General features: G+C 68.6%; 197 protein-coding genes, 3 rRNA genes and 1 pseudogene. 65 read left to right on the top strand and 136 right to left on the bottom strand.

The features are described 5' to 3' along the window. A partial coding sequence (locus CIK77_RS17720; protein ID WP_220224450.1) for a hypothetical protein occupies positions 1-471 on the top strand: 471 nt, incomplete at its 5' end. Positions 472-936: 465 nt separating this feature from the next. On the opposite strand, the gene rrf is transcribed toward CIK77_RS17720, so the two are convergent. The 11 genes from rrf to argC form a co-directional block, all read right to left on the bottom strand. Further along, positions 937-1053: ribosomal RNA gene (rrf, locus tag CIK77_RS13495) — 5S ribosomal RNA — on the bottom strand. Between the two features lie 122 nt (positions 1054-1175). Continuing rightward, positions 1176-4281 (bottom strand): 23S ribosomal RNA (locus CIK77_RS13490). Positions 4282-4629: 348 nt separating this feature from the next. After that, a 16S ribosomal RNA gene (locus tag CIK77_RS13485) occupies positions 4630-6156 on the bottom strand. Together the 16S, 23S and 5S rRNA genes form the textbook arrangement of a ribosomal RNA operon. A gap of 593 nt (positions 6157-6749) precedes the next feature. Continuing rightward, the gene (tyrS, locus tag CIK77_RS13480; protein WP_087056600.1) at positions 6750-8045 is read right to left on the bottom strand and encodes a tyrosine--tRNA ligase; all 1296 of its coding nucleotides are present in this window, start codon (positions 8043-8045) and stop codon (positions 6750-6752) included. A gap of 87 nt (positions 8046-8132) precedes the next feature. Then, positions 8133-9572 carry an argininosuccinate lyase gene (gene argH, locus CIK77_RS13475; protein ID WP_087056599.1) on the bottom strand — a complete coding sequence of 480 codons (1440 nt, stop codon included), beginning with the start codon at positions 9570-9572 and terminating at the stop codon, positions 8133-8135. 9 nt (positions 9573-9581) lie between these two features. Beyond that, positions 9582-10610 carry a heparan-alpha-glucosaminide N-acetyltransferase domain-containing protein gene (locus CIK77_RS13470; protein WP_249268742.1) on the bottom strand — a complete coding sequence of 343 codons (1029 nt, stop codon included), beginning with the start codon at positions 10608-10610 and terminating at the stop codon, positions 9582-9584. Positions 10611-10725: 115 nt separating this feature from the next. Then, positions 10726-11667, bottom strand: coding sequence for an ornithine carbamoyltransferase (argF, locus tag CIK77_RS13465; protein WP_087056597.1), 942 nt, complete (start codon positions 11665-11667; stop codon positions 10726-10728). After that, positions 11664-12881 carry an acetylornithine transaminase gene (locus CIK77_RS13460; protein WP_087056596.1) on the bottom strand — a complete coding sequence of 406 codons (1218 nt, stop codon included), beginning with the start codon at positions 12879-12881 and terminating at the stop codon, positions 11664-11666. The genes argF and CIK77_RS13460 overlap by 4 nt, the downstream gene beginning before the upstream one ends. Continuing rightward, entirely contained in the window at positions 12878-13780 is a 903-nt protein-coding gene (argB, locus tag CIK77_RS13455; protein WP_087056595.1) for an acetylglutamate kinase, read from the bottom strand. Before argB ends, CIK77_RS13460 begins: the two co-directional genes overlap by 4 nt. After that, on the bottom strand, positions 13777-14934 hold the full coding sequence (gene argJ / locus CIK77_RS13450; RefSeq protein WP_087056594.1) for a bifunctional glutamate N-acetyltransferase/amino-acid acetyltransferase ArgJ: 1158 nt from the start codon (positions 14932-14934) through the stop codon (positions 13777-13779). Before argJ ends, argB begins: the two co-directional genes overlap by 4 nt. Further along, the gene (gene argC, locus CIK77_RS13445) at positions 14931-15974 is read right to left on the bottom strand and encodes an N-acetyl-gamma-glutamyl-phosphate reductase (RefSeq protein ID WP_087056593.1); all 1044 of its coding nucleotides are present in this window, start codon (positions 15972-15974) and stop codon (positions 14931-14933) included. The genes argJ and argC overlap by 4 nt, the downstream gene beginning before the upstream one ends. 275 nt (positions 15975-16249) lie before the next feature. Here argC and CIK77_RS13440 point away from each other — a divergent pair, with 275 nt between their 5' ends. Then, on the top strand, positions 16250-17236 hold the full coding sequence (locus CIK77_RS13440; protein WP_087056592.1) for a CPBP family intramembrane glutamic endopeptidase: 987 nt from the start codon (positions 16250-16252) through the stop codon (positions 17234-17236). A 101-nt stretch (positions 17237-17337) separates the two neighbouring features. Next, positions 17338-18666 carry a CoA transferase gene (locus tag CIK77_RS13435; protein ID WP_170934262.1) on the top strand — a complete coding sequence of 443 codons (1329 nt, stop codon included), beginning with the start codon at positions 17338-17340 and terminating at the stop codon, positions 18664-18666. A gap of 65 nt (positions 18667-18731) precedes the next feature. On the opposite strand, the gene CIK77_RS13430 is transcribed toward CIK77_RS13435, so the two are convergent. From CIK77_RS13430 to CIK77_RS13365, 14 genes and pseudogenes are all read right to left on the bottom strand, one after another. Further along, positions 18732-18929: a DUF1918 domain-containing protein gene (locus tag CIK77_RS13430; RefSeq protein ID WP_087056590.1), complete on the bottom strand. Its 198-nt coding sequence runs from the start codon at positions 18927-18929 to the stop codon at positions 18732-18734. A gap of 108 nt (positions 18930-19037) precedes the next feature. Beyond that, positions 19038-19610: a DUF4190 domain-containing protein gene (locus CIK77_RS13425; protein ID WP_140403580.1), complete on the bottom strand. Its 573-nt coding sequence runs from the start codon at positions 19608-19610 to the stop codon at positions 19038-19040. A 90-nt stretch (positions 19611-19700) separates the two neighbouring features. Further along, positions 19701-20375, bottom strand: a complete 675-nt coding sequence (locus CIK77_RS13420) for a response regulator (RefSeq protein WP_087056588.1) — start codon at positions 20373-20375, stop codon at positions 19701-19703. Beyond that, positions 20369-21469 (bottom strand): sensor histidine kinase, encoded by a 1101-nt coding sequence (locus CIK77_RS18185; RefSeq protein WP_114347266.1) that lies wholly within the window; start codon positions 21467-21469, stop codon positions 20369-20371. The genes CIK77_RS13420 and CIK77_RS18185 overlap by 7 nt, the downstream gene beginning before the upstream one ends. 178 nt (positions 21470-21647) lie before the next feature. After that, positions 21648-22241: pseudogene (locus tag CIK77_RS18360) on the bottom strand (DUF2306 domain-containing protein); the annotation flags it as partial. A 135-nt stretch (positions 22242-22376) separates the two neighbouring features. Continuing rightward, positions 22377-24875, bottom strand: a complete 2499-nt coding sequence (gene pheT / locus CIK77_RS13405; protein ID WP_087056586.1) for a phenylalanine--tRNA ligase subunit beta — start codon at positions 24873-24875, stop codon at positions 22377-22379. Then, positions 24875-25915: a phenylalanine--tRNA ligase subunit alpha gene (pheS, locus tag CIK77_RS13400; protein ID WP_087056585.1), complete on the bottom strand. Its 1041-nt coding sequence runs from the start codon at positions 25913-25915 to the stop codon at positions 24875-24877. Before pheS ends, pheT begins: the two co-directional genes overlap by 1 nt. 11 nt (positions 25916-25926) lie before the next feature. Then, positions 25927-27384, bottom strand: coding sequence for an FGGY-family carbohydrate kinase (locus CIK77_RS13395; RefSeq protein ID WP_087056584.1), 1458 nt, complete (start codon positions 27382-27384; stop codon positions 25927-25929). Between the two features lie 10 nt (positions 27385-27394). Next, the gene (locus CIK77_RS13390; RefSeq protein WP_087056583.1) at positions 27395-28870 is read right to left on the bottom strand and encodes an FAD-binding oxidoreductase; all 1476 of its coding nucleotides are present in this window, start codon (positions 28868-28870) and stop codon (positions 27395-27397) included. Positions 28871-28937: 67 nt separating this feature from the next. Continuing rightward, on the bottom strand, positions 28938-29714 hold the full coding sequence (locus tag CIK77_RS13385; RefSeq protein ID WP_087056582.1) for an SDR family oxidoreductase: 777 nt from the start codon (positions 29712-29714) through the stop codon (positions 28938-28940). Between the two features lie 113 nt (positions 29715-29827). Further along, positions 29828-30760 carry a glycine betaine ABC transporter substrate-binding protein gene (locus CIK77_RS13380; RefSeq protein WP_087056581.1) on the bottom strand — a complete coding sequence of 311 codons (933 nt, stop codon included), beginning with the start codon at positions 30758-30760 and terminating at the stop codon, positions 29828-29830. A gap of 61 nt (positions 30761-30821) precedes the next feature. Next, on the bottom strand, positions 30822-31619 hold the full coding sequence (locus tag CIK77_RS13375; RefSeq protein WP_249268741.1) for an ABC transporter permease: 798 nt from the start codon (positions 31617-31619) through the stop codon (positions 30822-30824). Beyond that, complete coding sequence (locus CIK77_RS13370) at positions 31616-32680, bottom strand: ABC transporter ATP-binding protein (RefSeq protein WP_087056580.1); 1065 nt, start codon at positions 32678-32680, stop codon at positions 31616-31618. The genes CIK77_RS13375 and CIK77_RS13370 overlap by 4 nt, the downstream gene beginning before the upstream one ends. Next, on the bottom strand, positions 32677-33339 hold the full coding sequence (locus CIK77_RS13365; RefSeq protein WP_087056579.1) for an ABC transporter permease: 663 nt from the start codon (positions 33337-33339) through the stop codon (positions 32677-32679). The genes CIK77_RS13370 and CIK77_RS13365 overlap by 4 nt, the downstream gene beginning before the upstream one ends. A gap of 132 nt (positions 33340-33471) precedes the next feature. Here CIK77_RS13365 and CIK77_RS13360 point away from each other — a divergent pair, with 132 nt between their 5' ends. Then, entirely contained in the window at positions 33472-34344 is an 873-nt protein-coding gene (locus tag CIK77_RS13360) for an IclR family transcriptional regulator (RefSeq protein ID WP_087056578.1), read from the top strand. A gap of 84 nt (positions 34345-34428) precedes the next feature. Here CIK77_RS13360 and CIK77_RS13355 read toward each other — a convergent pair whose 3' ends face one another. From CIK77_RS13355 to infC, 10 genes are all read right to left on the bottom strand, one after another. Then, positions 34429-35343, bottom strand: a complete 915-nt coding sequence (locus CIK77_RS13355) for an amino acid ABC transporter permease (RefSeq protein ID WP_087056577.1) — start codon at positions 35341-35343, stop codon at positions 34429-34431. Further along, the gene (locus CIK77_RS13350; RefSeq protein WP_087056576.1) at positions 35340-35996 is read right to left on the bottom strand and encodes an amino acid ABC transporter permease; all 657 of its coding nucleotides are present in this window, start codon (positions 35994-35996) and stop codon (positions 35340-35342) included. Before CIK77_RS13350 ends, CIK77_RS13355 begins: the two co-directional genes overlap by 4 nt. 60 nt (positions 35997-36056) lie before the next feature. Next, entirely contained in the window at positions 36057-36953 is an 897-nt protein-coding gene (locus CIK77_RS13345; protein ID WP_087056575.1) for a glutamate ABC transporter substrate-binding protein, read from the bottom strand. Positions 36954-37009: 56 nt separating this feature from the next. Then, positions 37010-37750 (bottom strand): amino acid ABC transporter ATP-binding protein, encoded by a 741-nt coding sequence (locus tag CIK77_RS13340; protein ID WP_087056634.1) that lies wholly within the window; start codon positions 37748-37750, stop codon positions 37010-37012. 117 nt (positions 37751-37867) lie between these two features. Then, positions 37868-38662, bottom strand: a complete 795-nt coding sequence (locus CIK77_RS13335) for a TrmH family RNA methyltransferase (RefSeq protein ID WP_087056574.1) — start codon at positions 38660-38662, stop codon at positions 37868-37870. A 43-nt stretch (positions 38663-38705) separates the two neighbouring features. Then, positions 38706-39770, bottom strand: a complete 1065-nt coding sequence (locus tag CIK77_RS13330; RefSeq protein WP_087056573.1) for a lysylphosphatidylglycerol synthase transmembrane domain-containing protein — start codon at positions 39768-39770, stop codon at positions 38706-38708. Continuing rightward, on the bottom strand, positions 39767-40567 hold the full coding sequence (locus CIK77_RS13325; protein ID WP_087056572.1) for a glycosyltransferase: 801 nt from the start codon (positions 40565-40567) through the stop codon (positions 39767-39769). The genes CIK77_RS13330 and CIK77_RS13325 overlap by 4 nt, the downstream gene beginning before the upstream one ends. Before the next feature lie 178 nt (positions 40568-40745). Then, positions 40746-41129 carry a 50S ribosomal protein L20 gene (gene rplT / locus CIK77_RS13320; protein WP_087056571.1) on the bottom strand — a complete coding sequence of 128 codons (384 nt, stop codon included), beginning with the start codon at positions 41127-41129 and terminating at the stop codon, positions 40746-40748. Positions 41130-41158: 29 nt separating this feature from the next. Continuing rightward, positions 41159-41353 carry a 50S ribosomal protein L35 gene (gene rpmI, locus CIK77_RS13315; protein ID WP_087056570.1) on the bottom strand — a complete coding sequence of 65 codons (195 nt, stop codon included), beginning with the start codon at positions 41351-41353 and terminating at the stop codon, positions 41159-41161. A 74-nt stretch (positions 41354-41427) separates the two neighbouring features. Further along, positions 41428-42057, bottom strand: a complete 630-nt coding sequence (infC, locus tag CIK77_RS13310) for a translation initiation factor IF-3 (RefSeq protein ID WP_087056569.1) — start codon at positions 42055-42057, stop codon at positions 41428-41430. 222 nt (positions 42058-42279) lie between these two features. Here infC and CIK77_RS13305 point away from each other — a divergent pair, with 222 nt between their 5' ends. Next, a complete protein-coding gene (locus CIK77_RS13305) occupies positions 42280-42708 on the top strand; it encodes a DUF1844 domain-containing protein (protein WP_087056568.1) in 429 nt (142 codons plus the stop codon). Between the two features lie 131 nt (positions 42709-42839). On the opposite strand, the gene CIK77_RS13300 is transcribed toward CIK77_RS13305, so the two are convergent. The 6 genes from CIK77_RS13300 to CIK77_RS13275 all read right to left on the bottom strand — a co-directional run bounded on the left by CIK77_RS13300 (position 42840) and on the right by CIK77_RS13275 (position 47362). After that, positions 42840-43607, bottom strand: a complete 768-nt coding sequence (locus CIK77_RS13300) for an SseB family protein (protein WP_087056567.1) — start codon at positions 43605-43607, stop codon at positions 42840-42842. 4 nt (positions 43608-43611) lie between these two features. Next, the gene (gene priA, locus CIK77_RS13295; protein ID WP_087056566.1) at positions 43612-44358 is read right to left on the bottom strand and encodes a bifunctional 1-(5-phosphoribosyl)-5-((5-phosphoribosylamino)methylideneamino)imidazole-4-carboxamide isomerase/phosphoribosylanthranilate isomerase PriA; all 747 of its coding nucleotides are present in this window, start codon (positions 44356-44358) and stop codon (positions 43612-43614) included. Between the two features lie 184 nt (positions 44359-44542). After that, entirely contained in the window at positions 44543-45187 is a 645-nt protein-coding gene (hisH, locus tag CIK77_RS13290; RefSeq protein WP_087056565.1) for an imidazole glycerol phosphate synthase subunit HisH, read from the bottom strand. After that, on the bottom strand, positions 45184-45789 hold the full coding sequence (hisB, locus tag CIK77_RS13285; RefSeq protein ID WP_087056564.1) for an imidazoleglycerol-phosphate dehydratase HisB: 606 nt from the start codon (positions 45787-45789) through the stop codon (positions 45184-45186). The genes hisH and hisB overlap by 4 nt, the downstream gene beginning before the upstream one ends. Before the next feature lie 93 nt (positions 45790-45882). After that, entirely contained in the window at positions 45883-46965 is a 1083-nt protein-coding gene (locus CIK77_RS13280) for a histidinol-phosphate transaminase (protein WP_087056563.1), read from the bottom strand. A 46-nt stretch (positions 46966-47011) separates the two neighbouring features. After that, positions 47012-47362: a LysM peptidoglycan-binding domain-containing protein gene (locus CIK77_RS13275; protein WP_087056562.1), complete on the bottom strand. Its 351-nt coding sequence runs from the start codon at positions 47360-47362 to the stop codon at positions 47012-47014. Positions 47363-47617: 255 nt separating this feature from the next. Between CIK77_RS13275 and lexA the strand changes: the two genes are divergently transcribed. Both lexA and CIK77_RS13265 read left to right on the top strand, forming a co-directional pair. Next, positions 47618-48313, top strand: a complete 696-nt coding sequence (lexA, locus tag CIK77_RS13270) for a transcriptional repressor LexA (RefSeq protein WP_087056561.1) — start codon at positions 47618-47620, stop codon at positions 48311-48313. A 272-nt stretch (positions 48314-48585) separates the two neighbouring features. Beyond that, positions 48586-50568, top strand: a complete 1983-nt coding sequence (locus CIK77_RS13265) for a S9 family peptidase (protein ID WP_087056560.1) — start codon at positions 48586-48588, stop codon at positions 50566-50568. Positions 50569-50589: 21 nt separating this feature from the next. Here the strand turns inward: CIK77_RS13265 and hflX are convergent, their stop codons facing one another. Further along, positions 50590-52122: a GTPase HflX gene (gene hflX, locus CIK77_RS13260; protein WP_087056559.1), complete on the bottom strand. Its 1533-nt coding sequence runs from the start codon at positions 52120-52122 to the stop codon at positions 50590-50592. A gap of 49 nt (positions 52123-52171) precedes the next feature. On the opposite strand from hflX, the gene CIK77_RS13255 reads away from it, so the two are divergent. Continuing rightward, a complete protein-coding gene (locus CIK77_RS13255) occupies positions 52172-52810 on the top strand; it encodes a class I SAM-dependent methyltransferase (RefSeq protein ID WP_087056558.1) in 639 nt (212 codons plus the stop codon). An 84-nt stretch (positions 52811-52894) separates the two neighbouring features. Here CIK77_RS13255 and dapF read toward each other — a convergent pair whose 3' ends face one another. The 15 genes from dapF to CIK77_RS13180 form a co-directional block, all read right to left on the bottom strand. Further along, complete coding sequence (dapF, locus tag CIK77_RS13250) at positions 52895-53776, bottom strand: diaminopimelate epimerase (RefSeq protein ID WP_087056557.1); 882 nt, start codon at positions 53774-53776, stop codon at positions 52895-52897. Positions 53777-54099: 323 nt separating this feature from the next. Then, positions 54100-55038 carry a tRNA (adenosine(37)-N6)-dimethylallyltransferase MiaA gene (gene miaA, locus CIK77_RS13245; RefSeq protein WP_087056556.1) on the bottom strand — a complete coding sequence of 313 codons (939 nt, stop codon included), beginning with the start codon at positions 55036-55038 and terminating at the stop codon, positions 54100-54102. 4 nt (positions 55039-55042) lie between these two features. Continuing rightward, on the bottom strand, positions 55043-56590 hold the full coding sequence (gene miaB / locus CIK77_RS13240; protein WP_087056555.1) for a tRNA (N6-isopentenyl adenosine(37)-C2)-methylthiotransferase MiaB: 1548 nt from the start codon (positions 56588-56590) through the stop codon (positions 55043-55045). A 77-nt stretch (positions 56591-56667) separates the two neighbouring features. Next, the gene (locus tag CIK77_RS13235) at positions 56668-57570 is read right to left on the bottom strand and encodes a regulatory protein RecX (RefSeq protein WP_087056554.1); all 903 of its coding nucleotides are present in this window, start codon (positions 57568-57570) and stop codon (positions 56668-56670) included. Between the two features lie 76 nt (positions 57571-57646). Beyond that, positions 57647-58702, bottom strand: a complete 1056-nt coding sequence (gene recA, locus CIK77_RS13230) for a recombinase RecA (protein WP_087056553.1) — start codon at positions 58700-58702, stop codon at positions 57647-57649. A gap of 290 nt (positions 58703-58992) precedes the next feature. Continuing rightward, positions 58993-59214, bottom strand: a complete 222-nt coding sequence (locus CIK77_RS13225) for a DUF3046 domain-containing protein (protein WP_087056552.1) — start codon at positions 59212-59214, stop codon at positions 58993-58995. A 4-nt stretch (positions 59215-59218) separates the two neighbouring features. Beyond that, the gene (locus CIK77_RS13220) at positions 59219-59527 is read right to left on the bottom strand and encodes a helix-turn-helix domain-containing protein (protein WP_087056551.1); all 309 of its coding nucleotides are present in this window, start codon (positions 59525-59527) and stop codon (positions 59219-59221) included. A 161-nt stretch (positions 59528-59688) separates the two neighbouring features. Further along, positions 59689-60174: a CinA family protein gene (locus CIK77_RS13215; protein ID WP_087056550.1), complete on the bottom strand. Its 486-nt coding sequence runs from the start codon at positions 60172-60174 to the stop codon at positions 59689-59691. Then, positions 60171-60749: a CDP-diacylglycerol--glycerol-3-phosphate 3-phosphatidyltransferase gene (gene pgsA / locus CIK77_RS13210; RefSeq protein ID WP_087056549.1), complete on the bottom strand. Its 579-nt coding sequence runs from the start codon at positions 60747-60749 to the stop codon at positions 60171-60173. The genes CIK77_RS13215 and pgsA overlap by 4 nt, the downstream gene beginning before the upstream one ends. A gap of 1 nt (position 60750) precedes the next feature. Next, on the bottom strand, positions 60751-63528 hold the full coding sequence (locus CIK77_RS13205; protein ID WP_087056633.1) for an FtsK/SpoIIIE family DNA translocase: 2778 nt from the start codon (positions 63526-63528) through the stop codon (positions 60751-60753). Positions 63529-63694: 166 nt separating this feature from the next. Further along, positions 63695-65371, bottom strand: a complete 1677-nt coding sequence (locus tag CIK77_RS13200; RefSeq protein WP_087056548.1) for a ribonuclease J — start codon at positions 65369-65371, stop codon at positions 63695-63697. A gap of 90 nt (positions 65372-65461) precedes the next feature. After that, positions 65462-66439, bottom strand: coding sequence for a 4-hydroxy-tetrahydrodipicolinate synthase (gene dapA, locus CIK77_RS13195; RefSeq protein ID WP_087056547.1), 978 nt, complete (start codon positions 66437-66439; stop codon positions 65462-65464). 220 nt (positions 66440-66659) lie between these two features. Further along, entirely contained in the window at positions 66660-67166 is a 507-nt protein-coding gene (locus CIK77_RS13190; RefSeq protein WP_087056546.1) for a dihydrofolate reductase, read from the bottom strand. Between the two features lie 4 nt (positions 67167-67170). Next, positions 67171-67980 carry a thymidylate synthase gene (locus CIK77_RS13185; RefSeq protein ID WP_087056545.1) on the bottom strand — a complete coding sequence of 270 codons (810 nt, stop codon included), beginning with the start codon at positions 67978-67980 and terminating at the stop codon, positions 67171-67173. Between the two features lie 67 nt (positions 67981-68047). After that, positions 68048-68290, bottom strand: a complete 243-nt coding sequence (locus CIK77_RS13180) for a DUF4395 family protein (protein WP_442923145.1) — start codon at positions 68288-68290, stop codon at positions 68048-68050. Positions 68291-68338: 48 nt separating this feature from the next. On the opposite strand from CIK77_RS13180, the gene CIK77_RS13175 reads away from it, so the two are divergent. Beyond that, positions 68339-68761, top strand: coding sequence for an OsmC family peroxiredoxin (locus CIK77_RS13175; RefSeq protein WP_087056544.1), 423 nt, complete (start codon positions 68339-68341; stop codon positions 68759-68761). A 79-nt stretch (positions 68762-68840) separates the two neighbouring features. On the opposite strand, the gene CIK77_RS13170 is transcribed toward CIK77_RS13175, so the two are convergent. The 8 genes from CIK77_RS13170 to CIK77_RS13135 all read right to left on the bottom strand — a co-directional run bounded on the left by CIK77_RS13170 (position 68841) and on the right by CIK77_RS13135 (position 78767). After that, on the bottom strand, positions 68841-69281 hold the full coding sequence (locus tag CIK77_RS13170; RefSeq protein WP_087056543.1) for a tetratricopeptide repeat protein: 441 nt from the start codon (positions 69279-69281) through the stop codon (positions 68841-68843). Continuing rightward, complete coding sequence (dapB, locus tag CIK77_RS13165) at positions 69278-70084, bottom strand: 4-hydroxy-tetrahydrodipicolinate reductase (protein ID WP_087056542.1); 807 nt, start codon at positions 70082-70084, stop codon at positions 69278-69280. Before dapB ends, CIK77_RS13170 begins: the two co-directional genes overlap by 4 nt. A 29-nt stretch (positions 70085-70113) precedes the next feature. Continuing rightward, positions 70114-70716 carry a histidine phosphatase family protein gene (locus CIK77_RS13160; RefSeq protein WP_087056541.1) on the bottom strand — a complete coding sequence of 201 codons (603 nt, stop codon included), beginning with the start codon at positions 70714-70716 and terminating at the stop codon, positions 70114-70116. 299 nt (positions 70717-71015) lie between these two features. Continuing rightward, complete coding sequence (locus CIK77_RS13155; protein ID WP_087056632.1) at positions 71016-72032, bottom strand: aldo/keto reductase; 1017 nt, start codon at positions 72030-72032, stop codon at positions 71016-71018. A 171-nt stretch (positions 72033-72203) separates the two neighbouring features. Continuing rightward, positions 72204-74450: a polyribonucleotide nucleotidyltransferase gene (locus tag CIK77_RS13150; RefSeq protein ID WP_087056540.1), complete on the bottom strand. Its 2247-nt coding sequence runs from the start codon at positions 74448-74450 to the stop codon at positions 72204-72206. A gap of 265 nt (positions 74451-74715) precedes the next feature. Next, a complete protein-coding gene (locus CIK77_RS13145; RefSeq protein WP_087056539.1) occupies positions 74716-76734 on the bottom strand; it encodes a glycosyltransferase in 2019 nt (672 codons plus the stop codon). 192 nt (positions 76735-76926) lie between these two features. Further along, positions 76927-77574, bottom strand: a complete 648-nt coding sequence (locus CIK77_RS13140) for a CE1759 family FMN reductase (protein ID WP_087056538.1) — start codon at positions 77572-77574, stop codon at positions 76927-76929. Beyond that, the gene (locus tag CIK77_RS13135; RefSeq protein ID WP_441896075.1) at positions 77571-78767 is read right to left on the bottom strand and encodes an LLM class flavin-dependent oxidoreductase; all 1197 of its coding nucleotides are present in this window, start codon (positions 78765-78767) and stop codon (positions 77571-77573) included. The genes CIK77_RS13140 and CIK77_RS13135 overlap by 4 nt, the downstream gene beginning before the upstream one ends. 201 nt (positions 78768-78968) lie before the next feature. Here CIK77_RS13135 and CIK77_RS13130 point away from each other — a divergent pair, with 201 nt between their 5' ends. Further along, the gene (locus tag CIK77_RS13130) at positions 78969-79967 is read left to right on the top strand and encodes an isopenicillin N synthase family dioxygenase (protein ID WP_087056536.1); all 999 of its coding nucleotides are present in this window, start codon (positions 78969-78971) and stop codon (positions 79965-79967) included. Positions 79968-80124: 157 nt separating this feature from the next. Here CIK77_RS13130 and rpsO read toward each other — a convergent pair whose 3' ends face one another. Beyond that, complete coding sequence (rpsO, locus tag CIK77_RS13125) at positions 80125-80394, bottom strand: 30S ribosomal protein S15 (RefSeq protein ID WP_087056535.1); 270 nt, start codon at positions 80392-80394, stop codon at positions 80125-80127. Between the two features lie 112 nt (positions 80395-80506). Between rpsO and CIK77_RS13120 the strand changes: the two genes are divergently transcribed. Next, positions 80507-81811 carry an MFS transporter gene (locus CIK77_RS13120; RefSeq protein ID WP_087056534.1) on the top strand — a complete coding sequence of 435 codons (1305 nt, stop codon included), beginning with the start codon at positions 80507-80509 and terminating at the stop codon, positions 81809-81811. 42 nt (positions 81812-81853) lie between these two features. Here CIK77_RS13120 and CIK77_RS13115 read toward each other — a convergent pair whose 3' ends face one another. The 3 genes from CIK77_RS13115 to CIK77_RS13105 form a co-directional block, all read right to left on the bottom strand. Then, positions 81854-82402: a YceI family protein gene (locus CIK77_RS13115; protein WP_087056533.1), complete on the bottom strand. Its 549-nt coding sequence runs from the start codon at positions 82400-82402 to the stop codon at positions 81854-81856. Between the two features lie 184 nt (positions 82403-82586). Then, positions 82587-82958 carry an FKBP-type peptidyl-prolyl cis-trans isomerase gene (locus CIK77_RS13110; protein WP_087056532.1) on the bottom strand — a complete coding sequence of 124 codons (372 nt, stop codon included), beginning with the start codon at positions 82956-82958 and terminating at the stop codon, positions 82587-82589. Positions 82959-83261: 303 nt separating this feature from the next. Next, on the bottom strand, positions 83262-84491 hold the full coding sequence (locus CIK77_RS13105) for a PrsW family intramembrane metalloprotease (protein WP_249268740.1): 1230 nt from the start codon (positions 84489-84491) through the stop codon (positions 83262-83264). A gap of 57 nt (positions 84492-84548) precedes the next feature. Between CIK77_RS13105 and CIK77_RS13100 the strand changes: the two genes are divergently transcribed. Beyond that, positions 84549-85451 carry a fumarylacetoacetate hydrolase family protein gene (locus tag CIK77_RS13100; protein ID WP_087056531.1) on the top strand — a complete coding sequence of 301 codons (903 nt, stop codon included), beginning with the start codon at positions 84549-84551 and terminating at the stop codon, positions 85449-85451. Here the strand turns inward: CIK77_RS13100 and CIK77_RS13095 are convergent. Continuing rightward, positions 85426-86868 carry an aspartate ammonia-lyase gene (locus CIK77_RS13095; RefSeq protein WP_087056530.1) on the bottom strand — a complete coding sequence of 481 codons (1443 nt, stop codon included), beginning with the start codon at positions 86866-86868 and terminating at the stop codon, positions 85426-85428. The two genes, CIK77_RS13100 and CIK77_RS13095, sit on opposite strands and share 26 nt — an antisense overlap. 88 nt (positions 86869-86956) lie before the next feature. Then, complete coding sequence (locus CIK77_RS13090; protein WP_087056529.1) at positions 86957-87853, bottom strand: phosphodiesterase; 897 nt, start codon at positions 87851-87853, stop codon at positions 86957-86959. 75 nt (positions 87854-87928) lie between these two features. Between CIK77_RS13090 and CIK77_RS13085 the strand changes: the two genes are divergently transcribed. Beyond that, positions 87929-90028, top strand: coding sequence for a S9 family peptidase (locus CIK77_RS13085; RefSeq protein WP_087056528.1), 2100 nt, complete (start codon positions 87929-87931; stop codon positions 90026-90028). 235 nt (positions 90029-90263) lie between these two features. Here CIK77_RS13085 and CIK77_RS13080 read toward each other — a convergent pair whose 3' ends face one another. Continuing rightward, positions 90264-91490, bottom strand: coding sequence for a pyridoxal phosphate-dependent aminotransferase (locus CIK77_RS13080; protein WP_087056527.1), 1227 nt, complete (start codon positions 91488-91490; stop codon positions 90264-90266). A gap of 106 nt (positions 91491-91596) precedes the next feature. Further along, positions 91597-94356 (bottom strand): preprotein translocase subunit SecA, encoded by a 2760-nt coding sequence (gene secA, locus CIK77_RS13075; protein WP_087056526.1) that lies wholly within the window; start codon positions 94354-94356, stop codon positions 91597-91599. 233 nt (positions 94357-94589) lie between these two features. Here secA and CIK77_RS13070 point away from each other — a divergent pair, with 233 nt between their 5' ends. The 4 genes from CIK77_RS13070 to CIK77_RS13055 all read left to right on the top strand — a co-directional run bounded on the left by CIK77_RS13070 (position 94590) and on the right by CIK77_RS13055 (position 100387). Next, entirely contained in the window at positions 94590-95189 is a 600-nt protein-coding gene (locus CIK77_RS13070) for a PadR family transcriptional regulator (protein ID WP_087056525.1), read from the top strand. Positions 95190-95383: 194 nt separating this feature from the next. Continuing rightward, a complete protein-coding gene (locus tag CIK77_RS13065) occupies positions 95384-96091 on the top strand; it encodes an ABC transporter ATP-binding protein (protein ID WP_087056630.1) in 708 nt (235 codons plus the stop codon). A 37-nt stretch (positions 96092-96128) separates the two neighbouring features. Beyond that, the gene (locus CIK77_RS13060; RefSeq protein WP_087056524.1) at positions 96129-99023 is read left to right on the top strand and encodes an FtsX-like permease family protein; all 2895 of its coding nucleotides are present in this window, start codon (positions 96129-96131) and stop codon (positions 99021-99023) included. Positions 99024-99070: 47 nt separating this feature from the next. Next, entirely contained in the window at positions 99071-100387 is a 1317-nt protein-coding gene (locus tag CIK77_RS13055; RefSeq protein WP_087056523.1) for a hypothetical protein, read from the top strand. An 81-nt stretch (positions 100388-100468) separates the two neighbouring features. Here CIK77_RS13055 and hpf read toward each other — a convergent pair whose 3' ends face one another. The 5 genes from hpf to mtrA form a co-directional block, all read right to left on the bottom strand. Then, on the bottom strand, positions 100469-101125 hold the full coding sequence (gene hpf / locus CIK77_RS13050) for a ribosome hibernation-promoting factor, HPF/YfiA family (protein WP_087056522.1): 657 nt from the start codon (positions 101123-101125) through the stop codon (positions 100469-100471). A gap of 193 nt (positions 101126-101318) precedes the next feature. After that, the gene (locus CIK77_RS13045; protein WP_087056521.1) at positions 101319-101990 is read right to left on the bottom strand and encodes a ComF family protein; all 672 of its coding nucleotides are present in this window, start codon (positions 101988-101990) and stop codon (positions 101319-101321) included. A gap of 129 nt (positions 101991-102119) precedes the next feature. Beyond that, positions 102120-103829: an LpqB family beta-propeller domain-containing protein gene (locus CIK77_RS13040; RefSeq protein WP_087056520.1), complete on the bottom strand. Its 1710-nt coding sequence runs from the start codon at positions 103827-103829 to the stop codon at positions 102120-102122. Then, positions 103826-105451, bottom strand: a complete 1626-nt coding sequence (mtrB, locus tag CIK77_RS13035) for an MtrAB system histidine kinase MtrB (RefSeq protein ID WP_249268739.1) — start codon at positions 105449-105451, stop codon at positions 103826-103828. Before mtrB ends, CIK77_RS13040 begins: the two co-directional genes overlap by 4 nt. 3 nt (positions 105452-105454) lie before the next feature. Further along, on the bottom strand, positions 105455-106141 hold the full coding sequence (mtrA, locus tag CIK77_RS13030; RefSeq protein WP_087056519.1) for an MtrAB system response regulator MtrA: 687 nt from the start codon (positions 106139-106141) through the stop codon (positions 105455-105457). A gap of 173 nt (positions 106142-106314) precedes the next feature. Here mtrA and CIK77_RS13025 point away from each other — a divergent pair, with 173 nt between their 5' ends. The 8 genes from CIK77_RS13025 (at position 106315) to aqpZ (ending at position 114933) form a co-directional block, all read left to right on the top strand. Beyond that, a complete protein-coding gene (locus CIK77_RS13025; protein WP_087056518.1) occupies positions 106315-107724 on the top strand; it encodes a glycerophosphoryl diester phosphodiesterase membrane domain-containing protein in 1410 nt (469 codons plus the stop codon). Beyond that, positions 107721-108392: a DUF4129 domain-containing protein gene (locus tag CIK77_RS13020; RefSeq protein ID WP_087056517.1), complete on the top strand. Its 672-nt coding sequence runs from the start codon at positions 107721-107723 to the stop codon at positions 108390-108392. Before CIK77_RS13025 ends, CIK77_RS13020 begins: the two co-directional genes overlap by 4 nt. Next, positions 108389-109603: a DUF4350 domain-containing protein gene (locus CIK77_RS13015; protein ID WP_249268738.1), complete on the top strand. Its 1215-nt coding sequence runs from the start codon at positions 108389-108391 to the stop codon at positions 109601-109603. Before CIK77_RS13020 ends, CIK77_RS13015 begins: the two co-directional genes overlap by 4 nt. A gap of 137 nt (positions 109604-109740) precedes the next feature. Beyond that, complete coding sequence (locus tag CIK77_RS13010) at positions 109741-110712, top strand: AAA family ATPase (RefSeq protein WP_087056627.1); 972 nt, start codon at positions 109741-109743, stop codon at positions 110710-110712. 10 nt (positions 110713-110722) lie between these two features. After that, positions 110723-112033, top strand: coding sequence for a DUF58 domain-containing protein (locus CIK77_RS13005; protein ID WP_087056516.1), 1311 nt, complete (start codon positions 110723-110725; stop codon positions 112031-112033). A 77-nt stretch (positions 112034-112110) separates the two neighbouring features. Beyond that, positions 112111-112554 carry a Fur family transcriptional regulator gene (locus tag CIK77_RS13000; protein WP_087056515.1) on the top strand — a complete coding sequence of 148 codons (444 nt, stop codon included), beginning with the start codon at positions 112111-112113 and terminating at the stop codon, positions 112552-112554. Further along, entirely contained in the window at positions 112547-113995 is a 1449-nt protein-coding gene (locus CIK77_RS12995) for a catalase (protein WP_087056514.1), read from the top strand. The genes CIK77_RS13000 and CIK77_RS12995 overlap by 8 nt, the downstream gene beginning before the upstream one ends. A gap of 185 nt (positions 113996-114180) precedes the next feature. Beyond that, a complete protein-coding gene (gene aqpZ / locus CIK77_RS12990) occupies positions 114181-114933 on the top strand; it encodes an aquaporin Z (RefSeq protein WP_087056626.1) in 753 nt (250 codons plus the stop codon). Between the two features lie 73 nt (positions 114934-115006). Here the strand turns inward: aqpZ and CIK77_RS12985 are convergent, their stop codons facing one another. Then, positions 115007-116002: a stage II sporulation protein M gene (locus tag CIK77_RS12985; RefSeq protein WP_087056513.1), complete on the bottom strand. Its 996-nt coding sequence runs from the start codon at positions 116000-116002 to the stop codon at positions 115007-115009. 16 nt (positions 116003-116018) lie between these two features. Here CIK77_RS12985 and CIK77_RS12980 point away from each other — a divergent pair, with 16 nt between their 5' ends. Continuing rightward, positions 116019-116855 (top strand): RDD family protein, encoded by an 837-nt coding sequence (locus CIK77_RS12980; RefSeq protein ID WP_087056512.1) that lies wholly within the window; start codon positions 116019-116021, stop codon positions 116853-116855. Positions 116856-116863: 8 nt separating this feature from the next. On the opposite strand, the gene CIK77_RS12975 is transcribed toward CIK77_RS12980, so the two are convergent. Continuing rightward, positions 116864-117067 carry a DUF3499 family protein gene (locus tag CIK77_RS12975; protein ID WP_170934260.1) on the bottom strand — a complete coding sequence of 68 codons (204 nt, stop codon included), beginning with the start codon at positions 117065-117067 and terminating at the stop codon, positions 116864-116866. A 63-nt stretch (positions 117068-117130) separates the two neighbouring features. Between CIK77_RS12975 and CIK77_RS12970 the strand changes: the two genes are divergently transcribed. Next, the gene (locus CIK77_RS12970) at positions 117131-117559 is read left to right on the top strand and encodes a hypothetical protein (protein WP_170934259.1); all 429 of its coding nucleotides are present in this window, start codon (positions 117131-117133) and stop codon (positions 117557-117559) included. 13 nt (positions 117560-117572) lie between these two features. Here the strand turns inward: CIK77_RS12970 and CIK77_RS12965 are convergent, their stop codons facing one another. The 4 genes from CIK77_RS12965 to manA all read right to left on the bottom strand — a co-directional run bounded on the left by CIK77_RS12965 (position 117573) and on the right by manA (position 123767). Beyond that, the gene (locus CIK77_RS12965; protein ID WP_087056509.1) at positions 117573-119249 is read right to left on the bottom strand and encodes a DUF5719 family protein; all 1677 of its coding nucleotides are present in this window, start codon (positions 119247-119249) and stop codon (positions 117573-117575) included. Beyond that, on the bottom strand, positions 119246-122074 hold the full coding sequence (locus CIK77_RS12960; protein WP_087056508.1) for a hypothetical protein: 2829 nt from the start codon (positions 122072-122074) through the stop codon (positions 119246-119248). The genes CIK77_RS12965 and CIK77_RS12960 overlap by 4 nt, the downstream gene beginning before the upstream one ends. Before the next feature lie 76 nt (positions 122075-122150). Then, a complete protein-coding gene (locus CIK77_RS12955) occupies positions 122151-122471 on the bottom strand; it encodes a WhiB family transcriptional regulator (RefSeq protein WP_087056507.1) in 321 nt (106 codons plus the stop codon). A 153-nt stretch (positions 122472-122624) separates the two neighbouring features. Next, on the bottom strand, positions 122625-123767 hold the full coding sequence (gene manA / locus CIK77_RS12950; RefSeq protein WP_087056506.1) for a mannose-6-phosphate isomerase, class I: 1143 nt from the start codon (positions 123765-123767) through the stop codon (positions 122625-122627). Between the two features lie 80 nt (positions 123768-123847). Between manA and CIK77_RS12945 the strand changes: the two genes are divergently transcribed. The 3 genes from CIK77_RS12945 to CIK77_RS12935 all read left to right on the top strand — a co-directional run bounded on the left by CIK77_RS12945 (position 123848) and on the right by CIK77_RS12935 (position 127757). Beyond that, the gene (locus CIK77_RS12945) at positions 123848-125305 is read left to right on the top strand and encodes an O-antigen ligase family protein (RefSeq protein WP_087056505.1); all 1458 of its coding nucleotides are present in this window, start codon (positions 123848-123850) and stop codon (positions 125303-125305) included. A gap of 5 nt (positions 125306-125310) precedes the next feature. Then, positions 125311-126615 carry an O-antigen ligase family protein gene (locus CIK77_RS12940; protein ID WP_087056504.1) on the top strand — a complete coding sequence of 435 codons (1305 nt, stop codon included), beginning with the start codon at positions 125311-125313 and terminating at the stop codon, positions 126613-126615. Between the two features lie 149 nt (positions 126616-126764). Further along, on the top strand, positions 126765-127757 hold the full coding sequence (locus tag CIK77_RS12935) for a glycosyltransferase family 2 protein (protein WP_087056503.1): 993 nt from the start codon (positions 126765-126767) through the stop codon (positions 127755-127757). 6 nt (positions 127758-127763) lie between these two features. Here CIK77_RS12935 and CIK77_RS12930 read toward each other — a convergent pair whose 3' ends face one another. Further along, positions 127764-128999 (bottom strand): MFS transporter, encoded by a 1236-nt coding sequence (locus CIK77_RS12930; protein ID WP_087056502.1) that lies wholly within the window; start codon positions 128997-128999, stop codon positions 127764-127766. A gap of 160 nt (positions 129000-129159) precedes the next feature. On the opposite strand from CIK77_RS12930, the gene CIK77_RS12925 reads away from it, so the two are divergent. From CIK77_RS12925 to CIK77_RS12905, 5 genes are all read left to right on the top strand, one after another. Beyond that, complete coding sequence (locus tag CIK77_RS12925) at positions 129160-130647, top strand: adenosylhomocysteinase (RefSeq protein WP_087056501.1); 1488 nt, start codon at positions 129160-129162, stop codon at positions 130645-130647. Continuing rightward, complete coding sequence (locus CIK77_RS12920; protein WP_087056500.1) at positions 130644-131981, top strand: amidohydrolase family protein; 1338 nt, start codon at positions 130644-130646, stop codon at positions 131979-131981. The genes CIK77_RS12925 and CIK77_RS12920 overlap by 4 nt, the downstream gene beginning before the upstream one ends. A 121-nt stretch (positions 131982-132102) precedes the next feature. Continuing rightward, complete coding sequence (locus CIK77_RS12915) at positions 132103-132951, top strand: ABC transporter substrate-binding protein (RefSeq protein WP_249268736.1); 849 nt, start codon at positions 132103-132105, stop codon at positions 132949-132951. Positions 132952-132956: 5 nt separating this feature from the next. Then, positions 132957-133823 (top strand): amino acid ABC transporter permease, encoded by an 867-nt coding sequence (locus CIK77_RS12910; protein WP_087056498.1) that lies wholly within the window; start codon positions 132957-132959, stop codon positions 133821-133823. Then, complete coding sequence (locus tag CIK77_RS12905) at positions 133820-134551, top strand: amino acid ABC transporter ATP-binding protein (protein WP_087056497.1); 732 nt, start codon at positions 133820-133822, stop codon at positions 134549-134551. Before CIK77_RS12910 ends, CIK77_RS12905 begins: the two co-directional genes overlap by 4 nt. A 55-nt stretch (positions 134552-134606) precedes the next feature. Here CIK77_RS12905 and CIK77_RS12900 read toward each other — a convergent pair whose 3' ends face one another. The 8 genes from CIK77_RS12900 to rsmA form a co-directional block, all read right to left on the bottom strand. Then, positions 134607-135512: an ABC transporter substrate-binding protein gene (locus tag CIK77_RS12900; RefSeq protein WP_249268735.1), complete on the bottom strand. Its 906-nt coding sequence runs from the start codon at positions 135510-135512 to the stop codon at positions 134607-134609. 47 nt (positions 135513-135559) lie between these two features. After that, the gene (locus CIK77_RS12895) at positions 135560-136252 is read right to left on the bottom strand and encodes an ABC transporter permease (RefSeq protein WP_087056625.1); all 693 of its coding nucleotides are present in this window, start codon (positions 136250-136252) and stop codon (positions 135560-135562) included. Further along, on the bottom strand, positions 136249-136914 hold the full coding sequence (locus CIK77_RS12890; RefSeq protein WP_087056495.1) for an ABC transporter permease: 666 nt from the start codon (positions 136912-136914) through the stop codon (positions 136249-136251). The genes CIK77_RS12895 and CIK77_RS12890 overlap by 4 nt, the downstream gene beginning before the upstream one ends. After that, positions 136911-137729: an ABC transporter ATP-binding protein gene (locus CIK77_RS12885; RefSeq protein WP_249268734.1), complete on the bottom strand. Its 819-nt coding sequence runs from the start codon at positions 137727-137729 to the stop codon at positions 136911-136913. The genes CIK77_RS12890 and CIK77_RS12885 overlap by 4 nt, the downstream gene beginning before the upstream one ends. Beyond that, positions 137726-137959: a DUF427 domain-containing protein gene (locus CIK77_RS12880; RefSeq protein ID WP_087056624.1), complete on the bottom strand. Its 234-nt coding sequence runs from the start codon at positions 137957-137959 to the stop codon at positions 137726-137728. The genes CIK77_RS12885 and CIK77_RS12880 overlap by 4 nt, the downstream gene beginning before the upstream one ends. Positions 137960-138124: 165 nt before the next feature. Then, positions 138125-139060, bottom strand: coding sequence for a 4-(cytidine 5'-diphospho)-2-C-methyl-D-erythritol kinase (locus CIK77_RS12875; protein WP_087056493.1), 936 nt, complete (start codon positions 139058-139060; stop codon positions 138125-138127). Between the two features lie 10 nt (positions 139061-139070). Further along, positions 139071-140141: an aldo/keto reductase gene (locus CIK77_RS12870; protein WP_087056492.1), complete on the bottom strand. Its 1071-nt coding sequence runs from the start codon at positions 140139-140141 to the stop codon at positions 139071-139073. A 70-nt stretch (positions 140142-140211) separates the two neighbouring features. Continuing rightward, positions 140212-141054, bottom strand: a complete 843-nt coding sequence (rsmA, locus tag CIK77_RS12865) for a 16S rRNA (adenine(1518)-N(6)/adenine(1519)-N(6))-dimethyltransferase RsmA (RefSeq protein ID WP_087056491.1) — start codon at positions 141052-141054, stop codon at positions 140212-140214. A 101-nt stretch (positions 141055-141155) separates the two neighbouring features. Here rsmA and CIK77_RS12860 point away from each other — a divergent pair, with 101 nt between their 5' ends. The 4 genes from CIK77_RS12860 to CIK77_RS12845 are packed head-to-tail and all read left to right on the top strand — an operon-like array spanning position 141156 to position 145487. Beyond that, the gene (locus CIK77_RS12860) at positions 141156-142115 is read left to right on the top strand and encodes a hypothetical protein (RefSeq protein WP_249268733.1); all 960 of its coding nucleotides are present in this window, start codon (positions 141156-141158) and stop codon (positions 142113-142115) included. Beyond that, the gene (locus CIK77_RS12855) at positions 142112-143338 is read left to right on the top strand and encodes an acylneuraminate cytidylyltransferase (protein WP_249268732.1); all 1227 of its coding nucleotides are present in this window, start codon (positions 142112-142114) and stop codon (positions 143336-143338) included. The genes CIK77_RS12860 and CIK77_RS12855 overlap by 4 nt, the downstream gene beginning before the upstream one ends. Further along, a complete protein-coding gene (locus CIK77_RS12850; RefSeq protein ID WP_087056489.1) occupies positions 143335-144207 on the top strand; it encodes an N-acetylneuraminate synthase family protein in 873 nt (290 codons plus the stop codon). Before CIK77_RS12855 ends, CIK77_RS12850 begins: the two co-directional genes overlap by 4 nt. After that, positions 144204-145487 (top strand): DUF6716 putative glycosyltransferase, encoded by a 1284-nt coding sequence (locus tag CIK77_RS12845; RefSeq protein ID WP_114347265.1) that lies wholly within the window; start codon positions 144204-144206, stop codon positions 145485-145487. Before CIK77_RS12850 ends, CIK77_RS12845 begins: the two co-directional genes overlap by 4 nt. 17 nt (positions 145488-145504) lie before the next feature. Here CIK77_RS12845 and CIK77_RS12840 read toward each other — a convergent pair whose 3' ends face one another. The 6 genes from CIK77_RS12840 to rsmI form a co-directional block, all read right to left on the bottom strand. After that, entirely contained in the window at positions 145505-148009 is a 2505-nt protein-coding gene (locus tag CIK77_RS12840) for a DEAD/DEAH box helicase (protein WP_087056487.1), read from the bottom strand. A 202-nt stretch (positions 148010-148211) separates the two neighbouring features. Further along, positions 148212-148547, bottom strand: a complete 336-nt coding sequence (locus tag CIK77_RS12835; RefSeq protein WP_087056486.1) for a peptidase — start codon at positions 148545-148547, stop codon at positions 148212-148214. Continuing rightward, positions 148544-149842, bottom strand: coding sequence for an inorganic phosphate transporter (locus tag CIK77_RS12830; protein WP_087056485.1), 1299 nt, complete (start codon positions 149840-149842; stop codon positions 148544-148546). Before CIK77_RS12830 ends, CIK77_RS12835 begins: the two co-directional genes overlap by 4 nt. 290 nt (positions 149843-150132) lie before the next feature. Continuing rightward, entirely contained in the window at positions 150133-151020 is an 888-nt protein-coding gene (locus tag CIK77_RS12825; protein ID WP_087056484.1) for a TatD family hydrolase, read from the bottom strand. 5 nt (positions 151021-151025) lie between these two features. Further along, on the bottom strand, positions 151026-152600 hold the full coding sequence (metG, locus tag CIK77_RS12820; protein ID WP_087056483.1) for a methionine--tRNA ligase: 1575 nt from the start codon (positions 152598-152600) through the stop codon (positions 151026-151028). Between the two features lie 138 nt (positions 152601-152738). Next, positions 152739-153554: a 16S rRNA (cytidine(1402)-2'-O)-methyltransferase gene (rsmI, locus tag CIK77_RS12815; RefSeq protein ID WP_087056482.1), complete on the bottom strand. Its 816-nt coding sequence runs from the start codon at positions 153552-153554 to the stop codon at positions 152739-152741. Between the two features lie 207 nt (positions 153555-153761). Between rsmI and phnD the strand changes: the two genes are divergently transcribed. The 5 genes from phnD (at position 153762) to CIK77_RS12790 (ending at position 158919) form a co-directional block, all read left to right on the top strand. Continuing rightward, the gene (gene phnD / locus CIK77_RS12810; protein WP_249268731.1) at positions 153762-154778 is read left to right on the top strand and encodes a phosphate/phosphite/phosphonate ABC transporter substrate-binding protein; all 1017 of its coding nucleotides are present in this window, start codon (positions 153762-153764) and stop codon (positions 154776-154778) included. 73 nt (positions 154779-154851) lie between these two features. Then, a complete protein-coding gene (phnC, locus tag CIK77_RS12805) occupies positions 154852-155670 on the top strand; it encodes a phosphonate ABC transporter ATP-binding protein (protein ID WP_087056480.1) in 819 nt (272 codons plus the stop codon). Beyond that, entirely contained in the window at positions 155667-156467 is an 801-nt protein-coding gene (gene phnE, locus CIK77_RS12800; RefSeq protein ID WP_087056479.1) for a phosphonate ABC transporter, permease protein PhnE, read from the top strand. Before phnC ends, phnE (CIK77_RS12800) begins: the two co-directional genes overlap by 4 nt. Further along, the gene (gene phnE / locus CIK77_RS12795; RefSeq protein ID WP_249268730.1) at positions 156464-157345 is read left to right on the top strand and encodes a phosphonate ABC transporter, permease protein PhnE; all 882 of its coding nucleotides are present in this window, start codon (positions 156464-156466) and stop codon (positions 157343-157345) included. Before phnE (CIK77_RS12800) ends, phnE (CIK77_RS12795) begins: the two co-directional genes overlap by 4 nt. A gap of 89 nt (positions 157346-157434) precedes the next feature. Further along, entirely contained in the window at positions 157435-158919 is a 1485-nt protein-coding gene (locus tag CIK77_RS12790) for a dolichyl-phosphate-mannose--protein mannosyltransferase (RefSeq protein ID WP_249268729.1), read from the top strand. Positions 158920-159034: 115 nt separating this feature from the next. Here CIK77_RS12790 and CIK77_RS12785 read toward each other — a convergent pair whose 3' ends face one another. The 4 genes from CIK77_RS12785 to CIK77_RS12770 all read right to left on the bottom strand — a co-directional run bounded on the left by CIK77_RS12785 (position 159035) and on the right by CIK77_RS12770 (position 163300). Beyond that, positions 159035-160078 (bottom strand): NAD(P)-dependent alcohol dehydrogenase, encoded by a 1044-nt coding sequence (locus tag CIK77_RS12785; protein ID WP_087056478.1) that lies wholly within the window; start codon positions 160076-160078, stop codon positions 159035-159037. A 48-nt stretch (positions 160079-160126) separates the two neighbouring features. Beyond that, entirely contained in the window at positions 160127-161008 is an 882-nt protein-coding gene (locus CIK77_RS12780; RefSeq protein ID WP_087056477.1) for a carbohydrate ABC transporter permease, read from the bottom strand. Next, on the bottom strand, positions 161005-161862 hold the full coding sequence (locus CIK77_RS12775; protein WP_087056476.1) for a carbohydrate ABC transporter permease: 858 nt from the start codon (positions 161860-161862) through the stop codon (positions 161005-161007). Before CIK77_RS12775 ends, CIK77_RS12780 begins: the two co-directional genes overlap by 4 nt. A gap of 61 nt (positions 161863-161923) precedes the next feature. Further along, the gene (locus CIK77_RS12770; RefSeq protein ID WP_087056475.1) at positions 161924-163300 is read right to left on the bottom strand and encodes an ABC transporter substrate-binding protein; all 1377 of its coding nucleotides are present in this window, start codon (positions 163298-163300) and stop codon (positions 161924-161926) included. A 113-nt stretch (positions 163301-163413) separates the two neighbouring features. Here CIK77_RS12770 and CIK77_RS12765 point away from each other — a divergent pair, with 113 nt between their 5' ends. Further along, positions 163414-164343 (top strand): sugar-binding transcriptional regulator, encoded by a 930-nt coding sequence (locus CIK77_RS12765; protein WP_087056474.1) that lies wholly within the window; start codon positions 163414-163416, stop codon positions 164341-164343. An 83-nt stretch (positions 164344-164426) separates the two neighbouring features. On the opposite strand, the gene CIK77_RS12760 is transcribed toward CIK77_RS12765, so the two are convergent. Beyond that, a complete protein-coding gene (locus CIK77_RS12760) occupies positions 164427-165263 on the bottom strand; it encodes an aldo/keto reductase (protein ID WP_087056473.1) in 837 nt (278 codons plus the stop codon). Positions 165264-165397: 134 nt separating this feature from the next. Between CIK77_RS12760 and hrpA the strand changes: the two genes are divergently transcribed. Next, the gene (gene hrpA, locus CIK77_RS12755) at positions 165398-169402 is read left to right on the top strand and encodes an ATP-dependent RNA helicase HrpA (RefSeq protein WP_087056472.1); all 4005 of its coding nucleotides are present in this window, start codon (positions 165398-165400) and stop codon (positions 169400-169402) included. A gap of 18 nt (positions 169403-169420) precedes the next feature. Here hrpA and CIK77_RS12750 read toward each other — a convergent pair whose 3' ends face one another. Continuing rightward, the gene (locus CIK77_RS12750; protein ID WP_087056620.1) at positions 169421-170419 is read right to left on the bottom strand and encodes a helix-turn-helix transcriptional regulator; all 999 of its coding nucleotides are present in this window, start codon (positions 170417-170419) and stop codon (positions 169421-169423) included. A gap of 62 nt (positions 170420-170481) precedes the next feature. On the opposite strand from CIK77_RS12750, the gene CIK77_RS12745 reads away from it, so the two are divergent. The 9 genes from CIK77_RS12745 (at position 170482) to xylB (ending at position 182171) form a co-directional block, all read left to right on the top strand. Next, positions 170482-171522, top strand: coding sequence for an ABC transporter ATP-binding protein (locus CIK77_RS12745; RefSeq protein ID WP_087056471.1), 1041 nt, complete (start codon positions 170482-170484; stop codon positions 171520-171522). Next, positions 171519-172316: an ABC transporter permease gene (locus CIK77_RS12740; protein WP_087056470.1), complete on the top strand. Its 798-nt coding sequence runs from the start codon at positions 171519-171521 to the stop codon at positions 172314-172316. The genes CIK77_RS12745 and CIK77_RS12740 overlap by 4 nt, the downstream gene beginning before the upstream one ends. A 197-nt stretch (positions 172317-172513) precedes the next feature. After that, positions 172514-173707, top strand: a complete 1194-nt coding sequence (locus CIK77_RS12735) for an MFS transporter (RefSeq protein ID WP_170934258.1) — start codon at positions 172514-172516, stop codon at positions 173705-173707. 170 nt (positions 173708-173877) lie between these two features. Then, on the top strand, positions 173878-176088 hold the full coding sequence (locus CIK77_RS12730) for an NADP-dependent isocitrate dehydrogenase (protein WP_087056469.1): 2211 nt from the start codon (positions 173878-173880) through the stop codon (positions 176086-176088). 199 nt (positions 176089-176287) lie between these two features. Then, a complete protein-coding gene (locus CIK77_RS12725) occupies positions 176288-177223 on the top strand; it encodes a quinone oxidoreductase family protein (RefSeq protein WP_087056468.1) in 936 nt (311 codons plus the stop codon). An 82-nt stretch (positions 177224-177305) separates the two neighbouring features. After that, a complete protein-coding gene (locus tag CIK77_RS12720; protein WP_212647533.1) occupies positions 177306-178631 on the top strand; it encodes an O-acetylhomoserine aminocarboxypropyltransferase/cysteine synthase family protein in 1326 nt (441 codons plus the stop codon). Positions 178632-178688: 57 nt separating this feature from the next. Then, complete coding sequence (locus CIK77_RS12715) at positions 178689-179675, top strand: Gfo/Idh/MocA family protein (RefSeq protein WP_087056467.1); 987 nt, start codon at positions 178689-178691, stop codon at positions 179673-179675. Between the two features lie 116 nt (positions 179676-179791). Further along, positions 179792-180712 carry an NYN domain-containing protein gene (locus CIK77_RS12710; RefSeq protein ID WP_087056466.1) on the top strand — a complete coding sequence of 307 codons (921 nt, stop codon included), beginning with the start codon at positions 179792-179794 and terminating at the stop codon, positions 180710-180712. A 55-nt stretch (positions 180713-180767) separates the two neighbouring features. Beyond that, positions 180768-182171 (top strand): xylulokinase, encoded by a 1404-nt coding sequence (gene xylB, locus CIK77_RS12705; protein ID WP_087056465.1) that lies wholly within the window; start codon positions 180768-180770, stop codon positions 182169-182171. A gap of 92 nt (positions 182172-182263) precedes the next feature. On the opposite strand, the gene CIK77_RS12700 is transcribed toward xylB, so the two are convergent. From CIK77_RS12700 to CIK77_RS12685, 4 genes are all read right to left on the bottom strand, one after another. After that, the gene (locus CIK77_RS12700; protein ID WP_170934257.1) at positions 182264-182701 is read right to left on the bottom strand and encodes a VOC family protein; all 438 of its coding nucleotides are present in this window, start codon (positions 182699-182701) and stop codon (positions 182264-182266) included. Between the two features lie 59 nt (positions 182702-182760). Beyond that, positions 182761-183708, bottom strand: coding sequence for a nucleoside hydrolase (locus CIK77_RS12695; RefSeq protein ID WP_087056463.1), 948 nt, complete (start codon positions 183706-183708; stop codon positions 182761-182763). A gap of 118 nt (positions 183709-183826) precedes the next feature. Further along, positions 183827-184624 (bottom strand): ABC transporter ATP-binding protein, encoded by a 798-nt coding sequence (locus CIK77_RS12690; protein ID WP_087056462.1) that lies wholly within the window; start codon positions 184622-184624, stop codon positions 183827-183829. Beyond that, complete coding sequence (locus tag CIK77_RS12685) at positions 184621-186315, bottom strand: 2-isopropylmalate synthase (RefSeq protein WP_087056617.1); 1695 nt, start codon at positions 186313-186315, stop codon at positions 184621-184623. The genes CIK77_RS12690 and CIK77_RS12685 overlap by 4 nt, the downstream gene beginning before the upstream one ends. Positions 186316-186563: 248 nt before the next feature. Between CIK77_RS12685 and CIK77_RS12680 the strand changes: the two genes are divergently transcribed. Further along, the gene (locus tag CIK77_RS12680; protein ID WP_087056461.1) at positions 186564-187232 is read left to right on the top strand and encodes a FadR/GntR family transcriptional regulator; all 669 of its coding nucleotides are present in this window, start codon (positions 186564-186566) and stop codon (positions 187230-187232) included. A 38-nt stretch (positions 187233-187270) separates the two neighbouring features. Here the strand turns inward: CIK77_RS12680 and CIK77_RS12675 are convergent, their stop codons facing one another. The 3 genes from CIK77_RS12675 to CIK77_RS12665 all read right to left on the bottom strand — a co-directional run bounded on the left by CIK77_RS12675 (position 187271) and on the right by CIK77_RS12665 (position 190983). Then, the gene (locus tag CIK77_RS12675; protein ID WP_332841614.1) at positions 187271-187669 is read right to left on the bottom strand and encodes a DUF5684 domain-containing protein; all 399 of its coding nucleotides are present in this window, start codon (positions 187667-187669) and stop codon (positions 187271-187273) included. Positions 187670-187841: 172 nt separating this feature from the next. Beyond that, on the bottom strand, positions 187842-190352 hold the full coding sequence (locus CIK77_RS12670) for an ATP-dependent Clp protease ATP-binding subunit (protein ID WP_170934256.1): 2511 nt from the start codon (positions 190350-190352) through the stop codon (positions 187842-187844). Between the two features lie 241 nt (positions 190353-190593). Further along, entirely contained in the window at positions 190594-190983 is a 390-nt protein-coding gene (locus tag CIK77_RS12665; RefSeq protein WP_087056459.1) for a hypothetical protein, read from the bottom strand. Between the two features lie 187 nt (positions 190984-191170). On the opposite strand from CIK77_RS12665, the gene CIK77_RS12660 reads away from it, so the two are divergent. Beyond that, entirely contained in the window at positions 191171-191419 is a 249-nt protein-coding gene (locus tag CIK77_RS12660; protein WP_005048317.1) for a WhiB family transcriptional regulator, read from the top strand. A 115-nt stretch (positions 191420-191534) separates the two neighbouring features. Here the strand turns inward: CIK77_RS12660 and CIK77_RS12655 are convergent, their stop codons facing one another. From CIK77_RS12655 to CIK77_RS12645, 3 genes are read right to left on the bottom strand one after another with little or no spacing between them, the layout of a single operon-like run. Then, the gene (locus tag CIK77_RS12655; protein WP_087056458.1) at positions 191535-193010 is read right to left on the bottom strand and encodes a sensor histidine kinase; all 1476 of its coding nucleotides are present in this window, start codon (positions 193008-193010) and stop codon (positions 191535-191537) included. A 53-nt stretch (positions 193011-193063) separates the two neighbouring features. Then, positions 193064-194305 carry an AAA family ATPase gene (locus CIK77_RS12650; RefSeq protein WP_087056457.1) on the bottom strand — a complete coding sequence of 414 codons (1242 nt, stop codon included), beginning with the start codon at positions 194303-194305 and terminating at the stop codon, positions 193064-193066. Next, positions 194302-194901 (bottom strand): SAF domain-containing protein, encoded by a 600-nt coding sequence (locus CIK77_RS12645; protein WP_087056456.1) that lies wholly within the window; start codon positions 194899-194901, stop codon positions 194302-194304. Before CIK77_RS12645 ends, CIK77_RS12650 begins: the two co-directional genes overlap by 4 nt. Before the next feature lie 98 nt (positions 194902-194999). Between CIK77_RS12645 and CIK77_RS12640 the strand changes: the two genes are divergently transcribed. Further along, on the top strand, positions 195000-195257 hold the full coding sequence (locus CIK77_RS12640; RefSeq protein ID WP_087056455.1) for a helix-turn-helix domain-containing protein: 258 nt from the start codon (positions 195000-195002) through the stop codon (positions 195255-195257). A gap of 6 nt (positions 195258-195263) precedes the next feature. Here the strand turns inward: CIK77_RS12640 and CIK77_RS12635 are convergent, their stop codons facing one another. Next, positions 195264-195872 carry a hypothetical protein gene (locus CIK77_RS12635; RefSeq protein WP_087056454.1) on the bottom strand — a complete coding sequence of 203 codons (609 nt, stop codon included), beginning with the start codon at positions 195870-195872 and terminating at the stop codon, positions 195264-195266. A 189-nt stretch (positions 195873-196061) separates the two neighbouring features. Between CIK77_RS12635 and CIK77_RS12630 the strand changes: the two genes are divergently transcribed. Then, entirely contained in the window at positions 196062-196493 is a 432-nt protein-coding gene (locus tag CIK77_RS12630; protein ID WP_087056453.1) for an Rv3235 family protein, read from the top strand. Positions 196494-196612: 119 nt separating this feature from the next. Here CIK77_RS12630 and CIK77_RS12625 read toward each other — a convergent pair whose 3' ends face one another. The 8 genes from CIK77_RS12625 to CIK77_RS12590 all read right to left on the bottom strand — a co-directional run bounded on the left by CIK77_RS12625 (position 196613) and on the right by CIK77_RS12590 (position 207469). Next, complete coding sequence (locus CIK77_RS12625; protein ID WP_087056452.1) at positions 196613-197641, bottom strand: 6-phosphofructokinase; 1029 nt, start codon at positions 197639-197641, stop codon at positions 196613-196615. A gap of 99 nt (positions 197642-197740) precedes the next feature. Next, on the bottom strand, positions 197741-199894 hold the full coding sequence (locus CIK77_RS12620) for a DEAD/DEAH box helicase (RefSeq protein ID WP_087056451.1): 2154 nt from the start codon (positions 199892-199894) through the stop codon (positions 197741-197743). A gap of 240 nt (positions 199895-200134) precedes the next feature. Beyond that, on the bottom strand, positions 200135-200764 hold the full coding sequence (locus CIK77_RS12615) for a hypothetical protein (protein WP_087056450.1): 630 nt from the start codon (positions 200762-200764) through the stop codon (positions 200135-200137). Positions 200765-200858: 94 nt separating this feature from the next. Further along, positions 200859-202091 carry an MFS transporter gene (locus CIK77_RS12610; protein WP_212647532.1) on the bottom strand — a complete coding sequence of 411 codons (1233 nt, stop codon included), beginning with the start codon at positions 202089-202091 and terminating at the stop codon, positions 200859-200861. Between the two features lie 65 nt (positions 202092-202156). Further along, a complete protein-coding gene (locus CIK77_RS12605) occupies positions 202157-203173 on the bottom strand; it encodes an ABC transporter substrate-binding protein (protein ID WP_087056448.1) in 1017 nt (338 codons plus the stop codon). A gap of 13 nt (positions 203174-203186) precedes the next feature. After that, positions 203187-203990, bottom strand: coding sequence for an ABC transporter ATP-binding protein (locus tag CIK77_RS12600; RefSeq protein WP_087056447.1), 804 nt, complete (start codon positions 203988-203990; stop codon positions 203187-203189). Beyond that, positions 203990-205081, bottom strand: a complete 1092-nt coding sequence (locus CIK77_RS12595) for a FecCD family ABC transporter permease (RefSeq protein WP_249268728.1) — start codon at positions 205079-205081, stop codon at positions 203990-203992. Before CIK77_RS12595 ends, CIK77_RS12600 begins: the two co-directional genes overlap by 1 nt. Positions 205082-205231: 150 nt before the next feature. Then, positions 205232-207469 (bottom strand): heavy metal translocating P-type ATPase, encoded by a 2238-nt coding sequence (locus tag CIK77_RS12590; RefSeq protein WP_087056445.1) that lies wholly within the window; start codon positions 207467-207469, stop codon positions 205232-205234. 130 nt (positions 207470-207599) lie between these two features. On the opposite strand from CIK77_RS12590, the gene deoC reads away from it, so the two are divergent. Beyond that, entirely contained in the window at positions 207600-208319 is a 720-nt protein-coding gene (gene deoC, locus CIK77_RS12585) for a deoxyribose-phosphate aldolase (protein WP_087056444.1), read from the top strand. 119 nt (positions 208320-208438) lie between these two features. Here deoC and CIK77_RS12580 read toward each other — a convergent pair whose 3' ends face one another. The 5 genes from CIK77_RS12580 to CIK77_RS12560 are packed head-to-tail and all read right to left on the bottom strand — an operon-like array spanning position 208439 to position 212766. After that, positions 208439-209392, bottom strand: coding sequence for a bifunctional riboflavin kinase/FAD synthetase (locus CIK77_RS12580; protein ID WP_087056443.1), 954 nt, complete (start codon positions 209390-209392; stop codon positions 208439-208441). Beyond that, complete coding sequence (locus CIK77_RS12575) at positions 209389-209829, bottom strand: hypothetical protein (protein WP_087056442.1); 441 nt, start codon at positions 209827-209829, stop codon at positions 209389-209391. The genes CIK77_RS12580 and CIK77_RS12575 overlap by 4 nt, the downstream gene beginning before the upstream one ends. A gap of 57 nt (positions 209830-209886) precedes the next feature. Then, positions 209887-210255 carry a hypothetical protein gene (locus CIK77_RS12570; protein WP_087056441.1) on the bottom strand — a complete coding sequence of 123 codons (369 nt, stop codon included), beginning with the start codon at positions 210253-210255 and terminating at the stop codon, positions 209887-209889. Further along, positions 210252-211139, bottom strand: a complete 888-nt coding sequence (gene truB, locus CIK77_RS12565; RefSeq protein ID WP_087056440.1) for a tRNA pseudouridine(55) synthase TruB — start codon at positions 211137-211139, stop codon at positions 210252-210254. The genes CIK77_RS12570 and truB overlap by 4 nt, the downstream gene beginning before the upstream one ends. Positions 211140-211194: 55 nt before the next feature. Then, the gene (locus CIK77_RS12560) at positions 211195-212766 is read right to left on the bottom strand and encodes an SAM-dependent methyltransferase (RefSeq protein ID WP_087056439.1); all 1572 of its coding nucleotides are present in this window, start codon (positions 212764-212766) and stop codon (positions 211195-211197) included. 67 nt (positions 212767-212833) lie between these two features. Here CIK77_RS12560 and CIK77_RS12555 point away from each other — a divergent pair, with 67 nt between their 5' ends. Then, complete coding sequence (locus CIK77_RS12555; protein ID WP_087056438.1) at positions 212834-213394, top strand: helix-turn-helix domain-containing protein; 561 nt, start codon at positions 212834-212836, stop codon at positions 213392-213394. 3 nt (positions 213395-213397) lie between these two features. Here the strand turns inward: CIK77_RS12555 and CIK77_RS12550 are convergent, their stop codons facing one another. After that, positions 213398-214036 carry a hypothetical protein gene (locus CIK77_RS12550; protein WP_140403577.1) on the bottom strand — a complete coding sequence of 213 codons (639 nt, stop codon included), beginning with the start codon at positions 214034-214036 and terminating at the stop codon, positions 213398-213400. Positions 214037-214172: 136 nt separating this feature from the next. On the opposite strand from CIK77_RS12550, the gene CIK77_RS12545 reads away from it, so the two are divergent. The 4 genes from CIK77_RS12545 to CIK77_RS12530 all read left to right on the top strand — a co-directional run bounded on the left by CIK77_RS12545 (position 214173) and on the right by CIK77_RS12530 (position 218424). Beyond that, the gene (locus CIK77_RS12545; RefSeq protein ID WP_087056436.1) at positions 214173-215039 is read left to right on the top strand and encodes an A/G-specific adenine glycosylase; all 867 of its coding nucleotides are present in this window, start codon (positions 214173-214175) and stop codon (positions 215037-215039) included. Between the two features lie 111 nt (positions 215040-215150). Beyond that, positions 215151-215825: a TetR/AcrR family transcriptional regulator gene (locus CIK77_RS12540; protein WP_249268727.1), complete on the top strand. Its 675-nt coding sequence runs from the start codon at positions 215151-215153 to the stop codon at positions 215823-215825. Further along, the gene (locus tag CIK77_RS12535; RefSeq protein WP_087056435.1) at positions 215822-216763 is read left to right on the top strand and encodes an ABC transporter ATP-binding protein; all 942 of its coding nucleotides are present in this window, start codon (positions 215822-215824) and stop codon (positions 216761-216763) included. Before CIK77_RS12540 ends, CIK77_RS12535 begins: the two co-directional genes overlap by 4 nt. Continuing rightward, positions 216760-218424, top strand: coding sequence for an ABC transporter permease (locus CIK77_RS12530; protein WP_170934255.1), 1665 nt, complete (start codon positions 216760-216762; stop codon positions 218422-218424). Before CIK77_RS12535 ends, CIK77_RS12530 begins: the two co-directional genes overlap by 4 nt. A 59-nt stretch (positions 218425-218483) precedes the next feature. On the opposite strand, the gene mftD is transcribed toward CIK77_RS12530, so the two are convergent. The 6 genes from mftD to CIK77_RS12500 form a co-directional block, all read right to left on the bottom strand. Continuing rightward, the gene (gene mftD / locus CIK77_RS12525; RefSeq protein ID WP_087056434.1) at positions 218484-219698 is read right to left on the bottom strand and encodes a pre-mycofactocin synthase MftD; all 1215 of its coding nucleotides are present in this window, start codon (positions 219696-219698) and stop codon (positions 218484-218486) included. A 104-nt stretch (positions 219699-219802) separates the two neighbouring features. Further along, entirely contained in the window at positions 219803-220228 is a 426-nt protein-coding gene (gene rbfA, locus CIK77_RS12520; RefSeq protein ID WP_087056433.1) for a 30S ribosome-binding factor RbfA, read from the bottom strand. A 68-nt stretch (positions 220229-220296) separates the two neighbouring features. Beyond that, positions 220297-223158 (bottom strand): translation initiation factor IF-2, encoded by a 2862-nt coding sequence (gene infB, locus CIK77_RS12515; protein ID WP_114347264.1) that lies wholly within the window; start codon positions 223156-223158, stop codon positions 220297-220299. A 59-nt stretch (positions 223159-223217) separates the two neighbouring features. Further along, positions 223218-223490, bottom strand: a complete 273-nt coding sequence (locus CIK77_RS12510) for a YlxR family protein (RefSeq protein ID WP_087056431.1) — start codon at positions 223488-223490, stop codon at positions 223218-223220. 72 nt (positions 223491-223562) lie between these two features. Then, the gene (nusA, locus tag CIK77_RS12505) at positions 223563-224552 is read right to left on the bottom strand and encodes a transcription termination factor NusA (protein WP_087056430.1); all 990 of its coding nucleotides are present in this window, start codon (positions 224550-224552) and stop codon (positions 223563-223565) included. 164 nt (positions 224553-224716) lie between these two features. Further along, positions 224717-227533: an ExeM/NucH family extracellular endonuclease gene (locus tag CIK77_RS12500; protein WP_181861416.1), complete on the bottom strand. Its 2817-nt coding sequence runs from the start codon at positions 227531-227533 to the stop codon at positions 224717-224719. Positions 227534-227680 lie beyond the last annotated feature (147 nt).

Here is a 227680-nt window from a genome sequence, read left to right as displayed (position 1 = left end):
TCCGCCGCGATCGTCCCGGCCGCGATCCGCGCCGCCGCTGTCCCTGCGGCGATCTCCGCCCCGGTCGTCACGACCGCGGAAGCCACGGTCGTCGTTGCGACCACGACCGTCGTTCGGCCTGCGCTCCGATGCCCCGCCCCCGCCGTCGCGGAACGGGCGACCTGCGCCGCCGGTGCCGCGGCCGCCGTCACGTGCGCCGGAACGACCGGACTGTCCCGCAGAACGATCGGGTGCACCGCGATCGCCGTAGCGACGTTCACCGTCGTCGCGGCGGGAGCCGCCCCGGTCGTCTCTGCTCGAGGAACGGCGCTCTCCGTCGCGACCACGCTCGGCCCCCGCGGCACGACCGTCGTTGCGCGCACCACGATCGTCGAAACGATTGCTGCGGCGACCATCGCGGCCGTCAGATTCACGGTGGTTGCGCTGACCGTCGCGACTGCCAGCGGCACGGCCTTCACGGCCTCCGGATGAGGCACCGCGCGAGGGACGGTCGCCGCCGGCCGCGCGCCGATCGCGCGAGTCGCGCTCAGCACCGGTACGGCGCTTCTGTCGTCCGTCGTCGTCGGAGCGGCGGTTGTCGCGCTCAGTGTCGTCCGTCATGGCCTCGTCCCTCATCTACGGCAGTGAAAGCACCGTACCGCTGTTGTGTTGTGATTGCGTTCGCGCACGTTAGGTCGTGTCTGATAATTCGTCGGCTACTGCGCTGGGCGCTGCGCACCGGCTCGCGTCGTTCTCGTCGGTCGACGATGGCTCCGCATCGCCTCCCTCCTCGGCCTAGCGATCCAGCACACATCACCCATGCTCGCAACGCCGCGAATTATCAGACACTCCCTAGGCGCGGGCCGCCCTGCCGCCGCGACTGCGCTGCCGGCGGAGCGCGTCGTGAACGCAGAAAAGGCCGCCCCGTGGATGTGGGGCGGCCTTTCTGTAAGAGTGTTTCGGCGGTGTCCTACTCTCCCACACCCTCCCGGGTGCAGTACCATCGGCGCTGGGAGGCTTAGCTTCCGGGTTCGGAATGTGACCGGGCGTTTCCCTCCCGCTATGACCACCGAAAATATTTCGATGTGTACCCCTGTTGTGGTGAGACCACGCGGAGGGGTGGTCTCGAGGGGGTGGGTGCCCGTACATCGGGAACCACAAAGTGGACGCGAGCGCTCGCAAGAGCTAGTGAAGAAGTGTGTAAGTCGTCGGCTTATTAGTACCAGTCAGCTGCACACATTGCTGTGCTTCCACATCTGGCCTATCAACCCAGTAATCTGCTGGGAGCCTCTCGAACCGAAGTTCATGGAAGTCTCATCTTGAGGCCGGCTTCCCGCTTAGATGCTTTCAGCGGTTATCCATCCCGAACGTAGCCAACCAGCCGTGCCCTTGGCAGGACAACTGGCACACCAGAGGTTCGTCCAACCCGGTCCTCTCGTACTAGGGTCAGATCCTCTCAAACTTCCAACGCGCGCAGCGGATAGGGACCGAACTGTCTCACGACGTTCTAAACCCAGCTCGCGTACCGCTTTAATGGGCGAACAGCCCAACCCTTGGGACCTACTCCAGCCCCAGGATGCGACGAGCCGACATCGAGGTGCCAAACCATGCCGTCGATATGGACTCTTGGGCAAGATCAGCCTGTTATCCCCGAGGTACCTTTTATCCGTTGAGCGACAGCGCTTCCACAAGCCACTGCCGGATCACTAGTCCCGACTTTCGTCCCTGCTCGACCTGTCAGTCTCACAGTCAAGCTCCCTTGTGCACTTACACTCGCCACCTGATTGCCAACCAGGTTGAGGGAACCTTTGGGCGCCTCCGTTACTCTTTGGGAGGCAACCGCCCCAGTTAAACTACCCACCAGGCACTGTCCCTGAACCGGATTACGGTCCGAAGTTAGATGCTCCAAATGACCAGAGTGGTATTTCAACAATGACTCCACCCGAACTGGCGTCCGGGTTTCACAGTCTCCCACCTATCCTACACAGGCCACACAGAACACCAATACCAAGCTGTAGTAAAGGTCACGGGGTCTTTCCGTCCTGCTGCGCGTAACGAGCATCTTTACTCGTAATGCAATTTCGCCGAGTTCGTGGTTGAGACAGCTGGGGAATCGTTACGCCATTCGTGCAGGTCGGAACTTACCCGACAAGGAATTTCGCTACCTTAGGATGGTTATAGTTACCACCGCCGTTTACCGGGGCTTAAATTCAAAGCTTCGCCCAAGGGCTAACTCGTCCTCTTAACCTTCCGGCACCGGGCAGGCGTCAGTCCGTATACATCGTCTTGCAACTTCGCACGGACCTGTGTTTTTAGTAAACAGTCGTTCCCCACTGGTCTCTGCGGCCCACACACCCTTTCGGTGTAAAACCTAGTAAGTGGCGGGCCCCCCTTCTCCCGAAGTTACGGGGGCATTTTGCCGAGTTCCTTAACCACGATTATCTCGATCTCCTTGGTATTCTCTACCTGACCACCTGAGTCGGTTTGGGGTACGGGCGGCTTGAACCTCGCGTCGATGCTTTTCTTGGCAGCAGAGGATCACCCACTTTTTATTCCCATCGTGTCTCACCCTCATGAGTCCCGGATTTGCCTAGGACTCGGGCTACGCACTTGGACCAGGACTACCATCGCCTGGCTGGGCTGCCTTCCTGCGTCACACCTGTTAATACGCTAACCGCACCAGCATGGGGTCGCGCGCTAGGCCATCCGGTGTCACCCGAAGGTGACGGTGAATGGATTCGGGCGCTTAGCACCACTGGATTGGTTGGGACGGTTCTTCGCCGGTACGGGAATATCAACCCGTTGTCCATCGACTACGCCTGTCGGCCTCGCCTTAGGTCCCGACTTACCCAGGGAAGATTAGCTTGACCCTGGAACCCTTGGTCTTTCGGAGGACGTGTTTCTCACACGTCTTTCGCTACTCATGCCTGCATTCTCACTCGTGTGGCGTCCACGGCTAGATCACTCTGCCGCTTCACTCGCCACACGACGCTCTCCTACCCATCAACACGGCTGGACCACGAAGGCCTACCAAAAATGTCAATGCCGCAACTTCGGTGGTGTGCTTGAGCCCCGCTAAATTGTCGGCGCGGAATCACTTGACCAGTGAGCTATTACGCACTCTTTCAAGGGTGGCTGCTTCTAAGCCAACCTCCTGGTTGTCAAAGCAACTCCACATCCTTTTCCACTTAGCACACGCTTAGGGACCTTAGTTGGCGATCTGGGTTGTTTCCCTCTCGACTATGAAGCTTATCCCCCACAGTCTCACTGCTGCGCTCTCACTTACCGGCATTCGGAGTTTGGCTGACGTCAGTAACCCGTTGAGGCCCATCGGCCATCCAGTAGCTCTACCTCCGGCAAGAAACACGCAACGCTGCACCTAAATGCATTTCGGAGAGAACCAGCTATCACGAAGTTTGATTGGCCTTTCACCCCTATCCACAGCTCATCCCCTCAGTTTTCAACCTAAGTGGGTTCGGCCCTCCACGACGTCTTACCGTCGCTTCAGCCTGGCCATGGATAGATCACTTCGCTTCGGGTCTAGAACACGCGACTCGATCGCCCTATTCAGACTCGCTTTCGCTACGGCTACCCCACACGGGTTAACCTCGCCACGTATCACTAACTCGCAGGCTCATTCTTCAAAAGGCACGCCGTCACAACAATTAAAGTCGCTCCGACGGTTTGTAAGCAAACGGTTTCAGGTACTATTTCACTCCCCTCCCGGGGTACTTTTCACCTTTCCCTCACGGTACTTGTCCGCTATCGGTCATCTGGGAGTATTTAGGCTTATCAGGTGGTCCTGACAGATTCACACCGGATTTCACGGGCCCGGTGCTACTCGGGAACACTCGTAACGCGAGAACACATGTTTCGACTACGGGACTCACACCCTCTCCGGCCGGCCATTCAAAACCGTTCGTCTACACGCTTCTCTAACGTCACCCCTGCGGCAGCAGGAGAACACAAGGTCCCACAACCCCGAACATGCAACACCTGCCGGCTATCACACACACTCGGTTTAGCCTCATCCGCGTTCGCTCGCCACTACTAACGGAATCACTTTTGTTTTCTCTTCCTGTGGGTACTGAGATGTTTCACTTCCCCACGTTCCCTCTACCCGCCCTATATATTCAGGCGGGAGTCACCAGGACACACGAATGCGCCTGGCGGGGTTTCCCCATTCGGAAATCCACGGATCACAGCTCGCTTATCAGCTCCCCGAGGCTTATCGCAGATTGCTACGTCCTTCTTCGGCTCCAGATGCCAAGGCATCCACCGTTTGCTCTTAAAGACTTACAAAATCACATGAGCCACCAACCAAAAGGTCGATGTCGCTCTCTATAAGATGCTCGCGTCCACTGTGTAGTTCTCAAAGTACGGGCGGCGCCCACCCCGCAACCCCCAACCGGGAGCGCAAAAGTGGGCCCAACAAGAAACCAAGCCCCAAGGCCCGGTCCCTCAGGACCCAACAGCGTGCAGCCACCGCCCCCGGACGACACCACGTTCCAGCCCCTCAAAAAGAGACGTACTAGCGACATCACCCATCAACGATGGCATGTCAAATGTTCCACCCATGAGCTGCCGGCAGGACACATTCGGTCCCACACGACGCCTGGACACCCCAAAAGAGTGCCAGATGCTCCTTAGAAAGGAGGTGATCCAGCCGCACCTTCCGGTACGGCTACCTTGTTACGACTTAGTCCTAATTACCGATCCCACCTTCGACGGCTCCCTCCACAAGGGTTAGGCCACCGGCTTCAGGTGTTACCGACTTTCATGACTTGACGGGCGGTGTGTACAAGACCCGGGAACGTATTCACCGCAGCGTTGCTGATCTGCGATTACTAGCGACTCCGACTTCACGTAGTCGAGTTGCAGACTACGATCCGAACTGGGACCGGCTTTTTGGGATTCGCTCCACCTCACGGTATCGCTGCCCATTGTACCGGCCATTGTAGCATGCGTGAAGCCCAAGACATAAGGGGCATGATGATTTGACGTCATCCCCACCTTCCTCCGAGTTGACCCCGGCAGTATCCCCTGAGTTCCCACCATTACGTGCTGGCAACAGAGAACGAGGGTTGCGCTCGTTGCGGGACTTAACCCAACATCTCACGACACGAGCTGACGACAACCATGCACCACCTGTATACGAGTGTCCAAAGAGTCCTACATTTCTGCAGTGTTCTCGAATATGTCAAGCCTTGGTAAGGTTCTTCGCGTTGCATCGAATTAATCCGCATGCTCCGCCGCTTGTGCGGGTCCCCGTCAATTCCTTTGAGTTTTAGCCTTGCGGCCGTACTCCCCAGGCGGGGAACTTAATGCGTTAGCTGCGTCACAGAGACCGTGGAAAGGCCCCCACAACTAGTTCCCAACGTTTACGGGGTGGACTACCAGGGTATCTAAGCCTGTTTGCTCCCCACCCTTTCGCTCCTCAGCGTCAGTAACGGCCCAGAGATCTGCCTTCGCCATCGGTGTTCCTCCTGATATCTGCGCATTCCACCGCTACACCAGGAATTCCAATCTCCCCTACCGCACTCTAGTCTGCCCGTACCCACTGCAGGCTGGAGGTTGAGCCTCCAGATTTCACAGCAGACGCGACAAACCGCCTACGAGCTCTTTACGCCCAATAATTCCGGATAACGCTTGCGCCCTACGTATTACCGCGGCTGCTGGCACGTAGTTAGCCGGCGCTTTTTCTGCAGGTACCGTCACCCGAAGGCTTCTTCCCTGCTAAAAGAGGTTTACAACCCGAAGGCCGTCATCCCTCACGCGGCGTTGCTGCATCAGGCTTGCGCCCATTGTGCAATATTCCCCACTGCTGCCTCCCGTAGGAGTCTGGGCCGTGTCTCAGTCCCAGTGTGGCCGGTCACCCTCTCAGGCCGGCTACCCGTCGACGCCTTGGTGAGCCATTACCTCACCAACAAGCTGATAGGCCGCGAGCCCATCCCCAACCGATAAATCTTTCCCACTGCAAACCATGCGGCTACAGTGCATATCCAGTATTAGACGCCGTTTCCAGCGCTTATCCCAGAGTCAGGGGCAGGTTGCTCACGTGTTACTCACCCGTTCGCCACTAATCCACCCCAGCAAGCTGGAGCTTCATCGTTCGACTTGCATGTGTTAAGCACGCCGCCAGCGTTCATCCTGAGCCAGGATCAAACTCTCCGTAAAAAACAGTTGCCGACTCCACCACCGGAAAAAGGTGACGAAGCAGCGAGTTCAATCATGACCAAAAAGACGAACCATCAAAAAGCTGACGATTCATATATAATTGATCCAAAGGAATTCTCAAACCCATGTGAAAAACACACGAGCCGAGGATAATTTGGCATTTGACAAGTGCACGCTGTTGAGTTCTCAAGGAACGGACGCTCCCAGCCCTGCGACTCCCGCCGCAGCCCTCCGGGGCAACTTCCTCAGCTTAACCGAGCTGTTGGCGCCTCGCAATTCGACACGCCGTAAGTTCGGGAAGCTTCATTCTTCCGCCACCTCATCCGATCGGAACCGTTTGAGGCAACTTCAGTAGCCTAACTCTCCTCTGTGACTGCCGCAACTTGCGACACGCCGTGGAGTCGAGATCCTCATCCTATCGCGTTCCAGCTGAGCTGTCACGAGATGTTCCGGATGAGTCCGTGTCGCCGTCTTGGGATGGGAACCTTCCGGCTCAACCTCACCTCTTGGCGGCGACAAGAGAAAACATTACGGGGATCCGGCCATCGCGGCAAATCCTCACGCCTCATGGCGTGTCGCGCGCGACCGCCCGCTCATGCGATGAAGACGCCGGCGAGCGACTTCTTGCCGCGCTTGATGACCGACACTCCCCCGGGGAGCGTCCCCCGTACGGTTGCGTCGTCTGCGGTGACCCGTTCGCCGTCGAGCGTGACGCCGCCCTGCGCGATCGCGCGCCTGGCTTCGGATGTCGATGACACCAGCCCCGTCGCGACGAGTGCGCTGATCACCGGGGTGTCAGCGTCGAGTTCCGCGTGCGGGAGCTCGCGCAGCGCGGCGGCCAGCGTGCCGGCGTCGATCGCGGTCAGATCGCCCCGACCGAACAGCGCATCGGAAGCCGCGATCGCCGATGATGTCGCCTCCGCACCATGCACCAGCGTGGTCACCTCGAGAGCGAGCCGCTTCTGCGCAGCGCGTCGGAACCCCTCCTCCGCGACGAGGCGCTCGTACTCCGCGATCTCGCCCTGAGGGAGGAATGTGAACACCTTCATCAGCTTCACGACGATGGCGTCATCGACATTGAGCCAGAACTGGTACATCGCGTACGGGCTGCACATCTCGGCGTCGAGCCAGATCGCGTTCCCCTCGCTCTTGCCGAACTTCTTGCCGTTCTCGTCGGTGATCAGCGGGGTGCCGAAGGCGTGCACCGACGTACCGGTGACCTTGTGCACGAGGTCGGCGCCGCTGGTGAGGTTGCCCCACTGGTCGCTGCCGCCCGTCTGCAGCACGCACTCGTAGCTCTCGTGCAGGCGCAGGTAGTCCATGCCCTGCAGGATCTGGTAGCTGAACTCGGTGTAGCTGATGCCCGCGTCGGAGTTCAGCCGCGCGCTCACCGTCTCCTTCTTGATCATCGTGCCCACACGGAAGTGCTTGCCGATGTCCCTGAGGAAGTCGATTGCGCTCAGCTGCGCCGTCCAGTCGAGATTGTTCACCATTCGAGCCGCGTTCTCGCCGGAGAAGCTGAGGAAGCGCTCCACCTGGCCGCTCAGCCTGGCGACCCAGCCTGTGACGGTCTCCGCGTCGTTGAGCACTCGCTCCGCTGTCTGCTTCGGATCGCCGATCAGCCCCGTTGCCCCGCCGACGAGGCCGAGCGGACGGTGGCCGGCCAGCTGCAGTCGCCGCATCGTCAGCAGCTGCACGAGGTTTCCCAGATGCAGGCTGGGCGCCGTCGGGTCGAAACCGCAGTAATAGGTGATCGGATCGCCGCCCAGGACGTCACGAAGAGCGTCGCGATCGGTGGACACGTGCACGAGGCCGCGCCATTCCAACTCGTCGAAGACGTTCTCGAACGAGGGGTCGTTCGTCTGCTCTGCGGTTGCTGTGTCGGTCACCCATCCAGTTTAGTGGCTGGACCGCGCCCGTCCGGTGCCCGTCGACCGCTTCGTCGCGCTTCACTGCGCGCCCTGGCTGTCGAGGGTCTACAGCCCGAGCGCGTGCACCGCGTGCTGGGCGCGCTCGACCAGCTCAGCACGCTGCTCGACGACGCGCTCCGGCGCCGTACCGCCGACACCGCGGCGCGACTCCACGGAGCCGGTGATCGTGAGCACGTCCCTGACGTCGGGCGTCAGATGGGCCGACACCGAGGCGAGCAGCTCATCGTCCGCGTCCTCGAGGCCGATGCCGAGCCCTTCGCAGGCGCTCACGAGCGCACCGGATATCTCGTGCGCATCGCGGAACGGCACGCGATGCTTGACGAGCCACTCCGCCACGTCGGTGGCGAGCGAGAAGCCCTCGGGTGCGAGCTCGGCCATCCGCTCCGTGTTGAAGGACACGGTGGCGACCATGCCGCGGAATGCCGGAAGCACGACCTCGAGAGTGGCGACGGAGTCGAACAGCGGCTCCTTGTCCTCCTGCAGGTCGCGGTTGTAGGCCAGCGGCAGCGCCTTCAGCGTCGCCAGCAGACCCGTGAGATTGCCCACGAGGCGACCGGCTTTGCCTCGCGCCAGTTCCGCTATGTCGGGGTTCTTCTTCTGCGGCATGATGCTCGAACCGGTCGAGTACCCGTCGTCGAGCGTGACGAAGCCGAACTCGCGCGTGTTCCAGAGGATGATCTCCTCCGAGATCCGCGACAGGTCGATGCCGATCTGCGCGGCGATGTACGCGAACTCCGCGGCGACGTCGCGTGCAGCCGTGCCGTCGAGTGAGTTCTCACTGGGCCGGTCGAGACCGAGCTCCGTAGCGACCAGCTGCGGATCGAGCCCGAGCGTGGAGCCCGCGAGAGCTCCCCCGCCGTACGGCGAAACGGCTGCGCGCGAACGCCAGTCGCGCAGGCGCTCGAGGTTGCGCACGAGCGGCCAGGCATGCGCCTGCAGGTGGTGCGCCAGCAGCACGGGCTGCGCGTGCTGGAGGTGCGTCCTACCTGGCAGGATCGCGCCGGGGTGTGCCTCCGCCTGCGCGACGAGCGCGTCGATGAGGCCGAGCAGCTCGCGCGCGATGACGCGGGCGTGGTCGAGCAGGTACATCCGCACGAGCGTGGCGATCTGGTCGTTGCGGCTGCGCCCGGCGCGCAGACGCCCGCCGAGGTCGGCGCCGAGTTCGGCGATCAGCGCGATCTCGAGCGCGCCGTGCACGTCCTCATCTTCGGCACGGGGGCGCAGCGTTCCGTCCTCGAAGCGGCGCAGCAGGGCGTCGAGGCCCTCGTGCATCCGGCGCTCCTCGTCTTCTGTGAGGTAGCCGGCCGCGGCGAGCGCCTTGGCGTGCGCGTGCGAGCCCGCGAGGTCGTACGGGGCGAGAGCCCAGTCGAATTGGGTGGAGCGACTCAGCTCCTGCAGTTCTGGCGAAGGTCCGCTCGCGAATCGCCCTCCCCAGAGGGTTCCGTCGCCGGTCTTGCCCGTGGTGCTGTCGCCAGTGGTGCTCACGGTCCAAGGCTACGGCATGCGCGTGCCGCTCCCCCATCCCGCCGCGGCGCGCGAGGCCGCCCCGATCGCCAGTTCGAGAGGGCCGCGCCCGATCAGCAGGGTCCATGCGGTGCACACGGCGATGGTGCACAGGGTGAACGGCCAGAACGGCTCGAGATCGCGGAACGCCCCGAGCGGAGCAGCCTCACCCGACGTGGCCGCCCACCACACCACGAACTGGGCCGTGTACGCCGTCAGCGGCATCGCGCCGACGGCGCGCAGCGGGATCGCGAGCCACCGCGCCGGGGTCCGACATGCCAGCACGCACGCCGCGACGACCGCCACGGCGAAGCCGCCGGAGCCGACGGACTCACCCAATCCGCTCGAGTGAGGCGCATCGGTGAGCGCCTGACCCCATGGAAGGGAGCGCGAGGCAGGCGCAATCACCGCGTATCCGATCACTGCGAGAGCTGTGCCTGAGCACAGCAGCGCGATCAGCACGCGCCAGTCGTCCAGCCGAAGCCGACCGATGCCCATGCCCGCGGCGATGAACGCCGCCCACAGCGGAACCGGATAGTGCCAGCCGAGGGCCGTGGCCGCGTACCCGCCTGATTCCGTCTCCCACCATGCTGAGGCGTTCGCCGCATGCACGATGAACGGCCCGACGAGTGCGATCGTCGCAGCCGTACCGAACAGCGCTGGTGCCCGCCAGCGCAGCGCGGGGATGGCGAGGAGGAACAGCAGTCCGTACGCGGGCAGGATCACGTAGACGGGCACAGGCGTCAGTGCGAGAGCGATGCCGAGCAGCCAGATGCACCCGGCACGCGCGAGCATCCTGATTCGAGCGGTCGCCGCTTGCCTGCGCGGGATCGGCGATGCTCCCCCGGATACGAGCGCAATGGAAACGCCTGCCAGCACGGCGAACAGAATGGATGAGCGCCCGTCGGCGATGCCATGCCACGTCGACTGCACGGTCCACATCAGCGGCGGCAGCGGCAGCATGTGCGCCGCGAACATCCCGACGACGGCTGATCCGCGCGCAAGGTCGATGCCCGGCATGCGCCCATCGGCGTCGAAGCGCTCCCAGCGCGAACGGACCCATCCGGACCGCGCCCCTGCCGTGCGCGGCGGAGATGGTCCGGATGATCGCATGGTCGGCCTCACTGCCGCCTGGTCACGCCACCGTATGCGCTCGCTGCTGTTCGAGCAGCCACGCCAGCAGCGCCTTCTGCGCGTGCAGGCGGTTCTCTGCTTCGTCCCAGATGACGCTCTGCGGCCCGTCGATGACTGCGGAGTCGACCTCGTAGCCGCGGTCGGCGGGGAGGCAGTGCATGAAGATCGCGTCATCGTTCGCGAGAGCCATCAGCTCCTCGGTGATCTTGTAACCGCCGAGATCGTCGATGCGACGCTGCTTCTCCTCCTCCTTGCCCATCGACACCCAGGTGTCCGTGATCACGACGTCCGATCCGGCCGCGGCCTCGCGCGCGTCGCTGAGCAGTGTCACCGATCCGCCCGTCTCGCGTGCGAGAGAGACGGCGTCGGCGACGACATCAGCCCGGGGGAAGTACGCGGCGGGTGACGCGATGCGCACGTGCATTCCCGCCATCGCACCGGCCAGCACGTACGAATGCGCCATGTTGCTCTGGCCGTCGCCGAAGAACGTCAGCGTCCTGCCTTCGGTCCCGCCCTTGTGCTCGCGGATGGTGAGCAGGTCGGCGAGCAGCTGGCAGGGGTGGAAGTCATCGCTGAGCGCGTTGACGACCGGCACCGTCGTACCGTCGGCGATCTGCTCCAGGCCCGCCTGAGCGTAGGTGCGCCAGACGATGGCCGCCACCTGCCGCTCGAGCACTCGCGCCGTGTCGGCCGGTGTCTCCTTGCCGCCCAGCTGACTCGACGCCGTGGCGATGATCAGCGGCGAGCCGCCGAGGTCCGCGATGCCCACCGCGAACGAGACGCGCGTGCGCGTCGATGATTTGTCGAAGATCACGGCGACCGTCTGGGGGCCGTCCAGCGGCTTGTGCGAGAAGCGGTCGCGCTTCATCTCGGCGGCGAGCGACAGAATCTCGTTCTGCTCGGCCGGCGTGATGCTGTCGTCGCGCAGGAAGTGACGGGTCATACTGTCGTCTCCGAACTCTGGCTTGCGGCGTTCAGCGCGTCGCCGAACCTCCGAATGAAATCTTCGATCTCGGGGTCGCCCACGGTGAACGCCGGAGCGATCCGGATGGTGTCAGGCGCCGGCGCGTTCACGATCAGACCGCCGTCGAGCGCGTGTGCGACCACGTCGGCGGCGATCGGCCGCTCCAGAGCGATGCCGATGAGCAGTCCAGCCCCGCGTGTGCCCGAGACCCCCGGCAGTGCGGAGACCGCCTCGCGCAGCTGCGCACCGCGGCGGGTCACGTTCGCGAGCAGTCCTTCGTCCTCGACGTGGGCGAGCACTCGATCGGCGACGTGGCTCGCCAACGGGTTGCCGCCGAAGGTCGAGTTGTGCATTCCAGGTGCGAACAGGTCGCTCGCGCGGCCGAACGTGATCAGGCCGCCCAGAGGGAAGCCAGCGCCGACCGCCTTGGCGAAGGTCACCGCGTCCGGCAGCTCCCCGTCCGGGAGCATGCCGGGCAGCTGGAAGGCGAACCACTCCCCCGTGCGCCCCGACCCCGTCTGCACCTCGTCGAGGATCAGCAGCGCGTCGTGCCGGCGCGTGAGTTCACGGGCGCGGGCGAGGAAGCCATCCGGCAACTCGCGGACACCGGCCTCGCCCTGAATCGGCTCGATGAAGATCGCCGCGACGTCGTCTGCGGCGAACGCGTGCTCGAGGGCGTCGAGCGTCGGCTCGATGGTCCTGGTGTCTGGAAGCAGCGGCGCGAAGGGATCCTGGTACGCGGCCTTGGGCGTGATCGACAGTGCGCCGATCGAGCGGCCGTGGAACGCGCCGGCCAGCGACAGGATCGCTGTCTTCCCCCGCGGGTTGCCGTGCAGACGCGCGAGCTTCAGCGCTGTCTCGTTGGCTTCGCTTCCCGCGTTGGCCAGGAACACCCGGCCGTCCTCTCCGGTTCCCGCCAGCCGCTTCAGGCGTGCGGCGAGGTCGAGCTGCGGCTGTGAGGCGAACAGGTTCGACACGTGGGCGAGCTTCGCCGCCTGCTCGGCGACAGCGGAGACGAACACCGGATGCGCGTGGCCGAGGCTGTTGACCGCGATGCCGCCGAGGAAGTCGAGGTGCTCGCGGCCGGCGTCGTCGGTCACGTACGACCCGGAACCGCTCTCGAACAGGCGCGGGCGGCCCCCGAGGCTCATCAGGTCGCGCTCTGCGGCCACCTTCCAGTTCGCATCGCTCATGCCGACACCTCCGTACCGATTCCGTCGCTGGTGAACAGTTCCACGAGCACCGAGTGCGGCACGCGCCCGTCGATGATCGATGCTTTCCGCACGCCGTTCTCGACCGCGTCGAGGCAGGCCTGCATCTTCGGGATCATGCCGGACTCGAGTTTCGGCATGAGCTCGCGCAGTTCGCTCGCCGACAGGTGCGAGACGAGCGAGTCGCGGTTGGGCCAGTCGGCGTAGAGGCCAGGCACGTCCGTCAGGACGACGAGCTTCTTCGCGCCGAGAGCACGGGCGAGCGCGCTGGCTGCGGCGTCCGCGTTGATGTTGAGCGTGTGGCCTGGATGATCGAGATCCGGCGCGACGCCGGCGATGACGGGGATGCGCTCCGCCGCCAAGTGGTCGAGCACGGGCTGCGGATCGACCTCGGTGACGTCGCCGACTCGGCCGAGGCTCTCCTCGACGCCATCGATCACCACGCCGCGGCGACGCCCGCCGAACAGCGCAGCGTCTTCGCCGGAGAGGCCGACGGCGAATGGGCCGTGCGAGTTGATCTTCGCCACGAGCTGCGGATTGATCTGCCCGGTGAGCACCATCCGGACGACGCTGATCGCCTCGGTCGAGGTGACGCGGTAGCCGCCCTTGAACTCGCTCGGGATGGCGAGTCGGTCGAGCATGCTGGAGATCTGCGGTCCCCCGCCGTGCACGACGACGGGCTTGATGCCGACGTAGCGCAGGTAGGCGATGTCCTGTGCGAACGCGTCCTGCAGCTCCTCGGAGATCATCGCGTTGCCGCCGTACTTCACGACGACGACCTCGTCGCGGTACTTCTTCAGCCACGGCAGCGATTCGATCAGCGTGGTCGCTTTGAAAGCGGCCTGTTCCGGTGTGGTCTGCTGGAGATCGATCTCGCTCATGAGCTGTATGCGCTGTTCTCGTGGACGTAGGCGTGCGTGAGGTCGTTGGTCATCACGGTCGCCTCCGCCTCGCCGACCCGCAGATCGATGTCGACCAGGGTCGTGCGACCGGAGAGGTCGACCTCTTCGCGAGGCTGGTCGGGGCCGCCGCCGGTGCACACCCGCACACCGTTCATCGTCACGTCGACGTCGTACGGGTCGAACTCGGCGTCGGTCGTGCCGATCGCGGCGAGCACGCGCCCCCAGTTCGGGTCCTCTCCGAAGATCGCGGTCTTGAACAGGTTGTTGCGCGCGACGGAGCGCGCAACGGTGACGGCGTCCTCCTCGTTCACTGCATGCAGCACCCGGATGAAGATGTCGTGGCCCGCACCCTCGGCGTCGGCCATCAGCTGGGTCGCGAGCGACATGCACGCCTCAGTGAGTGCCGCACGGAACGCGTCAGCATCCGGAGCGCGCCCGGATGCCCCGCTCGCCATCAGGGTGACCTGATCGTTGGTCGACATCGCGCCGTCGGAGTCGAGGCGGTCGAAGCTCACGCGGGTGGCGGCACGCAGGTGCGCGTCGGCCTCCTCGCTGGTGAGCTGTGCATCGGTGGTCAGCACGACGAGCATCGTGGCGAGCCCTGGGGCGAGCATGCCCGCACCCTTCGCCATGCCCCCGATCGTCCATCCGTCGCCCGTGATCTCAACGGTCTTGGGAACCGAGTCGGTCGTCATGATCGCGTGCGCCGCGTCGTCGCCTCCGTCTGCGGACAGGCGCGAGATCGCGTCTGCGGTGCCGGAGAGCACCTTGGTGCGGAAGATCTCGTCGCCCGTGCCGATCAGGCCGGTTGAGCACACCTGGATGCCCACGGCCCCGACGCCGAGCAGCTCGGCCGCCCGTTCCGCTGTCTGGTGCGTGGTCTGGAACCCGAAGTCGCCGGTGAAGCAGTTCGCTCCGCCCGAGTTGAGCACGACCGCGTCGGCTGCACCCGCCTTGATCGCCTGCTGCGACCAGAGAATCGGGTTCGCCTTGGCACGGTTCGACGTGAACACCGCCGCCGCCGTTCTCTGCGGGCCGCGGTTCACGATGACGGCGACGTCCTTCTTGCCCGTGGACTTCAGGCCGGCTGCGACGCCTGCCGCCTCGAAGCCCGCTGGTGCGGTCACGCTCACGGTGCGACTCCGTTCGTCGTCAGCGCCGTGGACTCGTCGAGACCGAGCGCGATGTTCATGGATTGGATGGCGGCCCCCGCTGTGCCCTTGGCGAGATTGTCGACGGCGGTGACGACCGTGACCCGGTTCGCGCTGCGATCGATGGCGAGGCCGATCAGTGCGGTGTTCGCGCCGGCGACATCGGCCGTGCGCGGCATCCGCCCTTCTGGCAGGAGCTGCACGAAGTGCTCGTCACCGTATGCGGACTCCCACGCGTCGCGGATCTGCGCATCGGTGGCGCCGTCGACGATCGGGGCCGACGAGGTGGCGAGAATGCCGCGCGACATCGGCACGAGCACAGGTGTGAACGAGATGCGGGGGTCGCTCGCCCCCGCCGCGCGCAGCGCCTGCTGGATCTCGGGGATGTGGCGGTGCGTGCCGCCGACGGCGTACGGGTTCGCTGTGCCGAGCAGCTCGGCCCCGAGCAGGTGCGGCTTCAGGCTCCTGCCCGCACCGGAGGGCCCGACGGCGAGCACGCTGACGATGTCTCCCGCATCGATCACGCCGGCAGCCACGCCGGGGACGAGCGACAGCGACACCGTCGACGCATTGCATCCGGGGGCGGCGATGCGGGTCGCACCGCGCAGACTCTCGCGCTGCTTGGCTCCGCTGATCAGCAGCTCAGGCACGCCGTACGTCCACGGCTCGTGGAAGTCTCCGCCGTAGAACGCCGCCCACTCGGCCTCGCTGGTGAGACGGTGGTCCGCCCCGGCATCGATCACGAGCGCCGCATCGCCGAGCGCGTCGGTGTACTGACCCGACTGCCCGTGCGGGAGCGCGAGGAAGACGACGTCGTGACCGGCCAGCACATCCGGTGTGGTCGGCTGCAGCGTCAGGTGGCGCAGCGACCTGAGGTGCGGCTGGTGATCGACGAGGTCGTCGCCGGCGTTCGAATGCGCGGTGACCGTGCGGATCTCGATGTCGGGATGGCCAGCGAGCAGGCGCAGGATCTCGCCGCCCGCGTAGCCAGAAGCGCCGGAGACAGCGACCGAATACGTCATAGTTCCTACCTTAAGTCCGTGCGAGTGGGTTGCCGTAACGGCGACACCGCTCCCTCACGCAGACACGAAGGTTCGCAGTGCCGCCCAGACTCGGCGGGCACGCGGACGGCGCGCGACGACGCTGCTCGGTGAGAGCGGCGAGACGGTCGCGGTCGATGCCATGGCGACGACGTTAGCAGACCCGTCTCGGAGATCCGCCGTCCAGCGGAGAGCACGGCTCGGATCTCCGTCGCGCGGCGGAGGCGCGTGACGCAGCAGCGGGAGACGATCGGTGCATGAACGCTTCAGACCTGTACTCACCGCTCGATGTCAGAGAGGGCGTCCCGCCGCAGCGCGTTCCCTGGGGGCCCGTCGCGTGCTACCTCCTGATCGCCTTCGGGCTCGGCTGGCTCGTCTGTCTGCCGCTCTGGCTCGGTGACGGCCTCGCCTCTCCGCTGTTCGGGGTGCTGGTGCCCGCCCTCATGTTCACGCCGACCGTCGCGGCGCTGATCATGACGTTCACGACCGTCAGGAAGGGAGCCAGGGCCCGCTGGCTCGGCCTGCTGCCGTTCCGGCCCGTCGCACGCAAGATCTGGCTCTTCCTGCTTCTGCCCGTCGCGTTCCTGGTGATCGGCTTCGCCGCGTCGCTCCTCGCGATCGGCCTGGGCTGGGCGACGCCCGATCTGGCGCTCGCAGGCGCGGCCGCACTTCTTCCGCCAGAGGTTCCCGTCGAGATGTACCTGGTGGGCCAGTTCGTCTCGCTGCCCATCGTCGTCGTGATCGCCACGGCGTCGGCCTTCGGCGAGGAGCTCGGCTGGCGCGGATACCTCGCCACAGCGCTGTCACCGCTGGGCTTCTGGCGCTCCGCGCTCGTCTCCGGCATCGTCTGGGGCCTCTGGCACGCCCCGATCATCCTGCTCGGCTACAACTTCGCCCGCACCGACGCGCTCGGCCTGGCGTACATGTGCGCGTTCTGCCTCGTCGCGGGCGTGATCGTGCAGTGGACGCGTTACTTCACCAGGAGCGTGTGGCCCGCAGCCCTGGCGCACGGCGCTCTGAACGCCGCCTTCCCGATGTCGCTGATGATCCTGGACCCCGAGGGCACGGAGGCGGTCGCCGGAACCGTGATGGGCGTTCCCGGATGGATCATGATGGCCGTCGCGATCGGGCTGCTGCTGCTCGCCCGCGGTTTCCGACCAGGACCCGACCGCGCGATGCCCGGTGCGTCAGCAGAAACCCAGGCCGACCGCCCGTCGCCGGAAACGAACGCTCCCACTGCGTAGCTCGACAGAATGCGCGCTCCTGCACGTCGCATCGTGAATCAGGTGTGCAGGAGCGCGCGAACTGTTGTTCTCTGCACGATCGGTCGTGCAGGCTTGCCGGTATGGACGACCCGCTCCCCGAGCTGACGGCCGAGCTCCGCACGATCACCGCACTCCCTGAGGTCCCACTCAACGGGCCCCGGCGCTGGTGGGGCGGTCCGCTCGACGTAGAAGGGCTCGCCCTCGCAAGCGTGGCAGCGGCAGCGTCGGCCGCAGCCGCGGTGACGGGTCACCGGCTCGGTGTGCGGGCCGACCTCGTCGCCGGTGCCTTCAGCTCGATCCGTCACACCAGGATCGACGGGCGGAAGCCTGAGGGGTTCGCGCCGCTGTCCGGGTTCTTCCCCGCCTCCGACGGGTGGCTGCGCACCCACGCGAACTATCCGCATCACGCGGCGGTCCTGGAGCGCCTCTACGGCGCGACGGACGCTCCGTCGCTGGCAGCCGCCCTGGCCGGTGTCGCCGCCGCCGATGCCGAGCACGACATCGACGCGGCGGGAGGTGCGGCCGCACGGGTCAGAACAGCGCAGGATTGGCGGGGCTCTGCGCCGGCGCGAGCCGTCGACGGGTCAGGGTGGATCGAGTTCGATGTCGGGGAGCGCGCGGACGCGGAACCGCTCGTCCCGACCAGCGGCGGGCTCGACGGCGTCAGGGTGCTCGATCTGACCAGGGTGATCGCCGGGCCGACGGCGACGCAGCTGCTGGCCCAGCTGGGAGCCGACGTGCTGCGGGTCGACCCGCCCGGTCTGCCTGAGCTCGTCGACATGCACGTCGATCGCAATGCCGGCAAGCGCACGACTCTGCTCGACGCGCGCGACCTGGCGCACCTGGCGGTGATCGACGACCTCGTCGCACGCGCCGACGTCGTGGTGACCGGGTACCGGCCAGGCGCTCTCGCACACCTCGGGCTCGACGCCGGAGCGCTGCGCGAACGGCGCGCAGACCTTGTCGTCGCGGAGTTCTCGGCGTGGGGCTTCGACGGCGCTTGGGCCGGGCGACGCGGGTTCGACTCGATCGTGCAGGCCGCGACGGGGATCGCCGACGCGTATCGGCACGACGACGGGACACCGGGCGCCCTGCCGGTGCAGGCACTCGACTACGCGACGGGCTTCGGCATCGCCGCCGCCGTCTGCGCGCTGTTGCATCGCCGCGCTCACACGGGCCTGGGCGGTTCGGCTCGAATGTCGCTCGCGCGAACCGCGCACCTGCTGCTCGACCAGCCGTCGGCGACCGACGCGCTCTCGCCGTCACCGGTTCCCGTCATCCGGAGGCTCGACTCGCCCTACGGTCCGCTCGACCTCGCCGCCCCCGCGGTGACGCGCGACGACGCCGTGATGAAGCACACCACCGCACCCGACGACTACGGCACGGCGGAGCCGCGGTTCCTCAGCTGAGGGCGCGCGCCGACGGGTTCGCGCGGCTCCCGTGGCGCTGGTGCCGCGCTCGCGTCATCGACGCCTCATCCGCGGGACGTCGCAGGCGGCTCCACCTGGGCGTCGCTGCCAGGGAAGACCAGCGTCTCGTGGCCGTCCTCGTACCTCACCAGATACGGCGGTGCGCCGTCGTCCCCTCGCACTTCGAGCACCTCGACCAGTTGGTCGGGAGCACCGACCGTCCTGCCGTGGACGTGCACCTTGTCTCCGACTTCGGCTCGCATCACGATTCCTTTCGTCGACTCCCTCCAGTGTGCCGCGGCACTGGCGCCGTTTCCAGACCCCGGACGTGCGCCGCGGGTCCACGGGCCTCTCACACAGGACGAAGAGCGTCAGAGGATGAAGATGATCGCGACGGCGCTGAGCACGATGCCCGCGATGCCGAGGCCCTTGTTGCTCTGAGTGGCGGGATCGTGCTTGACGACGCCGACGATCGAGAGCACGATGCCGACGACTCCGCCGATGAATCCGAAGAACAGCGGGAGGAAGATCGAGACGAGGCCGACGACGAAACCGGCCGTGGCGAGACCGTTCGCCCGCTTCATCGCCTGCGGCGCATACGGTCCCGCATAGCTCTGAGGGCCCGCGTACGGCTGTGCGTACGGTGGCAGAGGCGCAACCGGCTGGCCGAACGGCGGCTGCTGCGCCAGCTCCCCTCCCGCAACGGGCGGAACACCGTCCGCCGGCGGACGCGGTTCGCCGAACGGCGGCGGACTCAGTGGCTGCCCGTAGCCGGGGACGGCGAACGCGACGGCGTCATCGTTGCCGGCTGCGGCCTCGTGCGCGGCGGGCGCTGGCTCTGACGGACTCGGTGCGACGTCGCCGTGGGCCGTTTCGAACGGCAGCGGCGGCATCGGCGGCGGTTCCGGCATCGGCGGGAGGTCGGGAAGATCTGCATCAGGCACGCGACGCACTTCTCCGCCGTGCTGTTCGTTCGTCACTCTGCTCCCCCATCCGGCCGACCGTCGCCGACAACACTACCGGCCGTGCCCCGATCAGGACGTGCCGTCATCGGACGCCCGCCGCGAGCCGCGGACGCGCCCCGATTCGTACGCCCACATGGCCGCCTCCACCCGGTTGCGCACGCCGAGCTTGCCGAGCACAGCGGCGATGTGCGCCTTCACCGTGCCGAGCGAGAGGTTCAGCCGCGCTCCGATCTCGGCGTTGGTGAAGCCTGCGGCGAGCGCGACGAGCACCTCCTCCTCCCGCGAGGTGAGAGGGTCAGCCGGCTCCGTCGATCGCGGCGCGGCCGGTGAGAACTCTGCCAACAGCCGCGCCGTGATCTCGGGGGCGATCAGGGCATCGCCCGTTGCGGCGGCGCGCACGGCCTCGGCGAGCAGCCTCGGCCCCGAGTCCTTGAGCAGGAAGCCCTTCGCTCCGGCACGCAGAGCGCCGTGCACGTACTCGTCCAGATCGAAGGTGGTGAGGATGACGACCGCGGGCGGCGCGGCGTCCGCGGCGAGCGCACGAGTCGCCTCCAGCCCGTCCATGCGGGGCATCCGGATGTCCATCAGCACGACGTCCGGACGCTGACGCCTGGCCAGATCGACGGCGACGATCCCGTCAGGGGCTTCGCCGACGACCTCGATGTCCGGCTGCGCGTCGAGCATCATGCGCAGGCCGACGCGGATCGACTCCTGGTCGTCCGTGATGAGCACGCGGATCACGATGATGCGTTCCGTTCATCGCGCGCCGACGGCACGACTGCCGAGACGATCCATCCGGACTCCCCCTGCCCCGCGTGCAGGCGACCACCGAGCATCGACGCGCGCTCGGTCATCCCTGTGATGCCGTAACCGCCGGATGCTCCGGATGGAGCCGCGGAGCCGTCGTCCGTCACGCGCAGTTCGACACCGGCGGCGCTCACGGCGAGTTCGACCACGACGCGCGTGGCACCACTCGCGTGGCGCCGCGCGTTCGCAACCGCCTCCTGCGCGATGCGGAAGAGCGCGTTCTGCGCCATCTGCGGCATCTGCGAGACGGCGACGCGGGCGGCTGAGGCGGCACGTACCTGCACGACCGGAGGGCCGGGGGCGGCGAGCGCTTCGATCTCGTCGAGCCCCGCGATGGGCTGCAACGGCGCCGATGCTTCATCGCCGCGCAGCACCCTGACCAGCGATCGCATCTCGGCCAGCGCCTCGCGCGCCTCCCGTTCGATCGCCCCGAACGCGGTCGTCGATCGCTCGACGTCCGGCGGCAGCGCCTGTGCTGCCTGGGCGCGGATCGCGATCGCCGACACGTGGTGCGCCACTGTGTCGTGCAGGTCGCGGGCCAGCTCCTCGCGCTCCCTGCCCCGTTCCCGCTCCCGTGCGGCGGCGTGCGCGTCGACGCGCTGGCGCCGGATCACACCGACCAGGCAGGCACCACCCACGATCACCACGGCTGCCGCCGCGCCGATCCAATCGCCGCCGCTCGCGGCGAGTGAGACGACGACGCCGAGCCCCAGCAGCGCGCCGCCCAGCATCCGCGCGAAGCCGCTCCCCCAGCGGAACAGCGCGTACGGCACGAGAAGCATCACAGCCACGGCGCCGAGCGCACTCGCCCGCTCGCCCGCCGCCCATGCTGTGATCTCGTAGCCGGAGGAGATCGCCGTCATGCCGGCCACGACGACGAGCGGATGCGTGCGCCGCCAGAGCAGCCCAGGGAGCACGGCGAGTGTGACGATGAGGGAGGGCACCGGCCAGACCAGGTCGGACCGCACGAGGGTCTCCGCGACGGCGACGGCGGTCGCGACGGCACGACGAGCACGACGTCGCGCGCGCACGGCGCCCCGCGCGCAGCGGCGGCGGCGGCGCGCGCAGCCGAGGCGATGCGCGTTTCCATGACTGCACAGCTACGCCGCCGCGCTTCGGCGCAGGCCCGGCGCGCGCGTGCCAGACCCTGATCACGATCTCCGCGGCGACGATGTTGATCAGCCAGCCGGCGTCCATCTCGATGACGCGGCGCAGCTCATCCGGTGGCCCGAACAGCAGCATGGACGGCATCGATGTGAACACCTGGGTGCCCGCTCCCATCGCCACCGCGTATGCGCGGATCATCCACGCCCCGTGCGACTGGAAGCGTCGCATGGCGACGGCGACGAGAGCCAGCACGAGGCACACGAACATCCACACGCCGACGGCATAGCGGGACAGGAGCAGCACGAGCCCGTCGTCGATCGGCGGAAGGACGTATGTCGCGTTCATCCACAGCCCGGACAGGGCGACGATGAAGCCGGTGGGTACGAGCAGGTAGCGACCGGCGAAGCGATGCCACACGATGTGGCGGCGCCGGAACGTCGGAGGGAACTGGAAGGCGCCGACGAACGCGTAGATCAGCGCGCCGACGATGTGGGCGAGGACAGGGAGCGGATCGTCCGCGAAGCGATCGGGAGTGGAGGGATCGCCCACGGCGACGCCGCCGACGCGGACGGCACCGGCGATCGACGGCACCAGTGCCAGCACGAGGAGGCCGGCGATGAGCCACCGCTCGCGGGCGGGGATGCGGGGTTTCGCGGGCGAGGGACGGGGAGCGGCCGTGCGGGTCGTCGAGGTCATGCGGCCATGCTCGCGCGACCGCCTGGCCCGCGCATCGGCCGTCCGGCCGGTTCCGGCGCGCGCGCTCATCCGGTCGGCCATCGATGACGCCGGTCGGCACCGTCCGAGGTGCCGACCGGCGTCATCGATGGTGGGTCAGTCGCGGATCTTCGCGCCGAACCGCTCGTCGGCGACGCGCACGCCTGCCAGCTTCGCCTCTGTGGCTTCCGCGGCCGTCAGCGTCCGGTCGTCCGCGCGGAATCGCATCGCGAAGGTGAGGCTCTTCGTTCCGGCGTCGAGGCCTTCGCCGCGGTAGTCGTCGACGAGCCGGATGTGCTCGAGCAGGTCGCCTGCCCCCTCGACGAGCGCCGCCCTCAGGTCGGCAGCCGCAAGCGCGGCATCGACGACGAGGGACACGTCCTGCGTTGCGGCGGGGTAGGTCGACAGCGAGGCGGCCACCACGCGGCGACCGACGAGCCCGAGGAGCAGATCGAGGTTCAGCTCGGCGACGATGGTGTGCGCCGGCAGGTCGGCGTCGGCTGCCACGCTGGGCAGCAGCTCGCCGACGTACCCGATCTCCTCGCCGGCGGCCGACAGCGTGCCGGTGCGACCCGGGTGCAGCGCCGCCCGCTCCCCCTGCGAGACGATGATGTCGATCCCCGCCGCGACGCCGATGGTGCGCACAGCGTCCAGCGCGGCTTCGAGCCCCGCCTGCTCTGCTGCCCGCCCCGGCTGCTTCGGCGTCACGTTGCCCGACAGCAGGATCGCGACGTGGCGCGGCTGCGGCGGAACGGAGGCGTTCAGCGTCGCGAGGGTCTCCTCATCCGGACGCTCGGCGATCGGCGGCACCGTGTCGGTGCCATAGGCCACGCCGCGCTCCGGCAGGAACACGCTGCCGACTTCGAACATCGCAAGATCGGTCAGCCCGCGTGAGATGTTGCGGTGCGCGGTCTGCGCCAGGCCCGGGATCAGCGAACGGCGCAGGAAGGCCTGCTGCGCGCTGAGCGGGTTGGCGAGCCTGACTCCTGGCAGCGACTCCCCCGACGGCGATCCGTAGAGGTCGTTGTGCTCCTCGGAGACGAACGGGAACGCCGGCGTCTCGACGAATCCGGCGGCGGCGAGCGCGTTCGACACGCGACGGCGCCCCTGCTGGGCGGCGGTGAGGCCGCGGCCCGAGGGCGGCGTCGGCAGAACCGACGGCACCTTGTCCAGGCCGTCGACGCGGACGATCTCCTCGGTGAGCGCCCACTTGTCCGTCAGGTCGCCCCGCCATGTCGGCGCTGTGATGCTCCAGCCGTCCGAGGCGTCGGCGACGGTGCAGCCGATCGCCTCGAGCACCTCGCGGATGCGCTCCGGCGCGTAGTCGACGCCGATCAGCCCGCCGGCGAAGCCCGCAGGCAGCTCGACCGGATCGGCCAGGGCGACGCCCCCGACGCGGGTGCCCTCGTCGGTCGCCGTGCCACCGGCGAGCTCGACCATCAGGTCGACGACCCGCTGCGCGGCGACGGGAGCGACGGCGGGGTCGACGCCGCGCTCGAATCGTCGGGAGGCCTCGCTGGGCAGCTTGTGACGTCGGGCGGTGCGGGCGATGGAGACTCGGTCGAAAGTCGCCGCCTCGACGAGCACGTTCGTCGTCGCTCCACCCATCTCGGTGGTGCCGCCGCCCATGACGCCGGCGAGCCCGATCGGCCCGGAGCCGTCGGTGATCAGCAGGTCCTCGGCGAGCAGCTCGCGCTTCTGGCCGTCGAGCGTGGTGAGGGTCTCCCCCGCACGCGCACGGCGCACGGTGATGCCGTCGGTGAGCGCGTCGAGGTCGTAGCCGTGGATCGGCTGCCCCAGTTCGACCATCACGTAGTTGGTGATGTCGATGAGCAGGCCGAGCGACCGGATGCCGGCAAGCGCGAGTCGCGAGACCATCCAGGCGGGCGTCGGGCGCGACGGGTCGACGCCGCGTACGACGCGGGCGACGAACTGCGTCGCGCCGTCGTTGCCGCGGATCGGGGTGTCGTCGCTCAGCTCGACGTCGAAGCCGGATGCCTCGGCGACCGCCGCGCCGACCGCGGGGTCGGAGAACGCTGCGCCGGTCGCGAGCGAGTACTCGCGGGCGATGCCGCGGATGGACAGCGCATAGCCGCGGTCCGGGGTGACGTTCACGTCGACAGCCGCGTCATCGAGGCCGAGCAGCGCGATCGCGTCCGCGCCGACCTCCGGGTCGAGACCCCACTCGACGAGCCGGATGATGCCGTCGCTCTCGTCGCCGAGGCCGAGTTCGGTCGCCGATGCGATCATGCCGTCGGAGACATGGCCGTACGTCTTGCGCGCGGCGATGGCGAAGCCGCCAGGCAGCACGGCGCCCGGAAGCGTCACCACGACCTTGTCGTCCTCGAGGAAGTTCTGCGCGCCGCAGACGATGCCGCGCACGCCTCCGTTCGCCTCGCCGACATCGACCTGGCACCAGCGGATGTTCTTGCCGTTCTTCTGCGGTTCGACCTCGAAGGAGACCACCCGACCGACGACGACGGGGCCCGTCACGTCGAACGAGACGAGCTCCTCCTCCTCGAAGCCGACCGACACGAGGGACGCGAACACCTCATCCGGGGTCGCCTCCTGCGGAACCTCGACGAACTCACGCAGCCACGAAACGGGGACGCGCATCACACCACCATCCCGAACTGCTCGCTGAAGCGGACATCGCCCTCTGCCATGTCTCGCATGTCCTGCACATCGCTGCGGAACATCACCGCCCGCTCGATGCCGATGCCGAAGGCGAAGCCGCTGTACTCCTCAGGGTCGATCCCGGCCGCGCGCAGCACGTTGGGGTTCACCATGCCGCAGCCGCCCCACTCGATCCAGCGCGCACCGCCGGCGAAGGTCGGGTGCCACAGGTCGAACTCGGCGCTCGGCTCGGTGAACGGGAAGTGATTCGTGCGCAGGCGCGTCTTCGCCTCATCGCCGAACATCTGCCGCGCGATGTGGTCGAGGGTGCCCTTCAGGTGCGCCATCGTGATGCCCTTGTCGATCACGAGACCCTCGAACTGGGTGAACACGGGCAGGTGGGTCGCGTCGAACTCGTCGGTGCGGTAGGTGCGGCCGGGGCACAGCACGTAGATCGGCACCTCGCGGTCGAGCATCGAGCGCACCTGCACGGGGCTGGTGTGGGTGCGCATCACGAGGTGGCGCTCCACGGGGTCGACGTAGAACGTGTCCTGCTCCTGGCGGGCGGGGTGGTCGACGTCGAAGTTCAGTGCGTCGAAGTTGAACCACTCGTGCTCGAGCTCCGGCCCCTCGGCGATCTCCCACCCCATGCCGACGAAGATGTCGCTGACGTGCTCCTGCAGCGAGCTGATCGGGTGACGCGCACCGGTGCGCGTGCGGTGGGCGATGGCGGTGATGTCGACGCGTTCCGCCTCGAGGCGCGCTGTCAGCTCCGCCTCCGCGAGTTCTTCCTCACGTGCGGCGAACGCCTGGTTCACCCTGGCGCGCGCGCCGCCGACGAGCTTGCCGAACTCGGCCTTGTGCTCCTTCGGAACGCTGCGCATCTGCGCGTTCAGCGCGGCGAGCGGACTGCCCTCGCCCTGGTGGGCGGAACGGGCGGCCTTCAGAGCGGAGATGTCGGCTGCGGCGGCCACGGCGGCGAGTGCTTCGGCGACCGCAGCTTCTACCGCCTCTGGCGTGATTTCGAGTGGTTCGGACACAAGACACGATTCTACGTGGCGGCCGCGGACGGAGACGAACCGGCATCGGCGAGCATGTCTCCTGTCCGACGCCGCACCATCCGGTGCCGGACGGCGATCCTGCGGTAGGCCTCGACGAGGTACGGATCGGGCAGGACGTCGGCCTCGGAGTGGACCATCGCCTCGACGGCACCGTGCCATGTCGCATGCACACCGGATCCGACCGCCGCGCTGACCGCCGCCCCTGTTCCCGCGCCGTCGGCGACCCGCATTCGACGGACGGGGATCTCGAAGGTCGCGGCCAGGATCCGCAGCATCAGATCGGAACGCGCACCACCGCCAGCGACGATGAGCGTTCGCGGTGCGCGACCGAGCGCGTCGAAGAGGTCGCGGGTTTCGTCGGCCATCATCAGTGCCAGCGCTTCGAGCACCGAGCGATGCAGATGGCCGCGCCCCTGCGAGCCGTCGAACCCGATCATGGCACCGCGGCGCCACGGCTCGTCCGCCGGGGCGAGCCAGTCCAGAACGGTCACGAGCCCGCCGGCACCGGCGGGGGCCGACGCCGCCTCTGCCTCCAGGGTCCGCTCGCGCTCGCCGTCGCCGAACGCGGGCGCCGCGTTCTCGCCGGGGCGCGCATCGAAGACGAGGTCGCGCAGCCAGCTCACCGTCCACATGCCGCGACGCACTCCGCCGCTCTCGTAGAACGTGGCCCCCGGCATCGCGCCGAAGTTGCGCCACGGGCCAGCGGCGCGACGGGGCGCGAAACCGCTCTCCCCGGGAGTCATCGCCGCGACGTAGGTGCCGAGCGACAGCAGCGCGTCGCCCTCGTCGATGAGACCAGAGCCGAGCGCTTCGACGGCTTTGTCGTTCGAGGTGGCGTACACCGGCAGACCCTCGGGCAGCCCGGTCGCGTCCGCGGCCGCCGCCGTCACTCGCCCGTGCAGCTCGCCCGGCATCACGAGGGGCAGCAGCATGTCGCGCGGCACGCCCTCGCGGGCGATCACGGCGTCGTCTTCGCTCCAGCGCCAGGTGTCGTGGTCGACCGGCCAGTGCCCCTCGGTGTTGCCTGCGGCGTCGGTGAGTCGGCCCGTCAGCTGCCCTGCGATGTAGCCGGTCGACGTCGCCACGTACCTGACGTCGTCGTGCTCTGGCGCATACGGGCGGGACAGGCGCTCGTCCATCCAGTTGATCACCGGCGCGGCGAGCGAACCGTCGGCGCGCAGCAGCGCACGACAGAACCGGATCGTGCACAGGCCGACGCCGACGATGCGCGCCGGGTCACCGTCGAAGGCATCCATCGCTTCGCGGCAGGCCGCGACGACGGAGTCCCAGAGGTCGTCATCCGGATGCTCGACGCGGCCGGGCGCGAGACGAACCGCCGGGCGCAGGGCGGCGCGCCCGCGCGCGAGGACGCCACCGGCCGCGTCGACGATCGAGACCTTCGTGCTCTGCGACCCGTTGTCGATCGCGAGCAGCAGTGGGCCGTCCATCCGGGGCCCGCTAGTCGACCGGATAGATCGTGCCGGCGTTCATCACGCCGTTCGGGTCGAACTCGCGCTTGAGGCCGGCGAGGATGCGATACGCGCTGCCGTGCTCCTCGCGCGTCCATGGGGTGCGGTACTTGCCGACGCCGTGGTGGTGCACCATCGACCCGCCCACGCGCAGCGCCTCCTCGACGATGATCGCATTGAGCGGCTGGTGGTACTCACGGATCTCCTCGCGCGGTTCGCAGCGGATCGTGTAGTCGTACACGAAGTAGAGGTTGGTTCCCGTCTGATAGCTGTGCGACGAGTGCGCCCCGAGCAGGTGCAGGTCGTCGCGGCGCGGGAACTCCGTGCGGATGCGGTTCATCACCGCGTCGTACAGCTCGTGCGTGCGCGACCAGTCGACCGCGACCTCGGTCGTGTAGCCGAGACGTCCGTGCTCGACCATGTCGCGCCTCTCGGCGTCGATCTTGTCGGCTCCCCAGTTCAGGCCGTCGAGCCAGTCCGCCACGTACTGCGGGGCGAGCGCCCGATGCGGGATCGTGGTGAGCGCCTCCTCGACGCCTTCCGCGATGGCGTCGGCGATGCGCTTCGGCCCGTCGGCGACGACGATCACCACCGGTCTGCCATCGGCGACGTCGCTGAAGTGCTGACCGGCATCGCCTGCCGAATACACGCGAGCGATGCTCGGCCGATAGCCGGCCTGCACGATGCGGCGCAGGACGTCGATCCCGTCAGCGAACTCGTCGACGACGAAGCCCAGCGCGCGGCGGTTGTCGGGTTCGAAGCGGAACAGCTTCACCGTGACCTCGGTCACGACGCACAGCGCCCCCTCGTTGCCGATCACCACGTGCCGGATGTCGGGCCCGGCCGCTCGGCGCGGCACGTTCTTGATGCGCGTGACGCTGCCGTCGGGGAACACTGCCTCGAGGCCGACGACCATGTCTTCGATCCCCCCGTAGAGGGTCGAGAGCTGCCCGATCGAACGCGTCGCGACGAGGCCGCCGAACTGCGCGAGGGGCTTCGACTGGGGCGAGTGCGCCGTCGTGAGCCCGCGGTCACGCAGCGCGTCGTCGAGCCGCTGCAGCGGCACCCCCGCCTGCACTGTCGCCTGCATGTTCTCTTCGTCGATCTCGATCACGGCGTCCATGCGCGAGCAGTCGAGCACGATCGTGTCCTCGACAGCCGTCTCGAGACCGCCCTCCGTGCCCGTGCGGCCCGTCCGCGGCACGACGTTGACGCCGTGCCCGTCGGCGAAGACGAGCACGGCGCGGACCTGCTCGGTCGAGGTCGCGTAGGCGATCGCTGCGGGGAACGGGCCGTCGTAGATGCCGTGGGCGGCCTCGTACTTGTGGAAGCGGTCGACACTCGCCTCGCGCAGTCGCTGCTCGTCGGTGTCGACGCTGTCGGCTCCGAGCATGTCGACGAGTCGCGCGACGATCGCCGCACGGCCGATCGTCGGCGTCGGCCTGGTGAAGGTGGGCACGGCCATGATTTCCTCGTTTCGGTCTGAGGGGATTCGGTCTGAAGGCGGAAGTCGACGGCGCCGCGGACGACCGTCAGCGGACGAGGTACCCGCCGTCGACGGCGAGCACCTGACCGTTCACATAGTCGGAGGCGGGACTGGCGAGGAACACCGCGGCGCCCATGAGATCGTCGCGCCGCCCCCAGCGACCGGCTGGCACATGATCGAGCACCCTGCGGTTCGCTTCGGGCTCCGAGCGCGTCTCAGCGGTGAGCGCAGTCTCGAAGTAGCCGGGAGCGATGGCGTTGACCTGCACCCCAGACGAAGCGAGCTCGTCGGCATAGGCGCGGGTGAACCCGACGATGCCGTGCTTCGTCGCGGCGTACGCGGGTGAGCCGACGCCCCCCAGGAAGGAGAAGAGCGAGGCGATGTTGATGATCTTGCCTGAACCGCGGTCGCTCATGTGCGCTGCGGCGAGACGGCCGAGTTCGAAGGCGGCGGTGAGATTGACGGCGATCATCCTGTCCCACTCGGCACGGCCGAAATCCCGCCACGGCGCGACGAGATTGACTCCAGCGGAGTTGACGAGGATGTCGACGCGGCCGAACACCTCGACCGCCTCGGCCATGACGCGCTCGGGAGCGCCCGGCTCAGTCAGGTCGGCGATCATCCCCGAGTACCGGGCGCCGGCTGCCACGACGAGCGCTTCCGTCTCTCCGCCGTCATCGCTCGCACTCGGTACGAACACGTCGGCGCCGGCCGCCGCCAGAGCCAGCGTGAATGCCTGACCGAGCCCGCTGTTGCCACCGGTGACGACGGCGATGCGACCGGTGAGCGAGAAGCGGGCGAGGGAGAAATCGGTGATGTCCAACTGGGTCCTTCTCGACGGGAGACGATACGGATGTCAGGTGAAGGGCCCGGGATGCGGCATCCGGTTCTCGCTTCCCAAGAATCAGGTGCCGCATCCGACCGCTTCGGATCGGGTCAGATCAGGCCCTGCTCGGTCAGCCAGTCGATCGCGACGTCCTCAGGGTCCTCGCCGTCGACGTCGACCTGGCTGTTGAGATCCTGCATCACCTCGGTGGTGAGCAACGGCGAGACCAGGCCGATCACGTCCGCGATCGCCGGATGCTCGTCGAGGGTCTCCTGCTTGACCGTGAACGAGCCCTGGTAGGCAGGGAAGAACTCCTGGTCGTCCTCGAGCACCGTCAGATCCATGGCGGGAATGCGGCCGTCGGTCTCGAAGACCTCGCCGAAGGTGCAGTCGGTGCCCTCGGCAGTCGCGGTGTAGATGATGCCCGTGTCGAGCAGTGCGGTGCTGTCCTCGAATCCGTACGCGTCGCGCAGGCCGGGCCACCCGTCATCGCGCGTGGAGAACTCGCTCTCGATGCAGAACGTCTGCTCGTCAGCGGGCAGGGCTGCGATGTCGCTGAGCGTGGACACACCGAGATCTTCGATCGTGCCGCTCGCACCGGCGAGCGCGTAGGTGTTGTTGAGCGGAGCGGGCTCGAGCCACACGATCCCGTTCTGCTCGAGGTCTGCCTCGGCGACGGCGTCGAACTGCGCCTCGGCACCCTGCACCGGCTCGGTCTCGCCGAGGTAGGTGATCCAGCCGGTTCCGGTGTAGTCCCAGTAGCCCAGGAACTCGTCGTTCTCGAAGGCCTGGCGCACGTTGCTCGAGCCGACGAGGTCGATGTTCGCCTCGACATCGGCGCCGTGCGCACGGAACAGCTCGGTCGTGATGTAGGAGAGAACGTACTGTTCGGCGAAGTCCTTGCTTCCGATGACGCCGGTGAGGCTGTCGAGCTCGTCGCCCTGCGACCCGGTCTCGGTTCCTGCTCCTGCTCCGCCCGTGCAGCCGGCCAGGGCGACGGCCGAGGCCGCGACGAGCGCGAGAGCGCCGATGCGCTTGTTCATGTGCGTTCCTTTCGGTGGCAACCGCCCCAGCGTGAAGCGCGGTTGCGGTTGGTGGGGGTGGTCACAGGCCCTTCGGCCTGACGAGGTCTTCGACGAGGCCCGCGAGCCAGTCGATGAGCACGGCGATCGCGGCGACCAGCACGGCGCCCACGACTATCACCGGATAACGCTGCAGCTTGAGGCCGTTGACGATCATGTCGCCGAGGCCACCGGCGTTGATGAAGGTGGCGACGGTCGCGACGCCGACGGCGAAGACGAGGGCTGTGCGCAGGCCGGCGATGATCACAGGCGACGCGAGCGGGAGTTCGATGCGGCGCAGCGATTGCCCGACGGTCATGCCCATGCCGCGTGCCGACTCCCGAACGCTGGCGGGGATCTGGTCGAGTCCTGCCACCGTGTTGCGCAGGACCGGCAGGAACGAGTACGCGACGAGGGCCACCAGCGCCGTGACGAACCCGGTCTGCCACGCGATGGCGAGCAGGATGATGAGGCCGACGGCCGGCGTGGCCTGCCCGATGTTCGCGACGACACCGACCGCACCCCGGAAGAGGCGAGAGCGCGAGCGCGACACGGCGATTCCGATCGGGATGGCGAGGGCGGCGACGAGGGCCGAGGCGACGAGCGTCAGGATGAGATGCTCGCCGGTCTTCGTGATGATGTAGTCCCAGTTGAGGGTGCGCGCCTCGATCGAGTCGAGATCACGCGACGACGCCCAGATCGCCAGCACCGCCAGCACGACGGCCACGGCGATGAGCGGCACGAATCGACGCAGCCAGCGGCGGCCGGACGAGCCGGCGGCCGGGCCACCGGCTCCGAGCGCGGTGGCCGTGACGGGCATGGTCGCGTTCGAGGCGCTCACGGTGCGCCCTGCTCACGCGAGGGGATGTCGCGGGCGTCCGCGTCGAGCAGCGTCGAGATGGTGTCGAAGTCGATTGCGCCCACGACGCGATCTCCGCGTGTGACGCGCACGCTCGAGGCTCCCGAGCGGACCAGCATGTCGAGGGCGTCCCGCAGCGAGTCGTGCTCATCGACCTCGAGCGCGGAGGTCGACGCCGAGACACCGGTCAGGTCGACGTGCGAGAGGCCGATCAGGGCGAGTCGCTTCAGCGCCGCGCCCTTGCCGATGAACGACTGCACGTAGTCGTTGGCAGGGGCGGCGAGGATGTTCGCAGGTGTGTCGAACTGCTCGATCTGACTGCGATCGCTGAGCACGGCGATCCGGTCGCCGAGCTTGATCGCCTCATCGAAGTCGTGTGTGACGAAGACGATCGTCTTCCCGATGCCCTCCTGGATCTTCAGGAACTCGGCCTGCAGCCCGTCCCTGGTGATCGGGTCTGTGGCGCCGAACGGCTCGTCCATGAGCATGACGGGAGGATCGGCGGCGAGCGCTCGGGCGACGCCGACCCGCTGCTGCTGACCGCCGGAGAGCTCCTTCGGGTAGCGGCGTGCGAACACACCGGGGTCGAGGTCGACCAGCCGCAGCAGTTCGTCCACGCGCTCGGCGATACGAGACTTCGACCAGCCGAGCAGCTTCGGCACCGTCGCGATGTTGTCGAAGATCGTCAGGTGCGGGAACAGCCCGATCTGCTGGATCACGTATCCGATGTGCCGGCGCAGCTCGTTCGGCTCGAGCGACAGCACATCCTGGTCGGCGATCCGGATCGAACCCGACGTCGGCTCGATGATCCGGTTGATCATCTTCATCGTCGTCGTCTTGCCGCATCCGGACGGGCCGACGAACATGACCAGTTCTCCAGGGCTCACCGACATGGTGAAGTCCTCGACGGCCGGGTGCTCCTGCCCCTGGTACCTCTTGGTGACGCCGTCGAGCTCGATGCCGACACTCGATCCCGCATGGGCGAACGCGGCCGTGGCGCCGTTGGTCGACTTGCTGGTCCCGCTGCGGGTGGAGGCGGTCATCGGAGTCCCCTTGAGGTCGTCGTACGGGCGAGCAGAACGAGGAGGCCGTCGAGCACGAGCGCGATGACGATCGTCGCCACTGTGCCGACGAGCGCGTAGTTGAGCGCGTTCGCCGAGCCGAGCGTCGACAGCCCCCGGAAGATGTACGTGCCGAGACCGGGGCCGGCGACGTACGCCGCGATGGCCGCCACGCCGACCGACAGCTGCGTCGCCACGCGCAGTCCGGTCAGGATGACGGGCCAGGCGATCGGCAACTGCATCGAGCACAGGATGCGCACGCGCGACATCCCGACGCCCCTGGCTGCCTCGAGGATGTGGCGCGGCACCTCGCTGAGCCCGACGGCCGTGTTCCGGATGACGGGCAGCAACGCGTATACGACGAGCGCCACGATCGTGGCTCCCCAGCCGAGGCCGAGCACGGGGCTCAGCAGGGCGAGGAGCGCGAGCGAAGGGACGGTGATCGCCACCGACGCGGTCGTGATCGCGGCGCTGCGCACGCCAGGGCGATCCCACACGAGCATGCCGAGGCCGACGCCGATCACGGCGGAGATCGCCAGCGACAGCAGGACGACCGCGAGGTGCTCGGCGGCGAGCGTCAGGATCTCGTCCCATCGGCGCTCGACGAACCGAGCGAGGCTCTCGAGATCGAACCCGTTCATTCCGCTCCTCACCGCCGAGGCGCTCCTCCGCGCTGCCGGACACTGTTGTCTTCGTGTCGACAACCATACGAAACAGTCTTCATTTACACAAAGCTGGTTGTTCATATGACAACTCCAAGATATGGTGTGTGCATGACCGACGTGCCGCACCGTCCTGCGCGACGCAACACCTCCGGCCTCGCCCGCGATCTGGAGCTGCTCGAGCTGCTCGGTTCCGCCGAGTCCGCGCGCGCCGACGGACTCGGCGTCGTGCGCCTGGCCGAACTGAGCGGCCGAGACAAAGGCGTCGTCTCGCGTTCCCTGGCGACCCTCGCCGACTCAGGGCTCGCCGAGCGCGACCCTCTGACACGCGCCTATCGGCTCGGTCCGCGCCTCTATGCCCTCGCCGCGCACACGCGCGAGACCCGGTTGACGTCCGTCGCCCGGCCCATCCTTCGTCGCATTGCGAACGAGACGCGCGAGACCGCCAGCCTGAACGTCCTGCGCGGAGGGCATGTGCTGACGGTGCTGAGCGAGCTCAGCCCGCACGAGTTCCGCGCAACCGGGTGGGAGGGTGTGACGACATCCGCCTGGCGCACGCCGTCAGGGCGTGCTCTGCTCAGCCAGTGGGACGACACGGCACTGCGCGAATGGTTCGTCGAGCACGCCGACGAGACGCCGATCGTCGGACGTGCCGATCGGAGCGTGATCGCCTCCCCCTTCGCCGTCGTCCAGGACCCGTCGCCGGCCTCCGATCATGTGCGCGACCTGACGACGCTGCTGGCCGAAGTGGCGCGCGTGCGGGAGCTGGGCTATGCGCCGTCCGTCGAGGAGCTGGAACGGGGCATCGTCGCGGCGTCGGCGCCGATCATCGACTTCACGGGGGCCGTCGTCGCCGCGGTCAACATCAGCGCACCGATCTCCCGCGTCGGAGCGGATCCGGTGCCGCTCGGAACATACATCGCGCGGGTGGGCGCCGAGATCTCCGCGTCACTCGGCGCACAGGTCGGCGACGCATCGGTGTGAGTCCGCTCCGATAGCGAGGCACCCGCAACCGGTCTGCACGCGCGCGGAGACGAGCCTCGTTCTGGAGCCGGGCCGTGCGTGCCGTCACCTGCCGAGCTGTCCACCCGGATCGAACCTGCCAGAGCGAGACTGCAGCGCGATTGCTTCGGTCAGCGTCGAATCGTCGTCCGCGGCCGGGTCGCGCGGAGCGGCAACGACCTTCGGGGACCGGCTGGTGCGCTTCTCCGCCCACTTCGCGAGCCAGCTCAGCAGCAGACACATCACGATGTAGATGCCGCCGATGATGAACGCCGCCTGCAGAATCGGCCTGCCCTGCTGCGAGCCGAGCAGCTTCGCGTAGTACAGCAGCTCCTGGTACGTGATCAGGAAGCCGAGCGCGGTGTCCTTCATGGTGACGACGAGCTGCGCGATGATCACGGGCAGCATCGCCCGCACGGCCTGCGGCAGCAGGATCTTGATCATCACGCCGCTCTTGCGCAGGCCGATCGCGTACCCGGCTTCCTTCTGCCCGCGCGGCAGCGACTCGATGCCGGCACGCAGCGCCTCGGCGAGCACGGAGCCGTTGTACGCCATCAGCGCGATCACGACGGCCCAGTACGGGCTCATCGACACCCCGAGCGTCGGCAGGCCGTAGTACAGGATCATCATCATCACGAGCACGGGAACGGCCCGGAACGCTTCGGTTATCACGGTGACCGGAACGCGCACCCATGTGTGTTCCGAGACCCGGCCGATGGCGAGCACGAAGCCGAGGGCGAGGCTGAGCACGGCGGCGAGGGCGAACGCCCTGAGCGTGTTCAGCAGCATCTCGCCGATGGAGACCCACACCGCGGAGAATGTGAACACGTGCCACTTCTCGGCGCTGAACTGGTTCGTCAGGCTGAACCGCCACACGATGAAGGCGAGGACCGCGAGGACCACGATGACGGTGGCGACCGCGAGGATCGCATTTCGTCGCCTGGCCTTGGGGCCTGGAACGTCGTAGAGAACGGAAGTCATCGCGCGATCCTCCACTTGTCCTCGAGCGTGCGCTGCAGCCAGGTCAGCAGCATCACCAGCGCCACAAAGATCAGAGCGACCCAGAACAGCACTTCCATAGGCGTTCCCGGCCGCGTGTGCGAGTTGGAGATCGTGGCCTGCAGCGCGGGAAGCACCGAGATGGAGAACCCGGCAGCGACGGTGGTGTTCTTCAGCAACGCGATGAATACGCTCATCATGGGAGGCACCACAGAACGGAAGGCCTGCGGCAGCACCACCTTGGTCATCACCTGGCCGAACGGGAGACCGATCGCGCGGGCGGCTTCCGCCTGTCCCACGGGCACCGTGTTGATGCCGGCCCGGATCGTCTCGGCGACGTACGTGGCGGTGTACACACCGACCGCGAGGATGCCGAGCACCGTATTCGACAGCGTCGGCAGCGCCAGCGCGCTGTAGCCGAACACGAAGAAGAAGAACACCAGCGTGAGCGGGGTGTTCCGCACCAGGTTGACGTACACGGTGCCGACCCCGCGCGCGATCGGCACCGGCGAGACGCGCATCGCACCGACGATGGTGCCGAGCACGAGGGCGAGCAGCGCACCGAAGACGAACACCAGCAGTGTGAGAGAGATGCCCTCGCGCCACAGATCGAGGTTGCCGAAGATGGCGTCCACGCGCCCTCCTTCTTCTCGGGTGTCGGCGAGGGGCCCGAGCGGACCCCTCGCCGTTGCGGACTACTCGACCGGATCGACGGCCGGCTGCTCGACCTCGATGCCCGACTGACCGAGCGTGGCGTCGAAGATCTCCTGCCAGGTGTCGCCGCCGTCCGTGAACAGCGTGTTGATGTGCTCCTGCAGTGCCGCGTCGCCCTTCGGGATGCCGACGCCGTAGCGCTCCTCGGTGAACAGCCCGTCGAGCACCTTCACCTCATCCGGGTACTGCGCGGCGTAGCCGATCAGGATCGCCGCGTCGGTGGTGACCGCGTCGACCTTGTCGTTGAGCAGGTCGTCGACGCAGGCGGAGTACAGGTCGTACTCCTCCGTGTCGATCTCGGGGAAGTTCTCCTTGATGTTCTGGATCGGCGTGGAGCCGGTCGCCGAGCACACGGTCATGCCGTTGAAGTCCTCGACACCGGAGACCTCGGTCATGTCGCTGTCGGCGCTGACCAGGAAGCCCTGGCCGGTGACGAAGTACGGCCCGGCGAAGTCGATCTGCTCCTTGCGCTGGTCGGTGATCGAGTACGTGCCGACGTAGTAGTCGACGTCTCCGTTCACGAGCGCCTGCTCGCGGTTGGCCGAGGCGATCGGCTTGTACTCGATGTCGCCCTCATCGAAGCCGAGCGAGCCGGCGATCCAGCGAGCGATCTCGATGTCGAAGCCGCTGCGCTCGTTCGTCGTGGCGTCGAGGAAGCCGAGGTTGGGCTGATCCTCCTTCACGCCGATGACCGGGCCGCCCCGTTCGACCATCGCGTCGTAGGTGGCGCTCCCCTCGAGCGAGACCTCGTCGTCGACGTCCGCGTCAGGGACGTCTTCACCGCCGGTGCCGCTCGGACTGCCACTGTTGCACGCGCTGAGCGCGAGCAGCGCCGTCGCGGCGATGCCGATGACGGCGAGATTGCGGATCTTTCGCATGATTCCTCCTGGTGTGTGATGGTGCCCGGCTGCTGTGCGCGGCACCCGTTGGCCGGTCAGTTGGTGAGCAGCTTCGACAGGAAGTCCTTGGCCCTGTCGGAGCTGGGGTTGGTGAAGAACTCCTCTGGGGTCTCCTGCTCGACGATCTCGCCGTCCGCCATGAACACGACACGGTCGGCGGCCTTGCGTGCGAAGCCCATCTCGTGGGTGACGACGACCATCGTCATCCCCTCCTTGGCGAGCCCGACCATGACATCGAGCACCTCGTTGATCATCTCGGGGTCGAGCGCGCTGGTGGGCTCGTCGAAGAGCATCACCTTCGGGCGCATCGCCAGGGCACGAGCGATCGCGACGCGCTGCTGCTGACCGCCGGAGAGCTGAGCGGGAAGCTTATCGGCCTGCTCGGACACGCCGACCCGATCGAGCAGTTGGCGCGCCTCGCGATCGGCGTCCGCCTGCTTCATGCCCTTCACCGAGATCGGCCCGAGCGTGACGTTCTGCAGGATCGTCAGGTGGGAGAACAGGTTGAACGACTGGAACACCATGCCCACGTCTGCGCGCAGCTTCGCGAGGGCCTTCCCCTCTTTGGGAAGCTCATTGCCGTCGATCGTGATCGACCCGCTCGTGATGGTCTCGAGACGGTTGATCGTGCGGCACAGCGTCGACTTGCCGGACCCGGACGGTCCGATCACGACGACCACCTCACCCTGGTCGACCGTCAGGTCGATGTGCTTCAGCGCGTGGAAGTCTCCGTAGTGCTTCTGTACGTTGTCCATGACGACGAGCGGCTCTGCCATGAACACACACTAAGCCGCTTGCCCACCGCGGCGCCAGACCATGCGTTGTGCGTAATCAGTTCGTAACAGGTGAGCAAGTTGCGCAGGGACGCCTAGGGATGCATGGTCACGCCGCCCTCATGTTCGCTGGGCGAACGCGGATTCGTACAGGCAGACGCTGGCGGCGGTCGCGAGGTTGAGCGATTCGGCGCGCCCGTAGATCGGCAGTCGCAGCGCGCGATCCGCGAGCGCCAGCGCCTCGCTGTCGAGTCCACGTGCTTCGTTGCCGAACAGCCAGGCCGTCGGTGCCGCCAGTTCGGCGCGCACCGCCATCAGATCCTCCCCGCTCACATCCGCCGCCAGCACCCGCAGGCCCGCCTGCTGCGTCGCCACTGCGGCCTCGGAGAGCGCCGCAGCCGTCACGATCGGAATGTGGAACAGCGATCCGGTCGTCGAACGCACCGCCTTCGGGTTGTACGGGTCGACGGTGTCGCCCGTGAGGATCACGGCATCCGCACCCGACGCGTCGGCCACTCGGATGATCGTGCCGAGATTGCCAGGATCGCGGATCTCGTGGCAGATGGCCAGGAGCGTCGGCCCGCCGGAGAGCACCTCGTCCAGCGATGCTGGCCGCTGCCGCGCCACGGCGATGATCCCCTGCGGCGTTACGGTGTCCGCCATCGCCGCGACGACGCGCTCCTCGGCGATGTCCGCGCGGAGCCCCGCGTCGGTCAGAGCGGTGACGATGTCGCGATTGCGCTCGAGCGCACCTTCCGTCGCGTACACCTCGGTGACCACGTCCGGTGCCGAGTCCAGAGCCTCCCTCACCGCCTGCGGACCTTCGAGCAGGTAGAGGCCGGTCTCGCGCCTCGCGCTGCGCTTGGCGAGCTTGGCGACCGCGCGCACACGCGGCGAACGGGGGTTTGTCAGCACCGGGTCAGTCTAAGGGAGCCCCGCGGCGGCGGACCGAGACGGTTCATTTTCGCTCCCGTCGGATGCGGGGCGCGTGCGCTGTGGCGACGCTGTGCTGGTAGAAGCCCCAGCCGAAGACGATCGTGCCGAGCAGCAGCACCGCGCGGGCGAGCACGATCGCTGCGATCGTGGTGTCGGCTGGCAGCCCTCCCGCAACGAACGTGCCGACCATGACCACCTCGTAGGCACCCACACCGTTGGGCGTGACGATGATCATGCTCGCGACCGTCGCCACACCGTACGCGACGAAGACGAGCGCAGGGTCGGGCCTGATGCCGAACGCGACGAGCGCCACCCAGAACAGACCCGCGTCGAGGGCGTTGACCAGGAAGGACCAGAGGAAGGGCACCGCGAGCGTGCGAGCGTTCGCCGTCACCTCGCGCACCTCGATGTGCACGCCGTCGACGAAGCGGACGAGCGGCACCGGATCGACCAGGTTCGGGCGTCGGATGAGCCTCGCGCCCCACCTGGCGACGCGCGTGACGACGCCCGCGAACCTGTGCAGCAGACGGCGGCGGCGCAGCAGCCACGCGCCGGAGGCTGTGCAGACGACGGCGAGTGCTCCGATGCCCGCGGCCGCCCACAGCACGGTCGATGTTCCGTGTCCTGACAGGATCAGCCACACGCCGGAGACGGCGAGCATGATGCTGAACGAGACGAACGTGACGGCGAAGCGGGCGAACTGGGCGAGCGTGCCGCGGCTCGCCGAGACGCCGAGCGTGTTCAGCTTCCACGACGTGTAGGCGATCCCCGCCGCCCCACCCGAGGGGAGCATGTGGTTGGCGAAGTTGAACTCGAGCGACATCCGCATCGCCGTCAGCGGATGCATGCCGTGCAGCTCTCCCCTGCCTCGCAGGAAGGAGAACAGCACTTCACCCGTCGCCGCGAAGCTGGCCAGCTGCACGGGAATCAGCAGGGCGAACACCGCGATGTCGACGTCGGAGAGGCTCCCCGCCGCTTCGAGCATGGTCGGCCATGCCTGCCAGACGATGATGCCGACCAGAATCGCGGTGACGAGACTGACCCAGAAGCGCAGCGACGGGCGCCGCCTGTGTTCGGATGCGGTCATCCGCTGACACCGCCACGGGCCCGGCGAGCCGCGGCTGCCGGCGGGACGGCGTCGTCCCTGACCCACCGTGTCCGGCGGCCGTAGCGGTGGCGGGCCAGCGTGAGCCCGTCCGTGCGGTAGTAGCGGGCGAGCTTGTCGCGATCGATCGATCGGAACAGCCTGGCCCGCACCACGAGTCTGCGGTCGAAAGCGAGCCGGTGACCGGAGCGCAGCAGCGCGATCGTGACGTCGAGGTCCTCGCTCACGTGCTCGTCCCCCATCGCGCACAGCGGCCTGGCGCGGTGCCATGCGTCGCGGCGGATCGCGCTGTTGAAGCCGTAGAGCATAGGACGCACGCCGATGCTGCGCTGGTGCCATGCGCGGAATCCGCGGTACCACCAGCCGAACCAGCTCGCCTCGCCCGGCGACAGCTCGGCGATCGCCGCCGAGCCGCCGATCGCGTCGACCCCCGATTCCGAGAACACCTCTCGCACGCGCGCGACCCAGTCGCGGCGTACGAGCGAGTCAGCGTCGATGCGCGCGATGACATCGCCGCGCGCGGCGTCGAATCCTGCCGTGCGCGCGAAGGTGACGCCGGGGCGCGGCTCCGCGACGACGCGAACGCGATCGAAGGACGCGGCCACCACCGCTGTGCGGTCGGAGCTGGCGTTGTCGACAACGATGATCTCGTCGGCCTGCGCAGTCTGTGCGGCCAGTGCTCTCAGGCACCTGGCGATGATCGATTCCTCGTCGTGCGCGGGGACCACCACGGTCACCGTCGGCAGTCCGTCAGGCCGTGCCGGCAGATCGTGGTCCATGGGCTCAGTACACACGTTCGGCGCCCCGACGGCAATCACACGCGCGGGAGATCGCGGAATACGAGGAGCATCGGCTGGTTATCCGCACCCTCCCGTTCGTGCTGTCCCCACCATCCGGATGCCGAATGCACGAAACGAGGGGCACTCCATCCGGAGCGCCCCTCGTTCGGAGAAGTCGTTACGCAGCCTTGGGCGCGTTGACGTCTTCAGGCAGCGCCTTCTTCGCGGTCTCGACCAGCGAGGTGAAAGCAGCAGGCTCGTTCACAGCAAGCTCTGCGAGCATGCGGCGGTCGACCTCGACCCCTGCCAGGTTCAGACCCTGGATGAGGCGGTTGTAGGTGAGGCCCTGCGCGCGGCTGGCCGCGTTGATCCGCTGGATCCAGAGGCGACGGAATTCGCCCTTGCGCTTGCGGCGGTCGCGGTACGCGTAGACCAGCGAGTGTGTGACCTGCTCCTTGGCCTTGCGGTAAAGGCGCGAACGCTGACCGCGGTAACCCGAGGCACGCTCGAGGATGACGCGACGCTTCTTGTGGGCGTTGACTGCCCGCTTGACTCTAGCCATTGTCTATCTTCCTAACGAGATCTCGCGTCTCAACGACCGAGGAGCTTCTTGACTGCCTTGAGATCGTTGCCCGAAACGATCTGGTCCCTGTTCAGGCGGCGCGTCACTCGACTCGACTTGTGCTCGAGGTTGTGGCGCATGCCCGCCTGCTGCTTCTTGATCTTTCCGCTGCCGGTGATCTTGAAGCGCTTCTTGCTGCCCGAGTGGGTCTTCTGCTTCGGCATCTTCTCTTCCTTGGTCTGCGCCCGTGGGGGCGACGTCCGGTGCTACCCGCTTGCGCGGGAAGTTCTGTGCGGTGTCAGTTCGCCTGATCGGTCGACTTCGCGTCGCGCGCGGCCTGCTTGTTCTTGGCGCGGGTGGCGTTCTGTTCGGCCTTCGCGTCGGATTTGTTGCGGTGCGGCGCGACGACCATCGTCATGTTGCGCCCGTCGAGTGTCGGGCGGTGTTCGATCGAGCCGAACTCCGACACGTCCTCGGCGAACTTCTGCAGGAGCTTCGCACCCATCTCCGGACGGGACTGCTCGCGCCCGCGGAAAAGGATCATCGCCTTGACCTTGTCTCCCGCCTGCAGGAACTTCTCCGCACGCTTGAGCTTGGTCTCGTAGTCGTGCGCATCGATCTTCAGGCGGAAACGAACCTCTTTGAGGATCGTGTTCGCCTGATTGCGGCGCGCTTCCTTGGCCTTCTGAGCGGCCTCGTACTTGAACTTTCCGTGGTCCATGATCTTGACCACGGGCGGCTTCGAGTTAGGAGCGACCTCGACCAGGTCGAGATCGGCTTCCTGGGCCAGACGCAGCGCAGCCTCGATGCGGACAACGCCGATCTGTTCGCCGTTCGGCCCGACGAGTCGGACCTCCGGAACGCGGATGCGCTCGTTGGTGCGGGGATCGCTGATGCGGAACTCCTTGGGTGCGATGGCTTCGACCACCGTGGCGCGACGGGCGCGTCACAGGCGAAGAAGATGATGCATTCCACCCGTGCACGACTCACGTCGGCTCACCCGTACATCCGCGAGGCGAATGACAACCGGCGCAGAACGCCGGTGGAGTGTGTGACCCGGTAGCCTGGAACGGCAAGCGCGGGTGGGATGAGAATCCTCTTTCGTCCGGATAATTCCGGAGCCGCGGACCACTCTAGCAGAGAGACCTCAATGAGCACCATTTCGCCCGATCCGGCAGCCGATGACCACCGCCGCGCCTTCGATGCCGAGCGGCAGGAGCGCTGGGACGAGCAGCAGGCGGCGTCCGCCTCGGTCGACGCGGTGCGCGACATCGCGGATGTCGGAGCCGTCGAGGTGCTCTCGACCGCGTGCGTGCACCTGATGAGCGCCGCAGCGGTGAAGCTCGGGCTGTCGGAGGGCGAGAACGCCGAAGAGCTCGTCGATCTCGACGAAGCCCGCAAGCTGCTCAACGGTCTCGCAGGGCTCGTCACGGCGGCGGCGCCCGAGATCAGCGATATGCACGCCCGCCCCATCCGCGACGGCCTGCGCTCCCTGCAGCTGCGCTTCCGCGAGATCTCTCAGGTGCCAGACGCCCCCGGCTCTGGCCCCGGCGAGAAGTGGACGGGCCCGGTGTCCTGACCACCGTTGCTCAGGTGCGGCGAACTGCCGCTATCCGGCTGGCTTGCGGGCGTTTCCCGCACCTGAGCGACGGGGCGCGGTCAGCGACAGGGCGCGGTCAGCGACAGGGCGCGGTCAGCGACAGGGCGCGGTCAGCGGTGGAGTTTGACCTGGAGGGAGTCGACGAGCACCGCGATGCGGTCGTCGGCGGCCCAACGGCGCGAAAGTCGCTGCAGGACCGTGTCGAGCTCCGCGCGGTCGAGGCCGTCGATGAGGCGCAGGTGCACCGTGACCTCCGGGCCGCGCATGCGTGCTTCGGGGTCACCGGGCTCGACCGACACGTCGATGACCGCGAGCTCCTGACCGATCGACTCCTGGAATCCGCGCACGACCTCGGGGCTGCGCCATCCCGGTTCCCACGGCTGCGACTGCGCGATGGCCCATACCGCCGGTCGGCGCACGACGAACTCGGTGCGACTGCCTGCGTCGACGACGACCAGATCCGTTTCCTCACCGGCGGCCGCCAGCGCAGCACGGGTGCCGGGAACGGGGATCGGACGGGCCTTCGGGTCCCACGCGCGCATGGTGTCGACGCTGGAGAACACCGGGAGCACCGTGCGTCCATCCGGTGCGGCGACCGACACGATCGACAGCTCCTGGGTCTTGTCGACGGTGTGACCGTGCGGGCCGATGCCCTCGTCCCCCGCTTCGGCGACGAGGGGTGCCAGCACACGCGCCTCGCGCAGCGCGTCGACGACCGAGACCTGATCGCCGGAGCCCTCGCGGAAGCCTTCGAGTGCGGCGAGCAGACGAGGATCTGCCGAACCGTCGTCTCCCGCGGCAGGATTCGGCCGGAAGGTGCGGCCTTCCCACGGCACGCCGGCGGAATCTGCCGTGTGCTCCTCGTGCCCGTGGCTCATGGTGTCAGTTCGAGGCGATGTCGAGCGCCTCGACGAGCGTGAATGCTCCCGCGTACAGGGCCTTGCCGACGATCGCACCCTCGACGCCCTCGGGAACCAGATCGCGCAGTGCCGCGATATCGTCGAGGTTCGACACGCCTCCGGAGGCGATCACGGGCTTGTCGGTGCGTCGGGCGACCTGGGTGAGCAGCTCGAGGTTCGGCCCGCGCAGCGTGCCGTCCTTGGTGACGTCGGTGAGGACATAGCGCGCGCATCCGGCGGCCTCGAGCCTGTCGAGCACCTCCCAGAGGTCGCCGCCCTCCTGCGTCCAGCCGCGAGCGGCGAGCGTGGTGCCGCGCACATCGAGACCGACGGCGATCGCCTCGCCGTAGCGGCTGATGATCGATCCGGTCCATTCCGGGTTCTCGAGCGCTGCCGTTCCGAGATTGATCCGGTGGGCACCGCTCTCGAGCGCGGCCTCGAGCGACGCGTCGTCGCGGATCCCGCCCGACAGCTCGATCTTGACGCCGCGGACCTGCTTGATCACCTTGCGGATGATGCCGGCGTTGTTGCCGCGGCCGAAGGCCGCGTCGAGGTCGACGAGGTGGATCCACTCCGCTCCCTGGTCGACCCAGTTCTCGGCGGCCTCGATGGGGCTGCCGTAGCTGGTCTCGGTGCCCGCCTCCCCCTGCGTCATGCGCACGGCCTTGCCGTCGGCGACATCGATGGCGGGAAGCAGGGTCAGTCCTGGCGTAGACGCGAAATCGTTCATAGCTCCTCGTGCCGGCAGGGCTCTCCCACCGTGTCGCACGAGCACTGAGAGTACGCGTGCTGGCACCCAACTTGCCAATCCGAGCGGTCCGGATGCCGCTCCGGCGTGTCGCGCGCACCGGACGATGCCCGTGGACTGACTGCCCCCGCGCCCTGCGACCGCCGCAGCGCGACTGCTGCGCCGATCAGTCGCGCAGTGACGTCACCCAGTTGCGCAGCAGCCGCACACCTGCCTCGCCCGACTTCTCAGGATGGAACTGGGTCGCCGACAGCGGCCCGTTCTCGACGGCGGCGATGAAGCGTCCGCCGTGCTGTGCCCAGGTCACGGCGGGCTCGGGGAACGGCGGGATGACATCCAGCGTCCAGCTCTGCGCCGCATACGAGTGCACGAAGTAGAACCGCTCGTTCTCGAGGCCGTCGAACAGCACGGATCCTTCGCCTGGCACGACGGTGTTCCAGCCCATGTGCGGAACGACGTCGGCCTCGAGCCTCGTGACCTCGCCCGGCCACTCCCCCAGCCCGTCGGTGGAGACTCCGCGCTCGACGCCTCGGGAGAACAGGACCTGCATACCGACGCAGATGCCGAGTACGGGCCGCCCGCCCGCGAGCCGACGCTCGACGAGCTCGCCGCCGCGGATCGCGTTCAGCTGCTCCATCACCGCGCCGAACGCGCCGACCCCCGGAACGACCAGGCCGTCCGCGTCGGCGACCAGGCCGCGATCGCGCGTGAGCCTCACCTCCGCTCCCGCCGCCTGCAGCGCTTTGACGGCGGAGTGGACGTTGCCTGAGCCGTAATCGAGAACGGCGACGAGCGGCGCCCTGACGGTCACAGGGCTCCCTTGGTCGAGGGAATCCCCTGCACGAGCGGGTCGAGTGACTTCGCCTGGCGGAACGCGCGGGCGAGCGCCTTGAACTCCGCTTCGGCGATATGGTGCGGGTCACGACCGCCGAGCACCCGCACGTGCACAGTGAGGCCAGCGTGGAAGGTCAGTGCCTCGAATGCGTGGCGCACCATCGAGCCGGTGAAGTGACCGCCGATCAGGTGCATCTCGAATCCCGCCGGCTCACCGGTGTGCACGAGGTACGGCCGGCCTGAGATGTCGACGACCGCCTGCGCGAGCGCTTCGTCGAGCGGCACCAGGGCGTCGCCGTAGCGCGAGATGCCCGACTTGTCACCCAGCGCCTCACGGATCGCTTCGCCGAGCACGATCGCGGTGTCCTCCACGGTGTGGTGCACATCGATATGAGTGTCGCCCGTCGCCTTCACGGTGAGGTCGGTCAGCGAGTGCTTCGCGAACGCGGTGAGCATGTGGTCGAAGAACGGCACACTCGTCGAGATGTCGCTGTTCCCCGTCCCGTCGAGGTCGAGCTCGAGCTCGATCGACGATTCGCTCGTGGAACGGGTGCGGCGTGCGATGCGGTCGCTGGTCATGGCACCAGTTTAGGGTGCGCAGCGAATCCCGGTGCCGCAGCGATCGCAGGAGGCACGCCGAGTGCGCAGCCCACCGCAGCGTCTCACCGGTCGTCAGCGGGCGGGCGTCAGCTCGGCCATCGCGTCGATGAAGGCCGTCGTCTCTGTCTCCGTGCCCGCGGTCACGCGCATGTGACCGGGTATGCCCAGATCCCGGATGAGGATGCCGCGGTCGCGCAGCTGCGCGAACGTCGCCTGCGGGTCGGCCACACCGGAGAACAGCACGAAGTTGGCCCCAGACGGGTACGCCCGATAGCCCAACGCGTCGAGGCCGGCCGACATGCGGTCGCGCTGGGCGACGATGTCGTCGACTGTTCTGAGCATCGTGCCCGCGTGCCGCAACGCGGCCTCGGCCGCCGCCTGTGTGATCGCGCTGAGATGGTACGGCAGCCGAACCAGCCGCAGCGCATCGACGAATGCGGGGTGAGCCGCGAGATATCCGACGCGTGCGCCGGCGAAGGCGAAGGCCTTGCTCATCGTGCGCGACACGACGAGGCGCTCGCGCCCTTCCAGCAGCGTGAGCGCGGACTCACTGCCGCGCGAGAACTCGGCATAGGCCTCGTCGACGATCACGATGCCGTCCGCCGCGTCGTAGACGGCCTCGATCACCGAGAGCGGAAGCGGCGTCCCCGTCGGGTTGTTCGGCGCGCACAGGAACACGACGTCCGGCCTCGCCTCCCGCACCTGCGCTGCGGCATCGGCCGGCTCGAGTTCGAAATCGGGTCCCCGTGTTCCTGCTGCCCACTCCGAGCCGACGCCGCGCGCGAGCAGTGAGTACATCGAGTAGGTCGGCGCGAAGCCGAAGGCAGACCGGCCGGGGCCGGCGAAGGCCTGGAGGATGTGCTGCAGCACCTCGTTCGACCCGTTGGCCGCCCAGATGTTCGACGCGTCGAGGTCGTGGCCGAGGTAGCGCGCGAAGCCCTCGCGCAGTCGGGTGAACTCGCGGTCGGGATAGCGGTTGACCTCGCTGAGTGCCGCCGCGACCGACGATGTCACGTCTGCGACCACCTCGTCGGGGACCCGATGGGTGTTCTCATTGACGTTGAGCGCAACCGGCACCGGCATCTGCGGTGCGCCGTACGGCGACTGGCCGCGCAGGTCGTCGCGGATCGGGAGGTCTTCGAAGGAGAGTGCCACCGGTCAATCGTACGCGGCGCGGCCGCCGCCGGAGCGCCGCTCAGGATCAGTCCTGCGCGTACTCCGTGGGAATCGCGAGCTCCTGGCCCGCCATCAGCGCGCCGCCCTGAAGCTGATTGAGGTGGGCGATGTCGTCGACGACGTCGCGGGGATCGTGGCCTGGCGCCACGAGCTGCGCGATGCTCCAGAGCGAGTCGCCAGACAGAACGGTGACGGTCTCGAACGATCCAGCAGGCGCGCCGCCATCGATAGAGCCGAGAGCGGCACCGGAGCCCATCACGGCGGCGACGGCGAGACCGGCGACGACGGGGAGCGCAGCAAAGGCTGCGAGCACGCGGCGTCCGCGAACCGTCAGCCGAAGGCGCGTGTGCGGTACGGCGAGTGCAACGGTGGTCATGTCTCCTCCTCGGATGGAACGCGCTTCGCACTCGGCTGCTCGGCCGGGAGAGCCGAGTGCGAAGCTACGTACCGAATCTATCTTCGAATACATCGCTGGGTCAAGCCTTTCTTCGAAACGGGCTTCGAGATTTCTCCGGACACGCTCGAACAAAGCTCTCGAAACTCCCGGCGACTGGGGTACGGTCGTGGTGTCGGAGGCAACCTCACCACGGACCTCCGACATTCGAGATGTCGAATCGAACCTGGAGCACTCATGAGCGACGACGCAGCGCACAGCGGCACCGCACCTTCGACCCCGCGCACGCGGCGGCGTCGCAGCCTCAGCGACAAGCAGATGGCGATCCTCGAGGTCATCCAGCGGTCGATCCAGAAGCACGGCTATCCGCCCTCGATGCGCGAGATCGGCGACGCCGTCGGCCTCAAGTCGCTCTCCAGCGTCACCCATCAGCTCGGCCAGCTCGAGCTGAGCGGCTATCTGCGACGCGACCCAGGCAAGACGCGCGCGATGGAGGTGCTCATCGACCTACCCGGTGTGTCGGGCGAGAACCCGGCCGACGTCGCCCCTCCTGTCGGAGACGCGGCGATGATCCCGCTCGTCGGCCAGATCGCCGCAGGTGTCCCGATCACGGCCGAGCAGCAGGTCGAAGAAGTCTTCCCACTCCCCAGGCAGCTGGTGGGCAAGGGGGAGCTGTTCATGCTCAAGGTCAACGGCGAATCGATGATCGACGCGGCCATCTGCGATGGCGACTGGGTCGTCGTGCGCACGCAGAGCACTGCGGAGAACGGCGACATCGTCGCGGCGATGCTCGACGGTGAGGCGACCGTGAAGGTGTTCCGTCAGCGCGACGGGCACACCTGGCTGCTCCCCCGCAATACGAACTTCGAGCCGATCCTCGGCGACGAGTCGACGGTGCTCGGCAAGATCGTCGCGGTGCTGCGCGCGGTCTGAGCGCGTGAGCAGGGGGGCGGTGCCGGAGTCATCCGGCACCGCCCCCCTGCTGCTGTGACGACGTCGAACGGGCGCGACCGCGTCAGCTGCTGACGAGATCCGGCACGAGCTCGTCTGGCGGATCCGGCTCCCTCCGTTTCGCCGACGCCTCGTGCACCCCACGATGCCGGCGACGGCTCGAGCGACGCATCGGTATGTGTCGGCATGGGTCGCGGCGTGACGTCGCCTTCGACGTCGTGCGCGATTGCTCCGGCGTGCAATAGCGTGGTGACATGGCCCCTATCGACCAGCTCGCGTACGGCACATGGCCGTCGCCGATTCGTCCAGAGGACATGCCGTCCGGATCCCTCAGACTCGGTCGTGCCCAGTACGTCTCAGGCGAGGCCTGGTGGGCCGAGTCCGTGCCGGCGGAGCGGGGGCGCACGGCGATCCTCCGCTCCGGCGGTTCTGACCCTGTGCTGCCCGCCCCGTGGAGCGCGCGATCTCGCGTGCACGAATACGGCGGGGGCGCGTGGGCTGCTCTCGACGACGAGCGATTCGCCTTCGTGAACCAGGCGGACCAGCGCGTCTACATCGCCCGTGCCGGTACCGAGCCGTCCCCGCTGACCGCGGACGACGCCAGGCTGGCTCACGGCGATCTCGTGTGGGCGGACGGCGCACTGTGGGCGGTGCGCGAGACACACGACGCCGCGCTGTCGACGCCGCGACGGGAGATCGTCCGGATCCCGGATGACGGCTCCGGCGCAGCCGATCCCGATGCCGTCACAGTCGTCGTCGCAGGAAGCGACTTCGTCGCCTACCCCGCCCCGCGCGCTGGCAGGCTCGCGTGGATCGCGTGGGACCACCCCGACATGCCGTGGGACGCCGCGGAGCTGCGGGTCGGCACACTCGACGAGGACGGCACGGTGTCGGACTGGGTCGTCGCCGCAGGCGGGCACGGCGCGACGGGCGGCGCGGACGTCGCGGCCCTGCAGCCGGAGTGGACGGGCGACGACGAGCTGCTGTTCACCCAGGACCCCCCGAGCGCGTCCCGCTCCGATCCCGCGCGCGGCGCACGATGGAACCTGTTCGTCATCCGATTCGACGACGATCTCACGCACGCTCCGGCCGCGCCGGTCTACGTCGTCGACGGTGACACGGGAGGCCCGCTGTGGAGCCTCGGATCACGTTGGTACGCGGCGCTCGACGACGGCAACGTCGTGGCGGTCGTCACGGACGGCCGTTCCCGACTGATGCTCATCGAACCCGTCTCCGGCAACGTCACGGAGCTGGAGACGCCGCTGACCGGCGACGTGCAGGTGCACGACGTGCGCGGCAGGCGGGTGCTGCTCACCGGCGCGGGAGCGTCCGTGCCAGGCGGACTCTGGGAGCTCGACGTGTCGGCCCGGTCCCTCGCGCCGCTGCGCGGCGGCGAGGTCGACCCGGCGTCGGGGCCGCGCCCTCCTGCCTCCCCGATGACCTTCGCCGGCCCCCTCGGCCCGGTGCACGCGTTCTTCTACCCGCCATCGAGCCCCAGCGCCGTCGGTCTCGACGGAGAGCTGCCGCCCGTCGTCGTGCTCGTGCACGGCGGCCCGACCGGTCACGTCACCGGCGACCTGTCGCAGAACGCCGCGTTCTTCACCAGCCGCGGGATCGGCGTGCTGGATGTGAACTACGGCGGCTCATCCGGCTACGGGCGCGCCTACCGCGAGCGGCTGTCCGGCGGGTGGGGCCTCTCCGACGTGCAGGATGTGGCCGCCGCTGCGCGCGGACTCGTCGATGCGGGGCTCGCCGACCCCGCTCGCATCGCGATCAAGGGCGGGTCGGCCGGCGGCTGGACCGTGCTGTGCGCTCTCGCCGACACCGACGTGTTCGCCGCAGGCATCTGCCGCTACGGCGTCGCCGACCTGCGCATGCTGCTGGCCGAGACGCACGACTTCGAGGCCCGCTACCTCGATGGCCTCGTCGGCCCGTGGCCGGAGGCGGAGGCCGACTACATCGAGCGCTCGCCCCTGTCGCGCCCGGAGAGCCTCACCACGCCGCTTCTCATCCTGCAGGGCAGCGACGACCCGGTCGTGCCGCCGTCGCAGTCGGAGGCGCTGCGCGACGCGCTCGCGGACAACGGGGTGCCGCACGCCTATCTGCTGTTCGAAGGAGAAGGGCACGGGTTCCGGCAGTCCGACACCATCGTGAAGTGCTTCGCGTCCGAGCTGGCCTTCCTCGGTCAGGTGCTCGGGTTCGAAACTCCAGGCGTCAGCCCCGTCGACCTCGCCTGACCACCGCGGGGCCGGAGCTGCTCACTCGGTGCGGAACGCCTCGAGGTCGGCGGCGAGTCGGGGGCTGACACGGGCGTGCACGAAGGTGCCGTCCGTCTCGTGGCGCCGTTCGAGCAGCTGACCGGTTTCGTGCACCGCCGACACGAGGTCACCGCGGTCGTACGGCACCACCACTCGCACCTCGACCGCCGGCAGCGGAAGCGTCTCCTCGACGATGCGACGCAGCTCGTCGATGCCCTCGCCCGTGTGCGATGACACGAACACGGCGCGCGGCTCGAGTCCGTGCAGCACCAGGCGCGCGCTCTCGTCGATCAGGTCGGCCTTGTTGAACACCACGACCTCCGGCAGGTCGCGCGCGCCGACATCGCCCATCACGTCGCGCACCGTCTTGATCTGGCTCGCCGGATCCGGATGGTTGGCGTCGACCACGTGCAGCACGACGTCGGCCTCCGCGACCTCCTCGAGGGTGGAGCGGAACGCCTCGACGAGCTGGTGCGGCAGATTGCGCACGAAGCCGACGGTGTCGGCGAAGGTGAACACCCGACCGTCCGATGTCTGGGAGCGCCGCACGGTCGAGTCGAGGGTGGCGAACAGCGCGTTCTCGACGAGCACTCCGGCGGCCGTGAGCCGGTTGAGTAGGCTCGACTTGCCCGCGTTGGTGTACCCGGCGATCGCGACGGACGGGATGGTGTGGCGTTTGCGCTCTGACCGCTTCGCGTCGCGGGCCGGGGCGAACTGCGCGATCTGCTTGCGCAGGATCGCCATCCGGGTGCGGATACGGCGACGGTCGAGCTCCATCTTCGTCTCGCCTGGCCCGCGCGAGCCCATGCCGGCTCCCGCTGCGCCGACCTGGCCACCGGCCTGCCGGCTCATCGAGTCACCCCAGCCGCGCAGACGCGGCAGCAGGTACTCGAGCTGCGCCAGCTCCACCTGGGCCTTGCCCTCGCGCGTCTTCGCGTGCTGGGCGAAGATGTCGAGGATCACGGCCGTGCGGTCGACGACCTTCACCTTGACGACGTCCTCGAGCGCGCGGCGCTGCGACGGAGCCAGCTCCGTGTCGGCGACCACCGTGTCGGCGCCGACCGATGCGACCAGATCGCGCAGCTGCTCCGCCTTGCCCTTGCCCAGGTAGGTCGCCGGATCCGGATGGGGACGGCCCTGCAGCACGCCGTCGAGGACGACGGCACCGGCGGTCTCCGCGAGCGCGGCGAGCTCGTGCAGCGAGTTCTCCGCGTCGGCGAGAGATCCCTGCGTGTACACACCGACGAGCACGACGTTCTCCAGCCTCGTCTCGCGGTACTCGACCTCCGTGACGTCCTCGAGCTCCGTCGACAGGCTCGGCACCCGACGCAGCGCGTGCCGGTCCTCGACGTCCCACTGGTCGCCGTCGGCGCTTCCTGCGGCCGTCGACGTCTCCTGCAGCGCCTGTGCCGCCCCGAAGATCCGCACACCGCTGCGGGAGCCCGCGCGGGCCAGGACGCGATCGACCGCGTCGTCGGCCGCCGTGTGCGGTGCGTCGTCGGACGTCGGGAGGGGGGACGTCGTATCAGTCATGTAATCCTTCGATGGGAAACGGGAGCCTTTAAGGGTAACGTTGCGGGCTATGGGAGACCACTATTTCAGCGAAGCTCCCTCCAGCGTCGACAAGCCTCGACGCATCCGCATCCCGGTCGCAGGCCGTGAGGTGGAGGTGACGACGAACGCCGGCGTCTTCAGCCCCGATCGACTCGATGTCGGTACGCGGGTCCTGCTGACGCACACGCCGGCGCCGCCCTCGGGTGGCGACTTCCTCGACCTCGGATGCGGCTGGGGGCCGATCACGCTCGACCTCGCCGGTGCCTCACCGCATGCGCGGGTGTGGGCGGTCGACGTGAACGAGCGGGCGCTCGACCTCGTGCGCAGCAATGCGGCCGAGCTCGGTCTCGACAATGTCAACGCGGTCAGGCCGGAAGATGTTCCCGCCGACGTGCGGTTCCGCACCATCCGGTCGAACCCTCCCATCCGGGTCGGGAAGGCCGTGCTGCACGATCTGATGGAGGAGTGGATCCCGCGGCTCGACGAGCGCAGCGACGCCTACCTCGTGGTCAAGCGCGATCTCGGCAGCGATTCACTGCAGCGGTGGCTCGATGCCTCCCTGGCACGCGACTTCAGTGTGCGCAGGCACGCGACCGCGAAGGGCTTCCGCGTGATCAAGGTGCGCCACCACGGGACGCCGAGGACCGAACCTCTCACCATCGGCTGACGCCGGAGGATCGTATTCCGTCTGAGGCATACAGTGCCGGATGTCGCCGTTCGAACGAGCAGGCGGTCCCGTCGCCGCGGTCGCTCAGTCGGCCAGTGTGACTGTGCCGGTGTATACGAGCGTTGCGGGCCCGGAGAGCGAGACGCGCTCCCCGTCGGGGTGCGCAGTCATCTTCACCGAGAGCGTGCCGCCTGGGACATCGACGTGCCAGTGGTCCGGAGCGCCGGCTCCCGCCCATTCGCGCACCGCGAGCGCCGTGGCGACGACGCCGGTGCCGCAGCTGAGCGTCTCCCCCACCCCGCGCTCGAACACACGCATCCGCACCTGGCCCACGCCGTCGACCACGAGCGGATCCTCCGGCACCACGAACTCGATGTTCGCACCGTGCTCGGGAAGTGGTTCGACGATCGGCTGCACAGCGAGGTCGAGCGTGTCCAGCTCTTCGGTCGAGGCGAGCGCAACGACGATGTGAGGATTGCCGACGTCGATGCCGAGACCGGGTCGGGCGACGCTGACGCCGCGACCGCGCACCGTCGGCTCGGTCGTCGAAGCGCGCCAGCCGCCCATGTCGACCAGGAAGCCGTCGTCGCTGCGGGTCACCTCGCGCACGCCGGCTCGGGTGCCGATGGGGAGGGAGCCATCCGATGCCACCTCCGCGAGGCCGGAGTCGATCAGGTACCTGGCGAATACGCGCACGCCGTTGCCACACATCTCGGCGACGGAGCCGTCGGCGTTCCGGTAGTCCATGAACCATTCGGCATCCGCGTTCTCGGCGAGCGCCGAGGCGCCATCCGGGATGCTCGCCGACTTGACCGCGCGCAGCAGGCCGTCCGCCCCGATTCCGACGTGCCGGTCGCACAGCGCGGCGACCTGCTCATCCGAGAGGTCGAGCTCCGCTGAAGGGTCGGAGATCACGACGAAGTCGTTGCCGGTGCCATGCCCCTTGGTGAACGCGATGTCCGTCATACTCCCAGTCTACGTTTCGAAGCCACCGCCGGATGCGCCGCTGCTGCCCATCCGGACCGCCGCGAAGGACAGCCGCACGGCCCGCGAGATACGCACTTTTTCGACGAAGGCGCGTATAGATCGGCGCATCTGGACGGAAAGTGCGCATCTCGGCAGCGGGGCTAGGGAGTGTCTGATAATTCGCGGCGTTGCGAGCATGGGTGATGTGTGCCGGATCGCTAGGCCGAGGAGGGAGGCGATGCGGAGCCATCGTCGACCGACGAGAACGACGCGAGCCGGTGCACAGCACCCAGCGCAGTAGCCGACGAATTATCAGACACGACCTAGTCGCGTAGGGAAGCGGCGATGTCGGCTGCGGTGGTGGGGGCGAGGGGGGTGTCGAGCCAGCGAGTCTCCGCGTAGCGGTTGAACCAGCTCACCTGCCGGCGGGCGTAGCGCCGGGTGAGCGCCTGGGTGCGCTCGATCGCTTCCTGCTCGGCGATCTCGCCGTTCAGCTGCGCCAGCGCCTGTGCGTATCCGATCGCGCGGCTGGCGGTCGCGCCGCGCTCCAGCCCCACCTCGCGCAGGCGAGCGGTCTCGAGCAGCATGCCGTCCTGCCACATCCGTTCGACCCGTCGATCGAGGCGTTCCACGAGTGCGGCGCGCTCCGCGCGCAGGCCGATGATCGCCGTGCCTTCCCGCCACAGCACCGGTCGTTCCGGAAGGGAGGCCCGATGCCCGTTCTCACCCTGCTCCAGCACCTCGAGAGCGCGCACGACGCGGCGGCCGTTGCGGGGGTCGATCCGCTCCGCCGTCTCGGGGTCGCGTTCGCGGAGCCGCGCGAACAGGGCGCTCGCCCCCTCCGCCTCGAGCTGTGCCTCCAGGCGCGCGCGCAGCGCGTGGTCACGCGGAGGGAAGCGGAAGTCGTACACGACGCTGGAGACGTACAGACCGGAGCCTCCGACGAGGATCGCATGCCTTCCCCGCGCGAAGATGTCGCGAACGGCCTCGCGCGCCGCCTCCTGGTAGCGGGCGACGGCCGCTTCCTGGGTGACATCGAGCACGTCGAACAGGTGGTGGGCGATGCCGCGACGCTCGTCGACGGCGACCTTGGCCGTGCCGATGTCCATGCCGCGGTACAGCTGCATGGCATCGGCGTTCACGATCTCGGCGCCCTCACCTCCGAGCGCCTCGGCGAGGTCGAGCGAGAAGTCGCTCTTGCCCGTCCCTGTGGCGCCGACGACGGCGATCAGCCGCGGTCGCTGTGAGGCGGCCTGCGTCATCCGCTCAGACGCCGACGCGCAGCGCGGGAAGTCCGAGCCTGACCGGGCCTGCCTGCTGCGTCGTGTCGCTGCTCGGGACGCCGCAGCTGGCAGCATCCGCGTTCTCCCACGCGTCGCCGGCGCGTGTGCGACGAATCCGCAGCTCGGCACCGGCCGGAGCGTCGGCGAGCAGATGCGACGGGGCAGCATGCGTGACAGTGACGGTGACGACGTCGCCGGGGCGCGGTGCGTCCGATCCCTCAGGCACCTCGAAATGCACGAGCCGGTTGTCTTCGGCTCGGCCGGTGAGGCGGAGCGTTGCCGCGTCCTTCTTGCCTTCGCCCTTCGAGACGAGCACCTCGAGCGTGCGCCCGAGCTGCTTCTGGTTCTCCTCGAGCGTGATGCGCTGCTGCAGCTCCATGAGGCGGTTGTAGCGCTCCTGCACGACGTCCTTCGGCACCTGGTCGGCCATCGTGGCCGCCGGCGTGCCCTCGCGGATCGAGTACTGGAACGTGAAGGCGCTGGAGAAGCGTGCCTCTTCGACGACGCGGAGCGTCTCCTGGAAGTCCTCTTCCGTCTCGCCGGGGAAACCGACGATGATGTCGGTCGTGATCGCCGCGTCGGGCATGCGCTCGCGAACCCTCTCGAGGATTCCGAGGAACTTCCGGCTGCGGTACGAGCGTCGCATGGCGCGCAGGATGCGGTCGCTGCCCGACTGCAGCGGCATGTGCAGCTGCGGCATCACGTTCTCGGTCTCGGCCATCGCGTCGATGACATCGTCGGTGAAGGCCGCAGGGTGCGGGCTGGTGAAGCGGACGCGCTCGAGCCCCTCGACGTCGCCGGCTGCGCGCAGCAGCTTGCCGAAGGCGTGCCTGTCGCCGAACTCCACGCCGTACGAGTTGACGTTCTGGCCCAGCAGCGTCACCTCGATCGCGCCGTCATCGACAAGAAGCCGGATCTCGTTCAGGATGTCGCCCGGTCGGCGATCCTTCTCCTTGCCGCGCAGGCTCGGCACGATGCAGAACGTGCAGGTGTTGTTGCAGCCGACCGAGATCGAGACCCAGCCGCTGTAGATGTTGTCTCGCTTCGTCGGCAGCGTGGAGGGGAAGACCTCGAGCGATTCGAGGATCTCGAGCTCGGCTTCCTCGTTGTGGCGCGACCGCTCGAGCAGCTGAGGGAGCGAGCCCATGTTGTGTGTGCCGAACACGACGTCGACCCACGGCGCCTTCTCCTGCACCGCGTCCTTGTCCATCTGCGCGAGGCAGCCGCCGACGGCGATCTGCATGCCCTCGTGCTTCTCCTTGCGCGACTTCAGATAGCCGAGCGTGCCGTACAGCTTTCCCGCCGCGTTGTCGCGGACCGCACAGGTGTTGATGATCACCACATCGGCGTCCTCGCCGGCGGGCGCTTTCACGTACCCCGCGCTCTCGAGCGAACCGGAGAGGCGCTCGGAGTCGTGCACGTTCATCTGGCAGCCGAAGGTGCGCACCTCATAGGAACGTGCGCGGCCGTCGGGCGTCACGGCGGCGAGCGACGGCTCGATCAGGGTCGGAGCGCTGGATGGCATAGTCATGACCGCTCCATTGTACGCGGCGACCCTGATGCGGGATCTGCCGGATCGATCGCCGTGCCGCGCTGGCCGACGCGGGGCTACTCGAAGCGCACGCGGCTGGGCGGTGCGTTCTGCTCATCGAGCGCGCGCCTGGCCACGGACATGGCGAACCCGCCGTATCCGCGCCGGGAGAGCTGCCCGACGAGCCTGCGCAGCGCCACGTCGTCGTCGTAGCGCGCAAGCTGCCGCGCCTTCGTGCGGGCGAACTCGAGCGCACGCTCGTAATCGTCATCCGGAAGCTCCGCGATCACACGGTCGACGACGTCGCGAGCGACGCCGCGCTTCTGCAGCGACTGCGAGATGGCGCGCCGCCCCTCGTTGCGATGCGTGGTCGCCTGGAACACGATCTGCTCGGCGAGACGCTCGTCATCGAGAGCGCCCGACCGCTCGAGCCGATCGATGATGTCTTCGACCGCGTCGGCGTGCACCTCCTGCTGTCGAAGCTTGCCGCGCGCCTCCGAGACCGACAGCCCGCGCGCCCCGAGCGAGCGCAGCAGCTTGCGCTCTGCCTTCGCTGCGGCCTCGTCGACCTCGCCTGCCGAATCGTCTTCGACGTCTGAGAGCGCGACGAAGCGCACGCCGTCGCGTTCCGCGGTCTCCACTCTCGGCGCGGGGCGAACGCCCCTGTCGGTCGGCCTCAGGTCGCGCCACGTCGTGTGCCACGCTTCGCCCTCGGGCCCTGCGGGAGCGTCGCGCTCGTTCTCGTCTCGGCGCTCACCGCGCCCGCCGATCGCGTCGGCATCATCCGGCGCTTCCGTGCGCACCTGGTCGGACGTGCCCTCTGCACCTGCTGCAGGAAATCGCCGCACGGGGAACGTGCGCGGGCTCCCACCCTCTCGCGCGGTCTCCCCCGGTTCCGTGCTCGCACCGTTGGGCGCGTGTCGGCCGCCGAAGAGTGGAATCACCGGTGCGACATCGTCATCGGACTCGTTCGCCGTCATGCTCTCACCTCGTCACGATTGCGGTGGGGCGGCTGCTGCTTCTCGGGCCCTCAGCCGCCCTGCCGCGTCGAATCGTCTACGCCGATTTGCGGGCGGGGGCCTCCTGCACCGGCTCCGGCGTCTCGGCCGCCACAGCACCGCCGATGCCGAGCTTCACCTTGATCTTGTTCTCGATCTCGGCGGCGACATCCGGATTCTTCAGCAGGAAGTTGCGCGCATTCTCCTTGCCCTGGCCGAGCTGGTCGCCGTCGTAGGTGTACCAGGAGCCGGACTTCTTGACGATCGAATGCTCGACGCCGAAGTCGATGAGGCTGCCCTCGCGGGAGATGCCCGTGCCGTACAGGATGTCGAACTCCGCCTGCTTGAACGGCGGGGCCATCTTGTTCTTCACGACCTTGACGCGGGTCCTGTTGCCGACAGCGTCTGCGCCGTCCTTCAGCGTCTCGATACGACGGATGTCGAGGCGGACCGACGCGTAGAACTTCAGCGCCTTTCCACCGGACGTGGTCTCGGGTGACCCGAAGAACACGCCGATCTTCTCACGCAGCTGATTGATGAAGATCGCCGTCGTCTTGGACTGGTTCAGACCACCGGCGATCTTGCGCAGCGCCTGCGACATCAGCCTGGCCTGAAGGCCCACATGCGAGTCGCCCATCTCGCCCTCGATCTCGGCACGCGGCACGAGCGCGGCGACGGAGTCGATGACGACGAGGTCGATCGCGCCGGAGCGGATCAGCATGTCGGCGATCTCGAGCGCCTGCTCACCCGTGTCTGGCTGCGACACGAGCAGGGCGTCGATGTCGACGCCGAGCTTCTGCGCGTACTCCGGATCGAGTGCGTGCTCCGCGTCGACGAAGGCGGCGATGCCGCCCGCCTTCTGTGCGTTGGCGATCGCGTGCAGCGTGAGCGTCGTCTTGCCCGACGATTCCGGGCCGTAGATCTCGACGACGCGGCCGCGGGGAATGCCCCCGATGCCGAGTGCCACGTCGAGCGCGATCGAACCTGTCGGGATCACCTCGACGGGAGCGCGCTCGTCGCTGCCCAGCCGCATGACTGAGCCTTTTCCGAACTGACGGTCGATCTGCGTGAGGGCTGTTTCGAGTGCCTTCTCACGGTCTGCTGAAGCGGGCATCGCGTTCTCCTTCGTCTCTTGGTGTTCCGCTGCCTCTAGGCTGTCGCGGCCGGATCAGGTGATCCGACTCTGGCGACAAGGCGCGTGGTTCGTACCGTGGTCCATACGCTACGAGGGACCTCCGACATTCGTGCCGGAGACCCCCGCGATTGTGGATGGATCGCGGAACTTCCCCACGTGTGGAACACACTACGCGCCCTTATCGAACGCATCTTCGACGACACGCCGAGGTGTTTCTCGAAGGAGCGTGCGGGTCCGTCGGGTGCGGCCGTGGAGTGCGATCGCGCCGTTCAGCGGCGCTTCGGCTCCCTGCGACCCGCGCCGTGTCGGCGTTGGTCGGGGACATCGGTCTCGTCGCAGAGCGCCTGCCAGATGTCGCGCGGAGCGATGCCGACATCGAGCGCTTCCGACGCCGTGCGGCCGAACGGCGGCAGCACGAGGTCCGCGATGAGTGTCGCTGCGCGCGCGCCGAACTCGTCGTCGACGGCGCGGTGGAACTCGCTGCGCTTCACGCGGTCAGCGCAGCGACAGTTCTGGTCCGACCTCGGCCACGAGGTCGTCCGGCACGACGTCCGGGAAGTGATCGACGCCCTCAAGCACTGCGAGGCGGTCGCCGACCGTGCGCATGATGATGGAGATCGGGATGTCGAGCGCCTCGGCGACCGAGGCGAGGATCTCGCTCGAGGCCTCTTTCTGACCGCGCTCGACCTCGCTCAGGTACCCGAGCGCGACCGAAGCCTTGCTCGCGACCTGTCGTAGCGTCTGCCCCTGCTGCTGCCGGAGCTCGCGCAGGACGTCGCCGATCTCTTGACGTACCAGGATCATGTCGGGCCCCTCCTCCTGCAGCCGTGGTCTTCGCGGGTGCATCATAGTACAACGACCGAGACGCGAAATCTAATCCCGCACTGACAATCTAACCGTGTCCGAGCTGCGACGAGCCGAATCTCGGCCGAAAAGTCGCCGACTCGGCCGTGTTCGAAGCAGATTCATAGGACGTCGAGCGCGAGACGGAGCACAGCGGCGACCGCCTGTGCGCGGATCTCGGCCCTCGTTCCGGAGAACACGTGGCTCTCTGCGAGCGGTCCCGACGGTGCGGCGACCGCGATGTGCACGGTGCCGACCGGTTGTCCGTCCGGTGACTGGGGGCCCGCGATTCCCGTCGTGGCGAGCCCGACTTCCGGCTCACGCCCGTCGACGGCGAGCACCCGACGCACGCCGGCGGCCATCTGCGCGGCCACATCCGGGTGGACGGGACCGTGCTCGGCGAGCAGGCGGGCGTCGACGCCGAGCACATCGTGCTTCAGCGACGTCTCGTATGCCGTCACGCTCCCGACGAGACTCACGGATGCTCCCGGCACCTCGACCAAAGCGGAGGTGACGAGACCGCCGGTGAGCGATTCGGCGACCGCAACGCGCCATCCGCGCGCCCGCAGGCCCGCGAGGAACCGTTCTGCGGCGCGGGCGTCGGTCATCCCCTGCTCGCCCTCGCCCCGCGCGCCTGCGCTGCGACGTAGTCGATCCCGCTGGCGATGGTGAGCACGACCACGATCCACATCAGGATCGTGGTGATGGTCGCCCACCAGTTCTCACCGACCACGAGGTGTCCAGGCAGGAGCGCCCACGCCAGTGCGACGCCCTGCGCCGCAGTCTTGACCTTGCCCATCCATGCCGCAGCCACGACGTGCGACTTGCGTACGATCAGTCGATGGACCGTGATGCCCCATTCGCGGATCAGGATCACCACGACCATCCACCACGCGATCTCGCCGAGCACTGCGAGCCCGACGAACGCGAGCCCTGTGAGCAGCTTGTCGGCGATCGGATCCCACAGCTTCCCGAAATCGCTGACCGCATCGAATCTGCGTGCGAGGAAGCCGTCGACCCAGTCGGTCGAGATCGCGACGATGAACAGGATCGCAGCGGTCACCCGAAGCGGCATGCTCCCCTCGCCCCAGGTGCCCCCGATGAGCAGGAGGACGAAGAACACTCCGGCGAGCGGGATGCGCGCGATCGTGATCGCATTGGGCAGCTGGCGAGGGAAGGCCATCTCAGTCGCGGCCCGTCAGCTGCCAGGCATCTTCGTCGCCGTCATCGTCGCGGTCGTCGATCTCGATCCCCTGGAACTGCGCCTCGATCGGGTCGACCGCATAGCGATCCGGTTCAGCAGGGGCAGGAGCCGTCTCCGCCGGCGGCTGCGCCGCGGGTGCCGGGGCAGCCGGAGCCGGCGCGGCGGGCGGCTCTTCGCCCTTGAGCTTGGCGAGCACGGTCGCCAGCTGCTCCGGAGCGACGAGCACGTCGCGCGCTTTGGAACCCTCGCTCGGGCCGACGATCTCGCGGGACTCGAGCAGGTCCATCAGACGCCCCGCCTTCGCGAACCCCACGCGCAGCTTGCGCTGCAGCATCGACGTCGAGCCGAACTGGCTCGAGACCACGAGCTCGGCGGCTGCGAGGAGAACCTCGAGGTCGTCGCCGATGTCGGAGTCGATCTCGCGCTTCGGCGCGTCGATGGCCTCCGCCACGTCCGAGCGGTACTCCGGCTGCGCCTGCCGCGTGACGTGCTTGACGACGGTGCTGATCTCGTCCTCCGTCACCCACGCGCCCTGCAGTCGGAACGGCTTGCCCGAGCCCATCGGAGAGAAGAGCGCGTCGCCCTGACCGATCAGCTTGTCGGCGCCCGGCCCGTCGAGGATCACACGCGAGTCGGTGACGCTCGTCACCGCGAATGCGAGGCGCGAGGGCACGTTCGCCTTGATCAATCCCGTCACCACGTCGACGGACGGACGCTGGGTCGCGAGCACCAGGTGGATGCCTGATGCGCGGGCCAGCTGAGTGATGCGAACGATCGACTCCTCGACGTCTCGCGGGGCGACCATCATCAGATCGGCGAGCTCGTCGACGACGACGAGGAGGTACGGGTACGGCTTGAGCACGCGCTCGCTGCCTGGCGGGAGCTCGATCTCGCCTGCGACGACCGCCTTGTTGAAGTCGTCGATGTGGCGGTACCCGAACGACGCGAGGTCGTCGTAGCGCATGTCCATCTCCTTCACGACCCACTGCAGCGCCTCGGCTGCCTTCTTCGGGTTCGTGATGATGGGTGTGATCAGGTGCGGAACGCCGGCATAGTTGGTCAGCTCGACGCGCTTCGGGTCGACCAGGACCATCCGGACGTCGCTCGGCTTCGCGCGCATCAGCAGGCTCGTGATCATCGAGTTCACGAAGCTGGATTTTCCCGACCCGGTGGAGCCTGCCACGAGAAGGTGGGGCATCTTGGCCAGGTTCGCCACGACGAAGCCGCCTGAGACGTCCTTGCCGACACCGATCGTCAGCGGGTGCGTCGACTTGTGGGCGGCGCTCGAGCGCAGCACGTCGCCGAGCGCGACCGTCTCGCGGTCGACGTTCGGGATCTCGATGCCGATCGCGCTCTTGCCGGGGATCGGTGCGAGGATGCGCACGTCGTTCGACGCGACGGCGTAGGCGATGTTGCTCGACAGCTGCGTGATCTTCTCGACCTTCACACCGGGGCCGAGCTCGACCTCGTACTGTGTGACGGTCGGGCCGCGCGAGAAGCCCGTCACGCCGGCGTTGATCTTGAACTGTTCGAACACGCTCTCGATCTGAGCGACCATCCGGTCGTTCGCATCGGACTTGACCACGGCGGGCGGGCCGGCCGACAGCGTGCCGGCCGACGGCAGTTCGTATGGCGCGGCAGGCGGCTGAGGGCCGCGAGCGCCCGGCCCCTCCGTGCCGAATCCGCTCAGCCCTGGCAGCGCCTCCGAGAGGTCTCCGGTGTCGTCGCCGTCGCCCATCAGCGCCGTCGACCCCGACTCGCTCAGGCCGGCGGTGACGCCGCCGATGTCGCTGAGCACCTCGGTCGCGGCGTCGGCCGGTTCGGCATCGACGACCACGGCTTGGTCGTAGCCCCCGTCCGACTGCGTCGGGAGGAGGTCCGTGAGCTCCTGCGGGTCGGTGAGGACGTCGCCGTCCTCCTCGCGCCCGGTCTTGTTCCGACGCCACCACGGCAGCTCGTCGTCGCCGTCTGCGGCGTCGTCCGTCTTCTTCTTGTCACGACGCTTCTTCTTCGGCTCCGGCTCCTCAAGCACCTCCGTGGCAGCGGTGTCGGAACCCGACCGCGCACGCTCCGCACCGAACATCCAGTCATAGAGCTCGCCGAGCCTGCTGATGATGCGGTTCGGCGGGGTCTTCGTGACGATGAGCAGGCTGAGAGCGCCCAGAAGCGAGAGCACGATGTACGCGCCGATCGGGGTGAGGTATGTCAGCGGCTGGCCCAGCATCCAGCCGAAGAGCCCGCCGGATGCGCTGAGCGCAGGCATGCCGAGCTGCGGTTCTGGACGGTCTCCGGCCACGTGGCAGAACGCCGCGATCACGATCGTGAGCAGCCCGAATCCGATGCCGATACGGCCGTTGTCGTGCACGGACGACGGGTGGCGGAACAGCCACCCCGCCAGGAGCAGCAGCAGGACGGGGAAGACGAACGCGGTGCGGCCGATGAGCATGCCGAATGTGTACGCGCTGATGTTCGCCGCGACGGGGGTGCCGATGAAGAACCATTCCGTGACCGCCCCGGCGATCGCCAACAGCACGATGAGGAAGGGGAAGCCGTCGCGCCTGTCGTTCTTGTCAAGAGTCTCGGGCCCGAACGCGCGGAACAGTCCGCCGACGGCGCGGGCGAGGCCGTACCACATCCGTGCCGGGACGCCTGGCTTGTCTTCGTCTCCGACATACTTCTTCGGCGCGGGCGCAGACTTGCGCGCGCTCGAGGACGTTTTCGAGCGCGCGCTCTTGTTCTCGGTGCTCGCACGTGCCATATCACCCACGGTACGCGGCACCGACGACATTCCCCCTCAGTGACGCGCAATTCCGCGGCACTCGGACCACCCCTATCTCTTCATCTCTGGCACATCTCATGGGGTGCACAACACCCGAGAAGTGCCAGAAATGAAGAAAAACGGAGACAGGGAGGGGGCGAGGGGGTTACGCCTCGATGACGACCGGGACGATCATCGGCCGTCGTTTCAGGGACGTGCCGACCCAGCGTCCGATCGCACGCCGGGCGGTCTGCGTGAGCGCGTGGTTGTCGCGCACGCCGTTCTTGACCGCCTCTTCGAGCGCTGCGGCGACCTTCGGCTTGATCTTGTCGAACACCTTGTCGTCCTCGGCCACACCGCGAGCATGGATCTCGGGTCCGGAGACGATCGTTCCCGTCTTCGAATCGACGACGACGATGACCGAGACGAATCCCTCCTCGCTGAGCACGCGGCGGTCCTTGAGATCGGCGTCCGTGATCGTCCCGACGCTCGAACCATCGACGTAGACGTAGCCGATGTCGATCTGGCCGACCACCGTGGCCTGTCCGTCGCGCAGGTCGAGCACCGTGCCGTTCTCGCCGACGATCGCGTTCTCCTGTGCGATGCCGCTGTCCCGCGCGATCTTGGCGTTGGCCGTGAGGTGGCGGTACTCGCCGTGCACCGGGAAGACGTTCTTCGGCTTCAGGATGTTGTAGCAGTACAGCAGCTCACCCGCCGCGGCGTGGCCGGAGACGTGCACCTTGGCATTGGCCTTGTGCACGACGTTCGCCCCGAGCTTGGTCAGTCCGTCGATCACGCGGTACACAGCGTTCTCGTTGCCGGGGATCAGGCTGGAGGCCAGGATGACTGTGTCTCCCTCACCCGGCTCGATCTCGTGGTTCAGGTTCACCATGCGGCTGAGCACCGCCATCGGCTCGCCCTGCGAACCCGTCGACATGTAGACGATCTTGTCGTCTGGCACGTCGCGCGCCTTCTTGTAGTCGATGAGCACGCCATCCGGAACGTTCAGATAGCCCAGGTCAGCGGCGATCTTCATGTTCCGCACCATGCTGCGACCCAGCAGTGCGACGCGACGACCGTTGTTGTTCGCCGCCTCCAGCACCTGCTGCACGCGGTGCACATGGCTGGAGAAGCTCGCGACGATCACCCTGCCTGGCGTCTTGGAGATCACCTGGTCGATGACGGGGCCGATCTGACGCTCCGTCGGAGTGAAGCCGGGGACGTCGGCGTTCGTCGAGTCCGGCAGGAACAGGTCGACGCCCTCCTCCCCCAGCCTGGCGAAGGCGCGCATGTCGGTGATGCGACCGTCCAGCGGGAGCTGGTCCATCTTGAAGTCGCCGGTGTGCAGCACCATGCCGGCTGGCGTACGCACGGCGACGGCCAGCGCATCCGGGATCGAGTGGTTCACCGCGATGAACTCGAGGTCGAAGGGGCCGATGTCCCACCGCTCCCCCTCGACGACCTTCTCGACGATCGGCTTGATCCGGTGCTCTTTGAGCTTCGCCTGAATCAGCGCGAGAGTGAGGCCGGAACCGATCAGCGGGATGTCCTCGCGCAGCTTCAGCAGGTAGGGCACTGCCCCGATGTGGTCCTCGTGACCGTGGGTGAGGACGATGCCCTCGATGTCGTCGAGGCGATCCCTGATCGACTCGAAATCGGGCAGGATCAGATCGACGCCCGGCTGGTGCTCCTCGGGGAAGAGCACGCCGCAGTCGATGATCAGGATCTTGCCGTCGTACTCGTACGTCATCATGTTGCGGCCGACCTCGCCGAGGCCGCCGAGCGGAGTGATGCGCAGCGTGCCGTTCTTCAGCGGCTGCGGGTCGTAGACAGGTGTGGACATGGTCCGCCTTCCCGGGACGCCTCAGCGTCCGGTTCGTCGTGCGTGTTCTGTTGTGTGCGGCTTCATCGTCCGCGGGGTCTGGTGTCGGCGTCAGCGCGTGGTGCCGGAGATGGCAGGCAGCGCGCCACCCGCCGCCGCGTTGCGGTCCGGACGGAAGTCGGTCAGGTCGATGCTGTCGATCCCGTTCACGAGCGCCAGCTCGTCCTCGATGATCGCAGCCTCCCACTCCTCCGGCCCGACCAGCGGCAGCCGCACGCGCGGGCTCGAGATGTAGCCGAGGCCGTGCAGGATGTACTTGGCCGCCACCGTGCCAGGCACGTGCGTCATCACGGCCCGCACGAGGGGCTCTAGCTTGCGGTGCTGCTCCGTCGCGGCGGCGAGGTCGCCCCGGTTGACGGCGTCGACCATCGCCCGGTACGGCGAGGCGGCGATGTTCGCCGTGACGCCGATGAGACCGGATGCCCCGATCGACATATGCGGCAGCGCGTTCGCGTCATCGCCGGAGAAGTACATCAGGTCGGTCTGGTTGAGCACCCGGCTGACTTCGCTGAAGTCGCCCTTGGCATCCTTCACGGCCAGGATGTTCGGGTGCTTGGCCAGGCGCATGATCGTCTCGTACATGATCGGCACACCGGTGCGGCCGGGAATGTCGTAGAGGATGACCGGCAGATCGGTGGAGTCGGCGATCAGCCTGAAGTGCGTGAGCAGGCCGGCCTGGGTCGGCTTGTTGTAGTACGGCGTGACGATCATGATGCCGTCTGCGCCCGCCTTCTCGCTCTTCTGGTAGAGGTCGATGGCGTGGGCGGTCTCGTTCGATCCGCCGCCCGTGATGATCTTCGCCCGGCCGCCGGCGACGCTCTTGGCGACTTCGACGAGGCGCAGCTTCTCATCGTCGGTCAGCGTCGATGTCTCCCCCGTGGTGCCCGTGACGACGATGCCGTCTGCGCCACTGGCGATGACACCGTCGATGTGCTTCTCGACGGCCGGCCAATCGACTTCACCGTCGGCCGTCATCGGGGTGACGAGCGCGACGAGAACCTGCCCGAACGGATTGGCTGCCTGCGTCATGCTCCCAGCGTAGCGCCGCAGAGGCGTGGGACATACTTCCAGGGGTTGCGGATGGGCGGTGAGCCCGAATGCGGTCTCCGACGGTGGGCGAGCGGCAGACTCCGGACTTCGACATCCGGCCGACATTCCTTCGCGCGCTCACGCCGGACCCGATGCCAGCGTCCGGATGACGATGTCCTGCGCCTGCCTCACGGATCGTGTGGCGTGAAGTCGGGCGCGTCTACGGCGCTGTGCGGGTGTAGAACAGGAATCGGTACCGGATGCCTTCTCGGCTCAGGTGCCATCCCTCTGCGGGGTCGCAGGAGGAGACAAGCCATTCTCCGCCGATGGGTGGGGCGTAGGTGTCGGCGTCGACATCGACGTCGATCTCGGTGACCCAGAGCTCGTCGAGGCGGTCCATGGCGGCTGCATAGATCGAGCCGCCGCCGATGATCCACGGTTCGGGGTCTGCGGCGAGCGCGGCGGCGATGCCCTCGTCGAGCGAACCGACCACGGCGGCACCCGGTGCGTCGTACTCCGCGTTGCGCGTGACGACGATGTTCTCGCGGCCCGGCAGCGGCCGGAAGCGTGCGGGGAACGATTCCCACGTACGGCGGCCCATCACGACGGGGCGACCGGTGGTGGCGCTCTTGAAGTGGGCGAGGTCCTCCGGCAGGTGCCACGGCATGTCGCCGTCTGCGCCGATCACGCCGCCTCGCGCCTGTGCCCAGATCGCGCGGAGGGTCATCCGGTCACACCGCCACGGCCGCGCGGATCGTGGGGTGGTGCTGGTAGTCGACGACCTCGAAGTCGTCGAAGTCGTAGTCGAAGATCGACTCCGGCGTGCGGTTGATGCGCAGCTGCGGGTACGGGTACGGATCGCGCGAGAGCTGCTCAGCGACCTGCTCGTGGTGGTCGTCGTAGATGTGGCAGTCGCCGCCCGTCCAGACGAAGTCGCCGAGCTCGAGGCCGGTCTGCTGTGCCACCATCTGCGTCAGCAGCGCGTAGGAGGCGATGTTGAACGGCACGCCGAGGAACAGATCGGCGCTGCGCTGGTACAGCTGGCAGCTGAGCTTCCCGTCCGCGACGTAGAACTGGAACAGCGCATGGCACGGGGGCAGCGCCATCCCCTCGATCTCGGCAGGGTTCCACGCCGTGACCATGTGGCGTCGGGAATCGGGGTTGCGTCTGATGCCGTCGACGACGCGGGCGATCTGGTCGATCTGCTCCCCGTTCGGTGCGGGCCACGAGCGCCACTGCACGCCGTAGACCGGCCCGAGATCACCGTTCTCGTCGGCCCACTCGTTCCAGATGCGCACGCCGCGCTCCTGCAGCCAGCGCACGTTGGAATCGCCGCGCAGGAACCACAGCAGCTCGAGTGCGAGCGAGCGGAAGTGCACGCGCTTGGTGGTGATCAGCGGAAACGATTCAGACAGGTCGAATCGGATCTGCCTGCCGAAGACGCTCGTCGTTCCCGTGCCCGTTCGGTCGTCCTTGTGAGTGCCGTTGGCAAGCACGTCGCGCAGCAGGTCTTCGTACGGGGTCGGGATCGCAGCGCTCATGCCTCGATGGTACGCCTGAGATCCGACATGCGGCCGCGGCGCGTCCGGTGCTTCGCGACCTCGGGACTCACACCGAGCGACGACGGCCGACGAGGCCGGTGCGCTGCAGGACGAGGTAGAGCTGGCATCCCAGGCAGAGCCCGAAGACGGCATTGAGCAGCGCGGCGACGAGGGCTGCCGCCGCCGCGATGGGCAGCGCCAGCGGCACCCCCGCCAAGTGCAGAACCAGGCCGACGAGCGTCACGCCGAGGCCGACGCCCTGCGCGAAGCGCGGCGGCCGCGGCTCCGGACGGGCGACAGCAGCGGCCATCGTCAGTAGGCTGGCCGTGACAGGGGCCGTCGATCGAAGGAGTTCCCCATGAGCGTTACGAGCGAAGCAACCACCAACTGGAACGGGTCTCTCTTCGAGGGATCCGGCACCGTCGCCCCCGCATCGGGCATCGGCACCTTCAACGTCAACTGGAAGGCGCGCAGCGAGGGCGCAGCGGCCACGACGACGCCGGAGGAGCTCATCGCGGCCGCGCACTCGTCGTGCTTCTCGATGGCGCTGTCGAACGAGCTCACCAGCAACGGCACGCCGCCGGAGAGCGTCAACACCACCGCGTCGGTCACCTTCGTGCCCGGCACGGGCGTGACCGGCAGCCACCTCAATGTGAGCGCGAAGGTGCCAGGCATCGACGAGGCGGAGTTCGCGAAGATCGCGGAAGCGGCCAAGACCGGCTGCCCGATCTCGCAGGCCCTCTCCGGCATCGAGATCACCCTCGAGGCGGCGCTGGCCTGATCTCTCGGCCGCACCGACACGCGCCCCGTCCTTCTCGAAGGTCGGGGCGCGTGTGTGCTCCGTCGGCCCGTGCCCTGTGTCAGCTGCGAGGGGCGAGACGGATGGACGCTCTGATCGCCTCGCGGGCGCGGCGGCGGTCGCCTGCCGCGTCGTAGGCGAGGCCGAGCCGGTACCACGCTCGCCAGTCCTCAGGCGACTGCTCGACCTGTGCGCGGTACTTCGGGAACACCGTCTCGCCGTCCGCGCGTTCGACGCGACCGCTCGGCGACACGGCGACCTGGTCATCCGGAAGCTCGCCCTCCGCCTTGAGTCGGCGGCCGAGTCTGTCGGCGCGCAGGCCGAACCACAGCTCGCGTCCCAGTGCCCACACGGCGATGATCGGCAGCACGATGAGCGCGATGCCCATCGCGATGCCGACCGGGTCGCCCGTGCTGAGGAAGGCCACGGCGCGGCCGCCCGCGACGATGATGTAGAGGATGAGCGCCGCCGCCATCACGGCGACGCCGATGCGGACCTTCACGCGCCCGTGGCGCCGGCGACCTGGCCCGTGACGCCGCCCTCGTCGACCGGCGGCCGCGCACTCGCGCGGGGAGCGCCGATGCCGATGTCGATGAAGTTCTCCAGCCCGACGACCACGCCGCGCACACGAGGCGTGTGCTCGAGCGCGATCCGGATGCCAGGGGCGTACGCTGCGGCCGACTCGATCGTGTCGTGCACGACCGACAGGCTCTCGCCATGGCCGGAGAGGATCGTCTCCTGCCTGGCGACCACGCCCGGCCGGCGCAGCGCGTGCACCGGCACGCCGCCGACCTGCTGGCCGCGGGCACGCTGGTCGACATGGGGGGCCTCGACCGGCTCATCCCTCGCCGACGCGATCATCTCCGCGGTGCGCACCGCTGTGCCGCTCGGCGAGTCGATCTTCGTGTCGCGGTGCGCCTCGACGATCTCGGCATACGGGAAGAACCGCGACGCCGCAGCGGCGAGCGCCGTGCCCAGCACGGATCCGAGCGAGAAGTTCGGAATGAAAACGGCAGCTGTGCCCGCCGCCTCGACAAGCGGGCGCACCGAAGCGATCCGCTCTGACGACCAGCCGCTCGTGCCCACCAGAACGGGCAGACCCCGCTGGGTCGCGGCGCGCACCACGTCGACGCTGATCTGCGGGACGGAGGCGTCGACCACCAGGTCGGCGCCCTCGATCTCAGCGAGATCGCTGCCGGAGCCCAGCACCGAGTGCACGTCGAAATCGTCATGCTCCTCGATCACCTGCCTGATGATCGAGCCGAGCTTGCCGTTACCGCCGACGAGGGCCACGCGAGACGCCATGGCTCCATCCTACGATCCGGCGCGAGGGTTCAGATCGGGTTCTCGTCGGGGAGTCCCGTGCGCAGCTCGTGCGGGAGGTGTCCGAGGTCGTTGTGCGTGAGCAGCGTCCACGGCCGCCCCGGCTTCTGAGCGATCACCGTCAGACCGCAGTGCGCCTGGTTCAGCGTCATCCATCGCCATTCCGGCGCCTCGAGCACCTCGCGCACGAACCAGGAGATCACGAAGTTGTGCGTGATGAGCAGTTCGTGCACCTCCTCGTTCCTGCGCACGAGGAACTCAGCCGTCGCGTCGGACATCTGCGCCCCGCCCGCCTCGATCTCCGCTTCGCTGTACGAGCCGAAGAACGGTTCGAATGTGCCTGGTGTCTCCTCCGTCATGCCCGTCGGCACGCAGTCGAACAGCAGCGCGTGCGGCTGAGGGTCGACGGCGGGCAGTCGCTCCGCCACGTACTTGGCCGTCTCGCTGGCCCGCTCGAGCGGCGAATGCCACACGGCATCGAACGTCAGTCCGGAGAGCCGATCGGCGATCGCCGCTGCCTGACGCTGCCCTTTGCCGGATAGCGGCCCGTCTTCGAGGCCGTACTCGGCATCCTGGTGCTCACCGTGACGGACCAGGTAGATGTAGTGCGTCATCCGCTCTTCTTCTCCAGAACCTGTCCTGTTCGTCGGCGCGCGCGACCTTGCGCGGCCATGTCCAGCCTATCGGAGGCGGGGCGCCGCGCGCGCCGTCCCGGGCAACCACCGCCCCAACCGCGGGTGAACAGCGCGTTCTAGGGAGTGTCTGATAATTCGCGGCGTTGCGAGCATGGGCGGTGTGTGCCGGATCGCTAGGCCGAGGAGGGAGGCGATGCGGAGCCATCGTCGACCGACGAGAACGACGCGAGCCGGTGCACAGCGCCCAGCGCAGTAGCCGACGAATTATCAGACACGACCTAGTGTGCGGCCTTCTGCAGGTCGGCGATGTGGGCTCTGGAGAGCGAGACGCCCGCGCCCTGCACCAGCTCGTCGACATGGAGCGCTTCGAAGGCGTTCGCGATCGGCGCCACGACTCCGGCCTGGGCGCGCAGCCACGCGACGGCGACGGCCGCCAGCGGCACGCTCAGCTCGGCGGAGATCCGGTCGAACACCCTGAGCACCTTCGTGCCCCTGCGGTTCATGCGCTCGGCGAGCTGCGCGCCCCTGGTGGACGCGGCCGCCTGAGATCGCGAGCGGTGCCTGCCGGTGAGGAACCCGTGCTCGAGCGGGTGAGAGGGCGTCAGCGCGATGCCCTGGGCGCGGGCGACCAGGCGCAGGTCTCCTTCGAAGTCCTCGCGCCGCAGCGCGTTGTAAGGCACGTCGATCACGGGAATGCGCGGATAGCCCGCAGACGAGAGGATGCGCATCTCGACGAGCTGATTCGCGGTGAGGCCGTATGCGCCGATCACGCGTGCCTTGCCGGTCTCGACGAGCCAGTCGGCCGTTGCCAGTGCGTCCTCCAGCGGCACATCGTCGAGCTCGGATGCGTCGAAGTAGAGCAGGTCGATGCGGTCGGTGCCCAGTCGCTCCAGCGAGGATTCCACCGCGCGGACGAGCGGAACGGAACCGAGCCCCGGATGATCCGGGTGTCCGCCGATGCGCACACCGACGACGGTGTCCTCGCGCACGCCGCGGGTGGCGAGCCACCGGCCGATGATGTGCTCGCTGCGCCCCGCCGCGAAGCTGTCCGCGGTGTGGATGGCGTTCCCGCCGTATTCGAAGTAGCGGTCGAGCACGTCGAAGCTCGTCTGCTGATCGATCGTCCAGCCGAACTCTCCTCCGCCGAGGATCAGTGGGAACACGTCGAGCCCTGATTCGCCGAGGGGTTCGCGCAGCGCGGCGCCGAGACCCGGCCCGATCGTGGGAATCGGCTCGGACGGGTGCACCGGCCCGTCGACGTGCGCCAGCGCGAGGTCTGCCGCGTGCGAGGCCATCAGCGGCGCACCCGCCTGCTCGATGCCTGTCGTCCTTCGGCGGAGCTGGTGGTTCATGATCCCTCCCCTGATCACGCGTCACCATACAGCGGAAGGGCCCGGTTCCCCGCCTCCCTCACCGGGAAGCCGAGAACCGAGCCCTGAATGCGCCGCCGTATGGCGGGCGCTGCCTTACTCCGCCTGAGCGGCTTCTTCCGCCTGCTCCTCGATGACCGGCTCGAGCGCGAGCTTGCCGCGATCGTCGATCTCGGCGATCCGGACCAGGATCTTCTGGCCGACCGAGAGGACGGCGTCGATGTCCTCGACGCGCTTGCCGCCGTTGAGCTTGCGGATCTGCGTCACGTGCAGACGACCGTCCTTGCCCGGCATCAGCGAGATGAACGCACCGGACGGGATGATCTTCACAACCGTGCCGAGGAACTGCTCGCCGACCTCGGGGTTGGACGGGTTGGCGATCGCGTTCACCTGCGCGCGGGCCGCCTCGGCCGTCGGACCGTCGGTCGCGCCGATGTACACGGTGCCGTCGTCCTCGATCGAGATCGTGGCCCCTGTCCCGTCCTGGATGCCGTTGATCGTCTTGCCCTTGGGGCCGATCAGCTCACCGATCTTGTCGGCCGGGATCTGCACACTGATCACGCGCGGAGCGGTCGGTGCCATCTCATCCGGCGAGTCGATCGCCGAGTTCAGCACGTCGAGGATGCGCAGACGCGCTTCCTTGGCCTGCGTCAGCGCGGCGGCGAGCACCTCGCTCGGGATGCCGTCGAGCTTCGTGTCGAGCTGCAGCGCGGTGACGAACTCGCTGGTGCCTGCGACCTTGAAGTCCATGTCGCCGAGCGCGTCCTCTGCGCCGAGGATGTCGGTCAGCGCCGCGTAGCGGGTCTGACCGTCGGTCTCCTCGGAGACGAGGCCCATGGCGATGCCGGCGACGGGTGCGCGCAGCGGCACACCCGCGTTCAGCATGGAGAGCGTCGAGGCGCACACGGAGCCCATCGACGTCGAGCCGTTGGAGCTGAGCGCCTCCGACACCTGACGGATCGCGTAGGGGAACTCGTCGCGGCTGGGCAGCACCGGCAGGAGCGCACGCTCGGCCAGGAAGCCGTGACCGATCTCGCGGCGCTTCGGGCTTCCCACTCGACCGGTCTCACCGGTCGAGTACGGGGGGAAGTTGTAGTGGTGCATGTAGCGCTTGCTCGTCGTGGGCGACAGCGAGTCGATCTGCTGCTCCAGCTTGAGCATGTTCAGCGTCGTGATGCCCATGATCTGGGTCTCGCCGCGCTGGAAGATCGCGGAGCCGTGCACGCGCGGGATGACCTGCACCTCGGCGTCGAGCGGCCGGATGTCGGCGAGCCCGCGGCCGTCGATGCGAGCGCCCTCGGTGAGGATGCGACCGCGCACGATCTTCTTCGTGACGGACTTCCACGCCGCGGAGAACTCCTGCGTCGCGGAGGCAGGGAGCTCGCCGGCCTCGGTCTTCGCGACGACCTCTGCCTTGACGGAGGCCTTCAGCGCGTCGTCGGCGTTCTGCCGCTCGGTCTTGTCACCGATCTGGTAGATCTTCTCCAGCTCGGCGAGAGCCTTGCCCTCGACGAAGTCGTACGTCTCGGTGCTGTACGGGGGGAACGTCGCGAACTCGAGCGGCTCCTTGGTCGAACCGGCAGCCATCTTCGACTGCGCCTCGACGAGCTGCTTGATGAACGGCTTCGCCGCCTCGAGACCGCCGGCGACGATCTCCTCGTTCGGCTTCACGGCGCCGCCGGAGATGTGGTTCCAGCTGCTCTCGGTCGCCTCTGCCTCGACCATCATGATCGCCACGTCGCCGTTGTCGAGCACGCGGCCGGCGACCATCAGGTCGAACACTGCCTGGTCGACCTGCTCGGCGTTCGGGAACGCGACCCACTGGTCCTCGTTCGAGCCGAAGCCGGGGATGAGCGCGAGGCGCACACCGGCGATCGGACCGGAGAACGGCAGACCGGAGATCTGGGTCGACGCGGAGGCCGCGTTGATCGCGAGCGCGTCGTAGAACTCGCCAGGTGCGATCGAGAGGACCGTGATGACGATCTGCACCTCGTTGCGCAGTCCGTCGACGAACGACGGGCGCAGCGGGCGGTCGATCAGTCGGCAGACGAGGATCGCGTCGGTCGAGGGGCGTGCCTCGCGACGGAAGAACGATCCGGGGATCTTCCCTGCTGCGTATGCGCGCTCCTCGACGTCGACCGTGAGCGGGAAGAAGTCGAAGCCCTCGCGGGGGTTCTTCGACGCGCTCGTGGCCGAGAGCAGCATGGTCTCGTCGTCGAGGTACGCCGCGACGGAGCCCTGCGCCTGCTGGGCGAGACGGCCGGTTTCGAAGCGAACGGTGCGGGTGCCGAAGCGGCCGTTATCGAGAACGGCCTCGGCTGCGGTGATTTCAGGACCTTCCAAGAGGTCTCTCCTTCTTTCGAGCCCGCGATGCACGCGGGCGAACTTCAGGAGCAGGAGCTAAGGAGTTCCGTGCTGGCCACCAGGAGAAACCCACCGGCCGATGTGCCGGGAAGCCACTTCTAGGGACCAGCTCCTGCGAGCCTGCTCCACGAACGTATTCAGTTGACGAAGACCGCACAGGTCCTCTCGACTGATCCTATCAGCGGCGCCCGCTTCGGGCCTGCGACCCCGGATGAACACAGCAGGGCGAGCCGGTGACGAACTCTCACAGCGCTTCCGCACCGTCGTGGCGGCTCCGCCTGCCCCGCACCTCGACGTAATCGGTGTGCTTGGCGCTGAGGCCGTCGCCCGCCGTGCGTCCGCGCATCCTGCGCCATGCCCACGGCAGCACGTGCCTGGTGATCCAGCGACCCTCAGGGTCGTCAGCATCCTCGTGGAACGCCCTGTCCAGGGCCGCGAGGCGTTCTGCATCGCGCACCCCGAGCACCTCAGCCGCACGATAGGCGATGAGTCGGTGCCCCGACGAGCGCAGATGCACCTTGTCGGCCGCCCAGTTGTCGATGTCGCTCAGTTCGGGCAGCGCATCGCTGTCGAACAGGATGCTCCCCGTCTCCTGCGCGATGCGGCGCAGCTCGCTCGAGTACACGGCGAAGCGCCTGGCGAACATTCTGGCGGCGAGACGGCGAGGCAGGAAGGGCGTGATCAGCATCACGTCGATTCCTGCCGCTCGCAGCCGGCGCACCGAACGCTCGAGCTCCGCGGCGAGCGCGTACGGGTCGGCCGAGTGACCGACCAGATCGTTGTGGCCCATCAGAATGGACACGAGATCGGGCTTCAGCTCGAGCGCCGCAGGCACCTGCACGGCGGCGAGGTCACGCACGCGCCGACTGCGCACCGCGAGGTTCGCGAACCGGAACGGCTTGCGCCGCGAACGAGAGGCATCCTGTCCGAGCAGCATCGCGAGCCGGTCGGCCCAGCCTCGGTACTGTCCGTCCGGCATCCGCGAGCTGTCGCACAGCCCCTCGGTGAGTGAGTCCCCGAGCGCCACGAACTTCGCCCAGCGGCGAGTCGGCGCGGCCTCCGCTGCCGCGACCCTCCGGTCACCGCGAGCCATCAGCGCGCCGTCGAATCGCCGAAGACGGGCGGCCTCCCCGTAGTGGTCGACGAGCTGCTCCGTCAGCGCCGCCCAGGTGCGCGAACGCACGCTGTCGCGGGCGGCGAGGGCGAACGACGCCCGCTTCGCGTCATCGCCGAGCAGATCTGCGACCCTCGACCGCAGATCATCGAGATCGCCAGGCCGGTAGAGCCAGCCGTCCACACTGGAGCGCACCAGGTCGACCGGTCCGCCGCGACCGGTCGCAACGACGGGGACGCCGGAGGCGAGCGCTTCCTGCACGGTCTGGCAGAAGGTCTCGCTCTCCCCGGGGTGCACGAACACGTCGAAGCTGGCGACGGCCTCGGCGAGGTCGTCGCCGCCGAGGAAACCGGTGAACACGGCGCCGGGCAGTTCGCGCTCCAGACGCTCGCGCTCCGGTCCGTCCCCGACGATCACCAGACGTGTGCCAGGCAGATCGGCGACCGCTCTGAGGTCGTCCACCTGCTTCTCCGGCGCAAGCCTGCCGACGTAGCCGACGATCTTCTCGTCTCCGGCGGGGGCCGAGACGAGCTCGCTCCCGGTCCAACCGGAGAGCACATCGCGCCGCCACGCGTCGCTGCGGCGCGCCGGCGAGAAGCGCGCGGCGTCGACTCCCCTGCCCCAGCGGCCGATGCGGTCGACGCCGAGGCCCTCGAGCTGATCGTGCGCGTGCGAGGAGGGAGCGAGGGTGAGCGTGGCGCGCTTGTGCAGGCGCGCGATGTGCGACTGCACAAGCGGAGCAGCGCCGGGCACCCCATAGCGCTCCGCGTAGGAGATGACGTCGGTCTGGTAGATCGCGACGGTCGGCAGCCCGAGCCCGTCGGCGGCGACGAGGCCCTGCCACCCGAGGACCGCCGGAGACGCGAGATGCACCACGTCAGGCTCGAACTCGCCGAGGATCCGCTTCAGCTGCACGACGGGAGCCAGCGCCACCCTGACATCCGGGTAGCTCGGCAGCGGCACCGATGTCAGGTACGTCGTCTCCGGAACTTCGACGCCCGCGACGTCCTCAGGCTGCCCTGGTGCCTTCGGAGCGATGACCAGTGTGTCGTGCCCCATCCTGCGCAGATGGTGCACGACGTGCAGAACGGAGCCTGTGACCCCGTTCATATGAGGAAGGAACGATTCGGCGACGATCGCGACTCGCATGCCTCCAGAATCCCGGATCAGTGCGCCGCAGACGGCCGTTCACGCCCGGATTCGGCAACTGTTCACGAAGCGTCCGCCGTTCGTTCGCCACCGCGTCGGCCCGCGGCCCGCCGGCGCAGGCTGCCGATACGACGCGCCGTGCCTGGAGGGCCCCTCGCCGGCGCGCGGCGATGACTCCGGCTCTCGTGACGCTCAGCGGACGGGAGGGTTCGCGAGCAGATCGGCGAATGAGCCGTTCTCACCCAGATACGACTCCGGGCTGAACGGATCGGCAGGCACCGCGCGCTCTGCCTCCGTCATCCGGTCGGCCAGCTCGCGCGCGGCTCGGTCGATGCGCTGCTGCAGCGGAGCGACCCGGTCGGCGCTCTCGCCCCAGTCGTCACTCGAGGCGAACACTCCCGTCGAGACGGGCTCCGCGTGCAGGTAGGTGAACAGCGGACGCATCGCGTAGTCGATTGCGAGCGAGTGGCGCGGCGTTCCCGCCGTCGCCGCCAGCAGCACCGGCGTTCCGGCGAGCGCGTCTCGGTCGAGCGCGTCGACCCAGCTCTTGAACAGACCCGAGTAGCTGGTCGAGAAGATCGGCGAGACCGCGACGACGGCATCTGCCGCCGCGATGACGTCGTTCATCTCCGCGAGCGGCTTCGGCGCGAAGCCGGTGAGCAGACTGTTGGTGATGTCGTGTGCGACGTCGCGCAGCTCGAACACGCGCGACGACGCCTCCGTCCCGCGCCCCGCGAGGTCCTTCGTCACCGCGCGCAGGATGCGGTCGGCGAGCAGCCGGGTCGATGAGGGGTCGCTGAGGCCGGCCGAGACGACCGCGATCCGCGTGGCGCCGGTCACTTCGCCCCTCCGAGTCCGAAGGCGCTGCCCTGCGGAGCCTGCGTGTCCTGATAGGGCGAGCCGCCCGTGACGTTGTCGCCGCGGTTCGCGTTGGGCCGCGGCTGACGCACCGGCCCGTCGCCGTAGGCCGCCTGCACGCGCGCTGCGTGCGTCGGCGCATCCGGGACCGTCTCCGGCCGTCCGGCGTCGAGCTCCTTGCGCAGCACCGGCACGACGTCCTGCCCCAGGAAGTCGATCTGCTCGAGCACGATCTTCAGCGGCAGACCTGCGTGGTCCATCAGGAACAGTTGGCGCTGGTAGTCGCCGTAGGCCTCGCGCATGGACGCGTATCGGTCGATCACCTGCTGCGGCGAGCCGACCGTGAGGGGGGTCATCTCCGTGAAGTCCTCCATGGTCGGTCCGTTGCCGTACACGGGGGCCTCGTTGAAGTACGGCCGGAACTGATCGATCGCGTCCTGCGAGTTCTTCGCCATGAACGCCTGCCCGCCCAGGCCCACGATCGCCTGCTCCGCTGTGCCGTGACCGTAGTGCTCGAAGCGCTGCCGGTACAGGCCGATCAGTCGCTGGTAGTGCTCCTTCGGCCAGAAGATGTTGTTCGCGAAGAAGCCGTCGCCGTAGTAAGCGGCCTGCTCGGCGATCTCCGGAGTGCGGATCGAGCCGTGCCACACGAAGGGCGGCACATCGTCCAGCGGTCGCGGCGTCGAGGTGAACCCCTGCAGCGCGGTGCGGAACTTCCCCTCGAAGTCGACGACGTCTTCGCGCCATAGCCGGTGCAGCAGCTGATAGTTCTCGATCGCGAGCGGCAGACCCTGCCGGATGTCCTGACCGAACCACGGGTAGACGGGGCCCGTGTTGCCGCGCCCCATCACGAGGTCGACGCGGCCTCCGGACAGGTGCTGCAGCATCGCATAGTCCTCGGCGATCTTCACCGGGTCGTTCGTGGTGATCAGCGTCGTCGCCGTCGACAGGATGATCCGCTCCGTCTGCGCCGCGATGTACGCCAGCGTCGTCGTCGGAGAGGAGGAGAAGAACGGCGGGTTGTGGTGCTCGCCGATCGCGAAGACGTCGAGCCCTGCCTCTTCGGCGTGCGTGGCGATCGTGACCGCGTCGCGGATGCGCTGCGCCTCACTCGGCGTCTCCCCCGTGACGGGGTTGCGGGTGATGTCGCTCACCGAGAACAGGCCGAACTGCATGGCTGGGGAGGCGGTCGTGTCGCTCATGGCATCTCCGATCGATTTATATGCGAATGAATATACACGGTGCAACGCCCGTGACACGAATCTATTCCCCGCGTGCCGACGCGGCCCGTCCGACGCGGCCCCTCGTCGCGACGATGCGCGTAACGCTCGGCAACAGAGGTTCCGTTCACCGGCCTGCGGGAATAGCGTCTGGCCATGACCGATCTGCCGCTGCCCGTCCTCGACCTCTCTCAACTCGACCGCGGAGAGCGCGCCGCGGCCGATTTCCGCGCTGAGCTGGCCGCAGCGGCCCGCGATGTCGGCTTCTTCTACCTCACCGGAACCGGGCTGCCAACGGGACTCCAGGGGCGCCTGCTCGAGGCGGCGCATGGGCTGTTCGCGCTGCCGGAGGCGGACAAGGCGGCCATAGAGATGGTGCACAGCCCGCACTTCCGCGGCTACACCAGGGTCGGCAACGAGCGCACCCAGGGCAGGGTCGATTGGCGGGAGCAGATCGACATCGGCCCGGAGCGGGAGCCGACGCCGAATCCGGATGCCCCCGACTTCACCAGGCTCGTCGGGCCGAATCAGTGGCCGACGGCACATCCTGAGCTGCGCGAGGTCGTCTCCGAATGGCAACGAGAGCTCGAGCGGATCGCCCGACGGCTGCTGCGTGCGTGGGCCCTGTCACTGGGCGCCGAGGAGGACTACTTCGATCGGCACTTCGGCGATCCGCAGACGCTGCTGAAGATCATCCGGTACCCAGGCAAGGACGACCCGACCCCGCAGCAGGGCGTCGGCGCACACAAGGACTCCGGATGCCTCACGCTGCTGTGGGTCGAGCCGGGCAAGGGAGGACTGCAGGTCGAACGCGACGGCGCATGGGTCGACGCCCCGCCGGTCGAAGGTGCATTCGTGGTGAACATCGGCGAGATGCTCGAGTTCGCCACACAGGGCTACCTGCGCGCCACCAAGCACCGCGTCGTCTCACCCCAGGCTCCGGAGGAGCGGATCTCGATCCCGTTCTTCTTCAACCCCGCACTCGACGCGCAGCTGCCCATCATCGACCTGCCACCCGAGCTCACCCGCGGCGTCGAGAACGACCCGACGAACCCGATCTTCGGCCTGTACGGGCAGAACGCGCTGAAGTCGCGGCTGCGCGCCCACCCGGACGTCGCGCAGCGGTGGCACGCGGACCTGCTGGCACCGCGGTAGGAAGCCGCCCGATCCGATCATCTGTGCGCTCGTCGGCGCTGCACCGCTCGAACGTCGACGGCGACGCAGACGAACGGCGGCACCCCGGGAACCAAGAAGGCCCGTCCCACACCGGGGACGGGCCTTCGAGAAAGCGATTGAACGCTGGTCGCGCTGCTTATCGACGCAGTCCGACACGCTCGATCAGCGAGCGGTAGCGCCCGATGTCGAGGTCGTGCAGGTACGTGAGCAGTCGACGGCGCTGACCGACGAGCAGGAACAGACCACGGCGCGAGTGGTGGTCGTGCTTGTGGTCCTTGAGGTGCTCGGTGAGGTCCTTGATGCGCTTCGACATCAGCGCGACCTGCACCTCGGGGGATCCGGTGTCACCGGGGTGCGTCGCGTACTCTTCGATGATCGCCTTCTTGACGTCTGCTGCCAGTGCCATGTAGTCGATCCCCTCTCTCCTCGTTGCGCGGCGCCCGTCACCTGATGTGCGAGCTCTCTTTATCCGCGGCCGATTGAACGGCAACCACGAAAGTCTACCGTACGATCTGATCGTGCCGAAACGCTCCTCGCACTTCATCGATCTGCGCCCCCTGACCCAGCACCCCGCCTTCGCGCGCCTGTGGGTCGGCAACCTGCTGGGCGGGCTCGGCGGACAGCTGACGATCATGGCCGTCATGCTGAACATGTACGCGATCACGGGAAGCGACCTCGCGGTCGCGATGATCGCGTTCGCCGGACTCGCACCGATGATCGTCGCGGGCCTCTACGGCGGCATGCTCGCCGATTTCTTCGACCGTCGACGAGTGGCACTGTCGGCTGCTTCGTTCACCTGGGCATCCACCGCACTGCTTGCCGGGCTGGCGTGGGCGGGCCTGACGAACGAGTGGTGGCTCTATGCGCTGTCGATCGTGAACTCGGCGGCCAACTCGATCGTGATGGCGACGAAGTCGGCCATGACGCCGAAGCTCGTCGGCGTGGAGCTGGTCCCGGCAGCCGCGGCGCTCACCGGCATGACGATGGGCATCATGGTGATGGTCGGTCCGGCGCTCGGCGGCGTTCTGGTGGCTTCCTTCGGCTACTCCATCACGTACTCGCTCGACGTGCTGCTGATGCTGTCGCTGTTCCTCGGGCTCTGGACGCTGCCGCCCCTGAAGCCGGACGGCGGCTCATCCGCCCCTGGCCTGGCGTCGCTGAGACAGGGGCTGGGCTTTCTGAAGCGGGCGCGGAACATCCGGATGCAGTTCGTCATGGACATCACGGCCATGACCTTCGGCCATCCGGTGGCGATCTTCCCCGCCGTCGGCGTGCTCGTGCTCGGTGGCGGTGAGATCACGACGGGCTTCCTCGCCGCGTCGATCGCCGTCGGCACGATCGCCTCGAGCATGTTCTCGGGCAGGGTCGGATCCGTCAGGCGACAGGGCGTCGGCATCGCGCGTGCGATCCAGGCATACGGAGCGTGCACCCTGCTGTTCGGCCTGACCCTGATGGCCGCGCACTTCGGCTGGTTCGCCCCGGTCCAGATCGATCAGACGCACGCGAACGTCGCGCTCATCGCAGTGGCGTGCGTGTTCCTCGCCGGGACGGGTGCGGCGGACAACATCAGTTCGATCTTCCGCCAGACCATGCTGCAGACCGCGGTCTCCGACGAGTTCCGCGGCCGACTGCAGGGTGTGTTCATCGTCGTGGTCGCGGGAGGACCGCGCGTCGGCGCCCTCTACTACGGCACCCTCGCCACGCTCTTCGCGCACTGGGTGCCGCCGGTTGCCGGCGGCATGATCATCGTCGGTCTCATCGCGGTGCTGCTGCGCTCCTCCGCCGCGTTCCGGAACTACGATGCACTCGACCCGCAGCCGTGACGGCACGGCGGGGCGGTCGGAATGCAACCGCCCCGCATCACCTCACTCCTGCAGTGCCGCCTGCATGTCGAGCGTGATCTTGATGTCTTTGCCGACGAGAACGCCGCCGCTTTCGAGCGCCGCGTTCCAGGTCAGACCGAACTCTTCGCGGTTGATGCTGCCCTTCGCGGTCGCACCGCCCCTGTAACCGCCCCACGGGTCCGTGCCGAAGCCGCCCAGCTCGAGCTCGAAGGTGACCGGCTTGGTCGTTCCCTTGATCGTCAGGTCGCCGTCGACGAGGAAATCTCCGCCGTTCTCCCGCACGCCTGTGCTCACGAATGTCATGGTCGGGTGGTTCTCGGTGTCGAAGAAGTCGGCACTGCGCAGGTGTCCGTCGCGGCCCTCATCCTTCGTGTCGACCGACGCCACGTCGACCTTGGCGGTCACGCTCGCCTCGAGCGGGTTCTCCGGAAGCGTGAACGTCGCCTCCTTGAACGCGAAAGCGCCGCGCACCTTCGAGATCATCATGTGGCGCACTTCGAAGCCGACCTCGCTGTGCGCCGGGTCGAGAGCGTAGGTTCCTGCCTTGTAGCCGGGGATGTCGATCGTCATTGTGCTGCTCCTGTGGTCGTGCCGTCGTCGCGCCATCGGATGAGGCGCACACACACTACAATACGTATGCGTCCGCATATATTCCAACATCGCGAAGAAATGTCCGTGAACTCCGGATGAGCCGCGCGCAGGAACGACGAAGCCGCCCGATCCGGATGGACCGAGCGGCTTCGGAGACGTGCGTTCAGGCGACGTCGACCAGGTCGATGATGAAGATAAGGGTCTTTCCGCTGAGGAAGTGGCCGGACCCGGCAGGGCCGTACGCGAGGTGCGGCGGCACGGTGAGCTTGCGGCGCCCGCCGGTCTTCATGCCAGGGATGCCGTCCTGCCAGCCCTGGATCAGACCGCGCAGCGGGAACTGCAGCGTCTCGCCGCGGTTCCACGACGCGTCGAACTCTTCGCCGGTGTCGTATTCGACGCCCGCGTAGTGCACGGTGACGGTTGCGCCGGGCTGTGCCTCGGCGCCCTCGCCGACGATGATGTCGTCGATGACCAGCTCGCTGGGCGCCGGGCCCTGCGGAGCATCGAACTCTGGCTTGGTGCGATCTGCGCTCATGCGTCCATCCAAACACGTCACGGCTCCCAGTGGGCCAGAAACCGCCGCAGCGCACCGCTTCCTGGTTCCCTCAGCGAGGAGGTATTGACACCCTCGCGATTCCGTCGCATTCTGAAGTCAGGTTCATTCAGCGCTCGGAGGACTCGCAGGCATCGCCGCAGCCCGGGCGCTGAATGTTGTCCGCCCCGCTCCCCTCATCCGGCCCTGTGCCCTGCTCGCGAAATGCGCACTTCTCACCGAGATGCGCCGCTTCTGACGCTGTTTCGTCGAAGAAGTGCGCTTCTCGGCGGCCCGTTCCGGTGCCTACGGGGCGAGCAGTGCCTGCCGAGTGGCGAGTGCGCGGGCGAGCAGCTGCTGTTCGACCACCGGCGCCTTCGGGTCGCGACCGCTGAGCCCTCGCTCGCGGGCCATCGCCAGTTGGGTCGCGTCACGCACGAACGTCTTCATCAGTGCGGAGCGATCTCCGCGCAGGGCACGGGCCCAGGCCATGCCGACTCTGCGACCGCGCGGGGTTGCGAGCATGTCGACCTCCTGCGGAGTGAACCACCCGGCCCTGGCGTAGTCGCTGAGCCGCTCGTGCGTGATCGTCGCCTTCTCCTTGCGCAGGTACACGATCGCGATCACGAACAGCACGAACTGCGGCACCTGCAGCACGATGTACATCACCAGGAAGTTCACGTAGCTCGACGAGTTCCACAGCGCGTGCATGCCGACGCCGATCACGTAGCCGAGCAGTGCGTACAGGGCGACGTTGCGCCTGTTGCGCAGGGCGAGACCCACGAGCAGGCCGAAGACTCCGGTGAACATCGCGTGGGCGAATGGCGACAGGATGCCGCGCATGAAGAAGATGCCGACCGTCGCGCCGACGCCCTCGCTGGCGCCGTATGTGAAGAAGTACTGGATGTTCTCGGTGAACGCGAAGCCCGCTCCGATCAGGCCGCCGTACACGAGCCCGTCGATCGGACCATCGATCGTGTTGCGCGCGATCAGGATGATCACGAACACGCCGACCATCTTGCACGCCTCTTCGAGCAGGGGCGCCCGAAGGATGGTCGCGAGCACATCGTGAGTCTCGGGGTCGGTCTGCAGCACCGCCAGTGAGAGCCAGTCGAAGACGTACAGGAAGAGCATCGTCAGGCCGATGGAGGCGAGTGCACCCCACGCGAGGGCGAACACGATCAGACGTTTCGGCTCCGGCTCCCAGTTGTCGATCCACATCGCCGTGAGGATCACGATCGCGAACGGGACGAGCGCGAGCGTCGTGGCCACGACGAACGGCACAGTGCCGAAGGAGAGCATCGGCAGCACGAACGAGACGATCACCCACAGCGCGAGCAGCCCGACGCCGATCCAGCCGAGGAACCACAGCGGGTGCACGCGCGACGGAACCGGCGGCAGCTGCAGATGCTGCTGTCGTCGTGCCGGCGCGATCGGTGCCGGCTGCCCGTGGTGGGGCTGGGCGAGCGACGAGTGGAAATCCGAATGGTGCGCCGGCTGATAGCCCGGCTGATGGGGCTGCATCCCGTACGTCATATCGAACACTCTATTGGGGAGGACCGGTGGATCTCCTCTCATCCATAGAATGGGGCAATGCGCTTCTCCCATCTGCATCTCGACGGCGAGACGGAACCGACCTTCGTGGTGAAGGTCGGCGACCAGGCGGTTCCCGTCTCGTCCCTCATCGAGAACGCGCCGGACACGCTGCAGGATCTGCTCGAACGGGGGCCGGATGAGTGGGCCAGAGTGCGCGAGGCCGTTGTCGCAGGCGGCGGTGCGCGGAGGCCGCTCGACGGCGCGGAGTACGCCTCAGCGGTGAACCGGCCGCCGGCGATCATCGCGGTCGGGCTGAACTACGCCGCCCACTCCGGTGAACTGAACCTGAAGACGGACAACACCCCGACGGTGTTCACGCTGTGGCCGAACTCGCTGGCGGGCCACGACCGGACGGCCACGTGGTCGCGCCGGATGAGCGAGGCCGTCGACTACGAGGCCGAGCTGGGCGTGATCATCGGCCGGCCGGCACGCGATGTCACCGAGGACGAAGCCCTTGAGCACGTCTTCGGCTACACCGTGGTCAACGACATCTCGGCACGCAACATCCAGTACTCCGAGGCGCAGTGGTCGCGCTGCAAGTCACTGGACGGCTTCACGCCGACGGGTCCTGACGTCGTCACGGCCGATGAGATCGCCGACCCGCAGGACCTGCACATCTGGACCACCGTCGACGGCGAGACGATGCAGGACGCGTCGACCGGCCAGATGGTGCGCTCCGTCGCGAAGCTGATCGCGCACCTGTCGCAGGGCATCACGCTCCTGCCTGGCACCCTCATCTCCACGGGCAGCCCCGGCGGCTCCGGCTTCTCCCGCACCCCGCAGGTCCTGCTCGGCGACGGCACCACCGTCACGGTCGGCATCGACGGCATCGGCGAACTCACCACCCGCTGCCGCGTCACCGACGGGTGCGGGGTCACGGGAGGTCCTCAGGGGAGATGATCGGGATCGCGGTGGTGATGGGCTCGATGCCGCTGAGGCGTTCCGGGCGGAGCTGCTTGTCGACCTCTTCGCGGGTCATCAGCTCGGCATCCACGACGAGGTCGGCCACGTTGCGGTGCGTCAGCAGCGCCGTCTTGGCGAGGGCCGCCGCCGCCGCGTATCCGATGAACGGCGTCAGCGCGGTGATCACGCCCACCGACGACCCCACCATCGCTCCGAGGCGACCGCGGTTCGCTGTGATCCCGTCGATGCAGTTCACGCGCAGCGTCTGATAGGCGCGGCGCATCCAGGTGATCGACTGCAGCATCGAGTGCGCGATGATCGGCTCGAACGCGTTCAGCTGCAGCTGCCCGTTCTCCGCGGCCATCGTCACGGTCAGATCCGCCCCGACCACGGAGAACGCGACCTGGTTGACGACCTCGGGGATGACCGGATTGACCTTGCCGGGCATGATCGAAGAACCCGCCTGCATGGCGGGCAGATTGATCTCGCCGAAACCGGCCTGCGGCCCGGATGAGAGCAGACGCAGGTCGCTGCTGATCTTCGACAGCTTGATCGCGTTGCGCTTCAGCGACGAGGAGAACGACAGGAACGCACCCATGTCACTCGTGGCTTCGACGAGGTCCCTCGCTGTGTGCAGCGGCAGCCCCGTGATCTCCGCGAGGTGCACGCGCACGCGGTCGGCGTAGCCCGGCCGAGCCGTGACACCCGTGCCGATGGCTGTGGCACCCATGCTGATCTCGGTGAGCAGCGATGCGTTCTCCCGCAGCCGCCTGACGTCCTCGTCCACCGTCGTGGCGAAGCCGTGGAACTCCTGTCCGAGCGTCATCGGCACCGCGTCCTGCAGCTGCGTGCGGCCGACCTTGAGCACGTCGGAGAACTCCGCCGCCTTGCGCAGGAACGAGTCGCGCAGCAGCTCCAGCTCGTCGAGCAGGGAGACGTGGATCAGCGACAGCCCGACCTTGAGCGCCGTCGGGTAGACGTCGTTGGTCGACTGGCTGCGGTTGGTGTGGTCGATCGGGTGCAGGTAGTCGTAATCGCCCTTCTCGCGCCCCGCCAGCTCGAGCGCGATGTTGGTGATGACCTCGTTGGCGTTCATGTTGGTCGAGGTCCCCGCCCCGCCCTGAACCACGCCGACGCAGAACTCGTCGTGGAACTCGCCGTCGATCACGCGCTGCGAGGCGCGGTCGATGAGATCGGCGCGCTCGGCGTCGAGATCGCCGATGTCGCGGTTGGCCCTCGCCGCGGCCTGTTTCACCATCGCCAGAGCCGTGATGAGCTCGGCGTACACCGAGATCGGTCGTTTCGTGATGTCGAAGTTCTCGAGGGCTCGCGCTGTGTGCACCCCCCAATACGCGTCGGCGGGGATCTCGAGGGGCCCGAGAGAGTCGGATTCGGTTCGCGTCGCTGCGGTCACGCCTCGACCCTACGCCGGATGTCCTCACGCCCCCCGCAGGTCGGCTGCGATTTGCAGAGGACGCAGCGAAGACACGAGGAATCGGATGTCAGCGGCCCGGCTTGCGCGAGAACGCCTCGAGCCGCTCATCCGGGGTCATCGCGGCGAGCCGCGCGTAGAACTCAGGTGAGAACGCTCCGGCGGGGTCGGCTCCGTCAACCGGTACCACGGTGTGCGTGATCGTGTCGTCGTACACGTGCACGAGGTTGAACGCCTGACCGGCATCCATGCCGTTCACCCGCTGCGGCTCCCTGGCGACGTCCATCGTGTAGCAGGTGGCGGCGGCGACGCTCACCGGGATCCCCGCGAAGGTGCCGTGCATCGAGTAGTGCAGGTGCCCGGCGAGGACGGTCCGCACATCGCTGCCTGCAAGGACATCGGCGAAGCGGTCCTGGCCGCGCAGTTCGAGGATGTCGAACATCGGCACGTGGCTCGGCAGCGGCGGATGGTGCAGTGCGAGGATCGTGCCGAGCGGGGCCGGCTCGGCGAGCTCCGCCGCCAGCCACTCCAGCTGCGCCTCGTCGAGATCTCCGTGGTGCCATCCGGGAACCGTCGAATCGAGCGCGATGAGGCGCAGCCCGTCGAGGTCCCATGTGTGATGGATCGGCTTCTCGCTCGGCTCCTCGTCGAGCAGATCTCGGCGCATCTGCGGCCGTTCGTCGTGGTTCCCGGCGACCCAGGCGATCGGGGCCTCCAGCTGCGCGGCGAAGGGTTCGACGATGCTCCGCAGCCGCGCATAGGCATCCGGTTCGCCCAGGTCGGTCAGGTCGCCGGTGAACACCAGCGCGTCGGGCGAGATGCCCGTCTGCTCGACGCGTCGGAGCGCGCGACGCAGATTGTCCTCGACGGCGAAGCGATCGTGCAGCCGCGCCCCGCCTGCCAGCAGGTGCGTGTCGCTGATGTGCACGAGGGTGCGGTGGGCCGGCTGGTGCATTCCGAACTGCATGGTGCGATCCTACGTTCGCCCACGGCGCACGCATGGCACAGCTCCCGGATGCGGTCGCCCGGGTAGCGTGGACGCGTGACTTCCGCGCCCTCCGCCGACCGCCGCCCCACCAGCCGCGCACACCACGGCCACACCTTCGACGACCCGTACGAGTGGCTGCGCGCCAAGGACGACCCCGAGGTCATCGCGCACCTCGAGGCGGAGAACGCGCACACCGACGCCGCGCTGTCGCACCTCGCGCCCGTGCGGGAGCGGATCTTCGACGAGATCCGTTCCAGGGTGAAGGAGTCCGACCTGTCGGTGCCGAGCCGCCGCGGCCAGTGGTGGTACTACGGACGCACTGTCGCAGGCAAGCAGTACGGCATCCAGTGCAGGGCGCCGCTGGCCTCCCCCGACGACTGGACGCCTCCCGTCCTCTCCCCCGACGCCGATGTTCCAGGCGAGCAGGTGCTGCTCGATGCCAACGTCGAGGCAGACGGCAAGGACTTCTTCTCCCTCGGCTCATTCGACGTCTCCGACGACGGCACCCGGATGCTCTGGGCCGTCGACGAGGCCGGTGACGAGCGCTACACCATCCGGATCAAGGACCTCACCACGGGCGAGCTGCTTCCCGACACGATCGCGGAGACCTTCGGCGGTGCGCAGTTCCTGCCGGACGGCGAGCACATCGTGTACTCGACCGTCGACGATGCGTGGCGCCCGCACCAGGTGTGGCTGCACAGCGTCGGCGAGGCGGATGCCGCGAACGATGTCGAACTGTACGGCGATGACGACGAGCGGTTCTGGGTCGGAGCCGGCGTGACGCGCAGCGACCGGTTCCTGGTGATGGAGTCCGGATCGAGTGTGACCAGCGAGGTCAGCATCGTCGACGCCTCGGACCCGCAGGCGGCGCCGGCCGTCGTCTGGCCGCGGCGCGACGGCGTCGAGTACGGCGTCGACCACGCGGTGATCGACGGCGAGGACTGGCTCTACATCCTGCACAATGACGGCGCCCTCGACTTCGAGCTGGTCCGCGCTCGGGTCGATGACCCCTCCGCGACCGAGGTCGTGCTCGGCCACGAGCCGGGCCGACGCCTGATCGACGTCGACTGCTTCCGCGATTTCGCCGTCGTCGAGTACCGCTCAGACGGACTTCCGCGCGTCGGCGTGCTCGACTACGGAACGGGCGAGCTGAGCGAGATCGAGTTCCCCGACCCGCTGTACTCCGCGGGGGCGACAGGGAATCCGGAGTGGGCTCCCCCGGTCATCCGGGTCGCCTACGGCTCGTTCACGACGCCGGGATCGCTGTACGAGTACGAGCTGGCGACGGGCGAGCTGCTGCTGCGCAAGCGCGCCGAGGTGCTGGGCGGCTACGACGCCGCCGAGTACGATCAGCGCCGCGTATGGGTGACGGCCGCCGACGGCACCCGCATCCCCGTATCACTGGTCTGGAAGCGCTCGTTCGGCGAGCCCGGTTCCTCCGCGCGGCCCGTGCACCTGTACGGATACGGCTCATACGAGCATTCGATCGATCCAGGATTCTCGGTCGCCAGGCTGAGCGAGCTCGACCGCGGCATCCTGTTCGCCGTTGCGCACGTGCGCGGCGGCGGCGAGATGGGCAGGCAGTGGTACGAGAGCGGCAAGACGCTCGCCAAGCGCAACACGTTCACCGACTTCGTCGACGTGGCCCGCTTCCTCAGCGACGAAGGCTACACGAGCCCGGATCGGATCGTGGCAGAGGGCGGCTCGGCCGGCGGACTGCTGATGGGCGCCGTGGCGAACATGGCACCTGACGCCTTCGCCGGCATCCTCGCCGACGTTCCGTTCGTCGACGCGCTCACCTCGATCCTCGACCCGTCGCTTCCGCTGACCGTGATCGAATGGGACGAGTGGGGAGACCCGCTGCACGACGCCGACGTGTACGAGTACATGAAGTCGTACTCGCCCTACGAGAACGTGCGCGAGGGCGTCGACTACCCGCGGGTGCTCGCCATGACCAGCCTGAACGACACCCGCGTGCTGTACGTCGAACCCGCCAAGTGGGTGCAGCGACTGCGCGAGGTCGGCGCCGATGTGCTGATGAAGTGCGAGATGAACGCGGGGCACGGCGGCGTCACCGGCCGGTACAACTCCTGGCGCGAGCGCGCCTACCAGCTGGCGTGGCTGTTCGACGTGCTGGGAGTCTCGGAGGCGTAGGGGTCGGGACCGCGGCGTCGGGGCGACGACGCCGGGTCCGCGTCGGGCCTGCGGGCGCGGTCATCCGGCCGGCATTCCCTCGCGGATGCTGCGCATCCGCTCCCGCCGAACCCGGTGCCGGCGTCCGGACGACCGCTCCCTCCGGCCCGGGCAACGGCACCTCGCACCTCGGAAGCCGTGCGGCGGAGGTGACGGCATCCGAGCGGGCCGATCCGGCCCGGGGAATGACGCCCGCCTACTGCTTGTAGCTCGCCAGGAAGTTGCCGAAGCGTTCGATGGCTTCGGCGATGACGCGGGGCTCGGGCAGCGTGACGATGCGCAGGTGGTCGTGGGTGGGCCAGTTGAAGCCGGTTCCTGGCACCAGCAGCACGTGCTCGCTCACGAGGAAGTCGTAGACGAGCTTCGAGTCGTCGCGGATCTCGTGCACCTCGGGGTCGAGGCGCGGGAATGCGTAGAGCGCGCCGCGCGGCTTGACGCAGCTCACGCCGGGGATGGCGTTCAGCCCCTCCCACGCGACGTCGCGCTGCTGGTGCAGGCGGCCGTCGGTCGCGATCAGCGCATCGATGGACTGCTGTCCGGTCAGTGCGGCGATCACGCCGTGCTGCGCCGGCACGTTCGCGCACAGGCGCGTGGAGGCGAGCAGCTGGATGCCGTCGAGGAAGCCTGAGGCGTGCTCGCGGGGCCCGGTGATGACGAGCCAGCCTGAGCGGTAGCCGGCCACGCGGTACGTCTTCGACAGGCCGTTGAACGTCAGGCACAGCAGGTCAGGCGCGACCGACGCGGTGGAGACGTGCTCGGCGTCGTCGAACAGGATCCGGTCGTAGATCTCGTCGCTGAGCAGCAGCAGCGAGTTCTCGCGCGCGATCTGCACCAGCCCTTCGATCACCTCGCGACTGTAGACGGCGCCTGTCGGGTTGTTCGGGTTGATGATGACGATCGCCTTGGTGTTCGGCGTCACCTTCGAGCGGATGTCCTCGAGATCCGGCTGCCAGTCGCTCTGCTCGTCGCAGGCGTAGTGCACCGGTGTGCCGCCGGCGAGGCTCGTCATCGCCGTCCACAGCGGGTAGTCGGGGCTCGGGATGAGCACCTCGTCGCCGGCGTCGAGCAGAGCCTGCATCGTCATGGTGATCAGCTCGGACACTCCGTTGCCGAGGTAGACGTCGTCGACGTCGACCTCCGGGAAGCCCGGCTCGTTCTCGTAGCGGCTCGCGATCGCGCGGCGCGCGCCGAGGATGCCCTTGCTGTCGCTGTAGCCGTGCGACTGCGGGATCGTCTCGATCATGTCGCGCACGATCTGGTGCGGCGCCTCGAAGCCGAACACGGCGGGGTTGCCCGTGTTGAGCTTCAGGATGTTGTGCCCGTCGGCCTCCAGCTGTGCGGCCTGTTCCAGCGCTGCGCCGCGGATCTCGTAGAGGACGTTCTTCAACTTCGACGACTGATCCAGCGGGCGCAGAGTGGTCATCGAACCAGGATACGCGCGGCATCCGGCTGCTCAGGACATCCGGACGCCCCGGCGCGTGCGCGAGGGCGGCAGGCCCATCCGGTGCCTGCCGCCCTCGTTCGGTGCGCTACTTCTTCTTGGAGTTCGCGCGGCGCGCTGCGCGGTTGGCGCCGCCCTGCTGATCTTTGGCCCTGTCGGCGGCCTGACCGAACGCGCCCTGCGGCTTCGGAGCCTCTTCGCTCTGGTGGCGCACCTGCCCGTTGTCGTTGCGCACCTCGATGTCGCCGTCCTCGCTGGGCGCCGAGTACTCGAGCTGCTGCGGGCCCGCGTCGTCGGCGAGGCCCTTGGCCTCGACCTCGGGCTGGGTCGCGCCGCCGTCCTCCTTGCGGCGCACCTCGACCTCGAGGTTGAACAGGTAGCCTGTGACCTCTTCCTTGATCTGCCCCATCATCGTCTGGAACATCTGGAAGCCCTCGCGCTGGTACTCGATCAGCGGATCGCGCTGGGCCATGGCCCGCAGGCCGATGCCGTCCTTGAGGTAGTCCATCTCGTAGAGGTGGTCGCGCCAGCGGCGGTCGAGCACCTGCAGCACGACGCGCCGCTCGAGCTCACGGGTCGCGGCTTCGCCTAGCTGCTCCTCGCGACTCGTATAGGCGATCGTCGCATCGCTGAGCAGCTCGCGCTTGAGCCCGTCGACCGTGATGCCGCCCTTGCGGCCGGCCGCTTCGTCCACGACCTCGTCGATCGTGACGTTGACGGGATACATCGTCTTCAGCTCGGTCCACAGCGCGTCGAAGTCCCAGCCATCGCTGTGCCCGCCGACGATGTGCTCGTCGACGACCGCGGTGATCGCGTCTTCGCGGAAGTGCTCGACGCGGTCGGCGATGTCGTCGCCGGACAGGATGTGACGGCGGTCGGAGTAGATCGCCTCGCGCTGGCGGTTGAGAACGTCGTCGTACTTGAGCACGTTCTTGCGCGACTCGGCGTTGCGGCTCTCGATCTGACCCTGCGCGCTCCGGATCAGGCGGCCCACGATCTTCCAGTCGATCGCGACGTCCTCGGGCACACCGCGCGCGATCAGCGCGTCGGCCGAACCGCGCTGGAACTTGCGCATCAGGTCGTCCTGCAGCGAGAGGTAGAAGCGGCTCTCACCTGGGTCGCCCTGACGTCCGGAACGGCCGCGGAGCTGGTTGTCGATGCGGCGCGACTCGTGCCGCTCCGTGCCGAGCACGTACAGACCGCCGGCGTCGCGGACTTTATCCGCCTGCTCGGCGACCTCGGCCTTGACCTGGTCGTAGACGCCGTCCCACTCGGCCTCGTACTCCTCAGGGGTCTCCTTCGGGTCGAGACCGGCGTCCTTCATCCGCTGCACCGCCATGAACTCGGCGTTGCCGCCGAGCATGATGTCGGTTCCGCGACCCGCCATGTTGGTGGCGACGGTGACGGCGCCGAGCTGACCGGCGCGCGCGACGATCTCCGCCTCTCGCGCGTGGTTCTTCGCGTTCAGCACCTCGTGTCTGATGCCGCGCTTGCGGAGCATCCGGGAGAGGAGCTCGCTCTTGTCGACGCTGACCGTTCCCACCAGCACGGGCTGGCCTGCCTCGTGCCGCTGGGCGATGTCATCGACGACCTGCGTGAACTTGCCCTCTTCCGTGGCGTAGACGAGGTCGGCCTCATCCTTGCGGATCATCGGTTTGTTCGTCGGGATCGGCACGACGCCGAGCTTGTAGGTCGACATGAACTCGCCGGCCTCGGTCTCCGCCGTACCGGTCATACCCGAGAGCTTGTCGTACAGGCGGAAGTAGTTCTGCAGCGTCACCGTGGCGAGCGTCTGGTTCTCGGCCTTGACCGGCACGCCCTCCTTCGCCTCGATGGCCTGGTGGATGCCTTCGTTGTAGCGCCTGCCGGCGAGGATGCGGCCGGTGTGCTCGTCGACGATCATGACCTCGTCGTTCATGACGACGTAGTCGTAGTCGCGGTGGAACAGCGCCAGCGCCTTGATCGAGTTGTTCAGGAACGAGATCAGCGGAGTGTTCGCCGACTCGTAGAGGTTGTCGATGCCGAGGTGGTCCTCGACCTTCTCGATGCCGGGCTCGAGCACGCCGACCGTGCGCTTCTTCTCATCGACTTCGAAGTCGACCTCGCGCTCGAGGGTGTTCGCGATCTTGGCGAACTCCGCGAACCAGCGATTGGCCTCTCCCGATGACGGGCCTGAGATGATCAGCGGCGTGCGAGCCTCGTCGATGAGGATCGAGTCGACCTCGTCGACGATCACGAAGAAGTGACCCCGCTGGACGAGGTCCTCCTTGCGCCACGCCATGTTGTCGCGCAGGTAGTCGAAGCCGAACTCGTTGTTCGTGCCGTAGGTGATGTCGGCTTCGTACTGCTCCCGACGCTCTGCCGGCTTCTGGCCGGAGACGATCGTTCCGGTCGTCATGCCGAGGGCACGGAAGACGCGGCCCATCAGGTCCGCCTGGTACGAGGCGAGGTAGTCGTTCACGGTGATCACGTGCACGCCCTCGCCGGCGATCGCGTTCAGATACGCAGGCAGAGTCGCCACGAGGGTCTTTCCCTCACCGGTCTTCATCTCCGCGATGTTGCCGAAGTGCAGCGCGGCCGCACCCATCACCTGCACGTCGTACGGGCGCATGCCGAGAGTGCGCTTGGCAGCCTCCCTCACCGCGGCGAAGGCCTCCGGCATGAGCTGGTCGAGCGTCTCGCCCTTCTGATAGCGCGCGCGCAGCTCGATGGTCTCGCCGCGCAGCTCCTCGTCGCTGAGCTGCTCGTAGTCCTCTTCGAGGGCGTTCACAGCCTTGACGGCCTGGTTCAGCTTGCGGCGGACGCGTCCCTCGCCGGCACGAAGAAGCTTCTCGAAGGGGTTGGCCACGTGTTTTCTCCTCATCGGCGCGTCTCGCGGGTCGCGGACTGCCGGTTGACGCTCGTACCGCACCGGCCCGGCGCGGACATACACAGCCATGTTATCCGCCGTGACTATGAACAGGCACAGACCCCCGGCGACGACGCGCCGACGTCGAGACGTTATCCGTTTTCCCGGTATGCATATACTCAGTACATACATACGCGGAAACCAATTCCGTCGCCTACCACGAGGAGAACCGGATGTCGGTGCGATTGAGCCTGTTGGCCATCCTGGATCAGGGCCCCTGCTACGGCTACCAGCTGCGAGCGGAGTTCGACCGGCGCACCGGATCGACGTGGCCGCTGAACGTGGGACAGATCTACAACACACTCGAGCGGCTGGAGCGTGACGGGCTCGTCTCCCGCTCAGAGGCGGACGAGCGCGGTCACGTGTTCTGGCGGATCACGGACACCGGATCGCAGGAGGTGACCGGATGGCTCGGCAGCCCCGTCGAGCGCGGCGGCGGAACCCGCGATGAGCTGGCGATCAAACTCTCGCTGGCCGCGACGCTGCCAGGGGTGGACGTCGCGAGCGTGATCCAGACGCAGCGCCGGGCCACGCTCGCCCAGCTGCAATCGCTGCAGCGGACGAAGTACGCCGGCCAGAATCCGGATGGCCCTGAGGAGCTGGCGTGGTCGCTGGTCGTCGACTCGATGATCTTCGCCGCCGAAGCGGAGGCGCGCTGGCTCGATCACACCGAGCAGCGCCTGATGATGCATCCGGATCATGCCATCGGGCTCGAGCTGTCGACCGAGCGCCCCAAGCGCGGGCGCCCGGCGAAGCAGTGGGCCCACGCGTGAGCGGCGAACCGCGGCGCAGCAGGTCGCGCCGGGCGGAAGCCGACGCGGATCTCGGGCCGCAGTACCGTCGCAGCCCCAACCCCGATCCCGATCAGGCGACGAGCGCGCCGGAGACGGCGGGCTTCACCACTGAGGCGATCGACGCCGCTGCGCGGGAGGCGTCGCGGCGCGCACCCGCGGCCCGTGACGACGCGGTGCTCCGCCTCGTCGCCGTCAGCCGACAGTACGGCGAGGGTGCCACCGTCGTCTCCGCGCTGCGAGGAATCGACCTCGACGTCGCACGCGGCGAGCTCGTCGCGGTGATGGGGGCATCCGGATCGGGCAAGTCGACGCTGCTGTCGATCGCCGGAGGGCTCACAGAGGCCACGTCGGGTCAGGTCGTGATCGACGGCGAGCTTCTGCAGGGCATGCCGCAGAAGCAGATCGCGCAGCTGCGCCGCCGCTCACTCGGCTTCGTCTTCCAGGACTTCAACCTCATCCCGACGCTCACAGCGATCGAGAATGTGACGCTTCCGCTCGAGCTGGACGGCTTCTCGCGCCGCGTGGCGCGCAGAGCGGGGCGCGAGGCGCTCGCTTCCGTCGGCCTCGACGCCAAGCACGACGCGTTCCCCGACGACCTCTCCGGCGGTCAGCAGCAGCGGGTCGCCATTGCGCGGGCGGTCGTCGGTGGGCGCCGCCTGATCCTGGCGGACGAGCCGACGGGAGCGCTCGATTCCGTCACGGGCGAAGCGGTGATGCGGATGCTGCGCTCGCGCATCGACGAGGGCGCGGCCGGCATCCTCGTCACCCACGAGGCACGGCACGCAGCGTGGGCCGACCGGATCGTCTTCCTGCGCGACGGCAGGATCATCGACGAGACGCGCCGCGAAGGCGCCGAGTCGCTGCTGGCGGGCGCACGATGACGCGCCGCACAGTTCCGGAAGGTGCGGGGGCCGGTGCATGGCGGTGACGCTCGAAGCGCCGGCGCGCACAGCATCCGGAGCAGGTGAACCGCCGGAGCATCGCTCGAGATTCGCACGATGGCGCGCGGCGGCACGTCTCGCCGCGAGGCAGGTGCGGCGAGACTGGCGCACGAGCGCCCTCGTCGCACTGCTGGTCGCACTGCCGCTGGCCGCGGCTTCCGCCGCCGCCGTGTACGCCGACAGCCAGATGCCCACGGCCGAGGAGGAAGCCATCGTCTCGGTCGGTGGAACCGAGACGTGGCTGCGCATCGTGGGAGGCGCCGACCCGTCGCGCCAGCAGTACCTCGACGATCCGGACTGGGTAGAGTACGACACCACCGACGACGGCAGCCGCGTTCACGACGAGGGCGAGAGGCCGGACTCCCCCGAACCGTTCGTGCCGCAGGACACCGAGCTGCTGACGCTGACGAGCACCAGCGTGCGCGCGGAGACCGCCGGCGGTGAGGCGCATCTGCCCGCAGTGATCGGCGATATCGGCGACCACCGTTTGGACGGCAGGCTCGACGTCGTCTCGGGCACACGGCCCCTCGGGCCGAATGAAGCGGCGGTGTCGCCTGCAGCACTCGACCGTCTCGGCGCCGACGTCGGCGACGTGCTCCGCCTGCACGATCCAGACGTGACGCTCACCATCGCCGCGGTGATGCGGGAAGCGCAGGACGCCGACGAGGTCGTGCGACTGTTCCTGCCGCACAATCCCGCGCTGGCAGCAGGACTCGACGCATCCCCCGCCGCGACGACATGGTTCGCCGCCGAATGGGCGCCGACGGCCGACGAGGTGTACGACCTCAACGCCGAGGGCGTGATCGCGTACGTTCCCGCACTGGCGGCGGATCCGGGCGACGGCGCATCGCCCGCCTTCGACACGAGCAGCCTGAGCGGGCTGGTCTTCGCCGGGATGACGGCCGCGGTGATGGCGTTCTCCGCCTACCTGATCATCCTGCTCGCCGGTGCCGCGCTCGCCGTGAGCGCCCGCCGCCAGCAGCGTCAGCTCGCGATGGCCGCCGGGGTCGGAGCCACCCGCTCTGACGTGTTCCGGATCGTGCTGCTGCAGGGCACGGTGCTGGGGCTGCTCGGCGGAATCATCGGCACCGGTGCGGGGATCGGAGTGGGGGCATGGCTCGTCGCCGCCACGGCCGACGGCTCGTCGACGCACCCGTGGGGGCTGCACATCCCGTGGCTCGCCCTGGCCGCGGTGGCCGCGTTCGCGGTGGTCGTCGGCACGCTCGCCGCCCTCGCCCCCGCCCGCAGCGCATCGCGGCAGAACGTGATCGGTGCTCTGCGCGGCGCCCGCAGGCCGGTCGCCCTGCGCACCGACCGGCCGAAATGGGGATCCCTGCTGATCCTCGTCGGCATCGCCCTGACGCTCGCCGGCGCCGGCTTCGTCATGTGGGTGACCGCGGAGCCGTGGTCGCAGTGGACGTCGCTGCTCATCTTCGCTGGGATGGCGGGCGTCATCGCCGGGCCGCTCGTGCTGCAGGTCGGCGTGATCCTCGCAGGGCACTGGCTGCTCACGGTGCTCGCCCGTCTGCTCAGTCGGGTCAGCCTCGGTGCTCGTCTGGCCGCCAGGGATGCCGCCGCCGCGCCGTCGCGCGTCGTGCCCGCGTTCGGCGCGATCGCGGCGTGCGCCTTCGCCGCATCCGTGGTGCTCGGGCTCGTCGGCGCCACCGGCGAGCAGAGCGCGCGGAACTGGTACTACCAGGCGCCGGTCGGCAGCGTCGGGATGTGGGTGAGCACCTACGACTACGAGACCTTCGAGGTCTTCCCTGATGCCGCGGAGGCGGAGGAGGAGGCGATGGCGGCACTCGATGCCACCTCTCCCGCGTCGGTCGGTGTCATCCGGGCCACTCTCGACGTCCGGTCGGGAGGCCCCGGTCTCCAGGCGGATGCCGAGGTGATCAGCCCCGAGCTGCAGCGCTACGTCTCGTGCGCCGATCTGGCCGACGGCGACGCCGGCTGGGACCTGTGCCAGAGCCCACTCGGGGCGAAGCTCGGAGAGGTGGCCGGATCAGGCGCTCGCTCACAGATCAATGTGGTCGCCGCGGACGAGCTCGCCACCGTGACGGGAACAGCGATCCCGGATGCCGCCATGGCCGGCTACGCCGATGGCGCAGCGATCGTCACCGACGAGGCGTGGCTGAGCGAGGCTGATGACGAGCTCATCATCAACACCTGGACGTACGGCCAGTTCGAACGCAGCGATCCGGACGCCTCCCCCGAACCGGTAGCGGCCACGGCGCTGCCCGGCATCGCGATCGATGCGGGCCCGATGCAGATGGGACGGGAGATCTTCGTCGCACCCGACACGGCCGAGGAACTCGGGCTCATGGCGACGTTCCAGGGTGCTGTCGCCGCCTACGACGACCCGCCGAGCCAGGAGGTGCAGGACCGTCTCACCGAGCAGCTGTCGTCGATCGCACTCCAGTTCCCCGACGGCACCGACTCAGCGGGAGCGACCCTCGAATCCGGTCCGGAGGAGACGGCGACCTGGTTGTGGCTCGTGCTGGCCGGCACCGCCGTGCTGGTCGTCGGTGCAAGCGCCGTCGCGCTCGGGCTGTCGCGAGTCGAGCGCCGCTCGGACGATGCGACCCTCGCCGCGGTGGGCGGCGCACCCCGACTGCGCCGGTCTGTGACGTTCTGGCAGGGGCTGATCATCACCGGTTCCGGGTGCCTCACCGGTGCGGTCACGGGCATCCTTCCCGTGCTCGGCAGCGTGATGATCAGCTCACGCAGCGGCATCGACCTCTCGATGGCCGACGTGCCGTGGTTCTTCCTCGCCGTGCTCGGCGTGGGGCTGCCGCTCGCGCTGGCCGCCGCATCCTGGCTCGTGACTCCGCGACGCAGCGACCTGTCCCGCCGTACGGCGATCTCGTGACCGCGCTGCCGCATCCGGGGCACAGACAGCGACCGTAGGATCGGAGCATGGGTTTCTGGGGAAAGCGCAATCGCCAGGCCGACGAGCGGCAGTCCGCGGAGGACGCCGATCTCGCCAAGCGTGCGCAGGCGGCACTTGTGGCGACGGATGAGCGGATCAGGTCGACCGCGGACGAGGTCTCGTTCGCACAGGCCGAGCTCGGCGATGAGCCGACTCGCGACGTGCGGCAGGGCATCGAGGCGGTCCGCACGCACATGGGCGAGGCCTTCCGGCTGCACCAGCTCAACCACGACGACATTCCGGACACACCGGAGGAGCTGCGCACGCGCAACGCACGGATCGTGCAGCTGTGCGAATGGGCAGACGATGTGCTCGACGAACGCACGGATGCGCTGAAGGAGCAGATCGAGCGGGTCAGACGCGCCCCGCAGATCATCGACGGCGTCCGGCGCGACGCCGAGCTTCTGCGCGAACGGATTCCGCACGCGAAGGCCGTCGTCGACCGGCTCACCGAGCGCTACAGCGCCGCGGCGATGCAGCGCGTGTCGTCGAATCCGGATGAGGCCGAGCAGCTGCTCGAGTTCGCCGCGCGCTCCGCGGGCGTCGCCGAGCGGCGGCGCGACGACGGGCGCACACCGGAATCGCTTGCCGCGCTCGAGACGTCGACGGAGTCCGTCAGACGCGCGAAGACCATCCTCGACGGCGTCGAGGACTTCGAGATCGAAGCGATGCGGGCGCAGTCGACGCTGGCCGACGTGGTGGCCGACTCCCGCGGCGACATCGCCGCTGCCAGGCGGGAACCTCAGACCTCCGGCGTCACGTCAGCGGTCGCCGTGCTCGAACGGGCGCTGTCGGATCTGCCTGGACCCGGGGCGCCGACCGACCCGTTCGACGATCTCGCCAAGCTCCGCGAGGCGAATGCCGCGCTCGATGAGGCTGTCGCCAAGGCGAGGGATCGGGCGGCGAACCCCGTGCCGTCGATCACGCACGTGCGGCACGAGATCGACGCGGCGGACCGCGCCCTGTCGATCGCGCGCAGCCTGATCAGCGGTCATCGCGGCCACATCGGTGCGGACGCCCGCACCAGGCTCGCCGAGGCCGAACGGCTCCGCGTCGACGTCGAGCCGCTGGTGCCGAACGAGGACACCAGGCGCGAGTCGCAGGGCATGGCCAGGCGCATCTCCCAGTTGGCGAATGAGGCGATGCAGCTCGCCCAGCGCGACATCGACGACGACAGGCACCGCAGCGGCTACGACGACTGGGGCATGGGCGGCCGCGGAGGCGGCATGGGCGGCGGAGGCATCCTGGGCCCCGCCGTCGGCGGCCTTCTCCTCGGCGGCCTCATCGGCGACATGTTCGACTGACGCCTCCCCGAACGACGACGGGTGCTCCGAATCCAGAGTTTCGGAGCACCCATCCTCGTTCTGCATGGCTGCGCGGGCGCCTCAGCCGGCCAGCGCCACCTCGGGCTGCGTCTGCGTCGTGAGGGAGATGACGCCGTAGTCCCACCCTCGGCGCCGGTACACGACGCTCGGGTGGTCGCTGCGCGAGTCGATGAAGAGGAAGAAGTCGTGGCCGACCAGTTCCATCCGGTCGACCGCTTCCTCGACCGTCATCCACTCGGGCTCGAACTCCTTCGTCCTGATGACGACCGGCGAGTACTCCTCTTCCTCGTCCTGCTGCACCACGGGCACCACTCCGGTCGCCACAGCCTGGATCACATCGTCCGGAGCCGGCTTCACGTCGATCCCCTCGAGCGCTCCCGTCTCCTTCTCGAAGTGAGCGCGCTTGGGGTGGATGCGGGCCTTGACCCTCTTGTCCTTCGCCCTGCGCACCTGCTCGATCAGCTTGTCGATCGCCATCTCGAAGGCCGCGAACTTGTCGCCGTCCCGCGCCTCAGCGCGGACCAGCGGGCCCTTGCCCTCGAGCGTGAGTTCAACCGTCTCTTCCTCCACCCGATTGCGGTGCACGCGATGCGTGACCTTGACGTCCAAGGACAGCGCTCGCGGAGCGATGTTCTCGACTCGCGCGGACTTCTCCTCCACCACCGTGCGGAAGCGATCGCTGATGCTCACGCCGACTCCCGTGATGTCGATGTCCATTGGTGCCTCCCATTCCGGTCGGCGTTGCCGCCGACCCTTTGTTCGGGCGACCTGGCGTCGCGTTCCCTAAAACTTAGTCCGCCATTCACGCTCCTGTCACTACCCGAACGGCGGTTGTCTCCGCATGGATTCCGTCTGTCGATCCGGTCGGCGATTCGGGTTCACAACACCGCCCGAAGTCGATAGCGTGTAGTCACTCCGTGCCGATCGCGCCGGGCTCTCGAACCTGTCTCATCGGAGTGCTGGCCAGCGCGACGACACCGGCCACATCGAACCCCGCATCCGCCAGCGCGATCGCCGCCTCCTCGCACGTCGCACCGGTCGTGATGACATCGTCGACGATCACGACGGGCGGGTCTCCTCTCCGCGCAGCCCGGCGGGCGCGCAGCGTTCCTGCGACGTTGCGGCGCCGTTGGTCGCGCCCGAGTGCGCGCTGATCGCCAGCCGCGAACACCGGACGGAGCAGTCGCACGACCGGCGCGCCGGCGCGGCGCACGAGCAGGTCGGGAACTCGGTAGCCTCGCAGGCGCATCGACCTGCGCGAGGTCGGCACAGGCACGAACGCCGCGCGATCGAGGTCGTGCACCGCAGCGACCATCGCCGAGCGCATCGCGGGGGCGAACGCTCTGGCGATGTCGGTGCGACCGCGCTCCTTCATGGCCCTGATCGCCATGGCGGGGACGCCTTCGTACGGCAGCGCGGCGTTCGCGACGATGCCGCCGCTGAGTTCGCGGGCCAGCACGCGATCCGCCAGCAGCTCGCGACATGCCTCGCAGAGCGCCGTGCCATGCGCTCCGCACCCCGGGCATGCGACCGGCAGCACGAACGCGAGCGCCTCGCTCAGCGCTCTGCGGATCCGGTCCATTCCCTCACTGTGCCGCCGATCATCCGGATGCCCGCGCGCTGGCTGCCGAGATGCGCACTTTTCGTCCGAAACGACGACCAAAGCGGCGCATCTCGGCAAAAAGTGCGCATCTCGGCAGCGAGGATCGGGTCAGTCGCGCGGGGATCCGAGCTGGGTGCCGAGCACGTCGATACCGGTTGCGGCGGCCTGCCAGGTCGACCCGCGGCGCACGTACATGGTGCCGCCGTCGCTGAGCAGGCGCGCCACCGTCTGCTGCGACCCCGCCGAGATGCCCGTGGTGTCCGACTCGGCCGACATCCGCGTCGCGGGGCCGCCGATCTGCTGCTGGACGACCTCGATGCCGGCCGAATCCCGCGCGACGATGCCGATCGAACTGTCGTCGAGCCACGCCACGTCGATGCCCGCGCCATCGAGCGCGGTCACGCCCACGGGCTCCCCGAGTGCCGTCGGAGTTCCGTCCGTGTCCCTGATGACCGGGATGGCGACGGCCCATGTGCCTGACTCGGTCGAGATCAGCGCGGCCATCCTGGCCCCGTCAGGCGACACCTGCATCGCGAGCACCCGCTGGGCTCCGTCGAAGGCGTTGTCGATCGGCAGCGGCTGATAGTCCTGCGTGTACGCGACGAGCTCACCAGGCGCGTCCTCTGGAACACTCCACGGGAAGCCCTGCGGGTCGAGCGTCGGTTCGATCAGGTTGTCTCGCTGATCGAGTGGGGCGCCGCCGTCGGTGGTGCGGCGTGAGACCACACCGTCCTCGCCCTGCAGGATCAGGGCCGTGCGGTCGGACGACAGCGAGATCGAGGTGGCGTCGCCGATCTCGTCCGCGACGTTGCCGAAGCTCGAGAGGTCGTCGATCGATCCGCCCGCGTCGAGGAATCCGAAGCCTTCGTCGTACCCCGTATCGCCCAGTACGAGGGCGCGCGAATCGGGTCGAGTCGACGTCGGCACGTGCGCCTCGGCAGTGAGATCACCGCCTCCCGCGTGCAGCCGGACGCTCAGCACGCCGAAGCTCGCCAGGCTCGCTGCGATCTGCGCGCGCATCCGGCTCGTCTGCGCCCCCTCTGCCGAAGCCGCGTCCTGCGTGAGCGTGATGTCCGCGCCGGTCGAGCCGTCCACGACGACCCCGGCGGCCGCCAGCTGCGTGCCCCGAGGAAACGCCGTCTTGACGCCGCCTGCGACGTACGGGCTCGGGCCGCGGAGCAGTTCGGCGGCGATCCTGCTCTCACTCGTCTCGGCCGGATACCAGCGCACGTCAGGCACGAGGTAGCTCCAGGTCGGGTCGTAGTACTGCAGCGTGTAGTCGTGGTAGACATCGGGGAACACATCGCGATCGAGCACGATGCCTGCCGGTGCTCGCGAGATGCGCCACTCGCCGTCCTCCCGCTGCTCGAGCTCGAATGCCAGCTGGGTCTGCGTCGTGTCAGACACCCGGTAGACGCCGCGCTCGTCGACGGTGGCGACGGGTTCGACGCTGACCTCGACGATCCCCTCGTCCTCGAGCCGCGCCGCGTCGTACGCCCTGGCGCTCGGAACATCGATCGTCACGTGCGCATCCGGCTCCCAGTCGGCGGCGAACGCGGAGGTGAGGAATTCTCTGGCGGTCGTCCAGCCCTCCGCAGGGCTGGTCGCCGCCTCCACGAAGCCGCTGACGATCTGCTCCGGCGTCGCTCCGACGGCCGGGCCTCCCGGGTAGTACAGGAACGGTGCGTCGGCGACCTCGTCGGCCGGAACCCCGGGGTTGACGGGCCCGGACGTCGGCAGGCCGGCGCACGCGGCGAGCACGGCTGCACCCGCAGCGAGCACGGCGACTGCCCGGATCAGACGACCAGGTTTCGTCATGGGAGATCCTCCTCAGTCGCGTCGTCCGGTTCGAGCGGCACCGGTCCGGTGGACGCCAGCCGCTCCCCCGCGCCGCGCGGCAGTGTGAGCACGAAGTTCGTGCCGCTGCCTGGCCTCGACCACACCTCGAGCCTGCCGCCGTGCAGGACGGCGTCGCCCAGCGCGATCGACAGCCCGAGACCGCTTCCGCCGATCGATCGCTTGCGCGAGGGGTCGGCGCGCCAGAAGCGGTCGAACACGCGCTGGCTGTCCTCCTCCGTCATGCCGATGCCCTGATCGCGCACGCCGACGGCCACCGCGGTCTCATCACTGTCGACGGTGATCGTGATCGGCCTGCCATCGCCGTGCTCGATCGCGTTCCCGATGAGGTTGCGCAGCACGCGCCGCACACGACGGGGGTCCATGTCGACGGGTGTGTGACCGCCGGGCGCGACCACGTTCAGGTCGGTTCCGTGCTGCTCTGCGAGCTGTCGCATCGAGTCGACGACGTCCTCGGTGGTGGCCGCGAGCGCGATCGCCTCATGCTCGAGCTGCACGGAACCGGCGTCGTAGCGGCTGATCTCCAGCAGGTCGCCCAGCAGCTCTTCGAAGCGCGCGACCTGCGCGTACAGCAGCTCCGCCGCGCGCGCCATCGCCCCGTCGAGGTTCTCGCGCTGGTCGTTGATCATCTCCGCCGCCAGCCGGATGGTCGTCAGCGGCGTGCGCAGCTCGTGCGAGACATCCGAGACGAACCGCTGCTGCACGAGCGAGAGCTCCGCCAGCTCGCGGATCTGCTGCTCGATGCTGTCCGCCATCTGGTTGAACGATGCGCCGAGCGCGGCGAGCTCGTCCTCACCCTCCACGGGGATGCGCACCTGCAGGTCGCCGTCTGCGATGCGGCGGCTGGTCTCGGCCACCTCGATGATCGGATCCGCGATCGAGCGCAGCACCAGCCACGTGATCAGACCGACGATCGCGACGAGCAGGACGCCGGCGATCCACAGCGTGCGCTGCACGAAGCCGAGGGTCTCGTTCGAATCGACGAGGTCGTAGCCGAAGTAGATCGCGTATGCGCCGACACCCGGAAGGTTGAGCTGCTGGCCGACGATGATGCCGGGATTCACCGTGCCGTCCTCCGCACGCAGCTCGACCGACTGCCACCACTGCTGGTCGCTCGTGATCACGCGCTCGCTCAATCCATCGCTGACCAGCCCCAGCTCCGGCCGCAGATCGGCGGCGCCCCCGTCCGGCGGTGCAATCGTCGACGGTGTCTGGTCGACGCGCTGATACACGACACTCGACGTGCGCGACTGCTCGACGAGCACGTCGAAAGCGCGTTTGATGAGCCCGTCCGCCTCGGTGCGCTCCGTCGCGTCCTCCGCCTCGCTCAGCTCCTCCTGCGCCATCTGCACGGCGCGGGCCGCGTCCGACTGCACCTGAACGCTGCGGGATTCGAACAGGTCGCTCTGGATCTGCGCTGCCATCCACACGCACGCGATCATCACGGCGACGACAGTCGTGATGACCGCGATGAGGGTGGTCCGGAACCGCAGCGAGCCGCGCCACAGGCTCGAGACACGACGGACCGTTCGCAACGGGCCGCGGCCGCCCGATGGCGCAGGAACGGCCGACGTGGGAGGCACGAGCTAGGAGACGACGGCTCCGGCGCGGTAGCCGACGCCCCGCACCGTCGTCACGATCTTGGGGTCGTCAGGGTCGACCTCGACCTTGGCGCGCAGACGCTGCACGTGCACGTTCACGAGACGCGTGTCTGCCTTGTAGTGGTAGCCCCACACCTGTTCGAGCAGCATCTCGCGGGAGAACACCTGGTTCGGCTTCGACGCGAGCGCGACGAGCAGTTCGAACTCGAGCGGAGTGAGTGCGATGATCGATTCGTCGCGCTTGACCTCGTGGGCGGCGACGTCGATCGTGAGGTCGCCGACCCTCATCGTCTCCGCAGACTCGTTGTCCGTTCCTGTGCGCAGGCGCGTACGGATGCGCGCGACGAGCTCCTTGGGATTGAAGGGTTTGACGATGTAGTCGTCCGCGCCGGCTTCGAGCCCGTTGACCACGTCCGTGGTGTCGGTTCTGGCCGTGAGCATGATCACCGGAACCCCCGACTCCTGACGGATCTCCGTGCAGATCTGAATGCCGTCCTTTCCTGGCAGCATCAGATCGAGCAGCACGAGATCGGGTTTCTCCCGTCGCCAGCTCTCGACCGCCAGGGCGCCGTCGGAGCAGAAGGACGGTTCGAAGCCTTCTGTGCGCAGCACGATACCGATCATCTCGGCGAGCGCGGTGTCATCGTCAACGACCAAGATCCGGGCTGTCATCTGCCCAGATTATCCGAAGGCCGGTCACATCCGGATGAGGCGTGCCGACTTCGCCGATAGGCGGGTGCATACGGGCAGCTCTGCCCGGTGGTGCGGCGGCACGGGTGTCGTGCATCTGTGAAACGATGGTGCCGGGTGGCACTCGTCGAGCGCGCGCCCGCGAGGAGGAAGACATGACGAACGCGGCCTCATGGACGCCCGCACCGCGCGGTGGCCTGATTCCGCTGCATCCGCTCGGGTTCGGCACCGTGCTGGGCAAGTCGTTCGGAGCCCTGCGGGGGAACCCGAAGGTGCTGCTGGGCTTCGCCATCGGCCTGCAGATGGCCGCGGGTGTGATCCTCGCGACCGCCGTCGGCGCGATCTCCTTCTGGGCGTACTCCCGCCTCGACACCGTACCCGTGAGCTCCGCCGACTACCGCGAGCTCGAGGCGGGCGCCGCCGTGATCACCGGCGGCAGCGCCATCGTGGTCGGCCTGGTCGTCGGCGCGCTGGCCATCATCGTGCAGGCGGTCGTCGTCGGCGAGGTGTCGTACTCCGCCCTCGGCGAGAAGGCGACGTTCGGGCGCATCTGGGCCAGGGTGAAGGGCCGCATCTGGACTCTCGTCGGCTACACGCTGCTGATGTCTCTCGCGCTCATCGTCGTGGTCGCGATCGTCGCAGCCATGATCGCGTTGTTCACCTTGACCGGAGCGGGACCGGTGCTCGGTGTGGTCGCCCTGCTGCTCGGGATCCCAGGCGGCCTCGTCCTCTTCTACTGGCTCTACACGAAGCTCTACGTCGTCACACCGACGATCGTGCTCGAACGCGCCGGCGTATTCCGTGCGATCTCGCGATCGTGGACGCTCACGAAGGGGCGCTTCTGGCCGACCTTCGGCATCTACATCCTGCTGTCACTGATCCTCGGCACGGCAGGCTCCGTGGTCTCCTACCCTCTGATGTTCCTCGGCATGCTGCTCGGAACGGTCATCGCCCCCACCGGCGGGGCGGCGGGTGACGACGTGATGTTCATCTTCGCGTTCGGGCTCTCGATGGTCGGCTCGTTCCTCGTGCAGTGCGTGACAGCCGTCGTGGTGAGCACATCGTCGGCGCTGGTGTACCTCGATCTCCGGATGCGCCGAGAGGGCATCGATATGAAGATGCAGCGCTACGTCGAATCCCGCGACGCCGGCGGCACAGCGTTCGAGGATCCCTACGCCTACGATCCCGACGACACCGCCCCTCCCCGCGCGACGTTCGGCTACGGCTACCCCGCGCCCGGCTACCCGCAGCAGGGTGCGCCCGGCTACCAGCCGCAGGGCGCGCCGGGCTACGGCTACGCACCGCAGGGGGCAGTCGGCTACCAGCCGCATGGCGCGTACGCCGCTCCTGGGCAGCAGCCTCCGTACCAGGCACCGGGTTCCCCGCAGGCGCCAGGCGCGTACCAGGCACCCGGCGCGTACCAGGTGCCAGGCGCGCCGGCCGCGCCATACGGCGGCCCCCCGCAGCAGCACCCCTACCCGCCTCAGGCGCCGCCCGTTCCGCCCTACGCTCCGCCGAGCGGGCACGATGACAGCGGCGCACAGGGGGGCACACCGGCGCCGTGAGTCCACTCGCCCACGCTCTGACCGCGCTCCCCGATCTGCCTGGGCCGGATGACGCCCGCAGGCTCGCCGAACAGGAGCTGTCCCGACACGTGTACGAGGCGGCTCAGCCGAACCTCATCGACCGGATCGCCCTCGCGATCGCCGACTTCCTCTCCTCGCTCACGCTGCGCGGCGTCGGCGTCTCGTGGAGCCCGATCGTCGTCATCATCGTAATCGTGCTGCTCGCGGCACTGATCGCAGCCGGCCTCATCCTCTGGGGCAGGCCGAAGCTCGCGCACCGGCAGTCACAGCCGTCTGCGCTTCTCTTCGGCGAGGACGACCGCCGCTCGGCTGCCGAGCTTCGCGCCGACGCTGATTCCCACGCGGCCTCCGGCCGGTGGGAGCAGGCGATCGCCGACCGATTCCGTGCCCTCGCGCGCGCTCTCGACGAGCGCGACATCCTCGATCCGGTGCCCGGCGTCACGGCCATCGGTCTGGCCGATGTGGCCGCCGAGTTCTTCCCCGAACACGGCGACGCACTGCGGCGTGCGGCGGCCCGCTTCGACGACGTGAGGTACCTCCGCCGGCCAGGCACCGCCGAGACCTACGCAGAAGTCACCCGCGTGGACGACGAGGTGGCGCACACGACACCGGCCAAGCTGGCCTTCGCGTTCGGAGCGGCGTCGTGAGCAGCGATCTGAGCGAGGTCGCGATCGCGGCGGACGACACCGGCGCCGGCCAGGCCGCAGATGCACCTTCGCGCGGCAGAAGGCGGCGCGCGTGGGGGTGGGTCGCCCTCATCGTCGCAATCGTGGTCGTGGGGATCGGGATCGCTCTGATTCCCATCCAGCAGTGGCAGGAGAAGGACGCGCTCGATCCGGATCATCCTGGCCCCACCGGCGGTATGGCGCTGGCCGAGCTGCTGCGCGGACAGGGAGTCGACGTCGAGATCGTCCGCAACCGCGAAGACGCCATGGCCGCGTCGACCGACGGCACGCTCGTGATCAACGATACGAGCCTGCTCAGCGACGCCGACCTCTCCGAGCTGATCGGCTCCGCGCAGAGCGCCGTGCTGATCGACCCGAGTTCGCGGGACACACGCATCACCTTCGGCGACGGCGAGACCTCGCTCTACGCCGGCACCGCAGATGCCGCCGCCGAGCCTGCCTGCGACCTGCCGGCGGCGCAGCGGGCGGGCGGCGTGCAGCCGGGCCTGATCTGGCAGCAGGGCTCCGCAGACACGGCCTGCTACCCGGTCGGGTCGTCCTTCGGTCTGCTGTCAGGAGACACAGCAGGTGCGGAGGTCGTGCTCGTCGACGGAACCCGACTGTTCGACAACGAGCACCTCGCCCATGACGGCAACGCATCGCTCGGCATCGGTCTGCTCGGCACAGCAGACGAACTCGTCTGGTACGTGCCGAGCCCCGGCGACGTCGACGAGACGCTTGCTCCCCCGACGCTCGGCGACCTGACGCCGCTGTGGCTCTCGCCTGCGATCGTGCTGGCCGGCATCGCCGCCGTGGCCTGCGGCATCTGGCGCGGACGACGGTTCGGACCGCTGGTGGCGGAGACGCTCCCCGTCACCGTGCGCGGCAGCGAGACGCTCGAGGGCCGGGCCAGGCTCTACCAGCGCACAGGCGATGCGGCCCACGCCGCGGACCTCGTGCGCCGCGGTGCGATCGCCAGAATGGCGGTGCGACTCGGCCTGCACCTCGGTGCCGCACCGGAAGAGGTCGCGAATGCCGCCGCGGCGCGCATCGGTGCGAACCGTGCAGACGTGGCAGCGATCTTCGAACACCGACCGACGACCGACGCGGACCTCGCCGAGTTCGGCAACCGCATCAGAGACCTCGAGGCGGCCGTCGACGCCGCCGTCCGCACCGAAAGGAAGACGCTATGAGCGACATCCCGCCGCGCCCAGCCCCGCCAGGATACGAGCAGGCAGCTCCGCAGTACGGTCAGCCGCAGGCACCGCAGCAGCCGGGTGCGCCCCAGTACGCGCCGACGCCCGAGCAGTCGCAGCCCGCGGTCGCGAACATGCCCGCCGCGGCATCCGGGCCGGCGCAGAACGAATCGCAGCGGGCCATCGCCCGAGTGCGCGACGAGGTCGCCAAGGCCGTCGTCGGCCAGGACGGCGCCGTCACCGGTCTGCTGATCACGCTGCTCGCCCGCGGGCACGCGCTGCTGGAGGGCGTGCCAGGCGTCGCGAAGACGCTGATGGTGCGCGCGTTCAGCCGCGCTCTCGGCCTCGACACCAAGCGCGTGCAGTTCACGCCCGACCTGATGCCCGGCGACGTGTCGGGCTCGCTGATCTACGACGCGCGCTCCGGCGAGTTCGAGTTCCGCGAGGGACCGGTGTTCACGAACGTGCTGCTCGCCGACGAGATCAACCGCACGCCCCCGAAGACGCAGTCGGCGCTGCTCGAGGCGATGGAGGAGCGCCAGGTGTCGGCGGACGGCGTCACACGCGCACTGCCCGACCCGTTCATCGTCTGCGCGACGCAGAACCCGATCGAGCACGAGGGCACGTACACGCTCCCCGAAGCCCAGCTCGATCGTTTCCTGCTCAAGCTGGTCATCGATCTGCCTGAGCGCGACGCCGAGGTCACCGTGCTGCGCCGTCACGCCGACGGGTTCCGCCCGCGCGAGCTCGACGGGGTCGAGGCGGTCGTCACGGCCGACGAGATCCTTCGTGCGCAGCGGGCAGCCGCCGCCGTCACCGTCACCGATGACGTGCTCGCCTATGTCGTGGATCTCGCGCGGGCGACGAGGCAGAGCCCGTCCGTTCAGGTCGGCGCCAGCCCTCGCGCCTCGACCGGTCTGCTCGCGGCGGCGAAGGCATGGGCATGGCTGAGCGGCTACCCCGCCGTGACGCCCGATCACGTGCAGGCGATGATCGTGCCGGTGTGGCGCCACCGCATCCAGCTGCGCCCCGATGCGGAGATCGAGGGGGTCTCGGTCGACGCCGTGCTCAACTCGGTGCTGCAGCAGACCCGCGTCCCGATCTGAGGTCGCGCTCGTGTTCCTCACCGGACGCTCGTCGATCGTCGTCGCCGTCGGCATCATCCCCGTCGTGCTGCTCAGCGCGGTCGGCGCTGACCCGTGGCTCGTAGCGTGGCTCTGGGTCGCGCTGTGCGTCGTGCTCGCGTGGATCGACGTGCTGGCGGCAGCCGATCCCCGTGGTCTGATCGTCTCCCGCGACGTGCCGCAGCGTGCCAAGCTCTCCGACCCCGTCCGCACGCGCATCCGGTTCGGCAATCCCACCAACAGGCGCATCAGCGGGCGCGTGCGCGACGCGTGGCAGCCGACAGCGGGTGCACAGGGCGACCGCATGGCGATCGACGTTCCCGCAGGCGAGTCCCGCACTGTCGCTGTCTCCCTGCTGCCCCGCCGTCGCGGCGAGCTGCGCAGCGAGTTCGTCGTGGTGCGCGCGGCCGGTCCGCTCGGCATCGCGGGGAAGCAGCGGTCCATCGCGGCGCCGGGCGCCATCAGGGTGCTTCCTCCGTTCCATGCGCGCAGGCACCTCGCCAGCCGCGTCGCCAGACTGAAGGAGCTCGACGGGAACACGAGCATCCAGGTCAGGGGTCAGGGTACGGAGTTCGACTCGCTGCGCGAGTACGTGCGCGGCGACGACGTCCGTTCGATCGACTGGCGGGCGACGGCACGGGCGGGCACCACGATGCTGCGCACCTGGCGGCCCGAGCGCGACAGGCACGTCGTGATCGTGATCGACTCAGGCAGGACGGCCGCGACGCGTGTGGGTGACGGCACCCGACTGGACGCGGCGTTCGAGTCAGCACTGCTCCTGTCCGCGCTCGCGAACCGCGCCGGCGACCACGTGCACCTCGTCGCATTCGATCGTGCCGTGCGCGCGCGGGTGACGGGCGTCGACGGCCCCGGCCTGCTTCCCGCGCTCGTCGACGCGCTCGCGCCCGTGGAGGCACAGCTGATCGACACCGACTGGGACGCCGCCTTCGCTCAAGCCAGGTCTCTGTACGCGAATCCGTCTCTGCTCGTCGTGCTCACGGCGCAGGAGGCCCCGGATGCCGCACGCGGCTTCCTAGGGACGCTCGGGACCATGGTGAGGGCGGGCACTGTCGTGCTGGTCGGCACCGCGACCGACACAGGGCTCGACGACCTGGCGCTCGGCACGGGCACCAGCGACGAGATGTATCGCGCAGCTGCCGCGGAAGCCGCACTGGCCTCGGCGGCACAGGTCGCGAACGGCGTGCAGCGATCGGACGCCGACGCCATCGCCGACACCCCAGACGATCTCCCGCCGCGCATCGCCGACCGCTACCTCTCACTGAAGAAGGCCGGCAGACTCTAGGTCAGCGACACGCCACTCATCTTTCACGTGCCGTTCGTTTTTACGAACGGCTCAGAAAAAGATAGAATGACGACACGATGACGACCACGGCACCTTCCTCGGAACAGACGGACGCGCTCCGACGCGCCGGTCTTCGCGTGACAGCCCAGCGCGTCGCCGTTCTGGAGAGCATGGCCGCCCACCCGCACGCCGCAGTCGACGTGCTGCATGCCGACGTGCTCGGCCGCATTCCAGGCATCGCCCTGCAGACCGTGCACGGTGTGGTCAACGACCTCACCGCGGCGGGGATCGCACAACGGGTGAGCCTGCCAGGAGCTGCGAGTGCGCTGTACGAGATCGCGGCGCAGGACAATCACCACCACATGCAGTGCGTGGTGTGCGGCCGGGTCGAAGACGTCGCGTGCGTCGTCGGCGATGCCCCGTGTCTTCATCCGTCGCACGATCACGGCATGCGCGTCCTCGAGGCGAGCGTGACGTTCCGTGCCATCTGTCCAGAATGTGAAAGGAACGGCAATGGCTGACATCTCCTACACCACGACGCAGACCGGTACTCCGGTGACGAGCGACGAGTACTCGCTCACCACCGGCACCGACGGCGTCACCGCGCTGCACGACCGCTACCTGGTCGAGAAGCTGGCGTCGTTCAACCGCGAGCGGGTGCCTGAGCGCAACCCGCACGCCAAGGGCGGCGGCGCTTTCGGAACCTTCACCGTCACCGAGGACGTCTCGCAGTACACCAGAGCGAAGGTCTTCCAGCCGGGGTCCGAGGCCGAGGTCGTGCTGCGCTTCTCGTCGGTCGCCGGCGAGCAGGGCTCCCCCGACACCTGGCGCGACGTGCGCGGCTACGCGCTGCGCTTCTACACCGAAGAGGGAAACCTCGACGTCGTCGGCAACAACACCCCGATCTTCTTCCTCCGCGACGCGATGAAGTTCCCCGACTTCATCCACTCGCAGAAGCGCCTCGGTTCCTCCGCTCTGCGCAACGCCGACATGCAGTGGGACTTCTGGACGCTCTCGCCCGAGTCAGCGCATCAGGTCACCTACCTGATGGGCGACCGCGGTCTGTCCAAGTCGTGGCGCCATGTCAACGGCTACGGCTCGCACACCTACCAGTGGATCAACGCCGCAGGCGAGCGCTTCTGGGTGCAGTACCACTTCGTCTCGAAGCAGGGCGTCGAGCGGATGGACGCAGCAGATGCCGAGCGCATCGCCGGCGAGGACGCCGACTACTACCGCCGTGACCTCTACGAGGCCATCGACCGCGGAGAGTTCCCCGGGTGGGACGTCTACGTGCAGGTGATGCCGTACGACGACGCGAAGACCTACCGCTTCAACCCGTTCGACATGACGAAGGTGTGGCCCTTCGAGGACTACCCGCGCATCAAGGTCGGTGAGTTCACGCTGAACCGCAATCCGCAGAACTTCTTCGCCGAGATCGAGCAGGCTGCGTTCTCGCCGGGCAACCAGGTGCCTGGCACCGGCATCTCGCCCGACAAGATGCTGATGGCTCGGGCGTTCGCGTACGCCGATGCGCAGCGCTACCGCATCGGCCCGAACTACAACCAGCTGCCGGTCAACCAGGCGCACGCAGCACCGACCTTCACCTACATGCACGAGGGTCCGATGCAGTACCGCGCCAACCCGGCGGGCACCCCGGTGTATGCGCCGAACTCGTTCGGCTTCCCGCACGCGGAGCCGGAGCGTGCCGTGGAGGCGAGCTGGGAGTCCGACGGCGAGCTCGTGCGTTCGGCGTACACGCTGCACAGCGAGGACGACGACTTCGGCCAGGCCCGCACGCTCTACAACGACGTGTTCGACGCCGATACGAAGGACCGTTTCCACGAGACGCTCGCCGGTCAGTACTCCGGCCTCACGATCGACGCCGTCAAGGAGCGCTTCTTCTGGTACTGGGGCCAGGTCGACGAGAAGATCGTCGCCGGAATCCGGGCGAAACTGGGCTGATCTGCGTCAGGTCGTCCGATCCGGATGCACGGAATCCGACGATTCGACATAACGATCCCGAAGCGGGGTGGGCGGGTTGCACCGCCTGCCCCGCTTTTTTCTGCCACTATGCGGATGATACGTGCGTGTCACGATCATCCGCGATCCCGATGCGAGACCGCGGACTCCACATCGAAGGGGGCACCATGTCCGAGTCAGAAACCGCTGTCGTTCCGACGACGACCGCCAAACTCACCGCAGAGGCGTTCGGCACCTTCTTGCTCGTCCTCGGCGGTGTGGGAACCGCGGTGTTCGCGTCGAACACCTTCGTCGACGGCGGAACCACCGGCACCGTCTACACGGCCGTCGCGCTTGCGTTCGGCCTCTCCGTCGTCGTCGGCGCATACGCGTTCGGCCCGATCTCCGGCGGGCACTTCAACCCGGCCGTGACGCTCGGGCTCGCCGCTGCCGGCCGCACGCCGTGGAGGGACGTCGGCGGCTACATCGCCGCGCAGATCGTCGGCGGCGCCATCGCCTCGACGATCATCTTCCTGGTCGCTCTGTTCGGCCCTGACGGCTGGCTGCAGACCGCGCAGGACGGCGGCTTCGCGAGCAACGGCTGGGGCGAGCACTCCCCAGGCGGATTCGGCATGTCGGCCGCGATCATCATCGAGATCGTACTGACCGGCCTGTTCGTCGTGGTGATCCTCGGCGTCACGCACGCCAAGCGCGGCACAGCGTTCGCCGGCCTCGCCATCGGTCTCTCGCTGACCCTCATCCACCTCATCTCGATCCCGGTCGACAACACGTCGGTGAACCCGGCGCGTTCGATCGCCTCGGCGATCTACGGCGGACCGGAGGCGCTGGTTCAGCTGTGGGTGTTCCTCGTCTTCCCCATCGTCGGCGCCCTGATCGCCGGCGTCTCCTACCGCGCGCTCTTCGACACCGAGAAGAAGTAGCGATTCCAGCCGAACGGCCCCGCACACCGAACCGAGGTGTGCGGGGCCGTTCGGCTGGCGCTGCGCGAGCGAGTCAACCGGCGACGAGCCGAGGCGTGCCCGCCTCGTACTCCGTGAGGTCGCCCGATTCGCCGGATGCCGCCGCACGGCGCCCCAGCACCAGCATGTAGACGAGGAACGCCGCGAGCGCGAGCGTGCCGATGCCGATCTTGATCGCCCACGGCCACTCCTGGCGCGTCACCCATCCCTCGACGACGCCGGAAAGCGCGAGCGAGAGCACCAGCCCGATCGCGACGGTCGCCAGCGCCCTGCCCTGCGATGCGAGCGCGTCCATCCGGCTCCTGTGCCCCGGCACGACCCACGCCCAGAACATGTGCAGCCCTGCGGCGCAGGCGACGAAGATGCTGGTCATCTCGAGCTGCCCGTGGGGAAGGATGTAGAGGACGAAGTCTGCTCCCCTGTCGTACTCGAACATGATCGCGGCCGACGTGCCGAGGCCCACCGCGTTCTGCACGAACACGTAGAGCGGCCATATGCCCGTGATGCCGAAGATCACGCTCTGCACGGCGATCCAGGCGTTGTTGGTCCACACCATCGCACCGAACATCGCGCCGCTGTGCTCGCTGTAGTAGGCGACGAAGTCCTCCTCCGCGTACTGCTCGAGCTGGTACTCCGAGCCCAGCGTCGCCACCAGTGCCGGATCGGAGACGATCCAGGCGCTGGTGAGCCACACGATGCCGATGCAGGCGAGCGTGAGGGCGAGCGTCGTCCACCGCAGCTGGTAGAGGGCTGCCGGAAGCTGATTGATGAAGAACCGCGGGATCTGGCGGAGCACATTGTCCGGCGTGCCGGTCAGCCGCAGTCGGGCGCGAGAGAGCATCGTCGAGACGTGGTCGCCCTGCGGCGTTCGCCCTGCCGACGTCTTGATGTCGGCGAGGTCCGCCGATGCCGACTGGTAGCGGGCGACGAACTCGTCGACACTCGGCCCGTCGAGATCGCGCGATCGCGAGAGGTCATCCAGCCGCTTCCACTCGTCACGGCGAGCGGCGCTGAGCGCATCGAGGTCCACCTGATTAACTGTATCCATGTCGACGCCCCATGGACACGCCCCGCGCCCGAACGGCGCGGGAACACGGCCGCAGATCCACGAGGACGAGGTGCTCACCGGCGAGGCTGTCGCCCTCGACGTGCAGCCGATCGGGCTCGTCCTGCGCGCGGCGGGGTCGCTCATCGACCTCGTCACGTACGCCGTGCTGTACATCGGGTTCATCTGGGCGGCCAACGAGCTGCTGCGCGTCGGGGTCATCCCCGGCCCGGCCGTCAGGATCGCCTCGATCGTGCTGCTGGTGGTCGTGTTCGTCTGCATCCCGGTCACGGTGGAGACGGCGACGAAGGGTCGCAGTCTCGGCAAGCTCGCGGTCGGTGCCAGGATCGTGCGCAGCGACGGCGGATCGATCGGGTTCCGCCACGCTTTCATCCGCGGCATCCTCGGCGTACTCGAGATCGTGATGACCGCCGGTTCCGCCGCCGTGATCGTCGGGATGTTCACGCCCCGCGCACAGCGGCTCGGCGACCTCGCGGCCGGCACGTACGCCGAACGCACCCGCACTCCGAAGCTGCCAGATGTGGTGCCGTTGCTCCCGCCGGGCATGGAGGGCTGGGCATCCGTCGCCGACGTCGCGCGGGTCCCGGATCGTGTCGGACGCCGGATGAATCAGTTCGTCTCAGGGGCGGCCGCCATGTTCCCGCCGGCGCGGGCGCGCGTCGCAGCGGAGCTGACCGGCGAGCTCGCGCCTTTCGTCTCCCCTATGCCGGCCGGCGACCCGGAGAGCGTCGTGCGTGCCATCGCGGCGGTGCGGCGCGAGCGGGAGCTGCGAGCCCTCTCACTCGAGACGGAACGGGTCGCTCAACTCACGCGCTGAGGCTGCCGTCACAGCGACGGAGTCGAGTGGCGCAGCACCGTCCAGCCCGTGGGAACGCTCATGCGCTCCGTGTGGATCGCGCAGAGGTCGTGTGCGTGCGGGTCGTTTCCTGCGCCGAGCGGACCGATCGCAGCCATCTGGCCCTCGTAGTCGAAGGTCAGCGTCGACACCGCCTCGCGCGTGCATGCCACTTTCGAGCAGATTCTCTCCATCGAGTGCCACCATACGGCCCAGGTCCGCCGCGCATGCCGCCCCACGCCGGGTAGCCTTGAGGCATGGTGACTTGGGGGCGGTTCTCTCGCCCTGCGCCCCGAGCGCGGGCGGCACGGCACGGACGGCACGGACGCGTCTGGCGCAGCCCCGTCGTGCGTCCTCCTCTGCCGCCGATCGACACGCGATACGAGCGGTTCGACGTCGTTCTCGGCTCAACGGTGGAGTACCTCAGGGGCGCGTGGCCCGAACTGCGCGACGTGCACTTCGAGATCGGCAGGATCCCGCCTGAGACCGGTCAGGACGGCGTCCCGCGCTGGAGCATCGACCGCTCGCAGAACCGCGTCGTGCTCTACCGCACGCCCATCGAGCGCTTCGAGCGCCTCGACCGCGTCGATGCGTTCCAACGCAGGCTGATCATCGAGGGCATCATCTTCAGGGCCGTCGGTGAGTACCTCGGCCGTGATCCGTGGGATCTCGGCCCCGCTCTCTGACGCTGCGGGCGGATCAGGGGAAGACGGTCACGTCGTCCATGGCGGCCGGGTCGGGCCAGACCGGCAGCGCGGCGAGCGAGCCGCCGTCCCGATACGCGACGACGGCGTGCACGGGCCCTCCGTCCGAGGCGAGGGTGTACGCCTCGTCCGCGTCGAGCGTCACGTACGCGCTGTCTCCCGCCGCGAGTCTGATCTCCTCATCGACGTCTCCGCCGACGATGGTCACCGTCGCGGCCTCGTCCGCATCGCCCACCAAATATGCCCGTGCGAGCGGGCCGTCCGGAACCGCGACGGTCACGGGATCGGAGACTGCGGGCGATGGGGTCTGCCATGCGAAATCCTCATCGCCGTTCGGGCCCGTCGTCTGCCACACCGCCGAGACAAGAGGACCGACGTCTCCCGACACCGTGACGGTGTAGCGCCCCGGCTCGAGATCGTCGAGAGCGGCCTGCACAGGCACATCCGCCTGAACCTCGAGCGAAAGCGTTGAGGAGGGCCTGCTCTCGCCCTGAGCCGTGATCGTCACGGTCGCCTCACCGTCCTCCCGCGCGAGCAGGCGAACGGACGCTGGCGTCTCGTCAGCGTCGACCGCGTCTTCGGCGATCGCGACACCGGGGAACACCTGGCTCTCGCCGGCGGTGACGGCGTCCTGCGCGTCCACTCCGACCGGATCGAGCGTGCTCACCCTCGTCGACTGCAGCGCCGCGCGAACGGGTGCGCCCTCCGCCGTCACCCGCACGACGGGCCCCTCCTCACCGCCGGCGATACCGGCGAGCGGCAGCACCACCTGAGACATCGCGGGGATCGCAATCGGTTCTCCGGCTGGTTGTGCCTCCCCCTGCGTGCCGAACACCGTCAGCTGAACGGTCGCGTTCACCCCGCCGGGGTTCGCGATCAGCAGCACATCGGTGTCTCCGACGGCCGTGCTGCCGCCGACGATCCATGACTCCATGGCCGCGGTCCGACAGGAGGCCGCCATGAACCCCGACATGTCGTCGGCTCTGATCTCGGTCGAGGTCGCGACGGAGAGCGACTCTGCTTCGCCGCCTGTCGGTTCCAGCTCGTACCGCTGCGCATCCGCGTCGCCCGAGACGCCGTCGGCTGCGAGGTCCTCGACTGTCGGCTCCCCCTCGCCCGATGTGCCGACGGTGGCGCCGACCTGCTGGGCGACGGCGATCTCGTCAGCGGCGGTTGCGTCCCGCCCCACAGCGAGCAGAGGGCCGTTGCACGAGGCGACGGCTGGTGCCGCGTTCGGCGAGACGACGATCGATGCCGACTCGCCGCCGAACGTCGGCCATTCGACGCTCGTCGCGCCGACGACTGCTGCCGCGGCGACGAGCGACAGTGCCGCCCCCGCAGCGGCCCTGACCCGATTCATCCGTCGCCGCCGGCGAGCCGTGCTGTTCACGGGTCCCGTGGCCGCCGGTTCCGGGGCGTGCGGGTCCTCTGCGTCCGGGACCTCATCCGATTCCCCGTCGCCTTCAGCGCCCGGGGCCTGTTCGTCACTCTGGTCGATCTCGGTCACGTCGTCCGGACCGCCGTCAGCGGCCTCGGGTTCCGTTGCCGCCCGATCAGTGTCCGGTTCTCCTGGCGTTCCGCCCTCTTCACCGGAGTCCGGCACGGATGCCGCCTCTGTCGGCTCCGCGTCTTCGGCGGAGCCGGCGTTCTCGTCGTTGCGATCGACAGTCATCGCTTCTCCTCGTATCCGCGCCCGAGCACTGTGGGCATACCGCGCGCGGCGCGCCGGCTGGCGCCCGTCGGCACGGAGAGCAGAATCGCCGCCAGCAGGATGGCCGCCTGCGCGGTCAGCACGCCTCCTGCCGTGGCGCGTTCGGCCGTGGTGAGGCCCTGGCGCGCTTCCGGGTCGGCGTCGAGACGCCAGAGCATGCCGCGCGCGGTCTGTCCGACCCGCGCGAAGCCGTCGCGCTGATCGATCGCCGTCACGGCCTCGAGGCTGGTGCTGCGAGCGGCATCGCTGAGATCACCGCCGTCCGCGAGCAGCACGAATCGCAGTCCGAATTCGCCGAGCTGGGCCGCCGCATCGGCGCTCGTGCCTGAGACGAGGTCGCCGGTAAGCTCCGCGATGCGGCGATCGTCGTCGGAGATCACGACGTCGGTCGCCTCGAGCGTCGACTGTCCGCCGAGCGTCTCGCTCTCGCCCCACACGACGCGCGCCGCGACGGAGCCGTCATCGCGCGCCGCGATGATGAGGGTGCCCACGTCGGCGTCTCCTGCTGCCTCTGCACCGACATACGCAGGCAGGGTCGATGTCGGTCCGTTGGTGAGCGCCGCGTCGTCGCGGGCGACGGCCGTGAGGCCGGGAACGGCGAGCACCGCGACGCAGGCGACTGCGACGAAGCCCGCCAGCACGCGCACGGGGCCGGGCAGCGGCGCGACGTCGAGGGTCACGGCGGCGGCAAGACAGGCTCCCAGCCATGCCAGGCTGAGCGCGGTTCCCGGCCACAGCGCCACGGGATCTCCCGAGGAGAAGGCGACCTGCACACCGACCGCGCCGATCGCGCCCGCCAGCCCCAGCACTGTGAGCAGCACGAGGCCGGAGCCGAGGCGCCAACGGGCCGTCGCAGGCGCCGCCAGCGCGAGCAGCGCCAGCGGTGCGGCGAACAGGGCGATGACCCAGACGAGAGTCTCCTGCGCGACGGGGAAGTCGGGGCCGAGGAAGCTCAGCCACCCCGCCGGATCCGCGGTCGGGAAACCGGCAGCGAGCAGCCAGTCGCGCGCAGCGCCGTGCCCCGCCGCTGTCGTCCCGGGGTCGGCGAACGCCGCGAACGGCGTCCCCCTGCCCAGCTGTGCCGCGACGATCGGTGCGAACCACACGGCGGCGGGCACGACCAGCCAGATCACTCGGGCGATGCCGGCGCGAGCCCTCATCACGATCGTGAGGAGCACCAGAACGACCCAGGCGACGGCGATCGCCGGCGCGAGCGACGGCGCAGCCGCGAGCACGCCGAGCAGGAGCAGCGAGGCGGCGCCCGATGCCCCCCATGAGCGGTGCGCGACGGCCGCTGTGAAGAACGCCCACGGCAGCAGCAGATGCGTCAGCACAGCGGCGGGAAGCCCCGCTGTGAGCGCGGCGAGCAGCGTGGGTGCGAGCGCATAGGCGATGCCGACGAACACGCGTACGCCGGCGCGATCTGAGACCCGGGTGGCGGCGAACCAGCCGCCGAGCACGGCCAGCGGAATCGCGAGGATCCACAGCACGATCATCATGAACGAGGGAGCGACCGGCCAGATCGATCCGATCAGCGCCACCAGCGCTGAGAACGGATCCGCCGCGGTCACTTCGTCCAGGCCCAGCGGTCTCTGCCCGTACAGCGCCCCGCGCCACAGGCCGCCGACGGTGTCGCTCAACGGCAGCAGCGCCCCGCCGCCCAGCGCGGGCCATGCGAGCAGCGAGAAGAACCCTCCGACGCTCACGGCGAGACCGCCGAGCACGGCCCACGCTCCTCCGCCGGAGAAGAACCCGAGATCGCGCTCCCGCACGGGATCGACGTGTCCGTCGTCGTAGCGCTCGCGCAGCTGCGCCGCGCTGGCGCGAAGCGGATCGACCTGGGACCACCCGCCAGAACGGAACCGTCGGATCCGCCCGCGCGACCGCGCGATGCTCGCGAAGCGCACGAGCACGGTGAATGCTGCCGCCCACTCCACGAGCACACGTCGCGGGCGCTTCGCCACGAGGTCGACCATGGTGCGCCACAGTGCGAGGGGAAGCAGCAGGAGCCAGTGAAGCGGCACTGCGAGCGCCGGTGCGTATGCGAGCCTGCGGTGCAGCTGTGCCGTCCGCACGGCGTAGGCGCGTCTGAGCGCACCGCGCGGCAGATCGCCCTCGCCGCCGACGGTCACAGCGATTCGTGCTGCGGGAGCGAGAGCGACGCGGCCGCCGGCCAGGCGCGCCCGCACACCGAGGTCGAGCCCCTCGTCGGCACCACCCAGCGCAGCGTCGATGACGAGGGCCTGACGCTGGTCGGCGCGGATCAGCAGGCCTCGGATGTCTGCGCCGAGCACGTCATCATCTGTATCGTGCTGGCCCTGATCCATCTCGCCGTTCGCGAGCGGCACCATCCTGCCGAAACGGGTCATGCTGACACCGAGCGAGACGATCCGCGACGGGTCGCCTGCGTCGACGAGCTTCGGTGCGGCGATCGCGACGGACGGACCCCGTTCGAGCGCGCCGGCGAGCGCCGCGACGGCGCCCGGCTCAGGCTCCGTGCCCTGGCTCAGCAGCCAGATCGACCGCTCGGCGGGAACCTTCTCCTCGGCGAGCGACACTGCTGCGGCGAAGCTCGTGCTGTCTGGAGCCTTGATGATGTTCGTCGCACCGCCGATGCGCGCGATCTCCTCGAGGTCCTGGATCTTCCCACAGGCGACGACCGTCACTGCGTCGAGGGTGCGGGACTGGGCGCGTGTCGCCTCGAGCGTGCGGCGGAGCTGATCCGCGGCCGTGGCAGAGGATCCGGTCGCGCGAGCGACGACGATGGCGTGAAGAAGAGCCGACATGACGTCGTCAGCCTAAGCATGCAGGCGCCGGATGCTCAGGTGCACGCGCCGGGCGGCGCGCTCGCCGAGCGGATTCTCAGCTGGCGCGGCGCTTCAGCTTGCGTCGCTCCCGCTCGGACAGGCCTCCCCAGATGCCGAACCGCTCATCGTTCTGCAGCGCGTACTCGAGGCAGTGCTGGCGCACCTCGCACGACGTGCAGACGCGCTTGGCATCGCGAGTCGAGCCGCCCTTCTCCGGGAAGAACGCCTCGGGGTCGGTCTGAGAGCACAGAGCGTCCGTCTGCCAGGCGAGGGCTCCGTCGTCGTCGGGAGCCGGTTCACGAACCCCGGGAACGCCGAGATCGACCGGATCGACGAACCAGTCCTCCGGAACTTCGGATCGGTACGAACCTGTCATAGCGCCTCCCCCTCATATGCGCTGCGATGGACGTGTGGACGCAAGTAATTACACCCGTGTCATTCGCGCAGGTCAAGTCGCTGACCTTAAACCCTCAACCCGCGATTGAGAGTTAATCGGCATACCGGCGTGTCGCGCCGCGCGTGTCGTGCGTCACACCCCCGGCTGTGCAACGAAGACCGTGCCGGTGCCGGAGAGCGCGAGCAGGTCGTCCGGTGTCGCCAGTGCGGCGCGCCCAGGGGCGAGCACGACCGAGGCATCGCCCTGCGCCACGGTGACCTCGCCCTCGGTGGCGAGCACGATCCCGACGCCGGTCAGCGCGACGCGCGCGTCCGCTCCGTTCGACACGCGGGCGCGCATCAGCGAGAAATCGCTCACGGGCACGGGGAACAGCTCCACGCCGCGCGAGCTGCCGTTCGCCGACGTCGGCAGCACGACGGGCACGGGCCCCGGCGTGGCATCGACGACGCTCATCAGCTCGTCGACGTCGATGTGCTTCGGCGTCAGCCCCCCGCGGAGCACGTTGTCGCTGGCTGCCATGATCTCGATGCCGAGCCCCGACACGTACGCGTGCAGCAGACCAGCACGCAGGAACATGCCCTCGCCCCTGCGCAGGATGACGTGGTTCATCAGCAGCGCCACGACGACACCGGGATCGGACGGATAGGCCTGCGCGATGCGTCGTGCGTTCGCGAGCGTCGACGCGAACTCCGTCGAGCGGGCGTCGGCCAATGCCCGGATGATCCGGTCGACGCTCTCCTGCGCGTCCCCGGAGAGGAGCCACCCGACCGCGGCCTTCAGAGACGCGTCATCCGGGATCTTCGCGATCAGGTCGTCCGCCGCCCCTCCGAGCGATGCCAGCAGTCGTCGGCTGCCCTCGGCGTAGCGGAGCCCGCTGAGGGCTTCGAAGCGGTCGCTGAGGGCGACGATCATCTCCGGCTTGTGGTTGTCGTCGGCGTAGTTGCGCACCGCGCCAGGGGCGAGATCCGCCTCACGGGCGTATCCCTCCTCCGCCTGCGTCTTCGACGGATGCACCTGGATCGACAGCGGCGAAGCGGCGGCGAGGATCTTCATCAGGTACGGCAGCCGCCCGTCGATGCCGTGCTCCGCTCCCCGCCGTGCCGTCCAGGCGTCGAGCGCGGTGCCGTCGGCGAGTTCGGCTGGATCGGATGGATGATCACCGAACCACACCTCGGCCTCCGGGCCGGCCGTCGCCGGCCTGCCCTCGAGATCGGCGATCAGGGTCCGCGAGCCCCACGCGTAGTCGCGCGGGGCGTTCGTCAGAGTCGTCAGCACGTGCGCCAGGATATATCCGCAGAGGCGGCACGTCACACTCGGAGCTCGCGCAAACTTCGCGCGCTACGCTGAAGCACACGATGGCCCAGCTCACGCGTCACCAGATCGCGCCGGTACCGACCGCCCCGGCCAGAGAGGCCACGGGGCGGATCGCACTGCGGGCGCTCACCGTTCTCCTGTTCTTCTCCGCGTTCGCGCACACGGCGCTGTGGAACCTGTTCAACGTCGGCTCGCTCGCCGTGCTCGCCGTGCTCGGCCTCGCGACGCTCGCCGTGTGGATCCCGCTCATCGTGCGCCCAGGGCGAGACGGCGATTCCGACCAACGCGTGCACGTCGTGCCGTTGGCATGGCGACGACTGCCGTGGGCCACGCTCGTGTACGTCGCCCTCGCCGGAGCGTCCATCGCATGGTCGCAGTGGCCTGGCGCGTCGGCCCAGACATGGGGGCTGCTGCTCGGCACCACCGTCCCCGCCCTGTTCGTCGCACACGTGCTGACCTGGAGCGAGCTGCTGCGCACGATCGAGCTCGCGCTGAAGTGGGTCGTCGGGCTGTCACTCGTGTTCGAACTGTGGGCCGCATCGGTCGTGCGCGGCCCTGTGGCGCCCAACTTCATCGAGATGCCGGACGATCCGGACCCGCAGATCTATTGGACGCGCGGCGACCTGTTCGATCTCGACGCACGCATTCAGGGCGTCGTCGGCAACGCGAACGTGCTCAGCATCGTCTGCCTGATCGCGATCATCCTGGTCGCCGTGCGCCTCGCCGCGCGGCAGCGGCATCGCGCGCTGCAGGTCGCATGGCTCGTCGTGGCCGCATTCCTGTATCTGCGCGCCGACTCCGCCACGGGCCATGTCGCCTTCGCCGTCGCCGTCGCCGTCGCCGTCATCGCGCTCCTGATGCGCCGCATCACGACTCGCGCAGGTCGCACCAGGCTGTACGCGCTGGTCTTCAGCGCCGCCGCAGCGGCGATCATCGCCGTCGTCCTGCTGTGGGACCGGGTCACCGACGTCCTCGGCCGCAGCGACGGTCTCAGCGGCCGCGACGCCATCTGGGCCGATGTCATCGAGCGAGCGAGCGCGCATCCGGCGTTCGGGAACGGCTTCGCGACCCCTTGGGTGCCGTGGGACGACGCGTTCCACGGTTGGATCGTCGACCACGACCTCACGGTTTTCCACGCGCACAACATGTGGATCGACGTCTTCCTGCAGCTCGGCGTCGTCGGTGTCGCCGTCGCTCTGGTCGTCTTCGTCGCGGCCGCGTGGCGCGCGTGGTTCTTCGCGATCGACAGGCCGAGGTGGGATCTCGAAGCGAACCGGCCGTACTCTGCGCTGTCGCTCGCGCCTCTGCTCATCATGGCCGTCCTGCTCACACAGGGCCTGACCGAGTCCGGCCCGCTGATGCTGTGGGGGTGGATGCTCATGGTGAGCCTGACGTTCCGCATCAAGCTGGCGCCCGTCATCGGCGTCGGCGCGGCAGAGTCACCGCGGGGTGTGCCGTCGTACGCCTCACCGACCGTCCTCGGCACCGCTCCGCGATGATCCGCATGCTGCGCGCTCGACTGATCGACCTGCTGGGTTCGGCGGACTTCGCGCGTGTGTACACGCTCATCGCCCTCGGTACGGCGCTGTCGGGCTTCGCCATCGAGCACATCGCGTCCGCATGGACGCTGTACTCGATGATGGCTGGCCTCGCCGTCGTCGGCGCCGCGATGCTGTGGGTGCGCAGGCGCGAGCTGACGCTGATCGGGTTCGCCCCGACGATGCTGCTCGGCTTCGTGCTGTGGGCACTGGTCAGCGTGGCGTGGGCGTTCGACAGGTGGGAGTCGTTCACCGGATGGCTGGAACTGCTCTGCTACGCCTTCGTCGCGGTCACGATCGCCCAGGTGCGAGACACCATGCAGGTCGTGCGCGCCCTCGGCGATGTGCTCCGCGCACTGCTCGGCCTGTCGATCGCGCTCGAGGTGCTGGTCGGCATCCTGTTGGACACGTCTTTCCCACAATTGGCGATGCCGGGTGACATCGCCTTCCTCGGTCCGATTCAGGGCATGTTCGGCACCCGCAACATGCTCGCGTTCGTGGCGATGATCGCGATCGCGACGTTCTTCGTGGAGTGGCGCCTGCGTGCGGTCGCAACCGGCGTCGCCGTGGGGTCGCTCGTCCTGGCCGGCGTGTCGGCCGCTCTGTCCGCCTCGCCGACAGCACTCGTGCTCGCCTGTGCGCTGGCGGTCGCGCTGTCGGTCCTGCTCCTCATCCGGCGTGTGAGACCGGGGAATCGGCTCGACGTGCACCGCGCTCTCGGCATCGGTGTCGTACTGCTCGGCGCGGTCGCGTATCTGTTCCGCGAGCGCATCTTCGAGACCGTCAACGCCGCCACGGCCCTCGCCAACCGGTCGGCGCTGTGGAGCGAGGTGCTGCGCTGGGTGGAGCGCCGCGCGATCCAGGGCTGGGGCTGGTACGGCGACTGGTTGGACGAACCCTTCCCCTTCCGCACCGTCAACTTCCTGATGGGGGCGCCGCACGAGTCCGCGCTGAACGCGTACCTCGACGTCACGCTGCAGCTGGGCGCGGTGGGGCTCATCCTGTTCGGCGGCATGTGCGCACTCGCGTTCGCTCGCGGCTGGGTGATGGCCAGCGAGCGGCGCTCCAGCGTCTACTTGTGGATGCCGCTGATGCTCACCGTCATCCTGGTGACATCTCTCGCCGAATCGTTCACGCTGGAGGGCCCAGGCTGGCTGCTGCTGGTGCTGTGCATCGTCACGGCGGGGCAGGCCAGGTCGTGGCGCACACTGATTCTCGACAGGCAGGACATTCCTGAGCCGCTCCCGCCGGACGACCGGCGCCCCGGGTGACTCAGCGATGCCACACACTCAGCGATTAGGCTCGAACCGCCAGAACCTCCCAAGCCGGCGCACCGGCCGAGGATGTCGCACGAGTACGGGGCGGCAATCACTCGCCTCGCCTGGGAGCAGTCGCGGCGCGAGAGCCTCGAGGAACTGAAATGACCGCACCCAGCGAAAGAGCACACCGAGTGAGTGAGACCTTCGACCCCGCCAGCGCCACGATCGCCGTCGTCACGTTCAACCGCTCGACCCTGCTGGCACGTCTGCTCGAGTCGATCGGCCGGATGGACCCGAAGCCCGGTCGCGTCGTCGTGGTCGACAACGCCTCCAGCGACGACACGGGCGAGGTCGTGAAGAGCTTCTCCGACACGATCGGCGCCGAGCTCGTCTACCGCAGGCTCGATGAGAACACAGGCGGCTCCGGCGGCTTCAGCGAGGGCGTGCGCGTGGCCTACGAGCTGGGCAGCGAGTGGATGTGGCTGATGGACGACGACGTCGAGGTGCTCCCGGACGGGCTGGCGCGGATGGGCGCATGGGCGCCTCGGTACAAGAGCATCCAGGGGCGCAGGTACGACTACGACGGCAGCGAGTTCTACTGGCAGTACCGCGTGTCGGTGCCGCTGGGCATCCCGATCCCGTTCGCACCAGCCGCGTTCGATGCACGCGGATACCGCCCGATGAACTCCGGCTGCTTCGAGGGCATGTTCATCCACCGCTCGGTCGTCGAGAAGATCGGCCTGCCCGACCCGCGGTTCTTCATCTACTGGGACGACACCGTGTACGGCTGGCTCGCCTCACGGCAGACGCGCAGCGTGATCGTGAACGAGTTCGTGCTGCGCCGCACCCGTGAGATCAAGCAGTGGGATATGGGGCTGCGGCATCTGAATGCGTCGAGCGACATGTACCGGTACTACATCATGCGCAATCGCGGCATCATGAAGCACTACTACGCCGAGCACGGCAAGTACCAGCCGTTCTACTTCGCCATCGGCACCGCCGCGACGTTCGTGAAGGAGCTCATCCGAGTCGCGATGGTCGAGCGCAGGGTCACGAAGAAGGGGATAGCCAACCTGTGGCGCGGCATGCGCGACGGGCGCAGGATCGCCAGGGACTCGACGTTCGAGGTGATGGCCCCGCTCGCAGCGCGGTGACCGCGCTCAGCGGCGGTTCAGCGCGGCGTTGACGGCGGCCGCGGCGAGCACGATCATCGATGCCGCCAGCGGGAGCCCGAGTGCGGGCGACGTGCCCGCTCGCTCGGAGACCTCTCCGGCGACGGCCGCCCCGATCGACTGGCCGACGATGAGGCCGGAGCCGATCATGGTCATCACGGTGGCCGAGCGCCCCGCGGGGGCGTGGGCCGCGCCGAAGCTGTAGATCGTCACGAGCACCGGACCGACGCCGAGGCCGACCAGTCCGAACGCCACCGCCATCGCGGCGAGATCGTCGGCGTTCCACACCAGCATGCCGCCGGCAGCCATCACGGCGGCGAAGACGACCAGCCGCCACCGCGGCGCGAACCAGGCAGGCATCACCGACACTGCGAGGGCGAGGGCCGCGGAGCCGATGCCCATGATGCCGTACATCACGCCAGCGCTCTCGCCGGAGCCGAGGTCTGTCATGAACGCCGTCAGCGCGGTCAGGCTGGCGCCGAAGCACGCGCCGACACCGAGCATGCCGACCACGACCACGACGATCCGGATGGCGAACAGCTCGCGCACAGCAGACGCGGGGCGACCGTCCGCTCCGTGCCCTTCGCCGGTTGTGCGCCCCGTCGGATGCAGCGCGAATGCGATCACGAACACGACGGTGAGCGCGGCGGCGGCGACCAGCGGCGCCCAGGGCGCGAGGCCGGCAGCCAGGATGCCCACCACGAAGGGGCCGAACACGAAGACGGTCTCATCCGCCGCCGATTCATAGGACATCGTCGACGACACCGTGCGCGAGCGGCGATCCGGTCGGATCCGACGCTCGATCACTCCGACGAGCCGCGCGCGCGACATCGGCGCCACCTGGGGAGCGGTCGCGCCGATGCCTGCCGCCGCGGCGATCACCCAGACCATGTGCGCGTCGCTGTAGACGATCAGCGCGAACGCGACCATCAGCGTCGCATGGGCGATCGCCGCGGTCGTCAGCACCCGCCGCTGCCCGAAGCGGTCAGCCGCCGCGCCGAGCAGCGCGCCGCAGCAGGCCGTTCCCAGCCCGACGGCCGCAGATGAGAACCCGCCGGCCGAGATCGATTCGCGTGCGGACGAGACGATCGTCAGCACGCCGACGATCATCATCGCGTACGGCAGCCGCGCGACGAACGCGACGACGAAGTACGGCAGGCCGACGGCCCGCAGCAGGGATGAGGCCGGCTCGACGCCAGGCTCTGTGCGCACGGCACCGGTCATGGGCTGCCTCCACGGTGGGTGCCGCCGTTGCCGCAGCGCGGCCGGTAGATGCACAGCTCGAGTTCGCGCCAGGCGAGGGCCGGACACGACGATCAGCTTAGCGGTGGGGCCTGGGTGCCGTACCCAGCGAGATTCCGGTCGCGTTTGACACCATGGCCTGGTGACCGATTCGTGGGCCAGCGCCGAGCGCCTCATCAGGGGCTTCGCCCGCGACACCAACCTGCTCATCGCCGGACGCAGCGCGCGGGTGAGCGGCGACGGCCCCGTCGCCGAGGCGCTGCGCTGGCAGCTGACCGCACTCGGCGCGCGGCTCGTCGATCGGGATCAGCCGCTGATCGCACCCAGCGTCGCGTTCGGCCTGCGCACGGGTGGTGCACGCGTCCTCGTCGATGGAACGGACATCCCCGATCGCGGTGACGCGGCGGGACGCATCGACTTCGCCGGCACCCACATGCCCGTCTCGCGCCGGATCGCCGACGATCTCGCGGCCTCGGGCGTCGCCAGAGGCCTGAGGGTCGGCGTGGCGATGGTGCTGGAGCCGAAGACCGCCCAGCTCGCTCTGATGCTGCGCGGCGCCGGCGCCGACGTCGCCGTGTACGCCCACCCGGATGAGACGGACCCGGATGTCGCCATGGCGCTGCGCTCACGAGGAATCCCCGTCGATGCCGACGCGGCGCTGTCGGGAGCTGCCGAGCGCAGCGCTGCTCTCGCGTTCCTGCGCCGCGGCTTCGATGTGCTCCTCGACGACGGATCGCACCTGATCCGGCTGGCCCACGAGGCCGCACCGGACGAGGCCGCCTCGTGGATCGGCGCGAACGAGGAGACCACGAGCGGGCTGACGCCGCTGCGCGCCATGGAACGGGCCGGCGAACTGTGCGCACCCGTGATCGCGGTCAACGACGCTCAGATGAAGACCCGCTTCGACAACCGATACGGCACGGGGCAGTCGTGCGTCTTCGCCATCGCCGATGTGCTCGATGCAGCAGGGATCTCGCTGCGCGACCAGCCGGCCGCCGTCATCGGCTACGGCCCCGTCGGGCAGGGCGTCGCCAGCCACCTGCGTGCGCTCGGCGCCGAGGTGCGCGTGGCCGAGCTCGACCCCGTGCGCGCCCTGCGCGCCGCGCACGACGGCTACGAGACGGGCCGCGCCGCCGACCTCGGTCGAGGTGCGCTCGTCGTCTCGGCGACCGGCGCGGCGGGGACGATCGATCGCGAGCTGCTCGCGGGAGCGGCCGTCGTCGCCGTCGCGGGCGGCGTACCAGGCGAGGTCGATCTCACCGGAGCCGATCTCGAGCCGCTTGCGCTCGACGGCGCCACAGTGCCGCACATCGACCGGCTCCGCCCATCCGGAGCGCTCGTGCTCGACCGCGGCGGCTGCATCAACATCACCGCGGCCGAGGGCAATCCGATCGAGATCATGGACTGGTCGTTCGCCGTGCAGCTGGCGGGGCTGGAGCATCTTGTGCGCACACGACCCGGCATCGGCGTGCACCCCTTCCCCGAGGAGGCGGATGCCGCCGTCGCGCGCGCCGCACTGGCTGCCAGGGGCACAGTCATCGACCGACGCACAACGGCGGATGCCACTGCCTCGGAGACGGAATGGCGCTCTCCTCGCTTCCGAGACGCCGCCGAGGAGGATCCGTCATGACGGACGACAGAATCACGATCTACTCGGCATCGCTGGTGATCCCCATCACCGCCCCTCCGATCCACGACGGCGCTATCGCCGTGCGGGACGGACGCATCCTGCACGTCGGCGAGCGCACGTGGGTCAGGCACCTGCTCGCCGACCGCGACACCACCGAGCTGCACTGGCACGGCGTGCTGATGCCTGGCCTGGTGAATGCGCACTCGCACCTGCAGTACACGGGAATGGCAGAAGTCGGCCGCGGCAGGTACGCGAACTTCGAAGACTGGGCCTCCGCGTTCGATCCGGTCTACGAGTCCGGCCACGACTGGGCGGCCGACGCCGCCTCAGGCGCCAGGATGATGCTCGCGGCAGGGACGACGGCTGTCGCAGACATCGTCACGGACGCCGAGGCGGCGAGCGTGCTGCACGATGCCGGTCTCGGCGGCATCACCTACTGGGAGGTGATGAGCTGGTCCAACGCCGAGTGGACGCGCACCGGCAGGGCGCAGGTGGAGCACGCGCTGGATGCGCTCCCCTCCCCTCCCGGCACGGGGCTCTCACCGCACGCTCCGTACTCACTCGACGTCGAGCCGCTGCTCGAGATCCCCGACATCGTGCGCGAACGCGGCAGCAGGATCCACCTGCACCTGGGAGAGGCCGCGTTCGAGCGCGAGTTCGAGCACGAGCACACCGACCCCTGGTACGGCATGGGCCTCGGCAGCTTCCGCGAGCTGCGCGATGCCGGATTCGGAACCGGTGCGACGGAGTTCGTCGACCGCCTCGGCGTGCTCGGGCCCGACTGCCACATCGCCCACGGCGTCTACATGACGGCGCGCGACCGCGCGATTCTGCGCGCCCGTGGCACGAGCGTCGCCCTGTGCCCGCGTTCGAACGCTGTGATCGGGCTCGATGAGCCTCCTGTGGCCGCATACCTGTTCGAGGGCAGCCCGATCGCGGTGGGCACCGATTCGCTCTCGTCGAGCCCTTCGCTCGACCTGATGGCGGACGTCGCCGCTCTGCACACGATCGCCAGGTCCCAGGGGTACACTAGCCGCGATCTGCCAGAGCAGCTGCTGCGCGCCGCGACCCTGGGCGGCGCTCATGCCATGGGCATCGACGTCGGACCGAAGCGCACCGGGTATCTCGCCGTCGGTGCTCTGGCCGATCTGGCCTTCTTCGACATCCCGGTCGCCTCCGTCGAGGACACCCTCGCGGCTCTCGTCGAGCACGGCACCGGCCGCGCGGCCGCCACCGTCATCGCCGGCCGGCTCCGCGCCGCCAGCGGCGAATACACGGCTCAGACGGGGGCGAGCGTCGGGGAAGAGCTCGTGACGATCACTCCTGAGCGGTAGGAGACGACTCTCGACCGTGCCGGCGATGTCTCCCGATGTCGCTCGGCATGAAACGCCCACCCCATCTGATCTACCCTGGACATCGCGCGTTCGCGCGCCCCGCACAGCACAAGGAGCACCCGTGAACTCTTCGTCCCTCTCGCGCCGCGTCGGCGCCGTCGCCGTCGCTTCAGCCGCGGCCATCGCCCTCGCGGGCTGCGCATCCGGCGGTGACGACACCGCAGAGCAGTCGGGCGACGACGCGATCACGACTCTCACGCCAGGCACTCTCACTGTCGCCACCGGCGAGCCCGCGTACACGCCATGGGTGGAGGACGACGACCCCGCAAGCGGTGAGGGCTTCGAGGCAGCCGTCGCCTACGCCGTCGCCGAGGAACTCGGCTTCGCCGACGACGAGGTCGAGTGGGTCAGGGCGAGCTTCGAGACGTCGGTGACGCCAGGACCGAAGGACTGGGACCTCAATCTGCAGCAGTTCTCCGTCACCGACGAGCGCAAGAACGCCGTCGACTTCTCGTCGACGTACTACACGACGTCGCAGGCGGTCATCGCCACGGCCGACTCCCCCGCCGCCGACGTCGGCAGCGTCGCCGAGCTGGACGAATACAAGGTCGGCGCATCCGTCGGCTCGACCAGCTATGCCCTCGCCGACGCCGAGCTCGAGCAGGAGGTGGCCACGTTCAACTCGAACGAGGACGCCGTGCTCGCGCTCTCCAGCGGCCAGATCGATGCCTTCGTGATCGACCTGCCCAGCGCGTTCTACCTCACCGGCGCCGAGATCGACGGCGGCGTGATCATCGGTCAGTTCGCCGATACGTCCGGCGGCGACGAGCTGGCCTTCGTCCTGCCGAAGGACTCCGAGCTCACCGGCCCCGTCACGGACGCCGTCGACGCGCTGCGCGAGGACGGCACCCTCGCCGAGCTCGAGCAGGAGTGGCTCGCTGACGCAGTCGACGTGCCCGTTCTCGACTGATCCGGATGAGCAGCCCCGTCCCAGACGCCGATCGGCGACCCAGCGAGCTCGAACTCGGCCGTCGTGCCGTGCGCAGGCGCGCCACGGTGCGCAGCGTGCTGATCGCCCTGGCCAGCACCGTTGTCGTCGCGGTCGTGCTCGGCATCGCGATCGTCAACACCCCAGGCTGGGACACCGCCCGCGAGACGTTCTTCTCTCCCGAAGCCGCCGTGCGCGCCTTCCCCGCCGTTCTGCAGGGGCTCTGGCTGAACATCCGGGTGCTGTTCTTCGCGGCCATCGCCGTGGCCGTGCTGGGCACGCTGCTCGCCGTGATGCGTTCGCTGCGCGGGCCGGTGTTCTTCCCGCTGCGCGCGCTTGCGACGATCTACGTCGACTTCTTCCGCGGCGTTCCCGTGCTGATCGTTCTCTACCTGGTGGGTCTCGGCATCCCGACGCTCGGCATCTTTCCGCGCATCGACGCCGCGGTGCTCGGAACCGTCGCGATCACGCTGTGCTATTCCGCGTACGTCGGCGAGGTGCTGCGCGCCGGCATGGAGGCGGTGCATCCCTCACAGCGCATCGCGGCGCGCTCGCTCGGGCTGTCGCACGCGCAGACGCTGCGCATGGTCGTCGTCCCGCAGGGCGTGCGCAAGGTCGTTCCTCCTCTGATGAATGACTTCGTGTCGATGCAGAAGGACGTCGGGCTGATCTCGGTGCTCGGCGCCGTCGACGCGGTGCGCGCCGCCCAGATCGATGTCGCGCAGACCTACAACTTCACGCCGTACCTCGTGGCCGGACTGCTGTTCGTGGCGATCAGTTGGCCGATGATCCGGCTGACCGACTGGGTCACCGCCCGTATGAACAAGCGCGAGCAGATGGGAGGAATGGTATGAGCGTTCTCGACGTGCGCGGTGTGCGCAAGCGCTTCGGCGACCATGATGTGCTGATGGGCGTCGACCTCGTCGTCGACGCCCATGAGGCGGTCGTGCTGATCGGGGCTTCCGGATCGGGAAAGTCGACGCTGCTGCGCACGATCAACCTGATCGAGCAGGTCGACGACGGCCAGATCTTCCTCTCGGGTGACGACATCACCGATCCGCACGCGAACGCCGACGCGGTGCGCAGCCGGATCGGCGTGGTGTTCCAGCACTTCAACCTGTTCCCGCACATGCGCGTGATCGACAACGTCACCCTCGCCGCGCGCAAGGTGCACGGCGTCGACCCTGCAGAGGCGAACCGTCGCGGCCTGGAGCTGCTGGCCTCACTGGGGCTGGGCGAGAAGGCGCGCGACTACCCCGACCGCCTCTCCGGCGGCCAGCAGCAGCGCGTCGCGATCGTGCGGGCGATCCTGACCGACCCGGAACTGCTGCTGCTCGACGAGATCACCAGTGCGCTCGACCCCCAACTGGTCGGCGAAGTGCTCGATCTGGTGCGGGAGCTGCGCGAGGAGCGCGGATCGACGATCCTGATGGCCACACACGAGATGTCGTTCGCCCGCGAGGTCGCCGACCGCATCGTGTTCATGCGCGGCGGCGTGATCATCGAGCAGGGCACGCCGGAGCAGATCTTCGACGCCCCGCAGCGCCGAGAGACCGCGGAGTTCCTCGCTCGCGTGCGCTGAGAGCCGGGGCCGACCGGCACTGATCACGCAGCGTCGTTCGGCCCCGTCGCGCTCGTCAGTCCAGCCCCTGCTCGCTCAGCCAGGCGGCGGCGATCTCGTCTGGCTGCTGGGCGTCGGTGGTGTTGGCGACGTTCATCGCCACGAGCTCCTCGCTGGTGAGCGCAGCGCTGACCGGGTCGATCGCCTCGGCGATGTCGGCGGCGATGTCGGCCGACGCGATCGGAACGACGTTCTGCGAGAGGAACAGGCCGTCCGGGTCCTCCAGCGGCACGAGGCCCTCGGACTCGATGCGCGGGTCGGCTGTGAAGACGTTTCCGACCTGGATCGTGCCGGCCAACAGCGCCTCCACCGTGGTTTCGCCCGTCGCCTCGAACGCGAGATCGACGCCGTACATCGACTCCGCGCCGCTCGGACCGTACGGGCGCTCCTCGAGTTCTGGCGGGCCGCCGAGCGTGACGGTGCCGTCGATGTTCGCGAGGTCGGCGATCGTGGTGAGCTGGTTGTCGTCGGCGAACTGCTGAGTGACGCTGTAGGAGTCCTGGTCGGTCGCCGGTGCGTACGCCAGCGCTTCCAGCCCATCTGGCAGCGCCTCACCGAGCTCTGCGTACACATCGTCCGGCGTGCGCGCCTCGGTGGTGTCGTCCAAGAACTGCAGCAGATTGCCTGTGTACTCGGGGAAGAGGTGGATCTCGCCGTTTTCGAGCGACGGCATGTAGACGTCGCGCTGGCCGATGCTGAACTTCCTCTCGACCTCGAACCCGGCGTTCTCGAGCGCCTGGGCGTAGACCTCGGCGATGATCTCGTTCGACGCGTAGGCCTGCGAACCGACGACGATGCTCTCGCCAGAGCCCGAATCGGCGTCGCCGCCCTCCGTCTCCTCTGCCAGAGGGTCGCCCGACCCGCAGGAGGCGAGTGAGAGGGCGAGCACGCCCGCGCCCACCAGTGCTGCAGTCTTGGTCATGGCTTTCATGGGGTTCCACCTTCCGTAGCGGATCGTGCTCTGCAAGCCTATGCCGCACCGGCGACACCGGGCACCGCTGCGACGCCGCGCGGACGCGCCGCCCGCTGCAGCAGAGCGAAGACGCCGTCGAGCGCGAGCGCCAGCACCGCGACCGCGAGCGCCCCGCCGAGCACCTGATCGAACTGCCGCAGCTGAATGCCCTGCAGAATGTCGTACCCGAGCCCGCCGAGATTGACGTACGCCGCGAGGGTCACCGTCGCCACGACCTGCAGCACGGCCGAGCGAAGGCCTCCCACGAGCAGCGTCAGCCCGAGCGGAACCTCGATGCGCCACAGGATCTGCCACTCGGTCATGCCGAGGGCTCGACCCGCCCCCACCGTTGCGCGGTCGATCGTCTCGAACCCCGCATACGCTCCGGCGAGGATCGACGGGATCGCCAGCAGCACGAACGCGACGAGCGCGGCCGGCGTCGAGTTGAGCACTCCCATCAGCAGCACGAGCAGCAGGATGAGCCCGAACGACGGCAGCGCCCTGGCCGCCCCGGAGACGGCGACGGCGATCTCTCGGCCCCGGCCCGTGTGCCCGATCGCCCATCCGATCGGCACCGCGATCACCGCGGCGATGGCCACGGCGATCACGGTGTAGACCAGGTGCATCCCCACGGCGACGAGGAGCGGATTCGAGCCGGCCAGCCTCTCCGGCGAGAACAGCCACGCGAACGCATCGACGAGGAGGTTCATGCCGCGCTCCTCCCCCGCCTCCGCGCGCGATCCGACGTCGCCCACGGCATCAGCGCCCTGCCGGCGAGCGCGAGCAGCGCGTCGATGACAAGCGCGACCAGTGCCACCGCGACGACTCCGGCGAAGATCTCCTCGACGAGCCGCCGCTGGAATCCGTTCGTGAACAGGTAGCCGAGGTTCGTCACACCGATCAGGATTCCGACGGTGGCCAGCGAGATCGTGCTCACCGCCGCCACCCGCAGGCCGGCGAGGATGACGGGTCCGGCGAGGGGGAGCTCGACTCGGAAGAAGCGTCCGACCGGCCCGTACCCGGTCGCGACGGCCGCTCGGCGCACATCCGCATCGACGGAGTCGAAGCCGTCGGCTGCTGAGCGCACCAGCAGCGCGACGGCGTAGATCGACAGCGCCAGCACGAGGTTGACCTCACTGAGGGCGCTGATGTCGAACAGCACGGGCAGCAGCGGCAGCAGCGCGAGTGACGGCAGTGTGTACAGCAGCCCCGTCACGGTCAGCACGAAGCCGCGCACGGCCCTGAAGCGGTGCGCCACCCAGCCGAGCGGAATCGCGATCACGAGCCCGTACAGGATCGGCGGCACGCTCTGGCGCAGGTGTTCGAGCACCAGCGAACCGATCAGGTCGAGATTCGCGAGCGTCCAGCTCACGCGTCGCCTCGCAGCATCCCCTGCACCCGCCCCGAGCCGTCCACGACTGCCGTGCCCTGCGACGTCGTGCGCAGCGTCATCTCGCGCCTGCCGCCGACCAGCCCGACGAACTCGCGCACGAAGTCGTCTGCGGGGCTCTCCAGGATCTCGTCCCTCGTTCCCTGCTGCACGATGCGGCCCTCGCGCGCCAGAATCACGATCTCGTCGCCGAGGGCGAACGCCTCGTCGATGTCGTGGGTGACGAACACGATCGTCTTCCCCAGCTCCGTCTGCAGGCGCAGAAGCTCGCGCTGCAGCTCGCCGCGCACAACGGGGTCGACGGCGCCGAACGGTTCGTCCATCAGCAGGATGTTCGGATCAGACGCGAGCGCCCTGGCCACCCCGACGCGCTGCTGCTGGCCGCCGGAGAGCTGTGCGGGGTAGCGCGCTGCCAGCTCGTCGTCGAGGCCGACGGTCTCCATCAGTTCGCGCGCGCGTGCGCGCGCCTGCGCCTTCGGGACGCCGTTCAGCACGGGCACGGTGGCGATGTTGTCGATCACTCGCACGTGCGGCAGCAGACCGGAGCTCTGCATCACGTAGCCGATCGATCGACGCAGCCGCACAGCATCGCGCTCGTGCACGTCTTCGTCGTCGATCAGCACCTGGCCGGAGGTCGGCTCGACCATCCGGTTCACCATGCGCAGCAGCGTCGTCTTGCCTGAGCCCGACGAGCCGACCAGCACGACCGTCCTGTGCGACGGCACGGTGAGGCTCACATCTGCCACAGCGACGGTGCCGTCGGGATACTCCTTGCGGACGGAGCGGAACTCGATCACGACGCGATCACGGAGACGGCAGGCGAGAAGGCGACGTACTCGCGAGCGTCGACCCCGATGCGCGCGATGGCCGCATCGTCCATGTGCGGATAGCACCATGCCGCATCCGTCTCGCGCTCGCCCTCCGCCTCGATCGAGAAGTAGCTCGCATCGCCCCGCCAGCTGCAGGTGTACCCCTCTCGGACGGCACCAGCAGCTCTCGGTTCACGCTGTGCGGCGGGAAGTACCACGCCCCATCGACTTCGATGATCTCCTCATCGGATGCTTCTGCGACCACCAGGTCGCGCCACAGTGCTCTCATCGCCCCTCCAAACGCATCGGTTGCGGGCGTCGGTTCGACACTACCCACACCCACCGACATCCGTCACGCACTCGCGCGGAGCGCCGCGTGCCGGTCAGCCGACGATGCGCGCCCCTGGCACGGGCCCGTGCACGAGCAGGGTGTCGTGCCCTGCCGCGTCGAGGGTCTGCTGCAGCTCGGCCGCCGCTTCGGCGCCAGAGGCCAGGAAGGCGATCGTCGGGCCGGAGCCCGAGACGATGCCGGCCAGGGCCCCCGAACTCTCTCCGAGCTCCATGGTCTCGGTCAGGTCGGGACGGAGCCGCAGCGTGGCCGCCTGCAGATCGTTGCGCAGACACGCTGCGAGCATCTGCGGGTCGCCCTGACGGAGCGCGTGCAGCACGTCGGTGTCGACAGCGGGGCTCTCTGCTCCCTGCCCTATCTGCGCGCCGTGCTCCTCGCGGTGCCGGTCGAGCATGCCGTACGCCTCGGGGGTCGAGACGCCGACCGGATTCGTCACGAGCACCCAGTCGACGCGCCCCCTCGCCAGTGCGGGGTTGAGCCGATCGCCCCTGCCCGTGCCGACCGCGGTGCCTCCGAGCAGCGCGAACGGCACGTCGGCGCCCAGGCGCGCTGCGAGCTTCTGCAGATCGCCGCTGGACAGACCGGTGCCCCACAGCGCGTCGCACGCCAGCAGGGTCGCCGCGGCGTCGGCGGAGCCCCCGCCCATTCCGCCGGAGACGGGCACCTCCTTATAGAGGTCGATCCTGACGCCGCCGTGATAGCCCGTCTCCTCGGCCAGCAGCCTGGCCGCCCGGAGGGCGAGGTTGCACTCGTCCCTCGGCACACCGAGCACCGGGACGGACCCCGTCACCTGCGCGATCGTGAAGTCGTCATCATGCGTGGCCACCACGTCCTCGTACAGCGACACGGCTTGGAACGCGGTCGCCAGGTCGTGGTAGCCGTCCGGCTGCAGACGCCCCACCTCGAGGAAGACGTTGATCTTCCCCGGTGCGCGGACGCGCACGGAGGGAAACGGGTCGGCGAGGGTCATACGCTGATCGCTACTGGGTCGACGCCGACTCGGCCCACGAGTCGTACTCGAGCTGGGCACCGACGGCGTCGATCGCCTCCAGCTCCTCTGCGGTGAACGCCGGGCCGTCCAGCGCGCCCAGGTTCTCGTCGAGCTGCTCGACGCGGGAGGCGCCGATCAGGGCGGATGCGACCACCGGATCGCGCAGGATCCATGCGATCGCCATCTGCGCGAGCGACTGGCCGCGCTGGGACGCGATCTCGTCGAGCTGGCGCAGGTTCTGCAGCAGCGGCTCGGAGATCGCTCCTGACGGCATCGAACCGCGGCTGCGCTCTGCGGCTCCGTCGCCGAGGTACTTCGACGTCAGCAGGCCCTGCGCGAGCGGTGTGAACGCGATCGCGCCCATGCCCTCCTGCTTCAGCGCTCCGGTCAGGCCGTCCTCGACCCAGCGGTTCAGGATCGAGTACGCCGGCTGGTGGATCACGAGCGGTGTGCCGAGCGAGCGAGCGATGGCCTTGGCCTCGAGCGTGCGGGAGGCCGAGTAAGAGGAGATGCCGACGTACAGCGCCTTGCCCTGCTTCACGAGGGTGTCGAGCGCGCCGATCGTCTCCTCGAGCGGGGTGACCGGGTCGGCGCGATGCGAGTAGAAGATGTCGACGTAGTCGAGCCCCATCCGCTCGAGCGACTGCTCGGCACTGGCGATGATGTACTTGCGCGAACCGAACGTGCCGTACGGGCCCGGCCACATGTCCCATCCGGCCTTCGACGAGATGATCAGCTCATCGCGGTACGGCTTCAGGTCCTCCCGGTAGATGCGGCCGAAGTTCGTCTCCGCCGAGCCGTACGGGGGGCCGTAGTTGTTGGCCAGGTCGAAGTGCGTGATGCCCCGATCGAAGGCGTGCCGGATGAGGCTGCGCTGGTTGTCGATCGGAAAGTTGTCGCCGAAGTTCCACCACAGCCCGAACGACAGCGGCGGCAGGTACAAGCCGGTCTCGCCCACCTGGCGATAGTCGTTCCTCACGTACCGGTCGGCGTCCGGAGTGAAGGGGCGGTGCAGGTCGCCGATGTCGGCGACGGTCTCGAAACGAGCCTTGTCAGTCATGGCTTCACTCTACTGATCCGGCGGCGCGACGGATCACCGTCGCCTGCGAGGCGGAGGAAGTCATCGCCCCTCAGCCCGCGGCGAGCGCGATGCGGTGGAAGTCGTCGATCGTGAGCGCCTCGCCTCTGGCGGTCGGTGCGACTCCCGCGCGCTGCAGGATCTCGCTGGCCGCGGCGGACCCGCCCCAGACGCTCGACAGTGCCTGTCTGAGCATCTTGCGGCGCTGCTGGAAGGCGGCGTCGATCACCTGGAAGGTTCGGCGCCGCTCGTCCTCCGTGCCGCGTGTGGTCGTGCTGCGTTCGAACGCCACCAGCACGCTGTCCACGTTCGGCACCGGCCAGAACACCTGCCGCGATACGCTGCCGGCCGTCCGCCATGAACCGTACCAGGCCGCTTTGGCACTCGGAGATCCGTAGACCTTGTTGCCTGGAGCCGCTGCGAGCCGCTCCCCCACCTCGGACTGCACCATCACCACGCCGCGCTCGAGGCTCTCGAACGTCTCCATCAGGTGCAGCAGCACGGGAACCGAGACGTTGTACGGCAGGTTCGCGACGAGCACGCGCGGGTCTCCCGGCAGCTCGCTCACGCGCATCGCATCGGCGGCGACGACCGTGAGGGCGCCGTCAGGCACGCCGTGCGCGGCTGCCGTCGTCGCCAGCTCCGCGGCCAGCCGCGAATCGATCTCCACTGCCGTCACTGCGGCACCGGTCTCGAGGATCGCGAGCGTCAGCGACCCGAGCCCTGGCCCCACCTCGACCACGCGATCAGTGCCGGCGACCTTCGCCACCTGCACGATCCTGCGCACCGTGTTCGCGTCGACGACGAAGTTCTGGCCGAGCTTCTTCGTCGGCGTGACGTCGAGCCTGGCGGCGAGGGAGCGGATCTCGGTCGCGCCGAGCAGCGTCACTGTCATGGCTCCATCATCCCACCGGAGTTCGCGCTCCCTGGCGCGACGGCGCGGGCGCGGCGACGACGAACGTTTCCATGCGCGTCTCCTGCCCGTAACGTCAGCAGGTGCATGCGTTCACCCTCGCGTCGCACGGTGAACACATGGGGCGGATGTCGACTCTCGCATGGGTGGAATCGCCGCTGCAGCTGCTCGGGGCGGCGGAATGGGCGGCGGCGCACGGCCGCGCAATCGACCTGGCCGCTCGCGTCACGGAGCAGATCCCGGAGACGGCGGACGAAGTGCTCCGCCGCGGCGCCCGTTTCGGCGAGAAGCAGCCGTACTTCGGCATCCCGTGGCGGATGCTCGCCAGCCACTCGCACTGGCTCGTCGGCGACGGATTCTCCGGTCAGTTCCGGATGGCCGCCGCAGTGCTGCGACCGAAGCGGGTGACGTTCCTCGACGACGGGATGAACACGCTCGCCTTCGCCGACGCGATCGCCGGCACGCTCCCCTATTGCCGTCCCGGTGTCTCCGAGAAGGGCCTCACCACACGGTTCGCGCCCTTCGCCCTCGATCACGTGCGTCGGCGCGCGCTGGCCGGAGACGCCGAGCTGTTCACTGCCTTCCCCCTGGGCGGAGCGCGAGAGAGCGCGATCGCGGAGTACTCGCTCGGCGTGACCCGCCACGACTTCGGCTGGCTGCGCTCGACGGAACCGAGCGAACAGCTCACCTCCCTCGTCCGGACCGAGCGGGTCGTGCTCGGTTCCGCGCTGCCGACCGACGGCCGGATGTCGCGCAGCGACTATCTCTCCTGGGTGTCGAGCGAGACGCGCCGCGGCGAGAGCACCTACCTCCCGCACCGCAGGGAGACGCCGGAGATGCTCGATGCCGTCCGCGATGTGCCCGGCGTCACGGTCGTGGAGACCGGTGTGCCCGTGGAGCTGGCGCTCGCCGGCCTGCGCCGCCCCGTCGACGTGCGGTCGCTGAGCTCCAGCGCTCTCACGACGCTGCCGCTGGTGCTGCGCGGGACCGAGAGCGTCATGAACTCCACGCGCGCCTGGCACGTCACAGGAGAGGCCCGGTGACGCCCTCCTCCCGCTCCGCGTCCGGCGAGGTCGTCGCGATCGTTCCCGCGCGCGGCGGCTCCAAGGGCATTCCTGGCAAGAACCTGGTCAGGGTCGGAGGCGTCCCTCTGGTCGCCAGGGCCGTGATCGCGGCGAACGAGGCAGAAGGCGTCGACCGCGTCGTGGTGACGACGGACGACGACGCGATTGCGGCAGCCGCACGCGAATGGGGCGCAGACGTCGTCCGCCGCCCCTCCGACATCTCCGGCGACGGTGCGTCCTCCGAGAGCGCGCTGCTGCATGCCATCGAGTCGCTCGGATCCGAACCGCGCGCCATCGCCTTCCTGCAGGCGACGTCGCCGTTCATCGACGTGCCTGCACTGTCGCGCGCCGTGCGGATGGTGCGCGCAGGCGAGGCCGAAAGCGCGTTCTCCGCTGTGGAGACCTACGGCTTCCTGTGGGCGTCTGGTCCGAACGGTGCGACGGGCATCAATCACGATCCGTCGCACCGGCCACGACGCCAGGACCGGGAACCGCACTATCTCGAGACCGGTGCGTTCTACGTGCTCGACACCGCGGGGTTCCGCAGCACAGGGCACCGCTTCTTCGGCCGCACCGTTCCCGTGCAGGTCGACGAGCGCACGGCGATCGAGATCGACTCACCCGAGCAGCTCCACATCGCCATGGCCCTTGCGCCGCTCGCCGCGGAGCCCACCAGCGTCCCGCTCGACGTCGACGCCGTCGTGACCGACTTCGACGGCGTGCACACCGACGATCGGGTCACCGTGTCGAGCGACGGCCTCGAGCACGTCAGGGTGAGCAGGTCGGACGGGATGGGCGTCCGGCTGCTGCGCGAAGCGGGCATCGACGCGCTGATCCTCTCCACCGAAACGGATCCGGTCGTCACCGCCCGCGCCCGCAAACTGCGCATCGACGTCCTGCAGGCCCAGGACGACAAGGCCTCGGCCCTGCGCACGTGGGCCGACGTGCGCGGCATCCCTCTGGAGCGCGTCGCCTACCTCGGCAACGACGTCAACGACCTTCCCGCGCTCGAGATCGTCGGCTGGCCCGTCGCCGTCTCCGACGCGCATCCGCTCGTCCTTGCCGCCGCGCGACTCGTGCTCGAGCGCGCCGGAGGCTCAGGGGCCGTCCGCGAGCTCGCAGAGCGCGTGCTCCGATCCCGTGGCGCCGCGCGCAATCCGTTCGCGGCCGCCCAGCAACCCGCACAGAAGGAGACCCCATGACTGTTCGCATCGGATCGCGCGTCGTCGGGGGCGGTCACCCCGCCTACGTCGTCGCCGAGATCGGCCTCAACCACAACGGCGACGTGGAACTGGCCAAGCAGCTGATCGATGTCGCCGCCGACGCCGGTGCCGACGCCGTGAAGTTCCAGAAGCGCACACCGGAGATCGCCACCCCCGAGCACATGCGCGACACTCCTCGCGAGACGCCGTGGGGCACGATGACCTATCTGGAGTACCGTCATCGCGTCGAGTTCGGCCGCGACGAGTACGTCGCCGTCGGCGACCACGCGACGCTGCGGGGACTGGACTGGTTCGCCTCGCCGTGGGACCTGCCCAGCGTCGACTTCCTCGAGGATCTGAACGTCGCAGCGCACAAGGTCGCCTCCGCGTGCCTGACCGACATCGAACTGCTCGAGGCGCTGCGCGACACGGGAAAGCCGATCATCCTCTCCACCGGCATGTCGACGATGGCGCAGATCGACCGAGCCATCGAGGTGCTCGGCACAGAGAAGCTCGTGCTGATGCACGCCACGTCCACCTACCCGATGGAGCCGGACGAGGCCAACCTGCGGATGATCCGTGTGCTCGGCGAACGCTTCCCCGGCATTCCCGTCGGGTACTCGGGCCACGAGCGCGGTCTGCAGATCTCGCTCGCCGCGGTCGCGATGGGAGCCGTTGCCGTCGAGCGCCACATCACGCTCGACCGCACCATGTGGGGCTCGGATCACGCCGCGTCTCTCGAGCCGACAGGCCTCGAACACCTCGTCCGCGACATCCGGATCATCGAGAGCGCGTTCGGCGACGGCGTCAAGCGGGTGTTCCCCGGCGAGGAGGCGCCGATGGCGAAGCTGCGGCGCGTAGACGCGTGAACGGCGCCGGCCGACTTCGCATCGTCGCCATCGCCGACACCGACTCTTATGTGAAGTGGGCGGCCGCGCTGATCGGCTCGCTGCCGGGCACCGAGCTGATCGTGCTCGACACCCCGTTGGTGGTCAGCGACACTCAGCTGGCTGTCGCACTGCGCGGCAGCGGACTGTCGCGTCCCCGAGGCCGCGGCGGAGCGGGCGACAGGGTCAGGCGCGCGGGGTACGGCGATCTGCCCCGGCTGCTGTCCGGCGCCGACGCCGTACTGCTCGCGGCCAGGGGGCCTCTGGTGCAGGTGCTGCAGCGGCAGATCTCGTCGATGGACCCGTGCCCCGTGGTCGTGACGGGTCTGCCAGGCATCTCGATCCCGCCGACCCGGCTCGCGCTGCACTTCAGGCGCGGCTGCGACCTGTTCGTGCTGCACTCGCACCGCGAGGTCCGTGAGTTCGCCTCGCTCGCGATCGAGCGCGGCATCAGACAGCGCTTCGCTCTGGCGACCCTGCCCTTCGCCCGAGCGACGACGCGCGAACCTGCCGCCGACGGCACGGATCTCGTGTTCGCCGCGCAGGCGAAGGTTCCCGCGGAGCGGGAGGAACGGATGCGGGTGGTGCGCCTGCTCATCGCGGCGGCGGAAGCCGCCCCGGAGCGACGCGTCGTGCTCAAGCTGCGCGGCCGGCCTGGCGAGGCGGAGACGCACCGCGAGCTGCACTCCTACCCCGAGCTGCTGGCGGAGGTCGGCGAACTGCCGGAGAACCTCGTCGTCTCGACAGAGGCGATGTCGACGGCGCTGAGGCGCGCCGAAGGGCTTGTCACCGTCAGCTCGACGGCGGCCATCGAGGCAGCGGCGACCGGTGTTCCCGTGATCGCACTCGACACCTTCGGCGTCTCAGAGCAGCTCATCAACGTGGTGTTCATCGGCAGCGACCTGCTAGCGGGCGAGGACGACGTGATCCATCGGCGATTCCGTGCGCTGCGGCCGCAGTGGCGACGGGACAACTACTTCCACGAGCCGAGCGACGACGACTGGCTCGGTCAGCTCCGCTCACTGGTGGAACGGCGCCGCCGCGGCGAGCTGGAGCCGCGCGAACCGCTCCAGCGCTTCGCCGAGCGCCAGAGAGACCGGGGAGCCGCCTCGCGCTCGGCGCGCACGACCCGCAGTCCGCAGGCGCGGCCGCGTACGCGCTCGGCCTGCCGCTGCACGTCGCGCGCGGCCGTTCACATGGTGCGAGGCCGCGTGTCTCGCCCCCGCTCCTCCGATCGGGAGCAGACGCCGGTTCCCGGCTGATCTGCCGGGACGTGCCGCTACATCCGTCCTGCCCACGTCACATCCACCACGGCTTCGCCTTGAGCGTCCGACTCGACGAGGTCCACTCTCGCGCGGATGCGCCAGTCGTGGTTGCCCGCGGGGTCATCGATCACCTGCTCGACCTGCCAGACACCGCGCTCGGATGCGTCGATGCGGCACAGCGCGGGTGAACGCGCCGGACCGCCCGTGAGCATGTCGTCGTGCTCCGCGTAGTAGGCGTCCAGGACCTCCGGCCAGCCGGCATCCGGGTCGAGCTTCTCGAGCTCGTCGTCGCGCTCGAGCGCGGCCAGTTGCACGCGGCGGAACATCTCGTTGCGCACCAGCACCGTGAAGGCTCGAGTATTGCCCACCAGAGACGGCGGCGCAGGCGGCAGCGCCTCCGCCTCGCCCGAGGCGTCGCGGCCCGCGGCGAGCGCTTCCCACTCGTCGACGAGACTCGAGTCGACCTGGCGCACAAGCGCACCGAGCCACTCGATGATGTCCTCGAGCTCCTCTGTGCGGGCGTGGTCGGGAACGGTCTGTCTGATCGCCCGGTATGCGTCGCTGAGATAGCGCAGCACCAGCCCCTCGCTGCGCCCCAGCTGGTACCACTGCACGAACTCGGCGAAGCTCATCGCCCGCTCGAACATGTCGCGCACGACCGACTTCGGCCGGAGCTCGAAGTCGCGCACCCACGGCTGGCTCGAGGCAAACACCTGGTAGGCCTGTGTGAGCAGCTCTTCGAGCGGCTTGGGGTGGGTGATCTCCTCGAGCGCCTCCATGCGCTCGTTGTACTCGAGGCCGTCGCGCTTCATCTCGCCGACCGCCTCGCCGCGCGCCTTGTACTGCTGCTGCGACAGGATCTGGCGTGGGTCGTCGAGCGTCGACTCGATCACGCTGACCACGTCGAGCGCGTAGTGTCCGCTGCCTGCGGCGCCTGGGGCGTCATCCGGATCGAGCAGGTCGATCGCCGCGAGGGCGAACGGCGACAGCGGCTGGTTGAGGGCGAAGTTCGGCTGCAGATCGACGACGAGCCGGATGACGGGCCCGGCGACCTCGACGATCTCCGCCTCGCGCAGCGTGCGGAACAGGGCGAGAGCGCGCCTGGCGAGCGCATACTGCTCAGTGCGCGGTTGGTGGTTGTCGAACACGAGCGAGCGGACGCCTGCGAACACGTCGCCGCCGCGGCCGATCACGTTGATCAGCATCGCCGCGGTGATCTGCATCTGCGGGCGCAGCGCCTCGGGCTCGGCGTCGACGATCTTGGTGAAGGTGTCCTCGCTCCACGAGACGAAGCCCTCCGGCGCCTTCTTGCGGGTGACCTTCTTGCGCTTCTTGACGTCATCGCCCGCCTTGCGCAGCGCCTGGGCGTTCTCGATCTCGTGCTCGGGACCGAGCGCGATCACGTTGCCGTACGGGTCGTAGCCGGCGCGCCCGGCCCGCCCGGCGATCTGATGGAACTCGCGCGCGCCGAGCCTGCGCATCCGCTGCCCGTCGAACTTGCTCAGCGCCGTGATCAGCACCGTGCGGATGGGCACATTGATGCCGACCCCGAGAGTGTCGGTGCCGCAGATGACGCGCAGCAGGCCGCGCTGGGCGAGCGTCTCCACGAGGCGACGGTAGCGCGGCAGCATGCCGGCGTGGTGCACGCCGATGCCCGCGCGCACCAATCGCGACAGCGTCTTGCCGAAGTTCGTCGTGAAGCGGAAGTCACCGATCGCCTCAGCGATCTCGTCGCGCTGCTGGCGCGTGATGACCTTCGCGCTGGTCAGCGCCTGGGCGCGCTCCATCGCTGCCGCCTGCGAGAAGTGCACGATGTAGACGGGCACCTCCGTCTCGTCGATCAGCTCCTGTACGACCTCGTGGCCCGGCCTCGTCTCGTACGAGAAGTGCAGCGGGACGGGCCTGGTCGCGCCGGCGACGAGCGTCGTCTGGCGCCCCGTGCGCTCGGTGAGGTCGGATTCGATCTGCGTCGTGTCGCCGAGCGTGGCCGACATCAGCAGGAACTGGGTGCTGTTCAGCAGGAGCAGCGGCACCTGCCACGCCCAGCCGCGCTCACGGTCGCCGTAGAAGTGGAACTCGTCCATCACGACCGTGTCGATGTCGTCGACGCTGCCGTGACGCAGGGCGATGTTCGCGAGGATCTCGGCCGTGCAGCACACGATCGGGGCATCCGGGTTCACCGACGAGTCACCCGTGACCATGCCGACGCTGTCCGCTCCGAAGATCTCGACCAGGGCGAAGAACTTCTCGCTGACGAGCGCCTTGATCGGCGCGGTGTAGTAGCTGCGACCACGCCGAGACAGGCTCACCGCGTGCGCGCCGACCGCCACCAGCGACTTGCCGGTGCCGGTCGGCGTCGCGAGGATGACGTTGCTGCCGGAGACCAGCTCGATGATCGCCTCGTCCTGCGCCTGGTACAGCTCCGTGCCGTGGTCGGCTGCCCACGACACGAACGCGTCGTACACACCGTCCGGGTCGGAGCCTGCGGTGTCGATCCGGTCGGTGAGTGAGGTGGCCATCCGGTCCAGTCTGTCATCCGGAGGGCGCACCACGCGGGCGGGCACGTCCGGTGAGCTCCCGCCGCCGGATGTCGATCAGCTGGCTCGGGGTGCAGTCACGCCGGAACAGCCTCGCTGCCCGACTCCGTCTCGCGGTGCGCGGCCAGGCACCGGCAGCCGCTCCTTGCTTCCCTGCCTGAAGGCGTCAGAGTGCGCCGGATCGTCAGTGGCCGGGCCCGAAGACGATCAGCAGCAGACCGGCGACCACGGCGAGTGCGCTTATGGCGAAGCATGCGTAGGAACCGGCCAGGGCTGCGCGCTTCTGCCCCTCGGTGAGTGGACTCTTCCTGGCGGCCTTCGCCGCGGCCTTCTCCTCTTTGCGCTGCTGCTTGTCGGTGAGCACCGCGATTGCGTCGGTGAACTCGGCGGGGGCGACGACGGGAATCCGCCCGCTCGCCGCGCGCAGCCTCAGCCCGAGGGCGTAGAACCCCACAACGAGACCCGCGCCGACGAGCGCAGTGACGAGCACTTGCAGGAACAGCAGCCAGTCGATGCTCATCGCCCGCCCCTCTCGTTCCTGCGGCGCTCTCTCTCAGCGGATCTCTGCGCCTCCTGTGCCGCCTTGCGCTCTTTGCGCTCCGCCTTCTCGCGGGCTCGCCGTTCGGCCAAGCGCTGGGCACGGCGGGTGGGCGGCGGGTTCCTCTTCACCTTCACCGCGGCGCCCGACTCGCTCACCTCGCTCATCGCGTTGCTCGAGTTGACGGCGTCCTTGCGCGAACGCAGGAACAGCCCCAGCACGATCACCACGGCCGCGATCGCGTCGATGATGACGCCGGTGGTGCCGAGCCACACCACGACGAGCGCCGCCAGCGCGCCGACGCCGCCGGCAGCGGGAAGCGTGATCACCCAACCGGCGAAGATGCGGCCCACCGTGCGCCAGCGCACCTTCGATCCGCGCCTGCCGAGACCCGAGCCGATGACGGAGCCCGATGCGACCTGCGTCGTCGACAGCGCGAAGCCCACAGCACTCGACGCGAGGATCGTCGCCGATGTCGAGGCCTCGGCGGCGAAGCCCTGCGCCGGTTTCACGTCGGTGAGGCCCTTGCCGAGGGTCCGGATGATCCGCCAGCCGCCGATGTAGGTGCCGAGCGCGATTGCGCTGGCCGCGGCGAAGACGACCCACAGCTGCGGCTCGTGCTGCGCGGAGGACTGCCACCCGACCGTGATCAGCGCGAGGGTGATGACGCCCATGGTCTTCTGCGCGTCGTTGGTGCCGTGTGCGAGCGCGACGAGGGACGAGGTGAAGATCTGTCCCCAGCGGAAGCCGCTGCGCCCGTCGGGCTTGCCGTCGTGACGTCGCGTGAGGGCGTAGGCGAGCTTGGTGACAAGGTACGCGATGATGCAGGCCGTCAGCGGTGCCAGCAGTGCCGGCATGATGACCTTGCTCATCACGACGCCGAAGTCGACCGCCGCCGCGCCGACGCCCACGAGCGTCGCACCGATCAGACCGCCGAACAGCGCGTGCGACGAGCTCGACGGCAGACCGAGCAGCCACGTGAGCATGTTCCAGGTGATCGCACCGATCAGACCGGCGAAGATCAGGGAGGGGAACAGCGCGTGCGATATCTGCTCCTCGAGGATGATGCCGCCGGAGATCGTCTTTGCGACCTCCGTCGACAGGAACGCACCACCGAGGTTGAGCAGAGCGGCGAGTGTCACCGCCGTCTTCGGCTTCAGCGCACCGGTCGCGATGGGAGTGGCCATCGCGTTCGCGGTGTCGTGGAACCCGTTGGTGAAATCGAAGAACAGTGCCAGCACGATGACCAGCACGACGATCAATGAAGCGGTTTCCACCGGCCGCCTTCCTTGTGTTCGGCGCGTCGCGCCTCTCGCCCCTGCGTCACGTGATTCGCGGAACGCATGCGTTCCGTACTCCCGCTTCGTCGGCTGGACCAACGCGCCGAACGCGTCAAGATGCCGGACAGAATGTTCACCTGCAGTTCAGCATCCGGCAACCGAACCGTAAGAATCCTGCCACTCACAGGCGGGTCGCCGCAACGCGACACCGCCGGGCGCAACTCTTCATTTCTGGCACATTTCTGCTGTTGTGCACCCCCGGAGATGTGCCAGAAATGAAGAAAAGATCAGAACTCGCCGTAGACCGCCACGGTGTTGGCGGCGATCTGCGCGCACAGCTCGTCGAGGTCGGCGTTGAGCTGCTCCGCCATGAAGCGCATCGTCAGCGGCACCAGGTACGGCGCGTTGGGGCGGCCGCGGTACGGCATCGGGGTGAGGAACGGCGCGTCCGTCTCGACCAGGATCCGCTCGCGCGGCGTCACCGCGAGTGCGTCGCGGAGGTTCTGCGCGTTCTTGAAGGTGATGTTGCCCGCGAACGACACCCAGTACCCGGCGTCGGCGGCTTCCCCTGCCATCTCGGCGTCGCCCGAGAAGCAGTGGAACACCGTACGCTCGGGGGCGCCCACCCGCTTCAGGGTGTCGAGCACGTCTCTGTGGGCATCGCGGTCGTGGATCTGCATCGCCAGAGCGTGCTTCTTGGCCAGATCGATGTGCGCCTCGAAGGAGGCCAGCTGGGCGGGACGGCCGTCCTCGTCCGTGCGGAAGTAGTCCAGCCCCGTCTCGCCGATCGCACGCACCCGCTCGCGCGATGCGAGCTCATCGATCTGCGCGAGCGCGTCATCGAGCCGCCCGTCCGCGGCGTACGTCGGCGCGTCGTTGGGGTGGATGGCCACAGCCGCGAGCACCCGCGGGTGACGATCGGCAGCATCGGCCGCCCATCGGGAGGACTCGAGGTCGCCCGAGGCCTGCACGACGCCGGCCACGCCGACCGAGACCGCCCGATCGAGCTGCTGGTCGAGGGTGAGCGGATCGTCGCCGTCGGCGATCTCGAGATGGGCGTGGTTGTCGTACACCGGCACCGCGAGCGGTTCAGGCGGCTCCGGATGCGACAGATCCCTGCGCCCTGAGCTCGAGCGCCTCTCGACGTAGGTCTCTCGTGGAGTCGTGCCGTTCATCCGGATCAGTCGGCCTCCACGCGCGGGAACAGCGGCTGCAGCTTCGACACCGTCGTGCCGGCGGGGAGCACGCCCCACGCGCCGGCATCGCGGATGGGCTGCGCCGTCAGCTCGCCGAGCGTCGTCACGACGCCGAGCGCATCCCACAGCTTCGCGGTCGCCGTCGGCATCACAGGCGAGAGCAGCACGGCGAGGGCCCGCAGACCCTCCAGGCAGGTGTACAGCACCGTGGCGAGGCGCTCGCGCTGCGTGTCATCCTTGGCCAGCACCCACGGCTCGTTGTCGGTGATGTAGCCGTTGAGCGCATCGACGATCTTCCACAGCTCGTCGATCGCCTGGTCGAGCCGGAACCGCTCGACGGCGGCGTCGGCCGCGGCCGCGGCGTCGGCGACGATGCGCTGGATGTTCCGGTCGCCCTCCGCGTACTCCCCCGGCTGCGGCGCCGCCCCGTCGAAGTACTTGTGCGTCATCGCGATCGAGCGCGAGGCCAGGTTGCCGAAGCCGTTGGCGAGCTCGGCCTGGTAGCGGGCGGCCATATCCTCCCAGGAGAAGGAGCCGTCCTGGCCGAAGGCGATCGCCGAGCCGAAGTAGAAGCGGTAGGCGTCGCTGCCGAAGGTGTCGACCAGCGTCGACGGAGAAATGCCGGTGGCCTTCGACTTCGACATCTTCTCGCCGCCGACGAGCAGCCACCCGTGTGCGAACACGCCGCGCGGCACCTCGAGTCCTGCCGCCATCAGCATGGCCGGCCAGATCACCGCGTGGAAGCGCAGAATGTCCTTGCCGACCACGTGATAGCCGGGCCAGCGGCGGGCGAAGTTCTCATCGTCGTCGCCGTAGCCGACCGCCGTCGCATAGTTGAGCAGCGCGTCGACCCACACGTAGATCACGTGCGAGGAGTCCCACGGCACCGGAATGCCCCAGTCGAACGCACTGCGCGAGATGGACAGGTCCTTCAGCCCCTGCTGCACGAACGCGACGACCTCGTTGCGCGCGGACTCCGGCTGGATGAAATCGGGGCGCTCGCGGTACAGCTCGAGCAGCCTGTCGGAGAACTCGCTGAGCTTGAAGAAGTAGTTCTTCTCGTGCAGCAGCTCGAGCGGCTTCGAGTGGATCGCGCACACCTTCAGCCCCTCGAACGGGCCGGTGCCCTCGACGATCTCGCTGTCGGGTTTGAATTCCTCACAGCCGACGCAGTAGAGCGCCTCGTACTCGCCGGCGTAGATGTGGCCGCGATCGAAGATCGCTTGGATGAACGCCTTGACGCTCTCCTCGTGGCGATGCTGGGTCGTCCGGATGAAGTCGTCGTTGGCCACGGACAGCGTCTCGAGCAGCGGGAGCCACTCCTCGGCGACCAGCTTGTCGACCCACTCCTGCGGCGTGACGCCGTTCGCCGCGGCGGCGCGCATCATCTTCTGGCCGTGCTCGTCGGTCCCGGTGAGCATCCAGGTGTCGTCGCCTGCCTGGCGATGCCAGCGCGCGAGCATGTCCACCGCCACCGTCGTGTACCCGTGACCGATGTGGGGAACATCGCTGGGATAGTAGATCGGAGTGGTGATGTAGAACGAGCCGCGAGAAGTCACCAGAGCAGTCTAGTTGCGCACGATGCGTGGTTTCGTGCGTGCGCGCAACGGGCCCGCGAGATGCGCAGACATCGTCCGGATGGCCGTCAGGACCGGCGCTTCTCGGCGAAGAAGGCGCATCTCGGCAGCGAGGCGCGATCAGCGCGCGCCGAGCGCCGCCTGGTAGAGGTCGCGGGCGGACAGACCCGTCGCAGCCGCGACCTCACGGGTGGCCTCCTTGAGCCGCACGCCGCCGTCGACGAGGGTGCGCACCTGGGCGAGAGCCTGGTCCGGTGAGGTCTCGGTCGCCTCGGCGCCCGCCACGACGATGACCAGCTCGCCGCGCACGCCATCGGCCGCCCACTGCGCCAGATCCTCGAGCGTTCCGCGCGCGGTCTCCTCGTACAGCTTGGTCAGCTCGCGGCTCACGCTCGCGCGGCGTTCGGCACCGAATGCCGTCGCCATATCGGCCAGCGTCTGCGCGACGCGCGTCGGCGCCTCGAAGAACACCAGGGTGCGCGATTCGGCGGCGAGTGCGGCAAAGGCTCGTGCGCGCTCCCCCTGCTTGCGCGCGACGAATCCTTCGAACGCGAATCTGTCGGTCGGCAGCCCTGACACGGCGAGGGCGGTGAGCACCGCGCTCGGTCCGGGCACCGCGGTGACGTCGACGCCGGCGGCCGATGCCGCCGCTACCAGCCCGTATCCCGGGTCGCTCACCGTCGGCATGCCGGCGTCGGAGAGGACGACGACGTCCTGCGTCTGCGCCAGCTCGACGAGCTCAGGCGCCCTCTGCTTCTCGTTGTGGTCGTGGAACGAGATGAGCCGCGGACGGTTCTGTATGCCCAGCGCGGCATACAGCCGCTGCGTCGTGCGCGTGTCCTCGGCCGCGACGACCGTCGCCTGCTCGAGGAGCTCGACCAGTCGCCGCGATGCGTCGCCGAGATTGCCGATGGGTGTCGCGGCGAGAATGATCACCAGACCAGGGTACGCGGGCCGCCCTCTTCGGTGCGGCAGACGCGGATCTGACCTCCCGGTGGACGGAATGACCGTCAGGTAACGACATCGTGAACTCCCTGTCCCCGGCAGAAACCGGCGGATATGGTCGATTCCGGGTGCGTCCGCACCCAGCACGGTTCTGCTCGTCGCGCTCGACGGCGCGACCCACACATGGGGAGAAGTCCTTTGTCTTTCACCTTCACCAAGCGCCGCACAGCAGCCGCCCTCACGGGCGCCGCGGCTCTCGCACTCGTACTGGCCGGTTGCGGCGGCTCCGATGACGGCGGGACCGGCGGCGGCGACGCAGGCACGGAAGCGCCCGAGAAGCTCGTGCTCGGCCTCGTGCCGTCGCAGGAAGTCGACCAGCTCGTCCTCGACGCCGATGCGCTCGGCGAGCAGCTGTCAGACGAGCTCGGCATCCCCGTCGAGACGAACGTGACCGCCGACTACTCGGCGCTCGTCGTCGCGATGCAGTCAGGCCAGGCCGACATCGGCATGTTCGGCCCGATCGCTCTCGTGCAGGCCGCAGACGAGGCGGGCGCGGTGCCGATCCTGCAGTCGGTGCGCTACGGCTCGGAGAGCTACGTCACGCAGTGGTTCACCAACGAACCAGACCGCTTCTGCCTCGATGACATCGTGGAGAAGGACGTCGACGGCGCAACGATGACCTACTGCAACGGCACCGACGTCGACGAGGTCTCCGGCCCGGTCGGCGAGGACGCCCTGGAGGAGGTCGCAGAGGACGAGTCGATCGCCTTCGTCGACGCGGGCTCGGCATCCGGCTACTACTACCCGGCGACGCAGCTGCAGCAGATCAACGGCTTCGACCCGGTCAACCTGTCGGGCGCCTCGTTCGCCGGCGGCCACCCGAACGCCGTGCAGGCCGTCGCCGACGGCGACGCCACCGTCGGCACGAGCTTCAACGACGCTCGTGCCGAGCTCGTCGAAGAGGACCCGGAGATCGGCGAGAACGTCACCGTGTTCGCCTGGTCGGGCAACATCCCCAACGACGGCGTCGCCGTCTCGGCCGACCTCTCCGAGGAGTGGCAGCAGAAGGTGTCGGACGCCTTCCTCGCCGTCGCCGACACGGAGGAGGGCCTCGCAGCCCTCGACGCCGTGTACTCGATCGAGGGCCTCGTCCCCGCCGACCTCGACGCGCTCGACGCGGCACGCCAGGTGGAGGCCAACTTCGGCGAGGAGTGATCCCCGCGGGGCCCCGGCCGCGTTATCGTGTGCCGGGGCCCTTTCTCTTTCCCCCTCGACCGATTGATTTCACGTGATTCGATTCGACAAGGTCTCCGTCACCTATCCCACAGGCACCAAGGGGCTGGACGATGTCTCGCTGGAGATTCCCGACGGCCAGTTCGTCGTCGTGGTCGGCCTCTCCGGCGCGGGCAAATCCACGCTGATCCGCAGCATCAACGGCATCGTCCGCACCAGCGACGGCTCCCTCGACGTCGACGGCTTCCGGGTCGACGGCGCCAGCAACCGCGCGCTGCGCTCGCTGCGCACGCGCGTCGGCATGATCTTCCAGGGCTTCAACCTCGTTCCCCGTTCCAGTGTTCTGAACAACGTGCTGACCGGGCGGGTGAGCAGCACGCCGTGGTGGCGCGCTCTGTTCGGCTGGTGGAGGAAGGACGACATCGAGCTCGCCTTCCAGTCCCTCGAGCGCGTCGGCATCGTCGAGAAGGCCTACAACCGCGCTTCCGCACTCTCCGGCGGTCAGCAGCAGCGCGTGGCCATCGCCCGTGCTCTCGCCCAGGATCCCAGCGTGATCCTCGCCGACGAGCCTGTCGCCTCGCTCGACCCGCCGACCGCGAACATGGTGATGCGCGACCTGCAGCGCATCAATCGCGAACTGGGCATCACCGTGGTGGTGAACCTGCACTTCCTCGACCTGGCGACCAACTACGCCGACCGGATCATCGGAATGCGTGCGGGGAAGGTCGTCTTCGACGGCACGGCCGACGAGACGGACGAGAAGACCTTCGAGGAGATCTACGGCCGCGCCCTGAACGCCGCGGATGTGCTCCCGGACTCCGCAGACGTCACCGTCGCCGGCGGCGCAGCCCGTCACGATCAGGCGGACGAATGAGCACGGAGGCACCCGGCCAGGTGGCCAGGCCCACCAAACCCAAGCCGAAGCCGTTCTTCATCGTCGCCGGCATCGTCGCCGTCGTGATGAGCGTGTGGTCGGCGGTGCAGATCGATTTCACGCTGATGCCCTTCTTCGAGGGGAATCCGCGCGCGTGGGGCATCATCCAGCAGTATCTGACGCCGAACTGGGAGTTCATGCTCCGGGTGTGGCCGCAATGGCTGGAAACGCTCTACATGGCGGTTCTCGCGACGTTCCTCGGAGCGGTCGCCGGTCTGGTCTTCGCGCTGCTCGCCTCGCACACGACGAACCGCTCCCCCTGGTTCCTGAAGGTCGTGCGCTGGTTCCTCGCGGTGCTGCGCTCGCTTCCCGAGGTCGGCTGGGCGTACATCCTGGTGGCCATGGTCGGCGTCGGCTCGCTGGCCGGCATGTTCGCCTTGGCGATCTTCAACCTGGGCATCATCGCGAAGCTGACCAGCGAGACCGTCGACGCCGTCGACCGCGGGCCGCTCGAAGCGGCGGACGCCGCAGGAGCGACCATCATGAAGCGCTCCGTGACGAGCGTGCTCCCCCAGGTCTGGCCGGCGTTCTTCTCCTACACGCTCTACGTCTTCGAGATCAACCTGCGCGCGTCCGCCATCATCGGCATGGTCGGAGCCGGCGGCATCGGCTCGGTCATCGACGTCGAGAAGGCGCGCTTCAACTACGACAACGTCTCAGCGATCGTCGTCGGGTTCATCATCATCGTGATCGTGCTCGATGTCATCTCGCAGCAGGTGCGGAAGAGGCTGATGTGAGCACTGCACAGGACACCACGACCGCACAGGCGTCGCCGATGAAGCAGGAGCGGCCGAAGCCTCCATCGAAGACGCCGGCCACGCTCGGCTTCATCATCACGGCGCTCGTCATCATCGTGTGCACGTGGGCGCTCCAGGCCGACTGGGCACGCGCGCTCGGCATCCCTCAGGCGATCGTGCAGTATGCGGGGCTGATGAGTGAGGGCCTGTGGCACAACCCGTTCGCCATGCCGCACGCCGAGTGGTGGACCGTCGCGTTCGACTTCATGTTCGACTCGGTGTACATGGCGTGGATCGGCACGCTGATCGGCGCGGTCATCTCGCTGCCGCTGGGCTTCGCCGCCTCGCGCAACGTCGCACCGGGCTGGCTCGTGTGGATCACCCGCACGGTGCTCAACGTCATCAGGGCGGTGCCGGAGTTCATCCTGGCGATCGTGTTCCTGCTGCCGCTGTTCGGCTTCCACCCCGCAGCCGGTGCGCTCGCGCTCGGGATCGGATCGGTCGGCACGCTCGGCAAGCTCACCAGTGAGGCGCTCGAGGACATCAGCCCCGGACCGGTCGAGGCGCTGCGCGCGACGGGCGCCAGCGGGTTGAGCGTGCTGCGCTGGGGCATGCTGCCCCAGGTGCTGCCGGAGATCATCTCGTTCTGGCTCTATCGCTTCGAGGTGAACATCCGCGCCGGCGCGATCCTCGGCATGCTCGGCCTCGGCGGCATCGGCTTCCTGCTCAGCCAGCTCTTCGACGGCCGCGAGTGGGCGCGCGCGGGCATCGCACTCGTCGTCACGATCGTCGTCACCATCATCGTCGACCAGCTCTCCGCCGCCGTGCGCCATCGCATCATCGGCCAGGAGCAGTTCGCGGCCAAAGAGGTGTTCTGACCGACTCTTCACGTCTCCGGCGATTCGTATGCTGACAGCTGCGGAGAAGCCGGAGACGTGAAGAGTCGCCCCAGCCGTAGGCTGGACCGGTGCGGATTCGGGTGACGGCGCGGACGTGGGAGTGGCTCGCGCCCGTGATGCTGACCGCCGTCGCGGCACTGGTGAGGTTCGTCGGTCTCGCGCACCCGCACGAGCTGGTCTTCGACGAGACCTACTACGTCAAGGACGCCTGGTCGCTGTGGAACCTCGGCTACGAGGGCGAGTGGCCTGACGGCTCCGACGCCGCCTTCGAGGCCGGACGAGCGGACCTCTTCACGACGGACGGATCCTTCGTCGTGCATCCGCCGCTCGGAAAATGGCTGATCGCCATGGGAATGGCGCTGCTCGGACCGGACAACCCTGCAGGGTGGCGCCTCGCCACGGCCGCGGCCGGCACGATGATGGTCCTCGCGCTGTACTTCCTGGCCAGGCGGCTGACCGGCTCGGTGGCCGTCGCCTCGATCGCCGCCGGCCTGCTCGCCGTCGACGGCCTCGGCATCGCGATGAGCAGGGTGGCACTGCTCGACGGCATCCTGGCCGCGCTGGTTCTGCTGGCCGTATGCTTCCTGGTGCTCGACCGCGACCACACGCGCAGACGCCTGGCCGAGGCATCCGGTGCGCTGTTCGGCCCCGTGATGTGGCGCCGCCCGTGGGTGCTCGCCGCCGGGCTCACGATGGGCGCGGCGAGCGCCGTGAAGTGGTCGGGACTGTACGCGCTGGCCGGTCTCGGCATCTGGCTCGTGGTGCTCGACGCGATCGACCGGCGCCGCGCGGGTGTGCGGGAATGGCTGCCGTCGGCGATCATCAGGCAGGGACCTGCGACGTTCCTGCTGCTCGTGCCCGTCGCCGCCGCGACGCACCTCGCGTCGTGGGCCGGGTGGTTCGCGACGTCGGGCGGATACGACCGCGACGCTTCGGCGAACCCGCTCGCGGCGTGGTGGACCTATCAGTCCGCCGTCTACGACTTCCACGTCGGGCTGTCCAGCGGGCACGCCTACGCCAGCCAGGCATGGCAGTGGCCGCTGCTGCTGCGACCGACGGCGATGTGGGTCGGGCATCCGGATGACGCGTCGATCGCGGTGATCGGCAGCCACCCGAACCCGATCGTCTGGTACGCCGGAATGGCGGCGATCGTCCTGCTGACCGTCGTGCTGATCCGCACGCGCCGGATGTCGCTGGCGTGGCCGCTCGTCGGCATCGCGATCACGTGGGTGCCGTGGCTGCTGTACCCCGCGCGCACGATCTTCCAGTTCTACACCGTGGCGATGCTGCCGTTCGTATGCCTGGCACTCGCGATGGCACTGCAGCACCTGGTGCGCAGGCGAGACCCGGTGCTGCTGCCGGAACCCACGGAGGCGGAGATCGCCGATGCGACCGAGTACGCCCGGCGCCAGCGCCGCGCGTGGCGCGTCGTCGTCGGCGTCTTCCTCGCGCTCGCGCTCCTCGCCGCGGCATACTTCCTCCCGCTGGCAACGGGAATCGCCGAGCCCTACCCCCTCTGGCGAGCCCACATGTGGCTCCCCGGCTGGATCTGACCCGCGCCGAAGCTGCCGAGATGCGCACTTCTCGCCGAGATGCGCACGTTTGGACGCTGTTTCGTCGAAAGAGTGCGCATCTCGCGAGCCCGCGCGGGTCAGCCCGCGCCTCGGGTCAGCTCGTCAGCGAGGGGATCACCATGGTCTTGATCGCCTGCGGGTCCGTCTTGGCCTTCAGCAGCGCCTCCTCGGCGCCGTCGAGGCCGAAGCGTCCGGTGACCAGCGGGTCGACCTGGACGGTTCCGGAGGAGATCAGGTCGATCGCCGTCGGCCACGTGTTGACGTAGCGGAAGGTGCCGGTCACCATCACCTCGCGATGCTGCAGCATCGCGATCGGGAGCTCGAGATAGTCGCCTCCCATCCCGACGAGCACGGCGACGCCGCCGGGCCGGATGGTCGGCAGCGCCTGGGTGATGGCGCGCCCGTTGCCCGAGGCATCGATGTAGACGTCGAAATGCCTGTCCCACTGGGCGAAGTCGACCTGGGTCGGGTCTACCGCCTCGGTTGCGCCGTGCTCGAGCGCGAAGCGGCGGCGATTCTCGATGGGGTCGCTGATGACGATCTCGGTGGCGCCGAACGCGCGCGCCACCTGCGCGTTGAGCACGCCGATCGGCCCCGCGCCGGTGATGAGAACGCGCGACGACGCCGTCACCCCGCCCTTGCGGTTGGCGTGCACGGCGACCGACACCGGTTCGGCCATCGCCGCCTGTTCGAAGGTCATGGAGTCCGGGATGGTGTGGGCGAAGTCGTCGTCGATGATCTCGTAGTCGGCGAACGACCCGTCGCACGGATAGGCACCGTAGAACTCCACGTTCGGGCAGAGGTGGTACTCACCCTGCTTGCAGAACTCGCAGCGCCGGCACACGGTCTGCGGCTCGACCGAGACGCGATCGCCGACACGGCCGGGCGAGACGTTCGTTCCCACGGCGACGATGCTGCCGGCCGATTCGTGGCCGAGAACGATCGGGCCGTCGACGACGATGTCGCCGACGTTGCCGCTCTCGTAGAAGTGGGTGTCGGAGCCGCAGACGCCGACGGCCTCGACCTGGACCAGCACCTGGTTCGGACCGAGTTCGGGCACCGGCACCTGCTGCAGCTCGATCTTGCGCGGCTCGGTGAGCACCGAGGCCGCCATGGTGCGGGGATAGGCGTTCGTCATAGGGTCCTTCTTTCTCATTGATACGAACGGGTTGCGGGCGCTCTGGAGCTATCCCTTGACAGTGCCGGCGGTCAGCCCGCCGACGATCCAACGAAGCGAGAAGATGGCGAACAGCACCCCGGGGAGGATCGAGATGATCGTGGCGGCGGCCATGGGCCCCCACTCGATCGCCTGATATCCGACGTACTGCTGGAGCCCGGTCGTGATGACCTGCGTCTCCCGCCCTGAGAGCACCAAGGGGAGCGTGTAGTTGTTCCACGCCCAGATGAACGACAGCATCAGACTAGCGCCGAGGCCCGGCGCGATCAGACGGAACATCACGTGACGGAACGCCGTCCAGCGGGTACCGCCGTCCACGGCGACAGCCTCCTCGAGTTCGCCCGGCAGGTCTTCGATGAACGATCGCAGCATCCAGACCAGCATGGGCAGGGTCACGATCTGATAGGCCAGGATCAGTCCGAGATAGCTGTTCGCGAGCCCCGTCTGCTGGAAGATCAGATAGAGGGGCAGAATCACGAGCAGCTCCGGGGCGAAGCGGAGTGACAGGATGCCGAAGCCGATGTTCTCTCTGCCCTTGAAGGTGAACCGCGCCAGCGCGTATGCGGTGGGAAGTCCGATCACGAGCGTCACCAGCAGCGCGCCGCCCGTGACGATCAGCGAGTTCACGAAGGGGGTCAGGAACTCCGGGCCGCTGAACACCTCGATGTAGTTCTCCAGTGTCGGGGCGAAGAAGAACAACGGCGGGTTCGAGACGATCTGATCCGGCGTCTTGAACGACATCAGCAGAATCCATGCGATCGGCGCGAGTGTGAAGATCGTCCACGCACTGAGCCCGATGATCACGAGCGTGTGCCCGGTCGCTCGACGCGACTTGTGCGAACTCTGCCCGCGGAAGGGGATCGTGACGGTGCGTTCGGTGAGGGAACTCATGCGGAGATTTCCTTCCGTCGAGCCTTCAGCAGGACATAGGACAGCACGTAGCAGATGATCCAGAGCACGACGAGCGCCGCCATCGCTGCACCGAAGTTCAGGTTCCGGATGCCGTCGAGGTACGCCAGGACGTGGAGGTTCGTCGTCGCATCGACGGGGCCGCCCTTGGTCGTCGTGTAGATGACGTCGAACATCTTCAACGAGTCGATCCCGCGGAACGCGATCACGACGACCAGAACCGGGATCGTGAGGGGAAGCGTGATCGTGAAGAAGTGCCGCACATTGCTGGCACCGTCGACCGCGGACGCCTCGCGCAGCTCCGTCGGCACACTCTTCAGTCCCGCCTGCATCAGCAGTACGACGAACGGCGTGTACAGCCACACATCGATCAGGATGCAGGTGAGCAGCGCGGTGTCCGGCCCGTTGAACCAGAGCAGCCTGGTACCGCCGAGCGCCTCGATCATCCAGTTCGTGACACCGTTCTCGGTCAGCATCACCTTCCACATCAGCGCTGCGATCACAGGCGGCATCAGCAGCGGCAGAACGATCAGAATGCGGAAGTAGCTGCCGTAGCGACCGTGGTTGAGGGCGAGCGCGATGAGGGTGCCCAGTACGACCTCGATGATCACGGCGGACACGGCATAGGTCAGTGTGATGGTGATCGCGTGCCACCCGTCACCCGTGGTGAACAGATCGACGTAGTTCTCGCCCCAGTTGGGCTTCGGATCGCCCCTGGTGAGGCGATAGGAGGTGAACGACCAGTACACGCCGGTGAAGAACGGGTAGAGGATCGCGATGAGGACCGCGAGCCCCGGCAGAGCAAGCAGGTACGGAAGATACGGCTTGTGCTTCATAGGTGTGCCTTTCGAGTGCGTCCGGCGGCGACCGTGCGTCTGAGGCCGCCGCCGAGCACGCTCACTCTTCGATCAGCTGGTCGATCTGCGCAGCGGCGTCGTCCATCGCTTCTTGGGCCGTCTTCTGCTCGAGCACGGCGGCCTGCAGCTCTGTCGTCCAGATGTCTCCGACCTCGGGCCAGGCGGCGGACGGTGTGTACGCCCATTCAGCGTGATCCGACAGGATCTCCTGCCAGATCTCGTTGTAGTCGCCCCATCCTTCGGTTGCCGCGGCCATCTCATCGCCCTGACCGACCGAGACGCGCGTCGGGTTCATGTTGCCCGCGGTGATCGCCTCCGTGAGGGACTCCTTCGACGATGCCCACTGGATGAACTGCCACGCCGCGTCCTTGTTCGGTGAGTCGGCGTTCATGCCGAGCGACCAGACCCACATGCTGGATCCGCGCCCCGCAGGCCCCTCGGGAGGAAGTCCGTAGCCGACGTTGCCGCCGATGGCGCTCTTCTCGAAGTCAGGAGCCATGTGGTCCGCGTCGATGTACATCGCGGCGTTTCCGGCGATGAAGTCCTGCTGCGCCTCGTACCAGGTGTACGTGCTCGCAGCATCCGGGGCGTACTGCATGAGCTCGACCCAGTCCTCCGCGGCGGCAATGCCCTCGGGAGAGTTCACACCGGCCTTGCCGTCCACGATGTCCTGCACACCATGGCCGAGCACGAAGGTCGAGAACGGGTTCAGCGTCGGGTACGTTTTGTCTCCTCTGCTGACGAACCCTGAGATCTCTTTGCCGTCGAACGTCTTCCCGTCGAGCTCGGCCGCAGCGGCGACGAGTTCGTCGATGGTCTCCGGCGGCTCGACGCCGAACTCCTCCAGGACGTCGGTGCGGTAGAACAGCGAGTAGCCCTCCTCGTTGACCGGGATGGCCCATAGCTCCCCCTCACCGGCGCCGCCGAACTCCGTCTTGTCCCACCGGAGAGAGTCGATGAGCGCGGGGTAGAAGTCTTCGAAGTCCCAATCGGGCGCCGTCCGTGTGTCGTCGTCGACCCACGGCTGCAGATCCTCGATCCACCCGGCCGCCGCGTACTGGAAGTTCATCGGCTGCGACGTCATGAAGGCGTCGTAGCTTCCCGCGCCGGATTGCAGCTCGGTCAGCAGCTTGACCATGTAGTCGGTTTCGGTGAGCGTCTCGAGGTTGACATCGATTCCGGTCAGCTCTTCGAACTCCGGAACGCGTTCTTTGATCGCGTTGGAGAACGGATGCTCGCTCATCAGCAGGTTGAGTTCTGTGCCCTCGAAGTTCTTCCAGTCGAAACCGTCGAGTTCGGTCTCCGGTCCCTGCGACGATCCGCCGCCTGCGCAACCGGCAAGTAGCGCCATCGTTCCTGCGCCTGCGGTCACGGCGATGATGCGCCGAAGTGCTGTGCTGTGTATCTGGCGTTTCATGAGCTGTCCTCCTTTGGACGGTCGTGCAGGAGTGCGCCGGCTCGGAAGGTGCGCATCTCAGTGCCGTCCACAACAGAACCACGACTGCACATAGGTGTGCTATACCTGCACATATGAGCACAACCCTCGGTGTCGAGCAGCAGGTGCTCCACGCGTACGTCGCGCTGGAGAACCTGGGAGCCGGACGCTCGATCAACGATCTCGCCGACGAGCTGGGGATATCGCGCTTCACCGTGTCGCGCATGGTGAAGCGCGCACGGTCCGATGGGCTGATCGATGTCAGAGCCACCATCGAGTCACCGGTGGATGTGGAGCTGTCCGGTCGCCTGGCAGAGCGTTTCGGGCTTCGCTCGGCGTTCGCCGTGCACACGCCGGGCCCGGACGAGGCGCTGGCGCGGAATGTCATCGCCCGCGTCACGGCGCGCTATCTCGAAGAGAACGCGGTCGATGACGATGTGCTCGGCCTCTCCCCAGGGCGAACCCTCGTCGCGGCTTCTCGACTCGTCAACCGCATGCCCTATGTGGATGTCGTGCAGCTCACGGGCGTCGGCACGGCGCGTACGGAGGACGGTGCAGAATCGGTGACGAATCTGGGCAGGGTCGCCGGCGGCGGCACCTACCCGCTCTACGCGCCGATCATCTCTGAAGTGCCTGCCCATGCCATCACGAGCCATCCCGCCGTTCAGCAGACGATCAGACGCTACGATCACCTGACGAAGGCGGTGATGACGATCGGCGGCTGGCCGGAGTCCTCATTGCTCGCCGAGCTCCTGCAGCAGCTCGGAATGCTCGATGAGCTGATGGATCGCGGCATCGTCGGCGAGATCGGCGGAGTTCTGCTCGACGCAGAGGGCCGCGAGGTCCCTGCGCCTGAGGGGCGCATGGTCGGCATCACCTCGGAGCAGATTCGGCGCACTCCTCTCGCGGTCGGCGTCGGGGGCGGACCCAGCAAGAGCCAGGCAGTGCTCGCCACGCTCCGCTCCGGACTCTGCCACGTCATCATCACAGATGCGGATTCCGCCAGGGCGGCCTTGGCGGCGTAGTGCGCGCAGGACCATACGCCGCGCACGAACGCCGCAGGCCGGTCACCCGTGGAAAGGGGTGACCGGCCTGCGGTGCGAAGCGATCAGTTGAATTCGAGCGGGTGCGATCCGACGCGGCCTGAGCCGTCACCGGGGTCGATCGCGTTGATCTGCTCGATCTCCGTCGCGGTCAGCTCGAAGCCGAACACGTCGAAGTTCTCGGCCATCCGCTCCTTGCGCACCGACTTCGGGAACACGATGAAGCCGCGCTGCAGGTGCCAGCGCAGCACTGCCTGCGCCGGGGTGACGCCGTGCGCCTCGGCGGCAGCCGCCACGGCGGGGTTCTCGAACAGCGGGTACTTGCCCTGGCCGAGCGGGCCCCACGACTCGATCTTCATGCCGTTGGCCTCGGCCCACGTCAGCACGTCCGACTGCTGCAGCGCCGGGTGCAGCTCGATCTGATTCACCGCGGGCACGACGCCGGTGTCGGCGACGAGCCGGTCGAGGTGCTCCGGCAGGTGGTTGGAGACGCCGATCGAACGGGTCAGCCCCGCGTCGCGGATCTCGATCAGCTTCTGCCACGCGTTCGAGTACGTGTCGCGCTCCGGCGTCGGCCAGTGCGTCAGGTAGAGATCGACGTGGTCGAGACCGAGCTTGTCGAGGCTGGACCGGATGGCGTCGTGCGGCTTCTCGCCCTCCTGGTGGTCGTTCCAGAGCTTGGTCGTGACGAAGAGCTCTTCGCGCGGGACGCCGCTGGATGCGATCGCCGCGCCGACGCCCTCCTCGTTGCGGTAGATCGCCGCGGTGTCGATGTGGCGGTAGCCGACCTCGAGCGCCTCGGAGACCGCCTTCTCTGCCTCATCGGCCGGCACCAGGAACACCCCGAAGCCGAGTTGAGGGATGTCGTAGCCGGAATTGAGCTTCACGCTGGGAACAGTCATGCCTCCACCCTATGACCGCGTCACCGGACTGACGCGGGTATTGCGGCATATGATTCCGGCGGCGCAGATCGGCAGGGAAGCCCAGCACGACCCTGCCGCGAGCGCGTCGATCATCCGGAATAGACTGGAGGGCTATGTCCTCCGCCGCGCCCGTCATCGCCTATCCCCCGGAGCTGCCGGTCAGCGCCGCGCGCGACGAGATCGCCGAGGTCGTCCGTTCCCACCAGGTCGTCATCGTCGCCGGCGCCACAGGCAGCGGGAAGACCACACAGCTGCCGAAGATCGCCCTCGAGCTCGGCCGCACCTCGATTGCGCACACGCAGCCGCGCCGCCTCGCAGCCCGCACGATCGCGGAGCGCGTCTCCGAGGAGATGCAGGTGCCGCTCGGCGGCGTCGTCGGGTACAAGGTGCGCTTCACCGATCAGGTCTCCGCAGAGACGCAGATCGCTCTGATGACCGACGGCATCCTGCTCAACGAGGTGCACCGCGATCGGCTGCTCAGCCGCTACGACACGATCATCATCGACGAGGCACACGAGCGCTCACTGAACGTCGACTTCCTGCTGGGGTACCTCAGGCGCATCCTGCCCGAGCGACCCGATCTGAAGGTCATCATCACCTCGGCCACCATCGATCCGGAGTCCTTCGCGGCGCACTTCGCCGACCCGTCGGGCGAGCCCGCCCCTATCGTCGAGGTCTCCGGGCGCACCTATCCCGTCGAGATCCGGTACCGACCCTTCGCACGGAAGGACGACGCCCCTGATGCCGACGACGAGCGGGCGAGCGAGGATCCGGATGTCGACGAGCGGCCGTACGAGGCCGACGACGAGGTGCAGGCGATCGTCGAGGCGCTGCGCGAGCTCGACCGTGAGCCGCCGGGGGACGTGCTGGTGTTCCTGCCAGGTGAGGCGGAGATCCGCGACGCCCGGGATGCGGTGGAGGGAGCGTTCCGCTCCGGTCCCGCGCCCACCGAGGTGCTGCCGCTGTTCGGCAGACTGAGCGCGGCGGAACAGCATCGGGTGTTCGAGAAGTCACGCGTCGCCGGTGTGCGCCGCCGCATCGTGCTCGCCACGAACGTTGCGGAGACGTCGCTGACGGTGCCGGGGATCAAGTACGTCGTCGACGCGGGCACCGCGCGCGTCTCGCGCTACTCGAACCGTGCCAAGGTGCAGCGCCTGCCGATCGAGCCGGTCTCGCAGGCGTCTGCGCAGCAGCGCTCAGGCCGTGCCGGCCGCACCAGCGACGGCATCGCCATCCGGCTCTACGCCCACGACGACTTCGGCAAGCGGCCCGAGTTCACCGATCCGGAGATCCTGCGCACCTCGCTCGCCTCGGTCGTGCTGCAGATGCTGTCGCTCGGGTTCGGCGACATCGCCGAGTTCCCATTCCTCACGCCTCCCGATTCGCGCGGCGTGAAGGCGGCGTTCGACCTGCTGGTCGAGCTCGGCGCCGTGTCGATGGGGCGCGGCGGCGGACCCCGGCTGACGAAGACGGGCCGACGCATCGCGCGGATGCCGATCGATCCACGGTTCGCGCGGATGCTCGTGGAGGCGGGGCGCTCGGGCGTCGCAGACGATGTGCTCGCCATCGTCGCCGGACTGTCGATCCAGGACGTGCGCGAGCGGCCGGAGGAGCAGCGCGAGCAGGCGCAGCAGGCGCATGCGCGGTTCGTCGATCCGACCAGCGATTTCCTCACGCTGCTCAATCTGTGGAACCACCTGCGCGAGAAGCAGCGCGAACTGGGCTCGAGCGCGTTCCGACGGCTCGTGCGCGCCGAGTTCCTCAACTATGTGCGCGTGCGCGAGTGGTTCGACGTGCACAGGCAGCTGCGCTCGCTCACGCGCGACCTCAGCGACGAGCGCGGCCATCGAAACGCTCGCAGCGAGTCGCAGGCCCCTGGTGACGCCGACGGCGCAGCGCCGGATCGACGGGGAGCCTCAGCGGCCGCGGAGGGCGGGCATCCGCGCGGCGACGAGATCCACCGTGCGCTGCTGGCCGGCCTGCTCTCCCAGATCGGTGTGCTCGACGAACGCGAGACGCGCAAGGGCGACCGCGGGCGCGGGGCCGCCTATCGCGGCGCGCGCAACGTGTCGTTCCAGATCTTCCCCGGGTCCGGGTTGAAGAAGGCCAAGCCGAAGGCGGTGATGGCGGCGGAGCTCGTCGAGACCTCGCGCCTGTTCGCACGCACCGTCGCCAGGATCGACCCGGCATGGGCAGAGGACCTCGCTGGCGACCTCGTCAAGCGTCAGGTGTCCGAGCCGCACTGGTCGAAGGATTCCGGCGCCGCTGTCGCATTCGAGAAGGTGACGCTGTACGGCGTCGAGATCGTGCCGCGCCGGCGCATCCGGTTCGCGCGCGTCGACAGGGCTGCCTCGCGCGAGCTGTTCATCCGGCACGCTCTCGTCGAGGGCGAGTGGGATCCGGCTCTGCTGCCGAAGCCCGTGACGAAGTTCGTGCGGCAGAACACCGAGCTGCGCCGGCGGTTGGAGAAGGTCGAGGAGCGCGAACGGCGCCGCGACATCCTCGCGGGCGACGAGGCGGTGTACGGCTTCTACGACCAGCGGGTGCCCGCCGAGATCTTCGACGTGCGCAGCTTCGAGGCGTGGTGGCGCGATGAGCTGAAGACCACGCCCGACCTGCTCACGATGCGGGAGGAGCATCTGCTCGACGACGAGGCGTCCGGCGATGCGCGCGACTTCCCATCGACGTGGCGCCAGGGCGACCAGACGCTCCAGCTCGCGTACCGTTTCGAGCCCGGCGCGCCCGACGACGGCGTCACCGCCGTGATCCCGCTCGCCCTGCTCGCCTCGGTCGAGGACGCGGGCTTCGGCTGGCAGGTGCCTGGGATGCGCTCCGAACTCGTCACCGCCATGCTCAGGGCCCTGCCGAAAGCCATTCGGCGACACGTTGTGCCGGCTGCAGATTGGGCGGAGCGGCTCTCCGCCGAGCTCGCCGGTTCCGGCCCTGAGGACCACGACGGCCTGCCTCCGCAGTCGCTCGCCGCGTCGCTGGCACGGCTCGTGCAGCAGCAGGCGAATCAGCCCGTCACCGCCGACGCGTTCGAGACGGAGCGGGTGCCCGAGCACCTGAAGATGTCGTTCCGCGTCGTCGACGCGCGAGGCCGCGCAGCGGGCTCGGGGCGCGACCTCGGCGCGCTGCAGCGACGTCTGGCATCGAAGGCACGCGATTCCGTGGCCCGCCAGATCGAACGGGGCCCGCGTGCCGATCGCACGGGAGGCAAGGGGCCGGATGCCGTGGCGCAGGCCGCGAGCGCGCCGGCCATCGAGAAGCAGGACCTGACCGATTGGACGTTCGGCGACCTGCCGGATCGGGTGGACCAGAAGGTCGCAGGCGGAGTCGTGCGCGGCTACCCCGCGCTCGTCGACGAGAAGCAGTCCGTCGCGGTGCGGGTCGAGACGACGGCCGAGAGCGCGGCACGACTGACGCGGGCGGGGCTGCGGCGACTCATCCTGCTCACCGTGCCCTCTCCTGTGTCGTACGTGCAGGAGCATCTCACGCAGAACGAGAAGCTCGCCCTGGCCGCGTCACCCTACCCGTCGCCGAAGGCCGTGATCGAGGACTGCCTCGCCGCCGTGGCCGACGAGGCGATCGACCGGCACGGCGAGGTGCGCACTCGTGCGGCGTTCGAGGCGGTGCGCGACGACGTCTCGCGGGGCTCGGTCGACCGCGTGATCGAGACCACGGCGCTGGTCGCGCGCGTCCTCACCGCGGCGCGCAACGCGGAGCGCGCGATCAAGAAGGCGAACTCGATGGCGCTGCTCGGTGCGCTGAACGACGCCCGCGGCCAGCTCGACGCCCTGCTGCCGAAGGGCTTCGTGCTCGCCACGGGGCTGGACCGGCTGCGGCATCTCCCCCGCTACCTCGAGGGCATCCTGGTGCGCCTCGAGACGCTTCCGGATCATCCGGGGCGCGACAGGCAGTGGATGACCGAATACGAGAAGGCGCGGGCCGCCTACGACGAGGCCGGAGGCGAGATCCCGCTGGATGCAGGATCGCCCGAGCACATCGAGCGGGCTCGCTGGATGCTCGAGGAGCTGCGCGTGAGCCTGTTCGCCCAGCGCCTGGGCACAGCAGAGACGATCTCCGTGCAGCGCATCCAGAAGGCGCTGCGGGGCTGACGGCGCCGCACGCGCTGCTCACCGCGGGTGTTCGGCGCGGGGAGGCGGGGGCGGCGCGTCGAGTGCGCGCAGCATCCGCGCGAGCGTCTCGCGCAGCTCGGCGCGACCTGGTTCCGGCAGATCTGTGGTGTACTCGACGCCTTCGGGAATCCACGAGAGGCCGTACATCGTCTCGCGGAAGTCGGCACCGCCGACCTCCCACCGCGTGTGCGACTCCCCCTCGGGCTCTGCACCCTGCCCCCACTGGCCGAAGTGCTCCCGCATCGACGCGAACGGGAGCTCCATCACGACCTCCGCCTCGACCGGCTGCCGCACCCACGATCGCGCCACCAGGATGAATTCGTCGATCTCCTCCGGCGTCAGCGGTCTCGGTGTGAACAGCACGCGGGTGTGCTCGACCTCCCCGAGCCGATCGACTCGGAAGGTGCGCCAGTCGTCCTTGTCGAGATCCCAGCACAGCAGGTACCAGTGGCGCTCAGCCGGCGCGAGCGCGTGCGGCTCGACCCGTCGTCGCGTGACCTCGCCCGAGGCCGCCGTGTAGGTGAAGCGCACCCGCTCGTGATCCCGGCACGCCAGCGCCAGCTCGCCGAGCACGGCGCCCGACACCGGCGCCCCCGAGCGGAGACCTGCGGGCTGCACCGCTTCGGCGAGCGCGTTCACGCGCCGGCGCAGCGGAGCCGGCAGCACCTGCTCGAGCTTCGCCAGCGCCGTGATGGTCGTCTCGGGGCCGCTCACCAGCCGCCCACTCGCGGCGACGCGCAGCCCGATGGCCATCGCCACCGCCTCTTCGTCGGTGAGCAGCAGCGGCGGCACCGCGCTGCCGGCTTCGAGGCGATATCCGCCGGCCGCGCCGGGCGCCGACTCGATGCGGTAGCCGAGATCGCGCAGCCGCTCCACATCGCGTCGCACGGTGCGCTCGGTCACACCCAGACGCTGCGCCAGCTCGGTTCCCGGCCAGTGCCGGTGGGTCTGCAGCAGATTCAGAAGCGAAAGGGCTCGCGTCGTCGTGTCGGCCATATCGCCATGATGCCCGATGATGAGGACCGAATCTGTCCGCATTCAGTTCTAACCTCACTGTCATGCCGAACGAACCGATCATCGAAGCCCACGAACTCACCAAACGCTTCACCGTCAAGAAGAAGACCGTCGAGGCGGTCACCGGCCTCACCTTCGAGGTGGCCCGCGGCGAACTCGTCGCGTTCCTCGGCCCCAACGGAGCAGGCAAATCCACCAGCCTGCGCATGCTCACGACCCTGGAGGCACCGACATCCGGCACCGCCCGTGTGGTCGGCTTCGACGTGCGGCAGCGCTCCGCCGACGTTCGCGCGCGCATCGGCTATGTCGGGCAGCTCACCAGCGGCAGCTTCGCGCAGCGCGCCCGCGACGAACTGCTCAGTCAGGGCGCCTTCTACGGCATGTCCAAGCCTGCGTCCCGCGCGCGAGCCGACGAGCTCGTCGAATCGCTCGGGCTGGCGAGCTTCGCGAACCAGTCGGTGCAGCAGCTCTCCGGCGGCCAGAAGCGCCGCCTCGACATCGCACTCGGGCTCATGCACTCGCCCCCGCTGCTCTTCCTCGACGAACCGTCGACGGGTCTCGATCCGCTCAGCCGCGCGAATCTCTGGCAGCACATCCTCGACCTGCGCGCACAGCACGGCACGACGATCTTCGTCACCACGCACTATCTGGAGGAGGCCGACCGCTTCGCCGAACGCGTGATGGTGATGGACAAGGGGCGGGTCATCGCCGACGACACGGCCGCACGGCTCAAGGCGAACCTCACCGGCGACCTGATCACCCTCGGGTTCGGCAGCGAAGCGGATGCCTCGGCGGCCGTCTCGGTCGTACAGCAGCTCGCCGGCCGCGCGGTGCGGCGCGAAGCGACCACGACCATCGCCCTGACGGCACCGCACGGCGACGCCCTGCTCCCGCAGGCCGTGCGCGCGCTCGACGCAGCAGGCATCCGGGTGGAGCGGGCGACCGGCGTTCCGCCCACCCTCGACGACGTCTTCCTCGCCCTCACCGGCCGCACCCTGCGCGAGGCGGGCGAAGGCGAATCGATGGACCACGACCGACAGGACGCCTCCGCCGAGGAGCCCGTCACAGAAGGAGCGCAGCGATGACCGCCCAGACCCGGACGACGCAGGCCGATACCAGCGTGCGCACGAACCTCGCACGTGATACCTGGAACGTTCTCACCCGGGAATTGAAGCCCGTCCTGCGCGACCCGTTCTCGCTGATCTTCAGCCTGGTGCAGCCGCTCGTGTTCCTGGGGCTGTTCGCGCCGCTCCTGATCGGACAGTCGGGGCAGCCGGCAGCCGAGACCCTGGAGTGGTTCGTGCCTGGCGTGCTCGTGATGATCGTGCTCTTCGGCACGGGAGCGACCGGGTCGAATCTTCAGTACGAGATGATGACCGGCTCGCATGAGCGCACCCTGGTCGCACCCCTCGCGCGCTCGTCGCTGCTCGTGGGCCGCGCGCTCAAGGAGATCGCGCCCATCGTGGTGCAGGCGCTTGTCGTGGTCGTCATCGCGCTGCCGTTCGGCGTCTCGATCGACGTGCTCGGGCTCATGATCGGCCTCGCCCTGCTGGCCGTGTTCGGCATCGGTCTCGGCTCGTTGTCGTACGCGCTCGCGCTGCAGACGAAGGACCGCGAGTGGCTGTTCTGGGGCGTGCAGCAGACGCTGCTGTTCCCGCTGCTGATCCTGTCCGGCATACTCCTGCCGCTGGACGAGGGACCGGCGTGGATGCGAGCGGTCGCCGTCGTCAACCCGGTGAACTGGGTCGTCAGGGCGGAGCGCGCGCTGATCGCCGGTGAGATCGCCACGGCTCCGGTGCTGTGGGGCTGCGTCGCGGCGCTCGCTCTGGCCGCGGTCGGCCTGCTCGTCGGCGTGCGCGCCATGCGCAGGAGCAGCTGAGCGACGACCCGCACGGCAGCGGATCGTCACGGCGCGCGGACTGATTCGGTCCGCGCGCCGCACGCCGTTCCGGCGGCCCGACACGAGCGCGTGCACGGTATGGGCGACCACGAGGCGAAGGCCGTCGCCGAGATGTCGTACAGTCCGTCGAAGTGGGAGGTCAGTACGATCGGAGATACCCCCAATCGATCGGATCCATGGTGCCCCCTGCCCTGCTGCGCCGCCGCAATGCGCTCTTCGTACTGTTCGCGCTTCCGGGCGTGGGCATCTCGTCGTGGGTCACGCGCACCCCCGACGTACGAGACCTGCTCGAAGCCTCGACCGCACAGATGGGATTCATCCTGTTCGGCCTGTCGATCGGGTCGATGATCGGCATCCTGTCGTCGGGACCGCTCGTCGCCCGCCTCGGAACGCGCACCGTCATCGCGCTCGGCACGGTCAGCGTCGCCGCCGGAGTCGCACTCGTCGGCATCGGCGCCGCACTCGGCCACGACCCGCTCGTCGGCATCGGCCTCGGTCTGTTCGGACTCGGGATGGGCGGAGGCGAGATCGCGCTCAACGTCGACGGCGCGGAGGTCGAGAAGTCGTTGGGCAAGGCCTTCCTGCCGCTCGTGCATGGCTTCTTCAGTCTCGGCACGGTGCTGGGCGCCGTCGTCGGCATGATGCTGACGGCGACCGAATTTCCGGTCGCGATCCATCTCGGCACCGTCGGCATCGTCGTGCTGGTCGCCCTCGCCGCATCGATCAGGTTCATCCCGAACGGCGTCGGTCGAACGATCTCCGCCGAGGCGACTGAGCACGTTCCCCCTCGCCGCCCCGTCTGGCGCGATGGGAACCTCCTTCTGATCGGCGTCATCATCCTCGCCCTCGCCATGGCGGAGGGCACGGCGAACGACTGGCTGCCGCTCGTGATGGTCGACGGGCACGGGTTCGACGCCGAGCTCGGCTCGGCGATGTACGCGGTCTTCGCGGCGTCGATGACGCTCGGCAGGTTCATCGGCGGCGGGTTCGTCGATCGCTTCGGCCGCGTCGCCGTGCTCGCCGCCAGCTCGATCCTCGGCGCCACGGGGATCGCCGTCGTCATCTTCGTCGATCACCAGCTCGCCGCAGGCGCTGCGGTCGTGCTGTGGGGTCTGGGAGCCTCACTGGGGTTCCCTGTCGCGCTCTCCGCCGCGGGCGACGGCGGCGAGAACACGGCCGGTCGCGTGGCCTTCGCCGCGACGATCGGGTACGTGGCCTTCCTCGTCGGCCCGCCGATGCTCGGGCTGATCGGCGAGGAGTTCGGACTCAGGCGAGCGCTCATCGTCGTGCTGGGGCTGGTCGCAATCGCCGTCTTCTTCGCACCGGCTGCGCGCCCGCGCCGCACTCGCACGGTCTCCGCGGCCGCGTAGCCGCACAACCGCAGCGGCAGCGGAGGCCATGGGCCGCGCACTGCCGTGAACGGCGTCGTTCATCCTGCCGATGGGAAACGTCCACGACGCTCAGGTATCTTGAAGTCGAGAGAATCTCACACGTCGAGACTCGACCCCGGCATATCCCCGATCACTGGAGCGCCACGCGTATGTCCACCATCATCTACACCCACACCGACGAGGCGCCGCTGCTGGCGACCTACTCGCTGCTGCCGATCATCGAAGCGTACGCGAAGAAGGCCGGAGTGGAGTTCGAGACCCGCGACATCTCGCTCGCCGGTCGCATCATCGCGCAGTTCCCCGAGCGTCTCACGGAACAGCAGCGCATCGGCGACGCGCTCGCGGAGCTCGGCGAACTCGCCGACGACCCTACGGCGAACATCATCAAGCTGCCGAACATCTCGGCCTCCGCCCCGCAGCTGAAGGCCGCGATCGCCGAGCTGCAGGCCGCAGGCTTCGACCTGCCCGACCTGCCGGAGGACCCGCAGACCGAAGACGAGCGCGACGTCGCCGCACGCTACGACCGTGTCATGGGATCGGCGGTGAACCCCGTGCTGCGCCAGGGCAACAGCGACCGCCGCGCACCGGGCGCTGTGAAGTCTTATGCGAAGGCGCACCCGCACCGGATGGGCGCGTGGAGCGCGGACAGCAGGACGCGCGTGGCGACGATGGGCCGCGATGACTTCTTCTCGAACGAGAAGTCGTACGTCTCCCCCGCCGCCGACACGCTCCGGATCGAGCACGTCGCAGAAGACGGCACGGTCACGGTGCTCAAGGACACACTGCCGGTGCTCGCCGGCGAGGTCATCGACGCGACGTTCATGAACGTCGCCGCGCTCGACGCGTTCCTCGCCGAGCAGGTCGAGACGGCGAAGGCGGACGGCGTGCTGTTCTCCGCACATCTGAAGGCCACCATGATGAAGGTCAGCGACCCCATCCTGTTCGGCCACGTCGTCGAAGCGTACTTCGCGTCCGTGTTCGCCGAGCACGGCGAGGCGCTCGCCGCGGCCGGTCTGCGCGCCCGCGACGGGCTCGGCTCGATCTTCGCCGGGCTCGAGGATGTGCAGGGCGGCGCGGAGATCAGAGCTGCGTTCGAGGCGCGGATGTCGGACGGCCCCGAGCTCGCAATGGTCAACAGCGACAAGGGCATCACAGGGCTGCACGTGCCGAGCGATGTCATCATCGACGCGTCGATGCCGGCGATGATCCGCGGCGGCGGCAAGATGTGGGGCCCCGACGGCAACGAGGCCGAGACCCTCGCCGTCATCCCCGATTCCTCCTACGCGGGCGTCTACCAGGCCGCGATCGACGACTGCAAGGCCAACGGCGCGCTCGACCCGACCACGATGGGCACCGTGCCGAATGTCGGCCTGATGGCGCAGAAGGCCGAGGAGTACGGCTCGCACGACAAGACGTTCGAGCTCGCCTCAGCCGGAATCGTGCGCATCGTGACCGCGACGGGCGACGTCGTGATCAGCCACGAGGTCGCTGCCGGCGACGTCTGGCGTGCCTGCCAGACGAAGGACGCCCCGATCCGCGACTGGGTGAAGCTCGCCGTCACGCGTGCGCGCCTGTCGAACACCCCTGCGGTGTTCTGGCTCGACGAGAACCGCGCCCACGACGCCAACCTGATCGCCAAGATCGATCAGTACCTGCCGGAGCTCGACACGGACGGCCTGGACATCCGGATCATGGCGCCGGCCGAGGCGACGACGTTCTCGCTCGAGCGGATCCGCCAGGGTCTCGACACCATCTCGGTCACGGGCAACGTGCTGCGCGATTACAACACCGATCTCTTCCCGATCCTCGAGGTCGGCACGTCGGCGAAGATGCTGTCGATCGTGCCGCTGATGGCGGGCGGCGGGCTGTTCGAGACAGGTGCGGGCGGCTCTGCGCCGAAGCACGTGCAGCAGCTCGTCGAGCAGGACTACCTGCGCTGGGACTCGCTCGGCGAGTTCTTCGCACTGGCGGCCTCCTTCGAGCACCTCGCCCAGTCGACGGACAACGCGAAGGCGCAGATCCTCGCCGACACGCTCGACGCGGCAACGGCCTCGTTCCTCGAGAACGACCGCTCGCCCGGCCGCAAGCTCGGCACGATCGACAACCGCGGCTCGCACTTCTATCTCGCGCTCTACTGGGCGCAGGAGCTGGGCAGGCAGACGGATGACGCAGGGCTCGCCGCCGCGTTCGCGCCGCTCGCGGAGTCGCTCTCGGCGAATGAGCAGACGATCGTCGACGAGCTCGTCGCCGTGCAGGGGAACCCGACCGACATCGGCGGCTACTACCGTCCGGACGATGCGAAGGCCACGGCCGCGATGCGCCCTTCCGCCACGCTGAACGCCGCGATCGACGGGTTCTGAGCCCGCAACCGTCCCCACCGGCCCATCCGGTGCCCCTCCGCGGGCGTTCCGGGTGGGCCGGTCCCGTTCCTGCCGCAGTCCCCGACACGATGCAGTCGACGCCGCCGCCGCGCGGCCTCGCCCGGAGTTCCTCACGACGACATCCGGCACATCAGCAGATCGACTGCGTCATGCACTGCGGGTCGGTAGGCTCGGTGCCATGACTCAGGCGGTGCAGTACTCACAGGTCGGCGGCCCAGAAGTTCTCGTGGTCAACGAGGTTCCGGATCCGGTGGCAAGGCCGGGCGAGGTCACCATCAGGGTGACGGCAGCCGGCGTGAACCCGATCGACGCGAAGCTGCGCGCAGGGGTGCGCCCTTCCGGCCCGTTCGACGGCCCGCGCGGCGTCGGTGCAGACGGTGCAGGTCACATCACCTCCGTCGGCGACGGCGTCGACGGGTTCCGCGTCGGCGATCCCGTCGCGTTCGGATGGGCGGCCGGCGCGTACGCGACGGATGTCGCCGTCGCCGCGGCGAAGGTCGCTGTGCGACCGGCGGGCGTCACGGCGTCGCAGGGAGCGGCGCTGGGCATCCCTGCCGGCACCGCCTATCAGGGCGTGCGCTCCCTCGGAGTGCGCGGCGACGACACCCTGCTCATCCACGGCGGCTCCGGCGCTGTGGGGCAGGCGGCGATCCAGTTCGCGGCCGCCTCTGGGGCGCGCGTGATCGCCACATGCAGCGAGCGGCGCGCCGACCGCGTGGCCGCGCTCGGCGCGATTCCGGTGCGCTACGGCGACGGTCTCGTCGAGCGCGTGCGGGAGATCGGCGAGGTCACCGCGATCTTCGACTGCTTCGGTTCGGATGAGGCTCTGGCCCAGTCGCTCGAGCTGCTCGCCGATGGTTCCAGGATCGCGACGATCGTCTCCGGTGCGAAGGCGGCAGGTCTCGGCATCCGGGCGTTCAGCGGCGGCTCCCCCGAGCCGCTCACCGATCAGCAGCTCACGTGGCGCGCCGAGGCGCTCCCCGTCGCGCTGGCGCTGCTGGCGGCCGGCGCGTTCAGCGTCGAGCTCGGCGAGCCCTTCGAGCTCACGGCCGCCGCCGACGCGCACCGCGCCCTCGACGCCGGCGCCGCTGGCAAACTCCTCATCACTCCCTGAGCGCCGTCCGGCGGGCATCCGGCGTGTTTCCGTCCGTGACGGACAGTTGGGGGTTCGTACGGGCGGTTGAGAGGATGATCCCGTGAGCACCGAGGATTCGTCGCACCTGCCAGCCGGTTTCGTCACCGATCAGCTGGGCGCCGGCTACGTGCCGGGCGCCGTCGCGCAGCAGACGGTCGCCGTGCCGATCCATCAGAGCTCGGCCTACCAGTTCCGCAGCCTGCGCGAGGCGCGCGACAGGTTCGCCCTGCGTGAGAAGGGCTTCATCTACAGCCGCAACGCGCACCCGACGCAGGCGGTCCTCGAACAGCGCGTCGCGGCGCTCGAGGGCGGTGTCTCTGCCGCTGCGACGGGCTCGGGCCAGGCGGCGACGGCCGTCGCCGTACTCGCCCTCGCGGGCCGCGGCGGCCACGTCGTCTCGTCGAACCAGCTCTACGGCGGCACCATCGATCTGTTCGGCGACACCTTCGCCGACTTCGGCATCGAGGTGACGTTCGTCGACCAGGACGACCTCGACGCGTGGCGCGCCGCGGTGCGCCCCGAGACTCGGGCCTTCTTCGCCGAAGGCGTGGCGAACCCGGTCGCCCAGGTGCTCGATATGCCTGCCGTCGCCGAGATCGCCCACGCGGCAGGGGTGCCGCTGGTCGTCGACAGCACCGTGGCCACGCCTGCGCTGCAGCGCCCCAAGGAACTCGGCGCCGATGTCGTGGTGCACTCGGCCACGAAGTTCCTCTGCGGACACGGCACCTCTCTCGGCGGCGTCGTCGTCGACCTCGGCACGTTCGACTTCGGCGCGGAGCCCGAGAAGTGGCCGTACCTGACCGAGCCGCACTTCCGCTTCGGCGGCGTGCCCCTGTGGCAGGCGTTCGGACGGGAGGCGGCGCTCACGACGCTGATCAAGTCGAAGTACGTCGCCGATCTCGGGCCGGCGATCAGCCCGTTCAACGCCTTCCAGATCCTGTCGGGCATCGAGACGCTGAATCTGCGCGTCGCCCGGCATGCATCATCCGGTCTCGCCGTCGCCGAGTATCTTGCGTCCCACTCCGCTGTCGCCGCTGTGCATCATCCGGGGCTCGAAGACAACCCGTGGCACGAACTGGCAGAGCGGCACCTGCCGGCCGGATCCCCCAGCGTCTTCGCGTTCGACCTCGCAGGCACGGGCGACGATGAAGCGGACTATGCGCGCGTCGAGCGCGTCATCGATGCGCTGAAGGTCGTCCGGATCGTGGCGAACATCGGCGACGCACGCACGCTCGCCTGCCATCCGGCGACGATGACCCACAACCATCTGACGCGCACCCAGCTCGCGTCCGCCGGCATCTCGTTCGCGACGATCCGGCTCTCGGTCGGGCTCGAAGAACCGTCAGAGCTCATCGCCGACCTGCAGCAGGCGCTGGCCGCCGTCTGACGACTCCGACTGCCCTCTGAGCACGCGTTCGGCGCCGGGCCCAGTACGCTGGACGCCATGAGCGGACTTCGATGGGGCATTCTCGCCACTGGCAGCATCTCGCGGATGTTCGCGGCCGACCTGCGCACAGCAGGGCTCGACCTGCGCGCCGTGGGATCGCGATCCGTCGAGGGGGCGATCGCGTTCGCCCGCGACTTCGACATCGCGAATGCGCACGGCTCGTACGAAGCCCTCGCGGCCGATCCGGGCGTCGACATCATCTACGTGGGCACACCGCACCCGATGCATCTCGAGAACGCGGAGCTGGCGCTGCGAGGCGGCAAGCACGTCATCGTCGAGAAGCCGTTCACCCTCAACCGTTCCGAGGCGGAGACGCTGCGCGATCTCGCGGCCGAACGCGGGCTGGTCGTCACCGAGGCGATGTGGACGCGCTACCTGCCGCACATGGTGCGCATCCGCGAGATCATCGGCTCCGGGGCCCTCGGTGAGATCCGGGGCGTGTTCGCCGACCACACCCAGAAGCTCCCGGATGACCCTGCGCACCGCATCAACGCGCTCGAACTGGGAGGGGGCGCACTGCTCGACCTCGGCATCTACCCGATCTCGTTCGCGTGGGACATCCTCGGCGCTCCGGATTCCATCAAGGCGACGGCGCGGTTCGGCGAGACCGGCGCCGACACCGAGGTCGCAACGGTGATGCAGCACCCATCCGGCGCGATCTCCACGACCCTGTCCTCCTCGCGCGCCGCAGGCCCGTCGACGGCGAGCATCGTCGGCACGAAGGGCCGCATCGACATCGACGGCGCGTTCTACACCGCCACGTCGTTCCGTCACATCAGTTCGGACAGAACCGTGATCGAGAGCTACTCCTCCAGCTACGACGGACGCGGCATGCAGTTCCAGGCGCTCGCGGCCGAACAGCGCGCCGCAGCAGGCGACCTCGCAGGCGATGTGCTCCCCATCGACGAGACGGTCGCGATCATGGGCGCCCTCGACGACATCCGGGCCCAGATCGGCCTGCGCTACCCCACAGAAACCCTCTGACACCCGCAACTCTTCATTTCTGGCACATCTCCGGTGGTGTGCCCACCCGGAGATGTGCCAGAAATGAAGAGTAGTCCCGGACCTGGAAGGCACCGGGCGGGGGCTAGGCTCGGGACATGGCTGATCCTCGCGTTGCGGTGTACCTCGACTTCGACAACATCGTGATGAGTTGGTACGACCGGGTGCACGGGCGCAACTCGTATTCGAGGGACCGCGCGAAGATCGCCGATGACCCCACGGACGCGGAGATCGTCGAGCGACTGCAGCTGGCGACGATCGACGTCGGCGCGATCATCGACTACGCCGCGTCTTTCGGCACACTCGTGCTCACGCGGGCGTACGCCGACTGGTCGTCTCCGGTCAACGCCGACTACCGGCAGCAGCTCGTGGCCCGCGCGGTCGACCTGGTGCAGCTGTTCCCCGCGGCGGCGTACGCGAAGAACGGCGCTGACATCCGGCTCGCGGTCGACGCCGTCGAGGACATGTTCCGACTGCCCGACCTCACGCACGTCGTGATCGTCGGCGGCGACAGCGACTATGTTCCGCTCGCGCAGCGCGTCAGGCGGCTCGGGCGCCACGTCGTCGGCGTCGGCGTGGCCGGCTCCACGGCGAAGTCGCTGGCAGCCGCATGCGACGAGTTCGACGCATACGACACGCTGCCAGGGGTGACCGTTCCCGAGAAGCCGGTCCGCAAGCGCCCCGCGGCGAAGAGCGAAGAGGTGAAGCCGGATGCCGCGGTCGAGGAGACGAAGCCGAAGCGCCGGCGCCGCAAGCTGCCGGAGGAGCCTGAGCCGGATCCGATCGAATCGGCGACCAAACTGCTCCAGCGCGCCCTCGAACTGGGCGGCCGCGACAACAACGACGACGCGGAGTGGCTGCATGCCTCAGCCGTGAAGCAGCACATGCGCAGGATGGACCCGTCCTTCAGTGAGAAGGGCCTCGGCTTCCGATCGTTCAACGCGTTCCTCCGCGCGCGCGACGACATCGCCGAGCTGTCCGAGCTGGGCCACGAGCGGCTGGTGCGTCTGAAAGAGTAGCCGCAGGGCTCACGTGGCCGTATCGAGGGCCGGCATCCGGGTAGGCTTGGGAGCCATGAGCCTAGTTGCAGGTGTGGACTCCTCGACGCAGAGTTGCAAGCTGATCATCCGCGACCTCGAGACCGGCACGGTGGTCCGCCAGGGGCGGGCCTCCCATCCGGATGGGACCGAGGTCGACCCGCAGGCGTGGTGGGACGCGTTCCTGACCGCACTCGAGCAGGCCGGCGGCCTCGACGACGTCGAGGCCGTGGCCGTGGGCGGTCAGCAGCACGGCATGGTCGCGCTCGACGAGGACGGCCGCGTCATCCGGCAGGCACTGCTCTGGAACGACACCCGCTCGGCCGGCGCCGCGGAGGATCTCATCGCCGAGGTCGGTCGCGACGAGTATGCGGCGCGCACGTCGCTGGTGCCCGTTGCGTCTTTCACAGCGACGAAGCTGCGCTGGCTGGCGGACAACGAGCCGGACAACGCGGCCCGGATCGCCGCCGTTGCGCTCCCCCACGACTGGCTGACGTGGCGCCTGCGCGGATACGGGCCAGCCGATGAGTCGGAACTCGGCCCCGTGCTGAGCGAGCTCGTCACCGACCGTTCGGAGGCGAGCGGGACCGCCTACTTCGATCCTGTATCCGGGGAGTACGACCGCGATCTGCTCTCGCGCGCGCTGCGCCGCGACGCCGCCGGCGTGGTTCTCCCCCGCGTGCTCGCACCGGACGAATCGGTGGCAGGGCCCCACGGCATGCGCGTCGCCCCGGGAGCCGGAGACAACGCCGCCGCCGCCCTCGGCCTCGGCGCCGGTGCGGGAGACGTGGTCGTCTCGATCGGGACTTCAGGCACCGTGATCGCCGTCACCGACGTGGCCGTCCGCGATGAGTCGGGAACTGTGGCGGGCTTCGCGGATGCCAGCGGAAGGTACCTGCCGCTGGTGACGACGATCAACGCCGCTCGAGTGCTCGACGCGACCGCGCGTCTGCTGGGCGTCGACCATGCGGAGCTGGCACGCCTCGCCCTCGCCGCAGAACCGGGCTCGAACGGCCTCGTGCTGCAGCCGTGGTTCGAGGGCGAGCGCACGCCGAATCTGCCGAACGCTACGGCGACGCTGTTCGGCATGACGCTCGCGTCGACGACGCGCGAGAACCTGGCCCGCGCCGCCATCGAGGGCGTGCTGTGCGGCCTCGCCGAGGGGCTCGACGCCGTGCGCAGGCACGGGGTCACCGCAGAGCGGATCCTGCTGATCGGCGGTGCTGCCCAGAACGACGCCGTCGCGGCGATCGCCGCTCAGGTGTTCGATGCCCCCGTCACGCGCCCCGAGCCAGGCGAGTACGTCGCCACCGGCGCTGCGCTGCAGGCGGCGTGGGCGCTGACCGGCGAGCGCCCGTCATGGCCCGTGCGTCTGCTCGCCGACCCCGCCAGCGACCCCCGACCGGTCATCCGCGACCAGTACACCGCCCACCGTTCCTGACCCTGCCAAGGCTGCCGAGATGCGCACCTATCACCGAGATGCGCTGATCCTGACCCGCTCTCGTCGCAGAAGTGCGCATCTCGGCGGCCGCGTCAGAGCTCCTCAGCGAGCGCGATGATGAAGCCCTCCGGGGCGCGCAGGTAGCACATCCGGTGCGAGGCCTGGTACTGCTCCACCGAGCGCAGCAGCTGGGCCCCTCTGGCGCGCAGCCGCGCGACGGTGTCGTCGATGTCATCGACGGCGAACATCATCCGGTGCAGTCCTAGCGTGTTCACCTGCGGCTCAGACGGCGTCGGCTTGATGACGTCCGGATGTTCGAAACGGGTGATCTCGACGGCTGCGCCGCCGCCTGGGGCACGCATCATGGCGATCTCGCAGCGCGCCTCGTCGACTCCGATCACGCCCTCGACCCAGGCGCCCTCGACGTGGCCGCGCCCCTCCAGCTCGAGACCGAGCTCTGCGAAGAACTCGATGGCCGCATCCAGGTCCGCGACGATGACGGCGACGTTGTCCATCCGCTTCACACTCATGAGCGTTGAGAGTACCCCGGTTCGCCGACGCAGGTATGCCTTTCAGGCGCCCGCCCCTGCTATGCGGCGGCGAGGAGCTGCGCCATCCAATCGGCGTAGCCGGGCTCCACCTCGAGCACGACACGGTGACGTGCGCCCGGCACGTCTGGCCAGCCTCGGTAGATGCCGCGCAGATCGGCGATGGTCTGGCCGCGGCCGGGCCCGTCTGTGGTGTCGACCATCATCGGCACGGCCGGGGCCGTGCGCACGACAGCTTTTCCGCACGCCACGCCGAGGGCGAGCGCGTCGTGGTTGCCTGCGCAGCGGCGGCCCGTCTCGCCGAGATAGAAGTCGAAGTAGTAGTCGAGGATGTCGGAGCAGAACCGCCCGATGTCGCCCCCGGCGGAGAGCGCCTCACGGTGCTGCTCGGTCAGCATGTCGCGCATCGTCACGTCGAGCCCGACGAACGTGCACGACCACGCCGCGTCGATCACGCGCTGCGCCGCCTCCGGATCGTTGACGATGTTCGCCTCGGCGACCGGCGTCGCATTGCCCGGCGCGAGGAAGGCCCCGCCCATGATCGTCACTTCCGGCACCCGCTCCGGCAGCGTCGGATCGGCCTCCAGCGCCAGCGCGAGGTTCGTCAACGGCCCCACTGCAACGATGTGCAGATCGCCCGGATGCTCGTGACTGAGCCGCAGGATCATCTCCACGGCCGTCTCCGCTGTCGGCGACGGCACCGCTCCGGCGTCGCCGAATCCGCCCAGCCCGTCGGCGCCGTGCACGTGAGCGGCGTATCCAGGCGTGCCGCCCCGCAGCGGTCGCGCGGCACCCCGTGCGACCGGAACGCCGTCGAGTTCGGCCAACTCGAGCAGCGTCGCCGTGTTGCGGGCAGCCGTATCGACGTCGACATTGCCCCACGTCGTGGTGCAGGCGACCAGGTCGACCCGGATGGAGACCGCCGCGGTCAGAATGGCGAGGGCGTCGTCAATGCCCGTGTCGACGTCGAGCAGGATCTTCCGATTCACCGACCCATCCTACGCAGTGCGCGCCCCACCCGACCCACGCCGAGCGCCTACGTTCTTCGCGAGTGCCTACGATATTTCGTAGGCACTCGCGAAATTCGTAGGCACTCGCGGTGGAACGTCACGCGATGGCCGCGGCCCGCGCGGCGCGGGCGTGCCAGCGTCCGTCGGCGTGCTCGATCCGGATCGGATAGTCGAAGCAGGCGCTGACCAGGTCGGTCGTCAGGGTCTCAGCTGCGGCGCCGGCGGCCAGCACCTCGCCGTTGCGGATCAGCATCGCGTGGGTCGTGGACTCCGGGAGCTCCTCGAGGTGGTGGGTGACGAGCACGGTCGCCAGATCCGGATGCGTGTGATGCAGGTGGTCGACGGTCTCCAGCAGCTGCTCGCGAGCTGCGACGTCGAGGCCCGTCGACGGCTCGTCGAGCAGCAGCAGCGGCGGGTCCATCAGGAGGGCACGGGCGATGAGGGCTCTGCCCCGCTCCCCCTGCGACATCGTCGGCCAGATCGCACCATCCAGACCGGCAAGGCCGAGCAGCTCGATGAGATGATCAGCACGCTCGACCAGCTCGGCATCCGGCCGCCATCTGTTCATCAGCTCCGCCGTCCCCGTCGCGCCGGTGAGCACCACGTCCCTGACGCTGAGCGGCGACCGGATCGGGCAGCGCGGGTTCACGTGCCCGATCGACTCCCGGAGCCTGCGGATCTCGACCCGACCGAGCCTGTGCCCCAGCACTTCCACGCTGCCGTGCGTCGGGTGCTGCTCGGCGCCGCACATGCTGAGGATCGTGCTCTTGCCCGCACCGTTGGGGCCGATCAGCGCCCAGTGCTCGCCGGCGCGAACGGTGAGATCGATTCCGGCCAGGATCTGTCGCCCGCCGCGCACGACGTCGACGCCGTCCAGTCGCAGAATCTGGGTCACGCCACCATTCCTGTTCTCGCGATCGACCGGTTCGCGGCGACCATCACCGCGGCAAGACTCGCCGACAGCACGGAGCCGTCACGCCCGGCCGCCCATCCGGTCTCGCCGTGCCCACGGTACTCGATCGCCGTCAGCGCATCGCTGCCGCTGCCTGCGCGCACGCTGGTCTGGTGCAGTTCCAGGATCTCGATCTCGACGCCCAGTTCGTACAGCGCCGCGGTCAGAGCCTCGACCGGGCCGACATCGCTGTGCTCGCTGATGCGTTCGGTCCCGCCCGCGCTCAACGCGATCCGCACGCGCGAGCGTCCGCCGACCTCACTGGTGTCGATTCCGGTGAGTGCGATCGCCTCGTCCGCCACCAGATACGCCTCCTCGAAGATCCGCCACAGGTCGGCTGCGGCGACCTCGTCGCCCGTCGCGTCGGTGCGGCGCTGCACGTGGCGGGCCGCGTCGATCTGCAGCCTTCGCGGCAGTTCGACGCCGTACTCCGCCTCGAGCAGGTAGGAGACCCCGCCCTTGCCCGACTGGGAGTTCACCCGGATGACGGCGTCGTAGCTGCGCCCGATGTCGGCCGGATCGATGGGCAGGTAGGGCACCCGCCATTCGATCTCGCTCTCGCCTCGTCCCTCGGCCTCCGCCCTGGCACGGTGCTCGGCGAAACCCTTCCGGATGGCGTCCTGATGCGTGCCGCTGAACGCGGTGTGCACGAGATCGCCGACGTAGGGGTGGCGCGGGTGCACCTCGATCCGGTTGCAGTACTCGACCGTGCGGCGGATCTGATCGATGTCGGAGAAGTCGATCATCGGGTCGATTCCCTGCGCGTGCAGGTTGAGGGCGAGCGTTGCGATGTCGACGTTGCCCGTGCGCTCACCGTTGCCGAAGATGCACCCCTCGACGCGCTGCGCGCCCGCAAGCACCGCCAGCTCGGCGCACGCGATGCCGGTGCCGCGGTCGTTGTGCGGATGCACCGACAGGATCACGCCGTCACGTCTGGCGAGGTTCCTGTGCATGTACTCGATCTGATCCGCGTACACGTTCGGCGTCGCGATCTCCACCGTGGCGGGCAGGTTCAGGATGACCGGCCGCTCGGGGCTCGCGCCCCACAGCTCGGTCATCGCATCGCACACCTCGAGCGCGTAGTCGGGTTCGGTGAGGTTGAACACCTCAGGGCTGAACTCGAAGCGCACGTCGGGCATGTCTCCGGCCAGCCGGAGCACGTCGCGCCCGCCGTCCAGGATGAGCTGCTTCAGCTGCTCCCGATCCCGTCCCAGAACCAGATCTCGCCAGATCGGTGCCGTCGCGGCGTACATGTGGATCACCACCGGGTTCCGGATGCCGGCGATCGACGCCACCGTGCGCTCGATCAGATCGCCCCGCGCCGGAGTGAACACCACGATGGTCACGTCATCCGGCGCGATGTCGCTCTCGGCGATCAGCCGGACGAAGTCGAAGTCGGTCTGCGAGGCGGAGGGGTAGCCGACCTCGATCTCCTTGTAGCCCATCGTCACCATGAGCTCGAAGAAGCGGCGTTTCCGTTCGGAATCCATCGGTTCGGCGAGTGCCTGGTTTCCGTCGCGCAGGTCGACGGGCACCCACAGCGGAGCGGCGGTGAGCCGACGGTTCGGCCACTCGCGATCGGTGGGGGGCACGTCCACTCTGGTATGGGCGTCTCGGTAGCGGGACGACGGCATCTGGGAGCCGCGCTGACGGTTCCAGGTCGGTGCGTGGGCAGACACAGGGCCCGAGGGCGTGGCGATGTGCGGGAATGCGGTGTTCACGAGGAGTTCTTTCTGATCGAGCGTCGAGACCGGCACGCGAGGACTCCACGGCGGGGAGCCGATCGCTTTCGCCCCGCCGTGGCGTCAAAGAAGAAGGAACTCAATCGATCGCACGGCTAGAATGTATCACAACTCCTCAGACATGCAGAGAGGTCATTGAGATGATGCAGGTGAAGCGCGCACCGCTGGCCGATCAGGCAGCCGAGTTGCTGCTGGATCGGATCCGTTCGGGCGAATGGGCTCTGGGCGCGAAGCTGCCCGGCGAGACGACCCTGGCACCGCAGCTCGGCGTCGGCCGCTCGACTGTGCGCGAGGCGATCCGCCAGCTGGCGGGCCGTGGAATCCTCTCCTCGCGCCAGGGGGCGGGCGTGTTCGTCACGGCACTCGACGCTTCCGAAGACTGGGACGCTGTGCTGCAACGGGTCGACATCGCCGCGGTGATCGAGGCGCGGATCGCCATCGAGACGGAGGCAGCCGCTCGCGCCGCCGAGCGCCGCACCCCCACCGCGATGCGCACGATCCGGCGCGCACTCGCCGCGCGGCAGCGCGAGCACGCCACGATCGAGGACTACGTCGACGCCGACACGGCCTTCCACCGCACCGTGATCGAAGCGGCGCAGAACCCGGTGCTGAGCGAGCTCTTCGATTCCTTCGTGCCGCGCCTGCGACAGGCGATGATCGACATGCTGCGCATCGGTCGCCATACGGATGACGTCGCAGATCGGGCCGCGCACGACGACCTCGCCGAGGCCATCGCGTCACGCGACCCTGAGACCGCCGGCCGACTCAGTCGCGATCACCTGGAGTCGCTCAAGCGCGGCCTCACCTGACCCCGACGCGTCGTCGAGGTGCACGAGGAGTGTGTCCGTCAGCGGATCTCCGGCTGGTAGCGGTCGCTGCCGAAGCCCAGGATGAGGTAGCCGATCGGTGCGAGCAGCCACAGCAGGAAGAACGAGAACGCTCCGCCGTGGCCGAAGTTCCTGCCCACCTTGACCGCCACGATGATCGCGAGCACGATGTTCACGATCGGAATCAGGTAGAGCAGCGCGAACCACATGCTCATCCGGGCGACCTTGAGCAGGAAGATCACGTTGATGATCGGGATGATGCCGAGAATGCCAGGGATGTCCGCCTTGGCGAACGTCTTCCACAGCCCGATCGCGACGATCACGTACACGATCAGCGCGGCGATCCCGCCGCCCGCACCCATCATCGCCAACAGTGCGTCGAACGCTCCCGTGCCGCCCATATCGCCGTAGTCCGTCATCCGGATCACCTCTCATGCGTCTATGCGGTGCCTATGCCATCAAGATACTGACCCGACGATCGATTGTCATGGGGGCGCGCGATATCCGCGCCGCATCCGTGCGGTGCCGGATCCGTGCCGACGCGGAACGGGCGACCCTGGGCTTCGGGCCACCCGTTCCGCGTACGGTCGATCAGGCTGCTGCCGGCACCTCGACCCCGGCTGACACGGCGAGCTCTCCGCCGTTCGCCTCGACCTGAACCGTGCCGCCGTCTGTCAGCGCGCCGGAGACGAACAGCTCGGCGATCCTGTCGTCGAGTTCGCGCTGGATGACCCTGCGCAGCGGCCGTGCACCGTACTCCGGCTCGTAGCCGTGCTCGGCCAGCCACTCGATCGCGGTGGGAGCCACCTCGAGGGTGACCTCCCGCGTCGCCAGGCGATCGCGCGTGCGTCCGAGCAGCAGCCCCACGATCTCGCGCAGCTGCTCGCGGTCGAGCTTGCGGAACATCACGATCTCGTCGATCCGGTTCAGGAACTCCGGACGCATCGATTCGCGCAGCCTGCCCATCACACGATCGCGCAGGTCCTTCTCGTCGAACTCACTGCCGGTCGCCGAGAAGCCGATCGCTCCCCCGCGTGCCGCGAGGTACTCCGAGCCCAGGTTGGAGGTCATCACCACGACGGTGTTGCGGAAGTCGACCGTGCGCCCCTGCCCGTCGGTCAGGCGTCCGTCGTCGAGCACCTGAAGGAGCAGATTGAACACATCCGGATGGGCCTTCTCGACCTCGTCGAACAGCACGATCGAATACGGGTTGCGACGCACGCGCTCGGTGAGCTGGCCGGCCTCGTCGTACCCGACGTACCCGGGAGGCGCTCCGACCAGACGCGACACGGTGTGCCGCTCGCCGAACTCGCTCATGTCGAACCGGATGACCGCGCTCTCGTCGTCGAACAGGCTCGCCGAGAGTGCCTTGGCCAGCTCGGTCTTGCCGACACCGGTCGGGCCGAGGAACAGGAACGATCCGACCGGTCGGCGCGGGTCGCCCATCCCGGTCCTGCTGCGCCGGATGGAGCGCGCCACAGCGGCCACCGCGTCGTCCTGTGCGATCACTCGGGAATGCAGCTCCTCCTCAAGACCAGCGAGACGCTCGCGCTCGCCCTCTGTGATGCGATTGGCGGGAATGCCCGTTGCGCGGCTGATCACCTCGGCGATATCGGCCTCGTCGATCGTCAGGTCGCCGCCGCCGTGCGACGCGGCCTCGTCGATCCGATGCTGCGTGTCGGTGATCTCGTCGCGGATGCGCGACGCCTCCTCGTAGCGCTCCGCCTCGACCGCGGTGTTCTTGTCGGTCTCCAGCGCGGCGAGCCGACCCATCAGCTCACCTGTGTCGACGGGCACCCCGACGCGCAGCCTCAGCCGTGCACCGGCCTGATCGATCAGGTCGATGGCCTTGTCCGGCAGCACGCGCTCGGTGAGGTACCTGTCGCTGAGCTCGACGGCGGCGCGCAGGGCATCATCCGTATAGGACACACGGTGGTGCTCCTCGTACGCAGGGCGCAGCCCGTGCAGGATCGCGATGGCGTCGCCGACCGACGGCTCGCCGACGGTGACCTGCTGGAATCGCCGCGCGAGAGCGCTGTCCTTCTCGATGGTCCTGAATTCCTTCAGCGTGGTCGCACCGACGAGGTGCAGTTCCCCGCGCGCCAGGCGCGGCTTGAGGATGTTGCCGGCGTCCATGGCTCCCTCGCCGCCTGCTCCGGCACCGACCACGGTGTGGAGCTCGTCGAGGAACAGGATCAACTCGTCCTTGCGCTCTGCGGCCTCCTCCATCACCGAAGTGAGTCGCTCCTCGAAATCGCCGCGGTAGCGCGCTCCGGACAGCATGCCAGGCAGGTCGAGAGAGATGACGCGCTTGCCCTTGAGCTGCTGCGGCACCTCTCCGGCCACGATGGCGCGCGCGATCCCCTCGACGATCGCCGTCTTGCCGACGCCGGCCTCGCCGACCAGCACGGGGTTGTTCTTGGTGCGACGCGACAGGATCTCGATCGTCTGCTCGGTCTCGGCCGTTCGACCGATCACCGGGTCGATCATGCCCTCCTCCGCACGGGCGGTGAGGTCGACTCCGTATCTGGCGAGCATCGACTCGTCCTGTGCCCCCTCGGTCGCCGGAGCGCCAGCCGGCTGCATCTGCTCCCGTGCGCCTTGCGTCAGCGACTCAGGCGTGACGCCGGCTCCAGCCAGAATCTGCCCGGCCGGACTGTCCTGCGCGAGCACGAGCGCGAAGAACACGTGCTCCGGATCGATGTACGTCGAACCGGCTGAACGCGCCACCTGGTAAGCGTGGAACAGTGCGCGCTGGACCGCACTGGTGAGTGATGCGGCATCGACCTGCGCCGCGTCTCCCGCGGCCGGCAGCCGCTCCTCGGCCGCCGTGCGCAGCGCAGCGATGTCGCCGCCCGCGCGCGCGACAGCGGCGGCGACCGTGTGGTCGTCGAGCAGCACGCGCATCACGTGCAGGGCGTCGAGTTCCTGCTGACCGCGGCCGAGTGCGAAGGCGCCCGCCCGCTGCAGCATCTCCTGCGTGCGCTTGCTCAAGAAGCGCGTGAGGTCGAACGAACGCGCCTGACGCGCACGCTCGCCCTGAAGATAGCGAGCGAGGAAGTCGTCGAATGCGCCGAGACCGTCCTGAGGGAAGTCGGCCATGATTCCTCCTTTGACTTGAGTGTCTCTGCCTCATGTTCGCGAACCTGAGTGCAGTTGTGTCAAGTACAACGTGAGGTGCAGCAGGCTATTCCCGCCGATCCGTCCGCGGCATCATCTGTCCGCAGACCGCCGCAATGCGGTCCATCCGGATGACTCGCGAGATGCGCACCTCTTCGACGAGGCCGCGGCAGAAACGGCGCATCTCGACGAGATGTGCGCATCTCGGCAGCCGCGGCGACGGTCAGCGGCGGTGAGCGGGATCCGCGCGCTCGGTGAGCAGGAGCAGGATGAGTGTGATCGCGCCAGGTGCCCCGATCGCGACGGCCATCAGGGGATGCGCGTATGCGCCCGTCACGGATCCGACCGCGACCGCGATCACGAGGAACTGCGCGACGATACCGCCAGAGCGGCCCCATGAGCGACCGACGACGACCGCCCAGGCGAACGCCGCGAGGCCCGCGGCGCCGATCAGCGTCATCACGATCAGTGCGAGCGCGGACGCCATCGACCCGGCCCCCGAGCCGATCAGCGCGACGATCTCCCAGCATGCCAGCACGAGCAGCGCGAGAGACTCCAGACCGAGCAGCGCGGCCGCGATTCGGGCGATCGGTGCCGGAGGAGGGGTGCTCATCTGCTGTTCGATTCCTGACCGGTTCACGAAAACCATTGACGATACCGCCACAGTGTAAGACACTTGTTAACGGAATGTTTCCCCACAGTGTGGTGGGAGCGGGTTCGTCCCGCGACATCTCCCAGCGTAGACCGCCCGAATGTTCTGCGTTGAATCGGAATCACCCACCACCGCAAGGAGCATCACCATGGACTGGCGCGACAAGGCAGCCTGCCTCACCGTCGACCCCGAACTCTTCTTCCCTGTCGGGAACACGGGCCCCGCTGTCGACCAGATCGAAAAGGCCAAGTCGGTGTGTGCCCGATGCACTGTGACCGAGGTGTGCCTGCAGTACGCGCTCGAGACCGGACAGGACTCCGGCGTCTGGGGCGGCCTCAGCGAGGACGAGCGCCGCGCCCTGAAGCGCCGCGCAGCTCGCGCCCGTCGCGCGAGCTGACCGCCGCGCGAGACGAAGACTTCCCAGGCCCGCTCTTCGGAGCGGGCCTTCGGCGTTCGGCGGCAGTGATCATATCGCCCCCCGGGCGCGCCGATGCAGCGCCCGGCGCGACGCCCTACTTCGCGATCCAGCGCAGCGGGATGTCGACGACGACCTCGGTGCCGCCGCTCTCCGGCGATGTCCAGTCGATGGTCCCGCCGAGCTCGCCCTGAATCAGGGTGCGCACGATCTGGGTGCCGAGCCCGCGGCCGACCTTGCCGCCCTGCAGCCCGATCCCGTTGTCGCGGATGCGCACAGAGAGCCGTTCGTCGGAGCGCTCCGTGACGATCTCGACCTCGCCGTCCGAGTCCTTCAGCCCGTGCTCGACGGCGTTGGTGACCACTTCGGTCAGCGCGAGCGCGAGCGGCGTCGCGTACTTGCTCGGCAGCACGCCGAACCTGCCGCTCAGTCGCGTGCGCGCAAGCGTGTTCGGCGCAGCCGCCACCTCGGCGACCAGCCGCAGGACGCGCTCGAATACGACGTCGAAATCGACGTTCTGCGTCAGTCCCTCAGAGAGGGTGTCGTGCACGACGGCGATCGACGCGACTCGACGCATCGCCTGACCGAGCGCGTCTGCGGCTTCCTCGCTCGGCGTGCGACGGGCCTGGATCCGCAGCAGCGAAGCAACCGTCTGCAGGTTGTTCTTGACGCGATGATGGATCTCCCGGATCGTCGCGTCCTTGGTGAGGATCTCCTGCTCCTGGTTGCGCAGCTCCGTCACGTCGCGGCACAGCACGATCGCGCCGCTGCGTTCGCCGTGATCCGTGAGCGGGATCGTCCGCAGCGCCACGGTCACGCCTCGCGCGTTCACGTCGGTGCGCCATGCGGCGCGACCCGACGCGACAACGGGCAGCGACTCATCGACCTCCGCCGATGCCTCGACCAGCGACGCCGTGACATCCGGGAGCGACTCCCCCTCCAGCTCCTCGGCGAAGCCGAGCCTGTTGAACGCAGAGAGCGCGTTGGGGCTGGCGAAGGTGATCGTGCCGTCGACCTCGAGCCGCACCAGGCCGTCCGAGGCGCGAGGGGCGCCGCGGCGCGCACCGGTCGGAGCGTCTTTATCGGGGAACTCGGCGGTCGCGATCATCCGGAAGATGGAGTCTGCGCACTCGTTGAACGTGATCTGCTGACGCGACGGCGCGCGCACCTCACCGAGGTTCGTGTGACGGGTCAGCACGCCGATCACCCTGGGTTCCTCGCCGTCCGTGCGCACGATCGGCACCGCCCTCACCCGTGTCGGCGTCTCCTCGAACCATTCGGGTGACGAGGTGTCGACGATCTCACGCCTCGTCACGGCGTCGCGCACCTGCTTCTGCCACTGCGGGCGCACCTTCTCGCCCACGATGTCGCGGTAGAACAGCGTGGCAGCACCGCTGGGCCTGGCATGGGCGACCGCGAGGTGCGATTCGTCGGCCGTCGGCGCCCACAGCACGATATCGGCGGATGCCAGGTCGGCGAGGAGCTGGCCGTCCGCGGCGACACGGTGCAGCCACGCGATATCCGTTTCGCTCTGGACCCCCTGGGCCGAGACGAGATCACTGAGAGTCGACACCCCCACAGTCTATGCAGGGTGCTGCTCCGGGGTGAACGGAACGTGACCGCGCCTCATGCCGCACTGCGACGCAGCTCGCGCCTGGACACCGGCTCCGGATCAGCCCCCGTGTGCCGTGCGACGCGCTTGGCGAGGCGGCGCATCGCCTGCGCGAGGGGCGAGCGAGCCGTCACCTCCCCTACGGGGCGGGCAGCGAGCAGTGCGGCATCGATCGCCCGGATGTCGAAGGGGACGAACGACACGTCGTCGAGACCCGCATAGCGCGAGAGCGTCCGTCGCACCTGCCCACGAGCGTCGATGCCCAGCGCGCCGCCGCGGAGTCGGTTCACGACGACGTGCATGGGCGTGCTGCCGATGTGCGCCCTCAGCTCGGAGTGCGCGCGCAGGAAGCGCGCGATGCTGACCGGGTCGGCCGATGTGACGGCGACGACCGCGTCTGCGGACTCGAGCGCCGAGAGCGCGGCCGCGTTGCGGCGCGGCCCCGCGATGTCGCTGACGATCTCCTCGTCGCGCTCGAGCGACGCGCTCGTATCGACCACGACGTGGTCGGTCCAGGACCGGCACGCGGTGAGAACGGCGCGCACCCGATCAGCCGAGAGCTCCGGCCAGCGCGACGGCCGGTTCAGCCCCGTCAGCACGTCGACGGCGGAGGACTCGAGCGGAGCACTGATGCGTGTCAGCTCCGCCGCGTCGAGGGCGCCGGCGCTCGCCTTTCGCGCCGCGGCTGCGATGCCCGGACTGTCCTCGGCCAGCCCGAGAGCCGCGGCGAGAGACGGCGCGTGCGTGTCAGCGTCGACCAACGAGGCACGCCCGCCGCGTTGGGCCAGCGCGACCGCGAGTTCGGTGGCGATCGTCGACCGACCTGGCGCCCCGTGCGTGCCCCACACCGCGAGCACCCGTCCGTCTGAGGTGTCGATTCTCGCCGTCGTGCCCTCGCGCACGGCGTCGGCGACGCGCCACCCTTCGACGTCAGGGGCAAGCGGCTCGCGCAGCCCGAACGACCGCGCCCAGCGCTTCTCCCCCGCACGCTGGGCGATCGGCACGATTCTGGTGCCGTGCCGGTCGCAGGCCGAGACGAGCTCCGGCGTGAGTGCGTCGCGGGATGCCGTCACGACGACGGCATCGATCTCGGCAAGCACCTCGCGCAGCCGCGATCCGGCATCACGAAGCTGCCGAACGAGCAGCTGCGGAGCGATCTGCGCCGCGACCTCTGCGCCGTCGACGACCAGTTCGGCGGCAAGACGTTCCCCGTGCGGCTCCGCGACGGCGACGACGAGCGAGAGCGGCACGTTCATCCGGCACTCCCCACCGGAACAACCGAGAGCGCATCCCCTGACGAGATCGCTTCGAGAACGTCAGCGACGACGGCTCGATGTACGACGAGCTCCACGCTCGTACGAGACGAGGCGGCCATCACGGCATCGTCGCGCACGACCTCGCCGACCACGGCGTCCGGCACGAGGATGCGCGGGGCGTCGAATCCGTTCTCGATCGCCGGCGCTGCCCACAGTTCGACAAGAGCACCCGGCTCCACTCGGCTCGGCACCTCGGCCGCGCTGTCGACCACGACCGTCGTCGTGTCCGTCGCGTCGCCGACGGCCGCGGCGGGGAGGAGTTCGCCTGCACCGATCGTGCGCTGCGCGATGAGGCCGTCGAGGCGCTCCTCCGCGGTGACGTAGCGTCCGTCGGCTGAACCGAGATTGGCCTCGACGACGGTCACATCGCCGGAATCGAGAGGCTGCCCCGCCACGATCGTGTCGGCGGCGACGAACACGGGCACAGTCTGCCGCGCTCCCGTCACCACCGCCCACACGCCGACGACCGACACCACGATCAGCCCGACGCCGATGAAGAACCGTGCGTCCGCCCAGAAGGCCCTTCGCTTCGCCATGACCGTCAGCGTTGCAGATTCCGTGCCAGGGCGTCCGGAGTTATCCACATGCACGCCATCCGTGGCCAACGCATAGGGTTCGGATCGATAATGGAGTCATGACGGGTCCCCGACTGTTCACACCGGCGCAGGTGGCAGAGATCCTCGCCATCGACGTCGATTCCGTCATGGCACTCGCCGAGGAAGGGCGCGTGCATGCCGTTCGCGTCGGCTCCCCTGCGTCATGGCGCATCGACGCGGAGAGTGTGAACACCTATCTGGATGAGCAGGCCGAGGACGCCCGCCGCCGCGCGCTCTGGCAGGAGTCGCAGAACGCGAGCATTCCCGAGGTCTGGGGCACCCCTGGCTCGCTCTGACGCACGCTACGCGCGGCCGGCGAGCGCCGTGTCCTCGCCGACGTCGACCCGCACCCAGACGACGGCGTCCAGCGGGATGATCCGGTAGCCGCGCACCTCGGCCTCGCGCCGCGGCGCGCCGTGGTCGTGCAGTGCGACGTCGGCATGATCGGCGGCGACCCTGTCGAAGGTGCCGGACAGATTTCGCCCGTGTGTCGTCCCCATGGTCACCGCGACACGGCGACGCGCGAGGTCGCGCAGCGCGAAGCCGAATGTGACGCGTTCGGCGAGCCGGTCGGGTTGTGCCGTCCCTTCGCGCGCGGACGCGACGACGGAGACGCCTGACAGCGAGACGCTCACGATCGCGGCGAGCGGTGCGAGCAGAATCGATCCGTCGCCCCGTCGGGCGGCCGCCCAGTCCGCTCCCACGGCATCGAGCCGCGTCTCGTGCACGGTCCCGTCAGACAGCTCGAGCCGCACCGACGCACCATCGGCTGCGAGGGCGGCGATCCGATCGCGCAGGCCGAGCCTGGCGATCCTGAGTCGCTCGGTCTCGGAATCGAGCGCGGCTCGTTCCGCTTCCCACTCCGCGGAAAGCTGATCCTCGAGATCCTGGAAGAAGTTGTCCCAGCGCACGCGAACGACGTTATCCGGTTCGGCTTCATCGCGCGGAATCCGTCCACAGCCGATGTCAGTGTGCGTTCCTCACAGGCATAGTTGCCTGGTGCGCTGACAGCCGCCTCGTGCTGGGATTCTGAGACACGAGGGTCTCGGGCCGCCGATGACCCGGTTCTCCCACGTGGCAGCGAGGAGGCTGTTCGACCGATGTCCGTTCCAGTACCCGCCGCACGCCCTCGTGTGCGGCGTGCGCGAGAGGTTCACGAGCTGTTCGACCGACAGCGCGCGTCGAGCCGCGCACTCCCCGCCCCTGCTCCCCTCCTCGACCGCCTCGCCAGGGGTGCGATCGAGGTCATCGCCGGCGTTCGAGAACCGGAGCAGATGGCGCGGTGGCTCGCGGAGAAGCCGTTCCTCAGTCTCATCGCCAGGGCCAATCTCGCCCACCGCGCGAGGAGCGCACGGAACCAGACGGCCAGGCACCCGACGTACGTCGTGAAGTCGGTGCACGTCTCATCTCCGGAGGACGGAGTCGCCGAGGGCGTCGTCGTCGTGCAGATGGCCTCGCGCACCCGTGCCGTAGCCATTCGGCTCGAGGGGATGGACCGCCGCTGGCGGGCAACAGCCCTCGCCATACTCTGAGTGCGTCGCTGGCACGCGCATCGCGGCATCCGCGCCGCTCAACGTGCCTGCGCACGCCGTCGCAACCCGTCCTGGCGCTGCACGCACCAGCCACACGCGCATCGCGGCGTCCGTGCCGCTCAGCCGAACAGGGTCGCTGCGCCTTCGTAGCGCTCGATGGGAACGGTGTTGAGCTCGCCGAGCGCGTCGGAGAAGGGCACGCGCACGATCTCCGTGCCCTGCATCGCGACCATCTGGCCCCATTCGCCATCGACGATCGCGTCGACCGCGTGCAGACCGAGGCGGGTGGCGAGCACGCGGTCGAAGCCGGACGGCGCGCCGCCGCGCTGGATGTGCCCCAGCACCGTCGAGCGCGTCTCGATGCCGGTCACCCGTTCGATCTCCGGCGCGAGCACTTCGCTGATGCCGCCGAGGCGCGGGCGGTTGAACGCGTCGAGCCCCTTGTCGCTGTACGCCTCGTCCTGGCCGATGAGCTTGAAGCCCTCCGCGACGACGACCAGCGGGGCGCGGCCACGCTCCGCTGCCGAGTTGACCTTGTCGCAGATCTCCTCAAGCGAGAGCGGAACCTCGGGGATGCAGATGATGTGCGCGCCGGCCGCCATGCCGGAGTGCAGGGCGATCCACCCCACGTGGCGCCCCATGACCTCAGCCACCATGCAGCGCTGGTGCGAGTCGCCCGTCGTGCGCAGGCGATCCATCGCCTCTGTGGCGATGTTCACCGCGGTGTCGAAGCCGAACGAGTAGTCGGTCGCGCGCAGGTCGTTGTCGATGGTCTTGGGAACGCCGAGCACGTTGATGCCGTCGTTCGCGAGGCGCTGCGCGGCGGCGAGCGTCCCCTCACCGCCGATCGCGATGACGCCGTCGATGTGGTGCCCGTACAGCGTCTTGGCGATGTTCTCCGGTCCGCCGCGCTCGCCGTCGTACGGGTTGGTGCGGCTCGTGCCGAGGATCGTGCCTCCGACCTTCGACAGGCCCTTCACCTGGTGGCGCGTCAGCGGGAAGAAGTCGCCCTCGACGAGCCCCTTCCAGCCGTCGCGGATGCCGACGAACTCGATGCCGTGGTGCTCTGTGCCGTTGAGCACGGCCCCGCGGATCACGGCGTTCAAGCCAGGACAGTCGCCGCCAGAGGTGAGGATGCCGATCTTCATACGTCAAGGGTAGCGGGCACCGCACGCTCCAGATGACGTCGAAGGCGACACGCCCAGACATCCGGATGAACGCTCAGCGACTCCCGGTCGACGGCGCTCTCAGGCCCCAGGGTGCAGCTCCGCCCGCAGCACGTGCATCAGCGCGGCGAGCTGCACGGATTCGACCGCACCCTCCTCGGTCTGCTCGCCGTCGAGGGCTCGCGCGGCGAGTCCCTCCTTCTGGTCGATGAGCTCGGCGATCTTCGTATCGAGGGTGTGCGCCGCGATGATGCGCCACGCGGTCACCGGGTCGTCCTGGCCGATGCGGTGCACGCGGTCGATCGCCTGCGTCTGCTCCGCAGCCGTCCAACTCAGCTCAGCGAGCACGACGTTCGACGCCGCCTGCAGGTTCACACCGACTCCGGCCGCCGTCAGCGAGCACACGATGATTCCGACATCCGGATCGTTCGTGAACGCATCGATCGCCGCCTGTCGCGCCACGGAGGTCTGGTCGCCGCGGATGGACACCGCCCTGATCTCGTTGGCGCGGAAGTGCGCCTCGGCCTGATCCATCACGTCGATGTGCTTGGCGAAGTAGACCACCTTGCCGACGGAGCGCTGCAGCTGCGCCGCATAGTCGGCCGCGAGACCCGCCTTGGCCTGACCGATCCTGCGCACCATCGAGAAGACGTTGTCGCCCTCTGCGCCGGCTGCCTTCGACTCGTCGAGTTCGCCCTGCGCGACGAGACGCACGATGTCCTCGTCGATCTCGCCCGGCGCGAGCCCACGGTCACCACGCGCATCGAGTATGCGTCGGTAGCGCGCGGCCAGACGGGCGGCGAGCTTGCGCTCGGCATCGCGGATGCCCCGGCCGAATTCGTCGTCGAGCTGCACCGGCATGTCGGCGACGAGTTTGTCAGGCAGGTCCTTGGCGACGTCCTTCTTCCTGCGCCTGACGATGCCCATATCGATGACGGCGCTGCGCGCCTCAGGGTAGAAGGCCTTGTCCGCCGGCGTGAGGCCGGTCGAGTCGAGCTTCGACATCAGCTCAGGCCCCGGCTTCTCCCCGTTCGCCCAGCCGAGGAACCGCCAGATCGCATCGAAGTCCTCGACGTCGTTGATCAGCGGGGTTCCGGTGAGCGCCATCAGCAGCGGGTTGCCGCCCGGCGTCGTCTCTCGCACGCGCTCAGCGAGCGCCAGCACGTTCTGCGAGCGCTGCGACGACAGGTTCTTGATGAAGTGCGCCTCGTCGACCACCATGCCGCGCAACCCGATCGTGGCGAGCCAGCCGAGGTGGCGGTCGAGGATCTCGTAGTTGACGATGAAGATGTCGGCGAACGCGTCGACATCCTGTCCGTCGCCGTTGATGACGGTGGCGCGGCGCTGCGGAGTCCATCGCTCGACCTCGCGCGCCCAGTTCATCTTCACGACATTGGGCACCACGACCACGAGCGGGAAGGCGTTCGCCACGGAGGCGGCGAGCACCGACTGCGCCGTCTTTCCGAGACCCGGCTCATCGGCGAGCAGGAACGTTCGGTGGCCGGCTCGGACGGATTCGAGGAAGCGCGACTGGTGCACCATCACGTCGAACCCCTTGGGCGAGACGCGGTCGATCTCCGGAACGGGCGGCAGCGGCATCACCGCGGAGCCTCCGCCTGAACCGAGTTCGAAGGCCTTGTACAGCGGCCCCATCAGCTCCCAGTCGTCGAGACGGCTGCGGCGCGGCGGCTGCGGCCGACGTGCGATATCCGGCTCGAGGAACGGGTTCGCTTCGCGTCGGTACTCGATCTGCTCCGGAACGACGGCACGCTCGGCCGCCACCCTCGGCACGACCGGCTCGACTGCCGCCGGCTTCGCATCGGCGATGATCAGCTCCTCCGGCGCCAGCTCGGCACCGGACTCGAGCAGCCAGTCGCGGCGCATGCGCTGCGCGACGGGGCTCGTGGCGTGATCGACCTCGAGCAGCTGGATCAACGAGGTGTCGCGCGCCGCCGTCTTGGCGAGGATCGTGGCCACACCATCGAGCCGTTTGAGGAGTTCGGCGCGTGCCGAGTCGCTGAAGGCTGCTGCTTCCTTCACTCGTGCGCGCTCCTCGCGGACGAGGAACGCGATCACCTGGAACTTGACGCGGTTCGTCGGGCCCAGCTTGTTCTTCTGCGCCTTGGCCTCGACCTCCCGCACCTTGCGAGCGAGGATCGGGATGATCGGTGCCTCATCGTCACGGCGTGCGAACGAGGACTTCTTGCGCTTCCGCGCGGGTGCCGTGGTCGGCATGCTCCTCCTGAGCGTCGATTCCGACGAGCGATTGCCCCTCCGGATGACCTGATGTGCGAGCCGGGTGCGAGGCAGTGCGATCCGGATGAATCCGGACTCGTCGCCACGCGGGCGTCGACGTCGCTCACGGGTCACACGAACGGACACACGTAAGCTCCGCGGACATTCTATCGCACGCCCGCCGCCGCGGCGGGCACCACGCCAGATGAATCGCCTGCGACGCCTCCTGGGGCCGCGCGATCAGGACCAGAGCGCCGCGGCGATCGATTCGCTGTACTCGGGCTCGACCGACGAATTCAGTTCACGGGTCGCGGCCCAGCCGCCTCCACCGAACACGTGCGTTTCGGTCGACTCGGACTGCCCTGCGTCTCCGTTGATGGTGTTCTTCAGCGAGCACACCTCGGGCTCGCCGTCGACGCAGCTGAGCCCCGACTGCTCGAGCGCCGCGCGAAGCGCGTCCGCCTGCGCGTCGTCGATCTCGGCGACGGTGGTCGCGATGCCGATCTCGCTCGCGACACCCCAGGTGCACCGCAGCGCGTCGACCTGGTCGAGGACCTCGAGTGCCCCGACGACTTCCGACGACAGCATGGTCAGGCCGGGGTCGTTGAGCGGGAACCCGTCCGCGCCGTCGAGCGACTCGAACATGTCGTCGCTGTACACGGACGCGCAGTCCGCCGGCATCTCGAAGCCAGCAGGCTCGGGAGTCGGCTCCGTCGTATCCGGGGCCGCGGTCTCAGACGGGGACGTCTCCGGTGCTGTTGTCTCCGGCTGGTCCGTGGGGTCCGCATCGGGTTCCGGCACACAGGCGGCGGCACCGGCTGCCACGAGGGCGAGGAGGCCGATGGCGGCGACACTGCGCGTGATGTTCATGTGCCCAACGGTACTCAGGGCACCGCACCGACAGCGCCCGACGCGCAGGACGGTGCGCACCTCGGCCGATCTGTCGGAGCGCGTCGCATTCGGCTCATCCGACGCTCTGCGGCGCTCCCGCGTCATCGCTGCCGGTCGAGCGCCTTCGCACGGCGGCCGGAACCAGCACGAGTGCGCCGAGCGTCGGGATGAGCAGCGAGACCGCCGTTCCCGGCCCTGCGCCGAGGCTGAATCCGATCCCGGCGATGAACGCGCCGGCGAAGACTCCGAGGCTCATTCCTGCGGCGTTGATGCTGTAGGCAGACGCCATCAGCTCGTCACCGCGATCCCCGATCAGCGTGGTGACGAGTGCCGCGACGATCGCGTGGCTGAAGCCCATGAGCGCGGTGCCGGTCAGCGCGAGCGGCAGCGTCTCCGCGGCGAAGACGATGCCGACGGCCGCCGCGGCGACGAGAAGGCCGGAGCAGAGCAGACCCCGCTGCCGCAGGGCTGAGGACCTGGCCCAGCGCCCGGCGAGGAAGTTCCCGACGAAGAACGACGATCCGCTGAGCGTCCAGACGAGTGTGAACGCAGAAGGGTCGAGGGCGAATCGATCGTGATAGTGAGCGGCGAGGAATGCGAGGCATCCCATGAACGCGGTCGTGCGCAGGAACGCGATCCCGATGAGGGCGAGGAGGTCGGGCCGCCGGCACAGCAGCAGGAAGGCTTCTGCGTACCGCAGCGGAGGCGTGCTGAGCACACCGCTGCGCCGGCCTGGGCGGACGAACAGCAACGCGACGAGCGCGGCGGCACCGGCCGTGACCCACAGCGCGCCGTGCCATCCGCCCCACCAGCCGATGGCGCCGATGATCGGGGCGGCGAGGACAGCGGCGAGCGACTGCGTGGCGGTGACGATGGTCGCGGCGCGCCCTGCATCGCCGCGACGCGCGAATACGGCGGTCGCGAACTTCAGCAGCGTCGGTGTGAGAACGGCAGTTGCTGCGCCGATCCCGACGCAGAAGACCACGAGCGCCGGCAGCGTCCCAGCGGTTCCGATCAGGCTCGTGGCACTGAGAAGCGCAAGGCTGGCTGCGGCGGTGTACGGAGCCGACCAACGAGTGATCAGCGGCGCGAGGGCGACACCGACGATGAGCGCTGCGACACCGCCGAGGCCGCGCAGAACGCCGACGACCGCGAGTTCCTGGCCTGCCGCCTCGGAGATCGGGACGAGAAACGTGGAATAGACGGTGAACGGGAACAGGCCGATCACCGCGGCGAGGAGCACCGGCCACAGCGTGCGGATGATCAGAGCATCCGGGGCAGGGCGCGCTTCGTATTCAGAGTTCACAGGAGCCATTGAGTCCTCGGCGGTCGAGCGGCGACACCGCGCTTCGAGTGCCCGACCGCCGTCGTTCAGCGGGATTCGGCGTGATCACGGAGGAAGTCGGCGAAGCCTTCCAGACCGTCGATGTTGCGCGGGCTCGAGATCGCCTCGTTGTAGTCGAGCACGTAGAAGTCGTCGTTCGCGACCGCGGGGAGCGCCGCCGTGGCGGGGTTGGACTTCAGGAAGTCGATCTTCTCCTGTGCGGGCTGATCCTGGTATTCGAGGATGATCACCACCTCGGGCTCGGCCTCGACGACGGCCTCCCAGCTGGCTTCGGTCCAGCGCGCCTCCACGTCTCCGAAGATGTTCTCGCCTCCAGCGAGTCGGATGATGTCGTTCGGCGGCACATGCTTGGCCGCCGTGAACGGTTTGTCCGTGCCGAAGTCGTACAGGAACACGTCGATCGGGTCCCCCTCAGGAGCGTGATCCTCGACGGCCGCGACCCGTTCCTGATATTCGCCGATCAGTTCCTCTGCACGATCCTCGACGCCGAAGATCTGCCCGAGTCGTTCCAGATCAGCGTAGAGGCTCTCGAACGGCGTGTGCTGCTCAGGGAACCCCGGATAGTTGAAGCACGACTCTGCGTGCATGAAGCTCTGGATGCCCAGCGTGTCGAGTATCTCCGGCGTGATGCCGCGAGAGTCTGAGAACCCCGAGTTCCACCCGGCGACGACGAAGTCCGCGTTCGCGTCGACCACGAGCTCACGGTTGAGCAGATCGTCGGAGAGGAACTCGACCTTCTCGTACTCCGCCGCCCACGGCGACTCGCTCACCGGCGGGTTCGCGGGAGGCAGGACATAGCCCAGCACATGATCGGTGAGACCGAGGGCGAACATCTTGTCGGCGCTGCCTCCCTCGTATGCGACCGCACGCTGCGGTGTGGTGTACTCCACCGGCTCACCGCACCGGTTCACAGTCGTCGTGCCAGCGGCACCCTCTGCGCCGTCCGATGCTTCTACCTGGGCTCCGCATCCGGTGAGGATCAGCGCGCCTGCGACAACCGAGACAGCCGCGGCATCTCTCCTGTGTCGTCCCCGTGATGTCATTGCTGTGTTCCCTTCACCTTCGAGTTGAGCCGACTCTCGGCTGGATGTCGTCGCCCGTGAGTGCGAACAGAAGCTGTGGGTCTCCGGTGAGCAGGTGACTGACAACGGAGACTGACACTCCGAACACGTCCGCGATCAACTGCTCGGAGAGCACGTCGCGAGGCGCGCCGCTGGCGACCAGACGCCCCTCGGCGAGGACGCCGATCCGGTCGCATGCCGCCGCAGCGAGGTTCAGATCGTGCAGGACGACCACGACGGTGAGCCCGCTCCGACGCAGATGGCCGAGGAGCTGGATCTGGTGCCGCAGGTCCAGATGGTTGGTCGGTTCGTCCAGGACCAGAACGCTCGGCTCCTGCACAAGTGCCCGCGCGATCAGGACGCGCTGCTTCTCGCCGCCTGAGAGCTCCATGATTCCCCGATGCGCGAGACCGAGAACGTCCATCTGCTCCATCGCCGTCGCGCACTGGGCGCGCTCGACGTCCGTGAGCGGCTCGTTTCCCTTTTTGTGCGGGGTGCGGCCCAGTGCGACGACCTCCTCGACCGTGAAGTCGAAGTCCGCGCCGCCCTGCTGGGTCAGCGCGGCCACCCGCTGGGCGCTGTCGTGAAGAGGAAGCCCACGAATATCGTCTCCGCCGATCCGGATGACGCCTCCGGTGGGTGCGAGCGCACGATACACACAGCGCAATGCGGTGGATTTCCCCGACCCGTTCGGGCCGACCAGGCCGACGACCTCACCGACAGGCACCATCAGGCTCAGGCGATCGACGAGGTCGCGTCCGTCGACTGTGACCGTCAGGTCGTCGATCTGCAGGTCCATCATCGCTCCCCGAACACGTAGCCGTTGCGGCGCATCAGGATGATGAACACGGGAACCCCGATGATCGCGGTCAACACGCCCAGCGGCAGCTCCCGCGGCGCGACGAGTGTGCGGGCCAGCAGATCCACCCACACCATCAGAATCGCTCCGATGAATGGCGTCACGAGCAGCAGACGCGCATGGGTCGCACCGATCAGCATCCGGGTGATGTGCGGGATCACCAGCCCGACGAAGCCGATGGCGCCGCTGACGGCGACCATCGCTCCCGTCATCAGCGCCGTCACGACGAACAGTGCCTTGCGATTGCGCGTCGCGTCGATACCGAGGCTCGCCGCGGTCTCATCGCCGAACGACATCACGTCGAGCGAGCGGCCGTATCGGCGCAGCAGCGCGATCCCTGCGATGACGAAGACCGCAGCGATGGGCAGCGACCCCCAGGTCGCCGCCCCGAACGATCCCATCGTCCAGAACAGCACCGTCCCCGTGGCTTCGCTGTTCGGAGCGAAATAGATCATCACGCTCATCACCGCCTGGAAGCCGAAGGACACTGCCACACCCGTGAGGACGAGCCGGAGCGGGCTGACTCCGCCCCTGCCATGGGCGATCGCATAGACCAGGATCGTTGCTCCGATCGCGCCGAGGAACGCCCCGACCGAAACGGCGTAGATCCCCAGCCCCGACAGTGCGCCGAAGAGCGACACCGTGACCGCACCGACCGAAGCACCTGAGGAGACTCCCAGGATGTAGGGATCGGCAAGCGAGTTGCGCACGAGTGACTGAATCGCCGCGCCGACCGCCGCGAGTCCCGCCCCCACGACGACGGCGAGCAGCACCCTGGGCGCCCGAATCTGCCAGATGATCTGATACCGAGTGACCTCATCCGCCGTGATCGTCGCGCCGGTGACCGCGGACCAGAGGTAGCGCACGGTGTCCCCCGGCGGCACGACAGCGGATCCCAGCCCGATCGCCGCAAGCGCCGAGACGATCAGCACCGCGCAGAGCCCGATGACGATGGCGGCCAATCCACCCGGCCGCGCTGCCCATCCCGCTCCGCGATTCGGAGTCGCCGATGCCTCAGGGCGCGCGGGCACCGTCGACGCGCTTCTCACAGACGTACGGAGCGGAAAGGCGTGATCATAACAGTAACCATTATCATTACCCGGGATGAACGTGTCAACCCGTTCGCACCGCCGACACAGCAGAGCGGCGAGTCTCATGCGAGACTCGCCGCTCCATCTGTCTCAGCGCTGGAACCGCCGCAGGCGCAGGCTGTTCAGGACGACGAACACGCTGGAGAACGCCATCGCCGCGCCGGCGATCATCGGATTGAGCAGCCCGAGCGCGGCGAGGGGGATCGCCGCAACGTTGTACCCGAACGCCCAGAAGAGGTTGCCGCGGATGATCGACATCATCCGCCTGGACAGCCTCACGGCATCGGCGACGGCGGTGAGCGACTCGCGCACCAGCGTGACGTCGCTGGCGTGGCGGGCGGCGTCGGTCCCCCCGCCCATCGCGATGCCGAGGTCGGCCGCGGCGAGCGCCGCGGAGTCGTTGACGCCGTCTCCGACCATCGCGACCCTGTGGCCTGCCTCCCGCAGTCTGCGCACCTCGACGATCTTGTCCTCCGGCGTCGCTCCAGCCGACACCCGGTCGATGCCGACCTCGCCGGCCACCTTCCGTGCGACCCGTTCGGCGTCTCCCGTCAGCAGCACCACGTCGAGACCGAGTCCGTGCAGTTCGGCGATCGCTGCCGCGCTGTCGTCGCGCACCGTGTCGGACACCTCGATCACCCCGCGCGCGGCGAGACTCTCACCGCGTTCGACCCAGCCGACGACCACGACGGTTCCCGTCGCGTTCGCCGCAGCATCGGCCACGACATCCGGCACGTCCGCGCCCAGCTCGTGCGCCAGAGCGAGACTGCCGGCGAACGCGTCGCTGCCGGACACTGTCCCGGTCACACCGCGACCGGAGTGGCTGCGGAAGCCGTCGACCGAGGGCAGGCCGCGACCTGCTTCTGCGACGACGGCTGCGGCCAGCGGGTGCTGAGATCCGGTCTCCAACGCACCGGCCATGCGCAGGACCTCATCGCGATCCGCGCCATCGGCGACGGCGACACCGCTCACACTCATCCGGCCGCTCGTCACGGTTCCCGTCTTGTCGAGAACGACCGTGTCGATGCGCCCTGCTGTCTCGATCGCCTCCGGCCCTGTCACGAGCACGCCCAGCTGGGCGCCGCGGCCGGTGCCGACCAGGATCGCGACGGGGGTTGCCAGACCGAGTGCGCACGGGCAGGCGATGATCAGCACAGCGATCGCGGCCGTGAGCGCCTGATCGATGCTGCCGCCGAAAGCGAGCCATGCGACGAGTGTGATGATCGACAGGGCGATCACGACCGGGACGAACACGGACGAGATGCGGTCCGCGAGCCGCTGCACGCGTCCCTTGGCCGCCTGCGCGTCTTCGACGAGTCGCGCCATGTGCGCCAGACGCGTGTCGGCGCCGACCGCTGTTGCCCTGATCACCAGCCGTCCGTCGACGGCGATCGTGCCGCCGGTGACGGCATCGCCCACGGCAGCCGTGACGGGAACGGACTCCCCTGTCATCGCGCTGGCGTCCACCGCCGCACCACCGGAGACCACCACGCCGTCGGCGGCGATGCGCTCGCCTGGACGCGCGAGGAACAGATCGTCGAGCCGCAGCAGCGAGGTCGGAATCACCTCGCCGTCCGCGCCGTCGGCCATCGCACGCGTCACCTCGTCCGCGCCCAGTTCCATCAGCGCGCGCAGGGCGGCACCGGCGCGGCGGCGCGAGCGCTGCTCGATGAATCGACCCGCCAGCAGGAACACCGTGACGATGGCTGCGACCTCGTAGTACACGTGAGCGCCGGTCGGCGTCGCCCAGACGCTCCAGGCGAGCGCAGCGACCGTGCCGAGGGTGATGAGGGTGTCCATCGTCATCGCACCGTGCCGGGCGTTCTGGAAGGTGGCGCGGTGGAACGGCCAACCGCCCCACAGCACGACCGGGATTGTGAGGACGAGCGCCATCCACTCCCATCCGGGGAAGTGGATCGCCGGAATCATCGACACGACGAGCACGGGAGCGGAGAGGATCGCGCTGACGACGAGCCTGGTCAGGAGCGTCGTCGCTCCTGGCCGATCCTCGACGTCGTGGTCGTGGCCGCCGTGGCCTCCTGCGTGGTGCGTCTCGTGCTCGTGCTCGTCGTCGCGAGAGGCATCGTCGCTGCGCACGGTCGCGGCGTATCCCGCGGAGCGAACGGCATCCACCAGCGCAGCGCCGTCCACATCGGCTGGTGCAGACACCTTGGCCGATTCCGTGGCGAGGTTCACAGCGGCCTCAACACCCGGAACCTTCTGCAATCGCTTCTCGACGCGCGCAACGCAGCTCGCGCACGTCATGCCCTCGATGTCGAGGACGACGCCGCGCGCGGGCTGCGGGCTGTGGTCGGTCGTGGTGCTCATGTCGATTCCCTTCGTCGACGAGGATCGTTCCTCATCGACAGGAACAGCATACCCCCCTGGGGTATTCCCCGCCAGTGCTGCTGTTCCCGTTCGCCGTCCTGAGCTTCCGGCCCTGGCATAGGCTGAGGGCATGACGCGCACGTACTCAGAGGCCGAGATCGCTCAGACCATCGACCACGCCGTCCTGAAGCCCGAGCTCACGCGCATCGATGTGGATCGCGAACTCGACGTCGCAGCGGAATGGGGCGTGTGGAGCGTCTGCGTCAGGCCGAGCGATGTCGCCCACGCGTGCGAGCGGCTCGAAGGTTCGCGCGTTCGCGTGGGCACAGTGATCGGGTTCCCGCACGGCACCACGTCCACCGCAGCGAAGGTCGCCGAGGTGCGCAGTGCGGCTCAAGACGGCGCGAGCGAGTTCGACATGGTCATCAACATCGCTGCGCTGCGCTCCGGCTTCGACGTCACGGTGCGCGAGGACATCGCGGCCGTTGTGCACGCAGCAGCAGGAGCGGTCACCAAGGTGATCCTCGAGACGAGCCTGCTCGACCTCGAGCAGATCGAGCGCGGAAGCCGCCTCGCTGAGGAGGCAGGCGCCACGTTCGTGAAGACGTCGACGGGCTTCGCCGGCGGCGGCGCCACTGTGGAGCACGTCGCACTCATGCGCGCGACCGTGTCGTCGGCAGTGCAGGTGAAGGCGTCCGGCGGCGTGCGAGGGCTCGACTCCGCGACCGCCATGCTCGACGCGGGCGCCACACGACTCGGCACCTCGGCTGCCGCGACGATCCTCTCCGAGGCGCGCTCCCGTGCCGCAGGCACCGAGGCTTCCGGCACCGAGGACACCAGCTCCTACTGACGCCGCGCCTCCCGGGCTGCGCCCCTCGAACGCCTACGTTTCTCGCGAGTGCCTATGCAGCAGCGTAGGCACTCGCGAATTTCATAGGCACTCGCGCGGCACGGGCGGAGTGGGCGAGATCAGGTGCCGAGGAGCTCACGGGTGCGGGCGACGTCGTCGCGCATCTGGGTGATCAGGGAGTCGAGGCCGTCGAACGCCTCCATGCCGCGAATGCGATGTGCGAACTCCACATCGACGCGCGCACCGTACAGATCGAGCTCGGTCTCATCGAGCACGTACGCCTCGACCTGCGATTCGTCGACGTCGCTGAACGTGGGATTGGCGCCGACCGAGATCGCGGCGGGGTAGCGCGTGTTGCCGAGTTCTGGCCTGGCCGCGACGAGCCATCCGGCGTAGACGCCGTCGGCTGGCACGAAGCCCTCGGATTCCGACGACAGGTTCGCGGTGGGGAAACCCAGCTCACGGCCGCGCTTGAAGCCGTGCACGACCTCGCCGGTCACCGAGGGGAGCCGGCCGAGCAGCTTGGCCGCGCGCGCGACATCACCGGCCGTGAGCAGTTCGCGCACCCAGGTCGACGACACCCGCCGCCGCTCACCCTCACTCGCGATGTCGTCGATCACGTCGACGACGAAGCCGTGCTCCGCGCCCAACCGCTCCAGCAGAGCGGCATCTCCTGCCCCGCGGGCGCCGAACCGGAAGTCACGGCCGACGAGCACGTGGCGGGCGCGGAGCGCGTCGACGAGCACCCGCCGAGCGAAGGTCTCCGCCTCCTCTCGGGCGAGGCTCTCATCGAAGGTGAGCATCAGGGTGGCGTCGATGCCGGTCGCCGCGAGCAGCTCTGCTTTCTGCCTCGTGCCGACCAGCGGCTTCGGGCAGCGATCCGGTGCGAGCACCGCGAGCGGGTTGCGATCGAAGGTCACCGCGACGGTGCGGCGCTCCCCCGCGGCCGACGCCACGATCATCCGGTCGATGATCGCCCTGTGCCCCGCGTGCACACCGTCGAACTTGCCGATCGCGACGATCGATTCGCCGAAGCCATCAGGCACCTCGTTCGCTCCGCGGAACAGGATCATGACGCCGCCTCTGCCCCGATCCGACTGGGCGCGTGAGACGCCAGCCACCACGTGCCGAGGAACGGCAGCACGAGCGGCACCCAGAAGTACCCCGAGCCGAAGTGCGTCCAGACCGTCGCCTCGGCATGGAACAGGTTCTCGACCGCCGGAACGAAGCTGAGCGCGCCGATGATGAGCACACCGGCCAGCTCGAACGACACCGCAGCCCAGGCCACTCGGTACCACGCGGCGCTGCGGGAGGCCACGAGCGCAACGGTGGCCAGGATGTACACCACGGCGGCGAGCGCCGAGAGCAGGTAAGGCACCGGCGCCTCGGAGAAGCGCGAGATGATCTGAGACGCGGAACGGCCCGTCGCAGCGAGCGCGAGGATGCCGTACACCCACACGAGGACGGTGCCGAGTCCGCCGATGCGGCGCGGGCGGGCTGGTTCGGTCATAGCCTGCTCAGTTTAGAGGGAGAACCGCCGGGAAGACTGCGAGCGGAGCACGGAGGCTCAACTCAGCGGCGTGCTCCAGATGACGTCCATACGCCACACCATGACCGCGAGCGCCAGTCCGACCGTTCCCATGATCACGGTGCTCCACCTGGTGCGATCGACGAACGCCCACACCACGGCGGCGAACGGCAGCAGCACCGCCGACACCAGGTACATCCAGAACTCCAGCAGGTCGCCCTCAGCGGGGTTTCCCGCGAAGGGCGCGATGATCGAGACGATCACCTGCGCGAGCAGGGCGAGCTCGACGAGTGCCATCGCCCCGACGCTCAGGTCGCTGGGGCGCCGCCCGGCGAATCCGAGCACGAGGCAGAGCAGACCGGCCGCACAGGTGAGCGCGATCAGGGCGACGGTGAACCAGGTGATCATGCCTTCTCCGGCATGTTCATCGCCGACTTGAGCGCGGTGCCCCGTTTCTCGACGATCCCGACGAGCACGCCGGATGGGTCGACAGCCGCAGCATGCGCTCCGCTCACCCGCTCGGCGAGCCCGTCGAGCCGCTTCCCATGGCGCAGGTCCTGTGCCTGATCAGCAGTGACGTCGATGCGCCCGACAGCCATGGCCGCCACGTCGACGGGGTCCATCGGCACTGCCCCATCGAGGTGATCGCCGTCGACCGCGTCGGCGACGTCGAAGTCCCCGACACGCGTGCGACGCAGGAAGGTGAGGTGCCCGCCGACACCGAGATCGGCGCCGAGGTCGCGAGCGAGCGCCCGGATGTACGTGCCGGAGGAGCAGTCGACGCTCACGTCGAGTTCGATCGCGCCGTCGAGTCGTCGCGTCGCCGTGCGCTGGAAGCGAGAGACGGTCACCGCTCTGGCCTTCAGTTCGACGCTCTCACCGGCACGCACGCGCTCGTACGCGCGCCGTCCGTCCACTTTGATCGCCGAGACAGCGCTCGGCACCTGTTCGATCTGACCCGTCAGCGCCGCGATCCCCGCGTCGATCCGCTCGTCGCTGACGGCGGAGACGAGCGCTGCCTCTGCCCGCTCGGTGACCTCGCCCTCCGCGTCGTCCGTCGTCGTGGCCTCACCGAGCCGAATCGTCGCCTCGTAGGTCTTGCCGAGGCCGACGAGGTAGGTCAGCAGCCGCGTCGCACCGTTGATGCCGATCAGCAGCAGGCCGGTGGCCATCGGATCCAGCGTGCCGGCATGGCCGACCTTGCGGGTGCCGAATGCCCGCCTCGTGCGCGCAACGACGTCGTGGCTGGTGACGCCCTGAGGTTTGTCGACGAGGAGGACGCCAGAACTCATCCCCTCAGCCTATGGGACGCGCCTGATCGACGGATCATGACTCGTCGGCGTCCGGTCAGTCACGCGAGTCGCGGCGTCGCAGCAGCAGCACGCCGTCATCGATCGTGCTCGGTTCGCCGTCGGGCGACGTCGTCGCCCGCTCGCGCGTCTCGGCGAGCACGACCTCCCACACATCCGGATCGAGGGCGAGCAGCTCGAGCTCGTCGTCAGGGGCGAGGAAGCGATGGTGTCCGGCATGCGCATCACCGGCCCATGGCGGCGCGCTCGCATGCGAGGTGATCAGGAGATGTCCGCCCGCAGCGACGCGATCGGCGGCCCGCCTCAGGATGTCCTCGCGCGGCTCGCCCGCCGGGGAGTGCAGGAAGCTCGAAGTGACCAGGTCGAAGACCTCCCCCGACGCGGCGTCGACATCGCCCACCGCGAAGTCGGCACTGCCGGTGCCGAGATCGACCGCCGCCGCCGCTTCGGCGGCACGGCGGACCGCCGTGGTCGACACATCGATTCCCGTGGCGTCCCAGCCGCGCTCGGCGAGCCAGATCACGTCAGCACCCTCACCGCTGCCGATGTCGAGGGCGCGGCCGGGGGCCAGGTGCCCCGCGATGTCGGCGAGCACGGCGTTGACCGAGTGCGACCACACGCGGTCGGCGCCGGAGTAGCGCTCCTCCCAGAGTTCTGCGGTCGAGACCTCCGGCCACGGCTCGCCGGCCTTCGCGGCCGCATCGAACTCGGCGGTCACGAGCGCGGCGTTCGCTGCCGCTCCCACGAAGGAGCCGTCGCCGATCGACTTCGGAACGTTCGCACCGGGATTGACGACGTTCCCGACCGCCCAGATCCTCTCGTCGCTGGTCCGCCCCATCGCGTCGACCTCGATGAACCGGCCGAACGGCGTCTCGGACCTGGTGAGGTCGAGCGGCGCCAGGAACGCGTCGTGCGGCCTCGGAGCGCCCATGGTGAAGATGGCGTCCACCGCGACCTCGCGGCCGTCGCTGAGACGAACGGCCGAGATCTCCGCACCGTCGCCGACCACTTCGGCGACAGGCTCCGGCTCCAGCCTGACGCCGCGTGCACGCAGCCGCGCCTGCGTTTCGGGAGAGAGCTCGCCGAGCCCCGCGGTGAACACGGTGACGTCGTCACTCCATTGACGGATCAGCTCCGCCTGGTGCAGGCCGAGGGGCGATGTCGTGAGAACGCCGAGACGCTTCTCGCGCACCTCCCAGCCATGGCAGTACGGACAGTGCAGCACCGTCTGTCCCCAGCGCTCGACGAGGCCGGGGATGTCGGGAAGGTCGTCGGTGAGTCCCGTGGCGACGACCAGCGCCCGCGTGCTGAGCTCGAGGCCGTCGAGCGTGCGCACCACCAGCCCGTCCGCGTCGTGCTCGACGCGTTCGATCGTTCCTGCCGCGAACTCGACGCCGTACGCCTCTGCTTCAGCGCGGCCGCGCGCCGCCAGGTCTCGCGGCGACGCCCCGTCATGACCGAGCACGCCGTGCATATGGTCGGCGAAGCGGTTGCGCACGCTCCCCGCGTCGATCACGAGCGCGCGTCTGCGCGCCCGTCCGAGCATGAGCGCGGCTGACAAGCCTGCCGGTCCGCCGCCGGCGACGATGACATCCCAAGAGTTCTGCATGTCCCCATGCTGTGCGAGACTGTCCCTCGAACGCAAACAATCTTGCAGAATCAGCAAAAGGAGCACAATGCGGGCAGAACTGGATCAGATCGGGCCGCGCCTGCGTGCCGAGCGACGATCGCGCGGGCTCACACTCGAAGAACTGGCAGCGAGCGCCGACATGTCGACCAGCACGCTCTCCCGCTTGGAATCAGGCAAACGCCAAGCCAACCTCGAGCTCCTGCTCCCGCTCACGAGGCGGCTGGACATCCGGATCGACGACCTCCTGCCCGCGAAGCCGACCGATCCCCGCGTGCATCGCCCAGCCGTCAGGAGAGACGGTCTCACCATCGTGCCGCTCGCACCAGAGCATTCGTCGGTGATGACGTTCAAGATCACCTACCCGGCGGGCGGCGCCCTGCCGGAGCTGCGCACCCACGACGGCTACGAGTGGCTGTATGTGCTGACAGGAAGGCTGCGGCTGCGCCTCGGCGAACAGGATCTCGTACTCGCCCGCGGCGAGGCTGCGGAGTTCGACACTCACACGCCGCACGCCATGTCCGCCGCCGGCGGGCGCGCGGCGCAGGTGATCAGCATCTTCAATGAGAAGGGCGCGAAGGTCCACACCCGCACGAGCGAGTCGGAGTAGTGCCTACGGAGCGCAGGCTTCTGAAGCCTCGGCATCGCTCGCCAGAACGATGCCGACGACCCGGCCGCTGTCGCCGATCGTGAACGACAGCGTCACACCTGGCGCGGCCATCCCATCCGGATGCAGTTCGATCGCTCCTGCCGTGGGAGCGGCGGTCTCCTCGGCTGCGGGGTAGACGGCCCTGACCTCATCGCGGGTGGAGCCGAGTCCGAGCCCCTCCGGCGTGCGCGGGGCCTGGCTCGGCGCACCGATCTCGCCCGAGACTTCGATTTCGGCGATGCCGGACGCAGCTGCGGCGAACGTCACGTCGAAGCCGGCGTCACCGTGCCAGCTCGCTGTGCACTCATCGACGGATCGCCATGTGCCTGGCAGCGTCTCGAGCGTCGTCGCAAAATCGTCACCGATTCGGACGCCGCCGATCGCGCCGGCCGAGATCACCCACGTCGTGGGATCCTCCGGGTCCTCGTCGGCGGAGCTGACGGGGGTCTCCTTCAGCGCCGTGAGCCCGCCGGAGGGCGGCGACTCTGCCCCGGAACCGGACCCTCCGACCGCGGTGCATGCGGCGAGCGCTCCGGCGAGAGCGATCGACGCGACGAAGGCGCCGAGCGCGCGCGGGCGCAGCGAGAGTTCGGGGAAGGGCACCCAGGACACGCTACGGACGTCAGATCACGAGAGGGCCGCGCCGCGGTCACGGTTCGATCGCGATCAGCCGTGCACGTTCCCAGGAACGCACGCACGCGAATGGTAGGCGATGCCGACGAAGTCCTAGTCTGGACGAATGCAGTCCGCGATCGCCGAGGCCCTCCTGCCCTGGTACCGCGCCAACGCGCGCGAGCTGCCGTGGCGCGCGGACGGCTTCGGCGCGTGGGGCGTGCTCGTCTCGGAGTTCATGCTGCAGCAGACACCCGTCGCCCGAGTGATCCCACTGCTGGAGGCGTGGCTGAGTCACTGGCCGACTCCGACATCGCTGGCGGAGGATGCCCCGGCCGAGGCGGTGAAGGCGTGGGCGAACCTCGGTTATCCGCGACGTGCACTGTGGCTGCACCGGGCGGCGGTGCAGATCCGCGACCACCATGACGGCGTCGTGCCGCGCGACGTCGTTACGCTGCTCTCCCTCACCGGAGTCGGTGACTACACCGCACGTGCAGTCGCGGTCTTCGCCTATGGCGACCGTCATCCGGTTGTCGACACGAACACCCGACGTGTGATGGCGAGGGCGATCGACGGGACTGCGCACCCTGCGCAGCCCCGCCCCGCCGACCTCGACCAGATGGCCGCACTGCTTCCGGCGTCGCGCGCGGAGGCCGCCGTGATGAATGCCGCCGTGATGGAGCTGGGCCAGGTCACATGCACGGCCCGCTCCCCCGCATGCGGGGCGTGTCCGATCGCCGACGCGTGCGCGTGGTACGCCGCCGGCCGGCCCGACACCCCGGACACCCGTCGCAAACAGGCCAGGTACGAGGGCAGCGACCGGCAGGCGCGGGGTGCAGTGATGCGCGAACTGCGCGGAGCGACCGCACCGATCCCGCAGCAGCGCGTCCTCGCCGATTGGCACGACGCGGCGCAGCGCGACCGCGCGGTGCTCACGCTGCTCGAGGACGGCCTCATCGAGACGACAGGCGGTGAGCTGCACCTGCCGCGCTGAGGACCCTCGGCCGCGGAACGACCATGGCCCGCGCCTTCGCATCATGGCGCGAGCAGCACATCGCGCTGCGCCCTCTTGCCACGCACTGAACAAGCGTTTAGCATATTGAACGTGAGTTCAAACGAAGATCAGACGACGAAGGCGCGGATCCGCGACGCGGGCGTTGCGGCGTTCGCTGCCGGCGGCTTCTCCCAGACGACCGTTCGGGGCATCGCACAGGCCGCCGGTGTCTCCCCCGGCCTGATCATCCATCACTTCGGGTCGAAGGACGGCCTGCGGAGGGAATGCGACGACTACGTCTTCAGCGCGATCTTCGACGCCAAGCGAAGTGCGGCGTCACAGGCCGCACCCGACGCGATCGCTTCGATGTTCCGCGACGAGCGGATGCAGACGATCGTCGACTACTTGGTCAAGTCGCTGCTCGATCCGTCCGAGCACGGGCAGCGCTACTTCGACCATTACGTCGATCTCGTCGAGGAGCTCCTCGCCTCCGGCTTCGCCGGGTACTCCTTCCGCCACTCGGACGACACCAGGGCGCAGGCGGCCATGGTCGCCGTCCTGGCTCTCACGCCCGTGACGCTGCAGCATCGCCTGCAGTCCGTGCTGGGCACGCAGGACACCCCATCGACCCTCGCACGCCTCTCGCAGCCGCTCCTCGACCTGTACATGCACGGCATCATCGTCGGAACCCCGAACGACACCGGCTCCGACGGAACCGCCGACCCCGCTGCCCCCGCGCCGCAGGAAGACCCCGAGGCGCCCCGAGACGAACGGAGAATGCCATGACCGCAGCACCCCTCGCGGCAGACACTGCCGCCGCACGACCCGACGCGAACTCGGCGATCGACATCGCGGGGCTCGTCAAACGATACGGGCGAGTCACCGCGCTCGACGGCTTCGACCTGACAGTGGCCCGCGGCGAGGTGCACGGCCTCCTCGGTCCCAACGGCGCGGGGAAGTCCACGACCATGCGCATCCTGCTGGGCATCCTGCGCCACGACTCGGGGCGCGTGCGCCTGCTCGGCGGCGACCCGTTCTCGGACGCTGTCGCGCTGCACCGGCGCCTGGCATACGTGCCGGGCGACGTCGAACTGTGGCCGAACCTCACCGGTGGCGAGGCCATCGACCTGTTCGCCAGACTCCGCGGCGGAGCGGACCGGAACAGGCGCGACGAGCTGATCGAGAGATTCGACCTCGATCCCCGCAAGAAGGGTCGCACGTATTCGAAGGGGAACAGGCAGAAGGTCGCCCTCATCGCCGCTCTGGCATCGGACGTCGAACTGCTGCTGCTCGACGAGCCGACCGCCGGCCTCGACCCCCTGATGGAGGCGGTCTTCCAGGAGTGCATCCACGAGGCCAAACGCGCCGGGCGCACCGTGCTGCTGTCCAGTCACATCCTCGCGCAGGTCGAGGTGCTCGCCGACCGGATCTCGATCGTGCGGCAGGGACGGATCGTCGAGACCGGCACGCTCGACGACCTGCGGCACCTGTCGCGCACCTCCGTCTCGGTGCGCACGGGCGAGCCCATCACCGGCCTGAACGAGCGCGCCGGAGTGCACAACGTGCTCTCTGAGGGCGAGCACGTCCGGTTCGATGCGGACACCGAGCACCTCCCCGCGATCATGCGCGACCTCGCCGGGCACGGGGTGCAGGCCATCACCGCAGCACCGCCGACACTCGAGCAGCTGCTCCTGCGCCACTACGGCGACGGAGAGGAATCATGAGCGCCGTCGCCGAACGCACCCGCAGCGAGCGCCGAGAGTCAGCGTCGTCGGGCGGCCCTCTGACTGGCACTGGCAGACTGCTGCGCTTCATGCTGCGACGCGACCGGGTCCGTGTCCCCGTCTGGGTGCTCGCGGTGAGCATCATGGCGGCGTACTTCTCGAACGTGATCGCCCTGGTGATGGATGAGGAAGCGCTGAACGCGATGACCGCGTTCGCGGCGAACCCCATCATGGGCCTCATCGGCGGCCCCGGCTTCGGCTTCGACGCCATCACCGTGCCGAGGTTCGTCGTCGGAATGTACGGCACCAGCCTCATGCTGGGCGCAGCGTTCATGAGCATCACCACGATCTCGCGCCACACCAGGGTCGAGGAGCAGACCGGTCGTGCCGAGCTGATCCGTGCGAATGTGGTCGGCAGGCACGCACCGCTCGCCGCCGCGCTGGTCGTCGCAGCCCTGATGAATATCGTGATGGCGCTGCTGACCGGTCTGACGATGATGTCGTCGGCTGCGGAGCCGGCGCCCGCAGGATCGCTGCTGTTCGGTGCGGGCCTGGGAGCGGCAGGCCTCGCCTTCGCGGGTGTCGCCGCTGTGACCGTGCAGCTGAGCCCTTTCTCGCGAGCGGCATCCGGATTCGCGGGCCTGGTGCTCGGCGTGAGCTTCGTCGTCCGAGGACTCGGCGACATGTCGGCGGTGCAGAACGGTGATCTCGCGTGGCTGTCGTGGCTGTCGCCGCTGGGCTGGCCGCAGCAGACGGCACCGTTCACGAACGACGACTGGTGGCCGCTCCTGCTGGGCGTCGCACTCTTCGCACTGCTGGTCGCTCTGGCGTTCGCCCTGCAGTCGCGCCGCGACCTCGCCGCAGGCATCCTGCCAGACAGGCTGGGTCGCGCCGCAGCGCCTGGCTGGCTGCGCGGCCCGCTCTCGCTGGCCTACCGCCTGCAGCGACCGTCCATCGCCGGCTGGTCGATCGCCATGCTGCTGGGCGGAGTGACCTTCGGCGCTTTCACTCGCCCGATGGCGGACGGCGCTGAGGGCATGCCGGAGCAGATCGTCGGCATCATGGGCGGCGCAGACGGCATCGTCGAGGGCTACGTCGGATTCATGGGCGTGTACTTCGCGATGATGGTCGCGGCATTCGCGATCATCTCCGTGCAATCGCTGCGCGCAGAGGAGCAGGGCGTGCGCACCGAGGCAGTGCTGGCAACCGGCGTCGGCCGGTCGGCGTGGCTGCTGTCGTGGACGCTCGTCACCGCGATCGGGTCGCTCTGGCTGCTCGCGCTCGCGGGCGTCGGCGAGGGCATCGGTGCGGCGGCAGGGATGAACGACTGGAGCATGTTCTGGCCGGTCGCATTCGGGCACGCCGCGCAGGTGCCGGCTGTCTGGCTGCTGCTCGGCCTCTCCGTCGGGCTGTACGGCGTCTCACCGCGCATCCTCGGGTTGGCGTGGGCCGTGTTCATCGTCGGTGCGCTGCTGTCGCTGTTCGGCGACATGCTCGACCTCGACGACGTCGTGCTCAGCGCTTCGCCGTTCCGCCACGTGGGCGAATACCCCGCAGAGAACGTCTCATGGGCCGGTATCGCCGTGCTGACCGGCATCGGCGCGGTGTGCGCGGCTCTCGGCGCGATCGTCTTCCGACGCCGAGACCTGACCACCGCCTGACGGCGGGTCGCGTTGATCCGGTCGGCGGATCGGATCAACGCGCCGAGTCGACCAGGGGTCTAGTGCGCCTCGGCCGACTCGGTCACCTCGCCGAGCACGCGCTCGAACCCATCGGGGATGTGCAGGTCACGCGGGTTCAGCTCCTCGATCGACGAGTGCCCCAGACCCAGTACGGCGGAATCGAGGCCCATGCGCATCAGGTCCAGCACGTTCTCGACGCCTGCCTGCCCGTTGGCCGCGAGGCCCCAGAGGTATGCCCGCCCGATCAGCACGGCGCGGGCGCCCAGCGCGAGCGCTTTGGCGACGTCACCGCCTCGGCGCACGCCGCCGTCGAGAAGCACCTCGACCCTGTCCCCCACCGCATCGACGACGGGGCCGAGGCAGCGGATCGATGCCGGCGTCGTGTCGAGGTTGTTGCCGCCGTGGTTCGACACCGAGATCGCGTCGACGCCGATGTCGGCGGCTCGACGCGCGTCGTCGACACGGGTGATGCCCTTCATCATGAAGGGGCCGCCCCACTCCTCTCGCAACCATGCCAGGTCCTCCCACGATGGAGGCGGCGTCTGAGTCCATTCGCCGTACGCGCCGAAGAAGGTCGGGGCGTCCTCGCCAGGCATCGTGAGATTCGGCACCGTCAGATCGGGAAGCCCTGCCCTGAGCCACTGTGCCGTCCACTGCGGGCGCATGATGCCCTCAGGGGCCATCTTGTAGATCGCCTGGAGCGTCATCCGCTCCGGGATCTCCGGGCTCCCCCAGTCGCGCCCGAACGAGTACGACCAGTCCGTCGTCGAGATCAGCGCCTTCGCACCCGCCGCACGCGCCCTGTCCATCCGGTGCCGCATGGCGTCCCGAGTACCGGTCCAGTACATCTGGAAGAACGTGTTCTCGTTCGCTGCCGTGACCTCCTCGACGGGTTTCGACGCGAACGAGCTCAGCCCCATGATCAGGCCGCGGTTCGCCGCCGCACGCGCAACGGCCGTCTCGCCTTCGGGTCGGATCGCCTGAACACCTGTCGGCGAGATCATCACCGGCATCGACACGGGGATGCCCATGATCGTGGTCGAGAGGTCGCGCTGTGCTCGGTGGCCCGCAACGTGCGGGGCGAACTCGAGCTCGGCGAAGGCGTCCTGGTTGTCCTGCGGGGTGCGCCCGCGCTCGGACCCGGCGACGAGCGCCGAGTACACGGAGGGCGGCAGGAACTGCTGCGATCGCCGCTGCGCCTCTCGCACGGTCTCGAACCAGGGGTTGCGCACCCACGGCCACAGTCTGCTCATACTCGTACACCCTTCGCCATCGACGGTTGCGTCTTCCAGACACTAATGGCACTCAGTGCCAAAGGGAAGAGTCTGCCTCGTCGCGGAAGGGTTTCCGTGCCGTGCTACTGCTCCTCGTCGTCGTGCCGATACGGGTCGGCGTCGCCGGCGTATCGCGCGCCTTCGGCGAGACCGCGCACCTGCTCGTCGCGCTCCTGCGCCTCCGCGAGCAGCGTGGTCAGGTGCGTCGCCTCCTCAGGCAGTGCATCCGGAATGAACTCGAGCGTCGGGGTGAGGCGCGTGTTCAGGTGCCGACCGACCTCGCTGCGGAGCATGCCCGTCGCAGCTTTCAGCGCGACGGCCGTGCCCTCGCGCTCCTCGTCCGTGCCGTAGACGGTGTAGAAGACCGACGCGTTCTGCAGGTCGCCCGTCACACGCACCTCGGTGATCGTGACGAAGCCGAGCCGCGGATCGCGCAGCCCCTTCTGCAGGCGTTCGGACAGAATCACCTTGATGCGGTCCGCCACGCGGGCCTGGCGTTCACCGGCCATGAGATATCCCCTTCGAGAACGGTTCTGCCGGGTGGCTGGTGGCCACCCGGCAGAACCATCAAATCACGTCAGACGCGAGGCTTCTCGACCATCTCGATGGTCTCGATCTCGTCGCCGATCTGGATGTCGTTGAACTTGCCGAGCCCGATACCGGCCTCGTAGTCCGTCCTGACCTCGGTGACGTCGTCCTTGAAGCGACGCAGCGACTCGATGGCCAGGCCGTCGGCGAGGACGACGCCGTCGCGGATGATGCGCGCCTTGGCGTTGCGCGTGATCGTACCGCTGCGGACGATGACACCCGCGATGTTGCCGACCTTCGAGGAGCGGAACACCTCTCGGATCTCGGCGACACCCGACTGCACCTCCTCGTACTCCGGCTTGAGCATGCCCTTGAGGGACGCCTCGACGTCATCGATCGCGTTGTAGATGACGTTGTAGAAGCGGGTGTCGACGCCCTCGCGGTTCGCCGCCTCGCGCGCCTTGGTGTCCGGACGCACGTTGAAGCCGAGCACGATCGCGTTGTCGATCGTGGCGAGGTTGATGTCGCTCTCCGTGATCGCGCCGACGCCGCGGTGGATGATCCGCAGCTGGACGCTGTCGTCGACCTCGATCTTGAGCAGTGACTCCTCGAGCGCCTCGACGGCACCGGAGACGTCACCCTTGATGATGAGGTTGAGCGACTCGACCTTGCCCTCTTCGAGCGCCTTGGTGAAGTCCTCGAGCGACATGCGCTTGCGCGCCTTCGCCAGTGCGGCGTTGCGCTCGACGGCCTCACGCTTCTCGGCGATCTGGCGGGCGGTGCGGTCGTCCTCGGAGACGAGGAACAGGTCGCCGGCGCGTGGCACCGAGTTGAGCCCCTGCACCTGGACGGGACGCGACGGAGCCGCTTCCTTGACCCGCTCGCCGTGCTCGTCGATCATGGCCCGCACACGGCCGAAGGCCGTGCCGGCGACGATCGGGTCGCCGACGTGCAGCGTTCCGCCCTGCACGAGAACGGTCGCCACAGAGCCGCGGCCCTTGTCGAGCTTCGCCTCGATCGCGATGCCGCGCGCTACCTTGTTCGGGTTCGCGCGGAGGTCGAGACCTGCGTCGGCGGTGAGGAGAACCGCGTCCAGAAGACCCTGGATGCCCATGTTCTCTCGCGCCGACACGTCGACGAACATGACCTCGCCGCCGTACTCCTCCGCGATCAGGCCGTACTCGGTGAGCTGCTGGCGCACCTTGTCGGGGTTCGCGTCCGGCTTGTCCACCTTGTTCACCGCGACCACGATCGGAACCTCGGCCGCCTGGGCGTGGTTCAGCGCCTCGACCGTCTGCGGCATGATGCCGTCGTCGGCGGCGACCACAAGGATCGCGATGTCGGTGACGTCGGCACCACGGGCACGCATGGCCGTGAAGGCCTCGTGGCCCGGGGTGTCGATGAAGGTGATCGCGCGATCGTGGCCGTCGTGCTCGGTCCAGATCTGGTACGCACCGATGTGCTGCGTGATGCCACCGGCCTCGCCTTCGATCACCGTCGTGTGACGGATCGCGTCGAGCAGTCGCGTCTTACCGTGGTCGACGTGGCCCATCACCGTGACCACGGGAGGACGGATCTCAAGGTTCTCGTCGTCCTCTTCGAGCTCCTCCTGCTCGAGGTTGAGGCCGAAGCTCTCCAGGAGCTCTTTGTCCTCGTCCTCGGGTGAGACCATCTGCACCTTGTAGCCGAGCTCGACGCCGAGGACCTCGAAGGTCGCCTCATCGAGCGACTCGGTCGCCGTCGCCATCTCACCGAGGTGGAACAGCACCGTGACCAGGTTGCCCGGCGGCACCGAAACGCCGTGCATCGTCTCGAGCTTGTCGGCGAAGTCCGAGATCGATGCGCCGCGGCGCATACGGATCAGCGTGCTGCCGTCGCCGCGGGGAACCTTGACTCCACCGACGATCGGCGCCTGCCGCATCTCGAATTCTTGCCGCTTCGCCCGACGCGACTTGCGCTGCCTGGACTTGCCGCCGCCCTTGCCGAAGGCTCCGGCCGTGCCGCCGCGGCGACCGCCTGGGCCTGGCCGACCGGCGAAACCGCCGCGGGTCGACCGGCGAAGCGCCGCCGCCCCCGCCCTCAGGACGACCGGCGCCGCCTGCGCGCCTCCTGGACGACCGGCGCCCGCGCGCGCGCTGGACGCTGCTGGAACGGCGCATTGCCGCGCGCGCTCCGCGCCGCCCTGACCGGGACGACCGCCACGAGCCTGGCCGGGACGCTGCAGACCGCGACCGGGCTGCGGCTTAGGAATGTTGCCAGGGGTCGGGCGCTGGCCCATGCCCTGAGCGGTTGCGAACGGGTTGTTGCCCGGCCGCGGGCCGCCTGGTCGCTGCTGGCCCATGCCCTGAGCGTTGCCGAACGGATTGTTGCCGGGGCGTGGGCCGCCTGGCTTCGGTGCGCCTGGCTTCGCCCCGCCGGGTGTGGGCGGGTTCGATCCCTGCTTCGGCGCGGAACCACCGGGGTTCGGCGCGCCGGGCTTGGCAGAACCGGGGCTCGGCGGCGACGACTTCTTGGCAGCAGCCGGAGCAGCCGGCTTCTCCGCAGTCTTCGGCTCCGCCTCAGCGGGTGCTGCCGACTCCTGCACCGGTGCAGCGGGTTCCTGCGCTGGTGCAGCGGATTCCTGCACGGGGGCAGCGGGCTCCTTCGCAGGCGCGCTGGCACCGGGCTTCGGCCCCGGCGTCGCGGAGGGCTTCGCAGCGGAGCGCGGCGCGGGCTTCTTCGCGGCGTCGTCTCCTGAGACGGGCTTGGCGCCGTCTTCCTGGAGCGCGGCGCGCAGCTTGCGCGCGACCGGGGGTTCGATAGTGGATGACGGGCTCTTGACGAACTCGCCGAGATCCTTCAGCTTCGCGAGCGCCGACTTGCTGTCGATACCGAACTCTGCCGCGATCTCATGTACGCGTGGTTTAGCCACAATTCTCCTGTCTGGGTGGCCCACCCAGACAGGGGCAGGCCTTTAGAGGCGGACGGGTCTCATTTCGAGCCGTTCACTTGGTTTCCATAGCTGGTCAGCCATTCCTCGATGGTGTGTGCGTCGAGTTGCCCCGACGCACGCAGTGCTCTTGCGAAAGCGCGCCTCTGAAGCGCAGTTCTCACACAATTCGGCGCCGGATGCAACCACGCGCCTCGACCGGGCATCGAACGTTTTTCGTCTGGGACGAGAACCGAATCGACCGCGACCACTCGAATGAGGGCGGCCCGGGGAGCACGCGTGCGACAACCGACGCACGTTCGTACGGATTCCATTCTACACCTCGCCTCGACCGCGTTCACCTGGCGTGTCCGATCCGCGCTCGGTGAGTGGGAGCATCCGGTCGATCAGCCTGCGTCCATGATCGAATCCGGCTGGATGTCGATCTTCGCTCCGGTGAGCTTTGCGGCGAGTCGGGCGTTCTGACCCTCCTTGCCGATCGCCAGCGACAGCTGGTAGTCCGGCACCAGCGCACGGACCGCCTTGGTGCTCTCGTCGAGCACGAACGCGCTCGTGACCTTGGCTGGTGACAATGCGCTCGCGACGAACGTCGCGAGGTCGTCGTCGAAGTCGACGATGTCGATCTTCTCGCCAGACAGCTCCTCCGTGACGGCACGCACCCGCCGCCCCATCTCACCGATGCACGCCCCCTTGGCATTGATCGATGGGTCGGTCGCCGTGACCGCGATCTTGGTGCGATGGCCCGCCTCACGCGCCAGCGAGAGAACCTCGACGAGGCCGCTCGCGATCTCGGGGACCTCCATCGCGAACAGCTTCCGCACCAGACCGGGGTGCGTGCGGGAGACCGTGATCGCCGGGCCCTTGTGCCCCTTGGCGACGCTCGTGACATAGACCCTGATGCGCGTTCCGTGTGCGTAGTCCTCACCTGGCACCTGCTCCTCTGGAGGGAGCATGGCCTCAACGGTGCCGAGATCGACGTGGACCATCTTCGGGTTCGTGCCCTGCTGCACGATGCCGGCGACGATGTCGCCCTCCTTGCCGCGGAACTCGCCGAGCACGGCATCGTCAGCGATGTCGCGCAGTCGCTGGGCGATCACCTGCTTGGCCGCATAGGCGGCGATGCGTCCGAAGTCATCGGGAGTCGACTCCTCCTCGCCGATGACGGCGCCGGATTCGTCGGTCACCGGTACGTAGATGCCCACGTGGCCGGTCGAGCGGTCCAGCTCGGCGCGTGCGCCGGCCGGCGCCTCGCCGGTCTGCGAAACGTGCTTCCCGTACGCGGTCAGCACGGCCTGTTCGATGATCCGCACGAGTTCGTCGAGCGGAATCTCCTTCTCACGCTCGATGTTGCGGAGCAGTCCAAGATCGATATCCACTGCGTTCTCCCTCTTCAGTTCTTCGCGGCGTCGCGCCTGCCGGTCGCTCCACGTTACCGAATGTCGCTGGGAGACGCCCTTCCTCGGCACGCGTCGGCGCGTTGCACCGCACGCAGGAAGCGGCGGGGTCGATCCTCGGATCGTCCCGCCGCTTCGTGCGTGCCCTACGCCTGCTGGCGGCGCAGGATGCTCAGCGTGATTCCGCCGATGATCAGCAGCGCGGCCGCAGCTCCGACACCCCAGGCGACCTCCCCGCCCGTGACGGCGAGAGCCTCGTCGTCACCCGCCTGAGCATCGTCCGTCACCGGCGCATCCGTGCCGGCTCCGTCCTGGTCCGATCCGTCCGTGCCCGGCTCATCCGTGCCCGATCCGTCCGTGCCCGGCTCATCCGGGTCGGTCGGCTCCTCTGTGCCAGGCTCCTCCGGGTCGGTCGGCTCTTCCGTGCCGGGCTCCTCCGGGTCAGTCGGCTCTTCCGTGCCAGGCTCCTCCGGATCGGTCGGCTCCTCCGCTTCCTGCGTCTGCAGCCCGACCAGGATCGGATTGTGGTCGCTGGCGCGGAAGATGCTCTCGTCGTACAGCAGCGTCGCGTTGTAGTTGTAGCGGCTGTATTCGAAGCCCACCTGCTCCTGCGCATTGATCTGCCACACGTCCACGCCCGTCACCAGGTCGAGAGCGGCGGAGTTGGCGAACACATGGTCGAGCGAGCCGTCGAGACCGTCGTAGTTGTAGGTGGCCTCTCCCCCGTTCAGCGCATAGTTGAGGTTGGTGTAGCCCGCCTCCTCGATGACGACGGCAGGGTCCTCCGCGGCGTATGCGTTGAAGTCGCCTGCGAGGAACACAGCGTCGATCCCAGCGTCCTGGCCCTGCTCCGCAGCGAAGTCGACCAGTGCCTCGGCTTGCGCGATCCGGTCGGGGTTCGCGTTGCCCTGGCCCGTGCCGTCGTCGGTGCCTGAACCCTTCGACTTGAGGTGGTTGGTGGCGACCATGAACGCGTCCGCGTCATCGGCTCCCACAGGCGCGAACGCCTGCACGAGCGGCTCGCGCGCGTTGCCGAATGCGGGGTCGTCGACCAGGATGTGCGACTCGCCCACCGTCTCGACCTCGGCGGTCTGGTAGATGAACGCGTTGCGGATGACGTCTTCGTCAGTGGGCAGCTCCTCCGGACTGGCGGCGAAGCCCCACGTGTCTGCGCCGGCCTGCTCGTTCAGCGCGCCGACGAGCGTCTCCACCGCGAAGTCACGGTCCTTGTCGTAGTGGGCGGAGTTCTCGATCTCCTCCAGCGACACGACGGACGCATCGAGGTCGATGATCGCGTTCACGATCTTCGTCTGCTGGCGATCGAGATTCTCCTCGTCCGCCGCACCTCGCGGTCCGTCCGGGTTGCAGCGGTTGTTGGCCACCGGGTTGCCTTCGCGGTCCGTGTAGAAGGAGCAGGTGCCGAGCCCTGCGGCTTCGAACTCCTCCCCCGTGGTCGGGAAGTAGTTGAGCACGTTGAAGGTCGCCAGCGAGAGGTCGCCTCCGACCTCGGCCGGGGCGGCGTTCGCCGCGCGCTCATCGCTGAAGGTCACGATGTCGGACGCGTCGCCGTTCACCGGCGTCGTGGGCTGGAAGTTCCAGCTGTCGTAGCGGTAGTCGAGCACGAAGGGCTCGTTCATCGTCACCGAAGCTCCCACGCGCACGGGCGTCTCAGGCGTGAGGTACGACAGCGGCACGTCCTGCTGATTGCTGAAGTTCGTGCTGCGGCCGTCATCGAGCTTGATGAACTTCGCCGCGTTCTCCGCCTCAGCAGCGGCGATCGCCGCCTCGTCGTGCGGGTCGACGTGATCGGTCGGCTGGCGCAGCGGCTCATCCCCGTACGCGAGCCCGAACGAGCCGTAGAAGTTCGCGTCGTAGTTGTCCGTGACGGTGAAGCCGTCGATCTGGACGAGCTCGCTCTGGTGCGCCTGCTTGTCCTCATCGGTGGCGATGACCTCCCAGGAGGTGATCGGGGCGACCTCCCCGAGGCCCACCTCGAACGTCGTGACGAGGTCAGCGGTGATCTCGGTGAGCCCGTTGTAGACGCTCACGTCACCGGTCACACGCACGCTCTGGCCGATCTCCGCCCGTGCCGAGTCACCCCACACGAAGATCGCGTCGGAGACGCCGTCGTTCGGGTCGCCTGCAGGATCCTGGATCGTGAAGCCGTTGAAGCCGCCGTCGCGGTAATCGGCGGTGACGACGCCGTCGACGGTGACGGTCTCGCCGACCGCGCCGTTCGCCTCAGCGATGCTGACAGCGTCACCGTGCTCGACAGGCTCCTGCGGCTCATCCGGATCCTCCGATGAGCCGTCGCCCGCGGTCTCGCCCGCAGAGTTGGTCGGCGTCGGGTCGCCCACGGTGAAGTCGGCGGAGTTGTCGTCCGTGTCCGTGCCAGCCGCGTCGCGCGACGCGCTCGTGGAGTTGCTCAGCGGGTCAGTCGCTGCTCCTTCGAAGCTCGCGGCCGAACCGTATCCGACCATGTCGACCAGCCCTGCGGCACCTGCGCGGTCTCCGGCGACCGAGCTGTCGAAGTCCGAATCGCTCTCGAACAGGAACACTCGCCCGTTCGAACCTGACATGTTGATGCTCGCTTCGGCATCCGGCGTCGGAAGGGGGGTGACGTCACCGTTGCTGCCCGCCGCGAGCTGCAGCAGGAAGTGAGTGTCCGACTCGATCGTGCCTTCGAGGACCGCGATGCCGCCGGACCCGCCGGATGACGAACGATACTCGACGGCGTAGCCGCCCAGATCGATGTCGGCGCCCGTCGGGTTGTACAGCTCGACGAAGTCGTGGGTCACAGGTGCACCGGAGTTGCCCCCGCCGCCGTACACCTCACTGATGATGAGTGCGTCGCCCTCGGGCGAGGCCGTCGCCGCGGACGGCACGAGGACGAGAGCGGACGCGGCGAGCGCCAGCCCGGATGCTGCGGCCGCGATGCGGCGGCCGTGCGGAGTAGTTGACATGGAGTTCCCTCGGAAGTCACGGGTGAAGACTTCAGAGTCGCAGTGCAGTATTTCGACCGGCTGACCGCGAGGTGTCCAGCAGGAGAACTTCGCCCGCTGCTACCGCGCGGCGAGGCGCGCGACGGCCGCCGCCGCCGGCAGCGTCTC

The sequence above is a fragment of the Microbacterium sp. JB110 genome, from assembly GCF_003335195.1.
Taxonomy (GTDB): Bacteria; Actinomycetota; Actinomycetes; order Actinomycetales; family Microbacteriaceae; genus Microbacterium.
The sequence above is the reverse complement of the archived record's forward strand: the minus strand, read 5'-3'. Positions and strand labels throughout refer to the sequence as shown.

Excerpts from the sequence above, each read along its gene's own strand:
- CIK77_RS12905 (WP_087056497.1), top strand. The coding sequence starts at position 133,820 with ATGAGCGTTCTCGACGTGCGCGGTGTGCGCAAGCGCTTCGGCGACCAT.
- CIK77_RS12930 (WP_087056502.1), bottom strand. The coding sequence starts at position 128,999 with ATGACCGGTGCCGTGCGCACAGAGCCTGGCGTCGAGCCGGCCTCATCC.
- CIK77_RS13370 (WP_087056580.1), bottom strand. The coding sequence starts at position 32,680 with ATGACCGCCTCCACCCGCAGCGGGACCAGCAAGTCGACCAACGGCGCC.
- CIK77_RS12580 (WP_087056443.1), bottom strand. The coding sequence starts at position 209,392 with ATGATCCTGTTCCGCGGAGCGAACGAGGTGCCTGATGGCTTCGGCGAA.
- CIK77_RS12920 (WP_087056500.1), top strand. The coding sequence starts at position 130,644 with ATGACGGACGACAGAATCACGATCTACTCGGCATCGCTGGTGATCCCC.
- CIK77_RS12935 (WP_087056503.1), top strand. The coding sequence starts at position 126,765 with ATGACCGCACCCAGCGAAAGAGCACACCGAGTGAGTGAGACCTTCGAC.
- CIK77_RS13200 (WP_087056548.1), bottom strand. The coding sequence starts at position 65,371 with ATGTCCACACCTGTCTACGACCCGCAGCCGCTGAAGAACGGCACGCTG.
- CIK77_RS12510 (WP_087056431.1), bottom strand. The coding sequence starts at position 223,490 with ATGGAATCCGTACGAACGTGCGTCGGTTGTCGCACGCGTGCTCCCCGG.
- CIK77_RS13090 (WP_087056529.1), bottom strand. The coding sequence starts at position 87,853 with ATGCAGTTCGGAATGCACCAGCCGGCCCACCGCACCCTCGTGCACATC.
- CIK77_RS12980 (WP_087056512.1), top strand. The coding sequence starts at position 116,019 with ATGTCGACGCCCCATGGACACGCCCCGCGCCCGAACGGCGCGGGAACA.
- hrpA (WP_087056472.1), top strand. The coding sequence starts at position 165,398 with ATGTCCTCCGCCGCGCCCGTCATCGCCTATCCCCCGGAGCTGCCGGTC.
- CIK77_RS13430 (WP_087056590.1), bottom strand. The coding sequence starts at position 18,929 with ATGCGAGCCGAAGTCGGAGACAAGGTGCACGTCCACGGCAGGACGGTC.
- CIK77_RS12535 (WP_087056435.1), top strand. The coding sequence starts at position 215,822 with ATGACCGCAGCACCCCTCGCGGCAGACACTGCCGCCGCACGACCCGAC.
- CIK77_RS12590 (WP_087056445.1), bottom strand. The coding sequence starts at position 207,469 with ATGAGCACCACGACCGACCACAGCCCGCAGCCCGCGCGCGGCGTCGTC.
- dapF (WP_087056557.1), bottom strand. The coding sequence starts at position 53,776 with ATGACGGACATCGCGTTCACCAAGGGGCATGGCACCGGCAACGACTTC.
- CIK77_RS13135 (WP_441896075.1), bottom strand. The coding sequence starts at position 78,767 with ATGCAGTTCGGCCTGTTCTCGGTGAGCGACATCACCCGCAACCCCGTC.
- CIK77_RS12740 (WP_087056470.1), top strand. The coding sequence starts at position 171,519 with ATGACCGCCCAGACCCGGACGACGCAGGCCGATACCAGCGTGCGCACG.
- CIK77_RS13355 (WP_087056577.1), bottom strand. The coding sequence starts at position 35,343 with ATGACTTCCGTTCTCTACGACGTTCCAGGCCCCAAGGCCAGGCGACGA.
- CIK77_RS12615 (WP_087056450.1), bottom strand. The coding sequence starts at position 200,764 with ATGAACATCACGCGCAGTGTCGCCGCCATCGGCCTCCTCGCCCTCGTG.
- CIK77_RS12725 (WP_087056468.1), top strand. The coding sequence starts at position 176,288 with ATGACTCAGGCGGTGCAGTACTCACAGGTCGGCGGCCCAGAAGTTCTC.
- CIK77_RS12895 (WP_087056625.1), bottom strand. The coding sequence starts at position 136,252 with ATGAACCTCCTCGTCGATGCGTTCGCGTGGCTGTTCTCGCCGGAGAGG.
- CIK77_RS12645 (WP_087056456.1), bottom strand. The coding sequence starts at position 194,901 with ATGGCGAAGCGAAGGGCCTTCTGGGCGGACGCACGGTTCTTCATCGGC.
- CIK77_RS13470 (WP_249268742.1), bottom strand. The coding sequence starts at position 10,610 with ATGCCGGGCATCGACCTTGCGCGCGGATCAGCCGTCGTCGGGATGTTC.
- CIK77_RS12850 (WP_087056489.1), top strand. The coding sequence starts at position 143,335 with ATGACTGTTCGCATCGGATCGCGCGTCGTCGGGGGCGGTCACCCCGCC.
- CIK77_RS12875 (WP_087056493.1), bottom strand. The coding sequence starts at position 139,060 with ATGACCCTCGCCGACCCGTTTCCCTCCGTGCGCGTCCGCGCACCGGGG.
- CIK77_RS13145 (WP_087056539.1), bottom strand. The coding sequence starts at position 76,734 with ATGCGAGTCGCGATCGTCGCCGAATCGTTCCTTCCTCATATGAACGGG.
- dapB (WP_087056542.1), bottom strand. The coding sequence starts at position 70,084 with ATGGCGTCTCGCGTGGCCCTCGTCGGCGGTAACGGCAAGCTCGGCTCG.
- argC (WP_087056593.1), bottom strand. The coding sequence starts at position 15,974 with ATGACGTATTCGGTCGCTGTCTCCGGCGCTTCTGGCTACGCGGGCGGC.
- CIK77_RS12620 (WP_087056451.1), bottom strand. The coding sequence starts at position 199,894 with ATGCCGACCACGGCACCCGCGCGGAAGCGCAAGAAGTCCTCGTTCGCA.
- CIK77_RS12630 (WP_087056453.1), top strand. The coding sequence starts at position 196,062 with ATGTCCGTTCCAGTACCCGCCGCACGCCCTCGTGTGCGGCGTGCGCGA.
- CIK77_RS12835 (WP_087056486.1), bottom strand. The coding sequence starts at position 148,547 with ATGAGCATCGACTGGCTGCTGTTCCTGCAAGTGCTCGTCACTGCGCTC.
- rpmI (WP_087056570.1), bottom strand. The coding sequence starts at position 41,353 with ATGCCGAAGCAGAAGACCCACTCGGGCAGCAAGAAGCGCTTCAAGATC.
- CIK77_RS13460 (WP_087056596.1), bottom strand. The coding sequence starts at position 12,881 with ATGAGCGATGCGAACTGGAAGGTGGCCGCAGAGCGCGACCTGATGAGC.
- CIK77_RS12760 (WP_087056473.1), bottom strand. The coding sequence starts at position 165,263 with ATGACTGTTCCCAGCGTGAAGCTCAATTCCGGCTACGACATCCCTCAA.
- CIK77_RS13365 (WP_087056579.1), bottom strand. The coding sequence starts at position 33,339 with ATGAACGGGTTCGATCTCGAGAGCCTCGCTCGGTTCGTCGAGCGCCGA.
- CIK77_RS13235 (WP_087056554.1), bottom strand. The coding sequence starts at position 57,570 with ATGACGGCGAACGAGTCCGATGACGATGTCGCACCGGTGATTCCACTC.
- argF (WP_087056597.1), bottom strand. The coding sequence starts at position 11,667 with ATGACCCGTCACTTCCTGCGCGACGACAGCATCACGCCGGCCGAGCAG.
- CIK77_RS13080 (WP_087056527.1), bottom strand. The coding sequence starts at position 91,490 with ATGACCACTCTGCGCCCGCTGGATCAGTCGTCGAAGTTGAAGAACGTC.
- deoC (WP_087056444.1), top strand. The coding sequence starts at position 207,600 with ATGACGCGCACGTACTCAGAGGCCGAGATCGCTCAGACCATCGACCAC.
- CIK77_RS13000 (WP_087056515.1), top strand. The coding sequence starts at position 112,111 with ATGACGACCACGGCACCTTCCTCGGAACAGACGGACGCGCTCCGACGC.
- CIK77_RS13345 (WP_087056575.1), bottom strand. The coding sequence starts at position 36,953 with ATGCGAAAGATCCGCAATCTCGCCGTCATCGGCATCGCCGCGACGGCG.
- CIK77_RS12605 (WP_087056448.1), bottom strand. The coding sequence starts at position 203,173 with ATGACATCACGGGGACGACACAGGAGAGATGCCGCGGCTGTCTCGGTT.
- CIK77_RS13100 (WP_087056531.1), top strand. The coding sequence starts at position 84,549 with ATGCGCTTCTCCCATCTGCATCTCGACGGCGAGACGGAACCGACCTTC.
- CIK77_RS12665 (WP_087056459.1), bottom strand. The coding sequence starts at position 190,983 with ATGAGCACCCCTCCTCCGGCACCGATCGCCCGAATCGCGGCCGCGCTG.
- CIK77_RS12995 (WP_087056514.1), top strand. The coding sequence starts at position 112,547 with ATGGCTGACATCTCCTACACCACGACGCAGACCGGTACTCCGGTGACG.
- CIK77_RS13110 (WP_087056532.1), bottom strand. The coding sequence starts at position 82,958 with ATGAGCGCAGATCGCACCAAGCCAGAGTTCGATGCTCCGCAGGGCCCG.
- CIK77_RS13330 (WP_087056573.1), bottom strand. The coding sequence starts at position 39,770 with ATGACCGCATCCGAACACAGGCGGCGCCCGTCGCTGCGCTTCTGGGTC.
- CIK77_RS12770 (WP_087056475.1), bottom strand. The coding sequence starts at position 163,300 with ATGAAACGCCAGATACACAGCACAGCACTTCGGCGCATCATCGCCGTG.
- CIK77_RS13010 (WP_087056627.1), top strand. The coding sequence starts at position 109,741 with ATGCCCGCCGCGGCATCCGGGCCGGCGCAGAACGAATCGCAGCGGGCC.
- CIK77_RS13220 (WP_087056551.1), bottom strand. The coding sequence starts at position 59,527 with ATGATCCTGGTACGTCAAGAGATCGGCGACGTCCTGCGCGAGCTCCGG.
- CIK77_RS13360 (WP_087056578.1), top strand. The coding sequence starts at position 33,472 with ATGACCGACGTGCCGCACCGTCCTGCGCGACGCAACACCTCCGGCCTC.
- CIK77_RS13300 (WP_087056567.1), bottom strand. The coding sequence starts at position 43,607 with ATGAGCCACGGGCACGAGGAGCACACGGCAGATTCCGCCGGCGTGCCG.
- CIK77_RS13305 (WP_087056568.1), top strand. The coding sequence starts at position 42,280 with ATGAGCACCATTTCGCCCGATCCGGCAGCCGATGACCACCGCCGCGCC.
- mtrA (WP_087056519.1), bottom strand. The coding sequence starts at position 106,141 with ATGACAGCCCGGATCTTGGTCGTTGACGATGACACCGCGCTCGCCGAG.
- CIK77_RS12660 (WP_005048317.1), top strand. The coding sequence starts at position 191,171 with ATGGACTGGCGCGACAAGGCAGCCTGCCTCACCGTCGACCCCGAACTC.
- CIK77_RS12555 (WP_087056438.1), top strand. The coding sequence starts at position 212,834 with ATGCGGGCAGAACTGGATCAGATCGGGCCGCGCCTGCGTGCCGAGCGA.
- lexA (WP_087056561.1), top strand. The coding sequence starts at position 47,618 with ATGAGCGACGACGCAGCGCACAGCGGCACCGCACCTTCGACCCCGCGC.
- CIK77_RS12570 (WP_087056441.1), bottom strand. The coding sequence starts at position 210,255 with ATGATCACCTGGTTCACCGTCGCCCTGATCGCGCTCACCTGTGCGGCC.
- phnE (WP_087056479.1), top strand. The coding sequence starts at position 155,667 with ATGAGCACGGAGGCACCCGGCCAGGTGGCCAGGCCCACCAAACCCAAG.
- hflX (WP_087056559.1), bottom strand. The coding sequence starts at position 52,122 with ATGACTGATACGACGTCCCCCCTCCCGACGTCCGACGACGCACCGCAC.
- CIK77_RS13055 (WP_087056523.1), top strand. The coding sequence starts at position 99,071 with ATGGGTTTCTGGGGAAAGCGCAATCGCCAGGCCGACGAGCGGCAGTCC.
- CIK77_RS13060 (WP_087056524.1), top strand. The coding sequence starts at position 96,129 with ATGGCGGTGACGCTCGAAGCGCCGGCGCGCACAGCATCCGGAGCAGGT.
- CIK77_RS13105 (WP_249268740.1), bottom strand. The coding sequence starts at position 84,491 with ATGACGTACGGGATGCAGCCCCATCAGCCGGGCTATCAGCCGGCGCAC.
- CIK77_RS12700 (WP_170934257.1), bottom strand. The coding sequence starts at position 182,701 with ATGAGTGTGAAGCGGATGGACAACGTCGCCGTCATCGTCGCGGACCTG.
- CIK77_RS12675 (WP_332841614.1), bottom strand. The coding sequence starts at position 187,669 with ATGACGGACTACGGCGATATGGGCGGCACGGGAGCGTTCGACGCACTG.
- CIK77_RS13175 (WP_087056544.1), top strand. The coding sequence starts at position 68,339 with ATGAGCGTTACGAGCGAAGCAACCACCAACTGGAACGGGTCTCTCTTC.
- CIK77_RS13070 (WP_087056525.1), top strand. The coding sequence starts at position 94,590 with ATGTCGGTGCGATTGAGCCTGTTGGCCATCCTGGATCAGGGCCCCTGC.
- CIK77_RS13395 (WP_087056584.1), bottom strand. The coding sequence starts at position 27,384 with ATGGACGGCCCACTGCTGCTCGCGATCGACAACGGGTCGCAGAGCACG.
- dapA (WP_087056547.1), bottom strand. The coding sequence starts at position 66,439 with ATGACGCAGGCAGCCAATCCGTTCGGGCAGGTTCTCGTCGCGCTCGTC.
- CIK77_RS12680 (WP_087056461.1), top strand. The coding sequence starts at position 186,564 with ATGATGCAGGTGAAGCGCGCACCGCTGGCCGATCAGGCAGCCGAGTTG.
- rbfA (WP_087056433.1), bottom strand. The coding sequence starts at position 220,228 with ATGGCCGGTGAACGCCAGGCCCGCGTGGCGGACCGCATCAAGGTGATT.
- miaB (WP_087056555.1), bottom strand. The coding sequence starts at position 56,590 with ATGACTATGCCATCCAGCGCTCCGACCCTGATCGAGCCGTCGCTCGCC.
- CIK77_RS12730 (WP_087056469.1), top strand. The coding sequence starts at position 173,878 with ATGTCCACCATCATCTACACCCACACCGACGAGGCGCCGCTGCTGGCG.
- CIK77_RS12530 (WP_170934255.1), top strand. The coding sequence starts at position 216,760 with ATGAGCGCCGTCGCCGAACGCACCCGCAGCGAGCGCCGAGAGTCAGCG.
- recA (WP_087056553.1), bottom strand. The coding sequence starts at position 58,702 with ATGCCCGCTTCAGCAGACCGTGAGAAGGCACTCGAAACAGCCCTCACG.
- CIK77_RS13025 (WP_087056518.1), top strand. The coding sequence starts at position 106,315 with ATGACGAACGCGGCCTCATGGACGCCCGCACCGCGCGGTGGCCTGATT.
- CIK77_RS13255 (WP_087056558.1), top strand. The coding sequence starts at position 52,172 with ATGGGAGACCACTATTTCAGCGAAGCTCCCTCCAGCGTCGACAAGCCT.
- CIK77_RS12640 (WP_087056455.1), top strand. The coding sequence starts at position 195,000 with ATGACGGGTCCCCGACTGTTCACACCGGCGCAGGTGGCAGAGATCCTC.
- CIK77_RS13205 (WP_087056633.1), bottom strand. The coding sequence starts at position 63,528 with ATGGCACGTGCGAGCACCGAGAACAAGAGCGCGCGCTCGAAAACGTCC.
- CIK77_RS12670 (WP_170934256.1), bottom strand. The coding sequence starts at position 190,352 with ATGGCCGACTTCCCTCAGGACGGTCTCGGCGCATTCGACGACTTCCTC.
- CIK77_RS12560 (WP_087056439.1), bottom strand. The coding sequence starts at position 212,766 with ATGCAGAACTCTTGGGATGTCATCGTCGCCGGCGGCGGACCGGCAGGC.
- CIK77_RS13130 (WP_087056536.1), top strand. The coding sequence starts at position 78,969 with ATGACCGATCTGCCGCTGCCCGTCCTCGACCTCTCTCAACTCGACCGC.
- pheT (WP_087056586.1), bottom strand. The coding sequence starts at position 24,875 with ATGCGCGTCCCCGTTTCGTGGCTGCGTGAGTTCGTCGAGGTTCCGCAG.
- CIK77_RS13440 (WP_087056592.1), top strand. The coding sequence starts at position 16,250 with ATGAACGCTTCAGACCTGTACTCACCGCTCGATGTCAGAGAGGGCGTC.
- CIK77_RS12710 (WP_087056466.1), top strand. The coding sequence starts at position 179,792 with ATGGCTGATCCTCGCGTTGCGGTGTACCTCGACTTCGACAACATCGTG.
- mftD (WP_087056434.1), bottom strand. The coding sequence starts at position 219,698 with ATGAGCAGACTGTGGCCGTGGGTGCGCAACCCCTGGTTCGAGACCGTG.
- CIK77_RS13115 (WP_087056533.1), bottom strand. The coding sequence starts at position 82,402 with ATGACGATCGACATCCCCGGCTACAAGGCAGGAACCTACGCTCTCGAC.
- CIK77_RS12900 (WP_249268735.1), bottom strand. The coding sequence starts at position 135,512 with ATGACCAAGACTGCAGCACTGGTGGGCGCGGGCGTGCTCGCCCTCTCA.
- CIK77_RS12825 (WP_087056484.1), bottom strand. The coding sequence starts at position 151,020 with ATGAACGGCACGACTCCACGAGAGACCTACGTCGAGAGGCGCTCGAGC.
- CIK77_RS12575 (WP_087056442.1), bottom strand. The coding sequence starts at position 209,829 with ATGACCGAACCAGCCCGCCCGCGCCGCATCGGCGGACTCGGCACCGTC.
- priA (WP_087056566.1), bottom strand. The coding sequence starts at position 44,358 with ATGAACGATTTCGCGTCTACGCCAGGACTGACCCTGCTTCCCGCCATC.
- CIK77_RS12600 (WP_087056447.1), bottom strand. The coding sequence starts at position 203,990 with ATGGACCTGCAGATCGACGACCTGACGGTCACAGTCGACGGACGCGAC.
- rpsO (WP_087056535.1), bottom strand. The coding sequence starts at position 80,394 with ATGGCACTGGCAGCAGACGTCAAGAAGGCGATCATCGAAGAGTACGCG.
- CIK77_RS12745 (WP_087056471.1), top strand. The coding sequence starts at position 170,482 with ATGCCGAACGAACCGATCATCGAAGCCCACGAACTCACCAAACGCTTC.
- CIK77_RS12840 (WP_087056487.1), bottom strand. The coding sequence starts at position 148,009 with ATGGCCACCTCACTCACCGACCGGATCGACACCGCAGGCTCCGACCCG.
- CIK77_RS12955 (WP_087056507.1), bottom strand. The coding sequence starts at position 122,471 with ATGACAGGTTCGTACCGATCCGAAGTTCCGGAGGACTGGTTCGTCGAT.
- CIK77_RS12545 (WP_087056436.1), top strand. The coding sequence starts at position 214,173 with ATGCAGTCCGCGATCGCCGAGGCCCTCCTGCCCTGGTACCGCGCCAAC.
- CIK77_RS13180 (WP_442923145.1), bottom strand. The coding sequence starts at position 68,290 with ATGGCCGCTGCTGTCGCCCGTCCGGAGCCGCGGCCGCCGCGCTTCGCG.
- CIK77_RS13190 (WP_087056546.1), bottom strand. The coding sequence starts at position 67,166 with ATGACCCTCCGCGCGATCTGGGCACAGGCGCGAGGCGGCGTGATCGGC.
- rsmA (WP_087056491.1), bottom strand. The coding sequence starts at position 141,054 with ATGACAGTGACGCTGCTCGGCGCGACCGAGATCCGCTCCCTCGCCGCC.
- CIK77_RS12870 (WP_087056492.1), bottom strand. The coding sequence starts at position 140,141 with ATGACTGACAAGGCTCGTTTCGAGACCGTCGCCGACATCGGCGACCTG.
- CIK77_RS13435 (WP_170934262.1), top strand. The coding sequence starts at position 17,338 with ATGGACGACCCGCTCCCCGAGCTGACGGCCGAGCTCCGCACGATCACC.
- CIK77_RS13185 (WP_087056545.1), bottom strand. The coding sequence starts at position 67,980 with ATGAGCGCTGCGATCCCGACCCCGTACGAAGACCTGCTGCGCGACGTG.
- argB (WP_087056595.1), bottom strand. The coding sequence starts at position 13,780 with ATGAGCGAGATCGATCTCCAGCAGACCACACCGGAACAGGCCGCTTTC.
- CIK77_RS13215 (WP_087056550.1), bottom strand. The coding sequence starts at position 60,174 with ATGACCGACGCCCGCGCCGCAGAACGGTTCCTCGCGGGCCTGCGGGCG.
- truB (WP_087056440.1), bottom strand. The coding sequence starts at position 211,139 with ATGAGTTCTGGCGTCCTCCTCGTCGACAAACCTCAGGGCGTCACCAGC.
- CIK77_RS13340 (WP_087056634.1), bottom strand. The coding sequence starts at position 37,750 with ATGGCAGAGCCGCTCGTCGTCATGGACAACGTACAGAAGCACTACGGA.
- CIK77_RS12780 (WP_087056477.1), bottom strand. The coding sequence starts at position 161,008 with ATGAGTTCCCTCACCGAACGCACCGTCACGATCCCCTTCCGCGGGCAG.
- hpf (WP_087056522.1), bottom strand. The coding sequence starts at position 101,125 with ATGGACATCGACATCACGGGAGTCGGCGTGAGCATCAGCGATCGCTTC.
- CIK77_RS13325 (WP_087056572.1), bottom strand. The coding sequence starts at position 40,567 with ATGGACCACGATCTGCCGGCACGGCCTGACGGACTGCCGACGGTGACC.
- CIK77_RS12940 (WP_087056504.1), top strand. The coding sequence starts at position 125,311 with ATGCTGCGCGCTCGACTGATCGACCTGCTGGGTTCGGCGGACTTCGCG.
- CIK77_RS13045 (WP_087056521.1), bottom strand. The coding sequence starts at position 101,990 with ATGGACCGGATCCGCAGAGCGCTGAGCGAGGCGCTCGCGTTCGTGCTG.
- CIK77_RS12970 (WP_170934259.1), top strand. The coding sequence starts at position 117,131 with ATGGTGACTTGGGGGCGGTTCTCTCGCCCTGCGCCCCGAGCGCGGGCG.
- CIK77_RS13155 (WP_087056632.1), bottom strand. The coding sequence starts at position 72,032 with ATGGCCTCGCACGCGGCAGACCTCGCGCTGGCGCACGTCGACGGGCCG.
- CIK77_RS13380 (WP_087056581.1), bottom strand. The coding sequence starts at position 30,760 with ATGAACAAGCGCATCGGCGCTCTCGCGCTCGTCGCGGCCTCGGCCGTC.
- miaA (WP_087056556.1), bottom strand. The coding sequence starts at position 55,038 with ATGACGCAGGCCGCCTCACAGCGACCGCGGCTGATCGCCGTCGTCGGC.
- CIK77_RS13040 (WP_087056520.1), bottom strand. The coding sequence starts at position 103,829 with ATGACGAAACCTGGTCGTCTGATCCGGGCAGTCGCCGTGCTCGCTGCG.
- CIK77_RS12735 (WP_170934258.1), top strand. The coding sequence starts at position 172,514 with ATGGTGCCCCCTGCCCTGCTGCGCCGCCGCAATGCGCTCTTCGTACTG.
- CIK77_RS12715 (WP_087056467.1), top strand. The coding sequence starts at position 178,689 with ATGAGCGGACTTCGATGGGGCATTCTCGCCACTGGCAGCATCTCGCGG.
- CIK77_RS12650 (WP_087056457.1), bottom strand. The coding sequence starts at position 194,305 with ATGAACGTGCCGCTCTCGCTCGTCGTCGCCGTCGCGGAGCCGCACGGG.
- CIK77_RS12750 (WP_087056620.1), bottom strand. The coding sequence starts at position 170,419 with ATGGCCGACACGACGACGCGAGCCCTTTCGCTTCTGAATCTGCTGCAG.
- CIK77_RS12910 (WP_087056498.1), top strand. The coding sequence starts at position 132,957 with ATGAGCAGCCCCGTCCCAGACGCCGATCGGCGACCCAGCGAGCTCGAA.
- CIK77_RS12960 (WP_087056508.1), bottom strand. The coding sequence starts at position 122,074 with ATGTCGGCTCTTCTTCACGCCATCGTCGTCGCTCGCGCGACCGGATCC.
- CIK77_RS12785 (WP_087056478.1), bottom strand. The coding sequence starts at position 160,078 with ATGACGAACGCCTATCCCCGCACCATGGCGGCCTCGGTGCTCACCGAG.
- CIK77_RS12975 (WP_170934260.1), bottom strand. The coding sequence starts at position 117,067 with ATGGAGAGAATCTGCTCGAAAGTGGCATGCACGCGCGAGGCGGTGTCG.
- CIK77_RS12765 (WP_087056474.1), top strand. The coding sequence starts at position 163,414 with ATGAGCACAACCCTCGGTGTCGAGCAGCAGGTGCTCCACGCGTACGTC.
- CIK77_RS12775 (WP_087056476.1), bottom strand. The coding sequence starts at position 161,862 with ATGAAGCACAAGCCGTATCTTCCGTACCTGCTTGCTCTGCCGGGGCTC.
- CIK77_RS13390 (WP_087056583.1), bottom strand. The coding sequence starts at position 28,870 with ATGGCCGTGCCCACCTTCACCAGGCCGACGCCGACGATCGGCCGTGCG.
- CIK77_RS12625 (WP_087056452.1), bottom strand. The coding sequence starts at position 197,641 with ATGAAGATCGGCATCCTCACCTCTGGCGGCGACTGTCCTGGCTTGAAC.
- pgsA (WP_087056549.1), bottom strand. The coding sequence starts at position 60,749 with ATGGCCTTCCCTCGCCAGCTGCCCAATGCGATCACGATCGCGCGCATC.
- CIK77_RS12945 (WP_087056505.1), top strand. The coding sequence starts at position 123,848 with ATGGCCCAGCTCACGCGTCACCAGATCGCGCCGGTACCGACCGCCCCG.
- CIK77_RS13265 (WP_087056560.1), top strand. The coding sequence starts at position 48,586 with ATGGCCCCTATCGACCAGCTCGCGTACGGCACATGGCCGTCGCCGATT.
- hisB (WP_087056564.1), bottom strand. The coding sequence starts at position 45,789 with ATGACCAGCGACCGCATCGCACGCCGCACCCGTTCCACGAGCGAATCG.
- aqpZ (WP_087056626.1), top strand. The coding sequence starts at position 114,181 with ATGTCCGAGTCAGAAACCGCTGTCGTTCCGACGACGACCGCCAAACTC.
- CIK77_RS13160 (WP_087056541.1), bottom strand. The coding sequence starts at position 70,716 with ATGACGCACTACATCTACCTGGTCCGTCACGGTGAGCACCAGGATGCC.
- CIK77_RS12965 (WP_087056509.1), bottom strand. The coding sequence starts at position 119,249 with ATGACTGTCGATCGCAACGACGAGAACGCCGGCTCCGCCGAAGACGCG.
- CIK77_RS13275 (WP_087056562.1), bottom strand. The coding sequence starts at position 47,362 with ATGACCACCGTTGCACTCGCCGTACCGCACACGCGCCTTCGGCTGACG.
- rplT (WP_087056571.1), bottom strand. The coding sequence starts at position 41,129 with ATGGCTAGAGTCAAGCGGGCAGTCAACGCCCACAAGAAGCGTCGCGTC.
- CIK77_RS12500 (WP_181861416.1), bottom strand. The coding sequence starts at position 227,533 with ATGTCAACTACTCCGCACGGCCGCCGCATCGCGGCCGCAGCATCCGGG.
- CIK77_RS12685 (WP_087056617.1), bottom strand. The coding sequence starts at position 186,315 with ATGCCGTCGTCCCGCTACCGAGACGCCCATACCAGAGTGGACGTGCCC.
- xylB (WP_087056465.1), top strand. The coding sequence starts at position 180,768 with ATGAGCCTAGTTGCAGGTGTGGACTCCTCGACGCAGAGTTGCAAGCTG.